Here is a 230,686-nt window from a genome sequence, read left to right as displayed (position 1 = left end):
ATTTTCTTGATAGGTAAACGCGAAACAATAAATCTCGTATAACAAATATGGTTATTTTTTAAGTTTTTCCAAGCGCTTTTAGTTAATTTTTACCAAACGTTAATAATCAACTCACTACATCCTTACTACAATTATTGTGCTAAAATTTCTACATCGGCTCCCTTTACCCATCCTTCTATTTTATAAGAGTTGTTAACGGCACTTTGGAATACGCTATAGTAATAGTTGCCCGCCTTTTTAATGGCATGTACTTTATTTCCTTTTGATAAAAATTTGTCATCCAGCACTGCTCCTTCCGGCTGCTCAAAAAAATAGGCTTTTGTTGTAACTACTTTTAGCCAAAGATCTACTGTCTCAAAGCCTGTTTGATTTCCTGCCATAGTTGCCTCGCGCTTCACCAACGCAGGGAGTGGTATAATAGCGGCACGGTCGGCGACAGGTGGATCGGGCGAGGACACCGCCTGGAATAAGTTTTTATTAGTAAGCGCAACCCACACCAGAATAGCCAATACCATGATACCTCCTGAAAGAAAATGGATAGCAGCATTCATCGGTTTCATCTTTAATCTGTTCTCTATAGCCTCCACATTGCGTGCTGATTTTATATAAGCCTGCTTCGCAGATACATAAACAGGAGCCAGCTTCTGTATAGTAGCATCCATGGAAAGAGGGTGCGTAGTTTCGACCGGTGGCGTATTACAAGGATCATTTTTATTTACGGTAGCAGTTTGTTTCGAAGCCGCCCTGGCATCATCATATACCAGGTCGTATTCTGCCCGTACTTCAGGATCCTTCAACACTTCAAATGCCTCATTGATTTTTTTTGACCATTCCTCAAAATACGTATCACCTACATTTTTATCAGGATGAAATTTTAGCAGCAGTTTCCTGTAAGCAGTACGTATCTGATCGGTTGTGGCTGACCTGGGTACGCCCAGAATTTCATAATAATTTTTTAATGTGCCGGGCATATCAGCAATCTTTCAATTTTATCACCCTTTGATTTTCTACTACCACCTGCGTTGCCGCTCCCGACTGCTCCTGTTCTTTATAATACCAGTTTTCGCCGCCGGCCTGCGCATCGGCCTTTTCTATACGTTGCGGATGTCCCCAGGCCATTGTTAGAAAAGTAGCAGGCATCCCGATATTCACGACACCGTTCCTGATATGTTCAGCATAGGGCTCTTCAAATTGTTCATCAATCATCTGAAATATTTCCTTTTCAATATGGTTAAAATCGTCGCTTGCTTCAGACAACCGCTGCCTGGCAGGCAACAGTTCCTTCTGAGCCGATTGGTAAGCTCTTTTTTCATTTTTGTTTTTCTGGTAGATATATAACATATACATCAACACCAGCAGCAACGCAACAACCTGTACAGTGATCATGGAGCGCAATATTGAATTACATAAGCTCACAGCAAATTCATAGCCAAAGTGATATTTTTATTAAACAATCATAATACTTTTTAGAATTAAATAATTGTTAGCCCCAATTATTATATTTACACTATCGCTATTCAATCATTCGTTGACCTACATCCTGATGAAAGCATGAGACCCATTTTCATAAGTTTTATTTTTTTATGTTGTGCCGTTTTTAACAGTGCAGCACAAACAGATACCATACCGGGACACCGGTTTTATGTTGGCCTGCAGGGAGGATTCCTGCTTCAAAATAATAAGCTTAATAAAAACCCGCTCTACTATTTTGGAAACGGGATGTACGCCGAAATAAATGGCGGCTGGCGGCGTCGCCAATTGGGATGGGAACTGGCTTTGGGCCATCTTACAATCAGGAGAGATGCCTCCAAGTTCAACACTTACGAGGCAACGGCAAACGATGTATTGAATGCCCAGGCCAATAATACGATGTATAAAAACGCCAGAGATTCTGGGCAAATAGGCAATGCTATATTCAGGTTTCCGCAAAGCAGCCGGCAGCAAAGCGAAAATTTCAAAGGATGGTATATTCTTACCGGACCTGCATATTGGTTGAATAATAATAAAAAATGGCAATTTCAAATCAACCTGAAAGGAGGCATTATTTCAAGACAATTCGGGTATTACCTGCTGAATGGAAAAGGCATTTCCCCGGATAGCATTACCATTAGCTACAATGCCACTACAACGGCGGTGAAAGTAACACCTACTCTTGGTAAGGCAACGGTAACCCCTAATGGCAGTTTCGTGCAATATGGAATGAGTCAGAACCTGTGGGAGTCTTTACAGGCGAAGAAATCAGCAACCGCAATCAATGAAAAAACAGGCGTACAGTTCATAGCAAGGGCAGGAGCACAAGCAGCATATTTTATTACCAAAAACATTTCGGTTAATGCTGCCGCACAATACTGGTTCATGCCATCACCCCGCATGACCGGTATGGACACCCTGGGAGGTGTAGTGAATGCAACAATTAGAACCAATGCCCGGCCCACCACTCCCACAAAAACCAGTTACCAGTTATCTTTAAAACAAACTTATGGCGACGAAACGAGTCTTGGCTTTTTAAGCGCCAGCCTGGGTATCAGGTTCTGGCTGGGCGGTTCGAAAGCAGCAAAACACCAGCCTGTTCCTTCGTCAGTTCCGGCCATTTCACTTAAACATCTATCCATATCGGTTACTGATGCCGATAACCAACCGGTAAAGGAAGTAACAATAAAAATTCACAAAGAAGGAGAAAGCGATTATACCGAAACAATCACCCATGAAAACGGGCAAACCTCCCTGTTAGAAAATCTGTCCCCCGGTAATTATACTATAAGCGGAGCAAAAGGCACATTAACTACCAACAAGGTTCAATTAACAACTGAGCATTTTAAGTCAGCAGACAAAGTAATAGTTATAAAGCTGACATTACAACCATCAAGTTTAGAGCCTATTCATTAAACTTCTTACGTTGTGACTGGATCCCGATATCCAGTAACCCAATAATTAGTTCCTGAAACTCGGGCTGAATATCTAAATCCCATTCATAACTATAGCCCTCTTTACCGCTGTGTTCCTCCTCCGCCCATACATCCCTGCCACCACATTCTACACGTAATTTAAGATGATCCAGTGTTATGGCTTTTATACTTTCAAAGCGTTTTTGAGGTATGGATGGTTCTTTTATTTGTACATAATTACAAGACTTATTAAAGCTTATGATCAGCCAGTTCTTATTATCGATATTGGTATCACCTTCGCGAATATATTCTAAACGAATAGTGAGGTATTTCTTTTCGATTTTTATCTGAACCGAGTTAAAATGGTTTGTTGAGATTTGCCATTCTTCTTCATTATACTTTTTTATAAAATTGGCAATAAGAGGCGCCGCCTTGTTTTTAGAAAGATCAACTTCAAAATTTGTATTGATCTTTTGAACTTTAGCATCAAAAGTCATGCTTTTATTATCGATATATACATTCGAAAAAGGCACCAAAGAAGCATCAATCAACGGTGTTTCATTTAGCATAAAACGACCGCCCTTTAAGGTCCTGAAATTTTCACCGGTTATCGCATCTATGCGTGTCCACAGCTTACCGGGATCTAACAAAAAAACAACTTCGCTTGCAACGGATTTAACTATTTCCATATCTTTTAATGTCTGTGTTTATCTAAAGCATCGAATGATTCTTTAGACCTTTTTCCATACTGTTTTGTACCCTGGTACTTATCCAATACAGCCTTGGTATCAATCCTGGCGGCTTCAAAATCAGCTCTCATAATTGTTATAGGATCTCCGCCTTTACGGGGAATTGTAACACTTTTTGCCTCCCCGTCAATTAGAGGCTGAAACATGTTATGCCGGCATTCCGCGCAAACCTGAACTTCTTTTACCACGCCCTCGGGAAACTGTCCTTTAACATCAGATATCACTACATCCTGTCCCCTCAATTGACCTTTTTCCGCCAGTTCATTTAAATTACGTATTTCAGAATGGACTTTGTTCTTGGACGGCAATGAACTCGAATTTTTGCCTGCGGTTACCTTGGAAGTGGCTCCTTTCATGCCACCCGGCATAAGGCCATAATAATCCAGCCACCCCGCCGGGTTACTTACATAACCATATAAATTCTTTCCGCCTTCCAATCTTATCGGATCCTGGCTCACATAAGAACCACTTTCGCTATCATAATAGCGAAACCGGTTATACGCCAGCCCCGTCTCCTCATCCATATACTGTCCCTGATAAAGGTAAGGGATAAAATTACTTTGCCCGGTTTGTTTACGTGTACTACCGTAAATATCAATATCTCTTTCCCAAACTTTCTCACCATTAACGCTGTATGCATGTGTTGGTGTGCCCATGTAATCGGTAATGATACTATACGCTTCAGATCCCATAATTTTGGCAGCCGGTACAAAGCTGTATTCTTCAAATACCCAGGTAACCAGGTTATTTAAAGGCTCTGATTCTTCTTTCAGGCCGTCTTCTCCAATCGACTTCTGCGGCGGATACCGGCCTTCATAATTCCATTCGTGCAAAGGAACATTTCCATCCCATACAAATCTCGTAACCTTGTTTTGTACACTTTCTGAAGAGCTTCTGTCTATTCTTTGTTGTTTAACTATTTTAGCCGTTCTTCTCCCCAAAGGATCATAGCAAAACTCAATCTCCCGTCCACCAGGGTTGATCACTTTTTGTAAAGTACCATTGCTGTTCCATTCGTATTCCCACCCTGTAGCTGTTCTTTGCAGCATAATCCCTTTTTCCTTAGCTACATCGGTTTTGTCAATAGCGCTAAGATTTTCATTTCGTTTAAATTCTTTAAATACCAGGTTGCCTTCAGCATCATAGTAATAACAATATTTATCATCTTCCTCTAAACGTCCGCCTTTCGTATATTTCCTGTCTGTTTTACTCCTTGTTTTATACAGGTTGCCTATTTTGTCGGGAACACGATAAAGCGTTTCAACACCTGCTTTTTCTTCATATACAGCGCTGATCAAATTGTCAAAAGCATCATATTCAAAGTCAATTTTAGCCTGTGTTAATTCATTTACTATTTTATTAAGCTTGTCACCCCGTCCCCAATCATACCGGGTTCGGTATTGCTCTATGTTTTTTGCACCGATACTGCGACGAACAACGCGCCCCAACCTGTCGTGTTCAGTTGACACCGTTACGCCGCCGCTTAATTGCCGATGCAACTCTAAGCCGGTGTTATCACGTTGAAATGAAGCCTGCCATATGCTGTTATTTTGGGGTGCGGGCTGCCCTCCTGCATTCAACACTCCCGTAAGCCGGGCTATTCTATCCTCCACTTCTTTCAGTTTTGCATCAAAACTGGCAGACGAACTCAGGGATTGCGTTTCTATACCATTTCCTCCGTCGATTTGTGTAAGCATTCCCCATTCGTTATATACCATTTTTATATTGGCGCCCAAACTGCTTCCGGTACATAAGCAATTACCGTCTTTATCATACATTTTTGTTACGGTATATCCATCCTGTATTTCTTTTATTACCTGGCCCGCTTTGTTACGTTCCAGTTTAATATGGCTGGTTTCATTAATAGCTTCTGCCAGTTGTCCGTCTGCATTATACTTATAGGCAACCATGCTCCCGTCAGAATGCGCTTCTTTTACTATATTGCCAACACTATCATAATCATAGGAAGTCCATTTATCCGCGGGTCTCAGCACTTTAACAACCCTTCCATTTCCATCACGTTGATATCGCCGGTTCAATCCGTCAAACCCCCACTCACTAACCACGTTACCTACCGCATCAAGCCCAAATTTATACATCTCTCCGCCTTCGTTCACAATACTTCGCAATTGTAACTCGGTGTCATAATTAAACTTAACGGTATGGTTATTTTGCCTCCTGCCACGCAATACCCCCATGGGTCCGTATTCGAATTGCACCGCATTATTGTAATCTCTTACTTCCAGTAAATTACCAGCTTTATCGTATTCAAATTGATGAATATTGCCATCAGGATCTTTTAAGCGGGTTAGCAATCCCAGGTCATTATATTCATAGGTAGTCACATTACCCCGCACGTCTTTCTGAAAAACCAGATTTCCCAATTCATCATAATTGAACACCTGTTCAAGGCCATTAGGATACCGGAACCGGGTCAGGTTATTTTGTTGGTCATAAAAAAGTTCGAAACGACGTTCTTTATGGTCGGTTATATATTTAAGTTGTTTTCCTTCATAAGTGTAGTAGACGGTATTGCCTCGCATGCCGGTACGGCTTATCAAACGGTTCTGCTCATCATACTCCCAACTAATGGAACGGTTGCCGGGACTGCTGACAAAACTTATATTCTGACGCTCATCATAGATATAGCTGCACGCTTCGTCATTTTCATTGATGATACGGCTAATTTTCCCATAACTGTTATATTGGTATTGCTCTGTTCCTCCCTCAGGGTTCACTATCACTTCGAGGTCCTGGTAGCCATTGTAAATCTGGCGGGTGATTCCGCCGTTCGCATCAACAATTTTATAAATCAGTTTCTTACTGTCATAATAATATTCCGTTTGATGACCAAGGCTATCCCTGGTAATGGTTTGTCCACTACCATCTTCATTTTGTTTATACTCGGTCCAGTATTCCAAAATACCGCCATCACCCCAGGTATGAATACATCTTGCGCCATCTCCTTTTCCCTCATACTCCCAGTAAAAGCTATGATCACTCTGATTGGTTAGCTTCACTAATAAATGCCCATCGTATTCAAAGCTTTTAACAGCACCCAACGCATCTTCATTACCAACCATATTACCTTTAGCATCGTATGTATACTGTATAAAATTAACCCGCCTGTTGTTGGCAATAGTATACACCCTCAATACACGTCCTAAATCATCACATTGTACTCTAATAAGCCGGCCTGCACTATCTATGACAGATGAAAGACTACCTTTTGCATCATATTCAAAGCGAATACTAAAACCCTGCGGATCTGTGATCGACTCAATCATCGCAAACCCTTCCCGGTTCTTCTTGTCTCCAAACCGATAGATCAATTTGCTGCTGTCTGTTGCGAAGTATCCTTTATCATCCCGCTCAAAAAACAACTGTTCTATCCTATGATAAAATATCTCTCCCTTTTGCAGATAAGGCAGGGCAGCCTCCCTGCCATCTTTCAAACGTATGGCAAAACCATTCCCTACATCATATAAGCCAATATTATAGCTATGATGCCAGTTATATCCCAAAGAAGTTTCCACTTCCGCATCGCTGTAGTAAGTACGCCCCCATACTAATGGAATGGGGCCGGGCAAATCAAAATCAATGTTAGTATGTATCACACGCCCCGTAGCCGCATCAACAGGTTCACCGAAAGACTTGCACTTGATCGACTGCAGTATATTCGCCAGCTTCTCATTCTTCTTGGATATCTTATTAATAATATCCTGGAATTTGTCGCCCAGCTTTTTCCAGGCTTTGCTCAGTCCCTTAATACCCAACGATAACATTAACTGGAAAAGGTCGATCGTAGGAGGCCCTCCAACCAATACCGGTCCGCCGCTGCTGATGATGGCCAGCAACATGGAAGTAGGCATCATCAGATCGAGTACAGGTCGCGGTGTTTTATTCATTCTGGGCAGACTGGGAAAGCCTACCAGGTTACAGGATAGCGCCGGGTGAAATTGTGTGGAGAAAGGTCCTCCATCAGCCAGCACTGTACTGCTGCCCATCCACATTTCGGAGGACGAGGTAGGAACCGCCATTGGCAATAAATGCAGGAACATCGCCGGCAGGTGCATTACAGGTGTACCGGCATTATTGATCCAGCGGGAGTGCACTTTAACCGAAGGCTTTAATGCATTAACAATCGCTGCTGCTACACCGGCAACACTAAAACCTTCCCCTTCCTCAGGTGGTGGCGGCAAGGCAGAAGCAATAGCATTCATTACCGCGCCAAAAATATCAAATACCAGCCCCACATGCGGCACTGGAAAAACCGGGCATGGTGGTGCAATTGTTTGCTCGAAATCGATGCCCATGGCCAGGTCAAAATACTTACCGGCAGGCATTCCCGGCATAGCCGGAAATATACTGGCCAGGCCGGCCTGGAGTTCATCGAGCTTGCCTTTTGCTTCGCCAAACAGTTCACCAAAGCCTTTACTGGGTGCTGATCCTGCTGCTACTGCCATTATAGAATGCTTTTAAATAGTTTAGTATCAAAATATAAATAGCCTCCATTTTCATTCTTAAAAAGAAACCGGTGGCATGTATTTGCTGCGTGGCTTCACTGTACTCTTCTCCAGCTCAGTGCCGCCAATCAATTCTCTCCAGTCTTCCCCGATCCATACATCCAGCTGCTCTTCAAGCGCTTTTAATTCGTCTTTCGGTTTGAGTTTTTCGCCGAGAAATACTGCGAGGTAAGCGGCATGCAGGAAGGTGCTTTGCCTGATCATATCCTTGCTTAACTGGCTCCCGGCCACCATGGCCATCAATGTATTCTCGAAAGCCGGCTTTAAACGTCCTCTCAAATAATATAAATGCCCCGAAATACGATACCCCTCCATTATGAAAAACACATCGCCGTATTGCAACGCTTTAGCGGCCATATCCTCATAAATTTTTATAGCGGCCTCCCATTTTCTTTTTGCTGCCAGTAATGCCCCTTTCAACATCATACAGGCTTTCCAGGAGTGATAGCCACTGGCTTCCCCTTTATCCATTTCTGCATCCGCCTTTTTAATAGCTTCGTCCGCATACCTTTCGCTGGGGTCATGATCTTTAATATTATAATGCGCCTGAGACGCCACCAATAAAGCAGATACCAACGTAGAAGTATTACCTGTTTCTTTAGCAATGGATAGCATTTTACCTACCTCCCTGCCAGTGAGCGCCGGATCTTTTTTAATGATGGTATCCATCACCGTTCTTATTTGTTTGGTCAACCTCGCTTCGGGGCTCACCGTATCGCTGCTGCCACCACCCTTATCCATCTCATTGTTAATGGCAGCTAACATATCCAACTGCGGTTGCAGCTCTACTACTTTGTCGGTATTACCTATAAAAATTTTCCTGCTCGCTGCATGATCGATTGTTACTAACCTGATTTGAGGAGGAATACCTTTTTTAATTTGCTGTGCCAGCCAGTCACCGATGATGAGCTGCCTTGGCTGGGCCGGTGGGAAGTACAGGCAGAAATTATTTTTATCAAACCCACGTAAATGGTCCTTTAAACGCATCATCTCTTTCAGCAGTCCATCAAATCCACTGGTAGCGTCTATTTGCGGTACAAATAAAGGATTCAATATCCCGTCATTCTTTAAGGCCAGCATCAGGTCTTGGCCCGGATCAGGTACCGGTTGAAACCAGCTCTCATATTCTTTCCAGAGCGCTTCTTCAAAAGAGGTGGGGTCTCCCTTATAGGGTGTATTGAACCGAAAAAATATATCATCAAAAACGCCAATGGGTAATCGTTCTGTTTCAATAAACTTATCAATAATATCGAGGTCCTGGTAGTTGGCAATCCAAACTGCAAGGCTCCATGTTTTTAGCCGATCTACCCGCGCCCATTCTTCGCGTATCTTATAAAACTCCTGTGCTACCGATGTTTTGCTGCTCATAGTGTAGTTGTTTTAGGAGTTGATTTTTACGATAGCCCCGGTTACGCTTACATCTCCTCCGGCGCCCATATCTATCTTACCTCCATTAATGCTGGTAGTGGCCGAACCTACCGCTTCCAGCTTTTTAGAGAACAGTCCCATTTCGTTAGAACCCACTACCGTAGTAGCTTTGGAAGAAACGGTAGCCGTTGTTTTTCCTGAAGCCAGGAAATCCACATCTGCCACCATGGCGAGGTTGTTTTTCGCGCTGGAAACCACATCTTTGGTAGCTACCGTAAAAACATCTTTACCACTGATAGTAATGGTGCCGTCTTTTTTCATATTCAGTGTACTATCCCCGCAGGTAAGCGTAATACTTTCATTACTCTTCATGGTTACATTACCTGCACCATCCATTAATACACTGTTTCCATCTTTATCCTCCACAAATACACTTCCCGCGTTATCATCTAACAATACCTTATTACCACTACGGCTTTGCAGCGCTTTTACATCATTACCGGCGTTACCAAAACTGTTGTTGGCCTTGCCGTGATATACAGCGCCTATTACATAAGGCTTGGTGGCACTATCTCCTTCAAAACCGATGATCACTTCTTCTCCTACTTCAGGTATAAAGAACATACCCTTTCCGCCACCTGCATGTGGTGTGGTAACCCTTATCCAGGGTGTTTTTTCTGATCCGCTCATCCAGTGAAATTTAACCCGTATGCGGCCGAGTCCATTAAAGTCATTATTATCCGTAACAATGGCACTCTGGGTTTCACAATTAGGCTCTTTAGGTGATGCAACGGGCGGAACCTTTATGGTACCTGGCACAGCCGTAAACTGATTATCGTAATTACCCATGGCATCTACATAGTGCGTGGCAGCAATAACCAGGTATTCGCCATAACCTTCGGTTTGTTCGCTAAAAACATTGTTCCCTGAAACCTCTACCGTACCGCCGATTTTTACACCGGGATGACCACTCTTACCATTAAACATGATCATGCGGCTGCCCTGAATAGCGCTTTTCATATTGGTAATATCATCCTGTTGTTTTTTATTGGTCAGGAACTGGTTGTTCCAGAGTACGGGCTGCGCGGTGTATATCGATTGCCCCAGCTGCATTACCTGCTTGCCTAAGGGGTTTAAACCTGCCTTATCTTCCACGCCCGATGGCTGACTGGTATAAACCTGGCTATTCAGGTAATCCCAACCCATCATTTGTGTTTTTACCGGGCGCGCGTTCAGCGACATATTGAAACTGCTGATGTGGCTGCCGTAAGTTAATGTTATTGATTGGCCCGACTGCGGTTGTCCAATCACCAGGGCCTGCCCATCCCAAAATAACCATTCACCAAAGGTGCTGGTTAAGCGTTGCAAAAACTCCCAGGCGGTTTCTTTATACTGAACGGTATAAGCCAGTGTTTCACCATATAAGGGCTGTACTTTGGGACTTAACAGATTTTGTGGAAAGGGCTTCAACACATCGTTAGCGATATTTTTGATGGCTTTTTTCTCCCAGCTTTGGCAGTGCGGACCGCTCTCCATCATAATAGTAGGCGAATAGCCACTGATAATAACATTTCCATGATGACCGGTAAATCGCGATGTTTCCACACTTGTTACCACGCCCTTAAACAACAGGCTACCGTCAAATCCTTCTGCCAGAATACGTGCACCAAATGTGCCTCCTATCATATCTTTTGAAGAAGTAAAGATGCCCGATTTACCATCAATAGCTTCGGCAGGGCAGACTAAAGAAAACTGGTGATGATCAAAAATACTTTGAGAGAGAGAGAAGGATGTGAAAACGGGAATAGCATTACCGTTAATGCTGAAAGAAGCATTGGTTAACTGAGCCATAAATAAAGGTTTTGTCGTTTATGGATGAAATATGTTTAGTTACGAATATTAATTCATGTCGATTTATGATTAGTTCTATTTTCCAGAAGGGTCTTTTAAATGATTAATAATTCCTTTACTCCAACTCACCATTATTCATTAAAAAGGTAAAAAGCATTTCCCGGGTTCTTAGGTTTCCAGCCCTGCTTTTCCAATGCGTCCTCATCCCCGTTCACGTGAAATTTTATGGTTACATCCTGGGGTGTATAACCAGCTGGTGCATTCACCAGGTTAACCAGGCTGTCCTTATTTTCAGCAGACCTACCGAATACCTCGTAAGAAATTTTCTCATCACGCAGGTAAACCCTGAATTGCTCCAGTATATCCAACTCCTGACTTTCAGTTGACGCTGTGGTTAAATCCTGCCAGTATTTATCTATTGCCTTCATTGTGTTATTATTATTAAAGGTGCAGGCCATTATCATTGAGCAATGCAGCATCAGCACCCATCCGAAAGATCTTAGGTATTTCATCCGTGTATTTTTATTTTTAAATCTGGCCGGATGACCGCCCGGATGACCCCGGTCGGACGGGGAACTTCGCACATACCTGTCCATCCGGTCAGGCGGGCATCTCCCTGTCCAAAGGACTCCTTCAGAGTGTGAGAAAGATCGATCATGCTCCGTTTCATTTTATATTATGTTTCCTGAACTTCTGGTTTACCCACGATACAAAATGAGCAATATGGCGGTTTCGTACTATTTCCCCATTGTTCATTACAGAGGCGCCATCGTGCTGCCACCGGGTTCTGGGTTTATATTCATCCTCCAGGCCAATCATATGTCCAAATTCATGCACTACTCCCCGCTGGCGTCCTCTGGGCTTGGTAGTCAGAACCAGGTCCATGCTATCCAGTTGAGCACTACCGCGTGCCGGTGTCACATAACTTTGCTCGAAACTGGTGGTCTTTTGAACTGATATTTCCCAATGGTCGAAGATCCATATCCCTTCTATCTGGGTTTTGAACTCGAATTCGAGTACTACCTGTACGCCATTACTCAGCATTCGTAACAGTTTTCTGTTCCAGGCAGACTTCACGCCGGCTATCCAGTCATTTACAAAGCTTTGCTTTTGCAAATCCGTCCATTTTCCATTCTTATCCTGGAAGAAAAATTGCAGGTTCATAAAGCAAACCAGCTTGTACTCGCGCACTGGTTTTCCCCTGGCTATGAGGTACAGGTCATAGGCATCATTTACATCCAGCTCACCCGCTGTAATATCTGTTTCATGGTCAATACACACCTCATCAGCTGCTAACGGGAAAGGAGTATGATGCGGCATAAAGTTTTTATTTTCAATAGATGCAACAGACGAGGCATTATAAACCCGTCCGCAATTTTCAACACAACTTTTATAGTAACAGAAAGTATACCAGTTTTACACAGGCCAGTTTTTCTTAAAGCTGGAATCGTTCAGCTTCACTTCCTTGGCGCTTAATCTCAACGTTATCTGCATCGGATATTCTCCATTGTGTGTGTACTCTTCGGTATAGTCAATACAATGAGCATCAACAAATTTTATCGTTTTCAACTGGCTCATAGTATCTCTGCGGTAAAAAGTAATAGCACCACTTTTTGTTTGTGTAGGACTTATCATCCAATCAAAAAGATCCGTCTTCCCATTGCTTTCAATAGTAACATCAATCACGCCACCTTTAGGAATGGACGTAGGCCGGCTGGTTGCATCTGTTTCCTGGGAGAAATGGTATCGACAGTGGAGGACATTAATCTCTTCGCCATCTAATGTAAGTTTTGAAATAAATGACATAAGGCTGCTTTTAAGGTATCAATTTTAATTGATAGCGCTTTTCATAAGTACGGGTAGCAAATAACTATAAATAACCCAGCACCTGATCAAAGGCGCCGGGTTATCAATGTTTAATATAAAACATTTTTCAATGCTTAATAACTCATGTTGTTTCTGAATGCTAAACTGCCCACTGGTTTAGATGCGAAGCGTTGCCCATGCTGATTTCCTTTGCACTGATCGTAAACGTTTCAGTGATAGGATTTTCGCCGGTTGCGTTAAAGTTTTCGCGATAAGAAACCAGGTAACCTTCTTTAAAAGAAAGCTCCTTCATCGTTGCGTCTGAATCTCTTTTTGTAAAGGTGATCTTACCATCTTTTCTTTCGAAGTTATTACACATCCACTCGAAGAATTTGGTGTCACCGGTTGATTCAACGGTAAGGGTAATCTGGCCGCCGCGGGTAATCGAAGACGGTCGGCCCGTGGCATCTGTTTCCTGCTTGAGGGCATAGCTAAGATCCAGGATATTGTTCTTAGCCCCTGCCACATCAATCTGTGCTTTAAATGACATAATTGTACATTTTTGATGTTAAAAAATAAGTATAAAAACTATAAATAAAAAATACGTGGTTATTAATACTTATCTATGTAACACAGTATACATCTAGCTTTCAAATAATTCGTCATAGATTAAGTATAGGATTAAACGCTTGGGGTGTTTGAATTATTGCAGGAGAACTATTAATAAAATATTAATTACTTATTTATCCTGTTCGTAGCTTGACATCCACTCTACGCCATCTGCATCGTCCCCTTTCTGACCATCCAATTTGATCAAAAATGTTTTTGCAGGGAAATAAGGTTTCAGGTGAATATCGAGGAATATCCTGTCTTTCTGAAGCGGATCCTGTTCAAATCTTTTGATCGTGAAGTTTTCAATCAGCTTACTCGGGCCTGTTATACTATCTAAGAAACGAACAATTTGCCCGTTCAATTCTTTTCTTGTATTGGCATTAAAATTTTCAAAAGCGCGCCTGTTCAGGAAGTCCATCATTACCTTGGCCACATAGTCAAATACACGTACTACAGAATAAGTCTGTAAACCAATATTATCTCCGTTAAATAAAGTCTTTGCCGAGAAGGCCATTACCTTGCCATATTCCTTAGCCATGGGCACCAGACCCAACTTTTCAAGACCCGCTATTTCACTTTTCTTCAGATCAAACTTAACACCGTCTACTTCGTTCATACTACCATGTTTCTTACCGGCAGTAACCTGCGACATCAGTGTGTAATAGATCTTACCTCCCAGTGATGAAGAAGGCGGAATAAACAGGTGATCATCTTCCCCCACTTCATCTTCTTTACCACGGCCTACCAGCCAGTTACAAGCCATTACTACATTGGATCGATAAGGATCGCCCCCTGTTAAATTAGCAGCCTCAAATAGCTCCATTACGTCATCGGGTGTATCGAGATTTTCAAAATCGGTCACTAACATCACCTTATTATCATAAGCAATTTTAGCCCATTTCTCTACCACTTTATTAGAGCCCAGGTAACCCGGTAAAATCAAAATACCATAGTTGTTCCTCAGATCTAACCTGTCGTAATTATTAACCAGTTCTGCCTGTACATGATCAATAAACCTCGTGTTATCCAGGTCTTTCAATTGATCGGGTTCAGCATTCATAAACGATACGTTCTTTACTTTCTGGCTTTCAGTGTTCTTAAAGAACAATGCTACAGAGCGGTAAGAACGCTCCAGATCTGCGGTACGCTCCAATGCCTTTCTCACATTCGACTTTAATGTGCGGTCAGCCGTTTCAGCCAATTGGTTGCAATTGTCAACCATTTGCCCCAGATCATCTGTAGACTCTAATATATCTACCCACCAGCTCAACATCTTTTTCAGTTCGTCCCGCTCTTTCTTCTTACTGGCTTCTTCCAGGAATATTTTCTTCCTCGCCTTTCGCTCTGGATTTAAATTTTGTACATTATCGATAGCAGATTCCAGCAGATCATATCCACCCAGCTTTGCAAGCGGTTGAAGATGAGAATCCAGGCTACCTAACTCAACTGATGAAGGTTGCTTATATTCCTTTTGCAGATTTTGGTCTTCCGGGGAAAGTTGATTTTGAGCTGTTGACATATGATGACTATAGGTTTATATGATTGTATTATTTAGACTTACCATCCAGTTCCTGTATCAGTACTTTTAGTGCAGCAACCAGGTTCTCTTTAGTGTTGGTATCAGATAGCGCCTGCTTTAATAACTTATTGGTTTTAAGTTGCTTTACAATTTTCTGGTATTGCGTACGCTTCATATCCAACTCGCTCAGATACTGGCTTTGGCGGGTAATGCCTTTGGGACCGAAGTCTTCGAGCCCTTTAAAGCTCAATTCTTCTCTTCTGCTGGCGCCTTCTTCTGTTTCAAACTCCATATCGACAGAAGGATTAAAATGATTAAACACAGCACCAAGATCAGTCAGCCCATGCACAATCTCTGGCCTCACAGGAGGCAGGTCGGTTAATTTTTCGGCTAATAATACACGATTCTGCGGTATATCGGCAAAAGCCTCGAACGCATCGTTCTTTACTTCGGTACCGCCTATTCCATAAGGTTCCAGTGGCATAGTTATTTTTTTAATAGATTGTAATAACGAATGTATTTGTCATGTCCGCTTTCAAAGGTTCCGCAATGGATGGGGAACAATTATTTAAAAAGGAACTTTGTAAAAGTAAACCCTTTATTTTTTTCTCATAATAGCTAAATATAGTGATGCCCAAGGTCGAAAAATTTGATAATAAATAAAATAGCCTAAGAAAGAAACAAGGCTATTAACTCATTTCCTTCTTAGGCCAACAAAACTCATGCCTATAATGTCTTTTTTCAGATTTTTTTTATCATTCTATATAAACCTGGTCTGCATCACTATTTTCCTCCCATCTAACCAATACCTTTTGATTTTCAAAGCTATCTATCGCACTACCAATATAATCAGCCTGGATAGGCACCTCCCGGCTAAAGCGGCGATCGATCAATACACAGAGTTCCACTTTTGCCGGGCGACCAAAGTCGAGCAATGCATCCAGGGCCGCACGTATGGTTCTACCCGTATATAATACATCATCTATAAGTATTACCGTTTTATTTTCAATGCTAAAAGGTATGTCTGTAGCATTGGCCTTATGCAGGGTGTTGCGAACATCGTCCCGGTAAAAAGTGATATCCAGCTTACCATATTCAATGGTTGTTTTTCCAACCAGTTGCTTTACCTGCCGGTGCATCCTGTCAGACAAATAAACACCTCTTGGTTGAAGGCCAATCATTACCACTCTGGAAAGATCTGTATGATTTTCAATAACCTGCTGTGCCAGTCTTTTTATAGTAATCGCTATATGTTCTTTATTTAAAATAGATTTCACGCTATTGTCTTTAGTGCTAAAAACCGAAAGTCGGAAAGTTTAAGCTTTTAAAAAACTTTTTCTTTCCGACTTTCAAACATTAAAAATATCTCAACTAATCCGCTGCTAAAAACGGATATTTATAGTCCGTTGGAGGATTAAATGTTTCTTTAATAGTACGGGCACTTAACCAGCGGTATAAATTTAAAATAAAACCGGCTTTATCGTTGGTACCGGAAGCCCGTCCACCGCCGAATGGTTGTTGTCCTACAACGGCGCCCGTTGGTTTATCATTGATGTAAAAATTGCCTGCCGCATTTTCCAACTTCCTGGTTGCCAGTTCTACCGCACCACGATCGGTTGCAATGATAGCGCCGGTAAGCGCATAAGGGGAGGTATTATTTACCAGGTCCAGCGTTTTTTCAAATGCGTTGGCAGGATAAACATATAAAGTCAGTACAGGGCCAAAGATCTCCTCGCACATGGTGAGGTATTGCGGGTTAGTAGTTTCAATTACGGTAGGCTGTATGAAGTATCCTTCTTTCTTATCATAATTACCTCCGGCAAGTATGGATGCTTCTTTATCCTTCTTTGCTTTATCGATGTAATTTTTGATCTTGTCAAAGCTACGCTCGTCGATCACCGCATTAATGAAATTGCCGAAGTCTTCCACGCTACCCATTTTAAAGGAATTGATACCTTCGACCAATTTCTTTTTTACTTCTTTAGCGATATTAAAAGGGATATAGGCTCGTGAAGCCGCCGAGCATTTTTGTCCCTGGAACTCAAATGCGCCTCGTAAAAGAGCTGTAGCTACCACCGCCGGATCGGCACTCTTATGCGCTATTACAAAATCCTTTCCACCGGTTTCCCCTACAATGCGCGGATAGCTTTTGTATCTGCCGATGTTTTTACCAATGGTTTCCCACATGGTGTTAAATACACCTGTAGAACCGGTAAAATGTACTCCTGCAAAATCACGATGACTGAAACACACTTCTCCCAATTCGGGTCCGTCCACATAAATCAGATTAATAACACCATCAGGTAAACCGGCTTCTTTTAAAATCCGCATGAACATCTGAGCAGAGTATACCTGTGTATTAGCAGGCTTCCATACCACTACGTTACCACACATTGCTGCCGATGTTGGTAAATTACCGCCAATAGCTGTAAAGTTGAAGGGCGTTACAGCCAGTACAAAACCTTCCAGCGGGCGATACTCCAAACGGTTGTGCATACCCGGGCTGCTAATAGGCTGCTGTTTATAAATCTCACTCAGAAAGTGTACGTTAAAACGTAGAAAATCGATAATCTCGCAGGCGCTGTCAATCTCGGCCTGATAAGCATTTTTACTTTGACCCAGCATGGTAGTACCATTCATGTGAAAGCGGTATTTGGTAGCAATCAGGTCAGCTGCTTTCAGAAAAATACCGGCGCGGCTTTCCCAGCTTAAGGCAGCCCATTTTTCTTTGGCAGCCAATGCTGCATCAATGGCCTGCTGTACATGCTTTTTATCACCCATTGAAAACTGTCCCAGGGTATATTTTTTTTCATGGGGAGGATGTATGGATACTTTATTTTTAGTATACACTTCTTCTCCTCCTATATACATAGGAATATCAAGGGTTTCTGCTTTAAGCGTTGCCAGTGTATTCTTTAACTGCTCTCTTTCTTTGCTGCCAGGTGCATAATTTAACACCGGCTCATTAACCGGTAAAGGGTATGAAAAGGTTCCTATACTCATGATAAAATTTATTAGTATAAAACTATTGAAAATAATGGTATGCTATCTTGCAAAGTGCATTTTATGATGCCTCTCCTTCTTTATCAGCCATCAGGTAAGCTTTGATGAAGCCATCCAACTCACCATCCATAACGGGCTGCACGTTTCCTACTTCATAATCGGTACGATGGTCTTTAATCATCTTGTAAGGATGGAATACATAGCTACGGATCTGGCTTCCCCACTCAATCTTTTTCTTGCTGGCATTGGTAGCATTCTTTAACTCCTCACGCTTGCGCAGCTCTTCTTCATATAAGCGGCTTTTAAGCATTTGCATGGCTTTTTCGCGGTTACCCATTTGGGTGCGCTCGGTTTGGCAAACCACTACAATGCCTGTAGGTATGTGTGTTAGAAATACTTTGGTTTCTACCTTATTCACGTTCTGGCCACCTGCGCCACCACTTCGGGCTGTTTCCATTTTCACTTCACTATCTTTAATCTCGATCTCAATAGTATCGTCGATCAACGGATACACGAATACCGATACAAACGAAGTATGCCTGCGTGCATTGCTGTCGAAAGGAGAAATACGCACCAGCCGGTGAACGCCGCTTTCGGCTTTTAAGAAGCCATAGGCAAAAGCACCCTCAAACTGGAGGGTAGCGGTTTTAATACCTGCACCATCGCCCCATTGCCAATCGAGCTCAGTAACTTTCCACCCCTGCTTTTCGCCATACATGCGATACATACGGGCTACCATCTCAGCCCAGTCCTGGCTTTCGGTACCACCGGCTCCGGAGTTGATCTGTAGTACCGCAGGCAATTCGTCTTCCGGCTCGTTCAATGTGCTCTTGAATTCGGCCTCGTCTAATGTTTTCAGGGCCTGGTCGTAGGCTTCCTGTGTCTCGGCTTCTGTAGCATCCCCTTCTTTCCAGAAATCAAAAAGTATGGCAAAATCTTCCACTGCTGTTTCAGCATGGTTAAAAAGATTTACCCAATATTCGTTTACTTTTAAAGTCTTTAGAATTTCGGTAGCACGTTTGTTATCATCCCAAAAACCGGGACTTAACGATAATTGTTTGTCTTGTTGAATTTTTTGCGTACGGTTCCCGACGTCAAAGAAACCTCCTTATCCCGAGAACGCGGGACCGCATATCCTGTAATTTTTCCTGTGTCATAGCTGCAAATATAGAGTGAATCCAAATACATTGCTTGAATGACGTTATATTTGCGCTCATTAATCATGCCCTAAAAACCATATTATTTATTTATAATATGTAAATTTGTGTGTTGATGGCATTTTAAAAATGCTTTAATTGTGGTTCATGAGAGAACAGTCGACCAGTAATCAAAACATTCTGAAAAATCCTCCATTACTAATTAGCATATTAGCAGCTATTGTCGTCTTTATTATAGCTTTATTGATTATTGAGCAACGTCGTAACATTAAAATAACCCAGGCAAGATTTGAGCTGGCTACCGAAATGAAAAGGGTTAATTTTATGTTTAACGATTTCTTCAGCGACATGTACAGCGGACTGGCAGCCATCACACGCATTATTGATGACAAGGGCAATGTTCACAATTTCGACACAGCAGCTAAAGAGGTGCTGGCCAACAATAGCAGGTTAACCAGCATTTCTTTAATTCCCGGAGGCACCATTAAATATACTTACCCGGCTACCAATCATTCAGCATTGGGCAAAAGCATACTGTATGCCGGCAGTAAAGAGGAAGCTGCAGGCGCTCTGGCTGCCTTTAAGTCTAAAAAGATAGTGATCGCTGGTCCATTTACCAATTTTTCGAAAAGGGAATCTATAGCTGCACGCCTGCCGGTTGTTATCGGCGATAAATTCTGGGGATTTGCCAGCGCTTTGATCTCCCTGGAAGATCTTTTAAAAACCAGCAATGTAAAAAACTCGGATAGCAGCAAATATGGGTACAGCTTATCTTACCTGAGTTACATCAACGGTAAAGAGTGCTTTTTTCTTGGGAATAAACCTGCTGACGGCCCTACGACATTAGAAGAACAAATGTCGCCTATCAACTGGAAATTCTATATAACTGCACAGCAGTCTTCGTTTAGCCTCTTCTGGTTGCCTTCCGTTCTGTCATTATTAGGATCCGTAATAGTTGGGTTCTCGCTGAAAAGAACGCTGGACAAAACCTTCAAACTTCAGACGCTGGTTTTCCAAAAAGACCGACAAATTGCTGAAGCACAGAAAGAGTTCAAAGCTATTTTTGATAATGCCCCTATTGGTTTCGCCCTGATTAATCAGGAAACACGGAAGTTTTCGAACACCAACGAGACCTTCAGACGAATTTTCGGTTTGGAAGCAGGCATCTTTCCCGAAGGCAATGAGCCTGTTGCAGGTACAGAGGAAATTTTCTCTGATATGCTGGCAAAGATTAATGAAATAAACGACGAAAACGCAGGCCCGTTGTCGGGCGACTATAAACATGTGACCAAACAAGGCGATGAAATATGGACACACTATAAGTTGTTTGCATTGCCGGCCCCCGCAGGTCAGAACCGCAAATATGTAGTGATTGCCGAAGACATTACCGAAAAGCTGGCTGCAGAACGTAAGCTAAAACATTCTGAAAAGAAATATAGATACCTGTTTGATGAATCTCCTGTAGCATTGTGGGAGGAAGATTTTTCTGAAGTAGTTGCCCTACTGAGAAAAAACGGGATGATGGAAAAAAGCGAGGAAGAGATCATTGAGTATTTCACCAGACAACCCAATGCCCTGGCTTCTTACACCGAACTGGTTAAAATAAAATCGATCAACGACGAATGCTTCAGGCAATACAAATTCAACAGCAAGGAGGAGTTGTTTGCACATTTTCCTAAAACATTGGTGCAAGACAGTAATCTTAATACTTCAAAAAAAATACTGGCAGCAATTTGCACCGGTAAGCACCAATTCAAATCGGAAAGTTTATTCTATGACTCTGAAGGGAAAATGAGAACCTGCATTTTATCATGGCAGGTGATCCCGGGACATGAAGAGAACTATGACCAGATCATATTAACAACTGTTGATATTACAGACCTGAAGAATTCTAAAGAAGAGCTGCGTAAGTCTCTGGAGAAACTGGACCATCAAAACAAGAGGCTTCTTGATTTCTCTTATATAGTATCTCACAATTTAAGATCTCATGCCAGCAATATACAGTCTTTAACTGACCTGATACTGTCATCTCAGAACATCGAAGAAAAAAAAGAACTGGTAATTTACCTGCACAAAGTAGTAAAAATTTTAGGCAGTAGTATTGATGCCCTTAATGATGTGGTAACTATTAATGCAGATATTGATGTGTCGCAACAACAGGTTAAACTACGGGAGGCAGTAGATAAAACAGTTCACGTATTGAGCGACAAAATCCGTCAAAAAGAAGGAGTTATACTTAACAATATTCCCAAAGACACAACAATATTTCACAATAGGGCCTATATAGAAAGTATTTTGTTAAATTTGATTTCGAATAGCCTTAAATATTCTAAGCCAAATGTTTGTCCAGTTGTGAGTATTACTTACAACCAAGAGAATTATGAAAAAATTCTTACCGTAAATGACAATGGTATAGGTATAGATCTGGAGAAGAACGGTCATAAATTATTTGGCCTCTTTAAAACTTTTACGCATAACCCTGATGCCAAGGGGGTAGGTCTGTATATAACCAAACGACAGATTGAGGCCATGGGAGGACGAATTACAGTGGACAGTATAGTAAATGTAGGAACCACTTTTAAAATTTATTTTAAATGACAACGCGAAAGAATGTACTGGTTGTAGATGATGACCCCGTTTTTAAATTAATAGCGAGAAAACTTTTTGAAAGAAGTGGTGATTTTTTTGAAGTAACATTTGCAGAGAACGGACTTGAGGCTATTGAACTTTTAAGAACAACGATCGAAGGGCAGACATCGCCTCTGCCTGATATTATCCTGCTGGATATAGAGATGCCGATCATGAACGGATGGGGCTTTATGGAAGAATTTGTAAAGCTACCTGCTGAAAATACCCGGGATATCAGCGTTTATACAGTTAGTTCTTCTATTGCCCAGGAAGATAAAAACAAAACAGCTTCCTACCCTCAAATTAAGGCTTATATCACCAAGCCACTTACCGTTGATATTATCAAGAGTATTGCCGGAATACCTTAAGCCTTTTATTTCTCAACAACGCCTTCATAAACTGTAGTATCGCTTTCCAGAATAGGAACTTTATAGCCACCCGTATCAATTACTGTTTGGGGTAATTGTTTTTTTAAAGCTACCAGATCAAACCCGGCGCCTGTTACATTGTATAAGTAAAGTCGTTCTAACATCTTTAAACCCGCCAGTTGCGCTGGTCCATTAGCAGATACACGCGTTCCTGACAAATTAAGGTATTGCAGTTGCTGAAGTGTAGCCAAAAACCGTAAGCCGGCATCTGTTACAGGGTTACCTTCTAAATGAAGTCGTCTTAAGTTACGCAGCAGACCTATTGTTTTAAGGTTCTCATCTTTGAGTCCTTCATGTCCCACCTTTAACCATACTAACTGATCCTTTAATTCTTCTAATAATTTCAGCTCTTCAGTTGTTACAGGGCCGGCACCCACAAAATTGGCGGAGAGGTAATTGCTGTTGGATGCTACAGGTATAACGACTACGCCCTTCTCCCGAAGCGCCAGGAGCGTCTTATTATTGGCCGCAGCAATTTCTTTTTCAGGCAAAGAGCCCGGCTCTTCTTTGTCTCTGGTACCTCCATTTTGCAAGGCTGTAAGTATCGGTTTGATCTTATCCGATACATTGGACTGACTTACTTTTTTATCAAAACCGGCACCGCTATTTACCCACCAATGCAGCAGATCTATTTCCTGCCGGTTAAGCTGTGGCTTTTCTTTGGGTGGCATATGATCTTCATCGCTTTGCGGCAATAACAGCCGTTCTATCAATATGCTTTTTTCAGCATGATTCCAGTCAACAGCAATGCCTCCTTTACCACCTTTTAATATATAAGCCGGCTCGTCAAGTCTCAACTTTCCTTTTTGCTTACTACTGCTATGGCAACTGTAGCATTTAGCTGAAAGAATGGGTTTTATAATATCGTTGTACACTACAGCCTCCTGTACGTTAGCAATGGCTTTAAACTCGGTTGTCGCATTTGTATTTTGCAGGGGTGCTACCAGGTAATCAGCACCGTGAGTAATGGAGCCGCCTAAATGTCCGGCAACCGTAACGCATATTACCAGCAGTATCATTACAGCTTTTAAAAACTTTAGTTGCAAGCGATGTATGACATAGCTTACAATTGCTACAATTGCTGTTACGATTCCCATCCATTGATGCGGTGCAACAATGTCTTTATCATAGTCTCCACTGTTCGCCAGCAACAGGCCTGAAACACATGCAGCAATGGCCGTAAGCATTCCACCCAATAAGGCTATGCTGATGAAGCTATGCTGTGATTGTCTTTTTTCGGCCTTTGCAAAAATATAATACAGGCAAACCAATAGCAGCACACCTATGGGCAAATGCACTATAACAGGATGCATGCGTCCTCCCAAGTCTGTTATGCTATTTAGAAGCACAGAAAGTTTAAACATTTACTGTGGCTGTTAATTATGAAGCGTAACGCTTTTTTAATAATTGCATCATACCCACATTAACCTGCCACAAATCAGCCAGGGGTTTCCTGGTGAAAGGCATGGTTGGCATGTAATCGGGCGGACCAAATTCCGTCAAAAAAGTGATGTTTCCACCCTCTTTCCGCTTCCGCTCCACTACTTTATCCCACCATGCGAAATGTGCTTTTACAGCATTTTCCCATTCGGGTGCCTGGGGATCATTTACCTGCGGCCCCTGCTGATGCCCTATGCGTGCATGTATATGTTCCACCCGATCCAGTGCCTGGTTCACCGTTTCCTGTTGATCGGCCAGCAGGCTTTCATGCACACAGCACCAATGAGAAATATCCAATGTCAGTTTTAAATCAGGATATTGATTCATAAAAGTTCTGGCGACAGGTGCTGCGTACAACATACGCCCCCGGTGCGTTTCATGGCATATTTTCATACCGGTTTGTTTAGCCAGGTCCAAAGTGTATTCTATAAACTTTGCGTTATCATCAAAACTGAAAAAATCCTTCCCCGAATGATTATTGATATAAAGTGGTTTTTGACGGGACTGGCCGGTGGCATCATCGATCATCTTTTTAAAGGCTGCCAGGTGTTCTGCCGGGTTCGTTTGCCAGCCGCCGCATAAAAAACCTATTTCAAGATCATACTTCTTTAACGCATCAAATATTTCATCCTGCTTTTTCTTATCATCCGTCCACCAAAGCTCTATACCGTCATAGCCTGCCTGCTTGGCCCTATTGCAAAACGCATCCATGGAGCCTTCGATCCCCCAATTGGTTGCCATTATTTGCATCCTAAATCCATTTGATGGCTTACGTTGTGGTTTATTGAACATGGCGATACTGTCTATAGATGCTAATAATAACGCAGCCGAGCCAGCGGCTGAAGTCCTGATAAAACGTCTCCTGTTTTGTTTCATTAATTTTTCGTTTCGTCTGTTATTAGGCGAGAATATCATGTATTACTTTGCCCCCGACATCGGTAAGCCGGAAGGGTCTTCCTTGGAATTCATAGGTAAATTGTTCATGATTAAATCCCAGCTGGTTTAATATAGTGGCCTGTATATCGAAGGCTTCTGTTTTACCTTCTACAATACTATAACCTATCTCATCTGTTTCACCATAGCTGGTTCCGCCTTTTACTCCACCACCCGCCATCCATACGGTAAAAGCGTCACCATGATGATCTCGTCCTTTAAAGGCCATAGTTTTCCCATCCCTGTTTTCCTGCATGGGTGTACGACCGAATTCTGCGCCCCATACTACCAATGTTTCATCCAATAACCCTCTTTGCTTTAAATCCAGTAATAATGCGGTCACCGGTTTATCAACCTGCCTGCACTTATTAACCAAACCTATATCAACGGCATTACCTGCGGAATCTCCGTGTGCATCCCAACCCCAGTCAAACAACTGCACAAACCTTACGCCCTTTTCTACCAGCTTACGGGCCAGTAATACATTGTTGGCAAAACAGGCTTCGCCGGGCCTGGTGCCGTACATATCGTGAATATATTGCGGTTCATCATTAATATTCATTACTTCGGGAACCGATATCTGCATCTTATATGCCATTTCGTATTGAGCAATGCGGCTCAATATTTCCGGATCATTATAAGCCTTATACTCTTCCCGGTTTACTTCATTAATTGCTTCAATAGAAGCTTTACGTATATCGCGGTTCATTCCCGCAGGATCTGCAATAAACAATACCGGGTCACCCTCACTGCGGCATTGCACGCCCTGGTACACACTAGGCAAAAAGCCACTGCCCCACAGGCTTTTTCCGCCATCGGGATTATTGCCACCTGAGGTAAGCACTACGAATCCTGGAAGATTTTTATTTTCTGTACCTAGTCCGTATGTAATCCAGGAGCCAATACTGGGCCGCCCGCCTCTTGCCGAGCCGGTATTCATTAATAACTGGGCCGGTGCATGATTGAACTGGTCTGTGGTTACGGTATTGATAAAAGCAATATCATCTATCACATTAGAGAGATGTGGCAGGTTATCAGACAACCATAAGCCACTTTGCCCATGCTGCCTGAATTTTGCCTGGGGCCCGAGCATCTTTGGCACACCCCTGATAAAGGCAAACTTTTTCCCCTCCAGCAAAGATGGGGGGCAGTCCAAACCATCGAGTTTAGCCAGCTCCGGCTTATAACTAAACAACTCCAGTTGAGATGGCGCACCGGCCATATGAATATATATAACGGATCTTGCCTTACCCGGGAACATCGGTGGCTTGGCCGCCAACGGGTTAACCGGATCAAAAAGTTGATTGGAGGATGCGGACTTTTCTCTGCCGCAGCCGCCCAATAAGGAACCAAAAGCCAGTGCGCCTAAACCAAATGCACTTTCTTTTAAAAAGTGCCGCCGGGTATGCATTTGCATTTGTACATGAGCTGCTTCTTTTTTAAGCCGGTCATTATGTAATTCATCTTTGGTCATCAGCGGGCAATAATTTAATGAAGTATTAGTTATTACTTTTTATACTCAATTCAATTAACTTTTCGTCAGCCATTCATCGAGGTTTAACATGGCGTTAGCCACTACAATCATCGCGGCCATTTCAGGTTTGGCAGCCGTTCCCTTTATGCTGTCTCCAACCAGGTTCGCCGTTTCATTGGCATCCGCGTTAAAAGTTTTTAAAGACTTGTTGTACAAACCTATCAGGATATCCAGCTTCGCGGGTTGAATGGGTTTATACATCATACATTCATATCCTTTTTCAATCTGCTTTCTGGCGTCTCCCCCACCAACACTCGCCATTCTTTTAGCAAAATGCCTGGCCATATCTAAATAAGCAGAATCGTTTAAAGTGCTTAATGCCTGTAAAGGTGTATTAGTGCGTATACGCCGGGGTAAACACACATCCCGCATAGCCGCATCAAACCCTATCATTGACGGGTAGGGTGCCGTACGTTTCCAGTAGGTATATACCGCTCTCCGGTATTGATCTTCGCCTTCGCTCTGTTTCCAGTCTGCACCATTATAAGGCGATTTCCAGATGCCGGGCGGCTGGTAAGGCATCACACTTTTTCCAAACATTTTAGTACTTAACACTGCACTCACAGCCAGCGCCTGATCCCGTATTTGTTCGGCAGAGAGCCTCACTCTTGGACCTCTCGCATAAAATTTATTGGAAGGATCTTTTTCCAGCAATTCATCCTGCACTTCCGAACGCTGGCGATAGGTGGCCGACATCACTATTTCTTTCAGCAGTTGTTTCACGCTCCATTTGTTGTCGTTCATAAAGCGCCATGCTAAATAATCCAGCAATTCTTTATGCGTAGGAGCTACCCCCTGTGTACCCATATCTTCTAATGTCTCTGCAATGCCAGTTCCGAACAGCTGCTCCCACAAACGGTTTACCATGGTTCTTGCAGTAAGCGGGTTATTTTTATCCGTCAACCACATAGCCAGTCCCAGCCTGTTCTTGGGAGCTTTGGCCGGCATGGCATTTAGAACCGCAGGCACGCCTGCCTGTACGACATCGCCCTTCGAAAGCCAGCTTCCCCTATCGAAAATATTAGTGGTGCGGAACATGTCAGAAGGATTTTCTACAAGTATGGGCGTAGCCGTATAATCAGCAGATACGATCAACTCGTTATAAAATTTATAGGCACTATCATAGCCTGGTAAATCTTTGCCCGGGAACGTTTGCTTTAAATAAAACCAGCTGAATGTGGCACCGTTTTCTTCCGGTGTTTTTAAAGCAGGGTTGTGATAAGTAAGCCAGATATCATGCACACCTCCCGGTGCCTTGATGTCAACAGTTGCCACCTGCCACCCCTGGGTGGGTTTTAACACCACGCTTGCGATAACCGGACCTTTTAAAGAATCTGTGTGCAGCTGCCACAAACCTCCCTGCACACCAGTAGCGTAACGAAACATCAGCTCCGTCTTGTTGGTCAGGTCCACTTTTTTAAGACGGCTGCTACCATTATTGCGAAGCGAGAGCCATTTAGTATCGGCTAACGCACTGTTTGTGAAAGCATCTGTTGTTACCGAATTGATAACAGGTTGGCCCGTTTTTAAAAATCGTATGATATGCTCTTTTTCATTTTCTTTTACATTAGCTGACAGCCATGCTTTTAACTTTTCAAACTTCAGGCTATCGCCATTCTTATATTCACGCAGCAAGGGAAAATCTTCGAATGTGTCTTCATCCCGGGTGTTATTAAAGAAAGCCATAAACCGGTAATAATCCTCGTGCTTAAAAGGATCGTAAGGATGGCTGTGGCATTGCACACAGGCAAAAGTAGTTCCCATTAAAGCCTCCCATGTTGTGTTTACGCGGTCCAACACTGCAGCGGTACGATACTCTTCATTATCGGTACCTCCTTCATCATTTGCCAGGGTATTGCGCTGAAAGGCAGTAGCGATGTATTGCGCATCAGTAGGATTGGGTAAAAGATCTCCGGCTATTTGTTCGATCAAAAAGGCATCGTAAGGCTTATCACTATTAAAAGACTCTATCAGCCAGTCGCGGTATCGCCATATAGAGCGATGCGCATCTTTTTCATATCCCTTTGTATCGGCATAACGCGCCAGGTCGAGCCAAAGAGAAGTCCATCTTTCTCCGTAAGCCGGTGAGGCCAGCAAGGCATCGACCAAATTTTCATAAGCCTTATCAGAAGGATCATTTAAAAACTTTTTAGATAACGGTTCAGAAGCAGGTATCCCGGTGAGATCCAGGCTAACGCGTCTCAATAAAGTAGGCTTATCGGCTTCCGCAGCCGGCGACAAGCCTGCTGCATCCAGTTTATCGTAAATAAAGCGATCTATATCATTTTTACTCCAATCATCGTTACCATCAGGAACAGCTTCTTTTTGTACAGGAATGTAGGCCCAGTGCTTACCCCATTCGGCCCCCTGCTTCACCCAGTTTTTCAGGATCTTTATTTCTGCATCGGGAAGCGCGTCATGTTTATATGGCATTCGCTCTTCCGGATCATTTACGGTCAGGCGGCGAATGAATTCACTTTCCTCTGGTTTGCCAGGTACTATTGCAGGCTTACCGCTCTCTGTTTTGGCCAATGCTTCTTCCCTGAAAAGCACGCTAAAGCCACCACTTTGTTTCACCCCGCCGTGACAACTGATACACTTTTTATTGAGAATGGGTTTTACATCAGCATTAAAATCCACCTTCTTTTCTGATGAAAAAAAATACCATGCCCCGGCTGTAACAGCCAATAAAGAAGCAACCAGTAATACCCTGTAATTTGATAGAATCATACCGCAATCGTTCTTCAAATTTATGAACTCTTCTCTGCAATCGTTGTTCAGAATTGTTCAAAAGTTACAGTTTTTTAACCAGTTTCGGAAGGTTTGCTACGACGACGCTTTCATCAGCGCGGCAAACATGGTATCCGCTTTTTGTTCATACCCCTTTAAAACCAGTTGCTCAACCAGGTCTAATCCTTCCTTTTGAAGCCGGTTTATCTGTCCTTCATTTTCTTTTTCGAATACTGAACAGGTTATATAAAGCAGGTATCCCCCGGGCTTCAGATATCGGGTAGCGTTGATCGTAATAGCAGACTGAAGCTGAACAAAAGTGTCGATACTTGCCGGGTCAAAATAAAGGAGCTGCTCCGGGGTGCGTGCCCAGGTTCCGCTGCCGCTACAGGGTACATCGGCAATAATCAAATCAAATTGTTTAGCCGGGTTAGCATGGGTTGCATCTGCAACCAGCGCACGATAGTTTTTAAGTCCCGCTTCCTGGAACCTCCTTTTTAAGTTGGCAATAATCGAAGGTCTTATATCCGATACAGTGAGTTCTATTTGCCCTAATACATCATTGGCCAGTATTGACTTTCCGCCACTGGCAGCACAACAGTCCCATACAGCCGGAGGCGGCCCATTCTTATATATTGTTTTATATAGCAACAGCAGCGCTCCTGCTCTTTGTGAACTGAGATCCTGTACAACCACTTCCTGGTTCAATCGCACCGCATCTTCAACACGAACACTGTTGTTTAACCGCAAGCTGTCGCCCGTCAAAACAAAAGGAATATCTGCAGCCTGGAGCTTGTCGATAACTGAGTCTTTATACCCAGACCGTATACGCAGAAACAAATCAGGCTGTACAAGATGAGAACCTATAAATGCATCAGGATCAATACCTGCACTTAATTGATGGGTCAATGGAAAGATATGATCAGGAGGTTCCATTGGTAAATGAAAGCTGTCAAAAAAAGCATTCCATTCTTGGGGCCAGTCGGTTTTGGAGAGGCTATAACCTTTCACCAGTTTTTGTTCGGTTGTTAGCTGGGGATAGGACTTTCCTGATCGAAAATAACAGTAACAAAGCCCGGATATCTGTCTGCGATCCTTGCTGCCAAATTTCTTATGTTGAGAAAAATAACTCTTTATAAAATGAGCAAAAGGGATGCGGCCATCGTAAGATTGCAAAATAGTTGCAGCACTGTTTAAGTGCGAATAGAACCGCCTGAATACCGGATCCTGTATTTCAGTATTGCTCATATTACTATTAAAAAAATGGTTCGTGCATTGAACACGAACCTATTACTTCTGATTATACTTTTGATTTTATTATAATTCCAATAAGGCTTTTACAGGATCTTTCTGAACCAGCAATAATGCAGGATTTTCCAGCAACTCCTTCACTCTTACCAGGAAGCTTACTGATTCACGCCCGTCAATAATGCGGTGGTCATAGCTTAATGCCACATACATCATCGGGCGTATCACTACCTGCCCGTTGATGGCCACCGGGCGCTGAATGATATTGTGCATACCCAGTATGGCGCTTTGAGGGATATTGATAATCGGCGTACTTAGCATCGAACCGAATACACCACCATTTGTGATGGTAAACGTTCCACCGGTAAGATCTTCCGCTGTCAACTTGCTGTTTTTTGCTTTATTAGCCAGGTTAATCACTTCTTTCTCTATATCGGCCATACCCAGGCTCTCTACATTGCGTATTACCGGCACTGTTAAACCTCTCGGCGTGCTTACTGCTATGCTGATATCTGCATAATCGTGAAACAAGATCTGGTCTCCATCAATATAAGCATTAACCGTAGGCCACTCAGACAAAGCAATGGCACAGGCTTTGGCAAAAAAGCTCATAAAGCCTAATCCAACACCATGCGCTTCTTTAAACTTGTCTTTATACTTAGCACGAATATCCATGATCGGCTGCATATCCACTTCGTTAAAAGTGGTCAGCATAGCTGTGGTATTTTTTGCTTCTACTAATCTGCGGCTGATGGTTTTACGCAGGTTGGTCATCTTCTCTGCACGCTGGTTGCGTGTGAAAAGCTCGCCTCCGTCGAAGGCTTGCTTACCCGGACTTGCCAAAGCAGCCAGAACGTCGTCTTTTATTATCTTACCAGAAAAGCCGGAAGGCTTCACTGTTTTAGGATCTACTTTTTTATCTGCTATAATTGCCGAAGCCACTGGTGTTGCTTTCACGTCAGCCGTTGCCGTAGGTTTCTGTGCTTCTACCTTCTTTTCTTCCGCCTTAGGAGCCGGCTTTTCGGATGCAGCTTTAACCGGCTTGCCGGTTGTTTCTTTGATAACAGCAATGGTATCGCCAATCTTAAGTGTATCACCTTCTGCAACTGAAGATTCTAAAATTCCTGCCAGCTCAGCATTTACTTCAAACGTAGCTTTCTCGCTTTCCAGCTCAGCAACTACCTCATCTCTTTCTACATAGTCACCTGATTTTTTAACCCATTTTAAAAGCGTTACCTCGCTGATAGATTCACCTACGGTTGGTATTTTAACAGGTACTTCTTTTCCGGTTGTTTTTATTGGTTCTGCTGCCTGTTCCGGCTCGGCTGCTTTTTCAGGAGCCGCTTCTTTGGACTCATTTGCCGCCGGAGCATTGCCTCCTTCTGGTTTTGCGGCCGCATCATCAATGCTGGCTATTACATCTCCGATATTAATAGAGTCGCCCTCAGCAACCGTCGTTGTCAATACGCCCGCTTTTTCAGCGTTCACTTCAAAAGTGGCTTTTTCACTTTCCAGCTCGGCTATTACTTCGTCTCTGTCAACGTAGTCGCCTGTTTTTTTGACCCATTTTAAAAGCGTTACTTCACTTATCGACTCGCCCACCGTAGGCACCTTAATATCAACAGCCATAAATACAAATGATTTTTAAAGAATAGGTTGGCAAATTACGTAAAAATGACAAAAAAACGGTTTTAAATAGGTTGTGATATTTTAAAAATAGCTTACATTAAAAAAACATCCCCAGAATTAGTGATGAATTGCTAGTATGGCTTCAATTATCTTTGATTGTAAGATGAGTACCCTCCCTATTAAAGTAACTGTTTTTGACGATAATGCCTATCGCAGGGACAGTTTATGCATGCTAATCAACTCCTCGCCCAGGATGACCTGCGCGGGAACTTTTTTTGATTGTAGCAATGTAATTGCTGATGTCAGGAAAACGGCACCAGATGTGGTGCTGATGGATATTGACATGCCGAATGTAAATGGTATTGAAGGCGTGAAGCTGATCAGGATGAACTTTCCTAAAGTTCAGGTATTAATGCAAACTGTTTTTGAAGATGACGATAAAATATTTGCGTCTATTTGTGCAGGCGCTTCCGGGTATATTTTAAAGAAATCGACACCGGCCCAGTTATTACAGGCTGTGGAGGATGTATATAATGGGGATGCAGCCATGACGGCATCGATAGCTAAAAAGGTATTGACAGCTTTTCAGAAAAATGTGTTTTATGAAAACAACCAGGAAATCTCTCTCACACCAAGAGAAAAAGAAGTGTTGGGCTACCTGGTAAAAGGATTCAGCCACAAAATGGTGGCATCAGCCTGCGGGTTAAGCATTCACACGGTCAATACACATATCAAAAAGATATACGAAAAACTACAGGTAAACTCTGTTGCGGAAGCTGTAGTCAAAGCATTAAACCAAAAATTAATATAAAAATCTCATGTTTAGTTTTGAATATAAGAGGGCGGAATGTCTATTCCGCCCGATATTTTCAAACCAGTTCTTATTTGCTAACCTCTAGATAGTAAACGCTGTATTTACAATTTCTTCCTGCTCTGCTTTATGCACTTTCATAAACCCTGACGCAGTGGACGCACTGGCTTTCCGGCCAATGATACCATAGTTAATATGCTTCAGGTTCATTTGCAGGAACGAAGCGGCCCCCATATTCAAAGGCTCTTCCTGCACCCAATACCATACGGCATTTTTGTACTTATTATATAAAGCAGCCAGTTGTTTACCGGGCAAAGGATAGATTTGCTCCAATCTTACCACTGCTACATCTTTACGGCCTTCTTTTTGCTGCCTTTCCAGCAGATCATAATAAACCTTACCACTGCAGAAAAGTACTTTCTTCACCTCATCTGCCTTCACATAGCCATCATCAATCAGCTCCTGGAACGAACCACTTAAGAACTCTTTCTGAGTTGAATAGGTACCCGGATGACGTAAATTAGCTTTAGGCGCAAAATTGATCAATGGCTTCCTGAAAGGCCAGGCCAGCTGTCTTCTTAATGCATGGAAGTAGTTTGCCGCCGTAGTAATATTAGTCACTACAATATTCAATTCGGCACAGGCAATTAAAAAGCGTTCCATACGGGCGCTGCTATGCTCAGGCCCCTGTCCCTCATAACCATGTGGCAACAACATCACTAAGCCGTTCATACGGTTCCATTTCTGCTCTGCACCGGTTATAAACTGGTCAATAATTGTTTGCGCACCATTTACAAAGTCTCCAAACTGGGCTTCCCATAAAACCAGGGCATTGGGAGAAGAAAGGGCATATCCATATTCAAATCCTAAAACTGCATTCTCGCTTAACAGGGAATTAAACATCCTGATCTTGCCCTCGGCGCCCGGAATACCTGCTAACCTGTTATATGGCTTATCACTCACTTCATCTCTCAATACACAGTGACGGGAGCTAAAGGTACCGCGTCCTACATCCTGTCCGCTCATTCTCACATCGGCACCATCAACCATTACCGACCCGAAAGCCAGCAACTCCGCCGTGGCCCAATCCAGTTTTCCTTCTTCATTAAAAAGCTTCACCTTATCCTTCAGCAGCTTATCTACCTTTTTTAAAGGAGTAAAACCTTCAGGAATGGTCATAATAGCATTAAATACCTGGTTGAACTTTTCTTCAGTAATGCCGGTTACAGGACTCTTATCGAAATCATCTTCCGTAGCTTTTCTTAACTGCTTCCACAAAAGTTCGGGAGCCTGGTAAGTATAGGGTAAAGGTCTTTGTTTTACATCGTCCAACCGATCCTGCAGATCTGCCCAGAATTTGGTTTCCATTTCTTTTGCCAGATCTTTTGCATCTTCTTCACCATTGTCCAGTAAATATTTTACGTATACTTCACGTGGATTAGGATGCTTATCAATTAAAGCATACATGGCAGGTTGGGTAAATTTAGGGTCATCGCCCTCATTATGCCCATGCTTACGATAGCACACCATGTCTATAAATACATCATCATGGAAAGTGCTTCTATAACGTGTAGCTATTTCCGCACACTTCACAACAGCTTCGGGGTCATCTCCGTTTACATGAAACACCGGGCTTTGCGTCATTGCAGCCAGCGAAGTACAATAATCTGCACTGCGGGCATCCGAGAAATCGGTCGTAAAACCAATCTGGTTATTAATAATAAAATGTATCGTTCCGCCCACCTGGTAGCCAGGTAGTTTAGACATCTGTAACAACTCGTACACAACACCCTGGCCGGCAACAGCCGCATCACCATGTATTAAAATAGGCAACACTTTATCATATTGCTCGTCGTGTATGTTGTTGGCGCTACTTCTGGCAAATCCCAACACCACCGGGTCTACTGCCTCCAGGTGAGAAGGGTTAGGCATCAACTTCAGATAAATTTTATTGCCGCCGGTAGTTTCTATTTCACTACCATAACCCAGGTGGTATTTCACATCACCGCTACCCATGGTCTGGTTAATTTCGCCGGTGCCCTCAAACTCACTAAATATCTGCTCATAGGTTTTACCTAAAATATTCGCCAACACATTTAACCTACCCCTGTGCGCCATACCAATCACGGCTTCTTTCACATCCAGTTCGGCTGATATATTAATGATTGCATCAAGCGCTGCAATAGTCGTTTCGCCACCTTCTAAAGAAAACCTTTTCTGTCCCACATATTTGGTATGCAGGAACTTTTCAAACATAACCCCCTGGTTCAGTTTTTCGAGGATTCTTTTCTTCTTCTCCAAGGGAAAAGGTTTGGAGAAGTTTTTTTCTATTTCATTGGTGATCCAGTCTACTTTCTTCTGATCGCTGATATATTTAAACTCAACACCAACATGGCTGGCATACCAGTTTTGCAGATGCGTAAAAATGTTTCTCAATGTAGTAGTACCTAATCCGATTAAATTACCTACTTCATACTCTGTGTCCAGATCTGCCTCGCTTAAACCATAAAATGACAATTCTACATTAGCGCCACGGTCCTTACGTTTTTTGATAGGATTGGTATTAGCCAGCAGGTGCCCCTTGTTACGGTAGCCCAGAATAAGCCGGTAAACAGCAATCTCTTTTCTCCAGTCATTTTTTCCTGCGGATTTAGTAGCAGCGCCATTTTCTGAAACAGCGGCCCCATTTTTTCCAGCCAATCCATTACCTACCGCAAAATCAAAACCCTCAAAAAATTTGCGAAATTCAGTGTCTACATTTTCAGGATTAGCAACAAACTCATGATACATATTTTCAATAAATGCCGGTGATGAGTTCGTGATATAAGAAAAGTCTTTCATTATAAATGAATCGTTAATATATAAATAATATGTTTAATCTTAAAGTATCCGAGAGTGTTAAAAGACGCTTTAACTATATTTCCGCAAAATTAAGATTTAATTTCTATCGGTCACAATAAAGATGCATAGAAAGCGTTAAAAGATGCCTATTATTGAACCTGTTTTTCGTATTAATGTGGCATCCCTGAAATCGGTAGTGGGACCCGGAAAGTAAAAATTAAAAAAAGTTATGGAAGTATCCATAAAACTTCTTACCTTTGCCGTCCAAAAATTAGAAATAGATGGCCAATCATAAAGCTACAAAAAAAGATGCACGTCAGGCAGCTAAACGCCGCGAAAGAAACAGATACTATGGCAAAACTACACGTAATGCTATCAGGGATTTGAAAGCAGCGGAAACTACTGAAGCAACATCTAAATTCTCTTCTGTTGAAAGCATGATTGATAAATTAGCCAAACGTGGCGTTATTCACCGTAATAAAGCAGCTAACTTAAAAAGCAAGCTGGCTAAAAGGTTGAATGCAGCTAAAGCGGCTTAATTAGTCAATTCAATATATTTTTTAAAGGAAGGCTTTCGCCTTCCCTTTTTTGTTTATCGTGTTGTAGTAGTAGCGCCTCCGGCTAATGATAAGCTAACCGGTTTGTTTGTTTTCCAGTTGCCCCTGGTAAAATCAGGAATATCAATCGTTCTTGAGTTATTAGCTACAGAGTGCTCACTTACTATGCCGGCAGCGCTCCATAAAGCAGCATCATATACATCCTGGTCAAGTGGCAGGCCATTTCGCAAGCAGTCAATCAGTCTCCAGTCCATCATAAAGTCCATGCCCCCGTGGCCTCCTACTTTTTTTGCCAGCTCTCCAATATGTTTTACAATCGGGGGTGTATATTTCTCCTTCAGATTACTCATTTCCTCCTCCTTTATCCAATCGTGCCCAAATGATATTTTCCCAGGCTCGGGGTATTTTTGAGCATATCCTTTTGTGCCGCTGAGTATATGAATACGAGAGTAAGGCCTTGGAGATGTTACATCATGTTGCAACATAATTGTTTTGCCTTTATTCGTTCGTATAACAGAGGTGTTCATATTGCCTCTGAACTTTTTAGTGGTATACTTATTGTAAAAAGCATCTTCATTTGCCCTGGCAATTGCCGTATCATGCATTTGAAAATCGTTGGTGCTCATCGATACCAGGTGATCCATTTTATCACCCCTGTTAATATTAAGGCATTGCGCTATAGGGCCTAGGCCATGTGTAGGATACAGGTTTCCGTTGCGTTTAGCATTTTCCTCTAGTCTCCACATTTTATCATAGCTGTTTTTACCAAAGTTGCTATTCAGTAAGTCATGAATATATGCTCCTTCTGCATGTACTAACTCCCCCAAAACTCCCTGCTGTGCCATATTCAATGTCATGATCTCAAAGAAATCATAACAACAATTCTCCAACATCATGCAATGCTTCTTTGTTTTTTCTGATGTTTCTACCAGTTGCCAGCATTCATCCAAAGTAACGGCCGCAGGCACTTCCACCGCTGCATGCTTTCCATGCTTCATAGCATACACAGCCATTGGCGTATGCATCGACCAGGGCGTACAGATATAAACCAGGTCAATATCCTTACTTTGGCAAAGGTCCTTCCAACCCTCTTCACCACCATACTCTTTTGCTTTTGGAAGGCCGGCATTTTCCAATGTTTTTTGTGCACGGGAAACACGTTCAGGCCGATGATCGCAAATAGCTGCAATTTCTACTTCTTTGATGTGGCACATACGGTTTACAGCTCCGCTGCCCCTGTTACCTACGCCAATAAAGGCTACCCGTACTTTATCTAATTCAGGCGCGGCGTATCCGCACATATTAAAATCGGCCACTCTTCCCTGGACAAGGTGAGAACGATGCATCATTTCATTATTAACGGCAAGTGCCGGCAACTCTATGGCAAGCGCTCCGGTTCCCAAAGCGAAATTTCGGATAAAACTTCTGCGTTTGTGATTCATTGTATTTTAATTTAGGTTGAGTAGTGAATGTAACCTAAATTAAGGCTATATGCCCGTGCAAACGTTTGTGCAAACCTATCCGCAAATCTGTGTCCGGATACATATTAAGGTTATTCGTTTGCTATAGAAGTATAGCAATTCAGCGTCAAAGGGCCGATATTGCGTCGATAGCTAATTTAACGCTTCCCTTTTCCAGCAACAACTGTTTCGCCTTTTCATAATCGGTTATCCCCGTACGGTCCATAATCATCCGGGTTCCCCGGTCAATTAGTTTATCATTGGTTAACTGCATATTTACCATACGGTTACCCTCTACCCTACCCATTTGTATCATTACAGTAGTGGAGATCATGTTGAGAACCAGTTTTTGCGCGGTGCCGCTTTTCATACGGGTACTTCCGGTAACAAACTCAGGTCCTACAATTACTTCTACCGGATGATCGGCTACCTTGCTGATATCAGCATCGGGGTTACAGGAGATGCTACCCGTAACAATATTATTAGCCTGGCAATGTTTCAAAGCCCCGATTACATAAGGAGTAGTGCCACTGGCCGCCACTCCCACTACTACATCCTTTTCACTTACGCTATGCTCTTTTAAATCATTCCAGCCCTGCTCTTCATCATCTTCTGCATTTTCTACCGGGGTAGTGATGGCTTTATTACCTCCTGCAATAACACCTATAACCACACCCGGAGGCATCCCATAGGTAGGAGGAATTTCGCTGGCATCCAGTATTCCTAATCTCCCGCTGGTACCAGCTCCAATATAAAACAGGCGGCCTCCCGAAAGCATACGATCAACAATCGCATCTACCAATCCTTCTATTTGTGACAAAGCTGCCTCTACAGCAACCGGCACCGTTTGATCTTCTTTATTAATAGAACCCAGCAACTCCTTGATGCTCATTTTCTCCAGGTCGTTATACCTGCTGGGTTGCTCCGTTACTTTTTGATTCATCCGTAAATTTTTTAGTTGCGGCTTCGCCGCGATTATTCTTGTCGGATGCCTGCCTGTTGGCAAACAGGGAACGCCCCGAATACACATCCTCCCGTGTGTGAAAAATGCTATATGGACGTTTCATACAGATACCCGTTTATTTTTATATCGTGGCCCTTTACGCCTCTTTATGATATTCGATTAATCCTTTCATTGGCTTTTGCAGTATCCTGCCCAGTTCAAAATTATAGGTAGCACAAAGGTCTTTAATAACATCTTTAAAACCAAAAGCTATACCGCCTACAAAATTGATCGGATACTTCCATGCCTCGTTATATTTGCCCAAATGAGTAAAGAAAAAGTCGTTTAACCCATCTTCAATGATATTTTCAATCATGTAATGCCCGCGATTATCTGCCAGAAACCGGGCAAACGACGCGAGGTAGCGGTTAGGCAGCGGTTTTTTATACACGTTTTCCAATATTTCAGTTGCATTGGTTACATATGCCGCATCAAACCTGGCCCGCAGGTCTTCATCAAAAGTATTATACATGTAATACTGTAATACCTTTTTACCAAGGTAGGCTCCACTGCCTTCATCACCGAGGGCATATCCAAGGCCCGGGTTATTCTTCTTTATTTTCTTACCGTCATAAAAACAACTGCTCGAGCCCGTGCCTAAAATACAGGCAATACCTTTATTATTGCCACAAAGTCCTATAGCGGCACCTTCCACATCATTGGTAACATTAACAATGGCTGCAGGAAAGGTTTTCTTAATAGCATTACGTACCAGCTTATTATTGGCCGGGTTAAGGCAACCTGTTCCATAAAAATAAACCTTGTCTATTTCAGCCTTTCTTAAAGCAGGTATTAATTCATTACGCAATAATTCAACAATTTGCTGCTCGCCCAAAAAATAAGGGCTTATACCCGCCGTTTCTACCGACTTCACTTTTCCATTTCGTAAAAGGCTCCATTCGGTCTTGGTAGATCCGGCATCAGCAATAAGAATAGATTTCGACATTAACTTAACGGTTTATAAAAATAATATGCTAATATAGGTATCTATATGCTGTGAACCATGATTTATACCATCTGATTCCTATATCCGGATCTGCCAGGCTATAAAACAAGCACTGTTCAACAACGGTTCAGACAATTTTATCTATTTTGCAGGCTTATTTTTAATAAAGATGAAGAGAAGATTCGAGGTTTGGCTCCCGTTGTTGCTTTCCGCTGTAATGATTTTAGGTATGTATATCGGATACCGGTTTGCAACAGGACAACCCAATAAAAAGATATTTAAAAAAGACCGGGTTACTGCACTACAGGAAGCCCTTGATATTATCAGGACCCGTTATGTTGACTCTGTACAGATAGATACGCTGGAGGGAAATGCGATAAGGGAAATGATGAGCGAGCTGGACCCCCATTCTGTATACCTGCCTCCGGCAGAGCTCAAAGAAGCCAATGATGACCTTTCGGGAAACTTTGAAGGTATTGGTGTTGAGTTTAGCCAGATCAGGGACACTGTTAATATAACTTATGTTATAGAAGGAGGGCCCAGCGATAAAGCGGGTTTATTGATTGGCGACCAGATCATCAAAGTAGATAGCAACAACCTTACCGGCAAGTCTATTAATAGCTTTAAAATAAGAAGCCTGATACGGGGCGAAAGAGGTTCACCTGCCAAGCTGGATATTATGCGCAACGGGAAGGTATTGCCGGTTACAGTAATCCGGGGTAATATACCTACGCCATCTGTTTCAGCGGCTTATATGATGGACAAAACCACCGCATTTATTAAGCTGGATAAATTCACCAATACCACTTACCGCGAATTTATGGAAGCGGCAGAAGATCTGAAAAAGCAGGGAATGACCCAATTGATCTTTGACCTGAGGGGTAATGGCGGCGGCTATATGGACCAGGCGATACAGATTGCAGACGAATTTTTAAGCGGCGATAAACTGATTGTATATACACAGGGAGTTAACAGTCCTAAAACAGAATACCGTTGCAAAAGGCCTGGTATATTTGAAACAGGAAAATTGGCAATTCTGGTTGATGAGTTAAGCGCGAGCGCCAGCGAAATTCTGGCGGGAGCTTTGCAGGACTGGGATCGCGCCACGATCATTGGCAGAAGAACTTTTGGAAAGGGCCTGGTGCAGGAACCCTTCCTGTTAAGCGACGGATCGGCCATGCGCCTTACAATTGCCCGGTACTACACACCTATTGGAAGAAGTATTCAAAAGCCTTACACCGGTGGCAAAAAAGTGTATATGGATGAGGTTTGGGAGCGTTATGCTACGGGACAATTGTATTATGCAGACAGCAATAAGGTAAGCAATGGAAAGGTTTACAAAACCCATGGAGGCAGGGCTGTATATGGCGGAGGCGGCATCATGCCTGATGTTTTTGTTGGCCTCGACACTTCCAACTATTCGAGGGAAATAAATATGTTGTTTTTAAACGGATCCTTTAACGATTTTGTGTTCCATTATTACCTGGATAACAAAAAGATACTGGACCCCTACCCTAACCCGCAGGTGTATACACAAAAATTTGATCCCGCCCAAAGCATGTGGATACAATTTATGAACTGGGTAAAAAAAGATACGGTAAACTTATCTGGTGTTCCGGCCTTTGAGAAAGCAAAAGTAGAGCAAAGGATGGAAGCACAGTTGGCACGCTTTAAATGGCGCGACTCCGGTTTTTACCAGGTAATGAATACTAAAGATACCGTTGTGCTGAAAGCAGTGGAAATGCTGAGAAAGGAGTAAACGGCGGGATGCGGGATACTGGATTGCAGATGCTGGTTGACTGTGCCTGAAGTTAATAGCTTATGGCTCATAACTCAGGGGCACAACGTTGCAGGGAACGATTTACCTGATACAGGATGCTGCAAGACAAATGACTAAAATAATTAACAATTTACGGGTTAACTTATCAACTTGTTAACTTATCAACTATTCAACTAATCACCATGGACATCAAAAATAATATCCTGGAAACCATAGGCAATACGCCTTTGATACGGTTAAACAAAGTAACGCAAAACCTGCCTTGCACCGTATTGGCTAAAGTAGATTACTTTAACCCAGGCAATAGTATTAAAGACAGGATGGCTTTAAAAATGGTTGAGGTGGCAGAGCAGGAAGGAAAGCTGAAACCAGGAGGAACCATTATTGAAGGCACCAGCGGTAATACCGGAATGGGCCTGGCACTGGCCGCTATTGTAAAAGGCTATAAATGCATATTTGTTACTACCGATAAACAATCGAAGGAAAAAGCAGATGTTTTAAAAGCAATGGGCGCTGAGGTAATTGTATGCCCGAATAATGTGGAGCCCGATGATCCGCAAAGCTATTACAGTGTAGCTGCGAGACTGGCGAAAGAAGTACCCAACTCCTACCACATGAATCAATATGACAACCTGGCTAACAGGCAGGCCCATTATGAAACAACAGGCCCGGAAATATGGACGCAGACTGAGGGAAAGATCACACACCTGGTATGTACGGCAGGTACAGGCGGAACTATTACAGGGGTTGCCATGTATCTCAAAGAAAAAAATCCCGACATCAAAATATGGGCGGTGGACGCTTATGGTTCTTTACTGACTAAATATTTCCATACCGGCGAACTGGACGACAAAGAAGTGTACCCGTATTTCAGCGAAGGCTTTGGTGAAGACTTTCTGCCAAAGAACTATGACATGAGCGTGATTGATGAATTTACCCAGGTTAGTGATAAGGACGGCGCTGTAATGGCGCGAAGGCTGGCAAAAGAAGAGGGCTTGTTCTGCGGCTATAGTGCCGGTAGCTGCCTTAAAGGATTGATGCAATTGAAAGACACTTTAACCAAAGACGACCTGGTAGTTTGCATATTGCACGACCATGGTAGCCGTTATGTGGCCAAAATTTATAATGACCAGTGGATGATGGAACGTGGCTTTCTTGATGTAAAAACATTTAAGGATATCATCAGCGGCAGACCCGGAAAGCAAAAACTGCTGACGATCACTGCTGACCAACTGGTAGCCGAGGCCGTTGAGTTGATGAAGCAATACGATATTGAGCATATTCCGGTGACCAGGGATGGTGAGATCATCGGATCTATTACAGAAGGGGGCCTATTTCAAAAAGTATTCAGCAACCCTGATATCAAAAATCAAAAAATTGAAAATGTAATAGAACCGGCGTTTCCATTGGTTGACTTCAAGATCTCTGTTGATAAGCTAAAAACGCTGATCACCAAAGAGAACGGAGCCGTGATGAGTAAAGACGATGCCGGTATTTTTCATATTGTTACCAAGTATGATGTGATACAGGCCCTGGGGGTATAAAAGCAACAGGTAAGTTCTATAACTATAGTTTTTTCACTATCACCTTTCGCTTGTAGGCTTCCAGCTCTTCCAGCTGCTCTGCTATTTTTTCATTCCATTCATCCTGGGCAGCAAAGTCTTCACCATGCTGAGTATCCTCATCATACAACCGTTGATAAAATTCTGCGGCTTTAAACTTCGTTTGTACAAAATCAGCTATCTCGTTCCGGTAATTAGCCGACAACCTTAAACTTTGCAGATCACGTACTGCCTGCCGGGCAAATATCTCTGAAATGTCAAAGTGCTTCTGCTCATGTATTAGTAAGCGTTGCTTCACAGCCGCATTGTAATCCAATACCCGCTCTTTAATAAAAGTATTCTGTTTATGCACGGTTGCTTCCACCGTTATCCGGATGCTGACCGGCCGGCCGTTAACCTTATCTGTAGTTAAATAATAAGTAATGCCGGTACGTGTCAACGCTGAAACTTTATCATCTACAGTATCCAGGCTATCGTTGACTACTTTAAAATCCTGTAGTTGCAGCATCCTACCCTCCGTCCAGAAAATAACACTGCTGCTATTATTTGTTTGAGCAGCAGCTGTACAACACAGCAACTGCATAACGATAAGGATATGTACAAAAGATACTCTAATAAAATACTGTTTTGATAATAAAATAACCTGCCAGGATGTACGTATCCTAACTCTTCTAAAGACGCTTTGTTCAGCTAAAAGGCTTTAAAAACCTGTTAAAAATAAAAGTCCCTGCGGCCGATATTCCAGCGAAGTCCCACATTAAATACAGTGCTGTTTTTAGTAGCCACAGCAGGCGGTGTATCATATCGCTGTTTACGAATCATACCCATAAGCTCCAGGAAGAGGTTTTCCTTCAGCTCATAAGACAGTAACAGGCTTACCATAGCGGCATTCGTTTTCCAGCCGCTGCCTATTTCATGTCCGTAATCACCTCCCGTTCTGGTGGTACTGGGTAAAAATATATTACTACCGAAATTAACGGTTCGGTTGCTATCAAGCCCCTGCATATAATACATCGCGCGGCCTTCAATCATCCATTTTGGAGCTGGCCTGTAACGCGCCACGCCTATCCATTCGTTAAAATTAGCCATTAAGGGGTGCGCCAAAGGCTGATTGTAATGTGTATAATTGGCTACAGAATCATAGTGTGAGTAAGTGTAGGGTCTTACGCGGTTCAACTCCAGCTGCAGATCCAGGTTTTTAACCGTAAAGGCATCAATATATTTGGCCCCTATCTGGTAACCAAATTTGTTAGCCCACCAGTTATTCCCCCCGGTTAGCTCAGATATCTTGAATTCATCAAACAACAGTTGCCCGTAAACCTGTGCAGTCTTAGCAATGTTTGCTTTAAAGTCCATCCCCACCACTGCATTATCGGGACTACCCTGATCACGCTCCACCGACCTGTAAAAAATAACCGGCACCAGGTATCCCAATTCAAAACGATTGGTTCTGCCAAATATAATCCCCTCGAACACCCCTACGTTCAACCATTTGGTAAGGTTAATATCCAGGTGGTGCATAGCTGCGTATTTTTTACCCAGTAAGTTATCGCCAGGATTACTTTGATAAGCATTGGTTAACTCCATAAAAAGGTTCTGGTAATTGAATTTCCAGATCCGTGTATTTAATCTTAAAAACAGGTTATTATTTCCAAAATCGCTTAAAAACAAACTACGCTGGCCATTACCGATAAAATTTTTGTCGTAACCAAAAGTTACATCTACATACTTTGTAGCGCCAAATGTTATATATCCACGCGCGTCAAAAAAATCCCGCCCACCTTCTTTTTTAAACTGGTGATTAAACCCGGCACCAGGCACTGCTGTACGTTCATTCATCCAATCCTGCACATAAGTTGGATAGCGCTCCTGGTTATCGGTCAGCATAGTGTAAAAACCTATTTTTTTCGCTATGCGGCCGCGAATAGCAATTCCCCTGGTATTATAAAAAAGGCTCTGGTCATTACCGCTTTCTTTCATGTAGCCAATGTTCAGCACGGGGTTAACGGTAAGGTCAAAGTCTTTGCTATGTGTTTCATACAAGCCTGCCGGGTACTGATAGAATGTATTGCCCACAAGCTTTTTACTCATATAGGCATCCCGTTCTTCTTCAGGCAACCATTCGATATTATTGGCCAATGCACTTTTTAAATAATACTTGTCAACATTAGTGAGTTTTGCATCGAGCGCCGAATCTACATTCAGGTAATTTTTTATAGCCGGTACATAAAACTCCCTGCTATAAGGTTTCGTTTTACTTAAATTCAGCATAGGATCTCTCTGGGCTTTTATTTCCAGGCGATCGAGTAAAATTTCCTGCTTATCGCCCCTGGGCAAATAAGTAGATTGAGATGCAGCAAGAATTGGTAATAAAACAACTGCTAGCAAAGGCAGGTATTTCTTAAATTGCATAGTTTATTGATAAGGTTAATTAAAGTATTTCCATTGATGATCCCCGTAGTACCTACAGTACTGGTTTGCAGTATATCCGATATCACTTCAAACCGCTATTTAAATCCAACCTTATGGGTGGATCATTTCCGCCATTTATTATAAACGGCACAGTAAAACACGGGGCACAAAAACAAAAACCATGCAAATATATCTTTTTAAAAACATTCAGGTAGTAAATGAGGGTAAAACAGAAACAAAAGACGTTTTAATTAAAAATGGCCGCATTGATAAGATTGATAATCAAATTAGTACAAAGGCCGATGCGGTAGAAATCAATGGAGAAGGTAAGCACCTGCTGCCTGGTGCTATAGACGACCAGGTACACTTCAGAGAACCGGGCTTAACACATAAAGCCAATATTTATACTGAGAGTAAAGCTGCTGTAGCAGGAGGCGTAACGAGTTTTATGGAAATGCCCAACACGGCCCCGCCGGCATTCACGCTTGATTTGCTGGAAGACAAATACAATATCGCCGCGCAAACATCATTGGCCAACTACTCTTTTTATATTGGCACCAGTAATGTGAATGCCGACGACACTTTAGCTGCTAATAAATTTAAAGACCGTATTTGCGGTATCAAAATGTTTATGGGTAGCAGTACAGGCAATTTGCTGGTAGACAACCCATTGGTATTGCACCGGATTTTTGGTGAAAGCGAAATGCTGATTGCCACTCATTGCGAAGACGAGAAGATTATTAAAGCTAACCTGCAAAAAGCCCTGGATGAAAACCGCGAACTGACAGCAGCAGATCACCCTGTTATCAGGAATGAAGAAGCTTGCTTCGAATCTTCGTTTTATGCCGTTCAACTGGCTAAAAAATATGATTCAAGGTTACATATTTTACATATTACTACGGAAAGGGAGTTGCAGCTTTTCACCAATATGATTCCGCTGAAAGATAAACGAATTACGGCAGAGGTTTGTGTGCATCACCTGCATTTTACGGCAGACGATTACGAACGCCAGGGCAATTTTATCAAATGTAATCCGGCTATTAAAGCATCTCACAATAAAGAAGCTTTATGGGAGGCCCTGCTCGACGACCGCCTGGATGTAATTGCAACTGACCACGCTCCTCATACTTTTGATGAAAAAAATGAGCCTTATTTAAAGGCCCATGCGGGACTTCCGTTAGTGCAACATGCATTACCACTGATGCTTCATTATAACCGGCTGGGAAAAATATCCCTGGAAAAAATTGTTGAAAAAATGAGTCATGCGGTAGCAGACTGCTTTTCCATCAAAGAAAGGGGTTATATACGCGAAGGATATTTTGCAGATTTAGTGGTGGCCGACCTGAATGCGCCTTTTACCGTTAATAAAGAAAATATCCTTTACAAATGTGGCTGGAGTCCCTTTGAACAGGCCGGTGAAAACGGAGCCCCTTTTAATTTCCCGGCCAGCATTACCCATACTTTTGTAAGCGGACATCTGGTTTATGGAAATGGGCAGTGGAATGAGTCTAAGAAAGGAGAACGCTTACTATTTGAAAGATAATTCCGTGGTAAAGTTGTAAGTTCAAAGTTTAAGGTTCCATGTTAAAACAGCTTCAGTAACCTGCAAGCTTTAAACATCAAACAACAATTATGCAGATAGACGATATTTCCTTTAACGATATTTCCATATTTCATACCGAGGAAAGCTATTCTATTTTCCATAAGCTGAACTTTACCCGAACAGAGGGTGGTAAAGAATGGTTACGCCATTTCTTTTCGAGCCCGTTCAGCGATATAAAAAAAATAAACGGCACTCAAAACATATTAAAGAAACTGATTGAGCAGGTAGACGACTGGCCCCAGGAAATATCCAATGGAACAGTGCTGGTAATGATCAAATTCCTGGACTATGCCCTGGACACCATTACCAACAATCCTTCTGCCGTTGATGCTTTCATGTATCGTTTGCTACACAGTGCAGACTATTCCATGGCTAAATTTTCTATAAAACATTTTACAGATTTCTTCAGGGGGCTAAAAAAAATTGAAACCATATTAGCCAACGTTGACATGCCGGTGAATTTCAAGATATATATTGATCGTATCGGTCACTTGCTGAGTGTAGTAGAACCATTTAAACAAATGGCGGCGATTGAAAAGGACGAGATCATACCTCAACACAAAAACCTGTATTTCGCGGCAAATGTCAGGGTTAATTATAAAATCGAAGTACAGGAACTGATTGATATTTACAGCAGGCTGGACGCCTGGTATTCGATGGCATTTGCTGTTAAAAAATACAACCTTCACTTTCCTGAGTTCATAGAGAGCGACAAGCCTTTTATAGAAGCAAAAGGCTTGTATCACCTGCTGTTACATAACCCGGTGCCCTACCATTTGCAGATGAGCCCTGAACATAATTTCCTTTTTCTTACCGGAGCCAATATGGCGGGTAAGAGCACCCTGATCAAATCCGTTGGTTCATCTGTTTTCCTCGCACATATTGGCATGGGAGTTCCGGCGTCAACCATGCGGCTCACTATGTTCGACGGCCTGATCAGTAATATTAACGTGGTGGATAATATTGCGAAAGGCGAAAGCTTTTTCTTTAATGAAGTTCAACGGATTAAAAACACCGTTCAGAAGATCAGCGATGGAAAAAAATGGCTGGTATTAATAGACGAGTTATTTAAAGGCACCAATGTTGAAGACGCCATGAGATGTTCCCTGGCCGTTATTAAAGGACTGATCAAGGTAAAAACCTCATTATTTATTCTTTCCACCCATTTGTACGAGATCGGAGAAGAGTTACAGGAATTACCTACCATTGCGTTCCGGCACTTTGAAACTATGGTAACAGAAGATGCGCTATCTTTTAGCTACCAATTAAAGGAAGGTATCAGCAAAGACCGTTTGGGATATCTTATCCTTAAAAGGGAAAAAGTAGTAGATATGCTCGAAAGGCTTTAATTACTCGCTACTATAAGCTTTAATCAACAGGTCCGCCACCTCATTAATTCCTTTGTAAGACGTGTCCTGGGTAAGGGTATAAAAGTTTGTTTTCATGATCTCCCTGATTCGCAGGTATGCTTCGTTAGTCAAAGGGGAGTAACCTGAGTTTCGGTACTTCAATGCGCGCATCAGGCCATGCGCTTTTGACAGGTAATGTAATTTTGCAATGGGGTCTGCTATCTGTTTCACACTATCCAAAGCAAATAATGCAGTTTGAGCCAGTGTCACTTCTGTGTAAACGGCTATAGTAGCCACTGAAACAGCATTTACACGAGAATCGCTGGCTACAGCAGCCGCTTTTGCACGCCTGAACTCTTCATATATTTTCGCTCCTGCCTTCAAATTTTTAACGCCTGCAAAAAGTGCTGCAATACCAAGTGGCCGGTTTCGGGGCACGGTTCCCGAGTAATAATCCTTATCGGGATCGTAGTCAACCGGAAAGCCCATATAATTATAAGCCAGATCCCAGGCCAGCGCAACATTTTGTCCCGGACCTGCGAGGTTTCCAAAAGCGTTTTGCATAAAATTAGCGCCCAACATCGTGTTAAACCACACTTCCTGCACTTCCATCCCGTTTTCGTTAAAAAGACGTTTCGCAGATACCGGAGTATTTTGCGTACCAACACCCGCAACCCCATTACTGGCTGTAACCCCATAAAACCGGCTAAGGATTGCTACCGAATCTGCAAGGCCCTTTAATGAATCCGCATCGCCGGTATTGGTTAAGCTGATCCGACCTGCCATGTTATTCAGCATGACGTCGCTGTAAACAAAATTAGAAACCATCTCAGTGGTAAACGGACGGCCGTGATTAAGCCATAAAGAATCTATGATAATTGTATCAATAGGCCCACTGGTTGATTTGGACAGGTAGTTAGCAAGGCCATAGGTCATGATCACGCGTGCCAGCGCAGTAGAATCATTGCTCTCCAATCTAAAAACAGGGGGTACTGAGTAAGAAGATAAAAAAGGTTTATTTTTTACACAGGAAACAAAAAGCAGCGTAACAATAACAACAAGAAACAATTTAAAATGCAATTTCATTGGTGTACTTTAAAACGGACGATGATCAAAATTAGTATTTATATAAGCCTGTGCTTCATTACTTACCCTGCAGCGCAGTAAACTCCTTATTCAACCCGTGGATAAATGACAGTAACTCCTCTCTTCCATCGCCGCGGGTGGCCGAAGTAACAAAATAGGGCGGTAAATCGGACCATGTGTTTTTTAAAGTTTCGATAAATTTCTGAACATTGTTAACGGTGGCTCCCGGCTTATTCTTATCTGCTTTGGTGAATACAATTGCAAAAGGCACCTGCCACTCCCCCAATTGATCCACAAACTCCAGGTCAATCTTTTGAGGCTCATGACGACTATCAATCAAAACAAACAGGTTACCGAGATTCGTACGCTTTAATATATAGTCCTCAATCATGGAGGTCCAGCTTTTACGTTGCTTTTGCGATACCTTGGCATAACCATAGCCCGGCAAATCTACAAGGTACCAACTCTGCCCTATTTTGGCTTTTACATTGCCTTTTGCAAGATCGTTGATCACAAAATGATTGATCAATTGCGTTTTTCCCGGGGCAGCTGATGTTTTGGCTAAGCCCTTCATATTACACAACATATTGATCAAAGAAGATTTTCCCACATTACTTCTCCCGATAAAAGCGTATTCGGCTTTATCTGCAGGAGGGCATTGCGTGTAGATGGCACTACTCTTAATATAAGAAGCTGAAATTATTTGCATACAGACTGCAAATGTAGAACATAGTAAGCAGTAATCAGTGAGGAGTAATCAGTACAGGTATGCGTCAATCAAAGTGATGGCCTGAGCTTCAAATGAAACGGGGTCTCGATCTTCTTTCTTTTTCCATCCAGAATCAGTAATGCTGCCTGCCGGCCCATCTCCTCAAAATCAGTAGAAAAAGTAGTAATGCCCTGAAGGATGAGCTTTTTCAGAGGTGTTTCGTTATAACTGATCACACCAATATCTTTCCCGATTTTCAATTTTGACTCTTTGATCTTCTCAATAAGCGTAACCAGATCATCTTCCATTAAGCTGATATAGGCAGTTCCCTTTTCTATCTTTTCTTTGGCAATATCATTCACGATCCCCGCAGAAAAAGCGTACTCATGACAAAATCTTTTAAACCCTTTCGTAATTTCTTCAGGAAAATAGGTGTAAGAAGGCACAATGATCTTTAAAGTCTCGTACTTCTTCAAACTGCCCACAGCCTCTTCCAGTGCGCCATAGATATCATTTTCAAAATTCTCATACACTGCGCTGAAATCACCGCTCACACCCGGCACCAGCTTATCCAGCAGGATCAGTTTTTCCTTCGGAATCGTATTCAAAATTTCGTAGGCATTTTCACCGCTTTCCAGGAAATGGGCAATAATTACAAAATGCGAATAATGCCTTCCTGCATTCGTTAAAAGCCGCTTGAAGAAATTAAAATCGTTGTTATATATATAAAAATCGATTACCGCATTATCGCCCAGCGTTTTCACAAACGAATCATAAATGATTTTTTTATGAGAGCTCAGCTTGTTGAAGAGCAGAAAAACCTTGATATCGTTTTTTACATTGGTGGTTTTTACATAATAGCCTTTACCAGGCACTGAACCTAAAACGCCCAGCTTTTTCAGGTATTTGTAGGATTTTTCGGCTGTATCCCTCGAAATATCAAACTCAAAGCTCATTTCATTAATAGAGGGCATTACTTCATCGTGCTTGATTTTACCCAATGCAATTGCTTTGATCACAGATTGAGCCAATTGCAGGTACTTGGGGGTAGAAGAAAGCTCGTCCAGTTCTATATTATTAAAAAAATCCTTCATCGGCAACCAAATTACGCTACTAAGATATTATAAAGGCTTCGGCTATACGCATTTCGTACAAAAAAATTGCAATCACTGGTTTTCGATATTGTTCTTCCGGGTTTCCCGGTTTACCCAATCAACACGTATCTTTGCGCCCATGTCGGCACAACCCCACGATCACATTATACCGTTTAGCGAATCTGAGAAGACGAAAAAAGAACAGGTTGCAGAAATGTTTGATAAGATAGCAGGAAAATACGATTTTATGAATCGGTTTTTATCTGCCCGAACAGATGTAAGCTGGCGTAAAAAAGCCATTAACTCCCTTCGCAAAAAACAACCACAATATATACTGGATATCGCTACCGGCACCGGGGATATGGCCATCAGGGCTACCAGGATGCTGAACCCTAAACAGGTAGTGGGCGTAGACATTTCTACCCAGATGCTGGAAGAAGGCCGTAAGAAAATTGAAAAGCTAGGTTTAACAGGCCAGATACAGCTGGAGAAAGGCGACTCGGAGAACCTTCATTTTGCTGATAACAGCTTCGATGTAACAATGGCTGCATTTGGCGTGCGTAATTTTGAACATCTTGAAAAAGGACTTTCGGAAATGCTCCGGGTTTTAAAACCGGGCGGGCAATTGTGTATTATCGAATTTTCGAGGCCCCGACCAGCTTTTATCAATAATGTATACCAGTTTTATATGAGCCTGGTGGCGCCACAAATTGCCAAAGCTTTTAAGCAAGACAAGCAGGCTTACCAATACCTGAATAAATCGGCCAAAGCTTTTCCTGAGCGTAAAGACTTTACAGCAATACTGGACAAAGTGGGCTTTCAACAAACGAGCTACAAAGCACTCACTTTTGGCATGTGCTGTATTTATTCCGCTACCAAGTAATTTTGCGCCATGCGCATTATATCCCTTGTTCCATCCATTACAGAACTCCTGTACTACCTGGGCCTGAACAATGAAACAGTAGGAATTACCAAATTCTGTGTACATCCTGAAAATTGGTACCACACCAAACCCCGTGTGGGAGGTACTAAGAATGTAAATATCGGTACCGTAAAAGCGCTACATCCTACACTGATCATTGCCAGCAAAGAGGAAAACATAAAAGAGCAGGTAAGCGAATTATCACTCTTTAGTGAAATATTAATTACAGATGTCAGCAATTTTGATAATGCGCTTCAAATGATTGCGACCATCGGAACACTTACAGGCAAAACACAGCTCGCGGGTAGCCTTATATCCCGGATACAGCAACAGTTTGAAAACAACGGCCCCTACGAACCTTTAACAGCCGCCTATCTTATATGGAAATCTCCATGGATGACTGTGGGAGGAGATACTTTTATTTGTTCTATGATGGAAAAAAGCGGCTTCAAAAATGTAATGGATCAGCAAACACGGTACCCGCAAATAACCCTGCAAGAACTAGGGGAAATGCAACCTCAATATGTATTGCTGTCCAGCGAGCCCTACCCTTTTAAAGAAGAGGATGTTTCTACAGTGCAGGAGCAGCTCCCTAATTCGAAAGTGATGCTGGTGAATGGAGAAATGTTTAGTTGGTATGGTAGCCGTATGCTAGATGCCGCACGGTACTTGAGAGAGTTACGCAATACTATAAAAGATTAACCTGCAATACTTACTTCTTGTCCCGCACACACCTGAAACCGGTATGTTCCAAACCCGTATCGGGGCTGCTTTTCATACGCCGTGCCGCGCGATACCCGCTGCAATAAGAGTCGTTACATAAAAAGCTCCCCCCGCGTAAACTGCGTTTAGCATTATAAGGCTCCTGCGGATCGTAGGATTTGTCTGGTCCCTGTGGATTCACTGTCAGCTTCCCTTCCAGCTGCCGGTAATAATCGTGATGATACCAGTCGCTACACCACTCCCACACATTACCAGCCATATCGTACAAGCCATAGCCGTTTGCTGCAAAGGATTTAACGGGCGCTGCAGTTATATAACCATCTTTCTTTTCGTTCAGATAAGGAAATTTACCTTCCCAGCTATTAGCTTTTGGAGCGCCCTGGTTTACATGCTCATTACCCCATGGATAAATATTGTTGATCAAACCACCTCTCGCAGCAAACTCCCACTCTGCCTCTGTTGGCAATCGCTTGCCGGCCCATTTACAATAAGCCTGCGCATCATCCCAGCTTACATGCACTACCGGGTAGTTATCTTTTGCCTCAATGCTGCTGCCGGGTCCCTGGGGGTGCCTCCAGCTGGCGCCCTCTACCCAACCCCACCATTGATTGAAATTGTTCAGATCAACCGGGCCATCCGCCTGCCTGAATACCAGGGAGGCCGCTACCAGTACACTGTCGGGAGGCTTTGGAGTGCCGGGAGGTAATGTCTTCTTTATCTCATTCCAGTCGGGCTTTCGTTCGGCAGTAGTTATATAACCTGTAGCATCCGCAAACTTTTTAAACTGCGCATTCGTTACTTCGGTTACATCTATATAAAAAGGATCTACCTGTACTTTATGTTTTGGATATTCATCTTCGCTTGCCTGGTTATTATCCCCTCCCATATCAAACACACCACCAGGTATCAATACCATCCCGGCAAGAGAGGTATCTCCGCCAAAGCTGACACCTGAAGAGTCTGTAGCACCAAAGCGGGACGGAGCTTTCATACAAGAATGATTGGAATCTGCTTTTGCATGTTCCTGCTTTCCCCCTGAATTGCCGCAAGCGGTGAGCAGATATATCAAACTAATAAAGCAAACGGTTTTCTTTAACAGGCTCATCAGATAAAAATACTGGTTTTATTAAAAAGAGATGCAAGATTGCTATTTTATAAGAAATAAAAAAATAATAGTCTATTGTTTTGGTAGACTAAAAACATCCCCTATATTTGCTTTATGAATATTTTGTTTACATCTATGCACATTTGCAACTGTTGTTGTTAAACTCCCTTTTCCAGGGTATGTAGCCAGGCGGCTCTACATCAACATTAACAAAATACCACTTTTTGAAAACCCAGATCTACATTTCTCTTATAACATTTTACATCACGGCCATCAGCCATTAAAACCTTTTTTATGCCACTATTTTCAGCAAATATTGTATTACATTATGCGGGCAAGCATGACTTTGCTTTACTAGACGAAGCTTTAAGATCCAACCATTTTTTACCAGAAAACGTACCTAATGGAGACCTGGCAGAAAATCAAACCAGGGAAGCTACTACACTGCAATATCTTAAGAGAGGCAACCTGGCTTTATTAGAAGTAATTGAATTGGTAAAAAATGCAGCTGCCAAAACAGGGAAAAAATTCTCCTTCACTGTTCTGAAAAACAGATACGAATAGTTGACAATAGCCGTGCAACACTAGTGTATGCCTGTTAAGAGAAGCGATTACTAACCCTGCACTTCTGCCAGGCTTGGTTGATGCACGGCTGTACAACTATTCTCAATAACGCTTTCAATATTTATATAATCGATATGTCAGATATCCTGCTGCAAGTGGGGAATACCCCTATTGTACAACTTAAAAGTATACCATCGAACCCCCGCGTTCGTATTTATTGCAAACTGGAGGGCAATAACCCCGGGGGCAGTGTCAAAGACCGTGCAGCCTATGGCATGATCAAAGGAGCACTGGAAAGAGGAGCAATTCAAAAAGGACAAAAACTGGTTGAGCCTACCAGTGGCAACACAGGTATAGCATTGGCTTTAATGGCCAGCCTGTTTGGAATTGAGATAGCATTGGTAATGCCGGAAGACGCTACCAAAGAGCGTGTTGCAGCTATGAAAGCTTTTGGCGCTACAGTTATATTAACACCCAAACGGAGAGCCATGGAGGGCGCCATAGACCACGCTAACGACCTGGTGGCTACCGGTGATTACGTAATGCTGAACCAGTTTGCAAATCCCGACAATCCCCTCATTCACTACCAAACCACAGGCCCGGAAATATGGAAGGATACCAACGGCCAGGTTACGCATTTCGTATCTGCTATGGGAACTACGGGTACCATTATGGGAGTATCTCAATATTTAAAAGAAAAAAATCCCGGTATTATCATAGCCGGTTGTGAGCCCGCCGATAATGCACAAATTCCGGGTATCAGAAAATGGCCGGAAGCCTATATTCCCAAAATTTTCGATGCATCAAAAATTGACAGGACCATTGAGGTCTCAGAAAAGCAGGCAAAAATGATCACTAAACGCCTGGCCCGTGAGGAAGGTATTTTTTGCGGTATGAGCAGTGGCGGAGCCGTATATGCCGCACTGGAATTGGCGGCGCATCTTGATAACGGCGTAATCGTATGCATTGTTTGCGATAAAGGTGACCGATATCTGTCATCTGAGTTATTTGATTAATGTGTAAACAAAATGTTTTAACTTTAGAATACTGCTATGGAACCCATTATTAAAGAAATGCAGCTGCATGAAACTTTAAGCGCCATTCATCAAAAATACAGGCGCGATCTCCAACCTATACCCTCGCGAAGCAGTGCACAGCGCTGGATCCGGCATTTACTGACACACTTGTTTCCTGTTCACTCCGATAAAATATTTGGTCCTCTCGACATCATGGACCTGGAGCTGCAGTTAAGACAATTATTATTACCCATAGAGAACGTACTGGCTGATGTAGATGAGATCGTAGACCGGTTTTTCAAACGCATACCCGATATTTTTATCGAACTTCAGGAAGACGCGCAAAACATACTGGCCTTCGATCCGGCTGCTCATTCGATCGAGGAGATAGTGGGTGCCTACCCGGGCTTCTATGCCGTAGCCGTATACCGTTTTTCCCACGAATTATACCAGTTAAAGATCCCTGTGCTTCCCCGGCTTATATCTGAATACGCACATAGCCTTACCGGTATTGATATTAATCCCGGTGCGGTTATAGGTTCCACCTTTTTTATAGATCATGGTACGGGTGTGGTAATAGGTGAAACCTGCGTGATAGGTAATAATGTAAAAATATACCAGGGCGTTACTTTAGGTGCCTTAAATGTTTCCAAAACACAGGCCCATGTAAAAAGGCATCCGACTATTGAAGACAATGTGGTGATCTATTCAGGATCTACTATACTGGGAGGTAAAACAGTGATAGGCCACGACTCTGTCATTGGTGGCAATGTGTGGCTTACAGAAACGGTTCCCCCCTATTCACTGGTATATCATAAGAGCGAAGTGAGGGTGAGATCTAACCGGGACTTTGACGAAGGAATTAATTTTTCGATATAAGATCAAATAGTCTACTTTTTTTATAGACTAATTATTTTTTCTAATATATTTGTGTGATAACTTTTAAAAACTAGATCATGGCTGAAACAAAAACCCAACAACAAACTGCCCTTGGCGACGTAGCAGCGCGGCAGCTTGCAATTGCTACCCGTACCGTACCTCAAATGGTTACTATATCTCCACGCTGGCTAACCCGCCTGTTAAACTGGGTGCCTGTGGAGTCGGGTGTGTACCGCTTGAACAAAGTGAAAAATGCGACGCAGATAGAGGTAGACTGCTCCTCGCGCGATGAGAAGATTTTACCGCAAACCTTTGTTGATTATGTTGAGAATCCCCGGGAATACAACCTGGCTGCAGTGCAAACCATTGTAGATGTACATACCAGGGTTTCTGATTTATACAGCAAACCCTATAACCAGATCTCAGAACAATTAAGACTGGCCATAGAAACCATTAAGGAAAGACAGGAAAGCGAGCTGATCAATAATGCCAACTATGGCTTATTGCATAGTGTAGCGAGTGAGCAAAGGGTTAAAACGCGCACGGGTGCACCAACTCCCGATGACCTGGATGAATTAATCGCCAAAGTATGGAAAGAGCCCGGATTCTTTCTGCTGCATCCGTTGGCTATTGCAGCTTTTGGCAGGGAATGTACCCGTCGAGGCGTACCACCTCCTACCATTTCTCTTTTTGGTTCTCAATTTATTACCTGGAGAGGCATTCCATTAATTCCGTCTGATAAAGTACCTATTGTAAAAGGAAAAACCAAGATCATTTTGCTGCGTACCGGCGAAAGCCGCCAGGGTGTGGTAGGCCTTTTTCAACCCGGCTTACAGGGAGAGCAGACGCCGGGACTATCCGTTCGTTTCATGGGCATTAACGAAAAAGCTATTGCCTCTTACCTGGTTTCATTGTACTGCTCTCTGGCAGTATTGGTGGACGATGCCATTGCTGTATTAGATGACGTTGAAATAGGAAATTACCATGAGTACAAATACCAATAATCTTCCGGATGTTGGAGAGCTGCAGCATTGGGCTAACCAGCTCTTTAAAGCATTACCAGAGAATGTTCCCAAAGAAATATCCCTGGATCCTTATGAGCATCCCCGTGCTACCGCCCTGGCACAATCTCTAAGCGGCGGGGCGTCCACCCTGCCATTGGGTTCCTTTTCAAATGGGGTGGTACCACAGGGAATAACCCAGCCGCCGGCATCGCCTGTGGGTGCATTAGCAACACCACCGGCTGTGACTGGCGTTGGCATAACTGCGCCGTCTGTCCCCGGGGCCGACCAGGATTATTTTAATCCAGGCTTCAATTGGGCTGATGCAGATCACGCACCAGGCAATAGCTCCTATATCCAGGGTTATAATGATGCCAATGCCTTTCAAAATGGCCAGCCACCTGCTTCTGTAGCAGGCAGTGGGGCGTCTCCTTCGTACACCCATCAACAAAATGATTTCAGCCTGAAAGAGCCGGTGACCAGCTTCCCGGATGCAAGTATCGATAAACCTGCGGCTAAAGCAGATCCATTTGCATTACCATTTATTGATGAGCAACCTTATTGGTCAGATATCAGTGCCATATTAGGCGTGCTCAACAGTAATACTTTGCCAGATGCATCGATACAGCCTCTACAAAACCAGGTTGACCAGGCAGGGCCATCGTTTTACTTCCTGCAAAATCATCCACATCAATTTAATAGCCAGTCATTGGGTGGATTCAATCATGCTTTTGATGCCTATAAAATCAAAAAGGATTTCCCCATATTGAATGAAAAGGTTAACGGGAAAAGCCTGGTTTGGCTGGACAATGCAGCGACTACTCAAAAGCCGCAATCAGTGATTGACCGGATCAGCTATTTCTACCAGCATGAAAATTCTAATATTCACCGTGCTGCACATGAGTTGGCCGCACGTGCCACAGATGCTTATGAAGCGGCGAGAAAAAAAGTACAGCGGTTCCTGGGGGCCCGGTCGGTTAATGAGATCATCTTCGTTCGGGGGGCTACAGAAGGTATTAACCTGGTTGCCCAAAGCTGGGGCCAACAGCATTTAAAAAGTGGTGATGAAATTATTGTCAGCAACCTGGAACATCATGCGAATATTGTTCCGTGGAAAAGGTTGGCAGATAAAAAAGGACTTACCTTAAAGGTGATACCAGTTGATGATGACGGGCAGATACTTCTTGATGAATATGCCAAACTATTGACGCCCCGTACACGACTGGTAGCACTTACCCAGGTATCTAATGCACTGGGAACCGTTACCCCGGCCGAACAGATTGTAGCATTGGCTCATAATGCAGGTGCGAAGGTATTGGTAGACGGCGCTCAATCAGTATCCCATATGCCCGTAAATGTACAGGCATTAGATGCTGATTGGTTCGTATTCTCAGGGCATAAGGTTTTTGGCCCAACAGGTATTGGTGTAGTATATGGCAAAGAAGACCTTTTAAATGAAACAGAGCCCTGGCAAGGCGGTGGTAATATGATACAGGACGTTACATTCGAAGAGATCAAATATCACAAAGCGCCGAACCGTTTTGAAGCCGGCACCGGTAATATTGCTGATGCTGTTGGCCTTGGCGCGGCTATTGATTATGTAACCCATTTAGGTATGGCCAATATAGGGGCTTATGAACATGCTTTGCTGGATTATGCAACGCACCACCTACAACAGGTGCGTGGTGTAAGACTTATTGGCACCGCAGCTAACAAAGCAAGTGTCTTATCTTTTACATTAAAAGGTTATTCTAATGATGATGTAGGTAAAGCGCTCAACCAGGAAGGGATAGCGGTTAGAACCGGGCATCATTGTGCGCAGCCTATTTTGCGGAGAATGGGCGTAGAAACTACCGTAAGACCTTCATTGGCATTTTATAATACCTGCGAAGATGTAGACCGGCTGATTACAGTGGTGAGCCGCTTGTCTGCAGGTAAATATTGATTTTACTGTTTCTTGTTGTTTTACATGAGAAAGGCCGTTTTCACGGCCTTTACTATTAGCAAAAAGACGCAGGCATATCATCATGCTGCGGCTCCAGGTTCACAAGCGTATTAAACTAATAATACACAGGTATCAAAATTATTATTACATATAGTTTCCCATCCCTTCCAGCCAGTGGTGACACTGGCCAAGGCTATGCTGAGGTTTGTGTCTCACAAACCAGTCGGATGCATTTCAATTAAATTGATGCCGGTTTGTTATAAGATCCGTTAAAGTACCTGGTCGGACAACAACTTCCCATGCTCTGTAAATAGTACTTTATGCTTTTCCTTTGATTTGGTTAATCTCATTTTATAAAAAACACTACGCCCCTCCTGCAGGCGTTCTACGCTGGAAGGCGCAAACCCGTCAAAAGATTTCTGGATGGATAATTTTACAGGAGCAGGTAACTTTTCTTTATCAAAATCCTGTTTCCAGCGTTTTAGTTTTCCACTATGGTCGAGCCAAACTTCATACTCCTGTCTTCCCATCTCAAACTCTGCTTTGTATGATCCATTCTCTAATTTCCAGACAACATCAGCCGCTTTTGGAAACTTCACCTGTAAAGCATTAATGATGATAGAAGGTACATTTTTAGACTGCACTTCCTGCGCGTTTAAATAACTACCCGTTACCAGTAATATCAGTAAAATAATCGTTCTCAACACTTGTCTCGTTTACAATACAAAAATAAAAGACCAAAACGGGAAAAATTCAGGAATGCCCGCGGCCCTGTTCTACACCATGGTCACCCGTTTGTATACTGAACGTATGTTTACCAGCACTAAACACATAATTAACAGAAAGGTCGTACAAACCTGCAATTGCCTTAACAATGGCCAGGCCTAAACCGGTAGAGCCACTTTCGGCCGATCGCTTATAAAACCGGTCGAACATTTTTTCCTCATCTAATGATTCAGCGGCCCCTGTGTTCTCCATATTAAATCCGGAATGGGATATGGTGATCACTATGGTACCCCCAGGCCTATTGTGCACAATAGCATTTTTAAGCAGGTTCATTACAAGTATTTCTGCCAGGGTGTTATTCATTTGCTTTTCAAAACTACCCTCCTCCACCAGCTGTACCTGTACCTTTCTGAAACGAAGCAGGTCGGCAAAGTCCCGTACCAGTTTCTTAAAAACATCGTTAAACCGTACCTGTTGCTCCTCTGCAAATTGCTGGTTTTCTATTTTAGACAACAACAGCAGCGCTTTATTCAGCCGTTTGAGACTTTCAAGGGCCTGTATTACTTCTCCTACTGTTGCTGCATCTTCGTCTGTTAACGCCCCTCTTTCTGCCAGCAATTCCAGCTTGTTAATACTGATTGCCAGCGGTGTTTGCAATTCATGAGAAGCATTTTCATTAAACTGCTTCTGACTCAAATAGGTATCTGAATTTCTTTGCAGCAGGGATTGTAAGGAATCATTCAACTCTCTGAATTCCTTAACTGATGTATTAGCTGGTTTAAATAAAGGGGTATTACCGAGTCTAAAATTTCTGAGCTGGGTCAATAAATAATGAAACGGCTTCCATATTTTCTTTAAAACAAAATTGTTAACCACCAGGATACTGGCGAGCATCACACCATACAAAGCTGCCAAGGCCAGAAAAAGCTTTCTTATCAGATCGGCCTTATTAATAACTGCAGATATGATCTTTAATTCATAATACTTCTCATTTGCCACAAATGCCGTAGTTAATAAACGCACCGGCGCATGCTGCTCCAACCGCTCCTGGTAAATCAGCGTATCCTTATAAGTATCTAATACCCGGATGGCTTGTTCAGCGGGTATTTCATTGATCCTGTAATTTTTATCTCCAAATGAATCGCTGCTTAGCATGGATGTATCCCCCTGGGCCCGGTGTACAATAAACATTTTGTAATTGGTAAGACCGTCATCAACGGTTTCTTTTACTTCCTGCAGCATAAAAAAGTAGAAGACAACTGCCCAAAGTCCTAATACGCCTAAAAGAGATACAGACAAATACAACAGTGTATGGTTCAGCAATTTCATATTACCTGCATCTTATAGCCAATGCCATACACCGCCCTTATTTCGAGGCCGCTATCATGTTCATTTAATTTCTTCCTCAGGTTTTTGATCTGCGAGTAAAGAAATTCGTAATCATTGGCTTCGTCAGCATAAGCGCCCCAAACATGTTCGGCCAATGCCGTTTTTAATACGAGGCGATTATGGTTCAGCATAAAATAAGTCAATACATCCAGTTCCTTACGATTAAATGCAACCGGTGTATCGCGAATGGTTACCGTTCTTTCATCGAGGTCTAATTTTACATTGCCCAGTTCCAATATATTTTTACCACTGAAAGCTTTTCTGCGAAGCACAGATCGTATCCTCGCATTCAGCTCCGCTATGTGAAATGGTTTGGTAAGGTAATCGTCAGCACCCAGGTTCAGGCCCTGTACCTTGTCATCCAGGGAATCATTTGCTGAAATAACAATCACATTGTCAGCCTTGCGCATGGTTTTCAGCTCCTTTAAAATATCCATACCGTTGCCGTCAGGAAGCATAATATCCAGCAAGATACAGTCGTAATCGTAGGCAATAATTTTTCGCATGGCTGTTTCAAAGTCCGGCGCTTCCTCCACCAAAAAATGTTCTTTTTGCAGGGACTGGCGGATGACTCTTAACAACTCCGGCTCGTCTTCTATCACCAATATTTTCATGTGATCATTCCAGTTTTATTTGTTGCACGTGCCATTCAGCATCATTATATGCTTACAATAATAGCTATTAAAACCGTAAAAAAACAGGAACAAATATCGCCCAAAAAATAGGGGAAGTTTATTCAGACTCCAGGATCCGAACGATCTCTTTATAACCCAGACTTTTTGCGTGTTGCAGGGAGGTAACTCCATTTTTATCAGCGATATGAATATTGCAGCCGGCATCTTTAAGAATACGCACGATTTGCTGGTATTTCCCGGTTCCGTCACCTAAGATCACTGCCTCCAGCAATCCTGTCCAACCCAGCCGATTCACGTGGTCGATAGGAAATCCTTTGGTGGTAGCTAATAATCTCACGGTTTCCACATGTCCTCTTTCACAGGCAGGAATCAAAGCTGAGCCGTTATAGCGGTTAAATACATCAAAACGCGCTCCATGCTGCAGAAACAATTTCAACATTTCAGTCTGGCCCGTAGCACCGGCATATAGAAAAGGACTGTCTAATATCTCATCCTGCTGGTTGACATCAGCACGATGAGCCAATAGCAGCCGTGCCATTTCAAGGTTAGAGCCATGGGTAGCCCATAACAGCAATGATCTCTTTGTGTCATCTGTTGTATTTACATTAGTACCCTTTTTCAAAGCTGCTTCTACAGCCTTCAGGTCATTCTTTTTTACATCTTCAATGATAGTTGAATACATATGATCCGGATTGTGTGAACTGCAAAAATTGCAGCATACCAGCAATAATACAATGATCAACGCTCTCATATCCTCCGTTTTACGATTTATTCTTTGCCACCTGCTTCGGCTCCTACCAGCTGCTTCTCCAGGGCTTCCAACGAAACGCCTTTGGTTTCGGGCACTTTAGTTAGCACCCAAATCAACTGCAGCAACATCATAAAAGCAAAGAATGCAAATATCGGCCATGGATTATCTTTAAAGACACCGCTGTCGGCATCCAGGAAAACAGGCGTAACCAGGGTAATAATAGCGGCAAATACCCAATGCACGCTGGCTCCGAAAGATTGTCCGAGCGCCCGTATCCTGTTGGGGAATATTTCTGAAATAAATACCCATATTACGGCACCTTGCCCGATAGCATGCGAAGCAATAAACAATAACAAAAAGGAAAGCAGGAACTCCGGCGATGTATGCGCATAAAACGCATAGGCTACCATTCCCAGGCTGATAATGTATCCTATAGAACCCCATACCAGCAAGGCTTTGCGTCCGGCCCTATCAATAAGGTACAGACCTACAAATGTAAACACGAGGTTCGTACCCCCAATAGCTATAGAATTCAACAAAGAATCCTTTGAAGCCAGGCCGGCTCTTTCGAGTATTTCAGGAGCATAGTATAATATAAAATTGATCCCCGACCATTGATTAAAAAATGCCACTAAAAAGGCCAGCCAGAGAATTCGGTTATAACGCGCACTAAAGAAAGAGGTCCTGGGTTTCTGAGATTCGACTTCGGCGGCCTTCCTGATAGCAATGATCTCTTCTTCAGCATTCTGAACACCCAATATTTGCAATACTTTCCGTGCACCGTTATCATCATTTTTACGGGCTACTAACCACCTGGGACTTTCAGGAATGCCAAATACCAGCAAAGTATATATCAGAGACGGTACAGCCATTACACCCAGCATCCAGCGCCAGTCATTACTACCATCAACTCCTTTCAAAAAATAATTAGACAGGAAAGCAATCAATATACCAAACACTATATTAAATTGATACATTGCTCCTAATCTTCCGCGGGTTTGCGGAGTGGAAATCTCAGAAATATACGTAGGGGCAGCAACAGAGGATATGCCAATACCAAGGCCGCCCATAAAACGGAAAAAAGAAAAAGTATAGGGATCCTGTGCTATTGCTGAGCCTAAAGAAGATATTGTAAAAAATATACCGATCCATAAAAGCACTTTTTTACGCCCATATTTTTCCGTAGGTCCGCCGCCAAAAATAGCTCCTATAACCGTTCCCCATAATGCCATTGACATAATAAAAAATCCATGAAACCAGGGAGAGGTTTGCCACAGCTCTCTTATAGGCAGATTAGCCCCGGATATCACCACGGTATCAAAACCAAATATAAATCCGGCCAGAGCAGCAATAATGGATATTCCCAATAAATTTTTTCCACCTTTTGCTGTATTGTTTAAAGCATCGTTACCTGCTTGCATCATTGTATGTCGTATTTAATTATTATGAACGGCTTCGGCCAGGGGCTACCATTCATATGGCTTATAGTTAAAAAGTGCTTCTGAAGTTACTGTAATTATTTTATCCGGCCGCCATTTTTATCTGTAGCCTCAACACTATGTCTTACATAAAAAAAGCCATCGCCACTGCTGGCCTCTTTCAAACTATAGTTCTGCTTTTATCGCTTATTGGTTAAACAATTTAAATAACAGACAATTATGAAATGGTTGAGCCTCGTACTCCTCACTTGTTTATACAGTTTTGTGCGCAGCTCCCCAGGCAACAACAGAACAAACGAGAATTTGATAGGGCATTAAAACTATGATACCTGCAGTATGGCATCGAGTTTATCAAATACACAGAACATCGTATTCAATGATGTGGTGATCGGAAAAGAAATAAGCATTCCTTCTTTCACGCAATAAAACAACAAACGGTTACATATAATATTGACGAAACAGGAAGGCATTTTCAGGGTTTAATCCTACCACCCAAAATTGCCCGTTATTATCTTCAATTTGTTGCTGTGCAGCCTTAGGCAAGGTTCCTAAAGCGAACTGCCTTCTCCATACCACTTCGCCTTCGGTAAAAGACAACGGAAGTTGCTTTGCAAATTCTCCTGGCTTGATAAAGTCTTTCTGAAATAGTTTATTCACACTTTGTTCGATCTTATCATTGGTGTTGGCAGGCAGTGCAAATATTTTGTTTACGATATGGTTAATAAATGCTCCATCATGCCTCTTTGCCCCACAGGTATAAATAGCATAGTAATTATTATTCGCATCTTCCCCATATACTTTTTGGGCCATGCAGATAGGTACAAAATCCGTTTCGCGACTTAGCTTTTTATGAGCAGCGCGATTAACAACCGCTACACCCACAAAGCAAAGAACCGCCACAACAGCTAAGATCCCCGCCAGCGTATATCCTATTTCCTGCAGCATACCCTCATAAACAGCAAACGCCAGAAACATAGAAATCATGATACCTATAATTAATGGCAGGTACATCAACTTGTTCTTCCCAAATGCAGACTTCTTAACGTAATCCCGGATGACCTGTGGATCGTGTTCTAATTGGTTGAGCCCGGCAATATTCATTTATATGGTTGTATTGTTTTGAATAATATAGTATTATTTACTCCTGTGCTTTTTCAGTATGATGAAGGTACACTTCATTACCCCGCCACTTATAACAGTTAATAACAAACCCTTCCGGTGCTTCGCTATACTTATATATTTCCTTTTTAACAGGATCAAAAAGCAGGTATTCCAGGTCAATCAACTGCTGGTGACGGATAAATTTTTGAGTGGAAGAGTTGTAAATAAAATACATGAAGCTGCCATCATACTTGGTTCTGTCTGGAAAAGAAATGGGAATCTTGATATCAAAATGGCCGTCGAAATTCAGATCTTCTAATTCAATTTCAGGCTGGTTGCCTATAAACTCACTGAAGCCTGACAAGGTTTGCAAAACTTTTCCTTCCTGTATAATTTTTAAAGCAGTGGCTTTATACCGCAGCTCCTCCTGCTCTGAAAGATTGACGATTTTCTCTTTATGTATTACCAGTTCGTAATCATAAAACACAGGTGCGTCTTCAGCTGCAGTCAATAATTGCAACTGCACCGGCAATTGTTTGCCTGTCTTTGTATTCGTCCAGCTACCATTCAATTTGCGCGTAGCCAGTAAAGGAGCTGTAATAGAAAAACGTCCGGTTGTTTCCCTTACATATTTGCCCTCCTTCTCTACGGCAACTTTTTCAGTAAGTAAGGTCGGATGTTGTAAGACTCCCGTAAGATTGATGGTTTTTTCCCGGCCGCTGCGCAGGTAGTAGTAGCTCCCGCTAAGTGTATCACCCTGCCTTTTTTGCTGCAGTTGCATAGCGATCGGATAGCTACCAACGGTACCTTTATAAAACGCCCTGGTAATTACAGTAGTTTGAGCCCGAACTACTGTAGGCATGCCAGCTGCAAAAAAAACTATTATTAAAAATCGTATGAGCATCACCTGTTTGCTATATCCGAAAATATCTCTCAAATATATTGCTTTGCATCTCAGCCAAGTGATCCTTTTACAATCTGCAGGTTTAATTTATTATTTGCAAACCTAAACTATTTCTATTGCCTCTCACACCACGCTACTAATTCAGGATAGAGTTCTTCAATATTTTTAGTGGGATTGTTTTGTTTTAGTCGCTTCAGCTCTTCATTGAATTCGACAGCCTTTATAAAACCACGGCTCTTTAATGTACTATTCACATCGTCATAAGCATATTTTATCGTGGTAGGATCACCGGCAAACTTATCCCCACAAAAAAGGCAGAAAGTAGCAAAGGTCATATACTCATCAAAAATCTTCGAAGGATTGGGATAATATTCTGTGCCGTTTTTTGTAGTATCCACCCACTTGCTTCTGTTTTGAAGAGCTACATCAATAGCCGCCTTATTATTTTTAGTGGGCAGGCTGATATAATTATGATCGATCTCTGTAAACATGATCCTGGTATTAAAAACAATATTTTGTTTTTCTGTCTGCCCTGATGGTTTTTCCAGTGCGGGCAACACCATCATGATCTGTTTAAAATGATTGTCCGTGTAACTGGTAGTATAGTTTAATCCACCGATTAAAGGTGAGCACATAATAGTATAATTATCTACACGGGTCGTAAAATTTTTCTCCAGCCAGTCCCACTGCTCCTGCAGGTTGGCAAACTTTTTATACTCACCAATCACAGCATTATAAAACCCTAACTGTTGTTTATAGAAATGTTTAAAGCCCGTCTTTTTAGCGAATAGCTCTATTTCTTTTTTATAAGTTGTGATAGGATTGACGGTAATGGTAGTATGTGCAGAAACACTTTGCGCAGGAAATAAATAATTCTTATCAGCCACCAATTTATCCCCTTTGAAATTATAGCTCAAGGCATTGCCTGTAAGAAAGATATAGTTAAGCGGATTCACTTTTATTAAAGAATCAAACCGGGTGATAATAGGCTCTTCTTTAAAAGGTCCAAAATGCTGTATCACATTTTTATAATATGATCCTCTTTGCTCTACCATATCATCGTTCTCCAACCCTGACTTTGTAATCGCAATCATGATATGAAGCAATTCTTTCACCTCATCGATTTCTACTTTAGCTTTTCCCCGGTTAGCTTTTTTAAAGCTTTCATCAAAATTTACTTTTCTAAATCCTTCCTGGCCATGAATGATTTGGGAAATCAAAAGAACAGAAAGTAACACACTAATAGTCTTCATTATATTTTGGTTGAACGGATTGATTAAAGGGCGCAAATATCAACAGTTCCTTTAAATATTCCAACTTGATTTATGATTCGCAACAGGATACCGGCAAAGGCAAAAAAACCACGCCCCTGTTTTCCATTCGGTATGGATTTTGAATTTCGCATAACACAATTCCCTATTGATTCATAGAAATGCATAACAAATTATTTATAAAACAGAAATAGCATGAAAAACAGATTCGCCCTTTTGACCATTATCGCCGCTGCCATTTTATACAGCTGTAATGGTATATCAGATGACAAAGATGGAACAGGACAACCTGAAAATACCCAGGGTATGCCTACAGACAGCGCAATACAAGGTGGTGCAATACCCTCTACCTTAACGGAGCCGGAGACTAAATTTGCAATAGATGCAGCCAACGGCAGCATGGCTGAAATACAATTGGGTGAAATGGCCCGCAGCAAGAGTAACGCTCCTGAAGTAAAGGAATTTGGGCGTATGATGATTGAGGACCATAGTAAAGCCAATGAGGCATTAAAGATCATTGCTGAAAGCAAGAACATTCAGCTTCCCGCTAAAGCCAGCGAAGACAAACAACAGGTGGCTATTCAGTTATCATCGAAAAACGGCAGCGATTTTGACAGGGCATATATTGCTCAAATGATTAAAGATCACGAAACAGTCATCCAACTTTTTGAAGCTGCTCAAAAAACAGTGAAAGACACTGCACTAAAGGCTTTTATTGACAATACGTTACCGGTGCTGCATAAGCATATGGACCATGTATCAACACTTAACAAATTAAAGTAACTCCATAATCATACCGATCTCATTATTGTAAAAAACGATCAACAATAATACTTATGAAGCATATATTAATGGTACTCACTTCGCATTCAGCGATGGAAAATACAGATAGCACAACAGGTGTATGGCTGGGCGAATTTACCGATCCCTATTACGAATTCATTGATGCAGGTTATAAGGTAACACTGGCCAGTCCTTTAGGCGGCAAACCACCGGTAGATCCCCTTAGTTTGTTAACCGAAAATATAACTGCTTCCAACAGGCGGTTCAATAACGATACGGAGGCTCAATCGGCGTTTGGTGCCACGCACCTGCTTACTACAATGGATGCAAAAGATTTTGACGCTGTCTTCTATCCGGGTGGGCATGGCCCACTCTGGGACCTTGCCGACAACGACTACAATGGCCGGCTAATACTGGAGTTTATTAAATCCCGTAAACCAATAGGCGCAGTATGCCATGGACCTGCTGCATTGCTGAAAGCAGCAGAACTAGCGCCAGGCCTTTTAAGCGGAACGAGAATCACTGCTTTTACCAACACTGAGGAAACGCTTACCCTACGTGCGGATAATATTCCCTACCATCTGGAAACACGTTTAAAAAAATTGGGCGCTGATTTTAAAAGTGCTGTGTTACCATTTGCCAGTCATGTGGAAACAGACGGCCTCTTTGTAACGGGGCAAAATCCTTTATCAGCAGGATCGACAGCCAGCGCACTCATTGCTTTGCTGCAAAAAGGAACTGTCATAGATTAGCGATAGCGCTGCTCTATTAAAATGAGTATTTTTGAAGCAAATTCTACATAGATGGCGCGGCAGATTGAATTTAGTTTACCCGAATTTTCATACGGTTTTCATATTATTACAGAACTGGTATTGGACCAGTTAGGCGAATTGCCGCAAACAGGTATGCTACACCTGTTTATTAAACATACGTCGGCCGGTCTTACGATTAATGAGAACGCAGACCCTACCGTATTAAAAGACTTTAGAACTTTTTTTGGCGACTGGATCCCGGAGCATTACCCGAAATTTGTACACACCGACGAAGGACCTGATGATATGCCGGCACATATTAAGGCTTCAGTTGTAGGGCATGCGGTTACCATACCTATCACCCACCATCGGCTAAACCTGGGCACCTGGCAGGGCATCTACCTGTGCGAATTCAGGTATCATGGAGGCCGCAGAAAATTGGTAGCTACTGTTATAGATTAATTAAGTTTAAAATTGTGTTTCAAGCATTTGCTCTTTAATTTATTGCTGTTTTTTGAGGTGCATTACCTGACCACCTCCAGACGCCAATTCCAGGGTGAGCACATCTTTGTGACTTACGGTTTTGGTTTGCTTAATCAGATGATCGGGATGCTCATCTACGTCGGGCGCATCGGTATACCAATCAAGCGTATAAGTTCCTTCAGGTAAAAAGTCTAAAGCCATATTCACGGTCCTTGCTTCTGTGCTATTTATTGTCCCTACATACCAGTCTGTATTTTTACGCCTGGCTACTGTTATGTATTTCCCCACTTCTGCATTCGGAACTACTGTTTCATCCCATGTAGTCGGAACTTTCTGTAAAAACTCGAAGCCTGCCTGTCCTTCGTAGGCTGCCGGGTAATCGGCCACCATCTGCAAATAGCTTTCTAACACCACATACATACCTAACATATGGCTCCGGGTGCCAATCATTAATGGCCTGGTGTACTGCGTTTTAAATTTTTTTGAAGGCGTTGCTCTAAATCCTCCCAAATGGTAGTCCGTTGCTCCAGCCAAAAGACGAGTAAAAGCAACATCTAAGTCATGATTAGGACTTAACCCCTCCGTAAACCACTTGTTATTCTCATAATTCAGAGCCCCTTCTCGAGTGAACTCATTGGGATAGGTGCGATGTAACCCTGTGGATTTATATGCACCATGAAATTGAATAAACAATTTATGTTCAGCAGCTTTCTTTAAAATTTCTTCCTGGATGTTAACCATCTCCTGATCATCCCGCTCCAGAAAATCTACCATCATACCCTTAATGCCCCATTTCTGAAATTGGGAGAAGGCCTTATCCAAATTTGGATAAATGGCTTTCCAATGTACCCAAACATGTATATCAACGCCTTTTTTTTGGGCATAATTGCATATTTCCGCCATATTTAAACTGGGTACAGTTTTAGTAACATCGGTGTTGGGGCCTACCGCACCGTAATTAGGTGCATCACTTTGATACCATGCAAAACCACCGTAACCAATTACCGAATGGTACGCCAGTCCATTTCTTGCGCAAAAATCAATGTAATATTTGTTGGTTTCAAAATTGGCTCCCGGAGCAAAAGTTGTATCTGGAATAATATCACCATTCCACCAATGAAATGAAGTTTTACCGGGCTTTAACCAAGACCAATCTTTCGTTTGAGCAGGATCATTTAAATTGGTTAATATGTTGGATTCAAGCAGAGCCCCTACTCGATCACTAATCATCATCACTCTCCAGGGTGTGCTATGGGGAAGACTAGCTTTCACTTTTATTTCTGTTTGGCCCTGTAAGGGAGATAATTGACTTGTTAGTATACCATTATTTTTTGTAAGATACATTCCGGCATAATTTCTCAGATTCGCTTCGGTAATTGCCATATAAACTTTTTCTGGAAACTCGAATAAAGCCGGGAGATCCATCAGGTCACCGGTTTTAAGTTCACTTAATTTGTTTTTTTGATAAAACCCCTCGTGTGTGTTATTGTAATTATTCCAAAGGAGCGCATGAACTGTGGGATTACCGTATACATTAAAAGTACTGGTTTCATTAGTTAATATATAAGATGACCAATTCTCCTGTTCTGGAAACTCATAACGGAAAGCAAGCCCGTCGTTAAATGCCCGGACCACGAAGTTTATTCGTCTTTTCTTTCCGCCCTTTTCTATCAGGGGAATACTGACTTCCCTATACTGATTCCTTGCCGTTTTTACCTTCCCAACAACTAAATCGCAATACTCATCCACTTCTTTAAATATAGGCTTGAGTAATTGAAGAGAGGTCCAAAAACCATCTTCTCCGATAAAAGCGAGACTTAGTTCCGAATCGTCGATTATAGTTTTTCCCTTATAAATTATTTTATAAACCGGTGCTTTTTTTGTGAGTTTAAATGAAAATTTAATCGTTCCATCGAAAGACGCTAACTGAAGATGGTTTTGCGCTGAAGCAGGTAAAATGTTAGTCAACAAAAAAAACAAAGGCAGCATTCGAAAAATATTCATAGTATTAAATTAGTTTGATCTTCGTTATTTATTTCAAATTCAAATAATAATTGCATCAATGTCCTTGGTTATTTACCAGCAATTTTTCAACAGTATTGAATCTGAATTATTGAGATCTGTCTCAAAAATATCAGCTAAATGCACCACAAATCTTAGTCAATCCAAGATTGCTTAATCGTTTAAGTAAGCATAAAGCTACATTATCTTTTTTGTTTTCCCAATTTAAAATACAGGCGTGGGCTTCTAAATTAAGGCCATGCAGAGACAAGATGTCGACGCCACTTTCTTTCAGTTCATCTCTATGAATTAAAATTTTGTTTTTTGAAGTCAAGCTTATTTATTCTTTACAGTAAATATAATTTAATTCATCAGATGCGAACGCTACACAAACCCTGCTTGACAACATACTTACATGGGGCAGGCTGTATATATGATGAAAGCCAAAAGCCCTTACCTCTATACAGGCCTCTTTGCTTAAAGTGCCCTAGAACATAACGGTAAGCAAAGCACATCAACCAGTACATGTATGTATTTCACTTTTAGCGAACGACGGCCCATCCCCCCTGGCAAAAGATTCGCCTGACACTGTAGATTCAGAGCATTATGTGTTTATAAGCGTACTACCACTTTACCCACAGTCCTGCCGCTTTCTACCTGCAGGTGCGCTTTATCCATTTCATTAAAGTTGAACACTTCTGACACATGAGGCTTAATGATACCTTGCGATAGCCAGGCAGCCAGTACTTCCATATCTATGCCGCTTGACGTCACCAAAAAGAACACTGCATTTACATTTTTTGCTTTGGCCCTTTCTATCTGGCTTTCACTCAATCCGGCAGGAATACTGATGACTACCCCGCCATCCTTTACCACATCCAATGATTTGTCAATATTTTCAGCGCCTACCGTATCCATCACAAAGTCGTATTTAATCTCACTGTTTTTCCAGTCGTAACCCTGGTAGCCGATGTGTTCGTCAGCGCCCATACTCATCACAAAATCTTTGTTTTTAACAGAAGAAGTGCCGACCACATAAGCGCCCAGGTGTTTGGCTATTTGTACGGCAAAGTGGCCTACGCCACCAGCAGCAGCATGTACCAATACCTTTTGCCCGGGTTTTACATTCGCGTGCCTGGTCATTGCCTGGTAAGCTGTTAATGCTGCCAGCGTTGAGGCAGCGGCTTGCTCGTGTGTAATATTTGCCGGCTTGGCTGCAAGCTGACTCGCCGGCGCTGCCACATACTCAGCATAGGCTTTACCGTGACCGGGAAAGCGGACCATTCCAAATACCTCATCTCCTGGCTTAAAAGCCGCGTCGGCGCCGGAAGCTATCACCACTCCGCTGATGTCCCAGCCAAGTATAAGCGGATGCTCGTTTTTAAGGACCTGATAAATACCACCGCCTGCGCGTACCTTAACGTCTACCGGGTTTATGCTCACAGCTTTTATCTGCACCAATACTTCATCGCTGTTGATTTCAGGCTTTGCTGTTTCTATATACTCAAAGTTGTCTACGCCGCCGGGCTTATTTATGATAATCGCTTTCATGATTATTGTTTGATGTTATGTTTTTTTAATGAGCAAAGCGTGATGATATCGCGTCTGTATATCCACGCTTTGCTGATGGTGTTTAAAGATATTTTGCAAGATTGAGTTCCACATCGCCGTAAGTCTGCAGACCCTGGTCCAGTAAATTTTTAATCCTTGTTCTTGCTTCCGGCTCCGTAAGCGAAGCGAAGAACGCAACCTGGGTTTCCATGATATGCTCATTTTGGGGCAGGAATGCCCTTGCATTCATAGTGACTTTGATTTTTTGAATGATCTTCAGGTCAAAGGAAGCGATCCGGCGCGCTAAATTATCTACAAAAGTATCCAGCTCATCATCGGCAAAAGCCCTGTTGATCCATCCATATGCTGCGGCAGTTTCAGCATTGTAATCGTCACCGCTTAAGATGATCTCCAGCGCTCTCGCTTTACCTGTCAACAAATGCAGGCGTTCCAGTCCGCCACCGCCGGGAAACGAGCCGATCCCGATCTCCGGCTGTGCAAATACGGCCTTTTCTTTACTGGCAAACCGCATATCGAAGGCCTGGATAAATTCGCTACCTAAACCCCGTGCGCGGCCCCTCACAGATGCGATACTTACAAACGGCGCCTGCTCCAGCCGCTTTGCCACATCGGGCCAGGATTTTGAAAGACCGGTTTTTCCCTCGCCCTTGGGAAACTCAAAAATGTTCACCAGTTCCGCATGTGCCACATAAAAATCAGGATTGGCACTTTCAAAAACAACAACTTTTAGCTGTTCATTAGCCTCCAATTGATCCATAAGGTCCCGGAGCTGTACGGAAAATTCGGGATCGAATACATTTACCGGAGGGTTATTGATACTTACCTTCCAGTAGCTTTCGCTGATCACTTGCTTTGTGAAGATCATAATTTTCAATTTTAGTTTGATTGAAAAATAAAAGCATCTTTTGTAAATTTGCTTTCAAATTGCAAGTGCAAATATAGAAACAAATACTTGCAAAAAGCAAGTAAATTTATTTTTTATGACAGAAATAAAGAAAAGGTCGGGATGCCCTGTGAGCAGTTCCCTGGATATATGGGGAGATAAATGGTCGCTGCTGATTGTAAGAGACCTGATGTATGCAAAGGCCTGTACCTACGGCGACTTTTTAAAATCGGAAGAAAAAATAGCCACCAATATACTCGCTTCCCGATTGCAAACATTAGAAGCAGCTGGCATTATCTCAAGGTCGGAGCACCCCGACAGTAAATTGAAGTTTTTGTATCGCCTTACTGAAAAGGGGATTGATCTGCTTCCCGTGATGATAGAGATTTATTTATGGGGTGAGAAGTACTTCACACTATCCGACACCCATAAAGCATTTTTGAAAGAAATAAAGAAGGACAAAGAAGCTTTTCTAAAAAATTTAAAGCAAAAGCTTAAGAAAACAGCTGCCTGATAAAACCGTAAGCCAACAGACGGTGTACAGCATAGAGAGCAAATAAAAAGCACCTACATCATATTGTAAGTGCCTGAACTTTATGTGATCCGGATTGGATTCGAACCAATGACCTACTGCTTAGAAGGCAGTTGCTCTATCCAGCTGAGCTACCGGACCATCCTGAAAAAAATTCCAGGGCGCAAATATAAAGATTTTAGTTGAAGCTATCCTAAATATTTCGCCATTTCTTCCTGGTAGCCCAATGCCTTATTACGGGCAGCTTCTGCAAAATCAGCTCCGCCGGAAGCAAAAATGATATCCCGGCTTACATTTACCAACAATCCACAGTCGCTGTTCATTGCCTGCTCCGATATATCTTTTAAGCTACCACCCTGAGCTCCTACTCCGGGAACCAGCAAAAAGTGTCCCGGAATAATTTGGCGGATAGCAGTAAAAGAATCTGCCTGGGTGGCACCTACCACAAACATAATGTTTTCGTCAGTACCCCATTCTGACACCGTTTTTAATACCTTCTCATACAACAAGCCATCTCCGCAAGGTTGAAGTTCAAAGTCTGCAGCACCTTTATTAGAAGTTAATCCAAGCACAATGGCCCATTTGCCATCATACTTTAAAAAAGGCTGTACGCTGTCGCTTCCCATATAAGGAGCTACTGTTACCGAATCAAAAGGCAGGGCCGAGAAAAATGCTTTGGCATACTGGTCGGATGTATTACCAATATCTCCCCTTTTAGCATCAGCTATTTTAAAATGCTCATTACCGATATATTCTACGGTTTGCTGCATGGTTTGCCAGCCGGCAACACCCTGCGCTTCATAAAAAGCAGTGTTGATCTTATAAGATACGCACAGATCGCGCGTGGCATCGATAATCGCTTTATTAAACTCCAGCACCCCATCTGCTGTATCCCTCAAATGCTCCGGTATTTTTGTTATATCAGTATCTAACCCTACACATAAATAAGATTTCCTGCTTTTAATTAATTGTACCAGTTCTGCTCTTGTCATCTTTATTATAATGCTTTATTTTTTCCAGCCCTTTAAGATTCAACCTTTTCAACCAGTTAACTTCTCAACCAGTCAACTTGTCAACCACTTAACCAACCTCAACATTCCGGCAAACTTAAGGGAACATTTACAGCTAACCCACCATCTGCCGTCTCTTTATATTTAAAATTCATGTCTTGTGCCGTATCCCACATCGTTTTGATCACTTCATCCAGTGAAACCCGGGCAAAATCAGGCGTGCTTTGCAAGGCCAGCTGGCTGGCCGTGATAGCTTTTATCGCTCCCATTGTATTACGTTCAATACAGGGCACCTGCACCAGTCCGCCGATGGGATCACAGGTCATGCCCAGGTGATGCTCCATGGCTATTTCAGCGGCCATCAGGGTTTGTTTTTGTGTACCTCCCAATGCTTCAGTTAAAGCAGCTGCAGCCATAGATGAAGACACTCCTATTTCGGCCTGGCAACCACCCATAGCCGCGGAGATAGTTGATTCCTTTTTGAAGATACTCCCAATTTCGGAGGCCGTCATCAGGAAATCAATAATTTTAGATTCATCATTACCACTGCAAAAAACGGTATAATAGTGCAACACTGCGGGAATCACACCAGCCGAGCCATTGGTAGGCGCTGTTACCACGCGACCGAAAGAGGCATTTTCTTCATTTACCGCCAGTGCAAAACAACTCACCCAATCCAGTATGTATTTGAAGCTGTTACCGCCCTTTTGTATAGCAGCAATCCATTCGTCGTAATTATTATAAGCAACATCGCCAATCAGTTTTTTATTGAGCCCGGCCGCTCTTCTGTGCACGTTGAGACCTCCAGGTAAAATACCGGTAGTATGGCAGCCGCGGTACACACAGTCCTTCATCACCTGCCATATTTTTAAGATGCCGGATCTTACATCTTCCTCCTTTCGCCAGGCTTGCTCGTTTTCATAAACGATCTCATGAATAGAAAGTCCGGTTTTAATACACCATTTTAACAGGTCGTCGGCATCATTAATAGGAAATGGCAAACTCACCGATGCATCAGGTATCACCTCCTCACCTTCTTTTTTCACAAACCCACCGCCAATGGAGTAATAAGTCTCGGCAATGTTTTCTCCGTTGGTTAATACCGCCAGGAAGGTCAGGCCATTGGAATGATAAGGCAGCGTTTCGGTGTATAGAAATTCTATATCGGTGGCAGGATTAAAGTGCAATTTGATTTTTCCTGCCAGTAATAGTTGCTGCTCCCGGGCAATCTTTTCAACCGAGGGTGTAATCTGCTCCACATCGAAGGTAACCGGATCGTATCCGCAAAGGCCCATTTGTACGGCTATACCGGTACCATGCCCTATACCGGTTTTAGCTAATGAACCATATAGCAGTATTTTTACGGCGATTACTTCAGTCAAAATTCCTTTCGATTCAAGCTCCGATAAAAAACGCTCCGCGGCGCGCCATGGGCCTAATGTATGGGAGCTGGAGGGTCCCACCCCGATTTTCAACATATCAAATACTGAAATAGGCTCGTATAGCATTACAACATTTTAAGGGGCAAAAATAAGCGGAAAGCAGCGCCTGCTATAATTTTTTGTGGTGTCAGCAGTAAACATAGGGCATCAGTGTTGCCACGCTCGCTTGTACAGCAGTATATATATCAACCTATATATAACGAAAAAGCCCGAAATGAATCGGGCTTTCGGGGTTCATTTTTATTAAATGCTATTGCTGATATTCATAATAAAAATACCGATCAGGCAATACATCTCTGCTGTGTTCTATGTTTATCTTTATTCGCGCCGTATAAGTCCTAGCTGAAGGTGGTACGCCCGGAAGAGGTGGGCCAATAGAAATATAGTCTGGCATATCGACATTTGTATTCGTTTTATAGATCTCTTTAGTAGGAAATGCTCCCATTGCAGTGCTAGTTACTGAAGGACTGGTGTGATTAAAGGGTGTTGTATTATCTGCAACTGGATAAGTCTGATCACCGTAAGTAATAATTCCTGGACAATACACAAAACCACTTCTGCCAAGGCCGACTTTGGACTCTATATGAAAAAAGCTTAAATTAGTATAGGCCCCCATATTAATCCAATTCCCAAGTAACCGTTGTTGAAGAGAAAATTGAAAATATACCCTATAATTAGTCGACCAAATGGGCTTCCCCCAAAAGTCAGTTCTGCCGGTAGAATAAACAATATGACTTTCAAACAACCAGGTCCTGTATCTATAAACCGGATCAACTTCATCCTCCTGATACGCCAACTCAAAATTATACTGTTGACCATTCCGAGGATTTGTAATAATACCATCAACAGATCTCGCTTGTGTACCATTTTTTTTAGATAGATTTCCATCTAAGGAAGGTGCATTTTTAAAGCGAAGAGCAAGTTCGCTAAAAGGCATATTGGCATTTATGGGTTTCTGATTCGCTTCGTTTACATCGGCATAAAAGGTGTTGTTGTTTTGATATCTCAAAATATGTTGACCTATTTGTATTACCCCAAATTGATTTAAAACCTTATCTAAGAGAATACCATTTTTGCTGTAGACCATGTTATTTTTAAGATAAAAAAAGTTAGTATCAATTACCCTCTTTTTCTCATCTTCAGTTTTTATGCGCTCTACTTCGTTTGAACTCTCTACGAATTTATCATATAAGCTATGTTTCAAATTATTTTCAACCTTCCATTTATTATAGGCACTATCCGACATATTAGAAACCATACTGATTAATCTATCAAATTCCTCCCCATTCTTCAAAATCAAATAATCTTTCTTTTCAATAGAAGGCGGTGCCTCTTCAATCACATCTTTTTTACAGGAAATAATATTTGTTAAACAAAATAGGATAATGGCACATGACAGGATGCCTGTTCGTTTTTTCTTAATAAAGTTTTTCTGATTCATAAATTAACATATTTAAAATTAAAAAAGGCGGTATTTAGACAGCTAAGCTTTCGCTTAATTTATAAGTGTGTAAATGCTAATCGGCTCTTTTGTTTATGTCAAACGGTGACATTTTTGCAACATCCTATTTAATAAAAAAAGGGAAAGGGCATGCAACAGCTGGTAGTATAATTCTCTTCATGGTTATTTAGGCTAATAAATTTCAAAGGTTTAGTATCTCTCAATAGAGATACAAATAAAAAACGAAATTGATCCCATAAAGTACTTTTTGCTCATTTTTTTACAATCAGAGCTAAATCAATATAAAAAGCCCGAAATCAATCGGGCTCTAAAATAATTTATAGTACAGTCGCCTAGTTTACACTTACCAATTCTACGTAAAAGTACAGTGGCTGATTGTTTAAAAATGCGTAGGGGCTCCCACATCCATAAGCCAGTGACGATGGAATAATCAATTTAATTTTACCACCTACTTTTATTTTAGGTATACCGATCGTCCAACCAGAAATCACTTCGTTTAACCTGAATGTAGCGCCTTGTGGACTTCTTACATACGAAGAATCAAACCCTTTGCCATCCATGAATCTGCCCACATATTTTGCAACCACGGAGCTGTTTGCATTGGGAGTGGAACCGGTACCAGGTTCAATTATCTGATATAGGAGTCCGGTTGCATCCGTCGTCGTACTAATTGAGCTGTCAGTTGCAAATTTAGCCATTGCAGGCAGTTCAGATTCTACTGTCTTGGGAGTACACGGTTTATAATCATCATCATTATTTTTTAAGCAGCCTACTGCGGCAAAAGCAGTCACGACGCCTAAAAAGAAAATTATTTTCTTCATATTATTTTATCTTCTTACGTCGGTTAAATTATAGGTATAAATTAATTGAGAATTCGGTGGTACACGATTTACCCCATTCGCTTCCTGACAGCCAAATAACTGTGATGAAGGTATTATAACACTTATTGATCCTCCTTCTTTAATTTTCGGCAACGCGTAAGAGGCAACGATTAATCGCGCATAATAGGACAAATTATTCGTAGCTGGTGGTTTGATCGTCAGTGAGTCAACAATAGCCCCTGTTCCGGTACTGTTAAGCAATCGACCAACATAATTAAATGCGACAAGAGAATCATTTGTAGTAGCTCCTTCTCCTTCACCAGGGTTATTAATTCTGTAGTATAGAGAATTCTGAGTGTCAAAAGTATAAGAATCCAACTCAGAACCAATTATCGAATCAATCGCCTGCTGGTCTCTTTGCAAACTATATGGCGTACATCTTACAATGTCATCATCATTATTCTTCAGGCAAGCCGTTAAAGCCAAAGCGGTTACAACAGCAGCAACCGGGAGCCAAAATCTTTTTTTCATTTTCCTTTGCAATTTAAATTTAAAAGTAAACGGGTGAAGCCTATTATTTTCTGTTGATAAGCTCTTTATAGCGGGTTTCGTTAATGTCCCACTTATGATAAGACGTAAACACGCCAGCAAACGCAACAATAATTATTCCAGCAATTAATAAAATTATAAATAAAGAGGGATCTGCATTAGCCACCATAGAAGCACGTTTATACCAGCCACTCATAAAATTAGCCAGGATAGCGATCATTAAAATCAACCCTGCAGGCAATCCCAGCAATATTTGCCTGAAAACCCGTTTCTTCTTTTTACGATTGGCTTCCCAGTATTTTATAAAATTCTCCTCCTCCTGGCTATACATCGCTCAAAATTAAGTAGTTTATGCCATTTTGGTAATACAATAAAATCGGTTATATTGCGAACTCATCATAATCAATTGTTTGTGAAATGAGCTGTAGGGCTTCTGTTAATGCTGTAGCCAGCTCTATGGCCAATAGGATTCAGTCATTAAAAACCGTTCAACTGCAACCAATGCGGTGAACAAAAAACAATATTAATGAAACGCCCTTGTAAATTTTTTACTCCGGGACATAGTTGACCGGGCGTTCCCTGTCTGCCGAACAGGCAGGCATTCGATAATAAATCAGCCGCAAAGCGGCGCAAAAAAACAAACGAATGAAACTAGCGCCCGTACTGGCTCAATACCTCGCCACCCATAAAGTTTTAAGTCTTCCGGGCTTAGGCACTTTTCATGCGGACAATACCTACAATCCTGAAGTAGATTACAGCAAAAAGGGAGCTTCCCTGCCCGATATCAGTTTTGAACAAACTAAAATTTCCCAATTTGACGAAGCATTAATTGACTTTGTGTCCCAGGAAACAGGTAAAATGAAAGTACTCGCCGAATCTGACCTACAGTCGCAGATTGAAGGAGCCACCAATTTTCTGAATACCGGGAAACCCTATTTCCTGGCAGGCATTGGCACGCTTACCAAAAAAATGGATGGCAGTTTTGAGTTTCATAAAGAGAAGTTCCTGCATACAGAAAAAGAAAAAAAGAAGCCGGTTCCTATCACCGAAAAAAATTCGGTTCCACAGTCTTATATCGACGAGAGCCGGAAGCCGCGTAAAGCCAAACCAGCCGCTATCATAGGAGCGATTTGCCTGGTGGCCGTAGCGGCCGTAATATGGTTTTATAGTCAAAATAAAGAAAAGAACGACGGCAATATCGAGGAAGTTGTTGCAACCAGCAATAGCACCGCTACACCGTCAGCCGGCGACAGTGCCGCCCCTGCCACACCTCAACCGGCAGCCGTGACGCCCCCATCTGACAGTTATAAATATGTACTGGAAATGGCAAAACAACCAAGAGCATCCAAGCGGTTTAACCAGCTTAAAACCATTAAATGGCCCATTGAAATGGAAACAGCAGACTCAGTGAGTTATAAGCTTTTCATTAAACTGCCTATTGCCGGTGCTGATACCACTCGTATCAAGGACTCTTTAAGTGCGCTTTCGGGGAGAAAGGTTTGGATTGAGAAATAAATTTTGAGTATACTGGCAACGATTAGATCTGGGACGTTCGTCTGAATAATAAATAATTATACAAATGAAAGTATCGTACTTTTTCATCGCAGCTACGTTGTTATGCCTCTCTTGTACCTCATCTCGAAACAATACTTCTCCCGATGCGAAAAGAAAAATCGAAGAGCTTCGCGCACTTATTCATTTAAGTCCTGATCAAGCCCAAAAATTAACTTCGATCGAGGCCAGCTATATAGACAAATCGAAGCAATTGAGGCAACAGGGAAATGATAAAGAATCTGACCTGACGAGATTGAAGCAAAAAAGAACGTCTTTCTATAAAAAAATATTGAGCCGCGAACAGTTTATCAAATTCCAGGCTATCGACAACGAACTGATCAAACAAGCGCCTGTTCGTTTCAATAAAAGCTAAATAAAAAGACGGCCAACAACCGCGACCGCCTTCTTTAAGATTCTTAATTTTTAAACTACTTTACAATCTGACCACTCTTTATTTGGTTGATCAATTCCTGCCTTAGTTCTTTTTCATTTGGTGGAGCAAAATGCACAGAGTTCTTCACCCTATTATCCCTATCTGAATACAACCTGGTTGTTTTTGAGCTACCATACACGCTCCTAACGTAGGTATTTGCCTCTAAAATAACTGGTCCCTGATAAGGCAGCCCAGTGATTAACGAAATAGCTTTCGCCAATAAGTAGTCAGTAACAGTTCCGATAGGCTTCCAGGATGCAGGATTTTCTTCAATCGCCCTTACAGGCATTAAGTGGGTTGGTGTTAAATAACCGGGATTAGTAAAATCTGCTCCATTTTTATCTTTATAGGTCGCCACAATGGGCTGCATTCCCCAGTTTTTAAGCGAGGCCCTATCCTGTACACTTAAATCTGTTTCGTTGTAGATCCTAACTGCGGCTCCCTCATAACTATCGTATGCATGTAGTGTCCATGAACCCGTAAACTTACCTCCGGTATTGTTCCCGACATGTACAACATTCATGTAAGGTTTTAAACAAAAAGTAAGCAATTCTGATGCAGAGTAAGAGTCATCAGTAGCCAGTATATATACTGTACTCAGATTTAAGTTGACCTCCAGCGGATTCATAGCTCCGGAGTTTACAAAACCTGTCTTCCTGCTCTCATTTCTACCATCGAAAAAATTATTCAGGTAGCTGTTATAAGACAATTCGGCAAATACAGAACTGTTATTTTGCACCGCTGTTCTCGGGGCAATCATCGAAGCAAGATAAGAAGCGGCTGCTAATGCTCCTCCATGATTGTATCGTAAATCAATCACCAGTTCTGTAATACCTTCAGACTTAAACCTGGTGAATGTTTCGTATAACTTATTATTATAATTGGTGATAAAGTCTGTATAGAACAGGTACCCGATCTTTTTACCGGCAAATGCAGGATTATCTTTATATACAGTATCTTTTAATACAGGGTTTGTTGCAATTACTACAGGGCTAACAGAAACTGATCGGGAAGCTGAGGTAACAGGATTTTTTACACCTACAGTTAATGTATTTCCTGCGAAAAGCTTAGTGTAGTTACTACGGGTCATGGTAACCCCGTCTATCTGGCTAATTATTTCTCCTCTAATAATACCCGCATTGGCCGCCGGTGTATTGGGAAAAACATAATTCACAATACCGGTAACATTATCATTTGAACTTGAACCATATAATGCTAAAGACCAGCCAAAATCCCTGGGGCTTCCGGCAAGTGAAGCCAACCATTCATCGACATCATCAGTTATCTGCGACCAGCTATGCGATATGTCTATAGAATTAAGCACACTCCCAAAATAAACTTTTGGGTCGGAGTTAGCGTCCGGCTTCTTGTTGGTCATTTCAGCCGACCACAAATAATATTGTGATAACCCATCATACACAAATTGCGAAACAACGGGAACCTTGTTATCAAGAACATCATCTTTTTTACTAGGGCATGCAGTTAAAATCACAAGCAGTAACGCCAATAATGGGAATGTTTTTTTCATCTTAAACATTATGATATTTTCAGTAAAATTACACCTAATAAACCAAAATCAACTATCTGAAAAAAGCTCTTCCACTATCACTTAAGGTTTTATCAAATCAGTTCCCTTAAACCACTTATCACCAAAAGCAAAAGGATCTGAAGTCCAATTTACCGTCATTGCAACTACACTAGCAGAATTAAACTTATAATAACTAAACGCCTCAGGATTAATTATCCATCTAGCCGTATAAGTATAATTGAAACCATCCCCCTTTTTTTCAACAAAATAAACTTTTCCATCAGCCTGATCATTTACCAATAATGGTGTTTGGTTAATAATTGTTGGGGGGCCTGAAAACTCCCACTTTACCTTTGGGCGTCCTATCTCTGCCTCCAAGGGAGTAGGGTCTGTGCTTCCTGTTACTGCATCATTCACAACAGTAGGCAAAAAGCAAGCATTGAGTGCATCTAGATCGTATATATGACGATACGCACCGTCTAGTTTTACATAAACTTTTCCATCTACAGTATTTCTATAGAAAGGTATCGGAGTTGAAGGCGGTGCTGTAACGACCACTACCTGATAATCTGTATTAAAATAATTAAATCCCAATGGAGATCCCACAGGAGCAGGTGCCCTACTAGATTTCCATAGAAGAGCGATTTTCAAACTATTAATAGGTATATTTAGATTAGAATAATTAACACCGACATCGTAGGTTTTTTGTACATAATTACTTGTTCCAAAATCACTGGTACCTACCTTGAGGAGTAATGTCAAATCGACAACCTGTCCGGTAGAAGAATTAAACGCCACTAATTTAAAATCAAAATCGGCTGATTCAAAACCACTACTTCCATTGTATCTGGTAAAACCAACATCTATTTTAAAAGGTGTACTTCCTGTAGAATTCACCTTTAGCTTGCCATTCTCCAAATAGGAAGCTTGTATCTGAAATCCTGTAACGTTTTCTGCGTTTGAATAACAAAATGCACATAACGTTACAATCAAAAAAAATATTTTTTTTGTCATTGGTGTGTTTTTAAAAAGTTAGTTATTAGTGTTTCCCGTATCTGTGATAGCATTAAGATCTGAAATATTAAGGCTACCGTTACTCGTAAAAACGTAATTGCTTTTATCATCTAAGCTAACTGATATGTCAGACGCTCCGGATGAAAGAACTACCATCCGCGCAGATGTTGGCCCTATTGAGGTGGGATATAGAACATACCTATTGGGTTGCGGTTGCTCAACATAAGAGAATACGGTTCCAATAATGAAGTTAAATCTGTTGCCGTTAGCTTCCACAAAAACTTCTACCATTTTAAAATGGTCTTTTTGGGTAAAATTTATTTTCTCCACTTCATATTCATAAACTTTTCCCAGCTTAATGCTTATAACATAATCCACCCACTTATTAAATTGTTCTTTTGAGGATGCAATTTTCAGCATTTCTTGTTCAACCGGAGCGTTTTCTTGAGCAACCTGTTCATTTTTTTTACAAGCAGAAAGACTGAGAATTGTGAACAAAATAAAAAGGCGTGATAGGGAGCAAATTTGTTTTTTCATAACTTATAATAGTTTAGCATTAAATAAAAAGTAACCAAATATAAATAATATTTTTCCGAAAATTAATCTTTTTGACAGTTAAAGCAATTTAAGTTACTTTTCGCCCGATTTTTAATCGTTGCTTATGTCTAAAAAAGATTTGAGAAAAGAGCTGGCGCTGGAATACCATGCGAAGGGGCGCCCCGGGAAAATTGAAGTAATTCCCACCAAAGAAGCTAAAACCCAGAGGGACCTATCCCTGGCTTATTCACCCGGCGTGGCTGTTCCCTGTTTGGAGATTGCCGAGAACGTAGAAAACGTATATAAATATACCGCCAAGGGGAATCTGGTTGCTGTAATCAGCAATGGTACCGCCGTTCTGGGCCTGGGTGATATTGGTCCGGAAGCTGGTAAGCCGGTAATGGAAGGCAAGGGCGTACTTTTCAAAATATTTGCAGACATTGATGTATTTGATATTGAGATCAATGAAAAAGACCCTGTTAAGTTCGTGGAAATCGTTCAGGCGCTGGAACCTACTTTCGGCGGCATCAACCTGGAAGATATTAAAGCGCCGGGCTGTTTTTATATTGAACGGGAATTGAAGAAGCGCTTAAAAATACCGGTAATGCACGATGACCAGCATGGCACGGCCATCATTAGCGCTGCCGCCCTGCTGAATGCGCTTGAAATTCAGAAGAAAAAAATAGAGAAAGCAAAGTTTGTAGTAAATGGTGCCGGTGCTGCTGCCATGGCCTGCGTATTACTATACCAGCAAATGGGTGCTAAACCTGAAAATTTCATCATGTTCGACAGCAAGGGGGCCTTACATAAAGGACGCACCGGGCTGGATGATATAAAAGCACCTTTCGCCATTGCTCCTAAGGACGTGTCGCTGGCTGAAGCGCTTAAAGGAGCCGATGTATTTATTGGTTTGAGCGCAGCTAATGTATTGAATGGTGAAATGGTAAAAAGCATGGCGAAAAACCCGATTGTTTTTGCCATGGCCAATCCCGACCCCGAAATTTCCTGGGAAGAAGCTACCACAGCCCGCAAAGACGTAATCATGGCTACCGGCCGCAGCGATTACCCTAACCAGGTCAATAATGTACTGGGCTTCCCTTATATTTTCAGGGGGGCGCTGGACGTAAGAGCTACGCAAATCAATACCCAAATGCAACTGGCGGCAGTAAAAGCCCTGGCCGATATGGCTAAAACACCCGTACCGGATATTGTAAACCTGGCTTACAACCAAACGAACATGCATTTCGGCCCTGAATATATTATTCCGAAGCCACTCGATCCCCGATTATTATCAACGGTAGCGCCGGCTGTAGCCAAGGCTGCAATGGAATCGGGCGTGGCTAAGATCAATATTGAAAACTGGGAGCAGTACGAACATGACCTGAACAAACGCCTGGGACTTGACAACCAGGTGTTACGGGTGCTGGGCGCCAAGGCCCGGAGTGCACCTAAACGTATTGTTTTTGCAGAGGGCGAAAATGTGAACATCATTAAGGCGGCACAGATTGTACTGGATGAAGGTATAGGCTACCCTACGCTGTTGGGAGATATCAAAAAAATACAGGAACTGGCCGATTTGCACAAATTGGATATCACAGACATACCAGTGATCAACCCGCGTAGCGACGATGCTAAAGCCAAAAGAGAAGAATACGTCAATCTCTTTTATAAAAAAAGAGCACGCAAAGGTTACACGAAGGAGGAAGCATCGAAACTCATGGAAGACCGCAATCATTTTGGTTGTATGATGGTGGAATGCGGCGACGTGGATTGCATGATATCGGGACTTACCAAAAGATATTCGGATGCCATTCGCCCTGCCCTGCAGATTATTGGTACCGAAGAGGGCGTGAAAAAAGTGGCAGGTATGTATCTGATCATGACCTCTAAAGGACCTTTGTTTTTAGCAGATACAACGGTAAATATTAACCCAACTGCAGAAGAACTGGCTGAGATAGTACTGTTAACCGCCAAAGAAGTTTCCGCATTTAATATTACGCCCAGGATCGCCATGTTAAGCTATTCCAATTTTGGCAGCAGCAATACCCCGGAAGCCCAGTTGGTGTCCAAAGCCAGGGAGTTAGTAAAACTAAAAGACCCTTCCCTGATAGTAGATGGGGAAATGCAGGCTAATGTGGCGCTTAATAATAGTTTGTTAAAAGAGATGTATCCGTTTAGCGAACTGGTTGAAAAAGAAGTAAACACACTAATCTTCCCTAATTTAGCATCTGGTAATATCACTTACAATATTCTGAAAGAGATTGGCTCTACTGACGCAATAGGCCCGATCCTTTTAGGACTGAAAAAACCGGTACACTTGTTGCAACTGGGTAGCACGGTGAACAACATTGTCAACATGGCTTTGATAGCAGTTACAGATGCTCAGATAAAGTCAGCTGCAATGTCGGCCAAAGCTGGTTCGGAGGCAGGAAAAAACCAGGGTGACACCAAAAAGAAAAAATAGGCTATTTCCAACTAAACGACTTTATTCTTGAAAATACTTAGAGAATTCGGGCAGTATATCCAGATGTTCAAAGGTATGTTTCGCATGCCCGAAAACAGAACCATGTACTGGAGGCAGTTTATGCTTCAATGTAATGATATAGGCATCGGGTCGCTGGGCATCATTTGCATTATATCTGTTTTTATTGGTGCTGTATCGGCCGTACAAACTGCCTACCAGATCACCTCCCCCCTTATTCCCAAAACGACGATCGCACAAATTGTAAGAGATACCGTAATACTTGAATTTGCCCCTACCTTAAGCTGTATTGTACTGGCCGGCGTTGTAGGCAGTAAAATAGCCAGTGAACTGGGTAATATGCGGGTAAGCGAGCAAATAGATGCATTGGAAATAATGGGGATTAATACAAAAGCTTACTTAATACTTCCTAAAATCATAGCGGGCGTGATCACAATTCCCATGCTGATCATATTAGCCATGGCCCTGGGTATTTGGGGAGGTCGCTTAGCCGGCTCTGCAACAGGCATCATTGATACATCTATTTTCGACAACGGGTTGTTGATGGGCTTTAGTGGCTATAATGTATTTTTTGCCTTAACCAAGAGTTTTGTGTTTGCATTTCTGATTACCAGCATTCCCTGTTTTTATGGCTATAACGTAAAGGGAGGTGCTTTGGAAATAGGACATTCCAGCACAAGAGCAGTAGTGGTATCCTGTATCTTATTGCTGTTGGCAGACTATATCCTGTCCGCTTTGCTGCTGTAATCTTTACAAAACATTGGAGCGTAAAATTTGGGCGTAAAAAGCTGATGTTTTTCAACCATAATTATTAACAACAACAGTTACTTCAAAAACTGAAGTACCATGATAGAAATAAAAGGTCTTAAAAAAAGTTTTGGAGAAAAAGTGGTGCTCAAAGAGGTGAATGCCTTAATGGAACCGGGTAAGTGTAATTTGATTATAGGATCGAGCGGTAGTGGTAAAACCGTTTTGATGAAATGCATTGTAGGACTAATGCCTCCCAGTGAGGGAGAGGTGATTTATAATGGTAAGAATTATGTTACTATGTCACTGGAAGAAAGAAAGGCCATTCGCAAAGAAATAGGTATGCTGTTCCAGGGTTCGGCATTATTTGATAGCCAGACGGTAGAACAAAACGTGGTCTTTCCGCTGGACATGTTTACTACCGACAAATATTCCGTTAAAAAAGCACGCGTCAAAGAAGTACTGGACCGAGTTAACCTGAATGAAGATGCCTACAAAAAATTCCCCTCTGAAATAAGCGGCGGTATGCAAAAAAGGGTGGCCCTGGCGAGAGCAATTGTTTTAAATCCCAAATATTTGTTTTGTGACGAACCCAATTCAGGACTGGATCCTCAAACCTCCATCGTCATTGATAAACTAATAAAAGAAATTACAGAAGAGTATAAGACCACCACTATCATGAATACGCACGACATGAATAGTGTAATGGAAATAGGCGACCATATAGTGTATATGAACCAGGGGGAGAAGGAATGGGAAGGCACGAATAAGGAGATCATTTACAGCGATAACCAAAAACTAAATGAGTTCATTTTCGCTTCCAACTTCTTACAGGACGCCAAAAATATGCGTATGATACAGGAGACAGGCGAAATTCCCAAAGATGTGCATGAAGATGTACGTGATGCGCTGGAAGAAAAATTTAATGCCGATATGGACGGCGATGGTGTTGTTGGTTCACCAAAAGATTAATAACTCCGGCCTGTTGTTCTCCAACCTCTACGCTAACCTTAATTATCATTCTTCTTTTTGTATAGGAATCAGCAAAAATTTAGCATATTAGCATGCTGGTTTCCTTACTTTTGTAACCAATCAGAAAAAACTATAAAATGGCAGTATTAGTAAATAAAGATTCGAAAGTGTTAGTACAGGGCTTTACCGGCACAGAAGGTACTTTCCATGCAACTCAAATGATCGAGTATGGAACGAATGTGGTAGGTGGCGTTACCCCTAACAAAGGCGGCACCACTCATTTGGACAGGCCGGTGTTTAATACAGTAGCTGATGCGGTTAAAGCAACTAATGCTAATGTGAGCATTATTTTCGTGCCACCGGCTTTCGCGGCAGATGCTATCATGGAGGCTACTGATGCGGGCATAGCATTGGTGGTTTGTATTACTGAAGGTATTCCGGTACAGGATATGGTAAAAGTGAAGAATTATTTACAGGGGACATCGACAAGATTAATCGGCCCCAACTGTCCGGGTGTTATAACTGCCGGTGAATGTAAAGTAGGTATCATGCCTGGTTTTGTATTTATACCTGGCCGTATAGGCATTGTAAGCAAATCTGGTACGCTTACTTATGAGGCGGCTGACCAGGTAGCAAAAGCAGGCCTGGGTATTAGCACTGCTATTGGTATTGGCGGAGACCCGATCATTGGCACACCTACTAAAGAAGCTGTAGAATTATTAATGAACGACCCTGAAACTGATGCGATTGTTATGATCGGTGAAATAGGTGGTGGTATGGAAGCTGAAGCCGCTAACTGGATTAAAGCTACCGGCAACAAAAAACCGGTTGTAGGATTTATCGCAGGCCAAACAGCTCCTCCCGGCCGTCGCATGGGCCATGCGGGCGCTATTGTAGGCGGTGCAGATGATACAGCAGAAGCTAAAATGAAAATCATGAGTGAATGCGGTATCCATGTGGTAAGCAGCCCTGCTGATATTGGTAAAACAATGGCAGAGGTACTGAAGAAATAATCAGAATAATTTATAGACGATAATGCAATCTCCCGGAATCCCGGGAGATTTTTGTTTAGAATATCGCAGTCACAGACGCTCTTCCCGTATGAATAGTTCTGGTATTACCCGGCTTACGTCCATCATACTGGAAGTTAAGTTCCAGGTTATTTAAAAGACGTTTGGTTAGCTGAAGATTCCACAAAAGGTTGGTACCTGGCAGCAACCCGTCCAACATAATATATCCTACGGTGGTTTGTGCATTATTAGTGCCCGCACTATATTTTAGCCCGTTATAAGTAAACTTGCCTGTAACCGAAGCGCTTTGCAGGATGTTATATTTCGTTTCCGCAGTGAGTGCATTCGACAAGGAAGTTTCCCCTCCATAGATTCCCGCATTCTTTTTATGCTCCCGTTTGTAGCCCGTGGTGATACGGAAAGAAGTTCCTTTGATATAAGACAAAAGCAATTCCCCGTTATTCCTGTTGATCTCGTAATTACGGTTATCAAATAGTACATCATCCGTATACAAAGCATTGACACCTGTTAGGGCGTTTATGTTTAAGGTAATGGTGCCCGAGAGAAAATGCCGGTATTTAAGCAGCCACTCATTGTTCTGACGGGTTTCATACCCATAAGTAAGAAAGGCTTTGTTATTGTTACGCAGGTTACTCACGTCTATACCCCATTTGGTACTTTGCCGGTTAAAAGATAAGGTGTTAGCTAAAGTTGTAGCCAGGGTGATCAGGTTGGAATCTGCCAGCCCGTACCCAAACGGGTTAAACTCGAAGATACCATCAGCCATTGATTTTTTGGCAACCTGTAAAGAACTGGTCAGCATCCACCTCGACAAGAAGCCGGTAAAGCCTTTTGCCTGGTTACCCCAAAGCAGCCGGGGTGTTACATTGACACTGTAATTGAGCGTTGTATAATTAGCTTTTATATACTCATTGGTAGGAGTAAAAATCCGGATAAATTTTGCCTGGTCTGCGAAAGCAGCCAGCTCAAACTCATTCAATTGCTGTACACCATCCTCATTATAATCTATCCAGGTGTATTGCCCGGTTCCCGGCGGCACTTCCAGGTAAGCATAATCCCGTTTCTGCTCCTGCCCCGATCCCACTTCGTATAAAACATTTCCATTTAGAAAACCATTCCACTCATTCATCTGGTACTCGGCGCGGGCCAGCACTGTATTGTCTTCTGTTTGCGCACTTACTTCATCATTATACACCTTCAATTTCCTGAAAGTGGTGTTTAGATAAAACTGCCGTTTGGTGTTGGCGAGTAACTCCGCCTGCAGGTTCAGGTTATAGCTTCTGTCACCCCGGATCAATTCTTTCCCCACCGGGTATTTATCGCTTCTCGCGTAAAAGTTAATGCCATACCGGTTTCTTTTTTCCGGGCTGGATTTTAAGTAGGCTGTATAGGTATCAAAAGAAAAGGAAGTAAAATTGAGAGAATCATTAAGCGTATTCCGGTTTAGATTTTCTTCGAGGGTGTAACGCCCACCAATGATCCAATTATCCATCCAGGATAATTTCTTGCTTATATCTATAATGGGCTTCAGGAAATGTCCCTCGTAGGTATTGGTTTTATAATTGGTTAAAACAAACTGATTATTAAAGACCCAGTTTTTCCAATTAGTAAACTGGGTAAGCGTATTCTGAAACCCGTTGTAGTCATCGCTCCGGTTGTAGTTGGTAAAGGTATACTGCACCGCATTTCCGTTATCGGCCCGTAATCCCGTGGAGGCTTTAATAATATTTTCTGTAGCACGTTGTGCCACCAAGGGCAAGCCCCAGTCTCTCGTAAATTCAACATCCCTGAGGCGTTCCAGGGGCTGAAACCGCTGCTGTACATATTCATAATCGAGGGAGCTTACCAGGCTTAGTTTATTTTTTTCTCTTAATAGCTGGGCATTGCTTATATTAATCTTTGCAGCATACCCATTATCATCGTTATCGTGGAGAGAGGACAGTGTATTTACATCATATTTGCTGGTGGCCAGTTCTGTTTTTAATACTGTGTTGGCAGCAATATTATAATCGACACCCAGTGTCAATACTTGTTGTTTGCGGGGAGCTACCAATAAAATCACCGGGTCATAATTACCCTGTCTTATACCATTTACCGGTGCTATATATACAAACACCTTACCGTTGGCATTACCATTGTCTGTTATATAATTGCCACGCCCAAAACCTACATCTGTAAAAGCCAGGTTATACCTGGCAGTTTCCGGGTTAGTAGAATAACGGTAAAAAGAATCGATTACGTTATCAACAGTATCATAAACGCGCTCGTATAATATCTTACCGGCAGTTAAGGTATCCATCATTACAGATGGAGCGTATGCATTCTGTACGCTGTCGCCGATATTAAAAAGAAACTGTTTTTGACGTGCATCCAATACCTGGTTAATGGAGGAGTTTTTAGCATCGCTGTTATTAAAATACCCTACTTTGAGCTTCACTTTATTATTAAAATTCACCTCCTGCATAGCATACACATTGGTGTTCAGGAAGTTCCTGTCGGCATATTCAAACTCCACCTGTATACGGCTATCCTTGGTGATCATCCGCCGGGGCGTAAAAGTTATTTCAGCTGTATTATAGTTGATCACATAATCCTGGTCTTCTCCCCTTTGTAATAGTTCGCCGTCGATAAAAACCCGTTCTGTATTGGCCAGTATGATGAAAAAGGTTTCTCCATTAGCTCCCGAAAGGCGGTAAGGCCCCTGGTTTCCCTCCAGTCCCTGTAAAACATTTCTTGTAAACTTTCCTTTGGCAATAGCTCCACTGACCAGGGTATTCGACTGTGTTCGCTTCGAGATATTATTAACGGTTTGAAAGGATATGCCCTGCAGTCTTTTATAAAATTTCAGAAAATAGCTGCGATCCTCGCGAAGATCCATATCGCCGATATTCAGTTGCCAGTTTTTTTTCTTGAAGCGGATGTAAACTTCATCAAACTCGTTCAACTGTTGGGTATTCCCATCCGGCTGAATAGGTACATTATTATCTGTAATAGCAGCTTGTAGCTCTATACTATCGGCCAACATACCGCTTAACTGTATATTCAAATTTGAATTCAGAACTACATCCTGGTTATTTCCAAAACCCACCTGCCTCCCAAAGCTACCCTGCGCATTGATGGTTCCAAAATTAAAAAGTTCCTTTTGCCGATCGGCCTTGTTATAAGGTGCTCTTATGGGTGCAGCAGAAAACAATACGAGACTGTCAAAATTCATCCGTTGTAAGGTCCCGTTCAGCTTAAAAGGGAAAACGCGGTACGTAACCCAAACTACAGAATCCTTAGGCGGCAATTTCCAATACAGCGCTGCATTAATGTAATCCAATGCATATTGAAGGCTATCTACGCCCTCTATTCTAAAGCTACTGGGAATGATGCTTAATGTATCCAGCCTGGCTACCATACCTGGAATAACAGCGATCTTTTTATGTCGTAAATTATTAGAACCATCGGCAGGAGATTGTCCCCACGCTTCTGCGGTTATAAAAAAATAGATAGCAATTAAAAATATGGTACGGAAAACACCCAACAGTTATTATTTGTTCAGGTGCAAAAATCGGGTATTAACGTCATAAACGGTAAGCATACTCATTACTCCATTTCCAGGCGTTCCATCATTTTTGATAACTTATTTACACTAAAAGCAGCGCTTTTAGCCTAACACAGCAACATCCAAATCCAAAATAATTATAATTTCAAAGGATTTAAATCCGCATTATAATTTGGCCTTATTACCAACACCCAGCCTTTTTTATACTGTTCTATAGCATTTAACTGCATTTGGGGGAGATTTTAAGAGATGAAAAGTCTCCACAATACTTTCATAGTTAGATCCTGAAGCACTGCGATATTCTCTCCCTCGTACGTGAAACTCTAAGTGGTGTGTTACGGTGAAAGACATCATCAAGATAAGACTTCATTTTTGCCTGATCAGGATGAGTAGCTATCCTAATACAACGATACAAAAAGGCGGCCTACTGTACCAAATACTGTACAATAAGCCGCCTACTCAATCGTCCATCAATTATTTTGCCATCATATCTACAAACTCGTTCACCTTCATCAATGTTAATGCATCGTAATCCAATCCTGTCTTTACAATCTGTTCCTGCTGTGCTCCTTCGAAAATGCGGGCCACATTTATCTTAAATTTCTCTATCAACTTGGGAATACCCTCTTCTCTCCTGCGTTTATGCCCGATCGGATATTCTACCACCACTTCATCCAGCACGGTGCCATCATTCAATTCAACCGTCAATGCATTGGCTATTGATCGCTTTTCAGGATCGTGATAGTCCAGTGTAAACTGGGTATCCTGCACACAAAAAATCTTATCTCTCAAGGCATCAATCCTTTCGTCGGCTGCCACCACATCTTCATAATCAGCAGCCGTTAATTGCCCAAATATCAGTGGTACCGCTACCATGTATTGAATACAATGATCCCGGTCTGCCGGATTATTCAAAGGACCTTTTTTATCGATAATGCGTATAGCTGCTTCGTGGGTACGAATGATGATCCGCTTGATATCAGCTGAGGTTTTTCTTAAGGCGTTTAACTGTCCATGAAGCGTCATAGCCGCCTCTACCGCAGTTTGGGAATGAAATTCTGCCGGAAAAGATATTTTAAACAGGATATGCTCCATCACATAAGTGCCGTATTCCCTTTGAAAAGTAAAAGGATTCCCTTTAAAGGACACATCATAAAATCCCCAGGTTTTAGCAGTGAGCACCGATGGATATCCCATTTCACCAGTCTTGGCAATTAAAGCCAGGCGCACGGCTCTGGAAGTGGCATCGCCCGCAGCCCATGACTTACGGCTACCGGTATTGGGAGCATGCCGGTAGGTACGTAAAGATTGACCGTCGACAAAAGCCAATGAAACCGCATTAATGAGCTCATCCCTGTTTAAACCGAGTAATTTACCCACAACAGCTGTAGAAGCTACTTTCACCAATATTACATGATCGAGGCCTACCCGGTTGAAAGAGTTTTCAAGTGCCAATACGCCCTGTACTTCGTGTGCCATCACCATGGCATGCAATACCTGTAGCATAGTCAGGGGTTCTTTGCCTTCAGCAATGTTGGTGCGCGACAACCAGTCGGCCGTAGCCAATATACCTCCCAGATTGTCAGACGGATGTCCCCACTCTGCAGCCAGCCATGTATCGTTAAAATCGAGCCAGCGAATAATGGCACCAATATCAAATGCCGCTTTTACGGGATCGAGCTGATAATTTGTACCGGGTACTTTGGCTCCGTTAGGCACAATGGTTCCGGGCACTATAGGTCCTAACAACTTGGTACAGGCAGGATAAGTCAGAGCTTCAAAACCACAACCCAGGGTGTCCAGCAAACAGTAATAAGCCGTTTTTAAGGCCAGTTCACTTTTGATCTCGTAGTTTAAAACATAGTCAGCAATATCGGCTAAAACCTGGTCTGGTTGAGGCCTTTCATTTGAAATGTGAGATGACATTTTTTTCTTTAAAAGTTGAATGTTATTTGTTGAAAGACGATAGACCATTGTCGATGGTCCATTGCCTATTGTCTTTTTTCTATCGATATAAATTCTAAATTTTCCGGGCCCGTATAATTAGCGCTGGGTCTGATAATTTTCCCGTCCAGTCTTTGCTCGATAACATGGGCACTCCAGCCTGTAACACGCGACACTACGAACAGTGGAGTAAACATTGCCGTGGGTACCCCCATAATATGATAGGCCACTGCCGAAAACCAATCCAGGTTGGGAAACATTTTCTTTTCATCCCACATTACTTTTTCCAGTCGCTCCGCTATAGAAAACAACTGCATATCTCCTGCCTCTCCGGATAATGCTTCGGCAACTTTCTTAATAATCACGTTTCTCGGATCGCCAATTGTATAAACAGGATGACCAAACCCGATGATCACTTCTTTCTTCTCCAATCTCAGTTTGATATCCGCCTCCGCCACATCAGCATTTATATACCTGCTTTGGATATCAAAAGCCACTTCATTAGCACCACCATGTTTGGGGCCTCTCAAAGCGCCTATTGCCCCTGCCACGGCCGAGTACATATCCGAGCCCGTACCCGCGATAACGCGGCTGGTGAAAGTAGATGCATTGAATTCATGTTCCGCATACAAATTTAGGGATACCTGCATGGCATTTACCCAACTGTCAGGCGGCTTTACGCCATGAAGCAAATGCAGGAAATGCCCTCCCACCGTATCATCATCCGTCTCTACTTCTATCTGCTTGCCATTGTGCGAATAATGATACCAAAACAATAAAGCCGAAGCGTAAGATGCCAATAGTTTATCGGCTATATCCCTTGCCCCTGCAATGTTATGATCTTCCCGCTCGGGAAGTATAGTACCTAATACCGAAGTATAGGTTCTCAATACATCCATCGGATGGGTCGCAGCCGGGATCTGCATCAACACCGTCCTGCTTACATCAGGTAATCCTCTTAAGGATTTTAATTTTGCCTGGTAGGCTTTCAATTGCGGAGCGGTAGGCAGCTTCTCATGAATCAGCAAATGAGCTACTTCTTCAAAACTCGCTTTTTCAGCCAAATCGTTAATATCATATCCCCTGTAATGCAGGTCGTTACCGCTTTTGCCTACTGTGCAAAGGGCGGTATTGCCGGCGGCAACACCTGACAGAGCTACGCTTTTCTTGGGTTTAAATGTGGTTGTTTCGTTTGTGGCAGCCATCGTTATTTTATTTATGTATTACTTCTTTTTAAAAAGCTCATCCATCTTTTTTTCATATTCATAATAATTGATGCTTTCATAAAGTTCCTGCCGGGTTTGCATGGAGTCTAATACATTTTTCTGTGTTCCCTCTTTTCGAATATGCGTATATACATTTTGAGCGGCTTTATTAGCAGCGCGAAAAGCCGATAAAGGATAAAGCACCAAACCCACACCAGCATTCCTTAATTCCTCAACGGTATACATCGGTATCATACCAAACTCAGTAATATTGGCCAGCACAGGAATACCGGTTGCGTCTACGAATTTCTGGTAATAGGAAAGATCCGGAACGGCTTCAGCAAAAATAAAATCTGCGCCGGCTTCCTTATAAGCCACGGCCCGCTCCAAAGTTTTTTCAAATCCTTCGTTAGCAAAAGCATCGGTGCGGGCACCAATTACAAAATGTTCATCAAAACGTGCATCAGCAGCGGCTTTCAGCCGGTCTACCATTTCTTCCTTACTCACTATTTCCTTACCAGGGCGGTGTCCGCAACGTTTAGCCCCCACCTGGTCTTCAATATGCAGTGCTGCGGCACCGGCTTTGATCAATGATTTTACGGTGCGCTCTATATTAAACGCAGACGCGCCGAACCCGGTGTCTATATCAACCATTAAAGGGGTATCAGTAATATTGGTAATACGGTTTACATCTATCAACACATCGTCGAGGTTGGTGATGCCTAAATCCGGGATGCCCAGTGAACCAGCCGCCACGCCTCCGCCAGACAAATAAATAGCTTTAAAACCGGCCTGAGTAGCCAGCAATGCATGATTGGCATTAATGGCGCCAACAATTTGTAACGGGTTTTCGCTTTTTATGGCCTCGCGAAAGCGCAATCCTGCAGAGCCTGTTGCTGAAGATTTCATTTGCATACCGGCAAACCTACATTAAATTTTTATCCGATATCGATATTATGATAAAGATGTAAAATTTAACAGGAGCCGGTAATGAAACAAGTACTTATGCACAGCTGTATGCAAACAATTTAGAAGTTCCTCAGGTAAATACTAAGATCAGCAACATTACCAACATACCTAATACGAAAGATATGAGTGAACAGACGATCAATAACGCGCCTCTTGCTTTAAATCGTCTTTTGTACAACTCAGCACGTTCAAAATCGGAAAACAAATCTTCTGTATCCATACTGCAAAGCTAACATGGAATATCAAAAAACTTCTTTTACCTGCGATGCTTCTTCTGCTGACCTGGTGCGAAAGGTTTGGCCGATTTGGTACCGTATACTTTTTTGGCTTGTCCCGGTGGCATCCTGTGGCCATGTCCCGGATGATGCGCTGGTGCGCAGGAAAACAACAGGACACTTACTATCATTAACAAAAGAAATTGCTTCATAAATGAGTATTTAAAATCAAAGACGATATAAAAGCTCAAATGGTATGCAAATGAAGTGCCGTTAATGCTGTGACAACACTTAAGATACAATTAATTTATTTAAAATAAGGGAATTATATACATCTAAGTATTTTCATAAATGTACTGGCAATGATTAGCAAAAATTGGCGGAGACGGCGAGATTCGAACTCGCGATACGGTTGCCCGTATACACACTTTCCAGGCGTGCTCCTTCAACCACTCGGACACGTCTCCGTAAAAGGGGTGCGAAAATAAGCTTATTGCACTATAAATTAAATAATTTTTTAGCATTATTTGTTGTAACTGCAGCAATCTCTTCCATTGGTACTCCCATTGTTTCCGCCAATTTTTGTGCGATCAGCGGAATATAAGCCGGTTCATTTCTCTTCCCCCGGTAGGGTACCGGTGCCAGGTAAGGAGCATCCGTTTCCAAAACAACACGATCGAGGCCTACCTGCCGCATCATTTCATCTAAACCAGATTTTTTAAAGGTGAGCACCCCCCCAATACCAAGGTAGAACCCCAGGTCAATAATCTGCTCCGCTTCTTCCCGGCTTCCTCCAAAACAATGGAAAACTCCTTTTAAGCCCTTGCCGGTGTATTCAGATACCAGGTCAATACATTCTTTTGTCGAATTGCGGCTATGGATGACAATAGGCAGATCATATTGTATAGCCCACTCAATCTGTTGCCTGAAAGCCACGTACTGCTGGTCCTTAAAGGAAAGATCCCAGTAAAAATCAAGGCCGGTTTCCCCAATTGCCACAAATGTTCGCTGTTTCAGGTAATTTTCTATCAATTGAAGTTCCTGCTCAAAATCTTCCTTCACCGAGCAGGGGTGTAATCCCATCATACTGATGCATTTCACCGGCAACAAAGCTTCCATATTCAGCATAGCTTCATGCGTGTGCTTATCAATAGCCGGCATTAAAATGGTGGTTACGCTGGCAGCAAGGGATCTTTCTAAAAATTCATCTTTATCCATCAAAAGCTGCTCCGAATAGATGTGAGCGTGTGTATCAATAAACATTATCTAATTCTTCAACTATTATTTTAGATTTTATCTAAAATATAATTTTCTTTTTTATATGTGTACAAAAAAAATTAACTTCATCGCAAGTTTTCATAGGGTACGGATTAAAAATCGGGCTCGGGTATTTACCCAGGGCCCTTTTCTTTTCCATTAATTGTCTGCAAGACCTTTAAAAACAAAACCTTGCGACCCAAAATGATCCAATACCCGGGGGAGCGCATATTTTAAATTGGGAAAGGCTTTTTCGCTGTCATGAAATACAATAATTGACCCGCTTCCTGCTTTCTCCACCACATTTCTTTTACAATTTTCGGGACTAAGACTCTGGTCGAAGTCGCCGCTTAATACATCCCACATTATAATATCAAAACCTTTCTTTCTAAGGGTTTTGCCAGCCTTGTTGCTGATCCTGCCATAAGGCGGTCTGAAAAAATCTGACACAATATGGGCCGATGCCTGGTCTACATTATCCACATAAACATCGTGAGATGTTTTCCATCCATTCAGATGATTGTGCGTGTGGTTACCCACAGTATGGCCCCTTTGCATAATATCCTGGTAGATAGCCGGGTGCTCCAATACATTTTTCCCCAAACAGAAAAAACTCGCTTTGGCGTTGAAATCTGTCAGTTGCTGTAATACAAAGGGCGTAGCTACCGGATGCGGACCATCATCGAAGGTCAGGTATAACTCCTTATTAGCTGTATTTACGTGCCAGGTATAGGCTTTAAATAGCTTCTTTAACCAAAAAGGCGTTTTAACAAAATACATAACGTGCAAAGTTACTATTTGTTTGAATGTGGATTTATTAACATTTCTCCTGCATATTTAAATATGGACATTGAATCATTTTGCGTCTAAAAAGAAAAGTTTTTTATCTTGCCGGATACCAATTTTACAATGAGTCTCAAAACAAACGAAGAATATGAACAACGAAGGACCCGACAGGTCTCCAAAATAAGAGCTGTGCTCGACTATGCGATGGGTATACTGATCGTTGGCATAGGGTTGTTCCTGGTTTTCAGATCTTCTTTCAATATTAAATTAAATAAAATATACCCTCCCGACGTTTTTGATAAAGTGTATGGAGTGCTGACTATCCTTTATGGTTGCTGGAGACTCTACAGGGGGTATAAAAAAAAATAGAACCTACAAATGCGTTGCATTTATACAAGTATTCTTCTTCTGGTTATTTACCTGGCTTCTTGTAAATCTGAAAAAAGCAGGATAGAGGAACAACCTGATGCGCCGGGAAAAGGAACGATTACCATTAGTGCCGATGAGTCATTTAAGCCCATTGTAGATGAGTTGGTGAAAGTGTATGAATCGAACAACTACGGAACAAAAATAAACGTGCAATACAAGCCGGAGGCCGATTGTATTAAAGACCTGTGGAACGACAGCATCCGCATGGTTATATCTACGATAGCGCTAACGGAGGGTGAACGCAGAAAACTTTCTGATTCTTTAAAAGTAAGCGTGGACCAGCTACCTGTAGCCAGGGATGCTATTGCGGTTATTATGCATCCAGGTGCTAAAGAAACAGAGTTTGACATGGACGATATTAAAAACATTCTCGCAGGAACTTACAGCCGTCCGCTGATACCGGTATTTGATGGGGTAAAAGCAACCAGTAGTGTGAGATTTATCGTCGATTCTGTAATGAAAGGCGCGAAATTGACCGATAGAGCCGTTGCTGCCCGAACCAGTGATTCGGTGATCAATTACGTAGCTAAAAACCCAGACGCTATAGGCTTTGTAGGGGTGAGCTGGATCGGGAATCCCAATGACGACGAGCAATCGAGTTTCTTAAAAAAAGTTAAAATTTGCCGTTTAAAAAGCACAGATAGCACAGGAAACTATATATTGCCAGTACAGGCTAATTTGTATGGCAGGATATATCCAATGACGAGAGATCTTACGTATATAGTAAAGGAAAAGTACCGGGGATTAGGCACAGGGTTTGCACAGTTGATGGCCACAGAGATCGGGCAACTCATTTTCAAAAGGGCTTATTTGATGCCCGGAAGAAGGTATTACGTAATACGCCCGATACAGTTAAATGAAGATTCTATATAAAAGATAAAAAAATTATATTTACAACTTCTTATTTAAACAACTACAAAACAAGAAAGATGATGAAGAAAACAATCCATCTGCTCGCACTAGGAGTTTTACTGAATGCCGGGGTGTATGCACAGTCCGTAGAGGATGGTGTTAAAGCTTACTACAACGGCAATTATGCTTCTGCAGTAAGCATACTCGAAAAGCATGGTGACAAACAGGAAGCCGCTTATTGGTTAGCTGAGTCATACTTTGCTCAGGGGAAAAATGCCTTAGGGAAAGCCGCTGCTGATAAAGCGCTTGCGGCAAAACCCGGAGATGCTTATTCACTGGTAGCTAAAGGACATTATCTATTACTGGAGAACAAAGCTGCCGAGGCGGGACAAAGCTTTGAAGCGGCTATTGCAGCAGCGGGCAAAAAAGACGAAGACAAAGCAAAGGTGTTAAATGCAGTAGGTAATGCAGTAACTAAAGTTTATAACAATATTGACAAAGTAGGTGATATTAAATACGCTGTGGCCAAACTGGAAGAGGCTAAAAACCTGGTAATGGGCATGAAAGAAAAAAGCCGTGACCCGAAATTATTAGCGGATATTAATACCAACCTGGCAGATGCAACTTTGAAAGCGAATCCAGGCGATGGCAGTAAGGCTTTCGTATTATACCAGGATGCCATTAACGCTGATCCAGGTTTTGGAAAAGCTGAGTATAGAAAAGCAATGATCTTTAAATCTCAGAACAACGGAGAACTTTATGTGCAAACACTGGAAAAAGCATTAACCGCTAATCCAGCTTACTATCCCGCTTTGAGCGATCTGTATGATTACTATATTTATACGGCACAGGATGCAGCAAAAGCAAAGCCCTATGGAGACAAGATGGTAGCTTTATTGCCTCCAAGTCCTAATAACGAATATTTTAAAGCAGTAGGCGCATATGTCACTAAAAATTACACAGGCGCTATTACTACCGGTAAGGATATCATTGCAAAAGCCGGAGAGCAGGCCGACCCAAGGGTTTATAAATTAATTGGCTACAGCTTGATTGAAAATAAGGATACTGCGGCAGCTATCCCGTTTGTTGAAGACTATTTTAAAAATCAAACAAAAGATGGTATTGTACCCAAAGATTACATCCTGAAAGGTATTGCCTATTCAACTACCCCAGGTAAAGAAGCCGAAGTAGTAAAAACTTTCATGGATGCTGCTGCGTTGGATACCACAGCAATTGGTAAGGCAAAAATTTTAGAAGAAGGGGCTCAGTTGTTTGCAAAAGCTGGTAAAGGAGCTTTGGCTGGAGATTTGTACGCTAAAATACTGGAAGTTAAGCCTGCAGATAAATTAACGATCAATGATTACTTCAACGCTGGTTTCACCGGTTATTACAAATCCGGTCAGTACGATAAAGCATGGAAAGTGTTTGATGCAGCCCGTACCAAGTTCCCAAACTGGAATTATGGATACATGCTTTCCTACAACAGTAGTAAAATATTTGACTCTACCAACGCTCAGAATATAATGGTTACCGATGGAGACAAGTACATCGCATATTTACAATCTCCTAACGATACGTCCGCAACGACTACTAAAAGAGCAGAAATATTCAAAACAGCCCTTTCTCTGGCCATTTTTTATATCAATGAGAAAAAGGATACTCCAAATGGACTGAAGTACCTGCATATCGCGCATGACAATGCGGATGATGCAGCTGCGAAAGCACAGGTAGCTGAATACATCAAAGGCTTAGGAGGCACTCCGGGCGCTCCCAATGCAGAACCTGCTAAAGCTCCTGCAAGCGGCCCCAAAAAATAAACTAATTTTTTCTGGTACGAACACCCCACAAAGTGGGGTGTTTTTTTATGCTTATTAATTTAGAATTAGAATATCAGCAAATTATTGTAACTCTTTGAGGTTAATTGACCAACCTGCCTTATTTTTGCGCATTACTAAAAGATATGGTTTATTTACTAAAAACCGTTGTTACTGATAATACAGCACAGTCTTTTTTACCGATTGGATTGCAGCTTGTTTTTGCTGCGGGTCTTATTATTGCACTGGTTATTCTGACTCACTTTTTAGGCCCCAAACGTAAAACAAAGGACAAACTCGAAAACTTTGCAAGTGGTATCGAATCGCATGGAGACGCGCGCCAACCCATGGCTATCAAATACTTTTTAACGGCTATTCTGTTCGTTCTATTTGATGTGGAGGTTATTTTCTTCTATCCTTATGCCGTTAACTTTAAGGACCTTGGCTGGAGCGGTTTTTACGCTGTATTGATGTTTGTAGCTTTCTTTTTATGTGGTTTTACCTACATTATCAAGAAAGGTGCATTAAAATGGGAAGACTAGAATCGACCGTCCCAACGGGAGATTAATTTATTTTTTAACTAATTTTCACCGTAAGGCTGAAACAAAATGCCCCTTTCGGGGGTTGGGTTGATATGAGACCAGTTTCTTACAATATAAAACAAAAACCCCTTGAAGCCGATATCAGCATGGCCGACATGCCGGCCGGCCACGAGGGACAGGGATTTTTTGCAACTACGCTTGACAGTGTTATCGGACTAGCCCGGAAGAATTCGATCTGGCCCCTCCCCTTTGCAACATCCTGTTGTGGTATCGAGTTTATGGCCACCATGGGCGCTACCTACGATTTAGCCCGTTTTGGTAGTGAACGCGTTGGATTTTCTCCACGTCAATGTGACCTTTTGATGGTTATGGGAACGATTGCGAAGAAAATGGGGCCTGTTGTAAAACAGGTTTACTTACAAATGGCCGAACCCCGCTGGGTAATTGCCGTGGGCGCCTGCGCCAGCAGTGGTGGTATTTTTGATACCTACAGTGTTTTACAGGGAATTGACCAGGTGGTGCCGGTAGATGTGTATGTACCTGGCTGTCCACCCCGTCCGGAAGCAATCCTGGATGGTGTAATGCGTATACAGGACCTGATTGGTAAGGAAAGCCTGCGCAGGAGAAATGGAGACCAATATAAAGCCCTGCTGGAAAGCTATGGCATCCAATAGAAGTTTAGATTTTAGTATTTAGTATAAAGGTTAAAAAACAGGAATTGCTAAATACATAAACAATCTATATACTTGGTACTAAATACTTATAGTCTACTTAAATGACAATAACTAACGAACTCATACAACAAAAGCTCACTGATAAATTCGGAGACCAGGTATCCAACTTCGAGGTTACTTTTGATACCCTGAGCTTTGATGCCGGTAAGGAGATCAATCTTAAAGTGTTGAATTTTTTACAGGAAGATGGGCTGAACTTCAATTTTTTAACTGATTTATGTGGTGTACATTACCCAGACAGGCAAGGCGAAGAACTGGCTGTAGTATACCATTTGCATAATATCAGAGAAAATATAAGAATCCGTTTCAAAGTTTTCACCAGCATTACAAAGCCGGACGTATATACCGCCACCGGCATTTTTGCTGCCGCCAACTGGATGGAGCGGGAAACCTTTGATTTCTACGGCATTAACTTTATCGGGCATCCCAACCTGATCAGGATATTGAATGTTGACGAGATGGACTATTTCCCTATGCGGAAAGAATATCCTTTGGAAGACCAAAGCCGTACCGACAAAGATGATGAAATGTTTGGAAGAGGAGGCATGTTAGGTTTTGGTACAGAAAAGACAGTACACGGTACAATAGCTGAAGATGAAAAGTGATTAAGTGAGTTTTGTAATTTCTAAATGAAGACATTTATTTTTTTACTGGCCGGAATGATCGGAACTTATATTTCACATTCACAAAATTATATTGTAAAATGTAACAACGATACAGTGTATTGTGAAATAAAGAAAATAGATTTGGATCGGATCAAAGTAAAATGTGGACAAGACAGCAGAGAGATTTGGGATGCTAAGGAAATTAAGTTATTTGTATATGATGGAGTGACCTGGACTACAAACTCTTTTCGTGATGGCAATAAGTGGAGTTCTACGTTCTCGAAAACAGTGTATGTTTTTTTGCCACAAGACAAGCGTAATGGCTATTATAAAATGGGGGTTTGGGGAAACCCGCTTACGGGGTATAGCAGAAGTTTTATTTCAGTAACAACAGATGGGCGAACTACTTTTTATAGTACAACTGAAAATAAAACAGGTTCGGCCGGATTTGCTTATGGTGCCGGAGGTTATACGGCTTTGGGTGTTGGTACAGGAGCGAGTAATATTTATTCCATGTTTTTGAAAAACGATGACCTAGGTATTACAGGTATTCCATTTGGAGCTAAAAGAAGTGAAGAAACGGCTGAAACAAAAAGACTTTTATTACTTTATACGTCTGACCGACCTGAAGTATCTAAGGAGTTAGACTCCAGGTCTTTTAAGGCGAAGCCAAATAAAATAGAGGAATATATGTCAAAATATTTTGGAAGATTGTTAAGTAACAATTAATACGGAAGAATTCAAATGTCAGATATACATCAAAATATAAACCTCCCGGCCGGTAGTATTGAAAAACAGACTACCACGCTCAATCTGGGGCCTACGCACCCGGCTACACACGGGGTATTTCAAAATATTATTGAACTGGATGGTGAAAAGATCGTAAAGGCTGATGCGACGGTTGGTTATATTCACCGGGCTTTTGAAAAAATTGCAGAACGCAGGCCTTTATACCAGATCACTCCTTTAACAGACAGGTTGAACTATTGCTCCGCTCCCCTGAACAATATGGGCTGGCATTTAACCTGTGAAAAGCTGTTAGGTGTAAAAACCCCAAAACGGGTAGATTACCTGCGTGTTATTGTAATGGAACTGGCACGTATCGCCGATCATTTGATCTGTAGTTCGATTATGGGTGTGGATGCGGGTGCCTATACCGGCTTCCTCTATGTGATGCAGTATCGCGAATTGATCTATGAGATCTATGAAGAGATCTGTGGTTCGAGGTTAACTACCAATATGGGCCGTATCGGCGGTTTTGAAAGAGACTTTAATGATACTGCTTTTCAAAAAATTGAAAAATTTCTGAAAGAATATCCTGCGGTTTTAAAAGAGTTTGAAAACCTTTTTACCCGCAACCGTATTTTCATGGAACGTACCATGGGTGTTGGAGCCATTTCGGCTGAAAGAGCTTTAAACTATGGTTTCACCGGCCCCAACCTGCGTGCAGCAGGCGTAGATTATGATGTGCGCGTAACGGCTCCTTACAGCAGCTACGAAGAATTTGATTTTGACATTCCGATTGGATCTACCGGAGATTGTTACGACCGTTTCCAGGTACGTAACGGGGAAATGTGGCAAAGTCTGCGCATTATAGAACAGGCCATGCAAAAGCTGAATAACCTGAAAGGTGAAGAGGCCATCATCTATCACGCTGATGTTCCGGAATACTATCTGCCCAAAAAGAAAGATGTGTATACCAAAATGGAAGCCCTGATCTGGCATTTCAAAATTATTATGGGTGAGATCGATATGCCAAAGGGCGAGCTCTATCATTCTATTGAAGCAGGCAACGGGGAACTAGGATATTATTTTATCAGTGACGGCGGCAGAAGCCCTTACAGGCTACATTTCAGACGTCCCTGCTTTATTTACTACCAGGCTTTTGAAGAGCTGGTAAAGGATGGCATGTTAAGCGATGCTATCCTGGTAATGTCTTCATTAAACCTGATTGCAGGGGAAATGGATGCATAGAAAACGAAAAATTTAAAATGAAAAATTTAAAATGGTAAAGACCTTTTGAATTTTGACTTTAACTTATAGATATGGTTCAATTCTCTCAGGAAAACTTATTAAAAGTTGACAAAATAATAGCCCGGTATCCGGAAGGCAGGCAAAAAAGCGCCCTGATACCTTTATTGCACCTGGCACAGGAGCAGTATGGCTGGTTAAGTGTTGAAACCATGGATTATGTGGCGTCCCTGTTAAATATTGATCCGATTGAGGTTTACGAAGTGGCTTCTTTTTACAGCATGTATAATTTAAAACCTATAGGTAAATACATGTTTGAAGTATGCCAGACCGGACCTTGCATGATCAATGGCAGTGATGACATCATTGAATATATCGGCGAAAAGCTGAACATCAAACCAGGAGAAACTACAGCCGACGGGCTCTTTACCTTAAAAGCAGTGGAATGCCTGGGCGCTTGTGGTTATGCGCCGATGATGCAGATGGGTAAGTTTTATAAAGAGCACCTAACCAAAGAAAAAGTGGACGCGATTATTGAAGAGTGCAGGGCAAAAGCAAATTAAATCTCTCTCGTTTAGGAAATTATAAAATGGGTAGAAAACTATTACTAGAAAAAGCACATGTAGAGGGTATCCGGTATTTTGATACTTATCGTCGTGAAGGTGGTTACCGTAGCGTTGAAAAGGCCTTGAAAACAATGGGCCCCGATGATGTTACAGAAGAGGTAAAAAAATCAGGACTTCGCGGTCGTGGCGGTGCGGGCTTCCCCACCGGCATGAAATGGAGCTTCCTGGCTAAACCGGAGGGTGTACCCCGTCACCTGGTAGTAAACGCCGATGAAAGTGAGCCAGGCACTTTTAAAGACCGCTACCTGATGGAATTTATTCCGCATCTGTTGATAGAAGGCGTTATTGTAGCCTCTTATGCACTAGGGAGCAATAATTCTTATATATATATCCGTGGAGAATACGCCTGGATCGTTGATATACTGGAACAAGCCATACAGGAAGCTCACAATAACGGTTTCCTGGGTAAAAATATATTAGGCAGCGGGTTTGATTGTGATATACATGTACAACGTGGTGCAGGCGCTTATATATGTGGTGAAGAAACAGCCCTGATAGAATCACTGGAAGGCAAAAGAGGCAACCCTCGTATTAAGCCCCCCTTCCCTGCTGTAAAAGGTGCATGGGACAGGCCAACAGTGGTAAACAATGTAGAGAGCATTGCAGCTGTGGTGCCTATCATTAATGAAGGCGGAGAAGAATATGCAAAGATTGGTGTAGGTAAATCTACCGGTACCAAATTAATATCTGCCTGTGGCAATATCAATAAGCCTGGTGTTTATGAAATTGATATGACCATTTCGGTGGAAGAGTTTATTTACAGCGATGAATGGTGTGGTGGTATCGCAAAAGGTAAAAGACTGAAAGCTTGTATTCCCGGAGGTTCGTCAGTTCCTATTCTTCCGGCTAATCTTTTATTAAAGACTGCAAAAGGAGAACAAAGAATGATGAATTATGAAAGCCTCGCTGATGGCGGCTTTCAGACCGGGACTATGATGGGGAGTGGTGGTTTTATTGTTTTTGATGAAGACCAGTGCGTGGTAAAACATACCTACACCCTCGCTCGCTTCTATCGCCATGAAAGCTGCGGTCAGTGCTCACCTTGCAGAGAGGGAACCGGCTGGATGGAAAAGCTGTTGTTAAGGCTTGATAAAGGACAGGGAAAAATGAGCGATATCGACCTATTGTGGGACATTCAAAGCAAGATAGAAGGGAATACGATTTGTCCGTTGGGTGATGCGGCAGCATGGCCGGTAGCCGCAGCCATCCGCCACTTCCGCGATGAGTTTGAGTGGCATATCACCAATGCGGCAGAAGCACAGGTAAGAAACTTTGGATTGGCCCATTACGCGGATGCGAGAGAAGTGGTTCCGGCTTAAGGACCTCATTAGAATGGTATTCATAGGATAGTTAATAACTTATAAACTTAGCGACTTGATTTCTTATGTTGCTTTGCGTGAAATAAAATTATGGCAGAAGAAATAAAAAAGGAAGCACCACCTAAAATGAAGGTAACAATAGATAACATATCTGTTGAGGTGGATCCTGGTACAACCATATTACAGGCAGCACGTTTGATTGGTGGCGATGTAACGCCTCCGGCCATGTGCTTTTATACGCCTTTGAAAGGCAGTGGGGGTAAATGCCGCACCTGCTTAGTAGAAGTTAGCAAAGGGTCTGAGAAAGACCCGCGCCCGATGCCTAAGCTGGTAGCCAGCTGCCGTACCGGTGTAATGGATGGCATGGAGGTGAAGAGTGTAACCAGCCCGCGTGTATTGGATGCCCGCGCCGGCGTAGTGGAGTTTTTGTTATTGAACCACCCTTTGGATTGCCCTATTTGCGATCAGGCCGGTGAATGTCATTTGCAGGACCTGAGCTATGAGCATGGTAAGGAAGGCACGCGCTATGAGTTTAAAAGAAGAACTTTTAAGAAACATAATCTCGGTCAATACATTCAGTTACACATGACACGTTGCATTTTGTGCTATCGTTGTGTATTTACTGCAGACCAGGTAACGAATAAACGTTCTCACGGTGTTTTGGACCGTGGAGACCATGCCGAGATCGCCACTTATATTGAAAAGTCGCTGGACAATGATTTTATCGGTAACGTAATTGATGTTTGTCCTGTAGGTGCATTAACCGACAAAACCTTCCGTTTCAAAAACCGTGTTTGGTTTACCAAGCCCGAAGATGCGCATCGTGACTGTGACAAATGTTGCGGTAAAGTTACTTTGTGGAAACGTGGAGATGAGGTATTGCGTGTTACTGCCCGTAAAGATCAGTGGGGTGAGATCATGGATACAGAGGATGGAAAAACCGGCTGGATCTGTAATGAATGCCGCTTCGAAAAGAAAGACGTTAAAGATTGGGTGATTGAAGGTCCTACCAAAGTAGCCCGTCATTCCGTTATCGGCGCCAATCATTATGAAGTGCTGGATAAGCCTGATGAAACTATTGCCAAAGTGATGGGAGGCCGGCAGCCTAAGTTGCTATTGGACATTCACAAGATCAGTGATGTAAATGATCCTTCGGTAGACTTAAGCAAAATAAAAGGACCGGCAACGGGCGCGGTTTTCAATAAGACGAAATTAATACAGGAAAAAGAGAACAACAATTAATACCATGCACTTACTTGCGATAGACTGGTTTTTTATTTTAGAAAAATTGATATTGATAGCCCTTGTGGTTACCCTGTCAATGATAGTTGCCATGTATGCTACCTATGGTGAGCGCAAGGTAGCGGCATTTATGCAGGACAGGATCGGTCCCAACCGGGCTGGCCCTTTTGGTTTATTGCAACCTTTAGCAGATGGTGGCAAACTTTTCTTTAAAGAAGAGATCATTCCCCTCGCCTCTTCTAAATTCCTGTTTGTATTAGGGCCGGTACTGGCTATGGTAACAGCCCTGCTTACCAGCGCTGTCATTCCATGGGGTTCACCGGCTTTGATTGCAGGAAGAACTGTTCCTTTACAAATTGCTGATATTAACATAGGCATCTTATATGTTTTTGGTGTGGTGAGCTTAGGTGTATATGGTATCATGATTGGCGGCTGGGCATCTAACAATAAATTTTCCCTGTTAGCAGGTATTCGTGGTGCATCTCAGATGATCTCCTACGAATTGGCGATGGGCCTGTCGTTGATAGCAGTGCTGATGTTGACCGGCTCTTTGCAAATGAGCACCATTGTACAAAACCAACTGGACAATGGCTGGAACATCGTTTACCAACCGCTGGGGTTTGTTATATTTTTCATCTGCGCACTGGCTGAGTGTAACCGTACGCCGTTTGACCTGCCGGAAGCAGAAAATGAGCTCAACTTTGGTTATCACCAGGAGTACTCCAGTATGAAACTGGGATTCTACCTGTTTGCAGAATATATCAACATGTTTATAAGTGGCGTTATCATGTCTACCCTTTATTTTGGCGGCTATGACATCCCGTTTGTAAACGAAGCATCGTGGGGTATTTCACAAAACCTCCTGGCCTTTATCAGCTTTGCAGTATTAATGGTGAAAGCATGCTTCTTTGTGTTTGTATTTATGTGGATCCGCTGGACCATCCCACGTTTCCGCTTTGACCAATTGATGCATTTAGGATGGAAACGATTAGTACCGCTGGCCTTGGTGAATATGATTATTACAGCGCTGGTGGTATTATGGCTGCAGAAATAGGTTGACGGCGGACAGGGATTAGCTGGCAGTAAGTGAACAGAGGAAAGCAGGAGAAGGTATTGTAGTAAAAGCTGGCTGGTGACCGGGGTGATTGAAAGTTAGTGTAGACAACATAATAAATATTAGATGATTAGTCCGTCAACTGTCGTCTAAATACTAACAACTGAATTATATTTGCGAAAATTTAAAATACTTCTCGAAAACTAATGGGTATTCAATATACAAATAGAGCCAAACCGGTAGACCGCAGCCCCATGACCTTTGTGGAGCGCTTATACCTTTGGAATATTTTGAAGGGAATGGGTATTACGCTGAAACACTTTTTTTCAAAAAAAGCTACGATTCAGTACCCCGAAGAAACCAGGCCTTTTAGTAAGGTGTTTCGCGGCCTGCACATCCTGAACAGAGATGAAGAAGGCCGTGAAAATTGTACTGCCTGCGGACTTTGTGCTGTAGCCTGCCCTGCCGAAGCCATCACTATGGAAGCTGCAGAAAGACAGGAGGGCGAAGAGCATCTGTATCGTGAAGAGAAGTATGCTGCGAAATATGAGATCAATATGCTGCGCTGCATTTTTTGCGGCTATTGCGAAGAAGCTTGTCCTAAAGACGCCATTTATCTTTCTCAAACTTTCACCCCATCGAATTACGACCGCAAAGGTTTTATTTATAAAAAAGACGACCTGTTAATTCCTAACCCCGTAACAGAGCCGGAGGCATACCAAAAGGCATTAGGAACTATTAATAAGGAAAATAAAAAAGCGGAAGCTATTTAAGGGCATGAGCATTACACAAATATTATTCTGGATTCTTACAGTGGCTGCTTTGTTTAGCGCCATCATGGTAGTAAGTAGCAAGAACCCTGTGCACAGTGTACTGTGGCTGGTAGCAACCTTCTTTGCCATATCCGGGCACTATATCTTACTAAATGCCCAGTTCCTGGCTGTCGTAAATATTATTGTTTATGCAGGCGCCATCATGGTTTTATTCCTTTTCGTGATCATGTTGATGAACCTGAATAAAAGTGCGGAGCCCATTAAAAACCGCTGGCTTCAGATCGTTGGAATAGTATCAGGAGGTTGTTTACTGTTGGTGTTGGTAGCAGCTTTAAAAAATACAGAAGTGGCTAAAAATATCGCTGAAGTAAATACAGGCGATGTGGGTCTTATTAAGACCCTGGGTAAAGAATTGTTTACCACATTCGTTGTGCCTTTTGAAATCAGCAGTATTCTGTTTTTAAGTGCGATGGTAGGTGCTGTAGTAATTGGTAAAAAAGATTAGTAGTTGAAACCAGAGATTGGAAGATTGCTATTATCACTTTCGAATCAGAAATCATAAATCGGAAATTTAAAAATGCCTATTAATTATTATATCGTATTGGCTTTGGCATTATTCAGCATTGGAATAGTGGGGGTACTCACGCGCCGCAATGCTATAATAGTGTTTATGTGCATTGAGCTGATGCTCAATTCTGTCAACCTTTTGTTGGTGGCATTCTCCAAAATGCAGCCGGCCAACGAAGCTGCAATGACAGTGGCAGGAACAGACGGGCAACTATTTGTATTTTTTATAATGGTGGTAGCTGCAGCGGAGGTAAGTGTGGGACTGGCTATCATTGTGATGATGTATCGCAATATTCACTCGGTGGATATTAATTTTTTAAACAGACTAAAACATTAAGACGGCTCCATTAATTTCTCGCTGAGAACATTGGAGGTTAGGCTAAATACTACCAAATGAACATGCAACTACTCTTAATACCATTATTGCCTTTGATCGGATTTTTATTGAATGGCTTATTAAGAAACTATTTGTCGAAAGGAGTGATCGGGCTAATTGGTAGCGGTTCCATTTTAGGATCGTTTATTTTGAGCATCCTGGCTTTTATGCAAGTTCGGTCCGGCACTATCGTTACCGCTGAATATTTTGAGTTTATTAAGATTGCCGGCTTACATATTCCTTTCGCTTTCCAGGTAGATCAGTTAACGTCTATTTTTCTTTTGGTTATTACCGGTGTAGGATTTTTAATTCATGTGTACTCTACCTCATACATGCATGAAGAGAAGTCGCATCATTTCGCCCGTTATTTTGCCTATCTCAACCTGTTCGTTTTCTCGATGCTTCTGCTGGTAATGGGTTCGAACTTTGTGATCATGTTTATTGGTTGGGAAGGTGTGGGTTTATGCTCTTATTTATTGATCGGCTTCTGGTTTAAAAAAGAAGATTATACCAAAGCCGCTTCCAAGGCCTTTATTATGAACCGTATCGGGGATCTGGCATTCCTGATTGCTCTATTCATTCTAATTAATAAACTGGGTACTGTAACCTTCAGTGAAATTTTTACAACTGAGGCGCTGGCGAAGCTCTCTGCTTTTGACATTACCATTATTACCACCTTATTGTTTGTAGGTGCAACCGGTAAAAGTGCCCAAATACCATTATATACCTGGTTACCCGATGCGATGGCGGGTCCTACGCCTGTTTCAGCGCTAATACACGCTGCAACCATGGTAACTGCAGGTATTTATATGATCGCCCGTAGTAATTTAATGTACTCTATGGCGCCAGGTACTTTAAACTGCATCGCCATTATCGGTATTGCAACTGCTCTTTTAGCAGCAAGCATTGCCCTCAAACAAAACGATATTAAAAAAGTACTGGCCTACTCTACTGTAAGCCAGTTGGGATATATGTTTCTTGCATTAGGAACGGGTTCTTATGTAGCCGCTGTTTTCCATGTAATGACGCACGCGTTCTTCAAAGCCCTGTTGTTCCTGGGTTCTGGCTCTGTAATACATGCTATGGGCGGAGAACAGGATATGCGTAAAATGGGCGGGTTAGCTAAGTACATGAAAATAACCAATATTACCTTCTTGTTAGGTTGTTTGGCTATTGCGGGTATCCCTGGCTTTTCCGGTTTCTTTTCCAAAGATGAAATTCTGGCGGGTGCATTTGCCACCTCCCCTATCCTATATGCATTAGGACTCTTCGGCGCTTTACTCACTGCATTTTATATGTTCCGTTTGTACGCAACCACATTTAAAGGTACCTTCCGTGGTACACATGAGCAGGAACATCATTTGCATGAAAGCCCCGCAGCAATTACTATCCCTTTGATTGTATTGGCAATTCTTTCAGTAGTGGGCGGCTATATTGGTATACCTGAGTTTTTGATGCACGGTGCACACAGCTTAAAGGATTACCTGCACCCTATATTCGAAAAATCTTATGCAATCCTGCCGGCACATCATGTATCTCACAGCACAGAATGGGCTTTGACAGGTGTATCTTCTTTACTGATCATTATAATGGTAGTACTGGCATGGACCCGGTACAGCAAAAAGCCTGATATCGAAGAAGCGAAAGGTTTTGGTAAACTATTACAGGAAAAATGGTATGTAGATGAAATTTACCAATCAATTATCGTTAAACCACTAAATGCGTTGGGCGCATTTTTCAATAATATTTTTGAGAAGAACATTGTAGATGGCATTGTAAACGGTGTGGGCAGGCTGGTAAACTACGGTGGCAGACAATTGCGCTGGTTACAAAGCGGGCAGACAGGGGCCTACATATTGATGATGGTGATTAGTGTACTGATCGTTTTTGCCCTGCAATTCTTTTTAAGAAAATAAAGCTTTTCCTATCCTGTTAAAAGGAAGGGATCAGGAGATTTGAAATTTAATATTTAGAACTTATCATTTTAGCATGATCGCATTGTTGTTGATATTAGTCCCATTGCTTAGCGGCATTATCACTTTTTTTATTAAGAAAGAAGAAGGCGCCAGAACCTGGTCCTTGCTGTCTGCTATTGCAACTTTTATTATTGCCATAATAGGGTTTACCTGCTACAGCAATACTGCTGCATTAAGCTTTAAAGCACCCTGGATGGGCATTTTGAACAGCAGCTTTTCATTGAGTGCTGATGGAATGGGCGCTATGTTGTGCATGCTAACCGGTATTTCTTTCCCATTGATCTTCGTTTCTACCTGGAATACTGCTTATAAAAAGGCGCATAATTTTCTTGGACTGATGTTATTGGCACAGGCTGGCCTGATGGGCGTATTCCTGGCTATGGACGCGTTATTATTCTACTTCTTCTGGGAGCTGGCACTTATTCCTGTTTACTTTATCTGTTCTCAATGGGGTGGTGAAAAACGGATTAAGATCACTTTCAAGTTCTTCATTTATACTTTTATTGGTTCGCTTTTGATGCTGGTAGGTATCCTCTACATCTATTCAAAAACCAATTCTTTTGATATCACAGCTTTTTACAACTCTAATCTGCCGCTTAAAGAGCAGATGTGGGTGTTCTGGCTCTTCTTCCTGGCTTTTGCTATTAAGATGCCTATTTTCCCCTTTCATACCTGGCAGCCGGATGCATACGAGCAATCTCCTACTGCCGCTACGATGGTGTTAAGTGGTATCATGGTTAAGATGGGTGTACTGGGCTTACTTCGCTGGTTACTCCCCGTGTTACCGCTGGCATCTTTCAGCTGGGGCGACACCGTATCTACTATGGCTGTTATCGGCATTGTGTATGCATCCCTCATAGCATTTCAGCAGGATGATATGAAGAGGCTGGTAGCCTATTCTTCTATCGCACATATTGGCTTAATGTGTTTAGCCGTATTTGCCGAAAACAAAAGCGCTTTACAGGGTACTATGATACAAATGTTCTCACACGGGATCAACATCCTGGGTATGTGGATTATTGTAGAGATCATTGAAAGAAAATTCGGAACCCGTAAAATGAGTGAACTGGGTGGCATTGCCAAGAAGGCCCCGGCATTAACCATCTTCTTTTTTATCATTGCATTTGCCAATATAGCTTTGCCTTTAACCAATGCGTTTATAGGCGAGTTCCTGATGTTTAATGGTATATTAGGTGTTAATCCACAAATCTCCAAATATGGTATTCCTTTAGCCGTTACAGCAGGCTTGGGTATTATCCTGGGAGCTGTATACACATTGAAAATGGCCCGCAAAGTATTTTTGGGTGAAACCAATAGTCTTACAGAGCAGGGAACGGATATCGCTTTTCATGAAAAAGCTATTTTAGGAATCATTGCGGTAACGATCATCGTTGCCGGAGTTTATCCGCAACCGCTGTTACACTCTTTTGAAGATATAACGAATTCTATTTTACATAAATCAGACGTGCTTCATTTACTAAAATCGAAGCATTAAGCAATAAAGTATGAACGCATTAGTACTCTCTGCAATTTTTGGCGTTGTTATGATGTTTAGTGGTGTGCTGTTTCAAAAGAACGCGCCCATTAAAACCACCGGCATTATAGCCATGATATTGCTCTTTTTAGCGAACTGCATGGAAATGAGGGGCATCCAGTTTTTTAAATTTGATGTTTCCGGTTTTATGGCTTTTGACAGCTATGCCTTGTTTTTTAATGGCATTGCTATATTCGCTACGTTGATTTATTTATTGATCACGTCCAGTCAAATGGAGAAAGTGGGTAAGAATTTTCCAGACTACCTGGCTTTGATCTTCTTTATTATTGCCGGTATTACCATTACCACCAGCTTTAAGTCTTTACTCACCTTATTTTTAGGCATTGAAATTATTTCTATCCCTCTTTATATATTAACAGGAGCAGATAAAAAGAATTTAAAAAGTAATGAAGCTGCACTAAAGTATTTCCTGATGGGTTCCTTCTCAACAGGCATTATGCTGATGGGAATTGCCCTCATTTATGGCTCTCAGGGTACATTTACGATTGACAAAATGAGCTTTACAATGGCAGCTAAATCAAACCTGCATATAGCCGGAATGTTATTCCTGCTGTTTGCGATGAGCTTTAAAGCTTCTGTAGCCCCCTTCCATTTCTGGACTCCCGATGTTTATGACGGCGCACCAACAGTCTTTACCTCATTTATGGCTACTATTGTAAAAGCCGCTGTATTTGTAGGTTTTGTTCGCCTGTTCGGAGGGGCTTTTGGTAAACTGGAAGACACCTGGTCAATTTGGGTGGCCATCATGATCGCCGCTACATTGTTTATAGGTAATATTACAGCAGTATTTCAGCAAAGCGTTAAGCGCATGCTCTCCTATTCCAGTATTGCGCAGGCAGGCTTTTTATTATTTGGCGTTTATGCTATGAATGATGCTGCCCGCGAAGGCTTATTGATTTATTCTGCGGCTTATTGTTTGGCAACCATTGGCATTTTTGCTGTACTAAGCAAAATGACTGACTATAGCTTTGAAGGTTTTAATGGGCTGGCTAAACATCAGCCTGTATTAGCTTTTACTACTACTATTTGTCTTCTATCGTTAGCAGGTATCCCATTAACAGCAGGATTCCTCGGCAAATTCTACATGTTAAAAGCAGCTATCATGACCGGCCAGCACCTTTGGCTGGTAATTTTTGCAGTGGTAATGGCTGCAGTCAGCGTTTATTATTACTTCCGCGTTATACAGGCCATGTATTTTAAAGAAGGTCCTGTTCAATCAGTAGCTGCCAGCAGCTTTGAAAAATACACGCTGATCGCTGTATCTATACTCATTATTCTGCTTGGTATTTTCCCCGGAACTTTCCTGGGCTGGCTGTATTTCTAACACTGATCACGGCCGATTATCAGGCATCATGTCATTTTCAGTTGTACCAGTCCTTTGGCCTTCGAAGCGAAGACAAAGACAAAGACTGAGCAACCAGCTATTAAGACGACAAGTATTGGTTGAGTACTTCCCTGCCGGTATAATAAATTTGCTGGTATTGCTTTATGCAATTAGCTTTATAGTACTGGTATAACAAACATGAAATTCAGCGATACATTTCTTCTGGCTTTTAGAACCGTTAAAGGAAATACTTTACGTACAGCCCTTACTGTGGCTATTATTGCTTTTGGTATCATGGCGCTGATAGGCATTATTACAGCCATTAAAGCCATGAACCAGAAGTTCACCGAGAGTTTCTCCAGTATGGGAGCTAATGCATTTACGATCCGGTTTAAAGAACGTAATATCCGTTTCGGTGGTGGAGGAGATGATCTGACCGTTTCGCAAAAAGGCAAGAAAGAAAAAAAATCGAACCTGGGACGTAACATTTCAAAGGAAGAAGCAGAATATTTTATCAACAACTATAAATTCCCGGGTGTTGTTAGCGGACTATCAGTATTTGGGAACCGCAGTAACACGGTTTCGTTTGCTGACAAAAAAACCAGTCCGAATGTGATGATGTTTGGCGGTGATGAGAAATACCTCGAGCTAAACGGCTATACCTTACTCAATGGACGAAACCTGACACTCCAGGAAGTTAGAAATGCCCAGAACGTATGCATATTAGGTTATGATGTAGCCAAAAAGTTTTTCGATGAGGCTGCGGATAAGGCTGTAGGCAAAACAGTACGTATTAATAACCTCCCCTACCTGGTATTAGGCGTGCTGGATAGCCGTGGATCAACTTTTGGCTTTAGCAGGGATAATATGGCCATCATAGGCTACCGTAACCTGGCTAAGAATTTTGCGGGCAACAATGCGTCCTACGTGCTGGCGGTAAAAGTTGATGATATCAATAAAATGAATGAGGCCATGGGTGAAGCGGAAGCACTGTTCAGGGGCGTTAGAAAGACCATGATCACTGAAGAAAGCAATTTTGTAATGGACAAAAGTGATAGCATGGTTGAAAGGGCAATGAATAGCCTGGGCTTTTTGACGATATCGGCTACTGTAATAGGCCTGATCACGCTGATTGGCGCAGCAATAGGCCTTATGAATATTATGCTGGTAAGCGTAGCCGAACGCACGAAAGAAGTGGGATTAATAAAAGCTATTGGTGGCAAAAGCAACGTAGTAAAAAAACAATTCCTGCTCGAAGCAGTAATCATCAGCATCCTGGGAGCGCTTTTCGGAATTATACTGGGCATTTTAGTTGGCAATAGTTTTGCTATTGTATTAGGGACCGGATTTGTGGTGCCCTGGGGCTGGGTACTATATGGTATTTTAATTTGTAGCGGCGTAGGTTTGCTGGCAGGCCTGTACCCGGCTATAAAAGCAGGAAAACTCAATCCTATTGAGGCACTCCGTTATGAATAAGTGGAACAAGCATAATTTCCACACTTCATCCCATCTGAAAAAAATTGTGTACGTTTGTACCTTATCTAAAAATATATTTATCTACTTATGGCTGAGGAGATAGAAGATTTTGATGCCGATCTGGCGGGTGAACAAGGAAAGGACCAGAAAACAGGCTGGTTCCGCAGGATTAAGAAAGGCATTTTAACAAAAACGTCGGAGAAGAAAGAAACACAGGAAGGTTTATGGACTAAATGTCCTGAATGTAACTATATTTCTACGTTCGCTGAACTGAAAGAGCAGTTATATGTATGCCCTAAATGCGATTATCACCATCGCCTGAACAGCTTTCAATACTACGAAGTATTATTTGACAACAACGAATACGAAGAACTTTTCACTAATATAAAAAGTAAGGACCTGCTAGGATTTACCGATCTGAAGCCTTATAAAAAAAGGCTGGAAGATATATGGTCTAATAGCAGCCTTAATGATTCGATACGTGTAGGCGTTGGCCTGGTAGACGGCGAAAAGATAGTGATTGCCTGTATGGACTTCGAATTCATTGGCGGATCGCTGGGGAGTGTTATGGGGGAGAAATTTGCCCGTGCGGTAGATTACTGTATCAAGCATAAGCTGCCTTATATGGTCATTAATAAAAGCGGCGGCGCCCGTATGATGGAAAGTGCTTTTTCGCTGATGCAAATGGCTAAAACCAGCGGTAAGTTGTCTCAATTAAGTGACGCCCAACTGCCGTATATTTCCTTACTAACCGATCCTACATTTGGCGGTGTATCTGCCTCCTTTGCTATGTTGGGAGATCTGAATATAGCAGAACCCGGAGCCCTGATAGGCTTTGCCGGGCCACGTGTTATTAAAGAAACCATTAAAAAAGACCTTCCTGAAGGTTTTCAGCGAAGCGAATTTCTTTTAGAGCATGGTTTCCTCGACTTTATTGTAAACCGTAAAGCTTTAAAAGAAAAAATCGGAACCGTTATTCGTCTTTTCAGAAATTAAAATGAGTTAACAGGTTGATATGTTTATTGGTTAAGGGTTTTCTCCTTTTAACTTTTAAACTTAAACCTCAAACTTTTAAACCTTTTCCTTGGCTTCATCCATTTCTATAAAAAACCGTTCTGCATTTCATGAGTATTTTATTGACGATACTTATGTAGCCGGGATGGTTTTGTTTGGTACAGAGGTTAAGTCGCTGCGGGAAGGCAGAGCCAGTTTTAACGATAGCTATTGTATTATTCATAAGGGTGAAATATGGATCAAAAGTCTGCACATATCTCCCTACTCGCATGGCACTGTAAATAACCACGATGCAGACAGAGATAAAAAGCTCCTGCTTCAAAAAAGAGAAATCAGGAAAATACAGGCCAAACTTAAAGAAAAAGGCTACACGCTTGTACCGCTTAAAATATTCATGAACGACCGCAACTTTATTAAGATAGAGTTAGGCTTAGGAAAAGGTAAAAAGCTGTACGATAAAAGAGAGAGCATCAAACAAAAAGATGTGGAGCGTGAAATGAAGCGTTTCTTAAAATAGTATTTCCTACCTTAGCAATACATCCGCAACAGTACAGTTGTTTTTTTATCACTTCCGGAACTTCTTACCGGTTACCCATCAACATGTACATGAAAAAACTTTTTTTCCTATTCTTCGTCATAGCTGTCCAGCTCAAGCTTCAGGCACAATTTACTGACAGCACTACCAGGTTTGTAAAACTTACCTCCGGAGGTTCTATTAATAAAACCAAAGATGGTTCCAATTACCTCTTTAATAATAATGCACAATTCAATGTTCGTAAAAAACGTACGGCATTAAATTCTGCGGCTTCCTGGATTTATGGTATGAACCCTGAAAAATTGACCAATAATGATTTCACCTTATCCAGCAATGTGAACCTGTACCGGCATTTTACAGACTTTTATTATTGGGGATTGGTGAATTACACCACCAGCTACTCGCTCAATATTAAAGCACAGGGTCAGGCAGGGATTGGCATTGCCTATAATTTTCTCAATAAACCCAATATATGGTTGAATGTGAGTAATGGTATGATTGGTGAAGCCAGCCGTATTATACAGGGAGACACAGCAATCATCAATTATCAAACGATACGTAACTCTTTAAGAGTTCAGTTTATGTTTAAGATGGGAGATCGTTTTACATTCCGCACCGGCAACTTCTTTCAACCATCGCTGGAATATATAAAAGATCATATTATTTCCAGTGATACAGAATTTACCTACCAGCTTTGGAAAGGGCTGAATCTTAATACGCGTTTGTTGTATAATAAGATCAGCCGAACAGAAAAAGAGAACCTGATATTTACTTACGGAATGGGGTATCAGAAATACTTCTAACACCCCATTCGCTATAAATTGGTTTATATTACTTTTTAATCACTTTCACTATTTTCGACACCTCTCTTTTTCCATCTTTATCAACAGTAGCCAACCTGATATAAAGTGAGCCCTCTTCATTAATTAACTCACGCTCTGATTTGGAGCAGGAAATAGCAGTGCCCGTTATAAGGGAGATACAAGCCAGTGCTATCCATGCTTTTCTTCTTTTATGTGCACCAATTCCTAATAAGAACAGACCAGACAGAACCGCCATAGCTCCGGTAGCTTTAGACAGGTTCGTTTCGAAGGTATAATCTATCGGTTCCGATGATGTTCCATGTTCTGCCTTGCTTTCTACATGCCCGATTTTGTAAAAATTGGTACCATCTATTGATCCTTCTATTTCAAAGATTAGGTTATTCTCTTCTTTTAAAGAGGTCCAGTTAATCTGTAATAGTCCATTGTGAAGAACGGCTGTAAGATTGCCAAAATTTACGCTCAACGAACCGCCGCATAATTGGCTATTTACATTAAATGTCACTACTCTTGAAACACATCCGCCAAAGCTCACTGTGCAAGTATAAGTACCATCATTAGAGGCCTGGTAGCTTGCAAAGTTTAGGGAAGCAGCAGTTGAAATGGTACCGCCCCCATTGAGCGACCAGGCGTAGGTGGCACCCGGCAATTCTTCAACTCCAAGCGTGTAAGGTTGGCCCGCACAGGGTTGTTCAGTTGTTGTCTTCGCAATAGCTGTTAGTGGCCTGATCTGTACCTCTGTTGAAGTAGTGGCTCCGCAGGCATCAGACAGTAACACATCATAAGTTTCGTTTGCTGTTAAATTATTCACAACATGGCTTGTACCTGCATCCGTTGAAATAGTGGTATAGGCTGTTTCACTCTTTTTCTTCATTCTTAAAGTAAGAGGTCCGGCGCCTACAAATTCAAAAGCTGCCAACCCTGTAGTACTTGAGGGCTCACACACCATTCCAATTTTTTTGGAAATAACCGGTGGCTGTCCGGCACCCAAAATAGTGACAGTCCTGGTGGTGTTATAGTTAGAACCGGCACAGGTATTGGTAACCAGCCCAACAACAGTATAGCTCCCAGCCGCTATATTGGCAAATGTACCGGATGCATTACTCGCTATCACCGTTCCTCCAGAATTCAATAACTGGAAAGCAACAGCTCCCGGGCTATTGGTAGTGGCTGAAGCCTGAAGGGTACCTGTTCCTCCGCAAAGCTGCGTTACACTGGCAGCAAGCGTAAAATTAAATAGATTAGTAGCGGGAACCGTAACGTTGATTTGCGTATTACATGCCACAATATTAGGCGACAGATTGGGCGTAAGCTCTAACCTGTAGTTACCGGGCGTTACATTGTTAAATATCGCTACCTGGTCGCGACGGGAAAAGTCTATTGCAGGTATTGAAGCTCCTGTTGCCACGTTTACCAGCCGAACGCTACTGTTATTCATATTGTATAAGTCAGGAATTAAACCAGTAAAGCGAACAGTAACATTTGTTGTACCTAACACATTGCTACAACCGACCTTTGTCGTTACACTTAATATAGATGGAGCTGCAGAAGGAGTAACAGCCTCACCGGTGGCAGTGCTGCCACATGCATCGGTAAAAGTATAGGTATACCTGGCTGCTGCTGGTACCGCAACATAATTTGAGCTAACATTATTAAAAGCAGTAGGTCCAAAAACTACGCCCCCGGCTGCGTTATAACCGGTAACGGAAACGTTAAACGGTGACTGACCATTGAAATTAAATCCAATCTGATTACTCGAGCCCGGCCGGCTGGAACAGCCTACCATTACATCTGCATTTACGGTTAAGCTAAAAACGGGGATGGCCCTGCAACCTGTTGTCACTTCACCGCAAGGACTGGTAATACGGTAATAATAAGACCGTGTAGTACGGTTAAAGGTAAAGTCGGCTGTAACGCTCGCGCTATTTAATGTCTTTGTTTGAGTGGCAGCACCTGAAGGAAGCCCGGGACAACCAGCTGCACTACTCTCCCATACCTCTACCCTATAGCCTGAATTAACCGGGTTCACCGTTTGATTGTTGGTGGCGTTCGTAAATGAAAAGGTTTCATTTACAGCAGCACAGGTTGGGTAGGTTGTACCGGTTACTGCATAATTTACCCTTGGCGCAGATCGTAAAAGCTGTACTGTTCGCGTTACATAATTGCCGCAATTATCTTTTACGCGTACCTGGTAAGTACCAAAAGCGGTTGGATTAAATACATTGCCGGTTCCATAGGTAAATAAGTCATCTGATGCGCCTGCATCGTTCGAAAGTAAAATAGCGTATTGAAGGGGCGTAGAACTACCTGCGCCGGTAGCAGTTATCGTTCCTCCGGGCTGAAAATTAGTACAGAGGTTACTTACAGTGGTGGTTAAAGTGGGGGCTGTATAGTTGCTACCTACTGTAACGGTAGTAGTTGTTGTGGCAGCATCGCAGCTAACTCTTACCGTGTAAGATCCGGGCTGTAAGCCTGCAAACGTTCGGGAACTCTGAATATTAGTAGTGTAGCCCGTTGTGCTTGAAATAATCTGGTAAGTTGCGGTGGCAACACCGGATACATTGGAGTTAATAGTAAAGCTTCCATTGGAAGGACAGGTAGCTGATGTTACAGATGCTGTACTTGTTGTAATTGAAGCAGGACATTGGGCATAGCTATGAATAGAAAAAGCACATAGCATCAGCCAAATAAACAGTTGTTTTTTCATGTTTAGAATATTGAGTAGATTAAGTTTAAACGTCCACTTTTGTTACTAATAACATGTGGCGAACGAGCCAAAACTATACAATCACCTATATCAATATTCTAATATGTGTTTCTATTCGTTAATTGGGGTAAATTGGCAGTTGAACTACCTTTTTTAGACGATGAAATAAACAGCAACAAGCAAAAGTTACATTTCAAACTCCAGAATGTGTTCTTTACTAAGCAAAAAATCTTCAAACATTTTCATCTTTCGGCTTTTAACCGTGATGTCAAAATAAATACAAAGCTTTTCCCCTTTTACAGACAACTTTCTTTCTTCAATTTTCACCAACATTGTTCTCATTTGGGCGATCAATTCTTTACGATTCTCTGCATTTGATTTATGCAGAGAGATCATCAGCATACGACTCACTTTATAGCTAGGGAAAAACCTGTTAACCGTACTTCCGAAATAGATAAATAAGAGAGATACTCCCAGGAAGATCAATGCCAGGTATACTTCTCCGAAACCAATTGCCATGCCCACTGCACTGGCCAGCCATATTACACTGGCAGTTGTAAGACCGCTTACATTTACACCATCTTTGAAAATGACACCGGCTCCTAAGAACCCGATGCCACTAACAATATAAGATGCAATACGGGTTGCCTCGCTATTGGGTTGCCCGACATTGTAAGAAATAATCGCAAATAGAGCAGAACCCAGTGTAATCAGAGTAATGGTTTTAAGGCCCGCTGCCTTATCCTTCATTTCCCGTTCCAGTCCAAGCACTACACCTGCCGCAAGTGCGATCAACGCTTTGTACAAGTCATTAATGTCCCAAAACTCAAACATGCGCATTTGTATTTTTTTAATATACTACGTCAAAATAATACCTCTAATCTGCAAAAAGCTCCTGCTGCGGCGATTCATTCTCTTTTGTTCCAACCCACTCCATTGACACACTTTTGTTATAGTCGGTCAGCTTCGCACCTATTGCCTTCCACCCCATCACATCTGTAACTTTAGCCAGTTTAAATTTGGCCTGACGCACCTGTTCACCCCGACCACTTTGCACCTGCAGCACGGGCTCGGCTGCTGTTGTTACGCATTCCAGGTAGTTGCCGTCTCCTTCCTTAATAAACAGGAACTTATTACGTAAGGTGGTGGTTTCTATTTTAAAACGCTTCACGTTAAACTGCAACTGCTTCATATCGGCATAAACAGCGGTAATTATACTTTCAGGGTTATAACGTTCAATCAGCAATACCTTTTCAGGATCGAACTTTTGAGTCATTTCCTGATCTGTTAATTCATAGTGCCCATCCGAGTAAATTACCAGTAACTGATCGGCAGGCTCGAACATTCCCAGGTACTGCCCTTTGTCATCCGTATTTAACCTGCCAAATTTATCATCAAACCAAAGCTTCTTACCGCTCAGGGTCGCTCTTCCCGCTTCTTTAAATTTCACTGATTTAATGGCATACTTGGTAACCTGATTACCTACGCTGCTACGCCCTTTAATGGCCAGTTCTTCAAAGTAAAAATCAAGATCCTTGATGCGTGCCGAACTATTGGGACTCAATACGATTCTAACGATCTCCGCCTCACCATTTGGGTTAACTGTAAAATAGTGAACCTTACTTTTCTCGTCGCCCTTGGTTAAATCGTATACTTTATCGCGGGTAATACCCGTTACATTAAATCTTTTGGCAAAGCTAACCCCGGTTTTACCATCTACATATATCATATTATAGGTAGTACGTTCATCATTCTTCTGGAATACGGCTACGTGAATAATGTCTTTACCAACAAAAGTTTTATCTGCAATCTTAATCACTTTCATGATCCCTCTCTTGGTAAATACAATGATATCATCGAGGTCAGAGCATTCAAACAGTAATTCGTCTTTCTTTAAACCTGTGCCGATAAATCCACCGGCGCGATCTACATACAGCTTGGTATTCGCGATCACTACGTGTTTGGCTTCGATAATCTCAAACTGCTTGATCTCTGTTCTCCTTTCACGTCCTTTACCGAATTTCTTTAAAAGATTTTCGAAATAAGCTACAGCATAATCTACCAGATTATCCAGGTCATGTTGCGTTTGCTTAATATCAGCTTCCAGGCCTTTGATCTGGTTAATCAGATCATCAATATCGGTTTTGTGAATCCGGCGAACTGGTTTGTCTGTAAGCTTCAACACATCTTCCCTTGTTACATCCCGTTTTAATTTTTTCCGGTATGGAACAAATGCTTTCTCAATATTCTCTATAACCTTCTCCCAGCTTGCTTTCCGGTCTTCCAGCTCCTGGTAAATTTTTTCTTCAAAGAAAATTTTCTCCAGAGAAGTGTAGTGCCATTTATCATTCAGCTCACCCAGTTTAATTTCCAGTTCGCGCTGTAAAAGGTTCTTGGTATTATCAACTGAAATTTTTAGTAACTCCTGAACAGAAAGGAATACGGGTTTTGGAACACCATCGTCTTTTATAATTACACAGGCATTGGGTGAAATAGATATTTCACAGTTGGTGAACTTATACAACGCATCAATAGTGATATCAGGCGAAATACCTGCCGCCAGGTCTACCTGGATCTCCACATTAGCAGCCGTGTTATCGGTAACTTTTTTGATCTTGATCTTGCCCTGATCATTAGCTTTTACAATAGATTCTATCAGCTGATCGGTAGTTACACCATAAGGCACACTTTTGATCAGAAGTGTTTTTTTATCAAATTCTTCTATATGCGCTCTTACTTTTACCTTGCCTCCTCTCTTGCCCTGGTTATAATCGGCAACGTCGATCATACCGCCGGTTTGAAAATCAGGGAACAGTTCGAACTTTTTACCTTTCAGGTATTTAATAGAAGCTTCAATTAATTCGCAAAAATTATGAGGAAGTATCTTCGTTGAGAGCCCAACAGCAATACCTTCTGCTCCCTGAGCCAGTAGCAACGGAAACTTCATGGGCAATGTAACAGGCTCATTATTGCGCCCATCGTAGCTTAACTGCCATTCAGTAGTTTTAGCATTAAAAGCCACTTCCAATGCGAATTTGCTGAGGCGTGCTTCAATGTACCTGGAGGCTGCTGCATCGTCACCCGTTTCAATATTACCCCAGTTACCCTGTGTATCAATCATCAGGTCTTTTTGCCCCATATTCACCAGGGCATCACGTATACTCATATCTCCATGCGGATGATAAGACATAGTTTGCCCAACGATATTAGCTACTTTGTGCAAACGCCCATCATCCATTTGCTTCATGGAATGCAGGATACGGCGCTGTACCGGCTTCAATCCGTCTTCAATGGCAGGCACCGCACGCTCTAATATTACATACGAGGCATAATCTAAAAACCATGTCTTAAATTGTCCCTGTATACCACTACTGTCACTATGCTCAATATTATCTACAATTTCTTCTTTCATATTACTCGTCAAAAACTTTTACCTTAATCTAAAAACTCAAATAAATATTTATATGTCGCCGCTACGCGGCTAATATTACAGCTTTATTGCCATTTATCTCTTCATTTGCCATCGGAGAGGTAGCGCCATAGGCGAGTTATATCAATAACCAGCCGTATCATCGCTCTTATGTTTACCTATCACCCCCAGATGCGTAAACGAAAATCCCTTATTATACTTTAACCCGTAACCAGCAATCCTGTCCAGCGCAGCATGCCCAAATAATACAACCCCTGCTCTCAATAGCAAATCATTGTTTAAATACATTCCTGCGAGAAAGATCAATATCGCTATTCCTTTATGATGAAAAAGATTGTACAACGCGGCGCCAACTTTATTATTGACCAGATAGCCCAACATACTAATATCGGGACCGAACAAAATCAAGATATACCAATACCAGGCTGCGTCACTATTCCATAACAAAAAAATGCCCAACAGCAGCATCACTAACTCTTCCGTTTTCAATAGCCACTTCATTACTGCCCGTTTTCATTTAATTCAGGCAATAATTCCATCTGCTTTCCGGGTCCAGGTAATTTAACATCAAAGGATTTCCAGTCTTTGTTAATATCGCCTTCCGTTACAATTCTGCCTGCTTCAATCAACGTTCTGATACGCCACATTAAAAACACATCACCTGTTTTTATCTTCATCCGGTTCAATGTGTTTTGCAACACCCTGGAAACTTTCTGCCACTCGCCTGTTATATTCTTTAGTATCTCGGCATCGTAAAAAGCATCTTCCCTGCTTACTATTTTTTTCCCCCCTTCCAGTATGCGCACCATTGCATTTTCCTGCGACAACTTGTTCCACTCGTCAGGGTCAACCTCATATTCACTTAATGTAATAGGCCTTGCCAGCTTTTTAGCTTTTAAAAATTCGGAAGGTTGAATCTCACTTAACCAGGAGGGATAAAATATCTGTCCTTTTTCATTAATAAAAGGGAGATTGTTCATGTATAATACCATCACTCTTCCCTGGAACTCTCTTAACTGCGGCATCAGCCAGTAATAACCACATACATCGTGCTGGTTTTGCCCCATCCATATCCATGCCTGCTCTTCTTCATTTTCCTGCAAGGCTTTTATCAGGTTATGTACAGTCAGCTTATCATCTACCAGGTCTGACTGTTCTTTATAGGGTGAATTCTCCAACAATTGTTTCCACCAGTCTCTCCGCTGCTGATACCCTTCGGTCTCGTAAATCTGATCAACAGGCCCCACTGCATAGTCGTCCTTTATTTGTATTACTTCACCGGCAAGCGACTCGTCGAGCTCCTGCACTTTGTGCATCAGCTCAATTTCCACCTCGTTGAATACTATATGTATCATTTGGTTTAATTAATAATTGATAAGTAAAAACTAATGATAGATCTTTCAAATACGCAAAACAGCAGTCAGAACTTTCCGCAATTTTTCCGCAGTTAAATCAACAATTAATTAACAGCGGCTTTTTCCAATTCTTCTTCCTTGTCAATCTCTACTACCAGGTTATTGATGATAAATGTTTGCCGTTCCATGGTGTTCTTACCCATATAATATTCTAACAACTGCTGTATATGATCTCCATGTTCTACACGCATTAATTGCTTACGCATGTCAGCACCTATAAACTGGCCAAACTCATCCGGACTTATTTCTCCCAAACCTTTAAAACGTGTCACCTCCGGTTTACCTGAAAGCTTCTTCAGCGCCGCTTTTTTCTCAGCTTCGCTATAACAGTAAATTCTTTCCTTTTTGTCACGAACCCTGAACAATGGCGTTTCCAGCACGTATACCTTTTCCTGTTTTACGAGGTCGGGGAAAAATTGTAAGAAGAAGGTCATGATCAACAATCGAATGTGCATGCCATCTACATCGGCATCGGTTGCAATTACAATATTATTAAACCGCAGTCCCTCCATTCCTTCTTCTATATTCAACGCATGCTGTAGCAGGTTAAACTCCTCATTTTCGTATACCACTTTTTTAGTTAAACCAAAACAGTTCAAAGGCTTGCCACGCAAGCTAAACACGGCCTGAGTTTCCACATTACGCGCTTTAGTAATCGATCCACTCGCACTATCACCCTCCGTTATAAAAATGGTGGTTTCAGCTTGCTTAGCTATGATTTCCTCTTTGTTCTTTGCTGGCGGCTCTTCGTTTAAATGGTACCGGCAATCGCGTAATTTCCGGTTATGCAGATTGGCCTTTTTAGCCCGCTCATTAGCCAGTTTCTTAATGCCGGCCAGATCTTTCCTTTCGCGCTCACTTTGTTCAATACGTTTTTTCAGCGCATCGGCAACCGCAGGATTCTTATGAAGATAGTTATCAAGTTCCCTTGATAAAAAGTCGCCCACAAACTGCCGCATACTCGGACCATTGACGTCCACGTTTTGCGAGCCGAGCTTGGTTTTGGTTTGGCTTTCAAAAACCGGCTCTACCACACGCACGCTTATAGCAGCTACAATACCCGTTCTTATATCAGAAGTTTCATAGTCCTTTTTATAAAAATCACGAATCGTTTTTACAAAACCTTCTCTAAACGCCTGTTGATGTGTACCTCCTTGCGTAGTATGTTGCCCGTTCACAAAGCTATACAGTTCCTCACCATATTCATTACCATGTGTAATGGACAATTCAATATCCTCTCCTTTCAGGTGAATGATGGGATATCTTATTTCATCGGGGTTGGTTTTGCGCTCCAACAGGTCCAGTAACCCATTGCGGCTGATATACGATTTACCATTGAAGATTATTTTCAATCCTGCATTCAGGAAGCAATAATTCCACAAAAGGTTTTCCAGGAACTCGGGGTGAAATTTAAAATTCTTGAATATGGTGTCATCAGGGATAAAAGTCACCATTGTACCGTTCGCTCCGGTAGTGCTGCTTTCTTTATGCTCTTTCGTCAGGATGCCTCTTTCAAATTCCGCCACCTTTTCCTTCTGCTCCCTGATGGAAGACACTTTGAAATAAGTACTCAATGCATTAACCGCTTTGGTACCTACCCCGTTCAACCCCACTGATTTCTGGAAAGCACGGCTGTCGTATTTGGCGCCCGTATTAATTTTACTTACTACATCTACCACTTTACCCAGTGGAATACCTCTGCCATAATCACGAACAGTTACTGTCTTTCCTTCAATCTTCAGCTCAATGGTTTTACCATGCCCCATGGTGTATTCATCAATACAGTTGTCCATTACCTCTTTCACCAGCACGTAAATACCATCGTCAGGACTACCACCATCGCCCAGTTTACCAATATACATACCCGGACGCAGCCGTATATGTTCCTTCCAGTCAAGGCTTTTTATACTATCCTCATCATAATCAGAACCCGGTGTACTAACTTTTTCCTTAGCCATTTATCATCTCCTTTTTAATAAAAATTTTATGGGGCTTCCCCGTTTCCACTCTAATCCGGCAATACCAGGCTATTCGCAGCGAATCCGCCACAGACCTACAAACCAGCATTAGGGAGTTCGCTGCTATCCCAGCCGGCAACAACCATTTAAGCAATTTTTGCAGAAAATCAACGCCTCGCGAGATAAAATGCAGTAAAATGGCCGCCGGGTGAACGTAGCGAAACACGCAAATATAATAAAACTGAAATCCCGTCGAGCCCCGACTTTTATACACAGGGTGTGAAGAAAATAAACAGGTCTATTCGAGGTCCAAATAATAAACCAGCGGGCCTCCCCAAAAGAAGGATTTAACTTCAAAAATACGCTGCACTTCAGCTATATTGTTGCCAAATTTCAGCGCAGAGTTGTTGTATTTAATCTCTATTGCCGATCCGTTAAAGCTGGCAGAGGATCCCCTATCTGGATTTAATTGTTCTAGCAGGCTGGTAATATCGACCGACCATCCGGCTGGAACCTCAAATTGGCAGGCACCATTTTTATCCCACACTCCGGCGATCTTACTACCAAATGCCGTGGCGAGGTTAGATTTTTTCAATGGCACTATCTGTCCTGCGCCGGCTATTTCAAAATTGCCTCCCCCAATACTGTCATTAACTCCTTTTATAGTAAGGATCACAGCTACAGGTTCCCTGGATTCATTCCGGATAATATACACAGGCCGGATAGAACATCCGCAAAAAACAAAAACAAGCAATAACATGCAAGAACAGGTACACAATTTTCTCATAGGGCTGTTTTTTTTATTAATACGCCCCTGCGTATAAAGTAACCTGCCATTACACGAGGATTATGGGTTTTTATTTAACTTCCGTGCAGAAAACCAATTGCATGTATACCACCCGATTTATCAGATTAAAATACCTGGTACCGAATACTGTTTACACCATTTTCATCCCCATGGTGTCCAGTTTGCTGGTATATATACTCTATGTAGTGCTGGGCTATCATAATATAGCTATTCCCCTGCTGCCCATTACATTAATAGGCACTGCCGTTTCCTTTTATGTGGGGTTTAAAAACAACTCTTCTTACGACCGTATGTGGGAAGCACGTCGCATCTGGGGTGGCATTACCAACTCCAGCAGGATGTGGGGAACCATGGTATTACAATTGATTAATGATAAAGATATCAGTACAAAGCTAATACGCCGGCATATAGCCTGGTGTAATATGCTCAGGCTGCAGCTCCGGAGAAATAAAGTATGGTCTGAAACCTACTACCAGCGCTATACCTCTCCTCTACAGAGAAATGACGAGGATAGCTTCGAACAAAAAGCCGATCGTATTTTGAATAAATACCTTACGCCTGAAGATTACGCCCAGGTAAAAAAGAAGGGTAATATAGCGAGTTATTTATTAAACATGCAAAACGCAGACTTAAAAGCCCTTAAAGCAAACGGTGTTATAGATGCTATGGAATATATGACCATGTGCAATATCATACAGGAACTTTACAATAACCAGGGCGGATGCGAACGTATTAAAAACTATCCTTTTCCCAGGCAATACGCGGTATTTAGCCGGTTGTTTGTTGATGTATTTATGTTCATTCTTCCCTTTGGGCTCATCTCCCAAATTGTTGAACTTACCCCAACAGTGCCCTGGCTGATCTTTCCTGTTTGCCTGGTAGTAGCCTGGATCTTTAACTCAATGGAGCAGGTAGGCGATTTCAGCGAGAATCCTTTTGAAAATGCGGTAACGGATGTTCCCATGTCTGCCATGTGCCGAAGCATAGCAGTTGATCTGCAGGAAATGATGGATGAGCAGGAAATACAGGAACGGCTAAAACCTATTAACGGAATTCTGATGTGATCTATTTCCGGTAATACTTTAACAGGAAATTTTGCGCGCTTAACACGTCTACTGAAGAAAAGTAAAAATCAGCAGTATTTTCTGTTACAATGCAGGAGCAGCCTGCATTCAACGCTGAGTAATATTGTAATCCATCTTCAAAATCCTTTACTTTTTTATCACAGACTGCCAATACTGCTTCGTCATTGCCACAATCAACAATTAAAACATATTGCATTAGCAATACCATTCGCGCTTTGGCTGAAACAGCGCCATGTTTTTTCTCAGCAAAATAATAGGTAATTGCTAATGCTACAGCACTGGTAACGAGTTGGTGTTTATTAGCCGTAGCCCAGCTTAGCACACGCGAAGCATAGGTAAATACAGGATATTCTTTATTCACCACTGCCACCAGTATGTTAGCATCCACAAAAATTTTCACCGATAAAACTTATTTACGGTCTTCAAAATATTTGGCTTTATCCTTTTTGGAAAGCGGCGACGTTTTATATTCAGCCGGGCCTTCAGCCACCATACTTACCCACTCTTCAATGGGTATATGTTCTATGTTTTCATGCTGCCCCGTTGCAATTACTTTCTTTAATAGCAACTCTGTAAGGCGTGATAAACTTAACCCTTGAGACTCTGCATAATCTTTTGCTTTTTTAATTACAGCAGCGTTAAAACTTAAAGTAACCTTGGCGTCCATAGCAACACTTTTATACGACAAAGATAAAAAACTTATACGTACAAATCACAACTTTAACAGAGCGTGTTCCCGTTCCCCAATAAATTGCTTACAATCAATCCGTGCAAAATAAAATTTCTATTCTAAATGCTTACCTTCATAGTAAATAGTTGTTTAGCTAACTATTTAACCTGTTTCGTTCTTGTTTTCAATCTGAATTGCTAAGTCAATATTCGAAAGCGGAAATTTTACGCCCCGTCTGAATAGCGGGCAACAGCGGAATTCAGGTGCGGTAAAAAAAAAATTGTCATTGTCATGAAACGTATCATCAAAAAAGTGGCTGTATTAGGCAGTGGTGTAATGGGCTCACGCATAGCTTGTCATTTTGCCGGGGCTGGCATTCCTGTATTGTTATTGGATATGGCGGCAGAAGGCAAGGATAGAAATAAGATTGTAAATGATGCGCTGACTGCTGCTGCGAAAAGCAATCCCTCCCCCCTTTATACGCCTGATATAGTAAAAAGAATTACTACCGGTAATTTTGATGATCATTTAAAAGATATTAGTACCTGCGACTGGGTTATCGAAGTAGTGGTAGAAAGACTGGATATTAAGCGACAACTTTTTGATAAAGTGGAACAGTTTCGTAAGCCAGGCAGTTTGATTACCAGTAACACATCGGGCATTCCTATACACCTGATGGCGGAAGGCAGAAGCGAAGATTTTAAAAAGCATTTCTGTGGAACACATTTTTTCAATCCACCCCGTTATTTACGCCTGCTGGAAATTATTCCTACCAAAGAAACCGACATTGAAGTAGTTCATTTTTTGATGGAATACGGCGACCTGATACTGGGTAAAACTACAGTACTTTGTAAAGACACGCCGGCTTTTATTGCCAATCGGATAGGAGTATACAGCATTATGTCTATCTTCTCGCTGGTAGACAAGCTGGGTCTTACTATTGACGAAGTAGAAGCGCTGACAGGGCCTATTATCGGCCGCCCCAAGTCAGCCACATTCAGAACCGCCGACGTAGTAGGCATTGACACATTGGTAAAAGTAGCCAATGGCGTTTATGATAATTGCCCTGATGATGAAGCAAAGCAGATCTTTAAAACTCCTGAATGGTTAAATAAAATAACAGCTAACAACTGGCTGGGAGATAAAACAGGCCAAGGATTCTTTAAAAAAGTAAAAACGGATAAAGGCTCAGAAATCTTAACGCTGGATTTAAAAAGCTTTGAATATAAGCCAAGGGTAAAACCCAAGTTTGCGTCGGTAGAAGCTGCTAAGCCTATCGAGGACTTAGCCAGCCGCATCAGGATGTTGGTTGCAGGCAAAGACAAGGCTGGAGATTTTTTAAAACAATTTCATTATGGCTTATTTTCTTATATCAGCCATCGCATTCCTGAAATAAGTGATGAACTCTATCGTGTAGATGATGCCATGAAAGCGGGCTTTGGCTGGGAAATAGGAGCTTTTGAAACCTGGGATTTATTGGGCGTAGCTAAAACTACCGAAGCTGTAAAAGCAGCGGGCCTCAGTGTTGCACCATGGGTAGAAGAAATGATCGCAGCAGGTCATCCGTCCTTTTATAAAGTAGAGAATGGTAAAACATTGTTTTATGATATTACCTCCAAAGGATACCTGCCAATTCCAGGGGGTAACGCATTTATTATCCTTAAAAACTATAGTGACAAAATAGTCTGGAAAAACAGTAGCTGCAAACTTTACGATATAGGTGATGACGTACTTGCCTTGCAATGGAACACTAAAATGGGAACCATTGGCGGCGACGTCTTAAGCGGCATACAAACCTCTATAGAAAAAGCCGAGAAAGATTTTAAAGGTTTGGTAATAGCCAACGATGGCGCTAATTTTTCGGCGGGCGCCAATATAGGTATGATCTTTATGCTTGCTGTAGAGCAGGAGTATGATGAGCTAGACTTTGCGATACGTGCTTTTCAAAATGCCATGATGCGGGTGCGTTATTCAAGCATACCGGTAGTGCTGGCGCCTCACGGCCTGGCATTGGGAGGTGGTTGTGAATTAAGTTTGCACAGCGACAAGATATGCGCAGCTGCTGAAACCTATACCGGGTTAGTTGAATTAGGTGTGGGAGTTATTCCAGGCGGTGGCGGATCGAAAGAGTTTGCATTGCGTGCTGCTGATGAAATGCACTCAGGTGAGCCTGAAAATATTACTTTACAAAACAGGTTCTTAACTATTGCTACAGCTAAAGTAGCCACTTCAGCTTATGAAGCTTTCAACCTGGGCATGTACAGGAAGGGACTGGATGAAGTAGTAATAAACCAGGACAGGCGTGTTGCCGAAGCAAAGCGCAGTGTTATCGACTTGTATGATGGCGGTTATACGATGCCTGTACAACGTACCGATATCAAGGTTTTAGGCCGTAGCGCATTGGGAGCGCTGCTCGCAGGAATTCATGCTATGGAGCAAGGCCAATATGCAACAGAGCATGATGCTAAAGTAGCGCGCAAGCTGGCTTATGTCATGTGCGGGGGCGATTTGAGCGAACCCACGCTGGTAAGCGAGCAATACTTATTGAACCTGGAGCGGGAAGCTTTTTTATCGCTTTGCGGTGAGAGAAAAACCCTGGAGCGTTTGCAAAGTGTTATTAAAACCGGGAAGCCGATAAGAAACTAAACAAACGGTTAAGGTAATACCGGCACACTAGTTTGTACCTTCAATTGCAGGTTCGTTTTGGAAGCCTGGCAATATCTCGTATAAGTTAAATTTAAACGAGCGGGCTCTATTGGAAAGATCGATCTTGCCACCTAACTTCGCGTCACAAAGCCAACTGCTATGAAGATATTTTGCATATTCTCTTTAATTACTTTTGTTATCTCCGGATCAATAAATGCACAAAAAGGATGGGGTATTACTGCGGGTGCAAATCTTTCGAGTATGAAAGTAAATGAAGAAACAACCGGTTATGAAGAAGCCCGCACTGAATATGATCCTGTAGTCCGGTTTCAGGCTGGAATTTTCAAAGAAATAGTAACTGCCCGAAATATTGTTATCACGCCAGGTCTTTTGTTCATAAAAAAAGGATACAAAACAAGAAGAGAAGACCAGCTTAGCGGACAACAAAGGGATTGGAGATTTAGCTACAGTCCGTCTTATATTCAGTTGCCTGTAGATATAGCTTACCGATTTCATATGGCTAATGATCAATGTTTCGATGCGGGCATTGGTCTATATGCTTCTTATGGGATTGGCGGAAGGGCTTACGAAAAAATAAAGCTGGATGGAGAAGTAGTGAAAGATGAAGATTATAAACTAGAGTTTTTAAATGAAACAAAAGTTACTCGTGGTGAATATTCCGTGACTACTACGTTTGGATATAGCCGCCCTATCGACATTGGTGGCGGCCTGGTGGCAAACTATCATTTCAACAAAAAACTTGGCATAAAACTAAATGCAGATCATTCGTTCTTCAACTTACAATCCAAAATAAACGGGAATAAACCTGTTTCAACCAGATATAACCAACAGTTACGTCTATCATTCAGTTACATCTTTTTGTAAACAGACCGGCAAAAGAGAGCTGATGAATTTTAAAAAATTGTTTAATGATATTTTATTGCAAGTCTATATGCCATCTATGAAATTTCCTCTGCTCTTTTTGTTGATTATTAGCTACTGTTCTGCATTTGCGCAAACAGGTCAATCCTCCTCAAAAGAAAAGATAGACATTACACTTACCGATGGTGGCAAAGCAGTTTTCTTTGTAGAAAATCTTTCAAAAAAAGAAGACGCTTCCATACTGGCACTTCACAAAAAGAACAGCGACAGCATCTATAGAATGTTTGGTGGCGCCACTACTACTCTTTTAGTAGGACGTACCAATGCACAATCTTTTAAATCAGTGACGAAGCTAAAAAGCTGGTATGTATATGTAAAAGATCTAAAGCATCGAACTGCAATGATCATGATTGATGGCAACACCGAACCTACCATCGAGTATGATCCTGATAAATATATCCCACTGGTCAGGAAAAAGTTCGTGGTGGAGCTTACACAGCGAAAAAGCAGCATGAAGCAGGAAAGATGGGGAGAAGAGGCAGCAGAAAGCAATCTTCAATTAAAACTGGAAACCAAATTCACACCCGACGCTTCCTATGCTGCGGCAGTGATCAGGAATGCCAATACGATGGAATATCCGCTACCCCCCTTTCCCGAAGACCCGGTAATGAAAGGCAGTTACAGTTTCGTAAGCTATACAGACAGTACACAAAAGACTGCCACCGTAAAGGCATTATACGTTTATTTGAATGACGGAACCAACCGGTTCAAATCAACCGAAATGGATTATTTAAACGGCACTAAAAACAAAATTGTATACTACTATAGTCCGTTAGGTTTGCTCGACTCTATGAAAAGCTTCACCAATGGGAAGCCGGATTATACCCTCAAATACAAATACCTGCATGACCGGTATCTTTCCTACACCAATAACAATGATAATAGCAGACGTGAATTCATCTTCAATACACTAAAACAGGTAGCCACTATAAAAGATTTTGATAGTGATAATACCATCTCTATGTATCGCAGCTTTAAGTTTGATGACAAAGGCCGCATCTTAACTGAAAGTCGCTACAAAGATTATTATACACTTGAAGGTAAAATGGAATACACTTATAATGATAGCAACTCAAAAGTATTAGCCACCTTAAAAACCTACGATAACGATAAACTCACTTATGAGTTAACCCGGCAAAAGCAAGGCAATCATTTTGTCCAAAAAAACAAATCCATATATGGATACGAAAGCTCAAGCATAGACAACTACTCAAAGGATGGCGCGGGCCTTAGTAAGAATTATACCAATGGGAAAATGAGCGGCTATTTTGTAACTCAGAAAATAGCGGATTAAAGAACACATCATGTTTACATTCAGGAAAATTTATTTCGTCTTTTTCATTATACTGTTTATTATAGAAGTGCTGATTGCACTTTACATACATGACAATTTTGTACGGCCTTATATCGGTGATGTATTAGTAGTTATACTACTTTATTGTTTTGTAAAATCCTTTATAAAACTACCGGTTACGCCGGTTGCAATTGGCGTACTGATTTTTTCATTTCTTATTGAAATACTGCAATACTGCAACATTGTAGACCGTTTGGGACTAGGGCATTCGAAACTTGCCAGAACGGTGATCGGGACCTCCTTTGCATGGGAAGATATATGGGCTTATATTGCCGGGTTCATTGTAATACTGGTTGCCGAAAGATTCGGCAACGTAAAAACAAAAGGCCGCTAACCACGATTACATCTGGTAATAGGTATTACTTTCTTCTCTTACCGGCAGGTTCGGGTCTCCTATCATCTGTCGAATATTGATCTCAATCGTAGTTGCCAAAGCCGTCATGGGTGTATCAACCGGGGTATTTTCAAAAGGATCCTGCATAATAATAGCAGTTTTCTCTATAGCAATAAACATTACCGGCAATGCGATAGACAACAAAATTTCGGGTACAATAAGGTTATCGCTCAAACCAAAAGGCAATATAAATGTGAAAGCAAAAATCAAGGTATGTAGCAACATACTGTACGAGCGGGGAAAAACTGTTTTTTTGATACGCTCACATTTACCCATCGAATCGCAAAGCCGGGCGATGGTGGTATCTAATTGTACCTGCCTGAATTCGCTGATTCTCCCCTCATCGCACCAGCGTTTTATTTGCGCTATATGCTGATCTAACAGGGCGTTGGGAATATTCTCAGCTGTTATATTATTAGAATTAATGTACGATTGAACACGGTCTGAAAAAGGTAGCTGCCTTAATGACTCGCCTAATGCATAGTTCCAGATGATTTGCCGCTCGGCAAAAACAGCTATTTCCTTTTCATTATTGTCTTTTATAAATAACTGCACCTCCCTGGTCAATGTTCTGGAATCATTGACAATAGCACCCCATACAATACGAGCTTCCCACCAGCGTTCGTATGATTGTGCAATACGAAAGGCCAGCAACAGGGATACTGCCGTGCCTACAATAGAAGGAATCGCGATAGGAAAAGTCAGTTCCTTCAGCAACCGGAAATGATCCAGCCAGCCAACCAAAATGGCAAATACACTAATTGCCAATATTTCATATCTTATCTGCTTAAGGAAGTAGGGAATAGAAATTTGCTTGTTCAGCAACATAGAATAATTATTTATAATAATCATTTTCAAAAAAAATGCCACTTCCTGCGATAGGATTATCTTTAAAGAAAAATAATAATGGGCACGGTAGAAGTTCAGACCAGCAGTATCATTTGTATTTCATCGCATATTATAACTTATGGCAATGCCGCCAGTGCAGAAATTACGAAGCAAATACGGGATGAGATAGAGGCAATGTGGAACGAGCCATCGGCTAGCATTTTTTTCAACAACAATAGTTATAAAGTTCAATTTAAAATAACAGCTGCTTATAATCCTGCAATTGAGCCCGAAGAAATACTGGCGAACGACAACCCAGTTAATAACTATTTCCGGATTGAAGAATTCGCCCACGGCAATATTTCTTTTGTAGACGGATTGGGCTGCAACACCGGTTATTTTAAACTGGAAAATTTGTATAAAGGTTCTACCACCGCGGCGCATGAATATGGACATACATTGGGATTAGAACATCCTTCGGATATGGATCTCAGAGGCAAAGGTACTCCCGGTATTATGTATCCCCGGGGCACCCTGGTAGACCCCGTCTTTCAATATGATCCAGCACAGCCGGCAGGCGCTAAAGGAGGAACGATGCATCCCATGTTCCGCAAAGTAACACAAGAGGATATTGACTTATTACAAATTCACCGCCTGGACTTCATTAATAATACGTCGATCATCGGGGATTTTAGCAGCGTGTGGCATCCCGATCATAAAGATATAGATATTGGCTTTGCGTAATCGGGTGGTGTTTGGCAACCAACTTCGTTATTTACCCTTTTCCTGCAAGTTGTAAGAGCGCCGACTTCAAGGTTGGATAGGAGAAGCTAAAACCGGCATCCTGAGTTTTTTGAGAACTAACTGTAGTGCTTTTCAGTACCTCAACTGCCATTTCACCCAGAACTGTTTTTAACGCCCATTTCGGAACAGGCATGCTGATGTAAAACTTTCCTTTCGAAATGTTTGCCAGTTCTGTTACTAATCGCCTGTTGCTAACCACCTCGGGGGCTACCGCATTGTAACTGCCATTAAACACATTTTGTTCTATAGACTCTATATATAATTGCACGAGATCCTTGATATGTATCCAGCTTACCATTTGTTTACCGGAACCTAACACTGTTGCCACTCTGAATTTTAATGGCTTTTGAAATTCCTGTAATGCACCACCCTCGTTACTCAAAACAATACCGGTACGAAGATGCACTAATCTCACTCCCATGGATCTGACAGGTTCGGTTGCTTTTTCCCATTGATAACAGGTTTCGCCCAAAAAATCCCGCGCGTATGGATCGTCTTCAACAAAAGGAGTAATATTGGGAATCGCAGGATCAGTACCATACCAGCCAATTCCGGAAGCACTTATAAGGGTTTTGACCTTATGTGCTGACCGCTGTAAAGATTGCACCAGCAGTTCACCGCTTTTAACACGGCTATCCAGAATAACCTGTTTTCTTTTATCCGTCCAGCGCTTCTCACTTATATTGGCCCCCGCCAGGTGGATGATATGATCAGCCGATGCTACTGCGGCATCATCTATTGTTTGCTTTTCAACATTCCAGTAGGCATACTGAACATTGGGATCCCTTGGACCTTTTTCACCCCGCGTCATTACAATAACATGGTACTTGTTCCGCAACAATTCTTCTACTAACACATTGCCCACTAAGCCGGTACCGCCCGTAATTAATACAGATTCCATATACTGGTTATTTAAGTAGCTCCAACAAATATTCCTTTATTTAGTTCTGAAGAAACTGGTTTAATCTTTCATTTGATTCTATGATGACAAATACCATGCAATAAAGACAGGCGCCAAAAAACCCCCGCAAAGCGGGGGTTAACAACTATAAAACTAAACCAAACTCCACGTGAATTTCCACAGGGTCTAATCTGGTTTTTTACCATCTAAAAAAGTATTGATGGTATTGATCTGACCATGATTTTGATCATCGGAAGAAACTTCAAATTTGCTATAATAACTTTCTATGTGAGAGGTATTATTTTTCAACTCCATATTACGCCTGATATAAGCAGGTACATTTTCAAACTCATCAGTAGGATCATTAGAGTTAACATTGAAAGAAAGATTGCGCAGCTTCTGAATACGCTCTAACTGCCTGCGTTTTCTCATTTCCTCTTCTTCGTAAGCATCATTCAAGGCATTGATAGTTGGCTCTACTTCTTTCTCTTTTTCCATCGCAGAAAAATTAATGGTCGTTTTTTCTACTTCAATCACTTCCTCTTTTTCATAAACGGTAAAAGGATCCTTTAAGGTCTCTTCTGCTTTTACTTCTTTAGCAGGCAAAGCTGCATCTTCTTTTGCCTCCGCATAAATATTAGCAGGTTTTGATAAATAAGTTCTCAAAGGCTCATGTCTTACCTCTTCTGTTTCATTCTGCTGTTGTTGAGGAAGTTCTTCTTTCTGCACTGAAGCAGTTGGCTCAAAAACCCTGTTTCCCGGAATAGCCGGAGAATAGAATATATCTTCAGCCTGATCGTCAACCGCTACTTCTTTCTCAATATTTTCAACATCTTTAACGAATCGGAGGTCTTCTTCACCTGAGCTCAACAAAAAAGTGTTTGTTTTTTCTTCTTCTACAACATCTTCTACTGTTGGCATGGGCGCATCCATAAAAGGAAAATCGTCTATCAATTTAGGCGCCATCGGATCCGGCTTCAGATCGATCGGCTCGTGTACTGCAGGAGCAACAGGTGCCGATGCCTGTATGGGTTGGGCTGCCGGCGCTACCACGGCTATCGCAGTTGCCTTTTCTTCAGTTACGGCTGGAGCAGAAGCTACGGGTGCCGGTACTGACGCCGCCGGATTGTCGCCGCTAAGGCGCATCACAATTTTTCCTTCAGCTGCTTCTTCTTTCTTCAGAACCGGTTTAACGAAAGGGTCTTTATTCTCAAAGCCTGTTGCGATCAATGTAATACCAATCTGATCTCCCAGCGAATTATCATATCCCAAGCCTAAGATCACATCCGTATTATCACCGGCGTGACTTAACAGGTAAGCCTGAATCACTTCTACCTCATCCATCGTAAACTCATGTTCACCCTCGGCAGAGTTGATGTTGATCAGGATCCATTTTGCACCTTTGATATCATTATCATTCAACAATGGAGAGTTTAAAGCCTCTTCAATAGCATGCTGTGCCCTATCTTCACCTCTTGCAGCTGCATTGCCTAAAATAGCACGACCTCCATTCTTCATTACCGTACACACATCCGCAAAGTCAACGTTGATCTGGCCAGTAGAATTAATTACGTCGGTAATACATTTAGCAGCAGTTGCTAATACATTATCGGCTTTTTCAAAAGCTTCCCTCATTTTCAGGTTACCATACTGATGGCGTAGTTTATCGTTGCTGATCACCAGTAAAGTATCCACGTATTGCTTTAATTGATTGATACCTTCCTCAGCTTGCTGCTGACGTTTTTTACCTTCGTAAGCAAATGGCGTAGTTACAATACCTACGGTTAACACACCCAGATCCTTACAAATTTTTGCAATGATGGGTGCACCTCCTGTACCGGTACCACCACCCATTCCGGCAGTGATAAAGGCCATTTTAGTATTTACCTCTAAGATCTTCCTTATTTCTTCTAAAGACTCTACAGTAGCCTGGCGACCGATCTCGGGATTGGCACCCGCACCTAAACCAGATGTCAACTGTGGGCCCAGCTGTATTTTATTAGGGATTTCGCTGTTGGCAATTGCCTGCGCATCCGTATTACAAATAATGAAATTTACGCCATCTATATCCTGACTGAACATGTGGTTTACAGCGTTACCGCCGCCACCTCCTACACCTATTACTTTCAGAATAGATGATTGCTCGGTTGGTAAATCAAATTGTATCATAATTTAAATTTTTAGTACGCATGGGCGTACAATTTTGAAATGGGTTAGTGAGTTGTGCAACCTTACTCCGCTTCCCCTCTCCAACCTCCATCTTTTTCTGACAGATCTGGAGAAGGGAAACAAGGCTTAAGGAAAATGAAAAACTATTAAAAGAACTGTTATAAAACTAATGGGAATAAGATCTGACTAGTGCAGCTGCTCATCGCCTTCCTCTGCAAAAATCTTAATCAGTCCGTCTTTAAACTTCCGCCAGAAACCATCGTTTAAGGTCTTTTTCGGCTTGGCTACCACTTGCGTTTCCTCCTGTTCTAATGATCCGGTCAAAGCATCTTCTACCTCAGTCTTATCATCTTTTAAGCCTTCAGGTACTTCTACGCTGATAAAGCTTTTTTCAAATACCTTCCGATTGTTCTCATAATCATCGCATCCCTTTAATATCAACCCTAAACAAGTAGAATAAGTTGGTTTTGCCAACTCCTCTATATGACCGGCAGCCAGGTGTTCATTTGGCAAACCAATACGAGCCGGCATACCCGTTACATATTCGGTAAGCTGTATCAGGTGTCTTAACTGAGATCCACCTCCTGTTAACACAATACCCCCGTTCAACTGGCGGTTATCCATACCAATTTGTTTCAAATGGTAAGTAACGAAGTCCAGTATTTCGCTCATACGAGCCTGTATAATATTGGCCAGGTTTTTAACACTGATCTCTTTGGCAGGCATGCCACGTAAACCAGGGATGGTAATATAGGCATTAGCTTTTGCCTCATTTGCCAACGCGCTACCAAACTGGGTTTTCATTTGCTCTGCCTGGCTCTTTAATACACCCAATCCTGTTTTAATATCATTCGTAATATTTTCACCAGCAAAAGGAATAACAGCGGTATGACGTAATACACCTTCTGCAAAGACAGCGATATCCGTTGTACCTCCACCAATATCTACAATTGCCACACCGGCTTCCAGGTCTTCCTGTGCCATTACTGCAGCAGCAGAAGCCAACGGCTGTAATACCAGGTCTTTTGTACGTAAGCCTGATTTTTCTACACTCCTGTTGATATTGCGGATAGCATTTTTGTCGCCTGTAATAATATGAAAGTTGGCCCCGAGCTTCACACCACTATAACCAATAGGCCTTACGATATTGGGCATATTGTCAATCGTGTATTCCTGGGGAATTACATCAATGATCTGGTCGCCTGCCGGAATATAGGTTTTATACTGTTTGCTGATCAAAAGATCTACCTCCGCCTGCGTGATCTCCTCCTCTTCCATCTCACGAACAATATCGCCACGTGTTTGAAGACTTTTAATGTGATGACCGGCGATCCCCACATATACATCATTAATGTTCAGGTTGGGGTTTAAAGAAATACAATTCTCCAGAGCCTGCCTGATCGCCTTAATCGTCTCATCAATATTTAATACCTGGCCATGCTTTACGCCATTGCTATTGGCTTTACCAAAACCAAGGATCTCCAGTTTGCCAAACTCGTTCTTGCGACCGGCAATTACCGCGATCTTGGTTGTACCAATATCAAGGCCTACAATAATGGGTTGTTCGGAATTCATAGTATATCGTTTTTTAGTTGTTTTATCTTTAAATACTTTATTCTTCTATCGTTTTTTATCGCTGCTCTTCGTCTGCGTTTTCTTTTCCGGTTCTGGTTTTGCTAACAGGTTTCTTTTCACTTCCTCTTTTTTAGCTTCCGGCTTCTTTGTCACCGTCGTCTTTTTCACTTCTGTTTTCTTTGCCGTACCGGCCGCAGCCTTTGTGCCGGCAGGCTTCTTTGTTTCTACTTTTTTCGCCGAAGTGGTTTTAGTCTCAGGCTTCTTTACTTCTGCTTTTTTAATTATCTTTTTAGGTTCAATTTTCTTATCAGTAGTCTTTGTTGCAACAGGTTTGGACACCGCAGGTTTTGCAGCAGCCTTTACAAACGGTTTTACATCTTTTTTAACCTCGGTTTTCGTTTCTGCCTTTTTAGGAGCTGCTACAACCACAGGCGCTTCCTTCTTCAAAATCTCCGGTTTATCATTATCCAGGTATAATAACGAGTCTTCCGTTTCATCATTTACATTATATACTTCCATTGCCTGGCTAGAGTCCAATGGAGGCAGGGCAGCATTCAGTGATGGCGCTACTTCCAGCATTTCATTAGATTCCCTCGACTGCTGTAACAGGCTTTCAATATTCTTTCTAAGCTGCATCGAATCAATTTTCGAATAATGCCCTTTCACTCCAATTACCTGACCGTTGTACTGTACATCAATCTTCTGGTATTTATCAAAGCCGGTGCGCTTCAACACCTGGTCGTAAAACAGGTATAACCTGTGAAACTTAGAGGCGATATCTGTTCCATCCCCCAAATCCACTTTATGATTTCCCACCACCGGTATCATTGACATGGTCCAGCAATCTGCACCGCAATTATTGATATCAATCTGTGCTACCTGGGCACTCCAGAATGGATCTTCATTAATAAAAGATGCTGTAGCTATCACATTTTGCACTAACGCACTATCGGCCCCGTTCATTATTTTTTTCGATGGATAACCTGTAAAAACGGGCAGGTCAAGGCTTACCTTATCTGAAAGGGGGATCTGCTTTGCTGCTTCGTCAATATAGAATGATGTACCTAAATTCGTAAATACCCTCGCCAATGGCTTACGTTCAGTAACATTGGCATGCAGCACATTGTTATTGTCAAAATACAGGTCTGCATTATATACCCAGGCGCTCTGCTCCAACAGGTCTTCTATTACCGGCAAATTAAATTCTGATTTAGGCTGCCCTTTTATATCTCCTTTTGTAGCAGCCTTCAACAATTCGGCTATCTGCTCCTTCGATGTAAAAAGCATCCCTTCTTTAAACCCTTCAATCTGGATACTGTAGCCATTACATACGCCGGCCTCCTGCGCACGCATAGCGGCAGTAATAACAGTACCCATGCCTATTGCCACACCCAGCCACATGAGCGTCAGAAAAAATCTTTTTATAGCTCTCTTTTTTCTCACTTTACTTTGTTAAAATCTGTTGTATAGGTTCTACCAGTTTATCTATATCTCCCGCCCCCGCTGTTATGATCACTTCCCCAAGCTCCCTGTTCCGGTTCACCGCAAAATCTGTTTCCACCCAATCCAACAACTGCTCTTTGGTATACAATGCCTTGGTTTTGGCCTGTACATTGTCTAGTACCAGGTTGCTGGAAACCCCTTCGATCGGTAATTCTCTTGCAGGGTAAATGGGTAATAACACGACATTATCCACCCCACCTAGTACTTCTGCAAATCCTGCGGCGAAGTCCCGGGTTCGGGTGAATAAATGAGGCTGAAAAATAAGCGTACATCTTTTCCCCGGGAACAGTGTTTTTACACCATTTATCAACGCTCTCAATTCCTCAGGATGATGTGCGTAATCGTCTACAAAAACAAGGTCTTTTTGATTAATAATGTATTCAAAACGCCTTTTCACCCCCTTAAAAGTGGCTACCGCTGCTTTTATTTTTCCGGGCTCTATTTCCATATCGTTGGCAACGCCAATCGCAGCCATCATATTCTCCACATTGTGCATCCCTCCCATGTTTAGCCTGATATCACTGATCGTATTACCGGGAAGCACGGCGTCGAAGGAGTAACCACCATCATGAACACGAATATTTGTTGCACGAACTTCAGCTATATCATCCTTGATACTGTAAGAAACAGTTCTGTCGGCTACAATTTCCTGCTCCAGGCCCAACTTCTTCAATAACAAACCGCCTTTTTTTGTTTTGGCAGCGAATTGACGGAAGGCATCTTTCACATTTGCTTCGGTTTCGTAAATATCCAGGTGATCCGCATCAGTAGCAGTGATCACCGCTACGTCCGGACTTAATTTCAGGAAGCTTCTATCGTATTCATCAGCCTCAATAACGCAAACATTCCTGTCGCTGCTCCAGAAATTTGTACCATAATTCGCTGAAATGCCCCCCAGGAAAGCATTACAGCCGTATCCGCTATCACGCAGTAAATGAGCCACCATTGTAGAAGTGGTTGTTTTACCATGCGTACCAGCCACACAAATATTAAAAGAGCCTTCGCTGATCACCTGCAAAATATCGCTGCGCTTTACAACAGCATAGCCCTCATTTTGGTAAAAAACCAGCTCTTTGTGGTTCTTTGGAATGGCCGGAGTGTACACTACATAATCCACTTCTTTAGGAATGAGTTCCAGATCTTCCTTGTAATGTATCGAGATACCTTCCTGCTCCAGCCGGCTGGTGATCGCTGTTTCAGTACGATCATAGCCACTTACTTTTTTACCGAGAGAAAGGAAGTATCGCGCAATGGCACTCATGCCAATCCCACCTATACCAATAAAGTATACCGACTGAACCTCGTTTATATGTTTGCGTACTGCGCTCATTTATTGTATCGTATTCAAAATTTCATCAGCTACTCTCTCTGCCGCATCTGTTATAGCCAGCGTAGAAAGGTTGGCACTGATCTCTCGTCTTTTATGTTCATCTGCTGCCAGGCCAACCGCCATCTTAACAACATTGTTCTTTGCTTCAGCATCTTTCACCATCAATGCTGCATTCTTATTCACCAGTTGTTGTGCATTAACCGTTTGATGATCTTCTGCCGCAAAGGGATAAGGAACAAAAATGGCCGGTTTTTTCACCACACATATCTCTGCCACCGTCATAGCCCCGGCTCTTGCAATAACTATATCAGCCGCAGCATAAGCGTATTCCATATTGGTGATAAACTCATTCGCCCAAACTCCCTTATGTGTTGCAGCCTGCTGTGCTGCTTCAGCTGCCAGGCTCTTACCGGTTTGCCAGATCACCTGCAGGCCAGCTTTCAATAATTCATCCATACCCTCCAGGACCGCTTCATTTATAGACTTGGCACCAAGGCTGCCGCCCACCACCAATAGCGTTGTTTTATCAGCCTCCAGACCAAAAAACTCCAACGCCTTCTCTTTTGTTATTGCTGCTTCAACAATTTGTTTCCTTACCGGATTACCCGTAACAGTTATTTTTTCAGCCGGGAAAAATCGCTCCATTCCATCTGTACCTGTAAAAATGCGGGTAGCTCCTTTTGAAAGCATCTTATTAGACTTTCCCGCAAAGGAATTAGACTCGTGAATAAAGGTGGGTATCCCCTTAGCCTGCGCCTGTTTCAAAACAGGAAATGTAGAATATCCACCCACGCCAATTACCGCATCGGGCCTGAAGTCTTTAAATATTTTCCTTACCTGGAAAAAGCTTTTGATGATCTTTACCGGCAAGCCTATATTCTTGATCAAAGAACTACGGTTCAATCCTGCGATATCTATACCCACTATAGAATAACCGGCTTGCGGCACTCTGTCCATTTCCATTTTACCTTTCGCCCCAACAAATAAAAACTCAATACCAGGCTGCTTTTGCTTTAGCTCATTGGCTATAGCAATTGCGGGGAAGATATGCCCTCCCGTTCCACCACCTGCTATGATTATTTTTTTACTCACTTTCTTCTTTATTTTCCTCCACAACGGGCTCTATTGCTACTGTTGCCGGTTCCAGGCTTTCTACATTCCTGGACACACTTAAAATAATTCCTATCGCTAAACAAGTAAATAAAAAGCTGGAACCACCCATACTTACCAGGGGAAGGGTTACACCCGTAACCGGAAACAGATTAACCGTTACCGCCATATTAGCCAATGCCTGTATGGCCAATGTAAAGCTTAATCCCAAAGCCAGGAAGGCGCCAAATGCAAACGGACATTTTTTAAAGATGCGGATACAACGGTACAGGAAAACCAGGTACACAAATACCAGGAAAGCCCCTCCCAGTATGCCATATTCTTCAATAATGATCGCAAAAATGAAATCATTATAAGCTTGCGGAAGATAGTCACGGGTTGTACTGTTGCCAGGCCCTACACCCAGAAATCCACCTTTTGATATAGCGATCTTGGCCTGGTTCACCTGGTACATTTCATCGTTATCGGCTTCTTTACCACCATATATAAAATTCTCTACCCTGCCTACCCAGGTGCTTACCCGAACCAGTATACCGCCGGACTTCTTTGCCGCCCCTTCAACATGCTCCGTAACTACCGCTGTTTCTGTTGCATTCGCCTCTGAACTATGTCTTGCTACGGCAGCGATAATAAGCATTGAAATAGGTATGAGCGCCAGTCCTATCACCATTAACAAATGCCGGGTATCAACCCTGCCAATAAACAAAAGGATCATACAACTTGCCCCCAACAACAAAGCTGTGGACAGATTAGCCGGAGCAATAAATAAACAGGTGATACCGATAGGCATAATCACCGGTAAAAAACCTTTCTTAAAATTCTTAATAACCTGCTGCTTCCTGCTCAGTAACCTGGCGAGGTACATGAACAACGCTAACTTTGCCAGATCTGAAGTTTGCATGGTCATATTGATAATAGGCAGTTTGATCCAGCGACTACCCTCATTTATTTTTGCACCAAAAAATAATGTATAGATGAGGAGTGGGATGCTGAGCATAAACAATACCTGCGCTACTTTAGAGTATACCGTATAGTTTACCCGGTGGGCAAAATACACTACACCGAATCCTAATAATATAAACACCACCTGCTTAAAAAGATAGATCTCTGTATTGCCTTTATAGTTTTTGTAAGCCAGAGAACCTGTGGCACTGTATACTGCCAGCAGCGATACCAGTGTCAGCAACACTACCAATGCCCATATAACTTTATCGCCACGCGTGTGACGATCCAGGTTATTACGCCAATCGGTAGAAGGAATTGTATTTGATATTTCAGATGTTACAGACATATATTATTGTTACCGGATGCAGGATGTCAGATACTTGATGTTCGATACTAGATGCTTGATACAGGATATTCATTAAAGATCAATCACCGCTTTTTTGAACTGCGTACCCCTGTCTTCATAATTTTTAAACAAGTCGAAGCTGGCACAACCGGGACTCAACAACACTACATCACCTTTTTCGGAGTAGCTAAAAGCAGCTGTAACAGCTTCCTGAGCACTGGCTGTATCAACTATTACAGGCACTACACCATTAAAAGCAGCGTGAATCTTCTGGTTATCTAATCCCAGGCAAACAATAGCTTTTACCTTTTCCTTTACCATATCCATTAAAAGACTATAATCATTCCCTTTATCAACTCCTCCTAAAACCAGTACAGTTGGCTTATCCATGCTTTCCAGGGCATACCAGGTTGAATTAATATTAGTAGCCTTGCTGTCATTAATAAACTCAACTCCACGAATGGTAGCCACATGTTCCATCCTATGCTCCAGGTTCTGGAATGTTTGAACTGCTTCGCGGATTTTCTCTTTGCGAATTTCCATTGTGGTACCGGCCAGGCTTCCCGCCATAGTATTGTATTGATTGTGTTTACCCTTTAGCGTAAAATCATACACGCTCATTGACATAAAATCATCGCCTGTTCTAACGTACATTTCGCCATCCTTAATAAAAGCTCCGTTGTTTTCGTGTGCCATACTAATCGGTAATTGGTTTGAGTTGATTTTAAATTGATCGATATATCTCATTGTTACTTCATCATCCATATTGTAAATGAAGTAATCGCCCTTCTTTTGATTTTCTATTATTCTAAACTTGCTCCTGATATAATTCTCGAAATTGTAATCGTAACGATCCAGGTGATCCTCAGTAATATTGGTAAGCACTGCTATATCAGGCCTGAAAGTGACAATATCATCCAGCTGAAAACTGCTCACCTCTACTACATAAACCGGTTTGGGGTCTATTGCCACCTGTTTTGCAAACGATTCGCCTATATTACCTACCAGCGCTGCGTCCACGCCTCCTGTTATAAGAATATGATGAATCAGCGATGTAGTGGTTGTTTTTCCATTGCTCCCTGTTATCGCCACTATTTTACTGTCGCCCTTATACCGGTAAGCCAGTTCTATTTCACTGATAACAGGAATACCTTTTTTACGGATCTGCTTTACCAGCTCATTTTTTTCAGGAATACCAGGGCTTTTCATTACCTCGTCTGCCTCCAAAATCCTTTCTACACTATGTTTACCTTCTTCCCATTCAATACCCGCTGCATTCAATTCGTTACGATATACTTCTTTCAAAGAACTTCCGTCAGAAACCAACACCTCGTAGCCTTTCTGCTTTGCCAGCACAGCGGCGCCAACGCCACTTTCACCTCCACCCAATATCACCAGCTTCTTAGTCACCTTATCTCAATTTTAGTGTTACCAGACAAATTACTACCAGCATTACCTGTATGATCCAGAAGCGGGTTACGATCTTTGCCTCATGATAACCCTTCTTTTGAAAATGATGGTGCAACGGGCTCATCAGGAAAATACGCTTACCCTCACCATATTTTTTCTTGGTGTATTTAAAGTAAGTAACCTGTAAACTCACACTCAGTATCTCTACAAAAAATACCCCGCAGAAAATAGGAATCAATAACTCTTTATGTACGATGATAGCTATAGCTGCTATAATACCACCGAGGGTTAAACTACCCGTATCTCCCATAAACACCTGTGCCGGATAAGAATTATACCACATAAATCCTACGCAGGCCCCAATCATTGCTGCCAGGAAAATAGACAGCTCCCCCAGGTTGGGTATATACATTATATTCAGGTAGTCGGCGAAATATAAATTACCACTGGCATACGCAAAAATCCCCAGCAGTACACCAATAAGCGCCGACGTTCCGGAGGCCAACCCATCTAATCCATCAGTAATATTGGAGGCATTGGATACCGCTGTAATAATAAAAATTACAATCAGGATATAAAGTACCCAGGTATACTTCTGAAATGACTCTGGTAACCAAGCCAATAATTTGGAGTAGTTAAACTCATGATTTTTTACAAAAGGAATAGTTGTAATCGGCTCTTTCGATTCAACGAAATACTTCGCTTTGCCATTTACCATCTTGGTAATTACTTCAGGCTTTGAAGGGTTACCGGTATATTCCCTCCAGATCTTCACATTACTGTTGAAGTACAAAACAGAACCTACTAATATACCAATTCCCACCTGGCCGAAAATTTTAAACCATCCGGCCAAACCATCTTTATCGCCTTTTTTATAAGCAATACCCTGCTCCTGTGCAAGACGTTTTGCCCGCAGTTTCAAATAGTCATCTATAAAGCCAATAATACCCAACCAAATTGTACAGGCCAGCATTAACAATACATATACCGTATTCAAGCGTGCAAACAGTAAGGTGGGCACGAGTATGCCCATAATGATAATGATACCACCCATAGTTGGCGTACCTTTTTTCGCCTGCTCACCAGCCAACCCCAGGTCGCGAACGGTTTCACCTACTAATTTTGCGCTCAACAGGTTGATCAACTTTTTACCGTACACCAATGTGATGATCAAAGCAAGCAGCACGGCCATCATAACCCGGAAGGTTTGAAATTCCATCAACTGCCTTCCGGGGAAGTTAATTCCCTGTTGCTTAAACCATTCAAATAAGTGATATAACATGATTCAGTTGATTAGATTAAAAGTTGATTAGTTGACAAGCCCGTTCAACGCTTCAACACACTCATTAACTTATTTACTTAATAATTCGAACATTTCCCTTACTACTTCCTTATCATCAAAATGATGCTTCACACCATTGATCTCCTGGTATTTCTCGTGCCCCTTGCCTGCCACCAAAACAATATCTTCTTTATTGGCCAGGGTAATAGCCGTTTTTATAGCTTCTTTTCTATCCGTTATAGAAATACATTTTCTTTTGGATCCCACGGGGACACCGGCTTCCATATCCCTGATAATTGCTGTTGCATCTTCAAAGCGGGGATTATCGCTTGTCAGTATTACACGGTCGCTATACTCACAGGCTACTTCAGCCATAACCGGCCTTTTTGTCTTATCCCTGTTTCCGCCACAACCCGCAACAGTAATCACCTGCTCAAATCCCTTCTTTAACTTTTTAATAGTAGCCAGTACATTCAATAAAGCATCCGGCGTATGCGCATAGTCGATGATCGCTATTATTTTTTCATTAGGAGAAATGATATATTCAAAACGTCCTTCCGCTCCATTCAACGTACTAAGCATTTGCAGCACTTCGTACTTATCCTGCCCCAGGCAAAAGGCTGCTCCGTATACCGCTAAAAGATTATGGGCATTAAAAGAGCCAATTAGCCTGAAATGAACTTCCTGCTCATCAACCAGCATGTGCAGGCCCATGATTCCATTATCAAGAATCTTTCCCTTAAAGTCACTCACCGCCTTTAGCGAGTAGGTTTTAACTGCAGCCACTGTATTCTGCACCATTACCATCCCGCGCTTATCATCTATATTCGTAATAGCGAAAGCAGATTTAGGCAGTTTATCAAAAAACAACTTTTTCACGCGGATATATTCATCAAAGGTTTTATGATAATCCAGGTGATCGTGAGAGATATTAGTGAAAATACCGCCGGCAAATTCCAATCCTTCAATCCTGTACTGGTTAATAGCATGAGAGCTTACCTCCATAAATACATAAGAGCAGCCCTCTTCTACCATCTGTGCAAGTAATTGATTCAATTGCACCGCATCAGGTGTAGTATGTGTTGCGGCTATTACTTTGCTGCCAATATGATTTTGAACAGTACTTAACAAACCACACTTATAACCTAATGAGCTAAACAGCTGGTACAGTAAGGTTGCAACAGTAGTTTTTCCGTTGGTGCCGGTAACACCTACCAATTTTGCCCGTTCAGAAGGACGACCGTAAAAATTATGTGCTATGATTCCTGCCGCAGCCGCGCTATCTTCTACCTGTACATAAGTAACAGCCTGATCCATTGCTTCCGGCAACACTTCACACACAATAGCTGATGCACCACTTTGTATAGCTTTCGCAATAAACTGGTGCCCGTCTACCGCAACACCTTTTAATGCAACGAATAAATGACCTGGTTGCACACTACGGGAGTCTATAGTAATACCCGTGATGTCAATATCTGTAGCTCCCGCTACCGACTGCATACTGGTTCTATATAAAATCTCCTGTAATAACACTATGACGTTTTATCTTTTGTTTGACTAAAAATCTGTCTTCCTAAACTAGGCCAGGCTTAATACGATTGCCTGTCCTTTTCTAAATGGCGCACCTGGCTGAATAGATTGAACAGCCACCTTACCGCTACCTCTTGCATTTACCCTGAGCCCCATATCTTCCAACAACTTAATCGCATCTCTCAACCCCATGCCCCTTACATTCGGCATCAGATTATCCTTTACCACATTTGTTTGTAAAATCCTTTTATAATTGGTAGCATACATGGTAGCCCAGCTATTTTGCTGTAGCGAATCTACATACCTCATATCTAAAAAGCCAAGCACATTTTTGATACCAGTGGAGCTGCCAGCGTAGAAGTAACTGGTGCTGTCTGCAGCACCTTCATACATCTTAGGCGTTTTACGATCTACATACATAGAATAGATCTTGGTTGCAATTTCCCTGAACACAGGAGCTGCCAATTGGCCTCCATAATACAAGCCTGAACCGGCCTTGGTTCTGATCACTACGATACAGGAGTACTGCGGATTGTTAGCCGGAAAGTAACCTGCAAATGAAGCCTGGTAAATTCTATTGGCATATCCGATACCCCGATCAGCTACCTGGGCTGTTCCTGTTTTACCCGCCACCAGGAAAGGCATGTCTTTAAAAACTCCCTTGCCGGAACCTTCTGTTATAACCAGCTCCAATGCTCTTTTTGCAGCTTCCAATGTAGCCGGCTTACATATTTGTTGCTCTAAGACGGTAGGTTGCGTTTGCTTAATAACAACCCCGTTATTTCGAATGCTGTTTACCAGGTACGGACTCATCATCACACCGTTGTTACCTATTGCATTATATAAAGTAAGCAGCTGCATAGGACTAACCTGAATCGCGTATCCAAATGCCATCGTTACCAGGTTCATCACACCCCCATGGCTGGCTTCTAACGGAGCAACACTTGGGCGGGGAATAGCTGACAAGTCGATAGGCGATTTTTTGGTAAGATGATATTTATCAAGATACTCTTTAAACTCTGTGGGCTCTTTGCCAAAGGCTTTCAACGCAACACGACCCATTCCCACATTAGAACTGTGGGCGATACATTCTTCTATAGACAACACAGGTTTAGGCATGCGGTGCGCATCTGTAATAGGACGAGGCCCTACCTGCATACGTCCGGTGCTGCCTACTTCAAACAAATCCCCCGGCTTTACATTTCCTTTGTCCAGCGAAGCCAGGAAACTAACGATCTTAATAGTTGAGCCCGGCTCTGTAACCCTTAAAGCGTAGTTATCGTTTTCCCAATAGGTTGTATCCTGACCATTGCGTCCCAGGTTGGCTATTGCTTTTATCTTCCCGGTTTTTGTTTCCATTACAATAGCAGTACCATATTCTGCGTGTATGGATTGCAGCATACGCAGCAGTGCCGTTTCCGCTACATCCTGCATGTTGATGTCCAGTGTAGTATAAATATCTTTCCCATCTTCAGGCTCTACCTCAAAACCCTGCACCGGCACTGCACCACCCGACGCGTAACGTACCAGGCGCTGGCCGCTGCGTCCGTTCAACAAGCTATCGTAGCTCATCTCCAGTCCCACATTCATCTTCCTCACTTTACCGTCGCTATTAACATACTCCCGACTTAAACCAATGGTTCTGTTAGCCAGCAAACCAAATGGCGCAATACGCTTACTGGTTTGCTCTACTACAATACCACTCTTATTCTTACCCAGGCTGATCAATGGAAATTCTCTCAAAGCCTTATAATCTTCAAAGGATATTTTTTTCTTGAGGGAGTAATACCTGTTTCCTTTTGCGTAGGCTTTATCAAATTCAGCCCTGTATTCTTTCGCAGTTTTATCTTTGAAATACCCGGCCATAGCTATGGCAAAAGAGTCGATATAAGTGTTGTATACCTTACCCCCTTTATCTCTTAAGCCATCGGCTTTGAAATCCATGTATATATCAAACTGCGGAAGCGAAGTGCTCAACATCTGGCCATCTTCACTAAAAATCGTACCCCTGTCGGCATTAATTTCTACAATCTTCTGGTGCATACTATCGCTCATGCTTCTCCAATGCTCTCCCTGCAGCTTCTGGATCACTACCGCTTTTCCCAGAACCATTACAGAAAGCACTACTATGCCGATAAAGCATAGATACACGCGCCATAATATATCCTTTTTAACCTCCATATTATTTCTACTTCCTGATGAAGAATGGTATTCAACTATTTATTCCTGAACGCCCGCCAGGTAATCTTCCAACGAGTCTTTAAGTACATACGGTGTCTCATTCAATTCGCTCAAACCCAGTGGCTGCAAAGCTTTCGACAACTGGCTCGGCTTACTGCGAAACATAACTTCACTTTTCAGGCTTTTATATTCCCACTGCAACTCCTTCACTTCTTTGGCCATTGCATTTATTTTGCGAACGGTTTTATCTGCCATGTGACCGTTATATATATAAACCACTGCTAAAAAAGCCAGAAAGAAAAGAAAAGGCACCTGCTGTACAATGGATTGATAATTCAACCATTTCTTCCAATTAAACTTCACCTGCCCTTCTTTCATACCAAATGTTTTATGGGTTTACTGATCAACTTACATTCTGCCAATACCTGAAAAGGCGCTACAGACGTTCGGCTACCCGCAACTTAGCACTCCTCGATCTCGAATTATTCTTCAACTCATCCTGCCCGGCCGTGACCGGCTTACGGGTTATCACCTTAAATATTTCCTGTCTTTGTGTATTTATAAACGGATTCTCTTCTATTTCTTCAAAACTTCCTTCCCTGAAAAAATTCTTCACCACCCTGTCTTCTATCGAGTGAAACGTGATGATCGCAATTCTTCCTCCGGGGTTTAATAAGGATACTGATTGTTCCAACATTTCTTTCAACACCTGTATCTCTTCATTTACTTCCATGCGCAATGCCTGAAACACCTGCGCAAAGTATTTATTCGGATTCCCCTTTACCACATCTCTTACTGCATTCTTAAATCCATCTATTGTTTTAAGTGATACTACACTACGAACCGACACAATTGTTTTGGCCAGTGTTTTTGCGTTGGTCACTTCTCCATATTGTTCAAATAACTTATGCAATTGAGTTTCGCCATATTGCTGAAGTACCTCAAATGCCGTCACCGATTGTCTCCTGTCCATCCGCATATCCATATCTGCATTAAAACGGATGCTGAACCCACGATCTGCTTCATCAAACTGGTGACTGCTCACACCCAAATCTGCTAAAATGCCATCTACTTTGGCTACATCCTGCAATCGCAAAAAGCGTTGTATATGCCTGAAGTTCTGCTGTATAAAAACAACCCTTTTATCATCGGGCACGTTCTTAGCGGCATCTTCATCCTGGTCAAAAACATACAGCTTCCCGTTTTCATTCAACTGCGCCAGTATTGCTGCGGAATGCCCGCCGCCACCAAATGTGCAGTCTACATAAACACCATCAGGTCTTATAGCTAATCCTTCTATTGTTTCATGTAAAAGAACAGGAACGTGGTAGCCGGTTGACTGGTTGGCTGGTTGATTAGTGGATAAGTTGACTGGTTGACTCGTTAACGGGGAGTTCTCTTTCCGACTATTCCGTTTTTTGTTCGCCATACTTTTCAACTTTTAAACTTATGAACCATTAAACCTATATTCCACCCATTACCAGGCTTGCCAGGTCACTAAATGACTCCGGTGAGAAAGAATCAAAGAACTCTTTGTATTTAGCACTATCCCAGATCTCCATCTTATTACCAGCCGGCACCAGCACAATATCTTTTTGAAGCGCTGCATACTCCTTCAAGGTTGGAGGCAGCAACAATCTGCCGGCACTATCGGGCTCCACCATGGTGGCACCGTTTAAAAAGTAACGCTTAAATTGACGAACCTTCGGATCAAAATCATTCAGCGCATTTACTTTTTCAGCAATAGGTTTCCAGGAACTGAGTGGGTACAGACTGAGGCATTTTTCAAACCCCCTGTTAATGACAAACTTATCCCCATCTCCTTCCGCCAGCTGTTTTTTAAACCCAGCTGGTAAAAGAAAGCGGCCTTTGGCGTCAACCGTAGCCTCAAATTCTCCGAGGAAGCCTGTCATAAATGAAATAACTGTTATTTAATGCACTAAACTAACACAAAGTAACACTTTTTCCCACTTACCTACCAAATTTTAGCATTTTTGATTTATCCACAAATCAAATTCGGCCAAAACCCTTTACTGCACAGCGTTTCACCCATTTTTTGGCTTCAACTCAAAAAACAAGTGTGAATATAATGTGGATTACAGGGCACAAAAAGTGGAAAGGTGAAAAATTTGCTGCGTTTAGATGTTAGCAAAGTGCATTTCCCGTTCAAAAGAAGGAAATTTGCTGCTTCTATAGAGGTAATTGCAGTTTTGCTGCAGGCCTTAATTTTATACAACACATACTTTTATCGTCTCAAAACACTCGATATTTGCTTTTTAGCAGGTAAAAAGCAGGACAGCGGACAAACAGGCTACTTAATAAACAAACAACATGCATCCAAAGCATCTTTCAATAAAGGATTTTACATACAACCTCCCTGAAGAAAAAATAGCGTTTCATCCATTGAACAACCGGGACGATGCCCGGCTGCTCGTTTTTAAGGACCAGGAAATACAGACGGATATTTACCGGAATATAGCCTCGCATATACCAACCGAAACCCTGATGATCTTTAATAATACCAAGGTGGTAGAAGCCAGGTTGTTATTTAAAAAAGATACCGGAAGCGTTATTGAAGTTTTCTGCCTGCAGCCACATGAAATGTATGCAGACATTACGACGGCCATGAACCAAACCGGTAGTGTACAATGGCTTTGTTTAGTCGGCGGCGCCTCCAAATGGAAAAACGGGCAAATACTTAACCTCCCCTTCGAAGCCGGCGCGTTGACTTTTACACTGGAAGCCGGTCTCATTGAAAAAAGAAGTGATTGTTTTGTAATTGAACTGAAATGGAGTGGCGATTTCAGCTTTGCTGAAGTACTGCATTATGCCGGGCATGTACCGCTGCCTCCCTATATCAAAAGACAGGATGAAACAGCCGATAAAAGCCGCTACCAGACTGTTTTTGCGAGGCACGACGGATCAGTAGCTGCACCTACTGCGGGATTGCATTTTACTGAAAATGTATTGTCATCACTCGGGCAAAAAAATATTGATACCGGTTTTGTAACCCTGCATGTGGGTGCAGGCACTTTCAGGCCGGTAAAAGCAGCAACGATGCAGGAACACGATATGCATTCTGAGTTTATTGAAGTAGAAAAAGAGCTGATCGAGCAACTGATTGACCAGGATAGCAAACCCCTGGTTGCCGTAGGCACCACTTCCCTAAGAACACTGGAAAGCCTTTACTGGCTGGGCGTCCGTCTCATGGCTAATCCGCATGCATTTGAGCATGAAATACCTTTTTTAAGTCAATGGGAAGCTTATGAGCACGCAAATCTTCCTTTAAAAACAGAAGCGCTGAAGACCTTGCTGGAGTATTTGTCACAAACAGGAAACAACCGGTTGATCGCTAAAACGCAGATCATCATTGCGCCCGGCTATGCTTTTAAAATGATTGACGGATTAGTGACCAATTTTCATCAGCCCTCTTCTACTCTTCTTTTACTGGTGGCAGCCCTTATTGGAGATAACTGGAAAAAAGTATATGATTATGCGCTGCAAAACGATTTCAGGTTCTTAAGTTACGGGGATGGAAGTTTACTATGGAGTGATGATCATCATAAAAAGCCCCACCTGTAGTACAGGCGGGGCTCTTAAAAATCAATAAAACAAAACTAAAGAAACTTAGTTCAGGTGCGATTCAATTTTTTTCACAAAATTACCTTTTGGTTGTGCACCTACCAGTTTATCTACTACCTGGCCATTTTTTATAAATAAAATTGCAGGAATAGATGTAATACCGTAATCCATTGAAACCTGCGGATTTACATCCACATTTACTTTACCAATATTCACTTTCCCATCGTATTCTTTTGATAATTCTTCAATTACCGGACCGATAGCGCGGCAAGGTCCACACCACTCTGCCCAAAAATCCACTACAGTTAATTTATCTGAATCCAAAACCTCCGCCTGGAAGTTTGCGTCGTTAAATTCTTTTGCCATTATGATAGTTTTAAAAGTTTTTAATTATTTAATGTTAAGCAGGTAACAAATTTAGCTCCTAAAACTAAATAACAGCAATTGTGGCATTTTGTTGTGCAGAAAATGTCAATTGCCCGTTTGCGGACTGTCATTCTATCGGTTGACTGATTTTATTTAATGACTTATCGATTGCAGTTCGGCAGGATTGTGCTTATGCCTGAATAAAAGGGCAAAAAATATGGCTACAACCAGGGCATAAACAGCAAATACCATCCAAATGCCCGGCCAGTCTTTCGTACCGTCGGGCAATAAATAAAATTTATCGATCATCCAGCCACTCAGTAAACTGCCCATAATGGACCCAAAACCATTGGTCATCATCATAAAAAGCCCCTGGGCAGAAGACCGGATCTCCTTGTCGGTAGAGGTTTCCACGAACAAAGAACCCGAAATATTAAAGAAATCGAATGCCATACCATATACGATATTCGAAAGTACAATCATCCAGAAAAATCCTTCAGGATTGCCGTATGAAAACAGGCCAAACCGCAGCACCCAGGCAAACATCGATATCAGCATCACCTTCTTTATACCAAACTTCTTCATAAAAAAAGGAATAGCCAGTATAAACAATGTTTCCGATATCTGCGATATAGAGATGATCATGGTAGAATAACGCACCACAAACGAATCAGCATATTGAGGAATGTTCTCAAAATCTTTTAAATAAGTATCCCCATACATATTGGTCAGTTGCAAAGCCGCGCCCAAAAACATCGAAAACAGGAAAAAGATCAGCATTTTGTAATTGCCCAATAACTTAAAAGCATTCAACCCCAGCTTTTCCGCCCACGATGTGGATCCTTTGCTTTTATTTTCAGGCGGACATTTAGGAAGCGTGAGCGCGTATAATCCCAAAAGCACAGCAAACACCCCGGCAATATAAAACTGGTTGGCATTAACAGCATGACCAGTGATGGCGCTTATTTTTTGGCCCAGGACTTTTCCCGCGTCGAGCGGCGACTGAGGGTCGCTCACCAGGTTCGTGATCCACATAGCCGCAATAAAGCCTACGGTTCCCCAAACACGTATGGGCGGAAAAACTTTGATAACATCCAGTTGATTATCTATCAGTATGCGGTATGAGAGCGCATTGGACAGCGCAATGGTGGGCATGTAAAAACACATACTTAATAACAAGATCCAGAAAAACGAAGATGGTGCATCAAGTGCCGGCAAAATAAAAAGCGTGATGCCATATAGAATATGCATCAACGCGTATAATCTTTCGCCGTTCATCCACCTGTCGGCAATAATTCCAATAAGCGCCGGCATAATCAGCGAGCCCAGGCCCAGGGTCATAAATACCACACCAAACTCCTGTCCCGTCCATCCCTTAAACCCGAAGCCATAAGAACCTAAAGTGGTTAACCATGCCCCCCAAACAAAAAACTGGAAAAAGCTTAATACAGTTAGTTTAAATTTTATCGACATAAAATATTTTTATTTAACCGGCGCGATAGTATTATTGTTCGCCGGGTTTACCACTTCAAAGAAATCCTTTGAACGCCCGGATTATAGTTCAGTGATGTTATTTAACAACCCAACGAATCTAAATAAAAATAATAACAAATAACCCGGGCTCGCCATTTATGCTATTTTTATTTATTATGATCAATTACAACAACAAAACATTTAAACCTGTCAGCAATACTGAAAACGGAGAAACCTCCGCCGAGACCCTATTTCATTATGTTCAAAAGGGCAATATTCTTACGGCCAGCTATAGCGGTGGCAAAATAAAATCGGGACATTTGATAGGACTGGTGGATGAAAACGGTAAAATAAACATGCGCTATCACCAGGTAAACCACCAGGACGAGCTAATGACAGGGATTTGCTCTTCTGTGCCCGAAATACTACCTAATGGTAAAATCAGGCTGCACGAAACCTGGCAGTGGACATCCGGTGACCGATCCGCCGGCACCTCAGTAATTGAAGAGATTTAACTAAGATTCGGTTTAATAGAAGTGTTACGGCTTAAAAGCGTTAAACCCAATGCCATTGCACCGGAGGACAATGCCCATAAACCCACCACACCATTAGCACATCTTAAGCCCTTATGGCGAATCATATCAAAAAACAAGCTGGAAACATAACCTGTCGCTAGCATTTCTGCCACAACAAAAAATACTATAACCAATAATCGTTTGTATAAGATCAATTGACCAGGTTTCCGGCTATAAAGAAATAGCTGGAGTACACCAAGCGGCGTATAAAGAACCAGTAACCAGGAGAGCAAAGATGTCATTAACTTTAAGTATTAGCCCTCAACAAATCTACATTTTCTATTTAAACTAACAATTTTGAACCTTTCAACCTAAAATCCGTTTTATCTTTGCACCTCATTTAATTTAGCAGATGATCGCGAATACCCTACAAAACGTTGATAGTGCACTTCAAAAAATTGCCGACAAAGTATATAACGGACAAAGAATCAGTGATGCAGATGGTTTGTATCTTTTTGAGCATGCCAGCCTGGCTTTCGTAGGCGCTTTGGCTAACTATGTACGCGAGCAAAAGCATGGCGATACCACTTATTTCAACAGGAACTTTCATATTGAACCTACCAATGCCTGTGTCTATTCCTGTCATTTTTGTAGCTATAGCCGTTTGTATGCGCATCGCGATGAGGCCTGGGAACTATCGCTGCAGCAAATGATGGATATCGTAAAGAAATATGATAACGACCCGGTAACAGAAGTGCATATTGTAGGAGGCGTTCATCCCAAAATGAACCTCGAATTTTTCGCCGAATTGCTGCGCAACATCAAAGCACATCGCCCTGAACTGCATATTAAAGGTTTTACTGCAGTGGAACTGGACTACATGTTCCGCAAAGCCAAAAAAACCGTACAGGAAGGCATGCAATACCTGAAAGATGCCGGACTGGAAAGTTTGCCCGGCGGCGGTGCAGAAATCTTTGCACCAGAAGTAAGAGAACAAATTTGTGCTGATAAAATTGATGGAACAGGCTGGTTACATATTCACCAGACCGCACACGAGCTGGGCATGCAATCCAATGCCACCATGCTTTTTGGTCATATTGAAAAATATGAGCACCGCATCGATCACATGAGCAGGCTTCGCGACCTGCAGGATCAAACCAACGGTTTCAATACCTTTATTCCACTTAAATTCAGAAATGGCGACAATGATATGAGCCATGTGGCAGAATCGTCCCTTATAGAAGATATGAAGATGTATGCCATAGCACGTATTTTCTTAGACAATTTCCCACATATCAAAGCCTATTGGCCGATGCTGGGCAGACAAAACGCACAGCTATCACTGTCATTTGGCGTAAATGATATTGACGGAACTATTGATGATACGACCAAAATCTATTCTATGGCGGGCTCTGAAGAGCAAACGCCATCCATGAGTACTGAAGAGTTAGTTGTACTGATTAAACAGGCACGTAGAAGACCGGTAGAAAGAGGTACTTTATATAATGTGATTAAGGATTACGGAACAGTTGAAATAGCCGAAACGGCTTAACCCTCGCTCCGGAAACTCGTTTGTAGTGTGCGTTTTTTTTGGTATATTGCTATACTTAAATCAATTCTACTATGGGCAAAGTATCCACCATTCTTGCCAGGAAAGGAAACAATGCGGTTTCTGTGCAAAAAGACACCAAAGTTTACGAGGCATTAAAGATCATGTCTGATAAAAACATCGGCTCGCTGGTTGTATTGGATAATGAAGGTAAATACGCTGGTATATTAACAGAAAGAGATTATTCCAGAAAAGTAATACTGGAAGGACGTCATTCGGACGAGGTAACCGTGGGTGAAATTATGTCTACTGATTTACCTACCATAAAACCCGACGATACCGTAGAGCTGTGTATGCAACTGATGTCGAACAAAAACATCCGGTACTTACCGGTTTTTGACGGAGACCATTTATCCGGCATCATCTCCATCAGCGATGTGGTTACAGAAACTATTCTTCAACAAAAAGAAACCATCAGCCAATTACAGAATTATATACAGGGCTAAGGTTTGCCGGCAATTGTTTTTGAGGGCCCGTAATTAAGCGGCAACAGGTCGCCTACCTTTTCACTCCATCCCCAGTACCACTCGGACAATAATCCCCGGGCAGGATACCAGTTGCCATTAGCATCCAATAGCAACGCAGGTTCGTTTTGCAGCGTAATTAATGATCGCGCCGGGTAGCGGGACCTACGTTCCATGTGATGATCGAGATAGCCTTGCTCTTCTATTTTATGCTTGTTTACTATCTGCAGGTAATCGGACCAATAAATAAACTTTTGTCCATCCTCTACAATGCGGATGCTATCTACTGCCAGTGTAGTGCCATATTCATAAGTAAAATCTTGTTGAGATAATATTCTCTGGTAATATTCCGAAGAGTCGCTAAAACGATGATCGGGGTTGAGCCGGTACAATGCTTTTATTCTATCCTTTTCTATATTGCGAAGCTTTTTCACCCGCCTTATTTCAAAGCCCTGGTCGAGACTATTCCCCTCGTAAACCGATCGGAAAAAGTGCATCATAGACCCGGTATAAGCTTCACGCCTGTTTTCCTCCCAGTTCCTCACCTGCCGGTTACTGCCCTTCATATCCGTAAACAAAATATGACCTGCAAAAAAATTAGTTCTGTCTTTAAAGTTAATCTCAAAATGCTCGAGCTGATAAGCCAGTTTATACCCCAGGCCTTTGTTCTCAATGATGATAGGCTCATTGGCAACTACTTCCAGCTTATTCAATTTCTGATAAAAACGAAACCTAAGTGTTTTATGGTTTTTAATAACCGTCTTCGTGGAGTTATTGGAAAGGCCAATAAAGTAATCTGTAAAAGTTTTACCCCATTTTTCCCAGGTTTCTTTCACATAGCCGCCCACCACTACAGTTTCCATCGCTAACACCTTTGGTTTTACTACCACCTTCAGCTTTCCCGGCATTTTTTCTGTAGAAAAATCATACGTAACGGTTTCAAACCCCACGTGCGTGATAATGAGCTTGTATATTCCTGCGGGGATATCGGCTATTTCAAAATAGCCCTCTTTATTGGTTATGCTGGCCAGCGAAGTATTGGTAATGAATACTGAACTTCCGGCTACCGGCATATTCGTTTCACCATCTACCACATGTCCCTGTAGCCTGTTTTGAGCGGGGGCAATCATTGCCAACAGGACCAAACTAATAGTCAAAAAGAGTTTCACAGGATAAATATATACGATTTCGCAGACTATCTACGAAAAACTCGTAGATATTATTTGACGTCTTTCAGCACTTCATTGATAATAGCGCTTATTTCTTTAGCACGGTTCACTATCATCATATGAGTGCCCCCTTTGATCACATGCGTGGGTTTTAACGGCTTTATTGGAAAAATGAGATCCGCATCACCATGAATGTGTATGACATTAGCAGGCACGTCCACATTACGCCAATTCAGGATCTGGTTCAATGCCCAGATCATATAATCTTTGTCGATAATTCGCCGGTAATTATTGGCAAAGTCCTGCTCTTCCCTGGTAAAAGCTCCCACCCGCTTATTAGCCATTGCAAAAAAACGCTCGTTGGCCTGTATTCTTTTGATGGGAAAAATATGATTCAGTCTCAGCCGGCCTATCAGCCTCCATTTACGGGGAAGCTCATCTGTATTTTTGATGCTGGATACCAGTATCACCTGTTTCACGGGCCGTATTTTAGCTATCTCCAGGGCTACCATACCTCCAAAAGAAACACCGATAATAACAGGATCAGGTTCCCGTATCTTTTCAGCCATTCGTAACACATAATCTTTGTACACTTCTTTAGGCATAGGTTTGAGCCAGTTGATGAAAACCAATTCTGCGTTGTCGATACTGAGGTTAGTAAAAATTTTATCATCGGCTCCAAAACCCGGAATGCAATAGATTTTTCTTTTAGGCAGTTCCCGTTTTTTTCTTTTGAAAATATTGTGCAACCAATTCACATTCTTATGTTTTATTGGTCTCAATTTATAAAACATACCGCATAAAACAAAAGTGCGGGGATCATCCCCGCACAATTAAAACATATCCCGCAATCGTTTCGGCTTTTAGTTTAACCCAAACATACCTTTATTAAGTTGCTGCAATAATTGGGTTTTATGCTCTGCGGCAACCAGCAAAGAAATATTATGCCTGCTGCCACCATAGGATACCATACGAATAGGTATGCTCCTGATAGAGCCAAACAGTTTTTTTATTATTTCTTCCGTTTCGTTAATGTTATGCCCTACTACTGAAATAATCGCCTGTCCCTCATCTACCTCAACAGTGCCCAATACTTCCAGTTCTTTAATAATTGATTTCAGGAACTCAGGGTTATCGATCGTAAGCGATACCGCTACTTCTGAAGTGGTGATCATATCGATTGGTGTTTTGTATTTTTCAAACACCTCAAATATTTTTCTCAAAAACCCGTAGGCCAACAACATACGGCCACTTTTTACCTTAATGGCAATAATATTATCCTTAGCGGCTACAGCTTTTACACCGGCTGCTGCTGCTTCCTGCGTGATTAATGTACCTTTTGCATCAGGCTCCATGGTGTTTAACAACTTCACCGGAATTTTGTACTGCTGTGCCGGCCATATAGAAGCGGGGTGTAATATCTTCGCACCAAAATAAGCCAGTTCAGCTGCTTCATCAAAGCTCAATTGCTCAACCGGCACCGTTTTATTAACGATGCGCGGGTCGTTATTATGCATACCATCAATGTCAGTCCAGATCTCACATACAGAAGCATTAATAGCCGCTGCAACCAGCGAAGCTGTATAATCGCTACCGCCACGCTTTAAGTTATCTACCTCTCCTCTTACGTTGCGGCAGATATAACCCTGGGTAACCAAAACTTTTTTATCCTTATTCTGGTTAATCAATTGAGTTAGTCTTGTACGAATAGAACCGATTTGCGGCTCTTCGTTTTCATCAATGCTCATGAATTCCAGCGCAGGCAATAAAGCAAAGGACTCCCCTATTTCTTCCAGGTAGCAGGAAAATATCTTGGTAGACAATAACTCGCCCTGAGCCAGGATGTCTTTACTCAAAGCCTCACTGAAAGATATTTTCAGGATGATATTCAAAAAATCGAAATGCTCATCTACAATCGCTTTTGCTTTATTGTAGGTGGTTTCCGATTGCAACAGTTCTTTTATAAAATTGTAATAATGCTCCTGCAGCGTAGTTATCGTTTGCAGGGCAGAATGCCTGTCATTAGCCGCAATATGGTTACCAATGGATACCAGGGCATTGGTGGTTCCGGATAGTGCGGACAGCACTACCAAAGCAGGTTCGGTTTCTTTTTGCAGCAGCGAAGCAATATGCTTCATGCGTTCGGGCTTACCAACGCTAGTGCCGCCAAACTTCATTACTTTCATTCGTATAGTTTTTGTTTGCGGCAAGGTGCCGCAATAAATTTTGTCGAATGTAACGCTTCAAAATCCTCTTTTTATGAGCATTGTATCCGGCGTTTCATTTCTGTGAAATATCGTTATTAAAAAACTTTTTGATAATTGGGTTGCAAATATACGCCAGTACCCAGTTAACCCTACAAAAATCATTGTCATACAAACATCTGGCATTACCGGGGCCAGCAATATACTATCCATAAAATATCTAGCCGATCCAATCTACGCCCATTTTAGCAGCCAGCTGCTGCAAATCGTCCACAACGGCGGGCAGCAAAGGAATACCATTCTTCTTCCGGTCCTGTTCCGTTTCCCTTTCCGGATCACCGGGCACCAGCACTTTATCATGGCCCGGCAATGTAGCTGCGGTTCTGAAACCGTTGATCCAGTCGTCCATATCCTTTTTAAACTCCGCTGCCGGCCTGAAGGCATCCACCCGCATCGCTCCAAAAAAGTGCCCGATCCCTTTGCCCGGCTGTCTGGCAGGCATAGGCACGTAAGCAGGAAATGGCGGTACCCATGGGGCATAATTGGCCCCGCTTAATAAGGCAGAGAATATGTCCACCATCGCGCCCAGTGCATAACCCTTATGGCTTCCATGATCCCTGTCGCCTCCCAGCGGCAGCAATGCCCCTCCTTTTTTTAGAATATTGGCATCCCTGGTAGAGTTACCATCCGCATCCTGCACCCACCCATCAGGCGCTTCCTGGTTCTTCCGCTGCAAAATTTCCAGTTTGCCATTAGCGGCAGTGGTCGTTGCCAGGTCCATTACAAACGGGGGTTGTTCCCCTGCCGGCGCTGCCACACAAATAGGGTTGGTACCCAGCATTTTGGCGGTAGAAAATGTAGGCGCCACCAACGGACTGGCATTGGTCATCGATATGCCGATCATATCCTGCTCTAAAGCCATCATGGCGTGCACTGCAGCAATACCATAATGATTGCTGTTTTGAACACTTACCCAACCCGTACCCACATTGCGGGCTTTTTCTATGGCGATCTTCATGGCAAATGGTGCCACCACCAGTCCCAGCCCCCTATCGCCATCTACAACAGCTGTTGAGGGTGTTTCATGCACTACTTTTATTTGGGGCTTTGCATTTACCCGATCTGCCTCCCAAAGCCTTATATAACCACTTAAACGGGCCACACCGTGCGAGTCTACTCCTCGGAGATCCGCAGACAGTAATACTTTAGCGGCCGACTCAGATTCCTCAGGCTGGGACCCCATTTTATTAAAAATAGCGACAGTAAAATTGTATAGTGTATCGTATCGAAATGTTTGCGTTTGCATCGAACAAAGAAACAATAAAATACTGAACCGGAGGCTAATACCATAAGTCCGGATAAATGTAATAGTACCATGCCGGAATCTTCAGGTATACACCCATTTCCTTAAAAATATACAGAAGCCAAAAAGGGCATAGAATATGCTATTGACTAATAATAAACCTTTAAAATAAATAAGTCATGAGAAGTATCCTATGGTTGGTTGCAGTTATTTGTATTGTTATATGGTTGTTAGGAATGCTGAATATAGTGCCCGGAATCAGCACCGGATACCTGTTGCACATCCTATTGGTGATTGCCATTATTGTTATTCTGTATAACCTGATCTCGGGCAGAAAGCCCCTTGATTAGGAGTAAACACTCCATATAAGTATGCAAAAAAATTGCTCCGCAGTTGCGGAGCAATAAGCATTTCACGATCGTTTTTAAAATGGTAGATCATCTACCGGTTCGCTAAAGTCATTTACTGACGAAGCGTTGGAAGATGCTGTATTAGATGGAGCTGAGCTATAACCTGAAGACTGAGGCTGCGCCGGCGTCCCGCCATCTGCTTTGCTGCCCAGTAATTGTACTTCTCTAACCCGCATAGATAAAGCCGCTCCTGCTGTGCCGTCACTCTTGGTAAAAGTTCTTACCTCCGGCTGTCCCTCTACAAATACCTGTGTGCCTTTTACCAGGTAGGGTGCCACTGCTGTACGGTCGGTCCAGTAAGCGCAATCTACCCAAACTGTTTTTTCCTGCTGGTTTCCCTGGCTATCTTTAAATCGCTCCGAGTGAGCCACTGTGAAATTGATCACATTTCTGCCGTTCACATTATTTACCAAACAATCTTTCCCCAGGCGGCCAATAACCTGCATTTTAATCATATTACTCAGTTTTAATTAATATTTAAAAAAATTGGACAAGCAATTTAAGAACAAAAAGCAAATATCAGGATACAAACATCAAAATACCCTAAAAATTGTGCCGCTAAACAAAATATTCATTTTTGTGTTAAACAAGACCGGGGATTTACAGATATGGGGACGCAGGGTGTGGTTCATGGACAAATTTGATCAAAATCGTATCTTTGCCCCTTAATTTTTTTAGAAAATGAGCAAAAAAGGGAAAGTTCTGGTGGCTATGAGTGGCGGTATTGATAGTACCGTGGTGGCCCTTATGCTACACCATGAAGGCTATGATGTGGTGGGTATTACCATGAAAACATGGGATTACGCCCAAAGTGGTGGCAGCAAAAAAGAAACTGGCTGCTGTAATGTGGACAGCTTTAATGATGCCCGGATGGCAGCGGTTCAGCATGGTTTCCCGCACTTTATATTAGACATACGTGAAGAATTTGGCGATTTTGTGGTGAATGACTTTGTGGAAGAATACCTGGCCGGCCGCACTCCCAATCCCTGCGTGCTTTGCAATACCCATATAAAATGGAGAGCATTATTGAAACGGGCCGATGCACTGGGCTGCGAATTTATAGCCACCGGTCATTATGCCAAGATCCGCCAGCATGATAACGGGCGATATGTGATCAGCAAAGCAGTAGACCATACCAAAGATCAGAGCTACGTGCTCTGGGGACTGCAGCAGGATCTTTTAAGCAGAACTATACTACCTCTGGGCGGTTATCACAAAACTGAAATCCGCCAGATGGCTATCGATTATGGCTATCCCGAGCTGGCTAAAAAAAGTGAGAGTTATGAAATATGCTTTGTTCCGGATAACGACTACCGTGGCTTCCTGAAACGCCGGGTAGACGGATTAGAAGATAAAGTAAACGGTGGCAACTTTATTGATAAGGATGGCAAAATCCTGGGCAAACATAAAGGGTACCCCTTTTATACGATTGGTCAACGCAAAGGACTTGATATTGCACTGGGCAAACCAGCCTTCGTAACCAAAATAGACCCGGTTGACAATACGGTAACCCTGGGTGATGAAACAGACCTGGACAAGAACGAAATGATAGTGGGTAAGCTTAACATGATCAAATATGACATGATAACACCCGGCATGGAAGCTACTACAAAAATCCGCTACAAAGACGGTGGCGCTCTAAGCAATATTTACCAGGAGGGCCCGAATATGCGTGTGAGCTTCTACCACAATGTAAAAGGTATTGCCCCAGGCCAAAGCGCTGTTTTTTACGAAGGAGACGATGTAATTGGCGGAGGTATTATACAATCGGGCGCTATTCTATAAGTTCATTTATTGGCTGAATATAGTTTCGGAATCAACAAAGCCTTGGCTGATTAATTGTGGGCAATCATCCATTGTGTAATTCCGAAACCTTTATATTGAGGTACAGCCGAACCGCTGCTTACTTCATATTCGTATAGCTGAAAATTCTTGAAAATCAGCCCTATTCCTTTTGCATACTTTTCTGTTGACACTTCTTTATAGCCGATAACGGAATTTTGTGTAGGCGGTATATTCAATGAATCGCTGTGTTGCACTACTGTCCACACATTGGAGTAATCGCGGCCTGCGTAGGAAAAATTGCCCGCACTTTCGTAGCGAAAGTTCCATTTATTTGTTTCCTTACCAACTATGCTGAAATCAAATAGCTGTTCATATGCATTGAATGGCAGCCTACTGTTTCCACTCCAGTTAAAATCAGTTCTCAAAGGAGCTTGTAAAACCGTAACACGCAAATTATTATCAATCACATCAATACTTTTCTCACCCGGCGTAATATAATAGGAGCCATTATTAGCCCAGGCGCTGCTTGCCGCTTCGTTATTTATTGCCCGTTGAATTAAATAGGTTTTATTCTTAGCCTCATCCAACATCTCACTTACCACGGTATGCTTTACCTGGTATTTATGCACCTCAGATTTTGTTCCACTTACAGTAAATATAGTAGAATCAAGCCGGTAGGTAACATATTTACCAACTTGCAGGGGTAGATACTCTGATAGTTTTTCAGTTTCAAAAACTTCTTTTTTATCACCACAGGAAGCAAAAGCAAGCGACAACAAAAATGGGTAGTAAAAACATTTTAAGAACTGCGTTTTCATATAAGAATTAAGCTTTTTAGATTCGGGTAATAACAACGGGCATATAATAACTAGGGCAGGAGATAACTTACCCCCTCCAACGCCAGATCTGTATTGGGGAAAACTTCGCGTGTTTCTCTTTCAAACTCGTCCAGCTTATCATATTTACTACTAAAATGCCCGATCAGCAATTTTTTGACACCCGCCAGTTGTGCAATTTTACCCGCCTGCCTGGTAGTTGAGTGAAAGCGTGTTATTGCCATTTCAGACAGGGCATCATGATAGGTAGTTTCGTGGTAAATCATATCTGCGCCCTGTATAGGTTCTATAATCCTCTCATCATAACGCGTATCAGCGCAGAAAGCATACTTTTTAGGATGAGGGGCCGGTATCGTCAATGAGTCATTGGAGATCACTTCACCTGCTTCAGTTTTATAGTCCTCCCCCCTTTGCAGGTTATCATAAAAGCTTACAGGAATATTGTGCTCCTTTACTTTTACAATATCCAGGCGTCTTGGGTTGCGCAGTTCTTTAAAAACAAAGCCATAGCATTCAATCCGGTGATCGGTTCTGAAACAGCTCACTTCGATATCAGGTAATTGTAACAAAACGCCGTTTTGAGTAATAGCAATAAAGTGCAGGTTAAAGCACAGTTTGGTGTCGGCTACCTTTAACTGCAGCTCTATGATCTGGCGCAGAGGCTCCGGCGCTACAATGGTGAGGTCCTGCTGACGCCCTAGTAATGCAAATGAATTAATCAGCCCAATGAGCCCGAAATAATGATCACCATGCAGGTGAGAAATAAATATATGCGAAATGCGGCTCCGCCTAACTTTATAATTGATTAACTGGATCTGTGTTCCTTCCCCGCAATCTATTAAAAAGCTTCTCGACGCCGTTGTCAATACCTGGCTGGTAGGATGCCTGTCGAACGCAGGCACTGCAGAATTATTACCCAGTATAGTTACCGCAAACATTGGTTGTAAAAACTAAAGTGTAAATTTAACATCATTCCAACACATCATCGTCCATTAACTCTCTTTCTATTTCTTCCATCTGTACAATATCTGCTGCCTCGCTTTGGGTGGGCGCAACATTTAAAAGCTCTAAAAGTTCACTATCTGCCAAAAAAGCTTCTACCGTTTCGTTTAAACAGCAGCATACAAACGATGCATTAGCCTCATAAAAATCACGCTGAATTTGTACCATTAACTCGGCTGCGTCTGCATCTAAGGCAGTTACAGCGCTCATATCGAGCACTATATTTTTCACATCATTTTGTAAAAAAGGAAGCAACGCTACTTTTATTCCATCTGTCATTGTAGCAGAAAGTATCGGCTCAATTGGCGTGATGACGTGAAATTTCTCTTTGGTATCTATTTTGACCTGCATGTTAAGTACGAATTTGGGTAATGGTATATTTGATAAACAACACGCTAAAAACTTAGGTCCTAATGCTCTTTAAAGAGAGGTTGGGTTTAGCTAAAGTCTGGTGCTCATGTTTACAAATAACGTAAACCAGTACCAAATATATTTGTTAATATTGTAACTAATCACTTTATCTACAAAATATGGATAATAATTTTTCAACTCAGGTAAAAGAAATCATTTCATACAGCAGGGAGGAAGCTCTCCGGTTAGGAAATGATTTTATTGGCACAGAACATTTGCTGCTAGGTTTAATACGTGAGGGAGATAATACAGCTATACGAATTCTGAAAGGTTTTAATATAGATATTTTTGAACTGCGTAAGGAAATTGAATTAGCAATTAAAGACAAAACAGGAAAGAATATCGCTAACATCAACAGCCTCCCGCTTACCAAGCAGGCTGAAAAAGTGATACGCGTAACTGTGCTTGAAGCAAAGGCTTTAAAAAGCAACCAGGTAGAAACTGAGCATCTCATGTTATCTATCTTAAAAAACAAAGAAAACATCGCTACACAAATTTTAAATCAGTTTGATTTGGATTATGATATGTTTCGCCAGGAATTAGGCATTGTAAAATCGAACGAACCACGGGCAGAATTTGGTGATGAGAACGACGATGATTTTGAAGACGACAAGAAATATTCCCAGCAGTCTAAAGGATCGGCGTCAAAATCAAATACTAAAAGTAAAACACCGGTTCTTGACAATTTTGGCCGCGATGTAACCAAGCTTGCGGAAAGTGGCAACCTTGATCCTATTGTGGGTCGGGAAAAAGAGATTGAACGGGTATCTCAGATTTTAAGTCGCCGTAAAAAGAACAACCCTATTTTAATTGGTGAGCCAGGTGTGGGTAAAACCGCCATTGTGGAAGGCCTTGCTCTACGCATTGTGCAACGCCGTGTAAGCCGCGTGTTGTTTGACAAAAGAGTTATTTCATTAGATCTGGCTTCTTTAGTAGCCGGCACTAAATATCGTGGCCAGTTTGAAGAAAGAATGAAAGCCATCATGAACGAGCTGGAGAAGAATCGTGATGTGATTCTGTTCATCGATGAAATGCATACCATTGTTGGCGCCGGCGGTGCTAGCGGCTCATTAGACGCGAGCAATATCTTTAAACCGGCTTTAGCAAGAGGTGAACTGCAATGCATTGGTGCCTCTACATTGGATGAGTACCGTATGCACATTGAAAAAGACGGAGCCCTGGATCGTCGTTTTCAAAAAGTGATTGTAGACCCGCCAAGCGTAGATGAGACCATACAGATTCTTAATAATATAAAATCGAAATACGAAGAATTTCACAGCGTAACCTATACCGATGAAGCAGTGGAAGCCTGCGTAAAATTGAGTGATCGTTATGTTACAGACCGACTTTTGCCCGATAAAGCCATTGATGTGATGGATGAAGTAGGCGCAAGGGTTCACCTGAAAAACATCAATGTTCCTGATAATATTGTGGAGCTTGAGAAAAAAATAGAAGATGTAAAAGAAGAAAAGAACCGTGTGGTTAAAAGCCAGAAGTTTGAAGAAGCTGCATCTTTACGGGATACGGAGAAAAAACTGGCAGAGGAACTGGAGCGTGCTAAATTGCAATGGGAGGAAGAAAGTAAACACAAACGCTACCCCATAACAGATGAAGACATCGCTGAAGTAATTAATATCATGACAGGTATACCTGTTAGAAAGATGGTTGAAGCAGAAACCGAGAAACTCCGCAAAATGTCTGAAGACATGAAAGGCATGGTGATAGGCCAGGATGACGCGATTCTGAAAGTTGTAAAAGCCATCCAGAGGAACCGCGTTGGTCTGAAAGATCCCAGGAAGCCAATTGGAAGCTTTATCTTCTTAGGTCCTACCGGTGTAGGTAAAACAGAGCTGGCGCGTTCACTGGCAAGATACCTGTTTGATTCGGAAGATTCGCTGATTCGTATAGACATGAGTGAGTACATGGAGAAATTCACAGTAAGCCGTTTAATTGGTGCACCTCCCGGGTACGTTGGTTATGAAGAAGGTGGACAGCTTACTGAAAAAGTACGTCGCAAGCCTTACAGTGTTATTTTATTGGATGAAATAGAAAAAGCACACCCGGACATTTACAATATCCTGTTACAGGTATTGGATGATGGACAGTTAACTGATGGTTTAGGTAGAAAGGTGGATTTTAAAAACACCATCATCATCATGACATCGAATATTGGTGTGCGCCAGTTAAAAGATTTTGGTGCAGGTGTAGGTTTTGCCACACAGTCACGTTTGCAAAATGAAGATGAAGAGAATAAAGCGGTAATAGAAAAAGCGTTGAAACGTACATTCTCCCCTGAGTTCTTAAACCGTATTGATGACGTGATCATCTTTAACAGCCTGACCAAAGAAGATATCTTCAGCATTATAGATATCTCTATGAAGGGTGTACTGAAACGCATTGAAAGCCTTGGCTATGGCCTTAGCTTAACAGAAGATGCAAAAGCATTTCTTGCAGATAAAGGCTATGATCAGCAGTTCGGAGCCCGTCCGCTTCACAGGGCCATCCAGAAATACCTGGAAGACCCGCTGGCAGAAGAGATCCTGAATATGCATGTAAAACCAGGCGATGTGTTGGAAGTAGGTTTTGATAAAGAAGCTGACAAGCTGGTTTTTTCAATAAAAGAAAGAGCAGACGCGCAGGAAGCGTAAAACAAATATTTAATTATAGATAGCACACCCCGCAAAATTTTGCGGGGTGTTTTTTTACCCAGACATCCACAGTAGAATTGTTAAACTTTACATAATAGAACCAGTTAGTTTAATTTATTACGAACAACGTCGTACTTTTAATTCGTAATCTTTCATCAAAATAATAACATCATGCAATTTTCAAAACCAAAAAGCAGCACACTCGTTCTATTTGCCATAGCCATTATCAGTATTATTACATTAGCCTCCTGGAGTGTACCTATGACATCCGGTATGTTTAGCAGGTTCTTTAATACAACTGATACTGTGCCCCGTAAATGTGATATCAAAATCGTTGAACTAAATGAGGCCATTGCTCAATTGCAAAAAGCAACTGAATCGTTAAAAGAGCGTGATATCTCCGGAGAAATGGCAAAGGCTATAGAAAGTATTAATCTCGAAGATATTCATAACAATGTGGAAGATGCAATGCTGCAGGCTAAATCAGCATTAGCAAAAGTAGATGTACAAAAGATAAAAGAAGAGGTAAGCCTGGCACTTGCAAAAATTGATAAAGAAAAAATTGAAGAGCAGGTTAAATTAGCTACGGCTAATCTGCAACCACAAATACAAAAATCACTGGAAGAAGCTAAACGTGAACTGGAACAGGCAAAACAGGAGCTGGAGTCAGCAAAGCAAAAAATAAGAAAAGAGAAAATATAAAAATAGCGGCTGTATCAAGATCAAGACTACCAATTGATACAGCCGCTATCAATGGTGTTTATTGTACATCTTCCGTAAACACCATTTTGGTATACTTACTACCTGAAGATTGCCAGGTAATTTGCAACCATCAAATCTTTTGGCTCGTCATGCGGTAAAAGCTATGAAAAAAATTGTGGTCCTTGCTTTGCTAATAACCTCGTTACATACCAACGCCCAAAAGCAAACAGTTGTAGAGCAATACTGTGAAATGATCGCCAATCCTCCCTTTGTAACCAGCACTCCCAACATTAAATTATCCTTTGGAAGTAAGGTATTGGAGAAAAAATTCAAATACTTATCCGATAGTATCTATAAGATAGACCTGCCTATTGAAGCGCTAAATTTTATGTCTAAAAATGGGTGGAAGCTGGTGAAGTATTATCATGAGAAAGAGGGACTTTCGTCCCCCCGTATCTTTAAAGTTTATTTATTAAAAAAACAATTCTCCATTAGTGAATTGCAGTAGCTGCAGCGAGGCTTAGTCCAGGCCTCCCCTCCTGGTTGGCGAAACCGGCTTAGGCCATTCTTTAGGTTTACCCGTTTCCGCTTCAATTGGCAATACTATTTTTTCACGGGATGTTTTCTGAAGGTCTTCACTTGCCGCATAGGCCAGAACCGCAGTGAGAATTGCATTATTGCGCAAATCATCAAACACAATTTTATCATAAGTATCCCGGTTGGTATGCCAGGTAATAGTACCGTAATCCCAGCTTAAAGAACTTAATGAAAATGCGGGCGCACCTGCCATTACAAAAGAAGCAAAGTCAGAGCCGCCTGTACCTGGTTGGCCGGGAAAACTGGTTTCGATATACTGGCGAACATTTTGAGGTACTTTAGTTAGCCAACGTCCCAGGTAGTCGTAAGCATGTAGAAATCCCTGTCCCTGTAAACTGGTTACCCGGCCCGTTCCATTGTCCTGGTTAAATACAGCCTGTATATTAGCAACGATCTCCGGGTGATCTTCTACAAATCCCCGGGAACCGTTCAATCCCTGCTCCTCACTTCCCCAATGGCCTACAAGTATCGTGCGCTTAGGGTTGGGATATACCTTTTTAAGGATACGCATGGCTTCCATCATCGTTAAAGTACCGGTGCCGTTATCTGTAGCGCCTGTGGCTCCATCCCAGGAATCAAAATGTGCTGACAGGATCACATACTCATTAGGCTTTTCCACTCCTTTTATTTCGCCGATAATATTAAACGCATCTGCTACGGGCAGTTCTTTGGAATCGATTTTCATACTTAGTTTAGGTGTGGTACCCGATTGCGCAAGGCGATACAATAATCCATAATCTTCTAAAGAGAGGTCAACTGTAGGAATCTTTTTAGTGTTGGCTCCAAATATCTTATTGGCTCCTACTGCTTTTGACCAGTAACTGGAAATGATACCTGATGCACCGGCTTTTTCAAGCGCTGCCGGCAATGTACGGGTTGTATAGCCCGTTCTGCGAATACGCTGGGCCCAGGCTTCTGTTAAAGCATCTCTTTCTTTATTCATTTTAATAACCGATTCAGCAGTGCCGAATTCCTTCCAGTTATTATCAGGGCGACCGGTTGGTTGCAACATGGAGATCATAACGAATTTTCCTTTTACTGCCGGCAACCATTTTGCAAATGTTATCGAATCCGTTACGTCGGGTAAAAGAATAATTTCAGTGGTAACTGCTTTACCGTTGGTTCCGGGACTCCAGGCCAGTTGTGTACCCTCTAAAGATTTAAGACGTGGATATACCATATCAATATGAGCAGGGCCTCGCTGCCAGCCTCTCCACTCGCCCCACTTCTCGCTATGAGCAGCAATACCCCAGCTCTTGTATTTGGCTATCGCCCAATCACCCGCCTGTTTCATCTCGGGTGTACCTACTAACCTTGGTCCTATCCCGTCCAGCAACTCATGTCCCAATTGTTCTAGCTGGGACCCTTGTTCACCTTCAGCAACGATAGCTTCAACAACAGGGTCTTTGGGCAACTGTGCCGGTCGTCCTGGTCCACGCTGGGCCATCATCGTAACAGGTACTAAAAAAAGCGGAAGAATAAGAGATTTCTTCAAACAAAGCATACTAATCTATTTAAACTTGTGCAAAAATGAATGGACCACCGAATGTAAACATTTATCGTGGTTAAATTCACAAGATATTCCTATATGGAAGCCACGATCCGATGTGCTTAATCCCGGTTTCAACCCCCATTACAAAACCGGCAATGCATAAAAAAAGCGGCTTATTACAGCCGCCTTTCAGACAAAGTTTGTGCTGCTAAAATTTCTGATCATCTGCCGAGGGGCCATAGCTTCCCGGTACTTTAATATCGTTCAAACGATAATAAACACCCAACTGTGCGCGGTGATGCGTTACCTGGCTTAACGCATGCCTGATGGCTGCATACTTAGTCCATTCAGCCAGTTTATTGCCTTTGTAGGCCAGGAACCAGTAGGCTCCAGATCCGCCTCAGTAGCCCCTTCCAGGGCTTCTATCGATTCGGCATAATTCTTTTCGAAAGCGTCCTGCAATTGCTGACGCGTTTCATAAAGTTCGGGTTTATCACCTTCAGCAAAATCTAACCCTTCTGTGTTCAACATGTGTGCCGGCCATCCAAAAATTTCGGTAATATGCTGCGCCAGGTGCATTAGCTTCATACTCTTTTCATGAGGCGCATATTCGTTTTTACCTTCGGGAAATTCGTCCAGGAATTTCTTTGTGGTGTTATACTCGGCTGTTAATTCTTCTCTTAATTGTTTTAATGTATCCATGGCTTTCGATTTAAATGAAAGCTGAAAGTTACTAAGAATACACATTGAGCGTATGAAATCTGCTATAATACTTAGGGTGTTGGCTAGCCTATTTACCCATATTTCATGATGCTTCTCAACAGCTTAAAATATTACCTTCGCAGTTATGGCAGGCCTAACAAATAAACTAATGATCTTCATTGTAGTTGTAGCATTGGGGATAACAGGATGTGAAAAAAAAGACAGTCCTATTGAAGACCATTCCAAGCTTTCGGTGCAACTTAACCCAGTAACCCAATCTAACGATACTATTTTTTTAAACTGGAGCAAAGTAAACTCCCCGGGGCTGAAACAATACATTATTTTCAAATCCGACAATGGATTGCAGTGGTCGCAGACCGCTACCACATCTGCAAACTTTACTAACTATGCAGATAGGGAAATAGTGCCGCATACCAGCCTTCAATATAAAATTGTTGCGGAGTTGTCTAATGGCGACACCCTTGAAAGCAATATCCGCCCCATTAAGACAGATTCATTAACAATAACGCTTCAGCCCTTGAAAACAAACGGGGACAGTGTACAACTGAAATGGAGCGCCAACTATAAATCTTTCCTATTTGGAACATATTACCTGTATCGTAAAGAAGAGAAAGGAGATTGGATCAGGTTAACCCGGATTGGGGATCCGAACAAAACAGTCTTTACCGACAAAAACATTCCGTTTACAACAAACGTTACCTACCAGGCGACTTTCCAGTTTCAATATGCGCCGTTGGAGGTAAGAAGCAATGAACAACACTATGTCCGAAAAGAGATTAAACTGGCAGATATCAAAGCTTTCGATGTAAAATATAATTCGAATGAAGGTTTAATTTATTTTTTTAGCAATACCGGAGAAATCCAAATCTTTGATATAAATGCAGACAGAGTCACCCATAGCACCAATACAGGCGTTCCAATTGGATATTGTGACATGGGTATTTATAATGGCAATAAAGAACTTTACGTACCTGTTTCTACCGGCAAGCTCTTTATTTATGACGCCCTAACATTAGCAAAAAAAGATGAAATACAGGTAGGTGCCGGCGTAAAACCTGGCTTCCTCTTTTACAATAATGGACTCCTCTTCGTTAATACTGATGCCTGGATGAATAAACCGCTGAGGGTTTTCTCCCGGTCGGGCAAAAACCTGGTAGAGCAGGGTGGATTTTGGAACGATAGGATGATAAAAAAAATTCCGGGCTCAAATACTGAAATGATTGAGCTGGCTATGTCGCCATCAGGTTTAGGAATTAGTTATTACAGCTTTAACGAGGCGGGTCAAATAACCCAAGAGCAAAAAGACCTGGAAATTAATGCATACGCTGTTCATGGTAAAATATTTGAAATGTTTACGGATAATAGTAAAAGGTTTATTACCAATATCACTGGAAATATATTTGGCAAAAATCTTCAACAGCAAGGACAACTTCAAAACATCAATCGAAAATTCTGGACCTATTGCTTCGACCAGCAAACGAACGAAATATTTGGAGGCTCAGATGAGAAAACTATCGAGGTTTTTTCTTCGAGCAGCTTTCAACATCTTCGAACGATTGCTACTAAATACTATCCGTTCAGAATATTTAAAAGCAGTACAGGCCTGATCTCTGTAGGCACTTTGTATAAGCGATCTGATAGCTACTATGAAATTCCCGAAAAACTATTTATTGAATTTTTATAACCTTTATTATATGCAACTCAATCATTTTATCGACCATACCATTTTAAAACCTACGACCTTAATCAGCGACATCGAAAAAGTTTGTGCAGAAGCCAGGCAATATGGATTTGCATCGGCATGCATACCTCCGCCATTCGTAAAAAAAACAAAAGAATTATTGCAAGGGAGTTCTGTGAAAACCTGTACAGTAATAGGATTCCCATTTGGATATTCGGCAATTGAAGCTAAACTGGCAGAAGTACTTTTAGCCATCGTAGATGGTGCCGATGAGTTGGATATAGTCATTAATCTGATAGCTCTCAAAAATAACGATTGGCAATACCTGGCCAATGAAGCCAATCACCTTATTCCCATCATCAAAGAAAAAGGAAAAACGGTTAAGATCATTATTGAGAGTGGCGTGTTAACAGACGAAGAGATCATCAAATGTTGTGAATTATATGGTCCTGCCGGTATCGACTACCTGAAGACCTCCACTGGTTATGCAGAGAAGGGCGCCAGCATTCATGCCGTGGAATTATTTAAAAAACATTTACCTCAACACACGGGTATCAAAGCCAGTGGCGGCATCCGCGATTATGCTTTTGCCAGGCAGCTGGTAGAAGCCGGAGCTACCCGCCTGGGCTGCAGTGCCAGTGTTGCGATCGTAGAAGGCGGTAAGGGCGAAGGGAATTATTAGCTGTATACAGATAAGTAGTACTGAAATGGATAAACATTTATTACGCCTGGAACATTCTCTCAAATATATATACATATCGTTTTCGCAGTTAAAGGACGCCAAAGCCTGATCGATTCTGCCTGGGAAAAAGAACTCTATATGTATTTATCCGGAATTATCAGAAATAAGGACCAAAAACTACTTTGTATTAACGGGATGCCAGACCATATTCATATTCTACTAGGGATGAAGCCTAATTGCTGCATCTCCGATTTGGTTAGGGAGGTGAAAAAATCATCCAACGATTTTATAAATCAGAAACAATTTTCGAAACTTAGATTTCAATGGCAGGAAGGTTATGGTGCATTTTCTCATAGCCATTCCTCATTGGATAATCTGATCACATACATTAATAATCAAAAAGAGCACCACAAGAAACAATCGTTTAAAGAAGAGTACCACAATTTCTTAAACGACTTTCAAATAGAGCATAAAGATGAATATCTATTTGACTGGATTGATCCGGAATCTATTTCCGAATAATAACATTCGACTCCTCCGGAGTCGGGCAACATCTCCCAATTTTTTCTATAAATATTCGATTCCTTCGGAATCGTCAGTCCGACATTCTCTTAACCCCTATGATCTAAGGGTATGATCTGCATATTAAAGCGTACCAGGTAAAAATATGCCTATATGACTCCGAAGGAGTCACATATCTATAGAAACATAGCATGTGCAGACAACGACCCTGAAGGGGTCGAATAAAGGCTGCTAAATTTCAATCTGCTGTTGCGTTATGATCGATGAATGCGTTTCCATTCAATAATTATTATTCAAAACGCATTGAAACAAATCTCTATGAAATTAATAACCCTGCTGGCTGCTTCTCTATTAATGATAGTTGTTGGAAGCTCGAAAAAACTACACTCCAACAGGAAAGAAAACGCTACTACTGAATTTACATTCAGAGCTAAAAAGAACGGAACCAACTGGAAGGCCAATTCTATATCCGCTACTTACAACCCCAAAGACAGTATGATGCATGTGATGGCCCTGGGGGACAATAACGAAAGGTTTACGATTTCCTTTTTTAAGAAGCCGCAATACACGGGTGAGTCAAAGCAATTTAATGCCGGAACTATCATTCCTACCTGCGAATACTGCGCCAGCATCGCTCAACGATATAGCCTGGATTCGCTTAAACGGAACTCGTTCCAGATTATGGGCTTTGATAATATCGACAACCGCGTTCTTGGAAAATTCGCTGTTTACCTGAAAAAAGATAGCCTGTACCAGGGCACATTTATTAAAGACTCGTCTTTATACGAAGGCATGTTTAACGTTCGTTATGAAACAGTTTCGTTTTAGTCATTAACGGCCACTATGCTGCACATATCCTTTTAGCTCATCGTTGAAGCCTCTCTCTTTGATCAATTGCTCCAGGCTGATATGCATACGGTAGCGCCAGTAATGTTGCGGATTAGCGGGAACGTTGATACGTTCATCTTCGGGATTTTCCCGGCGTAATTCAGCGCTCATTCCCAATATATCCTGTAGCTGAAAGATGCTCCACATAGCCGGTGAATATAAATGCTGCAATACAATGGCACGGTTGATCCATGGCTCGCAGAAATAAGGCGCTTCTCCACTTTGTCCCAGCTCTGTGTTGTAAAACCGTTGGGTTAACGCCCTGTTCTCCTGCCACCACCCGCGTATGGTGCTCATATCATGGGTAGAAGGTGTAACCACTGATAAATAAGGGGCATTAGCCGGATTGAAGAAAGTAATATCCTGCTGCTTGGGCATTCGTTGAATTTCTAAACTTAATATACCCAGCTGTTTCATTACACCAGGAACCGTATCAGGTACCATCCCCAGATCTTCTCCACATACCAGCATATTGGTCACGGCCTTCAGGCGAGGTAACTTTTTCAGCGATTCCTTTTTCCAGAAATCATTTTGCCTGCGATAAAAATAATCTATATATAAAGCCCATATCTTTTCTTTTACCTGTGGCGGTAAATGACGGAACGAGCTGGTTTGATCCAAAGCAATCCTAAAGTGAAAACCGGTCCGGCCGCTTCCCTGCTGTTCAAACATAATTACATTGCTGATCAGGTCATACAATCCGTCACGCAGCAAAATATTTTCGCTACCGGACTGATCTTTAAAATGTGCTTCTACCTTTTTTTGTGTGTCAAATGCGGGGCGTAATACATATTGCTGAGGGCCATATTTCTGTAAAAAATGAGCTTTTACATGATCGGCCTTTTCCCTGAACCGTTCGTACAGTACATCGTCGGTAATATAGGGCAGGCAAAATCTTTCATAGTCGAACCATATCCCCTGCTCACCCAACTCGTTTACGTGAACCGGGATGCAGGGATCAAAGGTTCCCATAATTCCCTGAACGGCATGTACAGGGATGCTCCATATACGAAAGAAGCCCAATATATGATCAATACGGAAAGCATCAAAGTAGTAACTCATTTGCCTGAAACGCTCTTTCCACCAGGCAAAACCATCTTGCTGCATACGCGTCCAATTGTAAGTAGGAAACCCCCAGTTCTGCCCTTTTACAGCAAAATCGTCAGGAGGCGCGCCCGCCTGCACATCCATTTTATATAATTCAGGTGCTACCCAGGCGTCGGCGCCATAGCGGTATACTCCAATTGGTATATCGCCCTTCATCACCAAACCTTTCTTATGGGCATAGGCCACCGCATCACTTAATTGCAGATGTAACTGGTACTGTACATAGCAATAAAAATTAACCTGCTCATAAGCTTCGGTTTTTACATCAAAAAAATCATTGATTTCGGCATCCTTGTAAACGCTGTTCGTTTGCCACTCCTGCGGATTGGGTGAATTAAATTTATCTCTCAGGTAACAGAATGCAGCATAGGGTGTCAACCATTGCCTGTTCGTTTCAAAAAATTCTTTATAGTCATCAGTTTTCCGGCAATCGGCACCATGCTCATTATAGAGCTCTTTTAAAGCGTCAATTTTAAATTGCATCACCGCTTCATAATCTATATGTGCCAGTTCATTTAGCTGCTTTCTCCTGATTTTAATGGCACCCTTTAGCTCTTTACTTTTCTTACCTTCAATAGCATCGAGGTTGATGTAAACAGGATGTAAAGCAAAAGCAGATATAGCGGCATAAGGGTATGAATCCAGCCAGGTATTGGTTGCAGTAGTATCGTTAATAGGCAATATCTGTATCAGCTTCAGACCCGTTTTCACGGCCCAGTCGGCCAACAGTTTCAGATCGCTGAATTCGCCCACACCCAGCCCGTCTTTACTACGCAGGCTGAACACCGGTATCGCAATACCGCTTCCCCGCCACTGCTCGTTTCCCATACGTATAAAGCCATCCTGTAACATAGCTCTTTCACCAGGAGCAGCGGGCTCAAAACAAATACGGTTACCACCTGTCTCAAACTGTTTGAACCGGCCCTGTGCTTTATCGTAAATACCGTATTTATAGGCTATGGGAAATTGCACATCACCCAGTTGCAATGCTGCTATCCACTGCTCGCCGTCGAATTTTAAAAAAACCGGTGTTTCAATATTCCATTTCTCTAAAGCATCACAATCACCTAAAAGACATACCACTTCGTCTTTATTGATCAAAGGAGCTTTTACAGCAAATACATGCGTTGTATTCTTGCCGGGCTTTACACCTGAAGCCTTACGCTGAGGCAACAATACTTTTTGAAAAGGAGCTGTAGAGAAGGTATTGATTACATCTCCTGCATAGTTCCAGGTATCGTACACTTTTAAAACAGCCGTGTCTTTATCTTCGGGTACCAGGTTCCTGGGACTTTGAAACTCTTCGGTCCGGGTTCCGTCATTATCAATAAATATGTATTTGTATTGCAATGCCTGCCCCGGTAAATCTGCAATATCGATTTGAGTTTCCAGCTTCCAGTATTCGTCGTTTAAATACTGCATATCCACATAGCCATTGGAAGACTGAAGCTCTTTTGCATTCGCAACTATAGCCAAACGCTCACCAAAACGGGTATGATATTTTATATAGAAAATGACTTTCATCCGTATATTTTTTAGTTGCGGCTTCGCCGCGATTGATTTTGCCGGATGGAACGCCCATGCAACATTCCCTGTGTATGGAACATGTTACATGGGCGTTTCATGTGATACAATGGCATTTACGTTATTGTGTACAACATACACAAAACGAAAATAGGTGAATATCTATTTATTTCAAAAAGTTTCTAAGGGCATATTGTATATGTGCGCTTCAACACTTAAATTTGCACCAAACTATAAAAATATGTCTTCAGGTACAAAGAATAAGGGTTTAATGTGGATTTTATTTCTTGTTTTTACAGCATGGTTTGTATTTGCCTGCTTCACACACTGGCCCTGGCTTACTTTGATCCTGCCTTTTGTTACTACCTTTTTTGTAAAGGCTATGGACATTATTTAGAACCGGCTTCTCATCGATTTATTATAGAGCCCTGCTTTCAAAGCGGGGCTTTTGCTTAAGATACTTTTCTCTTTCTATTAAACACAACAGGCCGCATCTCTGCTGATGCGGCCTGTTGCTTTATACAGATATTTTAATTACTTGGTTTTTGTGGTTCTGATCACCCCCCTGATATACCCGATAGACTCGGCAATACCTGCAAAAGGCGCCTTCATATTACGCTCGTGCTCGAGGCTTAATATTCCGGAGTAACCCACTTTCCGCATCATTTTTACAAAAGCCGGGAAGTCGATAATACCCCTGCCCACTTCTACTGAGTAGCCCTGTTTTGTAGGAGCGGTAACATCTTTCAGGTGCATATCAAAAATACGGGTATGATACTTTTTAAGATCAGCTACAGGATCCTTGCCATTACGGGTATCATGTCCGATATCGAGACACATGCCCATACGATGGTCGAGGTTTTTCACGTTATTCCAAACATCATCCGCATCCGGATAGAGCTTCATATCCGGACCATGCAGGTGTATGGCGTACTTCAAATCATATTCCTGCACTTTTTTATTAACATAGGGAAGCAACTCGTAGTTAGGCACTCCTACGATCATCTTTACGCCTACACGTTTGGCATATTCAAAAGCCCTGTCTACTTCGGCTTCTGTCTTCATATAAATGGGCCCTACTGCATAGCCCGTTACGCCTTTCGACTTTAGCTTCTCGTGAAAGGCTGCAATAGTAGCAGCATCACTATTAAGCGGCAGATGAAAATCTTTAATGCACAGGTAATGTACATCACTTTTCTCCATAGTAGCCAAAGCTGTATCAATACCAAAATGTGCGAATGTGTAACCGGCTACACCTACTTTAAACTTCTCGTAGGTATCTACAGGGGGCTGGGGGTCGGGGCGCTTGTCCTGGGCCTGTACCAGGCAGCTTATCATAAAGCTGAAAGCAATAATTAGATTGTTTTTTTTCATACTCAGGCTAAAATAAAAAACCATCTGCAAATGCAGATGGTTTCTGGATAAATATTTCAAATATTTCCTATTTACTTTTCTTAGCGCTTCCTTTAGGAGCTATCATTGCAAGCATCCTGCGGCCTTCCAGTTTGGGCATGTTTTCCAATGTGCCAAATTCTGCAAGACGTTCTGCAAACTTCAGCAATAACAATTGTCCACGATCCTGGAACTGGATGGCGCGGCCTTTAAATTGTACATAGGCTTTTACTTTATTGCCTTCTTTTAAAAAGCCTTCAGCATGTTTAGCCTTGAAGTCGAAGTCATGATCGTCGGTATTAGGGGTAAACCGGATCTCTTTGATCTCAGTCGCCTTACTCTTAGCCTTCATCTCCTTTTCCTTCTTCTTCTTATCGTACAAAAATTTATTATAATCGATGATCTTACAAACAGGCGGATCTGCGGTCGGAGATATTTCTACCAGATCCAGTTCCTGCTGCTGAGCAATCTTCAATGCCTCCTGGGTAGAATAAATTCCTACTTCAACATTGTCCCCAACCAATCGTACCTGCGGTACCCTGATGTGATGATTAATGCGGTGTTCTGCTTCTTTCTGTGGTAATCGTCCTCTGAAGTTTCCTCTGTTTGGTTTATTGCCACCTGGCCTGAAAGGACCACCCGCGCCGGGCGGACGGTTAAAAGTTGGTTTTTGTGGTACTGCCATCTAAAAATGATTCGTTATGCTCCTTCCCCGTTGAGAAGCATTGTTTATTTTGCTTTTTTTAATGCCATACGGGAATGGCATGTTAAAAAATTTTTACAAAGATGGGAATTAAACTTAGTATTTCAATTTTATTTTTAACAGATTCATATCAGCAACTATCTTACCAAATTACTCGAAATTACCTGTTTAACATAAAATAGCCGAAAACCCCAGTTTCCGGCTATTTCCCTTTATTTAAACCTGACTATCAGGCAGTTTTCCGCTTCTTCCGGTACGCCATTTTAGTAATCAATACATACAGCACCGGCACGATAAAGATTGCAAGCGATGTTGCTGCCAGCATCCCTCCGAAAACAGTCCAGCCAATGGTTCGGCGGCTAACGGAAGCTGCTCCTGTGGCAATCATCAGCGGCACTACCCCCAAGATGAAGGCCAGTGAAGTCATAATGATGGGGCGCAGACGCAATCTAACCGATTGCAGCGTAGCCTGCACCACATCCATACCTTTATCCACACGCTCTTTGGCGAACTCCACAATCAATATGGCATTTTTAGCAGCCAGACCAATAAGCGTGATCAAACCGATTTGAGCGTATACATTGTTGGACAATTTCGGTAATAATGTCAACGCCAAAATGGAACCAAATGCCCCGATAGGCACTGCCAGTAATACAGAGAAAGGAACCGACCAGCTCTCATACAAAGCGGCCAGAAACAGGAACACAAACACAATAGAAATTGCGAAGATCGTAGTTTGCTGATCCCCTGCCGCAATCTCCTCCCGGCTCATTCCTGAAAACTCGTAACCATAACCAGCCGGTAAGGTCTTAGCAGCTTCTCTCAGCGCCTCAATCGCTTCACCGCTGCTAAAGCCGTCTTTGGGTGATCCGTTGATCTCTACCGAACGGTAAATATTATAGTGAGATACCACTGCCGGTGCTTCTATGAGCTTGGTAGTAACCAGCATATTCAACGGCACCATATTACCCAGGCTATTACGCACATAGTAATCTTTCAGATTATCGAGCGAACCACGATAAGTATAATCAGCCTGTGTCATTACCCGGAAATTTCGCCCGTAAATATTAAAATCATTTACATAGCTACTTCCCAGGAAGTTAGACAGGGTAGTGTACACTTCCGCTACGTTAACACCCATTTTCTTTGCGAGCTCTTTGTCTACATTTACCTGGTAACTTGGTGTGCGGGCATTGAAGAAGGTATAAGCCCTTCCTATGGCCGGTTGCGCATTTACCGTTTGCAGGAATTTATTGGCTACAGCCTCAAATTTATTAACGTCATCGGTAGAACCTGTTTGTTGCAACTGGAACGTAAAGCCGGCGGTTTGCCCCAGCCCCGGAATCGCAGGAGGCGCAATCGGCATTACCCTAGCCTCTTTGATATCCTTGGTTGAACCTATTATTTTGCCAATAACGGCATTCACATCATGCTCACTTCCCTTACGGTCGTCCCATTTCTTTAATTTAACGAACATGGTACCTACGTTCGATTTATTACTAAAGCTAATAATATTCAAACCCGCAAGCCCCCCCACTACATCTACTTCGGGCAGGGCTTCCACACGTTTCATAATATCTTTGATCATAGCAATGCTCCGTGTTGTACTGGTACCTTCGGGTAGTTCATATGTCACAAACATACGTCCCTCATCTTCTGTTGGAATAAAGCCCGTAGACTTAGTTTTAAACAGGAAGATCATGGCTGCGATCACCACTATTAAAAGTGTAACCACATAAGGTGTTTTACGGATCCATTTACCCACACTTTTGGTATAACCCAGCGTTACTTTATTAAACCAGTTATTGAACCTGTCGAAGAAGCGATCCAGTACATTTTTCTTGCGGTCGCCCGATGCTGCAGTGGGTTTTAACATTAACATACTCAATGCCGGCGTAAGTGACAAGGCCACAAATGCAGATAGTAATACTGATACGGCAATAGTGATGGCAAACTGTTGGTACAGCCGCCCTACGATGCCCGGTATAAATCCTACGGGAATAAATACCGCTGCCAATATCAATGCAATCGCAATTACCGGGGCCGAGATCTCCTTCATCGCCTTAATAGTCGCGTCTTTGGGAGACATACCCCTGCTGTCGATATTATGCTGAATGGCTTCCACCACCACAATGGCATCATCTACCACGATACCAATTGCCAATACAAAGGCAAAGAGCGTCAGTGTATTAATCGTAAAGCCGAGCAGGTTAAAGAAGATAAAGGTTCCGATCAATGATACAGGAATAGCCAGCACGGGGATCAAAGTAGCACGCCAGTTCTGCAGGAACAGATACACCACCAGCACCACCAGTATCAGGGCTTCCACCAGCGTATGCATTACCTCGTTAATAGAAACCTGTACCACAGTAGCTGTTTCCAGCGGTACTTTAAAATCTATATCCTTAGGAAATGTAGGACGCAGCCTTTCTAAAGCTTCGTTAATACCCTTATAAGTATCTAACGCATTAGCGCCCGGCGCCTGGTAGATCAGCAGGAAAGCAGCAGGCTTACCGCTTACGAAAGCATTGGCCGTATAATCAAATTTACCTAACTCAATCCTCGCCACATCCTTAAGATAAATAATGCTGCCGTCTGTTGGCCGGGTACGTACCACAATATTTTCAAATTGTTCAGGTGTATTGATACGGCTATTGGTCAACAGACTATATTCAAAAACCTGCTCGCCACTTTGCGGGTTACCTCCAATAGTACCAGCGGCCGCCTGCAGGTTTTGTTCCTGTAATGCAGCATTGATCTCTGCTGGGGCAACACCCAGCGCTGCCATTTTAGAAGGGTTCAGCCATACCCGCATACTAAAGTCATCTGCCCTGGAGAAGATGTCACCTACACCTTTTACACGGGCAAGGGCATCTTTTACATACAGGTTTACATAGTTCCCGATGAAAGTAGCGTCATGTGTACCATTAGGTGAATAGAAAGCCAGAGCCATCATGATACTGGGATTACGTTTACGAACGGTAAGACCCAATCTTTTTACAGCATCCGGTAAAGTAGGCTCAGCCACGCTCACCCTGTTCTGTACATCAAGTGTGGCAATATTGATATCAGTGCCTACCTGGAAGTTAACGGTAATGCTGCTCTGACCGCTGCTGGTACTGTTACTGGTCATATAAGTCATACCTGGAGTACCGTTGATCTGGGTCTCCATAGCAGTGGTTGTGGTTTGCTCTACCGTTTGCGCATCTGCACCGGTAAAGTTACCGGCTATCTGAACGGTGGGGGGCGAAATATCCGGGTACTGGGCAACGGGTAACGTAAGCATCGATATAATACCTACCAACACAATTACGATCGATACCACGATGGCGGTAACCGGTCTTTTTATAAATACGTCTGCGATCATTGAATACTATTTTGAACGACAGGTAACAAACCGAAGCCCGGGTGTTTCCTGCCGCTGTCAACTATTTTTTTGCTTTGGTAGTATCGGAAGTAATAACAGCTCCTTCTCTCAGGTTCTGTACGCCTTCTACTACAATGGACTCACCGGGCTGTAATCCTTCTTTAATTAAAACATTAGGGCCGATCTGTGTTCCAAGTGTTACTTTACGTTGCGACACTTTGCTGCTATCTCCCACTACATATACAAAGAATTCACCCAGCTGCTCCACCACGGCTTTATAAGGCGCCAAAGTAGAACGCGAAGGTGCCGCATTCAAAACACGAACCGTTCCGCTCATCCCGGCTTTCAACATCTGGTTATCATTGGGGAATACCAGTCTTACCTTAATAGCGCCGGTTTGGGGATCTACTGCCCGATCAATAATTTGTATTTTACCATGTTGCGGATAAACATCTCCGGCAAATGCCAGGGAAAAAGTAGAATCAACCAGGTTCTTCTCACTCTGTAGTTTGGAAAACCTGTAGATCTCTTTCTGATCGATTACAAAATCTGCAGCCATTGGATTATCAGTTGAAACAGTGTTCAGTATAGACTGCCCTGCAACAACCGAGGTACCTAAACGCACCTGCGAAATACCGATGGTACCACTAAAAGGGGCATAGATAGTGGCAAAGCTCACATTGGCTCTTACCGCATTGGCCTGCGCTCTTGCCGCAGCTACCTGTTTTTGCGCCGCCGCTAAAGCTGCATCCGCATAATCTACCTGTTGCTTGGCTACGGCATCCTGCTTATCCAAAGCATGATATCGCTCCGCATCTTTCTGCGCTTTTACAAGATTTGTTTCCTGTACCGCCACCTGGGCTAATGCCGCCTGGTAATTAGCCTGGTAGGTTTGCTGGTCAATCGTATACAGCTTTTGACCTTTTGACACTTTAGCTCCGTCTTTAAAATGGATGCCTGTGATATATCCTGTTACCTGTGGCCTTATTTCTGATTGATTCAAAGGAACCAGCGTGGCCGGATACTCGTCATAATAAGATGCGTTGCCGCTTTCTGTAACTTTTACCACTACTACCGGAACGGGGGCATTTGCGGGTGGTGGGGCCTGTTGTTTGCTTTTACACGCTATCACTGCAAGCATTACAAACATATATATTGAAAACCTGGTCATACTTAAGGGATTTCGTTTAGTTTAAGTTTTATTTGGGTTGAATGGATCCTTCTGCTCTCTGAACATCTATTTTACTGCTTAACAAGCTGTATACGGCATTGAAATAATTGATCTGCGAAGCACGCAGGTCGGTTTGTGCTGTAATCAGCTCCAGGTAGGTTTTGATACCCTCTCTGTATTGCAGTTCTATAATGCGGTGTACTTCTTTTGCCAGCTCCATATTTTCTTTCAAAGCCTTGTAATTAGCCATGCTGGCACGATACTGTGCCATAGCGGTTTTATACTCGCTGCTGGCCTGGTTGCTAAAATTAACCAGGTCTAATCGGGTTTGCTCTACCTGCCGCTCGGCGATGACGATATTATTCTTTCTTTTGCCTCCCTGGAAAATGGGGAAACCTACAGTAAGTCCTGCATAAGAGTTGGGAAAGCTTTGATTAAAGAGCTTTGCAAAATCATCGTTTAAAAAGTTGCGGATGTAAGCGCCATTAGCAGAAACAGTGGGTATATAACTCCATTTATTATAGCGAACGTTAGCCTCCTGCAATCTAAGCTGGGCCTGCAATTGCTGGTATTCGACCCTACGTGTATAGGCAGGAGCCTGTAGTGTATCCAGAAATATTTCCTGCTCCAGGGTAGCGCTGTCGTACAATAGCGACAACTCCTTATCGCCCGGATAATTGATCAGGAACTTAAGATTGGCCTCCTTTGCATTCAATGCTTCTTCTATTTCCTTTTTGGAAGCCATAGCATTGTTTAAAGCAATAGTTGCCCGTTGATAGTCGGTTTTATCTGTTACACCGGCGTCAAACCTCGCACGGGCATCTTTAAGACTTCGAGACAACATAGCTATATTCTCCTCTGTAATTTTTCTCTGCTGATCGGTAGCCAACAGGTCATAAAAATTCTTGGAGACATTTGCCACCAGGTTAATCCTGGCATTTTCTGTTTGTTTGGCAGCCACCAATCTCACATCCCCTTTAGTACGGCTTGCTAATAAGGCGTCCCGGTTAAAAATATTCTGGGTAGCCGTAAATTGTAAGGCCGAAGTATTAAATACGCCAAACCTCACCTGGTTACCACCAATTATATTAACGGGTAGTTGAAAATTGCGCTGGTAGTTGTAATTGAAGTTTACCTGGGGGTACCAGTCTGCCAAACGGTTTTTGATCTGCAGATCAGTGATTTCCTGGTTGATTTCAGCCTGCCTGACACCCGGTTGATGCGCTAGCGCATAATCAATAATGCCTGCGAGGGTAGCCTGCTGTAATGTAGTGTCACCTGGTTGCGACTGGGCATTTGAATGAACACCAAAAAAACAGGAGAGACCGGTTATAGCTAAACCGATCCGGCGTTTCCATTTCTCAAAACAAAAAGTCATAAATTATTATTTATCCAACATTTTTATTGAATAAAGTCTTCAATAAAAAATTAAAAACAACAACAGATCGAGTGGATTGTTTAATAAACTGATCTGTATCAAACACTTTTTTTTCGCAGACAGGCAATGTTTTAGCGGCGGAGAAAGTTTAGACGCTCTTTATTTTCAAAGATTGCGCTGCCGGAAAAAAAATTAAACAATTGTTTAAATCGTAACAAAAAAATAACCCGGAGTGATTTGACCCCGGGCTAAATATTATTGCTGATCGGTTTTTTCTTTGATTTCCTGTTGCAGGCTTCCAGTAAATTCCTCTATGGTTTTAGCTCCTTCGTCGCCGGTACCATGTTTACGCACAGACACAATGCCCTCGTTCATTTCCTTTTCACCCAGCACCAGCATGTACGGAATTTTCTGCAATTCTGTGTCGCGGATCTTCTTACCAATTTTCTCCTGGCGTTCATCTATTTCCGCCCTGATCTCTGCTTTTTTCAAAGCGTTTAACACCTGGGCTGCATACGCCTGGTACTTGTCTGAAATTGGCAGGATTTTTACCTGTGTAGGCACCAGCCATAAAGGCAACCTTCCGGCACAATGCTCCAGCAACACTGCAACAAAACGCTCCATGCTACCAAAAGGTGCACGATGGATCATTACCGGGCGTTTCTTCGTATTATCACTATCGGTATATTCCAGCTCAAAACGTTCGGGTAGGTTATAGTCTACCTGCACTGTGCCCAACTGCCAGCTTCTGCCCAATGCATCCTTTACCATAAAGTCAAGCTTTGGACCATAAAACGCTGCTTCACCTGTTACTTCAACAGTAGTTAATCCTTTTTCTGAAGCCGCCTGTCGAATAGCATCTTCTGCTATTTCCCAGTTTTCATCCGATCCTATATACTTGCTCTTATTTTCTTTATCGCGCAGCGAGATCTGTGCCGTATAGTCTTTGAATCCTAAGGCATTAAATACATATAATACCAGGTCGATTACTTTCTTAAACTCTTCCAATACCTGGTCGGGGCGACAAAACAAATGCGCGTCATCCTGCGTAAAACCACGTACACGGGTTAAACCATGCAGTTCACCTGCCTGCTCGTAACGGTACACAGTACCAAATTCAGCATAGCGCACCGGTAAATCCTTGTAAGACTTCGGTGACGTTTTATATATTTCGCAGTGATGCGGGCAATTCATGGGTTTTAAGAAAAACTCCTCTCCTTCATGCGGGGTTTTTATTGCCTGAAAACTATCTGCGCCATATTTTTCGTAGTGGCCGGAAGTTTTATATAAATTAATATTACCGATATGCGGCGTAATTACCGGCAGATAACCCACTTCCAATTGAGCTTTTTGCAGAAAATTTTCCAACCGCTGACGCAGCATAGCCCCCTTAGGCAACCACATAGGTAAGCCCTGTCCTACTTTCTCAGAAAAAGTAAACAGCTCCAACTCCTTTCCTATTTTCCTGTGGTCGCGTTTTTTCGCTTCTTCCATCATGATATTATATTCTTCCAGTTCTTTGTTGGAAGGGAATGTAACACCATAGATCCTGGTCAACATCTTATTTTTCTCGTCACCACGCCAGTAAGCTCCTGCAATATTGGTTAGCTTGATCGCCTTTATAAATCCCGTATTGGGAATATGGGGTCCACGACATAAATCCGTGAAGTCTCCCTGCGTATAAAAACTGATACTTCCATCCTGCAGATTTTCGATCAGCTCCAGTTTATAGGGGTCCTGCTTTTCAGTAAAGTAGGTAATAGCATCTGCTTTTGACACTGCTTTCCGCTCAAACCTCGATTTCTTGGAAGCCTTCTCCTTCATTAATTTCTCAATCTTCAGCAGGTCTTCTTCGGTTATTTTGGTATCTCCCAGGTCAATATCATAATAAAATCCTCTTTCGATGGGAGGACCAATAGCAAATTTGGTCTCAGGAAATAATTCCTGTATTGCCTCTGCCATAAGGTGCGCCGATGAATGCCAGAAGGTAGATTTACCTTCGTTATTAGTCCATGTAAGCAGTTTTAGGCTGGCATCTGTGTCAATAGGCTTAAAAGCATCTACCACCACTCCATTCACTTCTGCTGCCAGAACATTCCTTGCCAAACCTTCAGATATCGACTTTGCCACGTCCAAAGCAGTTATGCCTGCTTCAAATTCTTTTTTGGCGCCATCGGGTAAAGTAATTGTGATCATCTACTGTATCAATTTTAAAAAGTTTGCTAAAATACTAAACTATTATGAGCAGGCAAAAGACAAACTATTCCATTACATCACTATTGACCCCGTTTGAAATTGAATTTTATGATTTTTGGCATGGTTTTGTTAGATTTTTATTAAAACCTCAACCCATAAACCTTTATTTTATGAAATTTTCTTATATCACAATTGGTCTTCTAAGCATGTCGCTGGCCAGCCAGGCGCAACAAGGCTGGGCGGTTAGCGATAAATTAATGATAGGGCATAGCTGGACGGTGGGCAACCGTAGCAGTGAGAACATGAAATACGCATTCCATCCAACGGTTCAATTCGGTCGCAGTGCTCTGTATAATTTCAGCGGCAATGTAGGCATAGGCCTGGGAACTTTTTTCAGCACGGAAGGTGGCCGGTTTAAAGTAACCAGTGGATCGGAAGAAGGTAAAGCTGAACAACGTATGAACTATATACGCGTTCCATTAGGCGCAATGTTCACCTTTGGCAATCCGGCTAACAAAGTGCGTCCCCGCCTGGGCATCGGTGGCTCGGTAGGCTTTCTTGTAGGAGGCAAGACCTATTTAATTAATAACGAAGATGCTTTTGCAGGCTCTAAAACCACCAAGATCATGAGCACTAAAGTAGATGCAGGGGCTAATGCTTCTTTGGGCTTTAGTGTAAGAGTAGCAGACGGCTTCCTGATCAATCATGATGTAAACTACTATCATGGGCTGGTGGAGAATAAGTACGACGTTGCCGGTCTTCCATCATTTACTAACCGGAATATTGGGTTAAGCATGGGCTTCAGCATTACCGGCGATGCTATGAAAAGATGGAAAGGTAAGATGAAGGGTATGCATCATAACTAATGTACTCAAGACATCTACAAAATTATTCCCCGAAAACTCAAGAGCCGCTATGTATTACTACAAGCGGCTTTTTTTTATACCCGGCCGCGATATACCTCCGCAACCCAGCGAAGGAAATGTAAAAATCACCCAACTTGGGAATGGCCGTGCCGAGGGTAGCTTCACTATTAATAATGTGGGAGTGGGCACGCAATTCAAGCCGGAAGCTACTGCCCGTGGCAGGTTTAACGCAAAGCTGTTCATACCATAAAAACAACGTATAAAGCCGTAAATAGAAAAAGCCGCAGGGTGGTTAACCTGCGGCTCTTATATTGCTACTTATTCAAACGCTTTTATCCGGCAGCCGCCAAACTTCTAAAGTCTACGCTCACGAGTTTACTTACACCGGGCTCCTGCATCGTTACACCATAGATCACATCCACCGTGCTCATAGTCGTTTTATTGTGGGTTACAATAATAAACTGTGAGTTATCACTAAACTCGCGGATCATATTGGTAAACTTGCCTACGTTCGCATCATCCAGTGGTGCATCTACCTCATCGAGTATACAGAATGGCGCAGGTTTGATCAGGTAGATAGCGAATAACAAAGCCGTTGCAGTAAGGGTTCTTTCTCCCCCGCTCAGCTGTGTTAAAGAAGTAGGCCTTTTACCCTTGGGTCTCGCCATTACATCAATACCTGTTTCCGCAAGGTTTTCAGGGTTTTCCAATACCAGGTCGCACTGGTCATCTTCGGTAAATAAAGACTTAAATACTTTCTGGAAGTTCTCTCTTACCTGGTTAAAGGTATCCAGGAATTTCTGGTTGGCTGTAGATTCTACTTCCTCAATTGTTTTGAGCAGGCTTTCTTTTGCATTCACCAGGTCATTCTTCTGCTCCACAATGAACTCGTAGCGCTTGCGCATTTCGGTGTAAGCTTCGATCGCAGTTGGGTTTACCTCGCCCAGGTTCTCCAAACGTTTTTTCAAACGATCTGATTTTTCCTGTAACTCTTCGGTACTGGTTTCTGTAGTACGCTCTTCGTCCAGTATATCTTCTAACTGTATTTTAAACTCAACATTCAGGCGCTCTTTCGTTCCGGCTAACTGCAACTTTAATTCGTTCAGCTTATCCTTTATAGCCGCCAACAGATGATCTACCTGCTCTTTTTCTTTTGTTTTATGACGCAGCTCACTTTCTTTTTCGCTCAACTGGTTACGCTGGTTGTAGTATGCCTGGTCTGCCTCGTCTAACACTTTCTTGTCGGCTTCGCGACTATGCATCAGTTGCAACAATTCTTCTTCAACGGCAACCAAAGCTGCTTCGTTCTGCGCGATATCTTCACTGGTGCTCGACAACTGCTGTGTGCTCTGCTCTACCTGCTTTTGCAAGGTATCCAGCTGGTTATTCTTAAAGTTCAACTCCTGCTTCAAGGCGTTGATCTTACTTTGCTGACGGGTAACGTTCAGGTTAAATTCATTAAAGTACCCCTGCGACTCTTCATGCGCACCCTGGGCCGCCTTAAAGGCTTCTTCTGCCTCAGCCAGCTTGTTGGCATTGAGTTGTGATACTTCGTTAAATTCCTGAAGTTCGCTGCGAACCCCTTCTACAGAAGACTGCGTTTGCTGCAACTGCTCGTTAAGGTCTTCCAGGCGATTACGCGCAGCACTTTGCTGCCCCTGTATATTTTCTAATTTGTTCTGTAAAGAAAATACCTGGTTGGACAGTTCCTGTATAGCTCTTTCGGTTTCCTTGATCGCATTTTCTCTCAGGTCTTCATTAAAAGCAATCACCTCGTTATGCCTTGCCTGTATCTGCGTTCTCAGACTTTGTACCACCGCATCCTGAGCAGCGATGTCCTTCTGTAATTTTTCCAGGTTCTTGGCACGTCCTATTTTCTTTCCTTCAATCAAACCTACGCTACCGCCGGTAAGGGTATGCTTGCCTTTTACATAGCGTCCGGTCTTTTCAATTACCGTAAAACCATTGGCATTTTCCAAAGCCTCCTCACCTTCCGCGATAAACACATTGCCCAGTAAGTGTTTGGCCAGGTTGCTATATTTTTCGTCTACCTCTACTACACTTAAAGCCGGCGTAGCATTCTCCAGGGTATGACCCGAATTAGCGGAAACCGCTTCTCCAATCTTATCCAGCAGGAAAAAATTAGCCTTTCCTTTTTTATGATTACCTAGCAGGTGCACTGCTTCCAACCCCTGCTGCAGGTCATTGATGACATAGTAATTCAGGTAAGGCTCCAGCACGTTCTCCAATGCTGTACGATATTCCTCTTTTACGTAAATGATATCGGACAATATGGGTGCCTGGTAATTCCAGTCTTTATTTTTATGTAGAAATTTCACACTATCCGGATACCCCTCCATCGAATCGATCATCGACTTCAATAAGTCGTGCTCGTTCTTTTTGGCATCTAGCTTACGGCTTTCTTCAGCCATCTCATTCCTGAGTGCATCCAATACTCCTTGTGTTTGAAGGATCTGCTCTTTGGTATGTTCGTTATGCGCTAATAATTGCTCTAAAGATTGTTTATGCTCGCTCAACACCTGCTCTTTCTGCTGACGCTCTGCATCCAGCGTTTCAAAAGTTGCAGCCCTTTGTTCAGTTTCCTGTTCAATTTGCTGAATGGCTCTCTGCAGGTTTTGAATGGAGGTATCGGCTACGGCAACCTTCTTCTCTGCTTCAAACTGGCTGCGCTGCACCTGTTGGTTTTCCATGCGGATCTCCTCCAGTGCATTCCGTCTTGAGTCTAATATGCCGCGCTTCTCATCGGCCTCTATCTTCAGGTTTTCCAGTTGCTCGTTCAAACCATCATAAGCTTTTTCTTCTTCATCCAACTGCAATTGTGTAAAGCCAATGCTTTCTTCAATACCTTTTAACTGGGCTCCCGACTTATCCAGGAACTCCTGTAAACCTGCTCCTTTTTCTTTTAAGTATTGAAGACGCTGAACAGCCAAGTTTTTGTCGCCCTCTTTGGTACGAACTTTTTGCTGTAATTCATTAAATGCATGTTGCATGCTTTGTAAAGCACGCTCCTTTTCTACAAATACCAGCTTTTCTTGTTCTAAAGCGGCCTCACCTGTTGCTACTGCTGCTTCTAATTGGGCAATACGTTCAGACTCTGATTCTTGTTTTTCAGTAAGATCTTTATATGTTAAATTAAACCCTTCCAATGCGGCTTTGGCCAACTCAATACTAACCTCGCGGTAATCGCGCTTGATCTCATGGTATTTTTCGGCCTTTTTCGCCTGGTTTTCCAGGGCTTTCAGCTGGTTATTGATTTCAAATAAAAGATCTTCAATCCGGTTCAAATCCAGTTCAGTAGCGTCGAGTTTTGTTTTTGCTTCCTTTTTCCTGGTTTTATAAATAGATATACCCGCAGCCTGCTCCAGCATCTTACGGCGACTGTTTTCTTTATCGCGAATGAGGTCATCCACCATGTCCAGGGCAATAATCGCGTAAGAATCTGTACTGATACCGGTGTCCATAAACAGGTTCTGTATATCCCGCAAGCGGCATTGTACATCATTTAACCGGTATTCGCTCTCCCCGCTTTTATAAAACTTACGGGTGATACGAACCGTATTAAATTCTGTCGGTAGCAGGTTTTTGGTATTTTCAAAAGTGAGACTCACTTCTGCCAAACCACTGGCCGAACGGGTTTTAGATCCGTTAAATACCAGGCTGTCCAGGTTCTCGCTTCGCAAATTGCTGATACGTTGCTCACCGATTACCCAACGGATACTGTCCACGATGTTGGACTTACCACAACCATTCGGTCCCACGATCCCGGTGATATTATCATCAAAATTCACGATGGTTTTATCGGCAAAGCTTTTAAAACCCTTTATTTCTAAACTCTTTAATCTCACGCTAAAAAACTTTTATTGCAACAGCGAATATAGACCAGTAAACGCTAGCGGGGCCTTTGTTTTATACACAGGTTTTAAAGAAGCCCTGTGGAAAATGACCTATCGAAAAAGTAGTAATTTTGCAGTTTTCGAAGAGTATTAAATAGCAGCTTTTTGCTCAAAAGAGACTTATTATTACCTAAATACCATCGTTTTAATACCAAAAAAGCTATTTCAGTAAGCGAAATCTCAAATCGGTATCCAGCCGTTTTTTAACTAGACAGCAACCTTAAAATAACAGTTATCCACAGGAAATTCACAATATTTAAATGCCTGGTTAGTTATATTTGTGCAGTGGCCTTCAATTACACTAAAACTAATAACAGTTTAAGCCCTCAACTTTATTAAAAATTCCAATACTATTTGTTGCGAGGGCCATTTGAATGAATGAAACCGATAAACACTTAACCCATTATTTGGTCAGCCAGCAACCCCAATACCAATCCACCAATGATCCCGAAAGCACCTAGTAATATTAAAGGAATCGCCAGGAAAATAAATACAGGTGATTGCGAAGTTCTTACTTCAATAAAATATTTTGCCAAATCAATGCCGGGCAGTGGTACTACTTTCGCTACCAGGCTTTCCAATTTCGATACACTGGTCCCGTCTTCTAATTGCAACCTGTAATCACCCGGCTGAGCATAAAAGCCGTATATCTGTATACGTCCTACCGAAAAACTATTGACCTGTAGCCGCATTACCGAAAAGCTAAGCTTTAACGGTTCGCTGGTTCGTTCATTATAAACAGAAGGCCGGAATTGATCAATGGGTGTTCGTTTCATCAGGCTTCCCCTCTGCCAGATCGAAAAATGTCCCGCTTTAGCAACTGTAAATTGTCCTGCTTTTTGCAGGTAGGGGATTTCTAACAAAACAACACCATTTAAAGATTTTCGCATCAACCGGATTCCTTTCACCAAAAAGAAAACCCCAATTGGTATCAGGCAAAAAAATAAAATCCGCCAGTATACTATTTCCATTTCTTCGAATTTAAATGCAGTGAACAGCGATTATTTATCTCTACGGATCTTATCTTTTTGAATGGGCGAATAATCCGTCATTACCCGGCCATTTACAATGATTTTATCAAAGTAGCATTTAATTCCTATTGCCATATTCATATCTTCTGCATTCTGTACATGGAAATGCAGATGTGGTTCTGATGAATTACCCGAATTACCACAAAGCCCGAGGAACTGACCTTTCACTACTTTTTGCCCTTCCAACACTTTTATGGAGTGCTGCTTGAAATGAGCAAAGAATAAATACTCATTATTAGCTGTTTTGATGATTACTGAATTACCCGGTACATAAACCGGGTTCATCGTTCCGGGTACATTATCCTTAATACCATCCACCACTAACACAACCTCTCCGTCACAAGGCGCCAGGAGCTCCTGGCCAAAAGCATAGTAGTCTTTATTGGTTGATCCATCGGTTTTAAAAGATTTTCCTTTTGCATCGGTAATCACTAAATCAAAAGCATTTTTCTGAGCTTCGTGCTCTACATGATAGTTCAACGCTTTAGTGTCTCCGCCCCAGATCACCGTCCACTCTCCTTTAAAGGGCAAAGCCATCGGGGTTTCATTCCTCTCCGGTTGAGGCAGATTGTTTTCTGTAAAAGGCTTAACAAAAAGACCGTTTATTTTCGAATTATTATCAACAGAAATATTAACAGCGAACAAAGCCTTTTCGAAGGTTGTTTTATAAGAAGCATAGGTTTGTATATAATTTACAAATGTTCTCGCGATAATTTTTCCTGCCTGTTGTTGCAGACCCGTTAAAAACTCCCTGGTTTTATCAGGGGGTAAGCTACTTTGCATCTCCGGTGAGAACTTCGCGTAGATCGCATCAAAATTGCCTGCATTATAATTCAATTCAAAGCTATCTGCAACTGCTTTATAAGATGGCTTTTCAGCCTGACCAAATGTGGAATTTATTAGCATAACAGCCGTTAAAAGTGTTAGGATATTTTTCATTTGCTAAAAATTAGTTGTTTTCAAAATCGGATTCTGATACCTCAAAAGCAAGATAATCAGCAAGACACTACCTACAATTATTCCTTTCACTATGCTTATATCAAGACATAGATCCAGCCCTACTGCAAACAAAATACAGTATAAACTTCCATTCTGTATTTCAAACTGTATAAAATACGAATTACCGCATTTAAACAGCAAGATATGATCATTTGCAAATATTCTTTTTATTTAATCCCCGGATATAATAAACAGGTAAACCCGGGCTAAGTACCCGGGTTTACCTGTAGTTACTTTGACCTCATTATCCTAACCGGTTCAACGCATTGAACGCACCTTTTGTGCCCGCAAAAAAACCATTATACAAATCAACGGCACCGCCTACAGGAATTTCAAACAGATCTTCTTTAAAAGCTTTTAAAAATCCCGCAGCCACATCGGCTGCAGACATTCCATTCGCCTGCCCGCCAAGTTCCGCCGCAAACGGAGTGTCAACCAAAGGTGGCATCAGTTCAAATACTTTCACGCCTGTATCTCTCAACTCGTGACGCAACACCTGTGTATAAGAGTGAAGTGCTGCCTTACTGTCTGAATATGTAGGCACTGCTACCCAGGGCGTTAAAGCAACGGCCGATGTCACGTTAACAATAGCTGCTTCTGCCTGCTTCTTTAAAAAGGGTAATAATTTTTCGGTCAACCGGAGCGGCGAAAAATAATTCGTTTCAAATTCCGCAATAGCTTTGGTTCGCGCATCTGCGTTTTCACCCAGAGTGTAAGCATGAGCAAAGCCTGCATTATTAACCAGCACGCTCAAATCACTGTACCGGCTATTCACTTCATCCACCAGGCGGTTTACATCATCTTCCTTTGTAATGTCTACCTGGACAGTAACCACTCCCGGCAATTCTGCAGCCGCCCGTTGCAGCTTTTGCATGTTTCTGCCAACAATAATTACTTTGTTTTCTGTACTTAATAACCTGGCTATTTCGAAACCTATTCCTGAAGCTCCACCTGTAATAAGGATTGTCCTCCCTGTTGTTTTCATTTTGTTTAATTTATGAAGTTTAAAAAATGTACTTTTTTGTCTCCTGCTACCATTTCAAATGCTGTGGTGTTTGGATTAAAATATACCGATCGGTATATTTTAATCCAAAATTTTTTACTGCTTTTTTCTCCCGATTACTATACTATTAATTATATCTTTTACTGTTTCCAAAACAGTATCCAGGTAGGCCGGATTTTTGGTGCATTGTGAAACAAAAATCCCTCCCTCTATGAGGGCAATAATAGACCATGCCGTTTGCTCGACCTGTACGTTCCGCCTAAATTCACCTGCCTCAATACCTTTTTTTATAATTGTTACAATGTCCATTTTCCATTGTTTCAGCTCATCTGAAACAGCTTTCCTAAAATCTTCATGGGTATCATCTGCTTCAATACCTGTGTTCAATAACGGGCACCCGCCTTTTGGAAAAACGTGATTATGCTTGCTGTTAAAAACAGTTGAAAAAACCAGCAGCTTGTCCTTGTAAGTCTTTGCCTTGTTTATATGTGCACCAATTGCATTTGCACGCATCCTGGTGTTGTAACTAAAAGCAGCTAATGCAACCGCTTCCTTGTCAGCAAAATTCCCGTAAATACTCCCTTTGGTTAATTTTGTAACTGTTGTGATATCCGACATCGATGTCCCCACATATCCTTTCATATTGAAAAGAGGAGCTGTTTTTTCAACAATCAATTGCTTTGTACGCTCAGATTTAGGTAATAATTCGTCCATTTATAGAACGAAGATACAAAAAATATACCGATTGGTATATTTTATTTCAAGCCAAATAAAATGCAGCGCACCAACTTTGGCAAAGCTTATTTATTGCTGCAGTTAAATATAGCAACATTGTATTATGCTGCTTGCCGGGTTGTTTCGCTCTCTATAGGGCGTACGTTTTTTAGTAAATTTGCGCTTCAAATTCATACACGCCGCCTTCTAACCAAGAACAGCCCATTACTTGTTTAGTAATACCTGCGCCTAACTTGGGAAAGAAACTGAAATTATTAACCTGTTTAAAACAAGTTATGCTGTCGCCTTATTTCTGCTCATAAACACATAATAAATAGGTATTCCAATCGCTACTATAACCAGTCCGAATAAAGAAGTAGCAGGCTTGTAAAATAATAATCCTAATGCCATAGTGCCGGCCATTAAGATATAAACGATGGGTATAAAAGGATAACCAAAAGCCTTATACGGCCGTTCCACATCCGGGCGGGTTTTACGCAGGCGGAATACAGCTAAAATAGTGAGGATGTAGAAGATCAGAGTGATGAATACCACATAATCGAGCAATAAACCATATTTGCCACTTAAACAGAGCAGACTGGCCCAAATGCACTGCGCCCACAATCCCCAGGCAGGAACGGCATTCTTATTCAACGCAGCCGCCTGCGGCAGGAATAATTTATCCTGGGCCATCGTGTAAAATACTCTGGCCCCTGTAAGCACCAGGCCATTATTACAACCAAAGGTAGAGATCATGATCATGATAGCAATAATAGCTGTACCATAGGTGCCAAATATATTAGAGGATGCAGCTGTGGCCACACGATCCTGTACGGCAAAAGCAATATTCGGATCAGCTACTTCTGTTGCAAAAGCCGCCGCCCCGCCGGATGCTGCCGGCGTCAGGGGTAACACCGCGGTATACATCACATTGGTTAATACATAAATAATAATTACGATCAGTGTGCCCAGGAACAGGCTTAATCCAACATTTTTCTTCGGGTTTTTAATTTCGCCGGCGATAAAAGTTACATTTTCCCAGGCTACGCTGCTGAATACAGAACCCACCATAGCCGAACTTACAAGGCCAATAGCCAGGAATATGGAAGAGGGTTCTTTAAATAATGACCACCCTATCTGGTTACCTGCTTCGTCTTTAATGGCTTCCGTAAACTTAAAGTCAAAGGCATTGGTCCAGTTATTATTCCAGATATCCGCCTTGGCTGCCAATAAAAAGCCAAACAACATTAAACCAAAAAGAGAAAATAATTTCACTACTGTAAATACAGATTGTATGATCTTTCCTTCCTTTACGCCCCTGGTATTTACATAGGTTAAAAAGATGATCAATGCAATAGAGACCAGCTGCGCCGGATACAGTTTAAACCAGCCGGCCTGGAAAATAATATTCTCATCAGCCAGTGTTAAAGCCGGGATAAAATATCCCGCAAACTTGCTGAACGCCACTCCCACAGCGGCAATGGTACCGGTTTGTATTACCGAGAAAAAGCTCCAGCCATATAAAAAGCCCGTGAAAGGATTATATGCTTCTTTCAGGTATACATACTGCCCGCCGGCCTTGGGAAACATGGAGGACAACTCGCCATAGGTAATAGCGGCAAAAACGGTCATCAACCCGGTGATGATCCATAAAGCAATCAGCCAGCCAGAACTGCCCACGCTACGCGTCATGTCTGCACTTACTATAAAAATACCGGAACCAATCATGGACCCGGCAACTATCATGGTACCGTCAAAGAGGCTTAAGGACTGTTTAAACTTTTCAGCAGACATAGAATTGTTTTAGTGAAGGACTACAAGATAGCATCTAAAATGTAAAATATGAAATACTAATTATAAATGCAAAGGCGGGCGGCCCGGGTACAAACCACTAGCCCTTCACTTTCATCCACATCGGCTTCAACCTGGCGATTTTTTTATAAACAGGACAGGTTTCACTATGACATCCCGGCAAATAACCTGTGCTCATTAAAAACTCATTTACGATCTCCCCTCCGGTAAACTTAAAAGTCTTTTTAAATAGCTTCATCCACTCTTCTTTGGTTTTAGGGTGATGCTGATCGAGCCAGTTTTTAAAAGAGCCGAATTCTTTTTGCAACCCTATGATCGTTTTGGCATTCTCTATTGCTGCATTTACTTTCAGCCGGTTGCGAATAATACCGGCATCCAGCATCAATGAGTCAAACTTCTTTTGTTTGTACCGGCTTACTTTTTCAATATCAAACTGATCAAAGGCCTTATAAAAATTATCCTTCTTTTTTAAAATGGTTTCCCAGCTCAGTCCGGCCTGGTTGATCTCCAGCACCAGGCGGGCGAACAGTTCGTTATCCGAATGCATAGGGTACCCGTATTCGTGGTCATGATAGTGCTCATGCACGGTTCCTTTACCCTTTCCTTTTACAAATGCGCAGTAATAATTTGACATAGCTGCAATTTGCAAAAAAAATTGTATTTTTTTTTGCTGGTAACAAATGGGCTCTTATATTTGCACTCCCAATTACGAACAAGGGTAATAAAAAAAGGGAGTTTAGCTCAGTTGGTTCAGAGCATCTGCCTTACAAGCAGAGGGTCGGCGGTTCGAGCCCGTCAACTCCCACCAGAAAATCAAGCAGTTACAATAAAGTAGCTGCTTTTTTATTTTATGCCTGCCATACAATTTGCCCTACATTTTCAAACATTGCAATATCACAAAAGCTGGCAATTCTCTAGGGGGTGTAGAGAGGAGGCGGAATTTTGACCGGGCATTGGAAGCAACCGGGATTTGTCTCTCATATCTACAATTTGATTTTCTTATTAAAATGCCAACCACTCCAGAACAAGATGGGGACTATTTCGGGGAACGTGTTCATGAAGTATCGGATAGACATACCTGCCAATGATGAAATGATTAGAGCCAGGTGTCAACCGGCTCTTTGCTTATACTTATTTACCCCGGAGGTTGAGGTCGTAATGTATGGTGGTCGCGTATTTTTATGGCAAGTAAACTCAAATACCAGCTACCGAAAAATGGCACTGCTGCGAGGCCTCCGAAGGGTCGGTGGGGGAATGATTGTTATGAATTAATATACTTTAACAAGTAACTTAGCTTTTTTACGAAGGCGCAGGAATGTGCTGGACGAAACGATTATTCAAAAGTCTAAATTAGAAAAGCTCTAAATCTTTGATCATTTTGCGACATTTTCTTACGGACTGTTTACCTACCCGATCGGTGTTGTGGTCAGTAATAATGCTGACAGGTGGACAGGCGCTTTCCATCCGCAAATGTTGTATTTTCAGGGAAATAACTCTTGTATTAGCTAACCGCTACGCTACTCCAAATGCTCTATAATTTACTTTTTTACAGCGTATTTTAAATTGTCAAAAAAGCGTTCAATAAGGCGCCTGTCTTTGGTTATAATTTCTGCCGTTCCTTTGGCTTCATGTTTAACATCTAATTTTTTTCCATAGTTGGTAACCATTCCATTGTCAAAGTTTAAAGTGATCAGATAAGTTTCGACGTCACCTTTGTCAGTTTTTGAGCTGTTACTAGTCAGCGATATCGAAGATACTGAGGCTTTAATTGAACCATATTCATTATATGGGAAATCATTCAATTTAATTATTACTTCTTGTCCAACTTCAACCTTGCCAGCTCCTATCGCTGGCAATAAAACTTGTCCATAAGATTTCTCCGCCTTAGGCACAACTGTGAATACCGGCTCGCCCTGTTGAACAAATTGATTATCCGTCCAAAACTTTAAAAACTGTACTCGTCCATCAAAAGGGGCAGTTATTAAATACTTTTGTTCCCATAATTTGATGTTATCTATTAAATCATGATAAGCTGCATCAATATTCAACTCCAGCTCACGTTTTTTTTCCTTCTTTTGAACAACTAATTCTATTATTTTACTAGATGTTTGTCTTGCTTCTTTCCGAGCATTAATAAGACTGCTTGTCGCATTATTAATATTAGTTCTGTTAGATAAATATTGCTGCTTTGATTTTTCAAATTCCGCAGCAGCGCTAACTTTATCATAGTATAAAACAGAATCTCTTTTAAGAGAAGACAATGCCAGTTCCTTGTTTTCATTTGTGAGATTCACCCTATCTGTACTATTATTTATGTCATTCCCCTGTTCTAAATTTAGCAATCTCAATCCGGCTATCTGCTTATCAAACAGTTGATCGGTATTAAAATTATAAAGTTGATGTACATTGCTGATAAATGTGTAATAAACTTTATTGAGTTCACCTAATGATATCTTGGGAGGTAGTCGTGAAAGCACCTCGGTGCCAGGATTGGCAGGGTCATAAGCTTGCAAAATATACTTTATTTTCAATAACGTATCATAGGAAAGTCCATTTTGAATCACCGCTATTGCTTCATTTTCACTAACTGAATCTCTGGACTTAATACCATCAATTAACAATATTTTTCCATTGGCATTTGACACTAGCTTTATCGGAGCTACAGGCGTATTTACACTCAAATCCCCGCTTATAACGTCGGGGTATCTTATAGCCCAGCCGAAAATAAATAATAAGGAAATTAAAAAAATAATGATTAAAGCTGTCCTAGAGGCAAATTTGGTTGGCATTCTGTCTATAATGTCCTGTATTTCCTCTGACCTTATGTTTTTATGATATTTTTCAATATTTGTTGAATTAGTTTCCATTGGTGTGTCCTTCTATTGTAGGGGATTCTTCTAGTTTAACGCTGGATGTTAAATCAAGTTGCGACTGAATTAATTGATAATATCGCTTTTTACTATTCATCAACGAATCATGATTGCCAACTTCTACAATCATTCCATTTTGCATAACTACTATCTGGTCAGCCTTTCTTATAGTGCTTAACCGATGTGCAACTACGATCACAGTTTTGTCCTTGAATACATTATCCAATGCTTCAACAATCTTTTGTTCATTTAAAGAATCCAAAGAATTTGTTGCCTCATCAAAAAAAAGGAAGTCAGGGTCTTTATAAAGTGCCCGGGCGATTAAAATACGCTGTTTTTGTCCCCCACTGAGCCCCCGGCCTTGTTCGCCCATCATAGTTTGATAGCCTAGAGGAAGTCGTTCTATTTCGGCAGCAATATTTGCAGTATCAAGCGCACGTTTCAGTTTGTCATAATCGATGTTTTCGTCGTCTAAAACAATGTTGTTCAAAATAGTATCATTAAAAATTTTTCCATCCTGCATTACCGCACCGCATTTATCACGCCATTGTCTTAAACTCACATTATTAATGTTCATATTGCCTATTAATATCTCTCCATGGGTAGGTTTGTATAGTCTTAAAATAAGTTTCAATAGCGTTGATTTACCGCTTCCGCTATCGCCCACAATCGCCGTAACTTTCTTTTCTGGAATTATCAAACGAATACCACTTAAAATCATTCTGCTATTATTAGTATACTGGAAAAAAATATTGTTCAACGTTAAGTGCTTTTTTTCCGGCAGCGCTACTGGGTTATTTCCAACATTTTCATGCTCGTCTTCAAGCCCATGAATTTCATTAAGACGTAAGAAACTAATTTTGGCTAGCTGGTAGTTTACAATAAATCCAATAAATTGAGTAACGGGCGCACTGAGCATACCAATAATGAATTGGGTGGAAATCATTACACCAAAAGTTATTTCACCATTTATAACTGCTTTCGCACAATAAAAGGTTATCAGTAGATTTTTGAGATTATCGATGAATTGCGCGCCTGAGTTTTGGAGATTATTTATATTTAATGATCTTGTGTTTACTTTATATAATCGAGCCTGTATATTTTCCCATTTCCAGCGTTTGGGTTGCTCATAATTGTTTATTTTAATGTCCTGCATACTGGCGACTGTTTCTACCCAGTAGCTTTGGTTTTTCGAAGTCAGATCAAAATATTCCCAATCCAACTTTTTTCTGAGGCTTAAAAACGCGATCACCCATCCTACATACAAAATGCTGCCGACCAAGAAAATGTAGAAAATGACGGGGTTGTATATTAGCAAGATAATACCAAACAATATAAACGTTATTGCCGAAAAAAACATACTAAGAGAATTGTTCATCACAAAACTTCTGATGCGTTCGTGGCCAGATGCTCTTTGCAGGATATCGCCGGTCATTTTATTTTCAAAAAAGCTGATAGGTAACAACATTAATTTGAAGAGATAGTCTGATATTAAAGCTATATTTACTCTAGATGTAACATGCAGCAATACCTAATCCCTCACTATATTAGATAGTAGAATGGTTACATAAATAGCAATGTTGGCAACAAGTACAATATTGATGAAATTGAGGTCTTGCGTTTGAATTCCCATATCAATAACTGATTTAGAAATAAAGGGCAGAAAAGCCTGTAACTATGTGACAATAAACATCACCACTAGTAAGACTGCAAAACTCTTTTTATACGGCTTAAAATAGTTTAAAAAGTTACCAAAAGTTTTCTTCCGGTTTAATTTTTCACTGATGTTTCTTTGATGGAAATCAGCTTGTGGTTCAAAAGCCATCAACATACCGTTATCACCGTCAGCGTTATTCTTTATCCATTTTTTTGAAAATTCTTTTGATGAATATTTGATTCGGCCTTTGGCGGGATCAGAAACATAAATGCTTCCAGTTTTAGGATTTGTTTTGTATACAATAACGAAGTGGCTGTTATCCCAATGAACAATTACGGGCAGAGGTACTTTAGTAATAAGAAAATCAAGATTTATTTTCAATGATAATGAGCGAAGTCCAATTGCCTCCGCTGCATGTGATAAATCTAAAAACGATGCACCCTCCTTTGTTGTGCCACATTTATCGCGCAAATATTGTAACGAATAATACTTCCCATAGTGTTTGGCAATCATTTTTAAACATGCCGGCCCACAATCCATAATGTCAAACTGCCTATCATTGGGAAAGGTGAAAATCATACTAGGTTTTATGTTTATTGATATAGATTAACTTATAAGAACAGGCAATTTAAATAATTTGATATTATATTATATTAATAAATTTATATAAAAAACTTTCATATTTTTATCTAATTACTTTAATCTAAAAACATCGTAAAATGAAAAAACTAACATTTTCTGACCTCGGGGCATTTGCTAATCAACACTTACATCTTAACGCAGAAGAACAACTTACTGTCATTGGGGAGATGGAGGAGGTAGTGGTAATGGTTCAACAACTTATGATACAGGACAAACTTTGCGTATTCAGGGAGGCACACTTTATGCGGATCTAAACGGAACCACTTATATTGGAGATGATGGGGCCGTTTGTTATTTTCAGGGCGTTAGCTTTACTACGGATTGTGCAACAGGCGGCAAAGCAGCCTATCAACTTGACGGAATAATTCATGTTACAGATGATTGGGCAAACGATGGTTTTGACATTTATAAATTTAGTCACGAATACGGGCATTATTTACAGCAACAACAAATGGGAGACGCGGCTTACTACGCCTACGTTGTAGGACCAAGTGTCTGGAGTGCTGCGACTGATCCGTCAAATCATCCAAATCAGTGGTTTGAAGATGCCGCCACTGTCAACGGCGATATCTATTATAATCAGCACGTAATAGTATATTAATACGTTTAAAAATTATAGAGCAAACGTCATCAGGAAAAAAAGTATTATGTTTAAGTTCTCTTCAATAGATAAAAAATACTTTTTGTTTCTGATGACGATATTTGTAACTTTTAATGCAGTTACAGGATGTAGGTATCATAGTCCGCAGGAGGAACAATTTAGTTTTAAGATCGATAATGGATTAGAACTTCGTGGAACGTTATCATTGCCTTCTACTCATAGGTCAGTAAAAACCATTTTTATATTAGTTAGCCCTCCAGGCGGTTCAGACCGTAATTATCATGGACTGTTTAAAAGCCTCGCCATCTTTCTCGCGGATAATGGAATTGCATCGCTGCGTTTTGATAACCGCGTCTACGCTAACAAAAAAGATGTAAATGCTGATGCCGTTGATATGTTTGATCAAGCCAACGACGTTCATAGTGCTTTGCTAGGCTTAAAAAAAGATAGTAGATTTAAAAATTATAAAATTGGCCTTGTTGGTCACAGCGAAGGTGGCTGCTCAGTAGCTATTGAGGCGTCTCGAAACAAAGATGTATCGTTTGCTATACTTTTATCTACTATAGGGATTAACGGAAACGACTTGTCTTATTATCAACTAACAAATGGCATTAAAAAATTAAAGGGGGAACATTTGACGGAAAAAGATGAGGCTATTTTTTCCGATTGGCGGGATAGGCTGGACATCATTGCATCAAATAATAATATTGATTCGATCAAGTTACAGCTTAGCAAAAGCAAAGAAAATCTTCTCAAAAAGCATCCTGATTTTGCGGGGAAACAATCTATTGAGGAGTCTCAAAAGACGGATTCGTCAATATGGCTTAATAAGCATCGTATTGCATACATAAAGTATAAACCGAATTTATATTTATCCAAAATAACTGCTGATGTCCTTGCTATTTGTGGAGATAAAGACGATAAATTAGATTGTGAACAAAATATAAATGGCATAAAAAGAATTTTTGATTCGTCTCATAAGCAGAATTACAAGGTTGTGGTACTCGAAAACATGAATCATGACTATCAGATTGTTGGGGAAACTCGGCCAATTTTAAAAAGCGCCACCCCAATAGAACTAAATTTTCCTGATCAAGTTTTTTTTATTTTAAAAGAGTGGCTCGCGCAACATGAGGAGGGTAAGCTTTAGCCGTCTGCTAAATTCCATTGTACCATAAGCAGCGTTTGGGTTAACCTCTCCTTTGTACGTAAGACATATTTATACGCTGCAATAAAAGAAAGCCCCAAAATAAAGATATTAGCCACTAAAGTTTCCATATCAAAGCTCTTTTATCACTGTGCCTCTGAAGTAAACCAATCAGCAATAAACTTCCTACCTGCTCTGATGTTTCATCTATATAATTCTCAAGTCGTTCATAACGGGTTTGCCTTCTTGCCCATTACTCCTTGATGAAGAAACTAATGAAATGAGTTTTGTATCCTGTACAACCTGTACAAAGATAACTCCGCAATTTAGGTCGAGATGAAAGCTCAATATAGGGTTAACAAGTGAGTTAATTAGAACGGCCTGTCCCTATTTTAATGTATAAGAAATCCAGATTAAAACGGCAGATCATCGTGAGGCTCCGACTGCGCAGGTCGGGCTTTGTCCGGTAACGGCAGATTTGTTACCACGTACAAATTCAGAATATCATTTCTATCCATGAACATTACCTGGCTTCTTTTAATTACATCCAATTTTCCTCCAATCCAGTTTTTGGCTGCTTTGGTGATTTCTCCGCCTGCTACTATGAATGCATGATCGACTAAAACATTTCTGTTTAGCTCTGCATCAAAAATTTCATGACCAAGCATCATTAATGCCTGTTGGTAAACTTCGGCAACATTGGCGTTACTGAACTTGGTTATACCTGATGAATCCAGCTTTCCTTTTTTGACCTGAATACCGAAATATAGGACATGTTGTGTCGGTAGAGTATATCTCATCCAGATGTCTTTACCGTACTCAAGAGCTTTGTCTTTATGCCCTCCAAAGCTGATGCGATGAAAACCTAATTGTCGAAAGAGAGGAAGTAGAATTTCTTCAATCAATTCATCTTCGGAAGCTTTGTCAAGATATGCAGTTAAATCGTTTCTTCTTTTATTTTCACTTGCGGAGAATGGACGATGCGGGTTAGGCATTGGTGCATTCAAATCATAAGATTTCGGAATAATAGATACTCTTGATATTTGCTCATTATCCAAATGCCGTATCGCTAATGAGAACCGGCTGTCGATGTCCTTTTCAATATGTTCGATATTATCTCTATGATTTATAAAGGTCTTGACGTCGACGCAAATGTAGATTGTGTAGCCATACAAACCCCCATTCCAGTTATCATAGTCTGTTTGTTGAATTGTTATTTGGGAGTTTGTTAGAAGGTCGATCATATCTTCAGCGCCATCGGCCTTAGCTATTTCTGTGACAGTGCTAAGCAGACTCTGAAATTCGTTTGAATCGTCTATCATTGTATTCTCCCAGGTTTAAATATGTAATTATCAAAAGTACGACTTAAAAACAGCAAGAATTTTCTTTTCTATATACTTACTTTGGTTCTTTTCAATCATTCACGTTTATTCCTTTTTTAAATGCTGTGAAACTTTTACATTTAACTTGCCGTCAAGGGGATGCGGCAGATTGCCAACGATGATGCGATAGTCAATCTGAAAGTTTGAGATGCTTTCTAGCGCTTCAAAAACAACAATCAGGGGGTCGATAGTGAAGCTGTGATAATGCTTTAGAGATTTCAACGGTATTTTAACTTCACAACTATTCGTCTCTCTAATATCCGGCTTGTTGGGGTTAATATATGGTGCAGACTGGGGACGTCCTAACGACAGGAATGAGCGCTGGCTAAAAGAGGATAATGCTGAATTGTCAAAATCAAACTTGCTTTTCGGTTTATATGGTGTCTTTGGAGGATTGGGTTTCTCTGGAAAATCATTTTCATTGATAAGTTTGAACCCGTTTGGAAAGTGCATCCATATATCTATATCGCTAGCTGGTGCAGTGCCGATATTGCTTATCATCAACTCAATTGCAAATGACAATGAAACAAAACGTTCCCACGCATACCGTTGTTCCAGGTATGTCCGGTAGTCAAGTTTGTATTGCCCTAGTTCCTTATTGTATTCTTCGACTTGATCTTTTGTTAGCTGATTAAAAATTTCATTAAAATCAACGATTTCTATCAGTGTTGCTTTGAGGGCAGCTTTGCGCACTTCTTGTTGTGTTTCGGGCTTTTTTCCGAATGATCAATTGGGTATTCCAGCTTCTCAAGAAGAGCTGTTTCTTTATTATGACACCGTGTTATATATTCTTCCTTTTCTTCCTGAAGTGGGTTTAATTTCAATTCAAAAAGATTCGTGCTGTTTTTAAAAGTTAGCTGAACTTTAGGCAGGGCATTCTTTAGCGCGTTTATTTCTTGTTTGAGTTTTTGAATTGTTTTTCATGTTCTGATTGTTCTATCGGTAGAATATATTGGCTATCCATCTTGAATGCTTTGATCCCGACTGAATTTGCTCTCAATAAGGGGCCTGTGTCATAAGTGACTAAAAGTATTTCATTATTATTTGTGGAAGAGAAATCGATAATACTTGCAAGAAGAAGATCCGTCTTTTATGAGGAATAACATTATTGATGAGTCCCAGGCAAATGCTTTCAACCTAAAAATCACTTCTTAAACAAACGGATAGCAATAAATTAATTACCTGTCTCAGGAGAAGCAAAGAAACTCAACCAACATATATCACCTAATGGTGAATTTTTAAACCATACAGGGCTTGAACAGCAACAGGCACAACAGTACTTTTAGCATTTAATCTAAATATGAAATCTAAAACAGGTATATGGCTAAAGATTGTCATCTCACTGTAATAAAAATGATGGAATAGCAGCCCTTGGTCGAATCTTAAGAAATCTTTTGCAAATAATTGGCATAAAAATGGTATATTACGGTATTGATAAAAATTAATGATATGGAAAAATTGAAAGTAGGTGACAGAGTGAGAATCGCAGGTCCATTACGCTCTGAAAATGTGTACGAAGTTTTAAAAGTAAGCTCTTTATATGTGAGTTTAGGGTCGGATGGTTTTGCCACCCGCGTGATTAACAAAAGTTGTGTTGAGGCAATAGCTGAAGCCCAATCGTAAAAATCAAATACTTCTATCATACAAGCTCCACGTATATGTGGGGCTTTTTTATTGCCGGTCCTGATACAAAAAGATAAAAGAATGACCAGATAATATGCGGTTTATTGTATTGCTTTGACCGGACCGGATTCGGGCATTTCCTGATCAGGAAGCAGTGAAGCGTTTAGTATTAAAAAATAACCGGTAACCAGAAGAAGTAATAGGCCGCCATTTAACCGTTTTATAGTTCTTCAGATTAGTTTTAACGAACATGACGATAGCCAGCCATAAAATTCATTTGTTTGTTGCAGTACTTGTAATATTTGTTTGTACCCTCACTGCCCCGGCACTGTACGCCCAACAAAAGCCCAATATGATCATCTTCCTTGCCGATGACCTGAACCAGCAGGATATCGGAGTTTACGGCAACCGCGAGGTAAAAACTCCTTATATGGATCAGCTGGCTAAAGAAGGAATTCGATTTACCAATGCTTATGCGGCCTCGTCCATGTGCACGCCATCGCGTAGCGCTATGTTTACAGGCCTCTACCCTTTCAGGAACGGCGCGCAAATGAATCACTTTACCGTTCGTGCAGGCATTAAAAGTCTGCCACATTATTTACAACAACAGGGATACAGGGTCGTTATATCCGGTAAGATCCATATGGCGCCGCCGGATAACTTTCCCTTTGAACATATCGGTAAAGAATTCGGACAATATAGCCCGATTGAAAACAGGTTAGACCGGAAAAAAGAAACTGTAAAATTTATAGAAGCACATTTCAATCAACCATCGGAACAGCCCATCTGCTTGATCGTTGCGCCCTGGGTACCGCATGTACCCTGGTTTCCCAACCGGGCCTTTAATCCATCTGCTTTGAAATTACCGGAATACCTGGCAGACACAAAGGAAACCCGGCACGCCCTGGCAGCCTATTATCAAAGTATTGGTGAAGCGGATAAAATGCTGGGAGAAGTAATGCAGGCACTAGACCGATCAGGCCAAACCCCAAATACCATGTTTATGTTTCTTGCCGACCAGGGCGCCCAGTTTCCCGGGGCTAAATGGACGGTTTATGACCAGGGCATCAGGGTTCCTTTATTAATAAGATGGCCCGGCCATGCCAAAAGGGGTAGCACCTCAAACGCGCTGATTTCATTGGTTGATCTTACCCCCACATTAATTGATATCGCCGGTGGCCCGGAGATCAAAGAACTGGATGGCAGATCTTTTAAGCAGGTGCTTACAAGTAAAACAACAAAGCATAACCCCTATATTTTTGCCGAAACATCTATGGAACCTCATTTCTGGTATAACTACACGCCCGCCAGATCAATTATAACAGCTGATGGTTATCAGTATATCCGCAACTACCATCCCGGCCTGCGTTTTATCACACATATAGACCAGGTAGAACGAAATGAATTCTATTTCGATTCGTGGGTGAATAAAGCAACAACAGATACTAAAGTAAAATTTCTTTTGGATCGCTATAGCTATCGTCCGCCGGAGGAGCTATTCAATTTGAACAATGACCGGCTGTCATTCAATAACCTGGCTACCCAGGATTCGTTTGATCATAAGCTAAAGGAGTTGTCGGCCATGCTTGACAAAGAATTGAAAAAACAGGGTGAAACAGAAGCGATGATAAGGGAAGGCACTTTGCCCCGGTTCTTTGACAAAAGCTACACCATTGCTCAAAAAGGAAGCGCTATGGATCTCTCCTTCAACCGTAAACGCTGGAACCCCGCTCTGTTGCATATTACAGGTTACCTGGAGAACATTAACAAAGGCGGCATTGTTTGTAGCTACTTCAATAATTTCAGGCTCTTTGCCTATGGCAGCCAAATAGGAATACAGCTGACTGATGGCAGTATCAAAGAAAGTGCTCCTCTTAAGGACACAGCAGGACATTTATGGCTGCAGTTATCTGAAGACGGCAAACTATCGATACAATTTAATAACCGGCTGGTTCTTACCGCATCACTTGGTAAAGATCTTACCAAGATAGGTAACGGTTTTGTAACCTGCGGCATTTTGCAGGGCCAGGAATTAAGCGGCAGGCTGCAAAGCTACCAGGGACGGATCAGTGATCTCCTGTTCAGCATGAATGATTTAGCCGGAGCCCCTTAATTATATTTGTATAACTACTTATTTTTAAACCATTCTTTAAACATCCGAAAAAAGGAATTATCATCATTAAAAACTCACATGATCATGAAGCGATTTTCACTGCTTGCAATAACCTTTCTTTTCATAACAGCGCTATTCGCCCAAACGGGTAAAACCTATAGTAACCCGTTGGACGTACAATTCGGAGATCCCTATATACTACGAACTGCAGGTGGTAAATACTTTATGTATGGCACCGGGGCCGGGGCAAAAAACGGCTTTGCAGCTTATTCATCCGACGACCTGGTAGAATGGAAGCGCGAAGGCCAGGTTTATTTTGGCGATAATAAAAACGGATGGGGAGAGCACTCTTACTGGGCTCCGGAAGTATATGAGCGAAATGGGAAGTACTATATGTTTTACAGTGCACACTGGAAAGTAAATCCTACCAAAGAAGAAGAGAACTTTAAAATTGGCGTGGCTGTGGCCGATCAGCCGACAGGTCCGTTTATTGACATGCAGGACAAGCCTATATTTGATCCTGGCTATCCTATTATTGATGCGAACGTGTTATTTGCAGCAAATGGCAAAACCTATCTTTATTATTCAAGGTGCTGCTATAAACACCCGGTGGAAAGCGATGTAGCCAAATGGGCGCGCAAGAAGGGATGGTATAATGAGATTGAAGAAAGCTGGGTTTACGGAATTGAAATGAAAAGCGATTTTAGCGGGGTGATTGGCGAACCGGTTCTGTTATTGCGCCCGCCTGTTAAAATGAATGATCCGCAGGCCGGATGGGAAAGTCTTTCCGTAACCTCTAAAGAAGTAAATCGTCGCTGGACAGAAGGTTCTTTTATATTTAAAGAAGGAGACACTTATTACATGATGTATTCAGCCAATTATTTTGGCGGGAAAAACTATGCAGTAGGTTATGCCACTTCTAAAAGCCCGCTGGGTCCTTTTAAAAAAGCGGCTAACAATCCTGTGTTACAAAAAAACACAGCCAAAGGTGGTATAGTTACCGGCACGGGGCACAATAGCATAACCTGGTCACCGGACGGCAAGACCATGTTATGCGTATATCACGGCCGTACCAGCAAAACCGGCGATGAGCGTGTCGTATTCATCGACAAGATGAAAGTTTCCAAAGGTATACTAACCGTGGACGGTCCAACTACACAAACGCAACCAAAGCTTTAGTTTAACTACTTTTAATAACAGAAGCCCGGGCACTTACTGTACCGGGCTTTGACTATACAGTAAGTTCCATTTAAATAATAATAAAAGAGTTTTTTATCCTTTATTATCGCCTTCCTCCTAACTTTGCAATACAAATCTTCTTTCCATGTTTTCTAAAACCTGCGAATATGCAATACGTGCTATGATCTTTATCGCTCAAAAATCAAGGGAGGGTGAGCGTGTGGGTATTAAAGACATAGCCAAAGGAATAGAAGCTCCTGAACATTTTATCGCCAAGATCCTGCAGGAGCTTAGCCGGAAGAACCTGGTACTATCGGCAAAAGGTCCTAACGGAGGATTTTATCATGACCGAGAATCGGCTCAGTCATCACTGGCAGATATCGTAAAAACGATCGACGGAGAAAAAATATTCAGTGGCTGTGGCCTGGGACTAAAACAATGTTCCGAATCGCACCCCTGCCCTATTCACCACGAGTTCAAAAAGGTAAGAGGAAGCATACAACGTATGCTGGAAAAAGCACGCATTGGTACATTAACCCGCGAGCTGGAGCAGCAACTTACTTTTTTAAAAAGATAGTTTTTCTGAACCAATAAAAGATAAAAAAGTATTTTATTAAATTGATTCTTTATGACTGATCAAGCAGACATACAAAGCCTGGAAGATATACGGCTATTAGTGAATAGCTTTTATACTTCGGTGAGAAACAACGAGCTCCTTGGGCCCATCTTTAATGAACGCATTGGCGAACGCTGGCCTGAGCACCTGGAAAAGATGTATCGGTTCTGGCAAACCGTATTATTGGATGATCACACTTACTTTGGCAGCCCTTTTCCCCCTCATGCACAACTACCCGTAGACCAGTTGCACTTTGACACCTGGCTACAGCTATGGTATGGTACTGTTGACCAGTACTTTCAAGGCAAGAAAGCAGATGAAGCGAAATGGCGTGGCGATAAAATGGCCGCAATGTTCTTATATAAAATATCTTATTACCGCGACAACAATGCCGGGCCCCTGATATAATGCCCATCTTACCTTAAAATACATCAACATAATATCTGGGTATGCAGGCTTCCGCCAATACCAACATCCTCGTTATCCATGAGATGCTTTTAGCTGCTGCACTACTGCTGGTTACCACTGCTACCCTTGCAATGATTCTGTATAAAATGCAGCATATGTAACCCTTACGTTGCTGAGATTGACTGCTTCACTCAGAAGGGGCTTTCGGGATCATTCACTTTGTATGTGACATAGCAACAAAAATACCGGAGCTGTTTATCAAACTCCGGCATTTAGAATGGTGAAGGTATAAAAACGATATTCAATTGACGCCGCGGAAGGATTCGAACCTCCGTAACAGGTTTTGCAGACCTTTGCCTACACCACTCGGCCACGCGGCTTTATAAAACGAAGGGTTAGTATTGCGTAGCAACTTCCTGCTGTACAGATGCCTTGGCCTCCCTCGGCTTGTATATATTCGCCGCAACTTTCTCTGTCCATATTTTAGGTACAAACCTGGTTATATAGGCATTGACCTTATTGGAAAATCCCGGAACGATCTCCGCCTTACGCTTAAACAAACCCTTCACAGCAATAGCAGCTACTGCCTGTGGTGTCATATTAAACCTGTCTGCTGTTTTTAAAGTATGCGCCGCCATACCCGCTCGTGTTACAAATGCTGTATCCGTGGCTCCCGGAATAAGGCAGCTTACCGAAACCGGTGTGTCTTTTAACTCGAACCTGAGGCTTCTTGTAAATGAAACTACAAAAGCTTTTGATGCTGCATATACCGACAAGTAAGGTACAGACTGGTAACAAGTGGTGCTACCTACATTCAGTAGATACGATTGCGAAAATCTTTTCAACACCGGTACAAACGCATGTGCTATTCTCAATTGCGCTTTTATATTAACATCAATAATGTTGAGCTGATCATCTATTTTCAATTCGGTAAAAGGAGCATTTAATCCGTAACCCGCGTTATTCACAATAACGTTCAAATAATTATGATACCAGCGGGTGCGCTCAAAAATAGTTGCTGCGGCTTCCGGTCTGCTCAAATCCTGTACAATCGTTACCACGTCTACATAGTAAGTATCCCTGATATACTGTGCAGCATCCAGCAACTGCCGTTCATCTATATCGATCAGTATTAATCCTCTCTTCTGTTTAGCCAGTTCAACTGCAATAGCATTGCCAATACCTTTTGCAGCGCCGGTTATTAAAGCATACGACATATTAATTCAGATTTTTTCGCTTTATATAGCTTTTGATTAAAGTAAATAATAAAAGGGGGATCATATGGTTGGTGTTAATTCGGGCGTAAACTCAGGTACAGATTGCTTTTTAGGTTTAGCCAAAGCCAGTTTTGCCAGTTTGTGATAGAAAGGGGTACCGCTTAGCTCATGCTTAGGCTGGTAAGCACCGGTTACCACCGGGATGTACATTACCCGTCTGCGGCTTCGTTCTCCAATAAAAGGAGACTGCTGCACCCGGTGCCAGAGACGGCCGTCATGAACAGTTAAATCTCCCGCTTCAATATCAAGCCCTACTTCTTTATCATCTGGTTTATGATCGATAAAATATTTTTTCTTGAAGAATAAGGTCAGGAGGCCTTTATTATGCGTACCCGCCAATACTCTAAGCCCACCATTGGTTTGAGGGCAATCATCTAAATGAAGTCCCACGTTGAGCATAGGCTTAATGCGTGAACCTAAAAACAAATCCCGCGGACTATCGGTGTGCCAACCCAATCTCGTAAAGCCACTGCGCTCCGTATTCAGATAGTGATTCACTACCAGACCATCTTTTTCAGTTTCACCGATACGGCCATCAAACGGCGCTAACAGGTGAACCAATTGTTGTACCTGGTCGCTTTTTAAAAATGCCTTTAGCACCTCACTATACTGCGATGCAAATGCGATACGTTGTATCAGCGGAGCGCCGTTTACATCCGAACCAAATTTTAAGGGAATACCGTTAACTGCGGTTGCTCCTTTATTTAATAAAAATGTTTCTACCGATTTTACTTCAAATAATAATTGCTTCACCTTGTGCGCGGAAACAAATTGTTTGAAATGTAAAATACCATGTGTTTTTAAGTGTTGTGTGTGCAGGGATTTTATTCCATCGTAGTAGTGAAACTGCTGTGTAGCGTTACTCATAATAATAAAGCATTAAAGTGTTAATGAAAAGAAGAAGAAGAGAATAATAAAATCAGGTAATTCTACCCTTTGAATAAATTAGCAACAACAACAACACCTGCAAAGTGGGGAGGCAAACATGCGTTCCTTGCAGTTATAAAAGCTATATGTTGTAGACTGTGACAATTATTATTAGATTGATAAGGCAAATATAAGAAGCCAATATTAGTCCACCAAATAAGTAGACTAATATTTTATAAAATATTTTTTTCTGCTCATCATGATCAGATTTCCGACAGCTCTTGCCTGTTAACGGGCGCATCCTCCTGCGCTAATACCAACGTTGTGAAAGCCTGCTCCAGGTCGCTGATCAGATCAGCCGCTTCCTCTAAGCCAACTGACAGCCTGATCAGACTATCGCTCACTCCGGCCGCTCTGCGTTTTTCTACAGGGATGCTCTTATGCGTCATCGCCGCAGGATGACATAAAAGACTTTTCACTCCGCCGAGGCTTTCGGCCAACCTGAAATATTTTGTAGCAGTAACAAACTTGGTAGCCGCATCTTCTGTATCATTTTTTAAAGTGAAAGAAACCACGCCTCCAAAACCTGTCGCCTGCTGCTTTGCAATCGCATGATTATGGTGCTGCTCCAGCCCCGGGTAAAAAACCTTTTCAACAGCCGGATGCTGCTCCAGGTACCTTGCTACTTCCAGCGCGTTAATTCCATGTTGTTTTATCCTGAGATGTAATGTTTCAATTCCTCTTATGATCAGCCAACAATCAAATGGTCCTAACACTGCACCGCTGGCATTTTGTATAAACTTAATTTTAGCGCCCAGTTCTTCTGTTTTTGTAACGACCACACCAGCTATTAAATCGCAATGCCCTCCCAGGTATTTGGTTGCAGAATGCACCACAATATCAGCGTCCAATAATAAAGGTTGTTGCAATGCCGGAGAGGCGAAGGTATTGTCGACACACAGCAGGCAGTTGTTAGCTTTAGCTATCTTAGCAATGGTGGCTATATCCGATATCTTCAGGGTTGGATTGGTAGGCGTTTCAATCCAGATCAGCTTGGTTTGAGGAGTAATGGCTTCAAACACATTATCTGCATTTGTACTATCCACATACGTTACCTTAATGCCGAACTTTTCATACACATGGGTAAAAAGCCGGAAAGCGCCTCCATAAATATCATCTACTGCTACTATTTCATCACCACTTTTCAGCAGCTTTACTACAGCATCAATAGCAGCAAGCCCGCTGGAGAAAGCAGCGCCGGTATGGCCGCCTTCAAGACCTGCGATGATCTTTTCCAAAGTAGCCCTTGTCGGATTGTTCGTTCTTGAATAATCGTAGCCGAGGTTCACACCAGGCGCCTCCTGTACAAAGGTGGAGGTTTGATAAATGGGAACCGCAATTGAACCTGTAAGCGGATCTACGGGAATACTGTGAATGGTTTGTGTTGCGTTGTTGCTCATAACTGATTTGTTTTTAAAGATGAATGAATGTATAATCATCAACCCTTATCAGGAAAAACATTCGGTAGCGGCTTATTGTAAAAACAAAAAAGCTCACCCCGCAAATCAGGATGAGCTTTACTATTTTACTAAATAATATTTTATAAGCTGAACGCTGACTTATCTGCCTCCGGTATACCGGAGATGGATTTGGCACCTTTTTCACAGCATTGCTATGAAGAGGTTGTCAAGGCTTCATCGGGCCATTACCCTCTGCCTTTCTTGATAAGAGATTGAAAAGAACTATTGCAAAAGTAAAGCGTATGAATTTTAAATTCCAAACTTTACTGCATTATTTTTTTATAAAAGTTTTATTAAGATCCTGGCACTCCATATAATTACGAGCACACCCAGCAGCACGAAAGCCGTTCTGCGAGGCAGTCTGCCGGCCAGTTTCGCAGCTAATGGCGCTGCAATCAACCCTCCGATAATAAGACCTAAAATTGTTTGCCAATGACTTACACCCAACAAAATAAAAAAGGTGAATGCACTGGATAGGGTTACAAAAAATTCAGTGAGACTTACCGATCCGATCACATACTTAGGTGTACGTCCTTTTGTAATAAGGGTGGTTGTAACCAGCGGTCCCCATCCTCCGCCACCAAAAGAATCCAGGAAGCCACCGGCTCCCGCCAGTGCCCCATATCTCCTGAACTTTTTCTTTACTACCTTTTTCTTAAAAGCGTTAGAAAGTATTTTAACACCCAGGAAAAGTGTATATACAGCCAGGATAGGCCTTACCCAATCACTGAATTTTTCGCCCAGGTACACCAACAAAATAGCACCGGCTATGGCACCGACCACACCGGGCAGTAACAATGTTTTAAACAATTTCTTATTAACGTTACCAAACTTATAATGGCTATAGCCAGATGCCCCACTGGCAAACATTTCAGCCGTATGTATACTGCCGCTGATGGCTGCCGGACTTACTCCTGCAGATAATAATATAGTGGTACTGGCCACACCATAACCCATGCCCAGGGCTCCATCTACCAGCTGTGCTACAAACCCCGCAGCCAGCATAATTAAAAAAGCCTGGTCTAATGAACTATATAAATTAACCGCATGAACCCTTATCTCCTCAAAAGGCCAGTAAGAAAAAATCATATGCCCTATTAACATAAAGGCGAAGGCGGCAAGCGCATAGGTTGCAATTCTTTTATTGGATATCCCCTTTAAGCCTGATTGCGCCTTCTTTATGGTTACGCCATTCGACTGGTCGCTTCCGTGCCTGTTGGCATGACCGATCCTTACGTTGGCTAAACCATATTCGGCCGCATCACTATTGATCTGGTCTATTAGTGCTGAATCACTGGTGGCGATGATCACAGCATCGGCATGTTGAATATCAAACGGGTCATATAATCGCTCTTCGATTATAACTTTTGCATGTGCAGAAGCCCATTCCTTCAGGTCTTCGCTTAATTGCTCAGCGATGATGCGAACCTCGGCGCCAGGCGCACTATTATCTATTTCTTTGAGGTGACGTATGGCTACGCTATCACCGCCTATAACGAGCACTTTAAGCCCTTCCATGCGCAAAAGAAAAGGAAAAGAAGCGCTTGCCCCGTTTGCCTTCTTATTAACAGCTGCCAGATCAGTCATAAACCAGGTATTCAATTTTCCCGACCCCTGCTTTACGCCTTAAACAGGTGAAAAACAGATTAGTCTATAATTTTAGTGGACAAATATATGTAATTTTTTCATCTTTCGTATAAAAATTACTTTGATCGAAATCAGGTGTCGAAATTTTAGTTTTTTATAACACCCCGTATTGGACAAAATAATACCTTTGAATAGTCTATATAAAAAGTAGACTAAAATTCCGATCATCATGCATTTAAATTTTTTAGCGTTTGCTATTCCTCTGTTTCTTTTTTTTATAGCCTGGGAGTACTTATATTCTAAAAGAAGCGGTAAAAATTTTTTCCAGTATGCAGAGTCGGTGGCCAATATCAACGTGGGTATAGCCGAACGGTTACTGGATCTTTTTACGACCGGCCTGTTTTTTTATTTCTTCACCTATGTGTACGAAAATTTTGCCTTATTCGATATTAAAGAAAGCTTCATTGTATGGGTACTTCTCTTCCTGGTTACAGATTTTGTTTGGTACTGGTACCACCGGTTGGCACACGAGATTAATGCTTTCTGGGCAGCGCACGTGGTACATCATCAAAGTGAAGATTTTAATTATACGGTCTCTGCCAGGATCACGGTATTCCAGGCGGTAATAAGAAGTGTATTCTGGGCTATATTGCCTTTATTGGGGTTTCCTCCGTTGATGATTTCCATCTTATTATTAGTGCATGGGATCTACCCGTTTTTCATCCATACACAGGCGCTGGGGAAATGGGGATGGTTTGAAAAAATCCTGGTTACGCCTACTCATCACGGCATTCATCACGCTTCCAACCCGGAATATCTTGACAAAAATTATGGAGACGTATTGATTATCTGGGACAAACTTTTTGGAACTTTCGTTAAAGAGGACAAAAACATACAGATCACCTACGGACTAACCAAGCCATTGGAAAGTCATAGCTTTTTATGGCAGCATTTTCACTTCACGCTGGAAATATTGCTCAACTTTTACTACGCCAGGGGCTTTAAACAAAAATGGCGTACGTTGTTTGGAAAGCCAGATGACCTGGATCCCCGGTACCGGACTATTCTTGAAAGAAAATTTTTACGGCATAAGCGAACAAAAGCCGCGCCCACAACAGCTATGCGCTACTATGTAAGTATACAAACAGCCATTTCGTTAATGGTGCTATTTGTTGTATTACTATTCGAACAATATTTTTCGGTTAAGTCGCTCACGCTGTTTTCCTTTTTTATCATTATCAGTCTCATTAACTGTGGTGCTATACTTGATCAACGCCGATGGATATCTTACCTGGAAATAGCCAGAGTATGCCTGGTATTATTCATACTCTATTACTACTTTCCTTCCAACTATACGGCGACCATATTTGTATCAGCTATCATGATCGCTATTGTATACTTCAGCGATATTCAAAGATTCTATACACGTGTTTTATATAGCAACTCAGAAACCTAGCAGATAGCTTACATGGTACTGTTTAGATGACAGTGACGCTCATCGCAAAAACGATTGCATCAGTTGTTCAACTTAAATGATACCACTGCCGTGACAATATCGTTCTGCTCAGGATGCTCTCCCTGCTGAAATTTAATATCTTCAATGATTACGTCAGGATAGTCGCTGATGCGCTGTTCTACCTGTACTTTTAAAGACTGGAATATGGGTAGATCAATCATTTTCTGATCTTTCTCCATGATACTTAAATCTCTCTTTAAATCGGCTTTATTCAAGACGATTGAAATAGGCTCGAGCATAGCATTTATAATTGAGGGCTTCAAAATGGTTTGGTAACTTAGAGTTGCCGGGCTTTACAAAAATAAAAAATCCTAACAGGATAGTTACCAGAAGTTTTCAACCATCCTCACTATTTTTTTACATTTCTTTTGGAATTTCAAACTTGAATATGCAACTTTGTTGCAGTTTTGAAACGCTCGTATATACATATCAGGTATAGGTTGAGACAAGCGGGAGCGATAGGATGCTTCCTGTTGCTTTCCTTGGTGCTTTATATACAGGCCTTCCACCATCACCACGATTGTTCTGAAACAACTCATACCACACATGTAAAAAAGCTTACTACAGGTAAGGAGCATTGCTCTATTTGTGATCATATTACTACGCGTAGTATTAGTGGAGCTCCGGAACAATTTAGCTATTCTTTGGTTCCGCCACAGCCTGAGCCTTACAATCCCTATAGTTACTATATCACCATAGCCCGTGAGCTTTTTATACAGGCCTACACCAATAAGGGCCCACCTTCTTCTAACCTATTCGTTATCTAATCAACCGTAAGGTTTTCTTTCACTTTTGTTATTAGTATAATAGCAACTATTTACTGTTTCAGGTTATAAGTGCTATAACAAGCATAGTATTATGCTATTGTAGCTTCTATATTGCTCAGGCTCGTTTTCCTGGATTTCATCAGGGCAGCATCCCTGGTATACACAACCTGTTTCAGTAGCCTGTAACTATGAAGTTTTTTCTGATGCTGTGTTGCATAACTATATGCACAACAGCCCGCACGCAATCCCGGCAAATTATTGTAACGGTATCTGATGATAACCATCTGCCCGTAACCGACGCTTCTATTGAGCTTAAAACGTCTACATTAGGAGTCAGCGACTCAACAGGCCGATACATCTTCCGGCAGGTGAGTCCTGGCCCTTACGAAGTAAAGGTTTCTATGCAGGGATATAAAACCGTTGTCAAAACGGGTGTTCTAAAAAGTACCGATATATCGCTGATCATACGCCTGCACCCTGAAAGTCACACGTTACAGGAAGTTGTGGTACAAAACAACACTACAGCCAAAAGAAAAAAAGAAGCCATGCTCAACATGGATATTGTAAAAGCGGATTTTATTCAACAACACCTTGGTGGCAGCCTGATGCAAAGCCTGCAGCGATTGCCAGGGGTAAAAACAATTGGCATTGGATCAGGCCAATCCAAGCCTTTGATCAGGGGACTGGGCTTTAATCGTGTAGTAGTGCTGGACAAGGGCATAAAACATGAAGGGCAGCAATGGGGTGCGGATCATGGTTTGGAAATTGACCAGTTTGCAGTGCAGGAAGTAGAAATACTTAAAGGACCTGCATCCTTTGCCTATGGATCGGACGCCATTGCCGGAGCTGTAAATATCAAACGTCCGCCTTTACCAGCGCCACATACCTTTGGCGGAGATGTTAACCTAATAGGAAAAACCAATAACAACCTGTTGGGAACTTCTATTAACCTGTATTCAAGAACTGAAAAATGGATGACAACCGCCCGCTTTACGATCCAGGATTACGGTGATTACAAAGTGCCCGCCAACCGGGTTTATATTTATGATTTTGCAGTTGACCTCCACAACCACTACCTGCGTAATACGGCCGGCAGAGAAACGGGTATACACTTAAACACCGGGTATACCAGCGACCGGCTAAAGTCGATCTTTTACCTGAGTAATACATACTCTAAAACAGGTTTCTTTGCGAATGCACACGGGTTGGAGCCCAGGCAGGTGAATACTGCGATGCATGATGCCCGCAGCAGGGATATACTTAGCCCTTATCAAAGAGTTAATCACTTCAAAGTACTCAATCATACCAGTATTACTTTGAATGATCATCAGCTCGAACTGGAAACCGGATTTCAAAATAACCTGAGGCAGGAGTATAACCATTATGTGAACCATGGCTATATGCCGGCCATCTATCCAGACTCTTTAAATATTCCCCGCAACCTTGAAAGGGCTTTTGACAAAAATGTCTATTCCCTTAATCTGCGTGACCGTATCAAAGTCGGCCATCACCAGCTGGAAGCAGGCATTAACGGAGAGATCCAGAACAATGCGATCGGTGGCTGGAGCTTCCTGGTTCCCGCGTTCAACCAGCAAAACCTGGGG

At 42.0% G+C, this 230,686-nt stretch carries 201 protein-coding genes, 4 tRNA genes and 1 riboswitch (1 of these 206 running past the window's edge); of the genes, 81 read left to right on the top strand and 124 right to left on the bottom strand.

Features of this window, described 5'->3' with window-relative positions; genetic code table 11:
* Nucleotides 1-131: 131 nt before the first annotated feature.
* Nucleotides 132-971, bottom strand: a complete 840-nt coding sequence (locus ACLOAU_RS12320) for a J domain-containing protein (protein ID WP_427862172.1) — start codon at nt 969-971, stop codon at nt 132-134.
* 1 nt (nt 972) lies between these two features.
* Nucleotides 973-1,386 (bottom strand): hypothetical protein, encoded by a 414-nt coding sequence (locus ACLOAU_RS12315; RefSeq protein ID WP_427862171.1) that lies wholly within the window; start codon nt 1,384-1,386, stop codon nt 973-975.
* 165 nt (nt 1,387-1,551) lie between these two features.
* Here ACLOAU_RS12315 and ACLOAU_RS12310 point away from each other — a divergent pair, with 165 nt between their 5' ends.
* Nucleotides 1,552-2,886 carry a carboxypeptidase-like regulatory domain-containing protein gene (locus tag ACLOAU_RS12310; RefSeq protein ID WP_427862170.1) on the top strand — a complete coding sequence of 445 codons (1,335 nt, stop codon included), beginning with the start codon at nt 1,552-1,554 and terminating at the stop codon, nt 2,884-2,886.
* Here the strand turns inward: ACLOAU_RS12310 and ACLOAU_RS12305 are convergent.
* From ACLOAU_RS12305 to prfB, 14 genes are all read right to left on the bottom strand, one after another.
* Nucleotides 2,876-3,574 (bottom strand): DUF8184 family protein, encoded by a 699-nt coding sequence (locus tag ACLOAU_RS12305; RefSeq protein ID WP_427862169.1) that lies wholly within the window; start codon nt 3,572-3,574, stop codon nt 2,876-2,878. The genes ACLOAU_RS12310 and ACLOAU_RS12305 overlap by 11 nt on opposite strands.
* A 5-nt stretch (nt 3,575-3,579) precedes the next feature.
* Nucleotides 3,580-8,100, bottom strand: coding sequence for a DUF6531 domain-containing protein (locus ACLOAU_RS12300; protein ID WP_427862168.1), 4,521 nt, complete (start codon nt 8,098-8,100; stop codon nt 3,580-3,582).
* A gap of 57 nt (nt 8,101-8,157) precedes the next feature.
* Complete coding sequence (locus ACLOAU_RS12295) at nt 8,158-9,528, bottom strand: hypothetical protein (protein WP_427862167.1); 1,371 nt, start codon at nt 9,526-9,528, stop codon at nt 8,158-8,160.
* A 12-nt stretch (nt 9,529-9,540) separates the two neighbouring features.
* A complete protein-coding gene (locus ACLOAU_RS12290; protein WP_427862166.1) occupies nt 9,541-11,379 on the bottom strand; it encodes a type VI secretion system Vgr family protein in 1,839 nt (612 codons plus the stop codon).
* Nucleotides 11,380-11,510: 131 nt separating this feature from the next.
* Entirely contained in the window at nt 11,511-11,891 is a 381-nt protein-coding gene (locus ACLOAU_RS12285; RefSeq protein WP_427862165.1) for a hypothetical protein, read from the bottom strand.
* Nucleotides 11,888-12,049 carry a hypothetical protein gene (locus ACLOAU_RS12280; protein ID WP_427862164.1) on the bottom strand — a complete coding sequence of 54 codons (162 nt, stop codon included), beginning with the start codon at nt 12,047-12,049 and terminating at the stop codon, nt 11,888-11,890. The genes ACLOAU_RS12285 and ACLOAU_RS12280 overlap by 4 nt, the downstream gene beginning before the upstream one ends.
* Nucleotides 12,046-12,699, bottom strand: coding sequence for a hypothetical protein (locus ACLOAU_RS12275; protein ID WP_427862163.1), 654 nt, complete (start codon nt 12,697-12,699; stop codon nt 12,046-12,048). Before ACLOAU_RS12275 ends, ACLOAU_RS12280 begins: the two co-directional genes overlap by 4 nt.
* A 96-nt stretch (nt 12,700-12,795) precedes the next feature.
* Nucleotides 12,796-13,185, bottom strand: a complete 390-nt coding sequence (gene tssD / locus ACLOAU_RS12270; protein ID WP_240852633.1) for a type VI secretion system tube protein TssD — start codon at nt 13,183-13,185, stop codon at nt 12,796-12,798.
* A 160-nt stretch (nt 13,186-13,345) separates the two neighbouring features.
* Entirely contained in the window at nt 13,346-13,735 is a 390-nt protein-coding gene (tssD, locus tag ACLOAU_RS12265) for a type VI secretion system tube protein TssD (RefSeq protein ID WP_240852634.1), read from the bottom strand.
* A gap of 189 nt (nt 13,736-13,924) precedes the next feature.
* Nucleotides 13,925-15,316, bottom strand: a complete 1,392-nt coding sequence (locus tag ACLOAU_RS12260) for a DUF5458 family protein (RefSeq protein WP_427862162.1) — start codon at nt 15,314-15,316, stop codon at nt 13,925-13,927.
* Between the two features lie 28 nt (nt 15,317-15,344).
* Nucleotides 15,345-15,800, bottom strand: a complete 456-nt coding sequence (locus tag ACLOAU_RS12255; RefSeq protein WP_427862161.1) for a type VI secretion system contractile sheath small subunit — start codon at nt 15,798-15,800, stop codon at nt 15,345-15,347.
* Nucleotides 15,801-16,071: 271 nt separating this feature from the next.
* The gene (pyrR, locus tag ACLOAU_RS12250) at nt 16,072-16,593 is read right to left on the bottom strand and encodes a bifunctional pyr operon transcriptional regulator/uracil phosphoribosyltransferase PyrR (protein ID WP_427862160.1); all 522 of its coding nucleotides are present in this window, start codon (nt 16,591-16,593) and stop codon (nt 16,072-16,074) included.
* 94 nt (nt 16,594-16,687) lie between these two features.
* Nucleotides 16,688-18,319, bottom strand: a complete 1,632-nt coding sequence (pruA, locus tag ACLOAU_RS12245; protein WP_427862159.1) for an L-glutamate gamma-semialdehyde dehydrogenase — start codon at nt 18,317-18,319, stop codon at nt 16,688-16,690.
* 61 nt (nt 18,320-18,380) lie between these two features.
* Nucleotides 18,381-19,476, bottom strand: a protein-coding gene (gene prfB, locus ACLOAU_RS12240; RefSeq protein WP_427862158.1) for a peptide chain release factor 2 whose coding sequence is annotated in 2 segments (ribosomal slippage) — nt 18,381-19,427 and nt 19,429-19,476 — 1,095 coding nt in all. Because the reading frame shifts where the segments join, the coding sequence is not laid out codon by codon here.
* 147 nt (nt 19,477-19,623) lie between these two features.
* Between prfB and ACLOAU_RS12235 the strand changes: the two genes are divergently transcribed.
* A complete protein-coding gene (locus ACLOAU_RS12235; protein ID WP_427862157.1) occupies nt 19,624-22,074 on the top strand; it encodes a PAS domain S-box protein in 2,451 nt (816 codons plus the stop codon).
* Nucleotides 22,071-22,472, top strand: coding sequence for a response regulator (locus tag ACLOAU_RS12230; RefSeq protein WP_427862156.1), 402 nt, complete (start codon nt 22,071-22,073; stop codon nt 22,470-22,472). The genes ACLOAU_RS12235 and ACLOAU_RS12230 overlap by 4 nt, the downstream gene beginning before the upstream one ends.
* A 5-nt stretch (nt 22,473-22,477) precedes the next feature.
* Here ACLOAU_RS12230 and ACLOAU_RS12225 read toward each other — a convergent pair whose 3' ends face one another.
* The 6 genes from ACLOAU_RS12225 to odhB all read right to left on the bottom strand — a co-directional run bounded on the left by ACLOAU_RS12225 (nt 22,478) and on the right by odhB (nt 32,046).
* A complete protein-coding gene (locus ACLOAU_RS12225) occupies nt 22,478-23,896 on the bottom strand; it encodes a c-type cytochrome domain-containing protein (protein WP_427862155.1) in 1,419 nt (472 codons plus the stop codon).
* A gap of 16 nt (nt 23,897-23,912) precedes the next feature.
* On the bottom strand, nt 23,913-24,848 hold the full coding sequence (locus ACLOAU_RS12220; RefSeq protein ID WP_427862154.1) for a sugar phosphate isomerase/epimerase family protein: 936 nt from the start codon (nt 24,846-24,848) through the stop codon (nt 23,913-23,915).
* 22 nt (nt 24,849-24,870) lie between these two features.
* A complete protein-coding gene (locus tag ACLOAU_RS12215; protein WP_427862153.1) occupies nt 24,871-26,379 on the bottom strand; it encodes a DUF1501 domain-containing protein in 1,509 nt (502 codons plus the stop codon).
* 54 nt (nt 26,380-26,433) lie between these two features.
* A complete protein-coding gene (locus ACLOAU_RS12210) occupies nt 26,434-29,169 on the bottom strand; it encodes a DUF1553 domain-containing protein (RefSeq protein WP_427862152.1) in 2,736 nt (911 codons plus the stop codon).
* A 96-nt stretch (nt 29,170-29,265) separates the two neighbouring features.
* Nucleotides 29,266-30,417, bottom strand: coding sequence for a methyltransferase domain-containing protein (locus ACLOAU_RS12205; protein WP_427862151.1), 1,152 nt, complete (start codon nt 30,415-30,417; stop codon nt 29,266-29,268).
* A gap of 69 nt (nt 30,418-30,486) precedes the next feature.
* Nucleotides 30,487-32,046 (bottom strand): 2-oxoglutarate dehydrogenase complex dihydrolipoyllysine-residue succinyltransferase, encoded by a 1,560-nt coding sequence (gene odhB / locus ACLOAU_RS12200; protein ID WP_427862150.1) that lies wholly within the window; start codon nt 32,044-32,046, stop codon nt 30,487-30,489.
* 136 nt (nt 32,047-32,182) lie between these two features.
* Here odhB and ACLOAU_RS12195 point away from each other — a divergent pair, with 136 nt between their 5' ends.
* Complete coding sequence (locus ACLOAU_RS12195; protein ID WP_427862149.1) at nt 32,183-32,857, top strand: response regulator transcription factor; 675 nt, start codon at nt 32,183-32,185, stop codon at nt 32,855-32,857.
* A gap of 84 nt (nt 32,858-32,941) precedes the next feature.
* Here ACLOAU_RS12195 and ACLOAU_RS12190 read toward each other — a convergent pair whose 3' ends face one another.
* On the bottom strand, nt 32,942-35,698 hold the full coding sequence (locus ACLOAU_RS12190; protein WP_427862148.1) for a 2-oxoglutarate dehydrogenase E1 component: 2,757 nt from the start codon (nt 35,696-35,698) through the stop codon (nt 32,942-32,944).
* A 281-nt stretch (nt 35,699-35,979) separates the two neighbouring features.
* Between ACLOAU_RS12190 and rpsT the strand changes: the two genes are divergently transcribed.
* Nucleotides 35,980-36,237: a 30S ribosomal protein S20 gene (rpsT, locus tag ACLOAU_RS12185; protein ID WP_427862147.1), complete on the top strand. Its 258-nt coding sequence runs from the start codon at nt 35,980-35,982 to the stop codon at nt 36,235-36,237.
* Between the two features lie 53 nt (nt 36,238-36,290).
* On the opposite strand, the gene ACLOAU_RS12180 is transcribed toward rpsT, so the two are convergent.
* From ACLOAU_RS12180 to ACLOAU_RS12165, 4 genes are all read right to left on the bottom strand, one after another.
* A complete protein-coding gene (locus ACLOAU_RS12180) occupies nt 36,291-37,697 on the bottom strand; it encodes a Gfo/Idh/MocA family protein (protein ID WP_427862146.1) in 1,407 nt (468 codons plus the stop codon).
* A gap of 145 nt (nt 37,698-37,842) precedes the next feature.
* On the bottom strand, nt 37,843-38,658 hold the full coding sequence (murQ, locus tag ACLOAU_RS12175) for an N-acetylmuramic acid 6-phosphate etherase (RefSeq protein WP_427862145.1): 816 nt from the start codon (nt 38,656-38,658) through the stop codon (nt 37,843-37,845).
* Entirely contained in the window at nt 38,621-38,782 is a 162-nt protein-coding gene (locus tag ACLOAU_RS12170; protein ID WP_427862144.1) for a hypothetical protein, read from the bottom strand. The genes murQ and ACLOAU_RS12170 overlap by 38 nt, the downstream gene beginning before the upstream one ends.
* A 33-nt stretch (nt 38,783-38,815) precedes the next feature.
* The gene (locus ACLOAU_RS12165) at nt 38,816-39,664 is read right to left on the bottom strand and encodes an N-acetylglucosamine kinase (protein ID WP_427862143.1); all 849 of its coding nucleotides are present in this window, start codon (nt 39,662-39,664) and stop codon (nt 38,816-38,818) included.
* 169 nt (nt 39,665-39,833) lie between these two features.
* Here ACLOAU_RS12165 and ACLOAU_RS12160 point away from each other — a divergent pair, with 169 nt between their 5' ends.
* Both ACLOAU_RS12160 and ACLOAU_RS12155 read left to right on the top strand, forming a co-directional pair.
* Nucleotides 39,834-41,423 carry a S41 family peptidase gene (locus ACLOAU_RS12160; RefSeq protein ID WP_427862142.1) on the top strand — a complete coding sequence of 530 codons (1,590 nt, stop codon included), beginning with the start codon at nt 39,834-39,836 and terminating at the stop codon, nt 41,421-41,423.
* 203 nt (nt 41,424-41,626) lie between these two features.
* Nucleotides 41,627-42,988 (top strand): pyridoxal-phosphate dependent enzyme, encoded by a 1,362-nt coding sequence (locus ACLOAU_RS12155; protein WP_427862141.1) that lies wholly within the window; start codon nt 41,627-41,629, stop codon nt 42,986-42,988.
* 22 nt (nt 42,989-43,010) lie between these two features.
* Here ACLOAU_RS12155 and ACLOAU_RS12150 read toward each other — a convergent pair whose 3' ends face one another.
* The gene (locus tag ACLOAU_RS12150; protein ID WP_427862140.1) at nt 43,011-43,589 is read right to left on the bottom strand and encodes a DUF922 domain-containing protein; all 579 of its coding nucleotides are present in this window, start codon (nt 43,587-43,589) and stop codon (nt 43,011-43,013) included.
* 128 nt (nt 43,590-43,717) lie between these two features.
* Entirely contained in the window at nt 43,718-45,418 is a 1,701-nt protein-coding gene (locus ACLOAU_RS12145) for a hypothetical protein (RefSeq protein ID WP_427862139.1), read from the bottom strand.
* A gap of 181 nt (nt 45,419-45,599) precedes the next feature.
* Between ACLOAU_RS12145 and ACLOAU_RS12140 the strand changes: the two genes are divergently transcribed.
* Entirely contained in the window at nt 45,600-46,961 is a 1,362-nt protein-coding gene (locus tag ACLOAU_RS12140) for a dihydroorotase (protein ID WP_427862138.1), read from the top strand.
* An 89-nt stretch (nt 46,962-47,050) separates the two neighbouring features.
* Nucleotides 47,051-48,370: a MutS-related protein gene (locus ACLOAU_RS12135; RefSeq protein ID WP_427862137.1), complete on the top strand. Its 1,320-nt coding sequence runs from the start codon at nt 47,051-47,053 to the stop codon at nt 48,368-48,370.
* Here the strand turns inward: ACLOAU_RS12135 and ACLOAU_RS12130 are convergent, their stop codons facing one another.
* The 3 genes from ACLOAU_RS12130 to ACLOAU_RS12120 all read right to left on the bottom strand — a co-directional run bounded on the left by ACLOAU_RS12130 (nt 48,371) and on the right by ACLOAU_RS12120 (nt 51,259).
* Nucleotides 48,371-49,456 (bottom strand): DUF4856 domain-containing protein, encoded by a 1,086-nt coding sequence (locus ACLOAU_RS12130; protein WP_427862136.1) that lies wholly within the window; start codon nt 49,454-49,456, stop codon nt 48,371-48,373. It lies immediately after the preceding gene.
* 58 nt (nt 49,457-49,514) lie between these two features.
* A complete protein-coding gene (yihA, locus tag ACLOAU_RS12125) occupies nt 49,515-50,165 on the bottom strand; it encodes a ribosome biogenesis GTP-binding protein YihA/YsxC (RefSeq protein WP_427862135.1) in 651 nt (216 codons plus the stop codon).
* 68 nt (nt 50,166-50,233) lie between these two features.
* Nucleotides 50,234-51,259 (bottom strand): GntR family transcriptional regulator, encoded by a 1,026-nt coding sequence (locus ACLOAU_RS12120; protein ID WP_427862134.1) that lies wholly within the window; start codon nt 51,257-51,259, stop codon nt 50,234-50,236.
* A 139-nt stretch (nt 51,260-51,398) separates the two neighbouring features.
* On the opposite strand from ACLOAU_RS12120, the gene ubiE reads away from it, so the two are divergent.
* Nucleotides 51,399-52,142, top strand: coding sequence for a bifunctional demethylmenaquinone methyltransferase/2-methoxy-6-polyprenyl-1,4-benzoquinol methylase UbiE (ubiE, locus tag ACLOAU_RS12115; RefSeq protein WP_427862133.1), 744 nt, complete (start codon nt 51,399-51,401; stop codon nt 52,140-52,142).
* 9 nt (nt 52,143-52,151) lie between these two features.
* Nucleotides 52,152-52,883, top strand: a complete 732-nt coding sequence (locus ACLOAU_RS12110; RefSeq protein ID WP_427862132.1) for an ABC transporter substrate-binding protein — start codon at nt 52,152-52,154, stop codon at nt 52,881-52,883.
* Nucleotides 52,884-52,893: 10 nt separating this feature from the next.
* Here the strand turns inward: ACLOAU_RS12110 and ACLOAU_RS12105 are convergent, their stop codons facing one another.
* Nucleotides 52,894-53,895, bottom strand: coding sequence for a formylglycine-generating enzyme family protein (locus tag ACLOAU_RS12105; RefSeq protein WP_427862131.1), 1,002 nt, complete (start codon nt 53,893-53,895; stop codon nt 52,894-52,896).
* Between the two features lie 408 nt (nt 53,896-54,303).
* Here ACLOAU_RS12105 and ACLOAU_RS12100 point away from each other — a divergent pair, with 408 nt between their 5' ends.
* The 5 genes from ACLOAU_RS12100 (at nt 54,304) to ACLOAU_RS12080 (ending at nt 59,414) form a co-directional block, all read left to right on the top strand.
* On the top strand, nt 54,304-54,573 hold the full coding sequence (locus ACLOAU_RS12100; protein ID WP_427862130.1) for a hypothetical protein: 270 nt from the start codon (nt 54,304-54,306) through the stop codon (nt 54,571-54,573).
* A 134-nt stretch (nt 54,574-54,707) separates the two neighbouring features.
* Nucleotides 54,708-55,589 carry a cysteine synthase CysM gene (gene cysM, locus ACLOAU_RS12095; RefSeq protein ID WP_427862129.1) on the top strand — a complete coding sequence of 294 codons (882 nt, stop codon included), beginning with the start codon at nt 54,708-54,710 and terminating at the stop codon, nt 55,587-55,589.
* A 36-nt stretch (nt 55,590-55,625) separates the two neighbouring features.
* Nucleotides 55,626-56,468 carry a serine O-acetyltransferase EpsC gene (epsC, locus tag ACLOAU_RS12090; protein ID WP_427862128.1) on the top strand — a complete coding sequence of 281 codons (843 nt, stop codon included), beginning with the start codon at nt 55,626-55,628 and terminating at the stop codon, nt 56,466-56,468.
* 77 nt (nt 56,469-56,545) lie between these two features.
* On the top strand, nt 56,546-57,472 hold the full coding sequence (locus ACLOAU_RS12085) for a family 2A encapsulin nanocompartment shell protein (protein ID WP_427862127.1): 927 nt from the start codon (nt 56,546-56,548) through the stop codon (nt 57,470-57,472).
* Nucleotides 57,453-59,414: a family 2A encapsulin nanocompartment cargo protein cysteine desulfurase gene (locus ACLOAU_RS12080; RefSeq protein ID WP_427862126.1), complete on the top strand. Its 1,962-nt coding sequence runs from the start codon at nt 57,453-57,455 to the stop codon at nt 59,412-59,414. Before ACLOAU_RS12085 ends, ACLOAU_RS12080 begins: the two co-directional genes overlap by 20 nt.
* A gap of 269 nt (nt 59,415-59,683) precedes the next feature.
* On the opposite strand, the gene ACLOAU_RS12075 is transcribed toward ACLOAU_RS12080, so the two are convergent.
* From ACLOAU_RS12075 to ACLOAU_RS12040, 8 genes are all read right to left on the bottom strand, one after another.
* On the bottom strand, nt 59,684-60,121 hold the full coding sequence (locus tag ACLOAU_RS12075) for a PepSY-like domain-containing protein (protein ID WP_427862125.1): 438 nt from the start codon (nt 60,119-60,121) through the stop codon (nt 59,684-59,686).
* Nucleotides 60,122-60,167: 46 nt separating this feature from the next.
* Entirely contained in the window at nt 60,168-61,469 is a 1,302-nt protein-coding gene (locus ACLOAU_RS12070) for a sensor histidine kinase (RefSeq protein WP_427862124.1), read from the bottom strand.
* Complete coding sequence (locus ACLOAU_RS12065; protein ID WP_427862123.1) at nt 61,466-62,143, bottom strand: response regulator transcription factor; 678 nt, start codon at nt 62,141-62,143, stop codon at nt 61,466-61,468. Before ACLOAU_RS12065 ends, ACLOAU_RS12070 begins: the two co-directional genes overlap by 4 nt.
* Before the next feature lie 118 nt (nt 62,144-62,261).
* Nucleotides 62,262-62,915 (bottom strand): ankyrin repeat domain-containing protein, encoded by a 654-nt coding sequence (locus ACLOAU_RS12060; protein ID WP_427862122.1) that lies wholly within the window; start codon nt 62,913-62,915, stop codon nt 62,262-62,264.
* Nucleotides 62,916-62,932: 17 nt separating this feature from the next.
* Entirely contained in the window at nt 62,933-64,339 is a 1,407-nt protein-coding gene (locus ACLOAU_RS12055) for a sugar porter family MFS transporter (protein ID WP_427862121.1), read from the bottom strand.
* 453 nt (nt 64,340-64,792) lie between these two features.
* On the bottom strand, nt 64,793-65,455 hold the full coding sequence (locus ACLOAU_RS12050; RefSeq protein WP_427862120.1) for a hypothetical protein: 663 nt from the start codon (nt 65,453-65,455) through the stop codon (nt 64,793-64,795).
* A gap of 37 nt (nt 65,456-65,492) precedes the next feature.
* Complete coding sequence (locus ACLOAU_RS12045) at nt 65,493-66,317, bottom strand: XAC2610-related protein (protein WP_427862119.1); 825 nt, start codon at nt 66,315-66,317, stop codon at nt 65,493-65,495.
* A 155-nt stretch (nt 66,318-66,472) separates the two neighbouring features.
* A complete protein-coding gene (locus ACLOAU_RS12040) occupies nt 66,473-67,612 on the bottom strand; it encodes a DUF4932 domain-containing protein (RefSeq protein WP_427862118.1) in 1,140 nt (379 codons plus the stop codon).
* A 213-nt stretch (nt 67,613-67,825) separates the two neighbouring features.
* Between ACLOAU_RS12040 and ACLOAU_RS12035 the strand changes: the two genes are divergently transcribed.
* Genes ACLOAU_RS12035 through ACLOAU_RS12025 form a run of 3 tightly spaced genes read left to right on the top strand, consistent with a single transcriptional unit; the run spans nt 67,826 to nt 69,627 of the window.
* Nucleotides 67,826-68,413 carry a DUF4142 domain-containing protein gene (locus ACLOAU_RS12035; RefSeq protein ID WP_427862117.1) on the top strand — a complete coding sequence of 196 codons (588 nt, stop codon included), beginning with the start codon at nt 67,826-67,828 and terminating at the stop codon, nt 68,411-68,413.
* Between the two features lie 53 nt (nt 68,414-68,466).
* The gene (locus ACLOAU_RS12030; RefSeq protein ID WP_427862116.1) at nt 68,467-69,165 is read left to right on the top strand and encodes a type 1 glutamine amidotransferase domain-containing protein; all 699 of its coding nucleotides are present in this window, start codon (nt 68,467-68,469) and stop codon (nt 69,163-69,165) included.
* 51 nt (nt 69,166-69,216) lie between these two features.
* Nucleotides 69,217-69,627 (top strand): secondary thiamine-phosphate synthase enzyme YjbQ, encoded by a 411-nt coding sequence (locus tag ACLOAU_RS12025; protein WP_427862115.1) that lies wholly within the window; start codon nt 69,217-69,219, stop codon nt 69,625-69,627.
* A 39-nt stretch (nt 69,628-69,666) separates the two neighbouring features.
* Here the strand turns inward: ACLOAU_RS12025 and ACLOAU_RS12020 are convergent, their stop codons facing one another.
* From ACLOAU_RS12020 to ACLOAU_RS12010, 3 genes are all read right to left on the bottom strand, one after another.
* A complete protein-coding gene (locus ACLOAU_RS12020) occupies nt 69,667-71,652 on the bottom strand; it encodes a glycoside hydrolase family 97 protein (protein ID WP_427862114.1) in 1,986 nt (661 codons plus the stop codon).
* 609 nt (nt 71,653-72,261) lie between these two features.
* Complete coding sequence (locus ACLOAU_RS12015) at nt 72,262-73,200, bottom strand: NADP-dependent oxidoreductase (RefSeq protein WP_427862113.1); 939 nt, start codon at nt 73,198-73,200, stop codon at nt 72,262-72,264.
* Between the two features lie 82 nt (nt 73,201-73,282).
* On the bottom strand, nt 73,283-74,086 hold the full coding sequence (locus ACLOAU_RS12010; RefSeq protein WP_427862112.1) for an enoyl-CoA hydratase/isomerase family protein: 804 nt from the start codon (nt 74,084-74,086) through the stop codon (nt 73,283-73,285).
* Between the two features lie 115 nt (nt 74,087-74,201).
* Here ACLOAU_RS12010 and ACLOAU_RS12005 point away from each other — a divergent pair, with 115 nt between their 5' ends.
* Nucleotides 74,202-74,618, top strand: coding sequence for a winged helix-turn-helix transcriptional regulator (locus ACLOAU_RS12005; RefSeq protein ID WP_427862111.1), 417 nt, complete (start codon nt 74,202-74,204; stop codon nt 74,616-74,618).
* Between the two features lie 85 nt (nt 74,619-74,703).
* On the opposite strand, the gene ACLOAU_RS12000 is transcribed toward ACLOAU_RS12005, so the two are convergent.
* The 7 genes from ACLOAU_RS12000 to ACLOAU_RS11970 form a co-directional block, all read right to left on the bottom strand.
* Nucleotides 74,704-74,777 (bottom strand) — tRNA-Arg (locus ACLOAU_RS12000).
* 47 nt (nt 74,778-74,824) lie between these two features.
* Nucleotides 74,825-75,628, bottom strand: coding sequence for an orotidine-5'-phosphate decarboxylase (gene pyrF, locus ACLOAU_RS11995; RefSeq protein ID WP_427862110.1), 804 nt, complete (start codon nt 75,626-75,628; stop codon nt 74,825-74,827).
* A gap of 98 nt (nt 75,629-75,726) precedes the next feature.
* A complete protein-coding gene (locus tag ACLOAU_RS11990; RefSeq protein ID WP_427862109.1) occupies nt 75,727-77,154 on the bottom strand; it encodes an L-serine ammonia-lyase in 1,428 nt (475 codons plus the stop codon).
* Nucleotides 77,155-77,338: 184 nt separating this feature from the next.
* Entirely contained in the window at nt 77,339-78,529 is a 1,191-nt protein-coding gene (locus ACLOAU_RS11985) for a hypothetical protein (RefSeq protein ID WP_427862108.1), read from the bottom strand.
* 353 nt (nt 78,530-78,882) lie between these two features.
* Nucleotides 78,883-79,371, bottom strand: a complete 489-nt coding sequence (locus tag ACLOAU_RS11980; protein WP_427862107.1) for an FKBP-type peptidyl-prolyl cis-trans isomerase — start codon at nt 79,369-79,371, stop codon at nt 78,883-78,885.
* A gap of 6 nt (nt 79,372-79,377) precedes the next feature.
* The gene (locus ACLOAU_RS11975; RefSeq protein WP_427862106.1) at nt 79,378-79,902 is read right to left on the bottom strand and encodes an FKBP-type peptidyl-prolyl cis-trans isomerase; all 525 of its coding nucleotides are present in this window, start codon (nt 79,900-79,902) and stop codon (nt 79,378-79,380) included.
* A 43-nt stretch (nt 79,903-79,945) separates the two neighbouring features.
* Nucleotides 79,946-80,251 carry a hypothetical protein gene (locus ACLOAU_RS11970; protein ID WP_427862105.1) on the bottom strand — a complete coding sequence of 102 codons (306 nt, stop codon included), beginning with the start codon at nt 80,249-80,251 and terminating at the stop codon, nt 79,946-79,948.
* A 314-nt stretch (nt 80,252-80,565) separates the two neighbouring features.
* Here ACLOAU_RS11970 and ACLOAU_RS11965 point away from each other — a divergent pair, with 314 nt between their 5' ends.
* Nucleotides 80,566-81,435 (top strand): hypothetical protein, encoded by an 870-nt coding sequence (locus tag ACLOAU_RS11965; RefSeq protein ID WP_427862104.1) that lies wholly within the window; start codon nt 80,566-80,568, stop codon nt 81,433-81,435.
* 64 nt (nt 81,436-81,499) lie between these two features.
* Nucleotides 81,500-81,847 (top strand): hypothetical protein, encoded by a 348-nt coding sequence (locus ACLOAU_RS11960; RefSeq protein WP_427862103.1) that lies wholly within the window; start codon nt 81,500-81,502, stop codon nt 81,845-81,847.
* 55 nt (nt 81,848-81,902) lie between these two features.
* Here the strand turns inward: ACLOAU_RS11960 and ACLOAU_RS11955 are convergent, their stop codons facing one another.
* The 3 genes from ACLOAU_RS11955 to ACLOAU_RS11945 all read right to left on the bottom strand — a co-directional run bounded on the left by ACLOAU_RS11955 (nt 81,903) and on the right by ACLOAU_RS11945 (nt 84,986).
* Entirely contained in the window at nt 81,903-83,435 is a 1,533-nt protein-coding gene (locus ACLOAU_RS11955) for a S41 family peptidase (protein ID WP_427862102.1), read from the bottom strand.
* Between the two features lie 81 nt (nt 83,436-83,516).
* Nucleotides 83,517-84,449 carry a hypothetical protein gene (locus ACLOAU_RS11950; protein ID WP_427862101.1) on the bottom strand — a complete coding sequence of 311 codons (933 nt, stop codon included), beginning with the start codon at nt 84,447-84,449 and terminating at the stop codon, nt 83,517-83,519.
* A gap of 18 nt (nt 84,450-84,467) precedes the next feature.
* Nucleotides 84,468-84,986: a hypothetical protein gene (locus ACLOAU_RS11945; protein WP_427862100.1), complete on the bottom strand. Its 519-nt coding sequence runs from the start codon at nt 84,984-84,986 to the stop codon at nt 84,468-84,470.
* A 124-nt stretch (nt 84,987-85,110) separates the two neighbouring features.
* Between ACLOAU_RS11945 and ACLOAU_RS11940 the strand changes: the two genes are divergently transcribed.
* The 4 genes from ACLOAU_RS11940 (at nt 85,111) to sucD (ending at nt 90,200) form a co-directional block, all read left to right on the top strand.
* On the top strand, nt 85,111-87,450 hold the full coding sequence (locus ACLOAU_RS11940) for an NADP-dependent malic enzyme (protein ID WP_427862099.1): 2,340 nt from the start codon (nt 85,111-85,113) through the stop codon (nt 87,448-87,450).
* Nucleotides 87,451-87,477: 27 nt separating this feature from the next.
* Nucleotides 87,478-88,215 carry an MlaE family ABC transporter permease gene (locus tag ACLOAU_RS11935; protein ID WP_240852727.1) on the top strand — a complete coding sequence of 246 codons (738 nt, stop codon included), beginning with the start codon at nt 87,478-87,480 and terminating at the stop codon, nt 88,213-88,215.
* A gap of 99 nt (nt 88,216-88,314) precedes the next feature.
* The gene (locus ACLOAU_RS11930) at nt 88,315-89,187 is read left to right on the top strand and encodes an ABC transporter ATP-binding protein (RefSeq protein WP_427862098.1); all 873 of its coding nucleotides are present in this window, start codon (nt 88,315-88,317) and stop codon (nt 89,185-89,187) included.
* A 137-nt stretch (nt 89,188-89,324) separates the two neighbouring features.
* The gene (sucD, locus tag ACLOAU_RS11925; RefSeq protein ID WP_427862097.1) at nt 89,325-90,200 is read left to right on the top strand and encodes a succinate--CoA ligase subunit alpha; all 876 of its coding nucleotides are present in this window, start codon (nt 89,325-89,327) and stop codon (nt 90,198-90,200) included.
* A 55-nt stretch (nt 90,201-90,255) separates the two neighbouring features.
* Here the strand turns inward: sucD and ACLOAU_RS11920 are convergent, their stop codons facing one another.
* The 8 genes from ACLOAU_RS11920 to ACLOAU_RS11885 all read right to left on the bottom strand — a co-directional run bounded on the left by ACLOAU_RS11920 (nt 90,256) and on the right by ACLOAU_RS11885 (nt 100,135).
* Nucleotides 90,256-93,744, bottom strand: coding sequence for a DUF8818 domain-containing protein (locus ACLOAU_RS11920; RefSeq protein WP_427862096.1), 3,489 nt, complete (start codon nt 93,742-93,744; stop codon nt 90,256-90,258).
* Nucleotides 93,745-94,239: 495 nt separating this feature from the next.
* Nucleotides 94,240-95,691: a bifunctional 2-methylcitrate dehydratase/aconitate hydratase gene (locus ACLOAU_RS11915; protein WP_427862095.1), complete on the bottom strand. Its 1,452-nt coding sequence runs from the start codon at nt 95,689-95,691 to the stop codon at nt 94,240-94,242.
* Between the two features lie 65 nt (nt 95,692-95,756).
* On the bottom strand, nt 95,757-96,914 hold the full coding sequence (gene prpC, locus ACLOAU_RS11910; protein WP_427862094.1) for a bifunctional 2-methylcitrate synthase/citrate synthase: 1,158 nt from the start codon (nt 96,912-96,914) through the stop codon (nt 95,757-95,759).
* An 18-nt stretch (nt 96,915-96,932) separates the two neighbouring features.
* Nucleotides 96,933-97,823: a methylisocitrate lyase gene (prpB, locus tag ACLOAU_RS11905; RefSeq protein WP_427862093.1), complete on the bottom strand. Its 891-nt coding sequence runs from the start codon at nt 97,821-97,823 to the stop codon at nt 96,933-96,935.
* Between the two features lie 316 nt (nt 97,824-98,139).
* Nucleotides 98,140-98,310 carry a hypothetical protein gene (locus ACLOAU_RS11900; protein ID WP_427862092.1) on the bottom strand — a complete coding sequence of 57 codons (171 nt, stop codon included), beginning with the start codon at nt 98,308-98,310 and terminating at the stop codon, nt 98,140-98,142.
* Between the two features lie 165 nt (nt 98,311-98,475).
* A tRNA-Ser gene (locus ACLOAU_RS11895) sits at nt 98,476-98,565 on the bottom strand.
* A gap of 31 nt (nt 98,566-98,596) precedes the next feature.
* Nucleotides 98,597-99,361, bottom strand: coding sequence for a TatD family hydrolase (locus tag ACLOAU_RS11890; protein ID WP_427862091.1), 765 nt, complete (start codon nt 99,359-99,361; stop codon nt 98,597-98,599).
* Nucleotides 99,362-99,514: 153 nt separating this feature from the next.
* On the bottom strand, nt 99,515-100,135 hold the full coding sequence (locus ACLOAU_RS11885; protein WP_427862090.1) for a polysaccharide deacetylase family protein: 621 nt from the start codon (nt 100,133-100,135) through the stop codon (nt 99,515-99,517).
* 129 nt (nt 100,136-100,264) lie between these two features.
* On the opposite strand from ACLOAU_RS11885, the gene ACLOAU_RS11880 reads away from it, so the two are divergent.
* From ACLOAU_RS11880 to ACLOAU_RS11775, 22 genes are all read left to right on the top strand, one after another.
* On the top strand, nt 100,265-100,510 hold the full coding sequence (locus ACLOAU_RS11880) for a hypothetical protein (protein WP_427862089.1): 246 nt from the start codon (nt 100,265-100,267) through the stop codon (nt 100,508-100,510).
* 9 nt (nt 100,511-100,519) lie between these two features.
* Nucleotides 100,520-101,443, top strand: coding sequence for a PstS family phosphate ABC transporter substrate-binding protein (locus ACLOAU_RS11875; RefSeq protein ID WP_427862088.1), 924 nt, complete (start codon nt 100,520-100,522; stop codon nt 101,441-101,443).
* Between the two features lie 56 nt (nt 101,444-101,499).
* Nucleotides 101,500-103,239 carry a tetratricopeptide repeat protein gene (locus ACLOAU_RS11870; RefSeq protein WP_427862087.1) on the top strand — a complete coding sequence of 580 codons (1,740 nt, stop codon included), beginning with the start codon at nt 101,500-101,502 and terminating at the stop codon, nt 103,237-103,239.
* 143 nt (nt 103,240-103,382) lie between these two features.
* Nucleotides 103,383-103,778 (top strand): NADH-quinone oxidoreductase subunit A, encoded by a 396-nt coding sequence (locus tag ACLOAU_RS11865; protein ID WP_114789731.1) that lies wholly within the window; start codon nt 103,383-103,385, stop codon nt 103,776-103,778.
* Nucleotides 103,779-103,870: 92 nt separating this feature from the next.
* Nucleotides 103,871-104,452: an NADH-quinone oxidoreductase subunit B gene (locus tag ACLOAU_RS11860; RefSeq protein WP_427862086.1), complete on the top strand. Its 582-nt coding sequence runs from the start codon at nt 103,871-103,873 to the stop codon at nt 104,450-104,452.
* A 101-nt stretch (nt 104,453-104,553) separates the two neighbouring features.
* Nucleotides 104,554-105,117: an NADH-quinone oxidoreductase subunit C gene (locus ACLOAU_RS11855; RefSeq protein ID WP_427862085.1), complete on the top strand. Its 564-nt coding sequence runs from the start codon at nt 104,554-104,556 to the stop codon at nt 105,115-105,117.
* A 24-nt stretch (nt 105,118-105,141) separates the two neighbouring features.
* Entirely contained in the window at nt 105,142-105,846 is a 705-nt protein-coding gene (locus ACLOAU_RS11850; RefSeq protein WP_427862084.1) for a hypothetical protein, read from the top strand.
* Nucleotides 105,847-105,861: 15 nt separating this feature from the next.
* Entirely contained in the window at nt 105,862-107,091 is a 1,230-nt protein-coding gene (locus ACLOAU_RS11845) for an NADH-quinone oxidoreductase subunit D (RefSeq protein ID WP_427862083.1), read from the top strand.
* 71 nt (nt 107,092-107,162) lie between these two features.
* Nucleotides 107,163-107,651 (top strand): NADH-quinone oxidoreductase subunit NuoE family protein, encoded by a 489-nt coding sequence (locus ACLOAU_RS11840; RefSeq protein WP_427862082.1) that lies wholly within the window; start codon nt 107,163-107,165, stop codon nt 107,649-107,651.
* Between the two features lie 26 nt (nt 107,652-107,677).
* Nucleotides 107,678-109,033, top strand: a complete 1,356-nt coding sequence (gene nuoF / locus ACLOAU_RS11835; RefSeq protein WP_427862081.1) for an NADH-quinone oxidoreductase subunit NuoF — start codon at nt 107,678-107,680, stop codon at nt 109,031-109,033.
* Nucleotides 109,034-109,123: 90 nt separating this feature from the next.
* Nucleotides 109,124-110,275 carry an NADH-quinone oxidoreductase subunit G gene (locus ACLOAU_RS11830; RefSeq protein WP_427862080.1) on the top strand — a complete coding sequence of 384 codons (1,152 nt, stop codon included), beginning with the start codon at nt 109,124-109,126 and terminating at the stop codon, nt 110,273-110,275.
* A gap of 4 nt (nt 110,276-110,279) precedes the next feature.
* Nucleotides 110,280-111,329 carry an NADH-quinone oxidoreductase subunit NuoH gene (gene nuoH / locus ACLOAU_RS11825; RefSeq protein ID WP_427862079.1) on the top strand — a complete coding sequence of 350 codons (1,050 nt, stop codon included), beginning with the start codon at nt 110,280-110,282 and terminating at the stop codon, nt 111,327-111,329.
* A 206-nt stretch (nt 111,330-111,535) separates the two neighbouring features.
* Nucleotides 111,536-112,102, top strand: coding sequence for an NADH-quinone oxidoreductase subunit NuoI (nuoI, locus tag ACLOAU_RS11820; protein WP_427862078.1), 567 nt, complete (start codon nt 111,536-111,538; stop codon nt 112,100-112,102).
* Nucleotides 112,103-112,106: 4 nt separating this feature from the next.
* Nucleotides 112,107-112,607, top strand: a complete 501-nt coding sequence (locus tag ACLOAU_RS11815; RefSeq protein WP_427862077.1) for an NADH-quinone oxidoreductase subunit J family protein — start codon at nt 112,107-112,109, stop codon at nt 112,605-112,607.
* Between the two features lie 72 nt (nt 112,608-112,679).
* Nucleotides 112,680-113,006 (top strand): NADH-quinone oxidoreductase subunit NuoK, encoded by a 327-nt coding sequence (gene nuoK, locus ACLOAU_RS11810; RefSeq protein ID WP_427862076.1) that lies wholly within the window; start codon nt 112,680-112,682, stop codon nt 113,004-113,006.
* 56 nt (nt 113,007-113,062) lie between these two features.
* Nucleotides 113,063-114,961: an NADH-quinone oxidoreductase subunit L gene (nuoL, locus tag ACLOAU_RS11805; RefSeq protein ID WP_427862075.1), complete on the top strand. Its 1,899-nt coding sequence runs from the start codon at nt 113,063-113,065 to the stop codon at nt 114,959-114,961.
* A gap of 73 nt (nt 114,962-115,034) precedes the next feature.
* On the top strand, nt 115,035-116,516 hold the full coding sequence (locus tag ACLOAU_RS11800) for a complex I subunit 4 family protein (protein WP_427862074.1): 1,482 nt from the start codon (nt 115,035-115,037) through the stop codon (nt 116,514-116,516).
* 10 nt (nt 116,517-116,526) lie between these two features.
* Nucleotides 116,527-117,900 carry an NADH-quinone oxidoreductase subunit N gene (locus ACLOAU_RS11795; protein WP_427862073.1) on the top strand — a complete coding sequence of 458 codons (1,374 nt, stop codon included), beginning with the start codon at nt 116,527-116,529 and terminating at the stop codon, nt 117,898-117,900.
* Nucleotides 117,901-118,098: 198 nt separating this feature from the next.
* A complete protein-coding gene (locus tag ACLOAU_RS11790; protein WP_427862072.1) occupies nt 118,099-119,376 on the top strand; it encodes an ABC transporter permease in 1,278 nt (425 codons plus the stop codon).
* Between the two features lie 87 nt (nt 119,377-119,463).
* Nucleotides 119,464-120,372 (top strand): acetyl-CoA carboxylase, carboxyltransferase subunit beta, encoded by a 909-nt coding sequence (accD, locus tag ACLOAU_RS11785; RefSeq protein ID WP_427862071.1) that lies wholly within the window; start codon nt 119,464-119,466, stop codon nt 120,370-120,372.
* Nucleotides 120,373-120,460: 88 nt separating this feature from the next.
* The gene (gene smpB / locus ACLOAU_RS11780) at nt 120,461-120,907 is read left to right on the top strand and encodes an SsrA-binding protein SmpB (protein WP_427862070.1); all 447 of its coding nucleotides are present in this window, start codon (nt 120,461-120,463) and stop codon (nt 120,905-120,907) included.
* A gap of 89 nt (nt 120,908-120,996) precedes the next feature.
* Complete coding sequence (locus ACLOAU_RS11775; RefSeq protein ID WP_427862069.1) at nt 120,997-121,728, top strand: DUF481 domain-containing protein; 732 nt, start codon at nt 120,997-120,999, stop codon at nt 121,726-121,728.
* Nucleotides 121,729-121,756: 28 nt separating this feature from the next.
* On the opposite strand, the gene ACLOAU_RS11770 is transcribed toward ACLOAU_RS11775, so the two are convergent.
* The 7 genes from ACLOAU_RS11770 to ACLOAU_RS11740 all read right to left on the bottom strand — a co-directional run bounded on the left by ACLOAU_RS11770 (nt 121,757) and on the right by ACLOAU_RS11740 (nt 132,043).
* Nucleotides 121,757-124,453, bottom strand: coding sequence for a hypothetical protein (locus ACLOAU_RS11770; protein WP_427862068.1), 2,697 nt, complete (start codon nt 124,451-124,453; stop codon nt 121,757-121,759).
* A 186-nt stretch (nt 124,454-124,639) separates the two neighbouring features.
* Nucleotides 124,640-125,293, bottom strand: coding sequence for an MgtC/SapB family protein (locus ACLOAU_RS11765; protein ID WP_427862067.1), 654 nt, complete (start codon nt 125,291-125,293; stop codon nt 124,640-124,642).
* 37 nt (nt 125,294-125,330) lie between these two features.
* Nucleotides 125,331-127,865 (bottom strand): DNA gyrase/topoisomerase IV subunit A, encoded by a 2,535-nt coding sequence (locus ACLOAU_RS11760; protein WP_427862066.1) that lies wholly within the window; start codon nt 127,863-127,865, stop codon nt 125,331-125,333.
* A 141-nt stretch (nt 127,866-128,006) separates the two neighbouring features.
* Nucleotides 128,007-128,384 (bottom strand): DUF4260 domain-containing protein, encoded by a 378-nt coding sequence (locus ACLOAU_RS11755; RefSeq protein WP_427862065.1) that lies wholly within the window; start codon nt 128,382-128,384, stop codon nt 128,007-128,009.
* Nucleotides 128,384-129,238, bottom strand: a complete 855-nt coding sequence (locus ACLOAU_RS11750; RefSeq protein ID WP_427862064.1) for a DUF1835 domain-containing protein — start codon at nt 129,236-129,238, stop codon at nt 128,384-128,386. Before ACLOAU_RS11750 ends, ACLOAU_RS11755 begins: the two co-directional genes overlap by 1 nt.
* 104 nt (nt 129,239-129,342) lie before the next feature.
* Entirely contained in the window at nt 129,343-131,256 is a 1,914-nt protein-coding gene (locus ACLOAU_RS11745; protein WP_427862063.1) for a DNA topoisomerase IV subunit B, read from the bottom strand.
* 298 nt (nt 131,257-131,554) lie between these two features.
* Nucleotides 131,555-132,043, bottom strand: coding sequence for a hypothetical protein (locus tag ACLOAU_RS11740; protein WP_427862062.1), 489 nt, complete (start codon nt 132,041-132,043; stop codon nt 131,555-131,557).
* 101 nt (nt 132,044-132,144) lie between these two features.
* On the opposite strand from ACLOAU_RS11740, the gene ACLOAU_RS11735 reads away from it, so the two are divergent.
* On the top strand, nt 132,145-133,128 hold the full coding sequence (locus tag ACLOAU_RS11735; protein ID WP_427862061.1) for a bestrophin family protein: 984 nt from the start codon (nt 132,145-132,147) through the stop codon (nt 133,126-133,128).
* A 1-nt stretch (nt 133,129) separates the two neighbouring features.
* Here ACLOAU_RS11735 and ACLOAU_RS11730 read toward each other — a convergent pair whose 3' ends face one another.
* Nucleotides 133,130-133,549 (bottom strand): type II toxin-antitoxin system VapC family toxin, encoded by a 420-nt coding sequence (locus tag ACLOAU_RS11730; protein WP_427862060.1) that lies wholly within the window; start codon nt 133,547-133,549, stop codon nt 133,130-133,132.
* Between the two features lie 9 nt (nt 133,550-133,558).
* Nucleotides 133,559-133,816 carry a DUF6364 family protein gene (locus tag ACLOAU_RS11725; RefSeq protein WP_427862059.1) on the bottom strand — a complete coding sequence of 86 codons (258 nt, stop codon included), beginning with the start codon at nt 133,814-133,816 and terminating at the stop codon, nt 133,559-133,561.
* Between the two features lie 294 nt (nt 133,817-134,110).
* Between ACLOAU_RS11725 and ACLOAU_RS11720 the strand changes: the two genes are divergently transcribed.
* The 4 genes from ACLOAU_RS11720 to ACLOAU_RS11705 all read left to right on the top strand — a co-directional run bounded on the left by ACLOAU_RS11720 (nt 134,111) and on the right by ACLOAU_RS11705 (nt 139,095).
* Nucleotides 134,111-136,465 carry a 3-hydroxyacyl-CoA dehydrogenase/enoyl-CoA hydratase family protein gene (locus ACLOAU_RS11720; protein WP_427862058.1) on the top strand — a complete coding sequence of 785 codons (2,355 nt, stop codon included), beginning with the start codon at nt 134,111-134,113 and terminating at the stop codon, nt 136,463-136,465.
* Between the two features lie 159 nt (nt 136,466-136,624).
* Nucleotides 136,625-137,350: an outer membrane beta-barrel protein gene (locus ACLOAU_RS11715; protein WP_427862057.1), complete on the top strand. Its 726-nt coding sequence runs from the start codon at nt 136,625-136,627 to the stop codon at nt 137,348-137,350.
* Between the two features lie 76 nt (nt 137,351-137,426).
* Nucleotides 137,427-138,701 carry a hypothetical protein gene (locus ACLOAU_RS11710; RefSeq protein ID WP_427862056.1) on the top strand — a complete coding sequence of 425 codons (1,275 nt, stop codon included), beginning with the start codon at nt 137,427-137,429 and terminating at the stop codon, nt 138,699-138,701.
* A 10-nt stretch (nt 138,702-138,711) separates the two neighbouring features.
* Nucleotides 138,712-139,095: a ribosomal maturation YjgA family protein gene (locus ACLOAU_RS11705; protein WP_427862055.1), complete on the top strand. Its 384-nt coding sequence runs from the start codon at nt 138,712-138,714 to the stop codon at nt 139,093-139,095.
* Nucleotides 139,096-139,101: 6 nt separating this feature from the next.
* Here ACLOAU_RS11705 and ACLOAU_RS11700 read toward each other — a convergent pair whose 3' ends face one another.
* Entirely contained in the window at nt 139,102-139,983 is an 882-nt protein-coding gene (locus ACLOAU_RS11700) for a bestrophin family protein (RefSeq protein WP_427862054.1), read from the bottom strand.
* Nucleotides 139,984-140,061: 78 nt separating this feature from the next.
* Here ACLOAU_RS11700 and ACLOAU_RS11695 point away from each other — a divergent pair, with 78 nt between their 5' ends.
* Entirely contained in the window at nt 140,062-140,727 is a 666-nt protein-coding gene (locus tag ACLOAU_RS11695; protein WP_427862053.1) for a zinc metalloprotease, read from the top strand.
* 31 nt (nt 140,728-140,758) lie between these two features.
* Here ACLOAU_RS11695 and ACLOAU_RS11690 read toward each other — a convergent pair whose 3' ends face one another.
* The 14 genes from ACLOAU_RS11690 to mraZ all read right to left on the bottom strand — a co-directional run bounded on the left by ACLOAU_RS11690 (nt 140,759) and on the right by mraZ (nt 158,982).
* Entirely contained in the window at nt 140,759-141,688 is a 930-nt protein-coding gene (locus ACLOAU_RS11690; protein ID WP_427862052.1) for a TIGR01777 family oxidoreductase, read from the bottom strand.
* A gap of 186 nt (nt 141,689-141,874) precedes the next feature.
* Nucleotides 141,875-143,857 (bottom strand): cell division protein FtsZ, encoded by a 1,983-nt coding sequence (gene ftsZ, locus ACLOAU_RS11685; RefSeq protein ID WP_427862051.1) that lies wholly within the window; start codon nt 143,855-143,857, stop codon nt 141,875-141,877.
* Between the two features lie 186 nt (nt 143,858-144,043).
* Nucleotides 144,044-145,432, bottom strand: coding sequence for a cell division protein FtsA (gene ftsA / locus ACLOAU_RS11680; protein ID WP_427862050.1), 1,389 nt, complete (start codon nt 145,430-145,432; stop codon nt 144,044-144,046).
* A gap of 45 nt (nt 145,433-145,477) precedes the next feature.
* Nucleotides 145,478-146,875, bottom strand: a complete 1,398-nt coding sequence (locus ACLOAU_RS11675) for a hypothetical protein (RefSeq protein WP_427862049.1) — start codon at nt 146,873-146,875, stop codon at nt 145,478-145,480.
* Between the two features lies 1 nt (nt 146,876).
* Nucleotides 146,877-148,265, bottom strand: a complete 1,389-nt coding sequence (gene murC, locus ACLOAU_RS11670; RefSeq protein ID WP_427862048.1) for a UDP-N-acetylmuramate--L-alanine ligase — start codon at nt 148,263-148,265, stop codon at nt 146,877-146,879.
* The gene (murG, locus tag ACLOAU_RS11665) at nt 148,266-149,357 is read right to left on the bottom strand and encodes an undecaprenyldiphospho-muramoylpentapeptide beta-N-acetylglucosaminyltransferase (RefSeq protein ID WP_427862047.1); all 1,092 of its coding nucleotides are present in this window, start codon (nt 149,355-149,357) and stop codon (nt 148,266-148,268) included.
* On the bottom strand, nt 149,350-150,666 hold the full coding sequence (locus ACLOAU_RS11660) for an FtsW/RodA/SpoVE family cell cycle protein (RefSeq protein ID WP_427862046.1): 1,317 nt from the start codon (nt 150,664-150,666) through the stop codon (nt 149,350-149,352). The genes murG and ACLOAU_RS11660 overlap by 8 nt, the downstream gene beginning before the upstream one ends.
* Before the next feature lie 72 nt (nt 150,667-150,738).
* Complete coding sequence (gene murD, locus ACLOAU_RS11655) at nt 150,739-152,076, bottom strand: UDP-N-acetylmuramoyl-L-alanine--D-glutamate ligase (RefSeq protein ID WP_427862045.1); 1,338 nt, start codon at nt 152,074-152,076, stop codon at nt 150,739-150,741.
* A 1-nt stretch (nt 152,077) separates the two neighbouring features.
* On the bottom strand, nt 152,078-153,358 hold the full coding sequence (gene mraY / locus ACLOAU_RS11650; protein WP_427862044.1) for a phospho-N-acetylmuramoyl-pentapeptide-transferase: 1,281 nt from the start codon (nt 153,356-153,358) through the stop codon (nt 152,078-152,080).
* Between the two features lie 69 nt (nt 153,359-153,427).
* On the bottom strand, nt 153,428-154,891 hold the full coding sequence (locus ACLOAU_RS11645; RefSeq protein WP_427862043.1) for a UDP-N-acetylmuramoyl-L-alanyl-D-glutamate--2,6-diaminopimelate ligase: 1,464 nt from the start codon (nt 154,889-154,891) through the stop codon (nt 153,428-153,430).
* 45 nt (nt 154,892-154,936) lie between these two features.
* Nucleotides 154,937-157,069, bottom strand: a complete 2,133-nt coding sequence (locus ACLOAU_RS11640) for a penicillin-binding protein (RefSeq protein WP_427862042.1) — start codon at nt 157,067-157,069, stop codon at nt 154,937-154,939.
* A 39-nt stretch (nt 157,070-157,108) separates the two neighbouring features.
* Entirely contained in the window at nt 157,109-157,447 is a 339-nt protein-coding gene (locus ACLOAU_RS11635; protein WP_427862041.1) for an FtsL-like putative cell division protein, read from the bottom strand.
* 58 nt (nt 157,448-157,505) lie between these two features.
* On the bottom strand, nt 157,506-158,498 hold the full coding sequence (gene rsmH, locus ACLOAU_RS11630) for a 16S rRNA (cytosine(1402)-N(4))-methyltransferase RsmH (protein ID WP_427862040.1): 993 nt from the start codon (nt 158,496-158,498) through the stop codon (nt 157,506-157,508).
* A gap of 34 nt (nt 158,499-158,532) precedes the next feature.
* Entirely contained in the window at nt 158,533-158,982 is a 450-nt protein-coding gene (gene mraZ / locus ACLOAU_RS11625; protein ID WP_427862039.1) for a division/cell wall cluster transcriptional repressor MraZ, read from the bottom strand.
* Nucleotides 158,983-159,400: 418 nt separating this feature from the next.
* Between mraZ and ACLOAU_RS11620 the strand changes: the two genes are divergently transcribed.
* Nucleotides 159,401-160,651 (top strand): S-adenosylmethionine:tRNA ribosyltransferase-isomerase, encoded by a 1,251-nt coding sequence (locus ACLOAU_RS11620; protein WP_427862038.1) that lies wholly within the window; start codon nt 159,401-159,403, stop codon nt 160,649-160,651.
* Between the two features lie 45 nt (nt 160,652-160,696).
* Here ACLOAU_RS11620 and trxA read toward each other — a convergent pair whose 3' ends face one another.
* Both trxA and ACLOAU_RS11610 read right to left on the bottom strand, forming a co-directional pair.
* Entirely contained in the window at nt 160,697-161,017 is a 321-nt protein-coding gene (gene trxA / locus ACLOAU_RS11615) for a thioredoxin (protein WP_427862037.1), read from the bottom strand.
* A 153-nt stretch (nt 161,018-161,170) separates the two neighbouring features.
* Entirely contained in the window at nt 161,171-162,490 is a 1,320-nt protein-coding gene (locus tag ACLOAU_RS11610) for a nucleoside permease (RefSeq protein ID WP_427862036.1), read from the bottom strand.
* Between the two features lie 158 nt (nt 162,491-162,648).
* Here ACLOAU_RS11610 and ACLOAU_RS11605 point away from each other — a divergent pair, with 158 nt between their 5' ends.
* Nucleotides 162,649-163,005: an avidin-fold protein gene (locus tag ACLOAU_RS11605; RefSeq protein WP_427862035.1), complete on the top strand. Its 357-nt coding sequence runs from the start codon at nt 162,649-162,651 to the stop codon at nt 163,003-163,005.
* Here the strand turns inward: ACLOAU_RS11605 and ACLOAU_RS11600 are convergent.
* On the bottom strand, nt 163,002-163,307 hold the full coding sequence (locus ACLOAU_RS11600; protein ID WP_427862034.1) for a hypothetical protein: 306 nt from the start codon (nt 163,305-163,307) through the stop codon (nt 163,002-163,004). The genes ACLOAU_RS11605 and ACLOAU_RS11600 overlap by 4 nt on opposite strands.
* A gap of 110 nt (nt 163,308-163,417) precedes the next feature.
* Between ACLOAU_RS11600 and mqnE the strand changes: the two genes are divergently transcribed.
* A complete protein-coding gene (gene mqnE / locus ACLOAU_RS11595; protein WP_427862033.1) occupies nt 163,418-164,557 on the top strand; it encodes an aminofutalosine synthase MqnE in 1,140 nt (379 codons plus the stop codon).
* A gap of 71 nt (nt 164,558-164,628) precedes the next feature.
* Nucleotides 164,629-165,060 (top strand): CBS domain-containing protein, encoded by a 432-nt coding sequence (locus ACLOAU_RS11590; RefSeq protein ID WP_427862032.1) that lies wholly within the window; start codon nt 164,629-164,631, stop codon nt 165,058-165,060.
* Here the strand turns inward: ACLOAU_RS11590 and ACLOAU_RS11585 are convergent.
* The 4 genes from ACLOAU_RS11585 to ACLOAU_RS11570 all read right to left on the bottom strand — a co-directional run bounded on the left by ACLOAU_RS11585 (nt 165,057) and on the right by ACLOAU_RS11570 (nt 169,757).
* Nucleotides 165,057-166,247 carry a carboxypeptidase-like regulatory domain-containing protein gene (locus ACLOAU_RS11585; RefSeq protein WP_427862031.1) on the bottom strand — a complete coding sequence of 397 codons (1,191 nt, stop codon included), beginning with the start codon at nt 166,245-166,247 and terminating at the stop codon, nt 165,057-165,059. The genes ACLOAU_RS11590 and ACLOAU_RS11585 overlap by 4 nt on opposite strands.
* 50 nt (nt 166,248-166,297) lie before the next feature.
* Entirely contained in the window at nt 166,298-167,005 is a 708-nt protein-coding gene (locus ACLOAU_RS11580) for an alpha/beta fold hydrolase (RefSeq protein WP_427862030.1), read from the bottom strand.
* A 105-nt stretch (nt 167,006-167,110) separates the two neighbouring features.
* Nucleotides 167,111-168,433, bottom strand: a complete 1,323-nt coding sequence (locus tag ACLOAU_RS11575; RefSeq protein ID WP_427862029.1) for an aspartate kinase — start codon at nt 168,431-168,433, stop codon at nt 167,111-167,113.
* Nucleotides 168,434-168,671: 238 nt separating this feature from the next.
* Nucleotides 168,672-169,757, bottom strand: coding sequence for an Ldh family oxidoreductase (locus tag ACLOAU_RS11570; protein ID WP_427862028.1), 1,086 nt, complete (start codon nt 169,755-169,757; stop codon nt 168,672-168,674).
* Between the two features lie 176 nt (nt 169,758-169,933).
* Here ACLOAU_RS11570 and ACLOAU_RS11565 point away from each other — a divergent pair, with 176 nt between their 5' ends.
* Complete coding sequence (locus ACLOAU_RS11565) at nt 169,934-170,104, top strand: lmo0937 family membrane protein (protein ID WP_114789573.1); 171 nt, start codon at nt 169,934-169,936, stop codon at nt 170,102-170,104.
* A 74-nt stretch (nt 170,105-170,178) separates the two neighbouring features.
* Here ACLOAU_RS11565 and ACLOAU_RS11560 read toward each other — a convergent pair whose 3' ends face one another.
* Nucleotides 170,179-170,619: a single-stranded DNA-binding protein gene (locus ACLOAU_RS11560; protein ID WP_427862027.1), complete on the bottom strand. Its 441-nt coding sequence runs from the start codon at nt 170,617-170,619 to the stop codon at nt 170,179-170,181.
* A gap of 226 nt (nt 170,620-170,845) precedes the next feature.
* Between ACLOAU_RS11560 and mnmA the strand changes: the two genes are divergently transcribed.
* Nucleotides 170,846-171,949 (top strand): tRNA 2-thiouridine(34) synthase MnmA, encoded by a 1,104-nt coding sequence (gene mnmA / locus ACLOAU_RS11555; protein WP_427862026.1) that lies wholly within the window; start codon nt 170,846-170,848, stop codon nt 171,947-171,949.
* Nucleotides 171,950-171,999: 50 nt separating this feature from the next.
* Here the strand turns inward: mnmA and ACLOAU_RS11550 are convergent, their stop codons facing one another.
* From ACLOAU_RS11550 to ACLOAU_RS11540, 3 genes are read right to left on the bottom strand one after another with little or no spacing between them, the layout of a single operon-like run.
* Nucleotides 172,000-172,767, bottom strand: coding sequence for a hypothetical protein (locus tag ACLOAU_RS11550; RefSeq protein ID WP_427862025.1), 768 nt, complete (start codon nt 172,765-172,767; stop codon nt 172,000-172,002).
* 50 nt (nt 172,768-172,817) lie between these two features.
* Nucleotides 172,818-173,723 carry a ribonuclease Z gene (locus ACLOAU_RS11545; protein WP_427862024.1) on the bottom strand — a complete coding sequence of 302 codons (906 nt, stop codon included), beginning with the start codon at nt 173,721-173,723 and terminating at the stop codon, nt 172,818-172,820.
* 31 nt (nt 173,724-173,754) lie between these two features.
* Entirely contained in the window at nt 173,755-174,138 is a 384-nt protein-coding gene (locus ACLOAU_RS11540) for an STAS domain-containing protein (protein ID WP_427862023.1), read from the bottom strand.
* A 179-nt stretch (nt 174,139-174,317) separates the two neighbouring features.
* On the opposite strand from ACLOAU_RS11540, the gene ACLOAU_RS11535 reads away from it, so the two are divergent.
* From ACLOAU_RS11535 to ACLOAU_RS11525, 3 genes are all read left to right on the top strand, one after another.
* The gene (locus tag ACLOAU_RS11535; RefSeq protein ID WP_427862022.1) at nt 174,318-176,846 is read left to right on the top strand and encodes an ATP-dependent Clp protease ATP-binding subunit; all 2,529 of its coding nucleotides are present in this window, start codon (nt 174,318-174,320) and stop codon (nt 176,844-176,846) included.
* A 171-nt stretch (nt 176,847-177,017) separates the two neighbouring features.
* On the top strand, nt 177,018-177,548 hold the full coding sequence (locus tag ACLOAU_RS11530; protein WP_427862021.1) for a hypothetical protein: 531 nt from the start codon (nt 177,018-177,020) through the stop codon (nt 177,546-177,548).
* Nucleotides 177,549-177,711: 163 nt separating this feature from the next.
* On the top strand, nt 177,712-178,056 hold the full coding sequence (locus tag ACLOAU_RS11525) for a hypothetical protein (RefSeq protein WP_427862020.1): 345 nt from the start codon (nt 177,712-177,714) through the stop codon (nt 178,054-178,056).
* A gap of 12 nt (nt 178,057-178,068) precedes the next feature.
* On the opposite strand, the gene ACLOAU_RS11520 is transcribed toward ACLOAU_RS11525, so the two are convergent.
* Nucleotides 178,069-179,649, bottom strand: coding sequence for a M20/M25/M40 family metallo-hydrolase (locus ACLOAU_RS11520; RefSeq protein ID WP_427862019.1), 1,581 nt, complete (start codon nt 179,647-179,649; stop codon nt 178,069-178,071).
* A 300-nt stretch (nt 179,650-179,949) separates the two neighbouring features.
* The gene (locus ACLOAU_RS11515) at nt 179,950-180,339 is read right to left on the bottom strand and encodes a DinB family protein (protein WP_427862018.1); all 390 of its coding nucleotides are present in this window, start codon (nt 180,337-180,339) and stop codon (nt 179,950-179,952) included.
* A gap of 145 nt (nt 180,340-180,484) precedes the next feature.
* Here ACLOAU_RS11515 and ACLOAU_RS11510 point away from each other — a divergent pair, with 145 nt between their 5' ends.
* The 4 genes from ACLOAU_RS11510 to ACLOAU_RS11495 all read left to right on the top strand — a co-directional run bounded on the left by ACLOAU_RS11510 (nt 180,485) and on the right by ACLOAU_RS11495 (nt 184,073).
* On the top strand, nt 180,485-182,044 hold the full coding sequence (locus ACLOAU_RS11510) for a fibronectin type III domain-containing protein (RefSeq protein ID WP_427862017.1): 1,560 nt from the start codon (nt 180,485-180,487) through the stop codon (nt 182,042-182,044).
* A 10-nt stretch (nt 182,045-182,054) separates the two neighbouring features.
* Nucleotides 182,055-182,723 carry a deoxyribose-phosphate aldolase gene (deoC, locus tag ACLOAU_RS11505; RefSeq protein ID WP_427862016.1) on the top strand — a complete coding sequence of 223 codons (669 nt, stop codon included), beginning with the start codon at nt 182,055-182,057 and terminating at the stop codon, nt 182,721-182,723.
* Nucleotides 182,724-182,762: 39 nt separating this feature from the next.
* Nucleotides 182,763-183,245 carry an IS200/IS605 family transposase gene (tnpA, locus tag ACLOAU_RS11500; RefSeq protein WP_427862686.1) on the top strand — a complete coding sequence of 161 codons (483 nt, stop codon included), beginning with the start codon at nt 182,763-182,765 and terminating at the stop codon, nt 183,243-183,245.
* A gap of 318 nt (nt 183,246-183,563) precedes the next feature.
* Nucleotides 183,564-184,073, top strand: coding sequence for a hypothetical protein (locus ACLOAU_RS11495; RefSeq protein ID WP_427862015.1), 510 nt, complete (start codon nt 183,564-183,566; stop codon nt 184,071-184,073).
* 3 nt (nt 184,074-184,076) lie between these two features.
* Here the strand turns inward: ACLOAU_RS11495 and ACLOAU_RS11490 are convergent, their stop codons facing one another.
* The 7 genes from ACLOAU_RS11490 to thrS form a co-directional block, all read right to left on the bottom strand.
* Complete coding sequence (locus tag ACLOAU_RS11490) at nt 184,077-186,764, bottom strand: 4-alpha-glucanotransferase (protein WP_427862014.1); 2,688 nt, start codon at nt 186,762-186,764, stop codon at nt 184,077-184,079.
* A 534-nt stretch (nt 186,765-187,298) separates the two neighbouring features.
* The gene (locus ACLOAU_RS11485; RefSeq protein WP_427862013.1) at nt 187,299-188,138 is read right to left on the bottom strand and encodes a sugar phosphate isomerase/epimerase family protein; all 840 of its coding nucleotides are present in this window, start codon (nt 188,136-188,138) and stop codon (nt 187,299-187,301) included.
* A 67-nt stretch (nt 188,139-188,205) separates the two neighbouring features.
* Nucleotides 188,206-188,841 (bottom strand): translation initiation factor IF-3, encoded by a 636-nt coding sequence (gene infC, locus ACLOAU_RS11480; RefSeq protein WP_427862012.1) that lies wholly within the window; start codon nt 188,839-188,841, stop codon nt 188,206-188,208.
* A gap of 247 nt (nt 188,842-189,088) precedes the next feature.
* Nucleotides 189,089-192,226 carry an efflux RND transporter permease subunit gene (locus ACLOAU_RS11475; protein WP_427862011.1) on the bottom strand — a complete coding sequence of 1,046 codons (3,138 nt, stop codon included), beginning with the start codon at nt 192,224-192,226 and terminating at the stop codon, nt 189,089-189,091.
* Between the two features lie 61 nt (nt 192,227-192,287).
* The gene (locus ACLOAU_RS11470) at nt 192,288-193,397 is read right to left on the bottom strand and encodes an efflux RND transporter periplasmic adaptor subunit (protein ID WP_427862010.1); all 1,110 of its coding nucleotides are present in this window, start codon (nt 193,395-193,397) and stop codon (nt 192,288-192,290) included.
* Between the two features lie 28 nt (nt 193,398-193,425).
* A complete protein-coding gene (locus ACLOAU_RS11465) occupies nt 193,426-194,775 on the bottom strand; it encodes a TolC family protein (RefSeq protein ID WP_427862009.1) in 1,350 nt (449 codons plus the stop codon).
* Between the two features lie 255 nt (nt 194,776-195,030).
* Nucleotides 195,031-196,971, bottom strand: a complete 1,941-nt coding sequence (thrS, locus tag ACLOAU_RS11460) for a threonine--tRNA ligase (RefSeq protein WP_427862008.1) — start codon at nt 196,969-196,971, stop codon at nt 195,031-195,033.
* A gap of 170 nt (nt 196,972-197,141) precedes the next feature.
* Between thrS and ACLOAU_RS11455 the strand changes: the two genes are divergently transcribed.
* Complete coding sequence (locus tag ACLOAU_RS11455) at nt 197,142-197,837, top strand: outer membrane beta-barrel protein (RefSeq protein ID WP_427862007.1); 696 nt, start codon at nt 197,142-197,144, stop codon at nt 197,835-197,837.
* A gap of 49 nt (nt 197,838-197,886) precedes the next feature.
* Complete coding sequence (locus tag ACLOAU_RS11450; protein ID WP_427862006.1) at nt 197,887-198,087, top strand: hypothetical protein; 201 nt, start codon at nt 197,887-197,889, stop codon at nt 198,085-198,087.
* Between the two features lie 82 nt (nt 198,088-198,169).
* Here ACLOAU_RS11450 and smc read toward each other — a convergent pair whose 3' ends face one another.
* From smc to ACLOAU_RS11415, 7 genes are all read right to left on the bottom strand, one after another.
* Complete coding sequence (gene smc, locus ACLOAU_RS11445; protein WP_427862005.1) at nt 198,170-201,703, bottom strand: chromosome segregation protein SMC; 3,534 nt, start codon at nt 201,701-201,703, stop codon at nt 198,170-198,172.
* 443 nt (nt 201,704-202,146) lie between these two features.
* The gene (locus ACLOAU_RS11440; protein ID WP_427862004.1) at nt 202,147-202,722 is read right to left on the bottom strand and encodes a hypothetical protein; all 576 of its coding nucleotides are present in this window, start codon (nt 202,720-202,722) and stop codon (nt 202,147-202,149) included.
* A gap of 30 nt (nt 202,723-202,752) precedes the next feature.
* Entirely contained in the window at nt 202,753-203,721 is a 969-nt protein-coding gene (locus ACLOAU_RS11435) for a DUF3887 domain-containing protein (protein WP_427862003.1), read from the bottom strand.
* A 304-nt stretch (nt 203,722-204,025) separates the two neighbouring features.
* Entirely contained in the window at nt 204,026-204,766 is a 741-nt protein-coding gene (locus ACLOAU_RS11430) for an SDR family oxidoreductase (protein WP_427862002.1), read from the bottom strand.
* A 114-nt stretch (nt 204,767-204,880) separates the two neighbouring features.
* Nucleotides 204,881-205,498: a TetR/AcrR family transcriptional regulator gene (locus tag ACLOAU_RS11425; RefSeq protein ID WP_427862001.1), complete on the bottom strand. Its 618-nt coding sequence runs from the start codon at nt 205,496-205,498 to the stop codon at nt 204,881-204,883.
* Between the two features lie 294 nt (nt 205,499-205,792).
* Nucleotides 205,793-207,292 (bottom strand): APC family permease, encoded by a 1,500-nt coding sequence (locus tag ACLOAU_RS11420; RefSeq protein WP_427862000.1) that lies wholly within the window; start codon nt 207,290-207,292, stop codon nt 205,793-205,795.
* 97 nt (nt 207,293-207,389) lie between these two features.
* Entirely contained in the window at nt 207,390-207,944 is a 555-nt protein-coding gene (locus ACLOAU_RS11415; protein ID WP_427861999.1) for a DNA-3-methyladenine glycosylase I, read from the bottom strand.
* Nucleotides 207,945-208,040: 96 nt separating this feature from the next.
* On the opposite strand from ACLOAU_RS11415, the gene ACLOAU_RS11410 reads away from it, so the two are divergent.
* Nucleotides 208,041-208,118: transfer RNA gene (locus ACLOAU_RS11410), tRNA-Val, on the top strand.
* Nucleotides 208,119-208,848: 730 nt separating this feature from the next.
* Here ACLOAU_RS11410 and ACLOAU_RS11405 read toward each other — a convergent pair.
* The 3 genes from ACLOAU_RS11405 to ACLOAU_RS11395 form a co-directional block, all read right to left on the bottom strand.
* Nucleotides 208,849-210,177, bottom strand: coding sequence for an HlyD family efflux transporter periplasmic adaptor subunit (locus ACLOAU_RS11405; protein ID WP_427861998.1), 1,329 nt, complete (start codon nt 210,175-210,177; stop codon nt 208,849-208,851).
* Nucleotides 210,167-211,708: a peptidase domain-containing ABC transporter gene (locus ACLOAU_RS11400; protein ID WP_427861997.1), complete on the bottom strand. Its 1,542-nt coding sequence runs from the start codon at nt 211,706-211,708 to the stop codon at nt 210,167-210,169. Before ACLOAU_RS11400 ends, ACLOAU_RS11405 begins: the two co-directional genes overlap by 11 nt.
* A 147-nt stretch (nt 211,709-211,855) precedes the next feature.
* Nucleotides 211,856-212,416, bottom strand: a complete 561-nt coding sequence (locus ACLOAU_RS11395; protein ID WP_427861996.1) for a cysteine peptidase family C39 domain-containing protein — start codon at nt 212,414-212,416, stop codon at nt 211,856-211,858.
* 140 nt (nt 212,417-212,556) lie between these two features.
* Here ACLOAU_RS11395 and ACLOAU_RS11390 point away from each other — a divergent pair, with 140 nt between their 5' ends.
* Genes ACLOAU_RS11390 through ACLOAU_RS11380 form a run of 3 tightly spaced genes read left to right on the top strand, consistent with a single transcriptional unit; the run spans nt 212,557 to nt 214,230 of the window.
* On the top strand, nt 212,557-212,733 hold the full coding sequence (locus ACLOAU_RS11390) for a hypothetical protein (RefSeq protein WP_427861995.1): 177 nt from the start codon (nt 212,557-212,559) through the stop codon (nt 212,731-212,733).
* Nucleotides 212,697-213,080, top strand: a complete 384-nt coding sequence (locus ACLOAU_RS11385) for a hypothetical protein (protein ID WP_427861994.1) — start codon at nt 212,697-212,699, stop codon at nt 213,078-213,080. The genes ACLOAU_RS11390 and ACLOAU_RS11385 overlap by 37 nt, the downstream gene beginning before the upstream one ends.
* 46 nt (nt 213,081-213,126) lie before the next feature.
* On the top strand, nt 213,127-214,230 hold the full coding sequence (locus tag ACLOAU_RS11380) for an alpha/beta hydrolase (RefSeq protein ID WP_427861993.1): 1,104 nt from the start codon (nt 213,127-213,129) through the stop codon (nt 214,228-214,230).
* A 410-nt stretch (nt 214,231-214,640) separates the two neighbouring features.
* On the opposite strand, the gene ACLOAU_RS11375 is transcribed toward ACLOAU_RS11380, so the two are convergent.
* The gene (locus ACLOAU_RS11375; RefSeq protein ID WP_427861992.1) at nt 214,641-215,549 is read right to left on the bottom strand and encodes a hypothetical protein; all 909 of its coding nucleotides are present in this window, start codon (nt 215,547-215,549) and stop codon (nt 214,641-214,643) included.
* Between the two features lie 105 nt (nt 215,550-215,654).
* On the bottom strand, nt 215,655-216,302 hold the full coding sequence (locus tag ACLOAU_RS11370) for a hypothetical protein (RefSeq protein ID WP_427861991.1): 648 nt from the start codon (nt 216,300-216,302) through the stop codon (nt 215,655-215,657).
* 756 nt (nt 216,303-217,058) lie between these two features.
* Here ACLOAU_RS11370 and ACLOAU_RS11365 point away from each other — a divergent pair.
* The 5 genes from ACLOAU_RS11365 to ACLOAU_RS11345 all read left to right on the top strand — a co-directional run bounded on the left by ACLOAU_RS11365 (nt 217,059) and on the right by ACLOAU_RS11345 (nt 221,548).
* Nucleotides 217,059-217,232 (top strand): hypothetical protein, encoded by a 174-nt coding sequence (locus ACLOAU_RS11365; RefSeq protein WP_427861990.1) that lies wholly within the window; start codon nt 217,059-217,061, stop codon nt 217,230-217,232.
* A gap of 352 nt (nt 217,233-217,584) precedes the next feature.
* Nucleotides 217,585-219,345 carry a sulfatase family protein gene (locus tag ACLOAU_RS11360; protein ID WP_427861989.1) on the top strand — a complete coding sequence of 587 codons (1,761 nt, stop codon included), beginning with the start codon at nt 217,585-217,587 and terminating at the stop codon, nt 219,343-219,345.
* Nucleotides 219,346-219,429: 84 nt separating this feature from the next.
* On the top strand, nt 219,430-220,524 hold the full coding sequence (locus tag ACLOAU_RS11355) for a glycoside hydrolase family 43 protein (RefSeq protein ID WP_427861988.1): 1,095 nt from the start codon (nt 219,430-219,432) through the stop codon (nt 220,522-220,524).
* A 145-nt stretch (nt 220,525-220,669) separates the two neighbouring features.
* On the top strand, nt 220,670-221,101 hold the full coding sequence (locus tag ACLOAU_RS11350; RefSeq protein ID WP_427861987.1) for an RrF2 family transcriptional regulator: 432 nt from the start codon (nt 220,670-220,672) through the stop codon (nt 221,099-221,101).
* 51 nt (nt 221,102-221,152) lie between these two features.
* Complete coding sequence (locus tag ACLOAU_RS11345) at nt 221,153-221,548, top strand: group III truncated hemoglobin (RefSeq protein WP_427861986.1); 396 nt, start codon at nt 221,153-221,155, stop codon at nt 221,546-221,548.
* Nucleotides 221,549-221,856: 308 nt separating this feature from the next.
* Here the strand turns inward: ACLOAU_RS11345 and ACLOAU_RS11340 are convergent.
* From ACLOAU_RS11340 to ACLOAU_RS11320, 5 genes are all read right to left on the bottom strand, one after another.
* Nucleotides 221,857-221,928 (bottom strand) — tRNA-Cys (locus ACLOAU_RS11340).
* Nucleotides 221,929-221,943: 15 nt separating this feature from the next.
* Nucleotides 221,944-222,765, bottom strand: coding sequence for an SDR family NAD(P)-dependent oxidoreductase (locus ACLOAU_RS11335; RefSeq protein ID WP_427861985.1), 822 nt, complete (start codon nt 222,763-222,765; stop codon nt 221,944-221,946).
* 60 nt (nt 222,766-222,825) lie between these two features.
* Nucleotides 222,826-223,692: a phytanoyl-CoA dioxygenase family protein gene (locus tag ACLOAU_RS11330; RefSeq protein ID WP_427861984.1), complete on the bottom strand. Its 867-nt coding sequence runs from the start codon at nt 223,690-223,692 to the stop codon at nt 222,826-222,828.
* 263 nt (nt 223,693-223,955) lie between these two features.
* The gene (locus tag ACLOAU_RS11325) at nt 223,956-225,152 is read right to left on the bottom strand and encodes a trans-sulfuration enzyme family protein (RefSeq protein WP_427861983.1); all 1,197 of its coding nucleotides are present in this window, start codon (nt 225,150-225,152) and stop codon (nt 223,956-223,958) included.
* A gap of 156 nt (nt 225,153-225,308) precedes the next feature.
* Nucleotides 225,309-225,423: riboswitch (SAM riboswitch) on the bottom strand.
* A gap of 68 nt (nt 225,424-225,491) precedes the next feature.
* Complete coding sequence (locus ACLOAU_RS11320) at nt 225,492-226,799, bottom strand: TSUP family transporter (RefSeq protein WP_427861982.1); 1,308 nt, start codon at nt 226,797-226,799, stop codon at nt 225,492-225,494.
* Nucleotides 226,800-227,028: 229 nt separating this feature from the next.
* Here ACLOAU_RS11320 and ACLOAU_RS11315 point away from each other — a divergent pair, with 229 nt between their 5' ends.
* Nucleotides 227,029-228,255, top strand: coding sequence for a sterol desaturase family protein (locus ACLOAU_RS11315; RefSeq protein ID WP_427861981.1), 1,227 nt, complete (start codon nt 227,029-227,031; stop codon nt 228,253-228,255).
* Between the two features lie 59 nt (nt 228,256-228,314).
* On the opposite strand, the gene ACLOAU_RS11310 is transcribed toward ACLOAU_RS11315, so the two are convergent.
* Nucleotides 228,315-228,554 carry a hypothetical protein gene (locus ACLOAU_RS11310; RefSeq protein WP_427861980.1) on the bottom strand — a complete coding sequence of 80 codons (240 nt, stop codon included), beginning with the start codon at nt 228,552-228,554 and terminating at the stop codon, nt 228,315-228,317.
* A 168-nt stretch (nt 228,555-228,722) separates the two neighbouring features.
* Between ACLOAU_RS11310 and ACLOAU_RS11305 the strand changes: the two genes are divergently transcribed.
* Nucleotides 228,723-229,082: a hypothetical protein gene (locus tag ACLOAU_RS11305; RefSeq protein WP_427861979.1), complete on the top strand. Its 360-nt coding sequence runs from the start codon at nt 228,723-228,725 to the stop codon at nt 229,080-229,082.
* Nucleotides 229,083-229,270: 188 nt separating this feature from the next.
* A protein-coding gene (locus ACLOAU_RS11300) for a TonB-dependent receptor (RefSeq protein WP_427861978.1) crosses the window boundary here: on the top strand, nt 229,271-230,686 show its 5' portion. It continues 993 nt past the right edge of the window; the window shows 1,416 of its 2,409 coding nt (coding positions 1-1,416); it begins with the start codon at nt 229,271-229,273; its stop codon lies off the right edge, out of view.

The organism is Paraniabella aurantiaca (assembly GCF_050309965.1).
GTDB lineage: Bacteria > Bacteroidota > Bacteroidia > Chitinophagales > Chitinophagaceae > Niabella.
The sequence above is the reverse complement of the archived record's forward strand: the minus strand, read 5'-3'. Positions and strand labels throughout refer to the sequence as shown.

Coding starts and splice junctions, on each gene's coding strand:
- ACLOAU_RS11535 (WP_427862022.1), top strand. CDS start 174,318: ATGGATAATAATTTTTCAACTCAGGTAAAAGAAATCATTTCATACAGC.
- ACLOAU_RS11600 (WP_427862034.1), bottom strand. CDS start 163,307: ATGACATCTTTGCTCTCCTGGTTACTGGTTCTTTATACGCCGCTTGGT.
- ACLOAU_RS11435 (WP_427862003.1), bottom strand. CDS start 203,721: ATGAAAAATATCCTAACACTTTTAACGGCTGTTATGCTAATAAATTCC.
- ACLOAU_RS12045 (WP_427862119.1), bottom strand. CDS start 66,317: ATGCCTACAGTAGTTCGGGCTCAAACTACTGTAATTACCAGGGCGTTT.
- ACLOAU_RS11870 (WP_427862087.1), top strand. CDS start 101,500: ATGATGAAGAAAACAATCCATCTGCTCGCACTAGGAGTTTTACTGAAT.
- ACLOAU_RS12020 (WP_427862114.1), bottom strand. CDS start 71,652: ATGAATATTTTTCGAATGCTGCCTTTGTTTTTTTTGTTGACTAACATT.
- ACLOAU_RS12080 (WP_427862126.1), top strand. CDS start 57,453: ATGAGTACAAATACCAATAATCTTCCGGATGTTGGAGAGCTGCAGCAT.
- ACLOAU_RS12050 (WP_427862120.1), bottom strand. CDS start 65,455: ATGAATATTGCCGGGCTCAACCAATTAGAACACGATCCACAGGTCATC.
- mraY (WP_427862044.1), bottom strand. CDS start 153,358: ATGTTATATCACTTATTTGAATGGTTTAAGCAACAGGGAATTAACTTC.
- ACLOAU_RS11715 (WP_427862057.1), top strand. CDS start 136,625: ATGAAGATATTTTGCATATTCTCTTTAATTACTTTTGTTATCTCCGGA.
- ACLOAU_RS12305 (WP_427862169.1), bottom strand. CDS start 3,574: ATGGAAATAGTTAAATCCGTTGCAAGCGAAGTTGTTTTTTTGTTAGAT.
- ACLOAU_RS11880 (WP_427862089.1), top strand. CDS start 100,265: ATGAGTCTCAAAACAAACGAAGAATATGAACAACGAAGGACCCGACAG.
- ACLOAU_RS12150 (WP_427862140.1), bottom strand. CDS start 43,589: ATGCAGTTGCTGTGTTGTACAGCTGCTGCTCAAACAAATAATAGCAGC.
- ACLOAU_RS12060 (WP_427862122.1), bottom strand. CDS start 62,915: ATGAGAGCGTTGATCATTGTATTATTGCTGGTATGCTGCAATTTTTGC.
- ACLOAU_RS11380 (WP_427861993.1), top strand. CDS start 213,127: ATGTTTAAGTTCTCTTCAATAGATAAAAAATACTTTTTGTTTCTGATG.
- ACLOAU_RS11545 (WP_427862024.1), bottom strand. CDS start 173,723: ATGTTTGCGGTAACTATACTGGGTAATAATTCTGCAGTGCCTGCGTTC.
- ACLOAU_RS11425 (WP_427862001.1), bottom strand. CDS start 205,498: ATGGACGAATTATTACCTAAATCTGAGCGTACAAAGCAATTGATTGTT.
- ACLOAU_RS11515 (WP_427862018.1), bottom strand. CDS start 180,339: ATGGATACATTAAAACAATTAAGAGAAGAATTAACAGCCGAGTATAAC.
- ACLOAU_RS11765 (WP_427862067.1), bottom strand. CDS start 125,293: ATGCGCATGTTTGAGTTTTGGGACATTAATGACTTGTACAAAGCGTTG.
- ACLOAU_RS11885 (WP_427862090.1), bottom strand. CDS start 100,135: ATGTATTTTGTTAAAACGCCTTTTTGGTTAAAGAAGCTATTTAAAGCC.
- ACLOAU_RS11960 (WP_427862103.1), top strand. CDS start 81,500: ATGAAAGTATCGTACTTTTTCATCGCAGCTACGTTGTTATGCCTCTCT.
- cysM (WP_427862129.1), top strand. CDS start 54,708: ATGTCAGATATCCTGCTGCAAGTGGGGAATACCCCTATTGTACAACTT.
- ACLOAU_RS11735 (WP_427862061.1), top strand. CDS start 132,145: ATGTATACCACCCGATTTATCAGATTAAAATACCTGGTACCGAATACT.
- ACLOAU_RS11975 (WP_427862106.1), bottom strand. CDS start 79,902: ATGAAAAAAAGATTTTGGCTCCCGGTTGCTGCTGTTGTAACCGCTTTG.
- ACLOAU_RS11510 (WP_427862017.1), top strand. CDS start 180,485: ATGGCAGGCCTAACAAATAAACTAATGATCTTCATTGTAGTTGTAGCA.
- mnmA (WP_427862026.1), top strand. CDS start 170,846: ATGAGCAAAAAAGGGAAAGTTCTGGTGGCTATGAGTGGCGGTATTGAT.
- ACLOAU_RS11485 (WP_427862013.1), bottom strand. CDS start 188,138: ATGAAAAAAAACAATCTAATTATTGCTTTCAGCTTTATGATAAGCTGC.
- mqnE (WP_427862033.1), top strand. CDS start 163,418: ATGATCGCGAATACCCTACAAAACGTTGATAGTGCACTTCAAAAAATT.
- trxA (WP_427862037.1), bottom strand. CDS start 161,017: ATGGCAAAAGAATTTAACGACGCAAACTTCCAGGCGGAGGTTTTGGAT.
- ACLOAU_RS11355 (WP_427861988.1), top strand. CDS start 219,430: ATGAAGCGATTTTCACTGCTTGCAATAACCTTTCTTTTCATAACAGCG.
- odhB (WP_427862150.1), bottom strand. CDS start 32,046: ATGGCTGTTGATATTAAGGTGCCTACGGTGGGCGAGTCGATAAGTGAA.
- nuoI (WP_427862078.1), top strand. CDS start 111,536: ATGGGTATTCAATATACAAATAGAGCCAAACCGGTAGACCGCAGCCCC.
- ACLOAU_RS11320 (WP_427861982.1), bottom strand. CDS start 226,799: ATGACTGATCTGGCAGCTGTTAATAAGAAGGCAAACGGGGCAAGCGCT.
- ACLOAU_RS11855 (WP_427862085.1), top strand. CDS start 104,554: ATGACAATAACTAACGAACTCATACAACAAAAGCTCACTGATAAATTC.
- rsmH (WP_427862040.1), bottom strand. CDS start 158,498: ATGGCGAACAAAAAACGGAATAGTCGGAAAGAGAACTCCCCGTTAACG.
- ACLOAU_RS12105 (WP_427862131.1), bottom strand. CDS start 53,895: ATGAAAGCTCCGTCCCGCTTTGGTGCTACAGACTCTTCAGGTGTCAGC.
- ACLOAU_RS11540 (WP_427862023.1), bottom strand. CDS start 174,138: ATGCAGGTCAAAATAGATACCAAAGAGAAATTTCACGTCATCACGCCA.
- ACLOAU_RS11710 (WP_427862056.1), top strand. CDS start 137,427: ATGAAATTTCCTCTGCTCTTTTTGTTGATTATTAGCTACTGTTCTGCA.
- ACLOAU_RS12195 (WP_427862149.1), top strand. CDS start 32,183: ATGGCTTCAATTATCTTTGATTGTAAGATGAGTACCCTCCCTATTAAA.
- ACLOAU_RS11980 (WP_427862107.1), bottom strand. CDS start 79,371: ATGAAGAAAATAATTTTCTTTTTAGGCGTCGTGACTGCTTTTGCCGCA.
- ACLOAU_RS12100 (WP_427862130.1), top strand. CDS start 54,304: ATGCCACTATTTTCAGCAAATATTGTATTACATTATGCGGGCAAGCAT.
- ACLOAU_RS11610 (WP_427862036.1), bottom strand. CDS start 162,490: ATGTCGATAAAATTTAAACTAACTGTATTAAGCTTTTTCCAGTTTTTT.
- ACLOAU_RS11860 (WP_427862086.1), top strand. CDS start 103,871: ATGAGACCAGTTTCTTACAATATAAAACAAAAACCCCTTGAAGCCGAT.
- ACLOAU_RS11520 (WP_427862019.1), bottom strand. CDS start 179,649: ATGCTTTGTTTGAAGAAATCTCTTATTCTTCCGCTTTTTTTAGTACCT.
- ACLOAU_RS11325 (WP_427861983.1), bottom strand. CDS start 225,152: ATGAGCAACAACGCAACACAAACCATTCACAGTATTCCCGTAGATCCG.
- ACLOAU_RS11900 (WP_427862092.1), bottom strand. CDS start 98,310: ATGAAGCAATTTCTTTTGTTAATGATAGTAAGTGTCCTGTTGTTTTCC.
- ACLOAU_RS12110 (WP_427862132.1), top strand. CDS start 52,152: ATGCGCATTATATCCCTTGTTCCATCCATTACAGAACTCCTGTACTAC.
- ACLOAU_RS12030 (WP_427862116.1), top strand. CDS start 68,467: ATGAAGCATATATTAATGGTACTCACTTCGCATTCAGCGATGGAAAAT.
- ACLOAU_RS12135 (WP_427862137.1), top strand. CDS start 47,051: ATGCAGATAGACGATATTTCCTTTAACGATATTTCCATATTTCATACC.
- ACLOAU_RS11850 (WP_427862084.1), top strand. CDS start 105,142: ATGAAGACATTTATTTTTTTACTGGCCGGAATGATCGGAACTTATATT.
- ACLOAU_RS11310 (WP_427861980.1), bottom strand. CDS start 228,554: ATGCTCGAGCCTATTTCAATCGTCTTGAATAAAGCCGATTTAAAGAGA.
- ACLOAU_RS11345 (WP_427861986.1), top strand. CDS start 221,153: ATGACTGATCAAGCAGACATACAAAGCCTGGAAGATATACGGCTATTA.
- ACLOAU_RS11475 (WP_427862011.1), bottom strand. CDS start 192,226: ATGATCGCAGACGTATTTATAAAAAGACCGGTTACCGCCATCGTGGTA.
- ACLOAU_RS11915 (WP_427862095.1), bottom strand. CDS start 95,691: ATGTCATCTCACATTTCAAATGAAAGGCCTCAACCAGACCAGGTTTTA.
- ACLOAU_RS12070 (WP_427862124.1), bottom strand. CDS start 61,469: ATGAAATTGCTGAACCATACACTGTTGTATTTGTCTGTATCTCTTTTA.
- tssD (WP_240852634.1), bottom strand. CDS start 13,735: ATGTCATTTAAAGCACAGATTGATGTGGCAGGGGCTAAGAACAATATC.
- ACLOAU_RS12260 (WP_427862162.1), bottom strand. CDS start 15,316: ATGTCAACAGCTCAAAATCAACTTTCCCCGGAAGACCAAAATCTGCAA.
- ACLOAU_RS11690 (WP_427862052.1), bottom strand. CDS start 141,688: ATGGAATCTGTATTAATTACGGGCGGTACCGGCTTAGTGGGCAATGTG.
- nuoK (WP_427862076.1), top strand. CDS start 112,680: ATGCCTATTAATTATTATATCGTATTGGCTTTGGCATTATTCAGCATT.
- ACLOAU_RS12215 (WP_427862153.1), bottom strand. CDS start 26,379: ATGACCAAAGATGAATTACATAATGACCGGCTTAAAAAAGAAGCAGCT.
- murQ (WP_427862145.1), bottom strand. CDS start 38,658: ATGAATCAAAAAGTAACGGAGCAACCCAGCAGGTATAACGACCTGGAG.
- ACLOAU_RS11635 (WP_427862041.1), bottom strand. CDS start 157,447: ATGAAAGAAGGGCAGGTGAAGTTTAATTGGAAGAAATGGTTGAATTAT.
- ACLOAU_RS12130 (WP_427862136.1), bottom strand. CDS start 49,456: ATGAAATTGCATTTTAAATTGTTTCTTGTTGTTATTGTTACGCTGCTT.
- ACLOAU_RS11350 (WP_427861987.1), top strand. CDS start 220,670: ATGTTTTCTAAAACCTGCGAATATGCAATACGTGCTATGATCTTTATC.
- ACLOAU_RS12210 (WP_427862152.1), bottom strand. CDS start 29,169: ATGATTCTATCAAATTACAGGGTATTACTGGTTGCTTCTTTATTGGCT.
- ACLOAU_RS11525 (WP_427862020.1), top strand. CDS start 177,712: ATGAAAAAAATTGTGGTCCTTGCTTTGCTAATAACCTCGTTACATACC.
- ACLOAU_RS12310 (WP_427862170.1), top strand. CDS start 1,552: ATGAGACCCATTTTCATAAGTTTTATTTTTTTATGTTGTGCCGTTTTT.
- ACLOAU_RS12170 (WP_427862144.1), bottom strand. CDS start 38,782: ATGAAACGTCCATATAGCATTTTTCACACACGGGAGGATGTGTATTCG.
- ACLOAU_RS11800 (WP_427862074.1), top strand. CDS start 115,035: ATGATCGCATTGTTGTTGATATTAGTCCCATTGCTTAGCGGCATTATC.
- deoC (WP_427862016.1), top strand. CDS start 182,055: ATGCAACTCAATCATTTTATCGACCATACCATTTTAAAACCTACGACC.
- ACLOAU_RS12015 (WP_427862113.1), bottom strand. CDS start 73,200: ATGAAAGCGATTATCATAAATAAGCCCGGCGGCGTAGACAACTTTGAG.
- ACLOAU_RS11375 (WP_427861992.1), bottom strand. CDS start 215,549: ATGATAGACGATTCAAACGAATTTCAGAGTCTGCTTAGCACTGTCACA.
- ACLOAU_RS11420 (WP_427862000.1), bottom strand. CDS start 207,292: ATGTCTGCTGAAAAGTTTAAACAGTCCTTAAGCCTCTTTGACGGTACC.
- ACLOAU_RS12285 (WP_427862165.1), bottom strand. CDS start 11,891: ATGAAATACCTAAGATCTTTCGGATGGGTGCTGATGCTGCATTGCTCA.
- ACLOAU_RS12290 (WP_427862166.1), bottom strand. CDS start 11,379: ATGGCTCAGTTAACCAATGCTTCTTTCAGCATTAACGGTAATGCTATT.
- ACLOAU_RS12220 (WP_427862154.1), bottom strand. CDS start 24,848: ATGAAACAAAACAGGAGACGTTTTATCAGGACTTCAGCCGCTGGCTCG.
- ACLOAU_RS11390 (WP_427861995.1), top strand. CDS start 212,557: ATGAAAAAACTAACATTTTCTGACCTCGGGGCATTTGCTAATCAACAC.
- ACLOAU_RS12085 (WP_427862127.1), top strand. CDS start 56,546: ATGGCTGAAACAAAAACCCAACAACAAACTGCCCTTGGCGACGTAGCA.
- ACLOAU_RS12180 (WP_427862146.1), bottom strand. CDS start 37,697: ATGAATCACAAACGCAGAAGTTTTATCCGAAATTTCGCTTTGGGAACC.
- ACLOAU_RS11365 (WP_427861990.1), top strand. CDS start 217,059: ATGGAAAAATTGAAAGTAGGTGACAGAGTGAGAATCGCAGGTCCATTA.
- ACLOAU_RS11945 (WP_427862100.1), bottom strand. CDS start 84,986: ATGAAAAAACAAATTTGCTCCCTATCACGCCTTTTTATTTTGTTCACA.
- ACLOAU_RS11570 (WP_427862028.1), bottom strand. CDS start 169,757: ATGCAAACGCAAACATTTCGATACGATACACTATACAATTTTACTGTC.
- ACLOAU_RS11550 (WP_427862025.1), bottom strand. CDS start 172,767: ATGAAAACGCAGTTCTTAAAATGTTTTTACTACCCATTTTTGTTGTCG.
- ACLOAU_RS11430 (WP_427862002.1), bottom strand. CDS start 204,766: ATGAAAACAACAGGGAGGACAATCCTTATTACAGGTGGAGCTTCAGGA.
- ACLOAU_RS11965 (WP_427862104.1), top strand. CDS start 80,566: ATGAAACTAGCGCCCGTACTGGCTCAATACCTCGCCACCCATAAAGTT.
- ACLOAU_RS12010 (WP_427862112.1), bottom strand. CDS start 74,086: ATGATCTTCACAAAGCAAGTGATCAGCGAAAGCTACTGGAAGGTAAGT.
- ACLOAU_RS11795 (WP_427862073.1), top strand. CDS start 116,527: ATGAACGCATTAGTACTCTCTGCAATTTTTGGCGTTGTTATGATGTTT.
- ACLOAU_RS12230 (WP_427862156.1), top strand. CDS start 22,071: ATGACAACGCGAAAGAATGTACTGGTTGTAGATGATGACCCCGTTTTT.
- ACLOAU_RS11560 (WP_427862027.1), bottom strand. CDS start 170,619: ATGATTAAAATGCAGGTTATTGGCCGCCTGGGGAAAGATTGTTTGGTA.
- mraZ (WP_427862039.1), bottom strand. CDS start 158,982: ATGACAGGCTTCCTCGGAGAATTTGAGGCTACGGTTGACGCCAAAGGC.
- ACLOAU_RS11415 (WP_427861999.1), bottom strand. CDS start 207,944: ATGTCAAATTATTACTGCGCATTTGTAAAAGGAAAGGGTAAAGGAACC.
- pyrF (WP_427862110.1), bottom strand. CDS start 75,628: ATGACAAGAGCAGAACTGGTACAATTAATTAAAAGCAGGAAATCTTAT.
- yihA (WP_427862135.1), bottom strand. CDS start 50,165: ATGCAAATAATTTCAGCTTCTTATATTAAGAGTAGTGCCATCTACACG.
- nuoH (WP_427862079.1), top strand. CDS start 110,280: ATGCACTTACTTGCGATAGACTGGTTTTTTATTTTAGAAAAATTGATA.
- ACLOAU_RS11465 (WP_427862009.1), bottom strand. CDS start 194,775: ATGACTTTTTGTTTTGAGAAATGGAAACGCCGGATCGGTTTAGCTATA.
- ACLOAU_RS11605 (WP_427862035.1), top strand. CDS start 162,649: ATGCTATTTTTATTTATTATGATCAATTACAACAACAAAACATTTAAA.
- rpsT (WP_427862147.1), top strand. CDS start 35,980: ATGGCCAATCATAAAGCTACAAAAAAAGATGCACGTCAGGCAGCTAAA.
- ACLOAU_RS11395 (WP_427861996.1), bottom strand. CDS start 212,416: ATGATTTTCACCTTTCCCAATGATAGGCAGTTTGACATTATGGATTGT.
- ACLOAU_RS11440 (WP_427862004.1), bottom strand. CDS start 202,722: ATGGAAATAGTATACTGGCGGATTTTATTTTTTTGCCTGATACCAATT.
- ACLOAU_RS11720 (WP_427862058.1), top strand. CDS start 134,111: ATGAAACGTATCATCAAAAAAGTGGCTGTATTAGGCAGTGGTGTAATG.
- ACLOAU_RS12275 (WP_427862163.1), bottom strand. CDS start 12,699: ATGCCGCATCATACTCCTTTCCCGTTAGCAGCTGATGAGGTGTGTATT.
- ACLOAU_RS11750 (WP_427862064.1), bottom strand. CDS start 129,238: ATGATACATATAGTATTCAACGAGGTGGAAATTGAGCTGATGCACAAA.
- ACLOAU_RS11875 (WP_427862088.1), top strand. CDS start 100,520: ATGCGTTGCATTTATACAAGTATTCTTCTTCTGGTTATTTACCTGGCT.
- ACLOAU_RS11640 (WP_427862042.1), bottom strand. CDS start 157,069: ATGGAGGTTAAAAAGGATATATTATGGCGCGTGTATCTATGCTTTATC.
- ACLOAU_RS12235 (WP_427862157.1), top strand. CDS start 19,624: ATGAGAGAACAGTCGACCAGTAATCAAAACATTCTGAAAAATCCTCCA.
- ACLOAU_RS12065 (WP_427862123.1), bottom strand. CDS start 62,143: ATGAAAATATTGGTGATAGAAGACGAGCCGGAGTTGTTAAGAGTCATC.
- ACLOAU_RS12295 (WP_427862167.1), bottom strand. CDS start 9,528: ATGAGCAGCAAAACATCGGTAGCACAGGAGTTTTATAAGATACGCGAA.
- ACLOAU_RS12205 (WP_427862151.1), bottom strand. CDS start 30,417: ATGAGCAATACTGAAATACAGGATCCGGTATTCAGGCGGTTCTATTCG.
- ACLOAU_RS12165 (WP_427862143.1), bottom strand. CDS start 39,664: ATGTCGAAATCTATTCTTATTGCTGATGCCGGATCTACCAAGACCGAA.
- ACLOAU_RS12120 (WP_427862134.1), bottom strand. CDS start 51,259: ATGAAGGATTTTTTTAATAATATAGAACTGGACGAGCTTTCTTCTACC.
- ACLOAU_RS11455 (WP_427862007.1), top strand. CDS start 197,142: ATGAAATTTTCTTATATCACAATTGGTCTTCTAAGCATGTCGCTGGCC.
- ACLOAU_RS11815 (WP_427862077.1), top strand. CDS start 112,107: ATGAGCATTACACAAATATTATTCTGGATTCTTACAGTGGCTGCTTTG.
- accD (WP_427862071.1), top strand. CDS start 119,464: ATGGCTGAGGAGATAGAAGATTTTGATGCCGATCTGGCGGGTGAACAA.
- ACLOAU_RS11405 (WP_427861998.1), bottom strand. CDS start 210,177: ATGGAAACTAATTCAACAAATATTGAAAAATATCATAAAAACATAAGG.
- ACLOAU_RS11470 (WP_427862010.1), bottom strand. CDS start 193,397: ATGACCAGGTTTTCAATATATATGTTTGTAATGCTTGCAGTGATAGCG.
- ACLOAU_RS11660 (WP_427862046.1), bottom strand. CDS start 150,666: ATGTCTGTAACATCTGAAATATCAAATACAATTCCTTCTACCGATTGG.
- ACLOAU_RS12005 (WP_427862111.1), top strand. CDS start 74,202: ATGACAGAAATAAAGAAAAGGTCGGGATGCCCTGTGAGCAGTTCCCTG.
- ACLOAU_RS11840 (WP_427862082.1), top strand. CDS start 107,163: ATGGTTCAATTCTCTCAGGAAAACTTATTAAAAGTTGACAAAATAATA.
- ftsA (WP_427862050.1), bottom strand. CDS start 145,432: ATGAATTCCGAACAACCCATTATTGTAGGCCTTGATATTGGTACAACC.
- murC (WP_427862048.1), bottom strand. CDS start 148,265: ATGAGCGCAGTACGCAAACATATAAACGAGGTTCAGTCGGTATACTTT.
- ACLOAU_RS12255 (WP_427862161.1), bottom strand. CDS start 15,800: ATGCCACTGGAACCTTATGGAATAGGCGGTACCGAAGTAAAGAACGAT.
- ACLOAU_RS11790 (WP_427862072.1), top strand. CDS start 118,099: ATGAAATTCAGCGATACATTTCTTCTGGCTTTTAGAACCGTTAAAGGA.
- ACLOAU_RS11955 (WP_427862102.1), bottom strand. CDS start 83,435: ATGAAAAAAACATTCCCATTATTGGCGTTACTGCTTGTGATTTTAACT.
- ACLOAU_RS11565 (WP_114789573.1), top strand. CDS start 169,934: ATGAGAAGTATCCTATGGTTGGTTGCAGTTATTTGTATTGTTATATGG.
- ACLOAU_RS11360 (WP_427861989.1), top strand. CDS start 217,585: ATGATCATCTTCCTTGCCGATGACCTGAACCAGCAGGATATCGGAGTT.
- ACLOAU_RS11725 (WP_427862059.1), bottom strand. CDS start 133,816: ATGGACGCCAAGGTTACTTTAAGTTTTAACGCTGCTGTAATTAAAAAA.
- prpB (WP_427862093.1), bottom strand. CDS start 97,823: ATGAAATCTTCAGCAACAGGCTCTGCAGGATTGCGCTTTCGCGAGGCC.
- ACLOAU_RS11830 (WP_427862080.1), top strand. CDS start 109,124: ATGGCAGAAGAAATAAAAAAGGAAGCACCACCTAAAATGAAGGTAACA.
- ACLOAU_RS11705 (WP_427862055.1), top strand. CDS start 138,712: ATGTTTACATTCAGGAAAATTTATTTCGTCTTTTTCATTATACTGTTT.
- infC (WP_427862012.1), bottom strand. CDS start 188,841: ATGGCAGTACCACAAAAACCAACTTTTAACCGTCCGCCCGGCGCGGGT.
- ACLOAU_RS11700 (WP_427862054.1), bottom strand. CDS start 139,983: ATGTTGCTGAACAAGCAAATTTCTATTCCCTACTTCCTTAAGCAGATA.
- ACLOAU_RS12040 (WP_427862118.1), bottom strand. CDS start 67,612: ATGAAGACTATTAGTGTGTTACTTTCTGTTCTTTTGATTTCCCAAATC.
- ACLOAU_RS11740 (WP_427862062.1), bottom strand. CDS start 132,043: ATGAGAAAATTGTGTACCTGTTCTTGCATGTTATTGCTTGTTTTTGTT.
- ACLOAU_RS12320 (WP_427862172.1), bottom strand. CDS start 971: ATGCCCGGCACATTAAAAAATTATTATGAAATTCTGGGCGTACCCAGG.
- ACLOAU_RS12280 (WP_427862164.1), bottom strand. CDS start 12,049: ATGAAACGGAGCATGATCGATCTTTCTCACACTCTGAAGGAGTCCTTT.
- ACLOAU_RS12035 (WP_427862117.1), top strand. CDS start 67,826: ATGAAAAACAGATTCGCCCTTTTGACCATTATCGCCGCTGCCATTTTA.
- epsC (WP_427862128.1), top strand. CDS start 55,626: ATGGAACCCATTATTAAAGAAATGCAGCTGCATGAAACTTTAAGCGCC.
- ACLOAU_RS12025 (WP_427862115.1), top strand. CDS start 69,217: ATGGCGCGGCAGATTGAATTTAGTTTACCCGAATTTTCATACGGTTTT.
- ACLOAU_RS11890 (WP_427862091.1), bottom strand. CDS start 99,361: ATGTTTATTGATACACACGCTCACATCTATTCGGAGCAGCTTTTGATG.
- ACLOAU_RS11575 (WP_427862029.1), bottom strand. CDS start 168,433: ATGAAAGTAATGAAGTTTGGCGGCACTAGCGTTGGTAAGCCCGAACGC.
- sucD (WP_427862097.1), top strand. CDS start 89,325: ATGGCAGTATTAGTAAATAAAGATTCGAAAGTGTTAGTACAGGGCTTT.
- ACLOAU_RS12145 (WP_427862139.1), bottom strand. CDS start 45,418: ATGCAATTTAAGAAATACCTGCCTTTGCTAGCAGTTGTTTTATTACCA.
- nuoF (WP_427862081.1), top strand. CDS start 107,678: ATGGGTAGAAAACTATTACTAGAAAAAGCACATGTAGAGGGTATCCGG.
- ACLOAU_RS12315 (WP_427862171.1), bottom strand. CDS start 1,386: ATGATCACTGTACAGGTTGTTGCGTTGCTGCTGGTGTTGATGTATATG.
- ACLOAU_RS11985 (WP_427862108.1), bottom strand. CDS start 78,529: ATGAATCAGAAAAACTTTATTAAGAAAAAACGAACAGGCATCCTGTCA.
- ACLOAU_RS11760 (WP_427862066.1), bottom strand. CDS start 127,865: ATGAAAGAAGAAATTGTAGATAATATTGAGCATAGTGACAGTAGTGGT.
- ACLOAU_RS11745 (WP_427862063.1), bottom strand. CDS start 131,256: ATGGCTAAGGAAAAAGTTAGTACACCGGGTTCTGATTATGATGAGGAT.
- ACLOAU_RS12160 (WP_427862142.1), top strand. CDS start 39,834: ATGAAGAGAAGATTCGAGGTTTGGCTCCCGTTGTTGCTTTCCGCTGTA.
- ACLOAU_RS12225 (WP_427862155.1), bottom strand. CDS start 23,896: ATGTTTAAACTTTCTGTGCTTCTAAATAGCATAACAGACTTGGGAGGA.
- ACLOAU_RS12055 (WP_427862121.1), bottom strand. CDS start 64,339: ATGATGCAAGCAGGTAACGATGCTTTAAACAATACAGCAAAAGGTGGA.
- ACLOAU_RS11755 (WP_427862065.1), bottom strand. CDS start 128,384: ATGAAGTGGCTATTGAAAACGGAAGAGTTAGTGATGCTGCTGTTGGGC.
- ACLOAU_RS11950 (WP_427862101.1), bottom strand. CDS start 84,449: ATGACAAAAAAAATATTTTTTTTGATTGTAACGTTATGTGCATTTTGT.
- ACLOAU_RS11330 (WP_427861984.1), bottom strand. CDS start 223,692: ATGAGTAACGCTACACAGCAGTTTCACTACTACGATGGAATAAAATCC.
- ACLOAU_RS11450 (WP_427862006.1), top strand. CDS start 197,887: ATGTATTACTACAAGCGGCTTTTTTTTATACCCGGCCGCGATATACCT.
- ACLOAU_RS12190 (WP_427862148.1), bottom strand. CDS start 35,698: ATGAAAGACTTTTCTTATATCACGAACTCATCACCGGCATTTATTGAA.
- prpC (WP_427862094.1), bottom strand. CDS start 96,914: ATGGCTGCCACAAACGAAACAACCACATTTAAACCCAAGAAAAGCGTA.
- ACLOAU_RS11590 (WP_427862032.1), top strand. CDS start 164,629: ATGGGCAAAGTATCCACCATTCTTGCCAGGAAAGGAAACAATGCGGTT.
- ACLOAU_RS11770 (WP_427862068.1), bottom strand. CDS start 124,453: ATGAAAAAACAACTGTTTATTTGGCTGATGCTATGTGCTTTTTCTATT.
- ACLOAU_RS11315 (WP_427861981.1), top strand. CDS start 227,029: ATGCATTTAAATTTTTTAGCGTTTGCTATTCCTCTGTTTCTTTTTTTT.
- ACLOAU_RS11335 (WP_427861985.1), bottom strand. CDS start 222,765: ATGTCGTATGCTTTAATAACCGGCGCTGCAAAAGGTATTGGCAATGCT.
- ACLOAU_RS11775 (WP_427862069.1), top strand. CDS start 120,997: ATGAAAAAACTTTTTTTCCTATTCTTCGTCATAGCTGTCCAGCTCAAG.
- thrS (WP_427862008.1), bottom strand. CDS start 196,971: ATGATCACAATTACTTTACCCGATGGCGCCAAAAAAGAATTTGAAGCA.
- ACLOAU_RS11845 (WP_427862083.1), top strand. CDS start 105,862: ATGTCAGATATACATCAAAATATAAACCTCCCGGCCGGTAGTATTGAA.
- nuoL (WP_427862075.1), top strand. CDS start 113,063: ATGAACATGCAACTACTCTTAATACCATTATTGCCTTTGATCGGATTT.
- ACLOAU_RS12300 (WP_427862168.1), bottom strand. CDS start 8,100: ATGGCAGTAGCAGCAGGATCAGCACCCAGTAAAGGCTTTGGTGAACTG.
- ACLOAU_RS11490 (WP_427862014.1), bottom strand. CDS start 186,764: ATGAAAGTCATTTTCTATATAAAATATCATACCCGTTTTGGTGAGCGT.
- ACLOAU_RS11620 (WP_427862038.1), top strand. CDS start 159,401: ATGCATCCAAAGCATCTTTCAATAAAGGATTTTACATACAACCTCCCT.
- ftsZ (WP_427862051.1), bottom strand. CDS start 143,857: ATGATACAATTTGATTTACCAACCGAGCAATCATCTATTCTGAAAGTA.
- ACLOAU_RS11695 (WP_427862053.1), top strand. CDS start 140,062: ATGGGCACGGTAGAAGTTCAGACCAGCAGTATCATTTGTATTTCATCG.
- ACLOAU_RS11970 (WP_427862105.1), bottom strand. CDS start 80,251: ATGTATAGCCAGGAGGAGGAGAATTTTATAAAATACTGGGAAGCCAAT.
- ACLOAU_RS12155 (WP_427862141.1), top strand. CDS start 41,627: ATGGACATCAAAAATAATATCCTGGAAACCATAGGCAATACGCCTTTG.
- ACLOAU_RS11530 (WP_427862021.1), top strand. CDS start 177,018: ATGCAATTTTCAAAACCAAAAAGCAGCACACTCGTTCTATTTGCCATA.
- tssD (WP_240852633.1), bottom strand. CDS start 13,185: ATGTCATTTATTTCAAAACTTACATTAGATGGCGAAGAGATTAATGTC.
- ACLOAU_RS11930 (WP_427862098.1), top strand. CDS start 88,315: ATGATAGAAATAAAAGGTCTTAAAAAAAGTTTTGGAGAAAAAGTGGTG.
- pruA (WP_427862159.1), bottom strand. CDS start 18,319: ATGAGTATAGGAACCTTTTCATACCCTTTACCGGTTAATGAGCCGGTG.
- ACLOAU_RS11940 (WP_427862099.1), top strand. CDS start 85,111: ATGTCTAAAAAAGATTTGAGAAAAGAGCTGGCGCTGGAATACCATGCG.
- ACLOAU_RS11495 (WP_427862015.1), top strand. CDS start 183,564: ATGAAATTAATAACCCTGCTGGCTGCTTCTCTATTAATGATAGTTGTT.
- ubiE (WP_427862133.1), top strand. CDS start 51,399: ATGTCGGCACAACCCCACGATCACATTATACCGTTTAGCGAATCTGAG.
- ACLOAU_RS11865 (WP_114789731.1), top strand. CDS start 103,383: ATGGTTTATTTACTAAAAACCGTTGTTACTGATAATACAGCACAGTCT.
- ACLOAU_RS11990 (WP_427862109.1), bottom strand. CDS start 77,154: ATGCTATACGAGCCTATTTCAGTATTTGATATGTTGAAAATCGGGGTG.
- ACLOAU_RS12140 (WP_427862138.1), top strand. CDS start 45,600: ATGCAAATATATCTTTTTAAAAACATTCAGGTAGTAAATGAGGGTAAA.